Source organism: Ralstonia sp. SA306, from assembly GCF_054792405.1.
This window is the reverse complement of record NZ_CP096451.1, coordinates 344,335-571,490: the sequence shown is the minus strand read 5'-3', so window position 1 is coordinate 571,490 and position 227,156 is coordinate 344,335. Positions and strand designations below refer to the sequence as shown.

Sequence of the window (227,156 nt, the reverse complement as noted above, 5' to 3'; positions counted from 1 at the left end):
GGCTGCAACGCTGCTGAATGCGCCGCCGACTACGGCACCCGACACGCGCTCCCACCACGGCTTGCGCTCTGCGGCGGCCTGCTCCACATCCGACACCTCGGTCGGGTCAACATGGGTGGCAGCCAGATGCGACGGCTCCGTGGCGTCTGGCGGTTGAGCAGTGATCGAAGCAGGCAAGCGCATGGTGAGAACTCGAGATCATGGATCGGCAGCGTCGTCTTCTGCCGAACGTTATTCGGAAACCGCCGCATGTCACCTGTGTGACAGCCGGACGGAGGATGAGCAGCCTTGGTTAGCAAGTTTCCTGCCGGGGATGGTGCGGTGCCACAAATTGCCGCCAAGCCTTGTCAATCCTGGCCCCGGCTTTTCGCACAGACGATTCGGCAGCGCGGCGGCATGCCCGTACATACGCACAGCAGGTAGACTTTGCAAAGTTTACCGGGTGTGACGCCCGGACCGACCCTGCCCTACTAGCCTTACAGGCCTATCAAGGAGAACACCGTGCGTTGGGATGACATGCGCGAAAGCAATAACGTCGAGGATGAGCGCGCGTCTTCGGGCGGCGGCTTCGGTGGCGGCGGCATGCGGCTGGGCATCGGCGGCATCGCGATCGTGGCCGTTGTGGGCTTGCTGATGGGCAAGAACCCGCTGGAAATCCTCAGCATGGTGATGCAGGTGTCGCAGAACGCGCCGACGCAATCCGCGCCGCACAGCCCTGCCCGGCCCGCCGGAGAAACCGACAACGACCGCAGCAAACAATTGGTCTCGCATGTGTTGGGCGACACCGAAGACACCTGGACGCAACTGTTCAAGCAAGCCGGCCGTGCGTATCAGCCGCCCAAGCTCGTGCTGTTCCGCCAGGGCATCCGCTCAGGCTGCGGCGACGCCACTTCGGCCGTCGGTCCGTTCTATTGCCCGGCCGACACCAAGGTCTACCTCGACCTCGGCTTCTTCGATGAGTTGCGCCGCAAGTTTGGCGCCCCGGGCGACTTTGCCGCCGCGTACGTCGTCGCGCACGAGGTGGGGCACCACGTGCAAAACCTGCTGGGCGTGTCGGAGAAGGTCAGCCGCGCGCAGGCCGGCAAATCGCAGGCTGGGGCGAATGCGCTGTCGGTCAAGCTGGAGCTGCAGGCCGATTGCCTTGCCGGCGTGTGGGGCCACTTTGCGCAGCAACGCGGTCTGCTTGAGCGCGGCGATCTGGAGCAAGCGCTCACTGCCGCGCACGCCATCGGCGACGACACGCTGCAGCGCAACGCGGGCCGCAGCGTCACGCCCGATGCCTTTACGCACGGTACGTCAGAGCAGCGCATGCACTGGTTCCGCCAGGGCTTCGATGGCGGCGACCTTCGCCAGTGCGATACCTTCCGCTCCGGAGCGAATGCCTGATCGCCGATCAGCGCCCACCCGAGCAATCCAGCAGCGCGCCCGTCACGTAAGACGCCGCATCGGAGAGCAGCCAGACGATGGTCTCGGCCACTTCCTGCGGCGTGCCGGGCCGGCCGATCGGCGTAGCGCCGCCCAGGCGCTGCGCGCGGTCGGGCTGGCCGCCTGAGGCGTGGATATCGGTCTCGATCAAGCCGGGGCGCACGGCATTGACGCGCACGCCATCGCGCCCGAGTTCACGCGCCAGCCCCAGCGTCATGGTGTCGACGGCACCCTTTGAGGCGGCGTAGTCGACATACTCGTGCGGTGACCCCAGTCGCGAGGCCGCCGACGACACGTTCACCACCGAACCGCCCACGCCGCCGCGCGACGTCGACAGCCGCCGCGCCGCCTCGCGTGCTACCAGAAAGGCACCCAGCACATTCGTCTCGAACATCGTGCGCAGCCGGTGCGTGGTCATGTCGGCCACATCCTGAGCCTCGGCCACGATACCGGCGTTGTTGACCACGCCATGCAGCGCGCCAAAGCGCCCCGCCGCTGCCTCGAATAGCGCAATCACGTCTTCATCGCTCGACACATCGCCCTGCACCGCCAGCGCATGGCCGCCGGCCTGTTCGATCAGCCCCACCGTCTCTTCCGCTGCCTGCCGGTTGCCGCGATATTGCAGCGCGACAGACCAGCCGCGTTGCGCACACAGCACCGCCGTGGCGCGACCGATACCCCGGCTCCCGCCGGTAATGACGATGGTCTTGGACATGCCGATCTCCCGATGCGTTGTTGTGTGCGCAATTGTGCCGAGATGCCGAGTTTTTGGCATGGAGGGACTTGTCCGAATCCGGCGAACCCATGCGACCCGACAGGGCTAGACTAGCCGCCAGGTTCCCCGATCACCACCATGCATCTCGACCACAACGCCTGCTACCACGCCGTGCAATCGCGCGACCGTCGCTTTGACGGCTGGTTCTTCGTCGGTGTGACATCCACCGGCGTATATTGCCGCCCCGTTTGCGCGGTTCGCACGCCGCTGGAAAAGAACTGCCGCTTCTTCACCACGGCAGCCGCTGCGGAGCGCGCGGGCTTTCGGCCGTGCCTGCGCTGCCGGCCGGAACTGGCGCCGGGGCACAGCTTGGCCGAGATGTCGTCGAGCCTCGCGCGCGCCGCCGCCCGCATGATCGACGAAGGCTTTCTGCAAGAGCACGACCTGACCGCGCTGGCTGCAGCCGTGGGCGTGACCGACCGCCACTTGCGCCGCATCTTCCGCGCCGAGTTCGACGTCTCACCGATCGAGTACGCGCAAACGCAGCGCCTGCTGCTTGCCAAACAGCTGCTGACCGATACCGCCATGCCCGTCGGCGATGTCGCCTTTGCGGCCGGCTTCGGGAGCGTGCGCAGGCTGAACAGCGGCTTTACCGAGCACTACGGCTTTGCGCCCACGCGCCTGCGCTCGCGCACGACGGCACCGCGCGCCGAAGACGGCCCCACGCTCATGCTGGGCTACCGTCCGCCGTTTGCGTGGCAGGCATTGCTCGAATTCTTGCGGGCACGAGCGGTCGACGGCGTCGAAGTGGTCGACGCCGACAGCTACGCACGCACGATTACCGTCGACTACGCCGGCGCGCGGCACATCGGCTGGCTTCACGCGCGCAATGTGCCGCAACGCCACGCGGTGGCGCTCACGCTGTCGCCCAGCCTGCTGCATGCCATGCCGCCCGTGCTGGCCCGCGCGCGGCGGCTGTTCGACCTCGATTGCCGGCCCGATCTGGTGGACGCGCACCTCGGCACGCTTGCTGCGGAAACGCCTGGCCTGCGCGTGCCGGGCGCTGTCGACGGCTTCGAGATTGCCGTGCGCGCCATCGCCGGGCAGGTCATTTCGCTGGCGCAGGCGCGACGCATTCTCGGACGCATGACTGCCACGTATGGCATGCCGTTGCCGCAATCGCGCGAAGGGTTGTCGATGGCGTTTCCGAGCGCTGCCGCACTGGCAAACATTGATGCGCAAGCGTTGGCCGCGCAGACGGGTCTGCAAGCCAGCCGCGCCACCGCCGTCGTAGAAGTCGCCCGCGCCATCGACGGTGGGGGCCTGCGGCTCGAACCGCTGGTGCCGCTCGCCCCCACGCTGGCTGCCTTGCAAGCGCTGCCTGGTGTCGGCGAATGGACAGCGCAATACGTCGCCATGCGCGCACTGGGCTGGCCGAACGCATTTCCGCTGGGCGATTACGTCCTGCGCAAGCGCCTCGCCAACGGAGACGGCGCACTGCCCACGCGCCGGGCCATGGTCGAGCGCGCCGAACCGTGGGCGCCGTGGCGCGCGTATGCGGCCATGCATCTCTGGCACCGCGAGGATGCGCTCACCCCGCTTGTATCGAGTTGACGAACTGACGAATCGACCGCCATGTACCGCCACACCTTTGCCTGCCCGCTCGGCGATCTGTTGTTGACCGCCACCGACACCCACCTGACCGGCGCGTTCTTTCCCGGCCAGAAGACGATTCCGCTGAATGCCGCGCGCATGTCGCCGGGCGCGGACATCCCGGTCATCCGCGAGGCACAGGCGCAGTTCACCGCCTACTTTGCCGGGAAGCTCCACGACTTCGATCTGCCGATGGCCCCCGAGGGCACACCGTTTCAGCAAGACGTCTGGCGCCTGCTGTGCGACATCGCGTTCGGGGGCCGTACCACCTACGGCCAGATCACAGCGCGCCTGGGGCTCACGCGCGAACATGCGCGCGCGGTGGGCACAGCCGTGGGGCGTAACCCGATATCCATCGCCATCCCGTGCCACCGCGTGGTCGGCGCGGATGGGGCGCTCACAGGCTATGCCGGCGGCTTGCCACGCAAGGCCGCGCTACTGCGGCTCGAAGGTCATCCCGCGCGGGTTGGCGAACGCCTGTCCATGGCCGACGATCGCCAAGGCACGCTAGCACTTCTGCCTGCATAAAACGCAAATCGCGCGGACAATGCGCGCACGCCGCCCCACAACGATAACGAGCCCCCTTCATGCGCCGCTCCGATGTGCTTGAACTTCTCACGCTGGCTGCCCTATGGGGCGGCTCCTTCCTGTTCATGCGCGTGGCAGCGCCGCCTTTCGGGCCCGTTGCGCTCATTGCGCTGCGCGTGGCGATTGCCTCGTGCTTCCTCGTCCCGATACTGACCTTGCGCGGCGGCATGGGGGCGCTGCGCGCGCATTGGCCGCATCTGCTGGCCGTGGGCGTGCTGAACTCGGCCATCCCGTTCTGTCTGTTCGCCTATGCCGAACTCACCCTCACGGCGGGCTTCACCTCGGTGCTCAATGCGGCGGCCCCGTTGTTTGCGGCCATCGTCGCGTTCACATGGCTGGGCGAGCGGATGTCGTCGCTGCGCGTGCTTGGATTGGCGATCGGCTTCATCGGCGTCATCGTGCTGGTGGGCGGGTCGTCTGTCATCGACGCAAAACAAGGCGGCATGGCGGTAGCCGCAGCGCTGTCGGCCACCGTGCTGTACGGCGTGGCCAGCAGCTACACCAAGCGCTTCCTGACCGGCGTGCCGCCCTTGGCCGTGGCGACCGGCAGCCAATTGGCCGCCGCCATCGTGCTCGCACCGCTGGCCTATTGGCTGTGGCCCGCGCACACGCCCACCGGCAGCGTGTGGCTGCATGTCATCGCCTTGGGTATCGCATGCACGGGCGTCGCCTACATCCTCTTCTTCCGCCTTGTCGCGCACGTAGGGCCGACGCGCGCAGTGTCGGTCACCTTTTTGATTCCGGTGTTTGGCGTGCTGTGGGGCATCCTGTTTCTGGGCGAGCAGCTGACGCTCAACATGGTGATCGGCTGCGCGGTGATCCTGCTCGGCACGTCGCTGTCGACCGGCGTGTTCGCACCAGGGAAAAAGGCTCCTGCAAGTGCGGCGGCCGCAGGAAAGGATCAGGATTCGCTTTTGCGTTCCGGCCGCTGAGTAGCCGCGTTGATCGTGCCCCGGGTGGCCGGGGCACTGCCCGGATCGATCAAAACCCGCTTGAAGCCGGCGCTTAAATTCGTATTTGAATCCGTGAACAATGCGGTTATGTCACCTCCGGCCGCACACGGCGAAGGACTTTTCCGCCAATTCGTGCAGCGCGGCAAAGTGCTGGCACTGTCGCGATAAATCGCCGATTTGTAATGAATACCTTGCCACCTGGGTGCCTCTGAAATTTATTCAATGGCGCCAGCATTGGCTCTCTGGCTAGATTTAAAAAATCTGCAAAACTGAAGTAGACGCCTGAAACATCGACCAACGCGCACTCGATCTTAACAATCCGATAATCCGATTTGAGAAACTTGCATCATCGAAATCGGATTTCCGTACGCGTTGCGCAGATTTTCTTTGTTATGCTCGCCCTCGGTCGATGAGGGGCGTGCAAGGGAATGGCATATTTGCTGCAAAGCAGCCGAATTCCCAATTGCCGGCGGGTTATCCGCTGCACAGCCGACTAAGCACGCTCCATCAAATACGTTGGATACGCGCATGCTGGACGTCTACCTGAATAAGCACCTGATCGGTCAGCTATCGTGCGGCCGCAGCGGTTGGGCGTTCGAATACGATTCTCGCTGGCAGACTTCGTCGCAGGGCTTTGATCTGAGCCCCCACCTGCCGCGCACCGCCGGCAATATCGCCGACACGGCAAAAGCCCAGCCGGTGCGCCACTTCTTTGAATACCTGCTGCCCGAACCGGCACGCAACACGCCCAAGGCAGCTGCCGCGGCACTGGAACATCTGGCGCAAGCGGCGCCGCATCTGGATGGCCCGCTGGCCCTGGTGCCCATCGGCCTCAAGCCATGCAGCGGCCGCGCCGACGGGCTGTCCGAACGCGATCTCGTGCTGCAGTTCCAGCAAACCATCGGACGCCCGCCCCGCAGCACGCCACTGCGCGTGGTTGAACCTCGCGCGCGCTACGGCACCGATGCTGCCGCGACGTCCGAAGAAATCAGCCTGCCCTTCCTGGCTTCGAATGGCCTGCCGGTGTCGATGTGGCTCGGGCGGTTTTCTGCGCCGGCCAATGCCGCGCAGTCGAGCCACTTCGTGCGGCTGGATCTGGGCGAAGGCGCGCACTTGCCGTACGCCACCATCAACCACTGCTGGGCGACGCTATTGGGCCGCAGCATCGGGCTGGACACACCGTTCATCGGTCTGCGCCAGTTTCCCGAAACGGCCGCCGTGGTACAGCGCCTTGATCGTACCCTGCGCTGCAAGAGCGACGATACGGCGCTGGTGCAGGCACGCTATGTCGTCTCGGCAGTGCAACTGCTGGGGCTCTCACCCCAACACCGCTTTCTGCCGATCACTGTCGAGCAGGTCGCGCAATGCGCGAGCCTGTGCGCGGATCAGGCTTCCGCCACGGCCGCGCTGTTCCGCTGGATGGTGTTCTGCCTGCTGATCGGCGGACGCAATGCATCAGCTGGCACACTGCATTTCCACATCGGTGCGGACGGCATCCGCCTTGCGGCGCACGATCACCTTTTCTGTGCGGCGGTTTACGCCAACGAATGGAATGCCGATGAACTGTCGCCGGACGCACAAGCCCGCTATGAGGCCATCGACCAGGACGCGCTGCTCGCCCTGGCCGATCACCTCGGCTACGACGCCAGCCAGGCGCGCCGCGAATTGCTGCGGCTGATCAGTATGCTGGCGCCGCAGTCCTCATTCGTGGCGACGCATCTGTCACAGGCGCTCGGGCATTCGCCGACACGCGCGGCGGAGATCGATTTCCTCGCGCGCATTCACCGGCATGTGTCCGAGACGGCACGGCGACTGGGCGGCAAGACCGCCGAAGTCTGAAACTCAAGCGCGAGGCTGGCGCCGCCAACAAACTTAGAGCGCGGCCAGGCTGACCGTGCCATAGCGGGCGTAGCCGTGCGCGGCCAGCGTATCCATGGCCTCAGCCTCGGCGCGGGCAAATGTCAGTGCGAGCGTATCGGGGCTTCCTGCCCCGCTGGCGAAGGCCTGGTAGGCCGCGAACGCCTCGCGCGGCGACACACCACTGCGTTCAAGCACCCGCTGCGCGGCTTCCAGCGCCGCACGAATCGCCGTCTCCCCGGGCGGGGCATCGCGAAACGCTAGCTGTAGACAAGACGTCGTCGGATTCATCCGCGTTTCGATGTTCGATTCACTGGAACAGCACACCTGACCCAGTCTAGGAAAGCGCCTACCGAGTGCCAAGCGTGGCGCTTGCCCTTGAGCGTGTTTCCACCCAACGCGAATGATCGACTTGGGGATGCCCCCGGGTGCACATGCCATGAATCGCGTTGCATAATCGAATCGATTGACGAAGCAACGACTTTGTCGGCGCCACCATAACGACAGGAGACATCCATGATCAAGCCCCCCATCCGGTTGAAACGTACTGCGCTCGCTTTGCTGCTGGCCAGTGCAGCCCTGCCCACGTTCGCGCAGATTCCGTTCAGCCCTGGCGGCGCGTCATCCGCAACTGCGCAACCTGCGGCGGCCACGGCCGGCGGGATCGACGTGGCGCAGATCAAACCGGCGGTGGACGCGGCGGTCAATGCCGAATACGGTCAGCTCGACCTGCTCTACAAAGACATCCACGCGCATCCGGAACTGGCGTTCCAGGAAACACGCACCGCGGCCACGCTGGCAGCGCAGATGCGCAAGATCGGCTTTGACGTGACGGAGCACGTGGGCAAGACCGGCGTGGTGGCGGTCTATCGCAATGGCGCCGGCCCGACGATCCTGGTGCGCACCGAACTCGACGCGCTGCCGATGGAAGAGAAAACCGGCCTGCCCTACGCCAGCCACGTCCACACGAAATGGCGCGGCGAAGACGTGGGCGTGGCGCATAGCTGCGGGCACGACGTGCACATGGCGTCGTGGGTCGGCACCGCCAAGACGCTGGTGTCGCTCAAGGACCGCTGGCACGGCACGCTGGTGTTCGTCGCGCAACCTGCCGAGGAAACCGTGACGGGCGCGCAGAGCATGATCGACGACGGCTTCTTCAAGCGCTTTCCCAAGCCCGACTATGCGTTTGCGCTGCATACGGGCCCGGGGCCGTACGGTTCGATCGTCTTCAACAGCGGTCCGATCACGTCCAACTCCGACGGGCTGGAGATTACGTTCAAAGGCCGCGGCGGCCATGGCTCCGCGCCCGACAAGACCATCGACCCGGTGATGATGGCGGCGCGCTTCGTGGTCGATCTGCAAAGCGTGATCAGCCGAGAGAAAGATCCGCAGGAATTTGGCGTGGTGAGCATCGGCGCCATCCAGGGCGGCAGCGCCGAGAACATCATCCCCGACAGCGTTCTGCTGCGCGGCACGATCCGTTCATACAAGCCGGCGGTGCGCCAGAAGATGCTCGATGGCATCCGCCGCACGGCCAAGGCCGTCACCGAGATGTCGGGTGCGCCGGACGCCGACATCAAGATCACCGAGGGCGGCAAGGCGGTCAACAACGACCCGACCGTGGTCGCGCGCACCGAGGCGATGTTCAAGACCGCCTTTGGCAACGACCGCGTACTGCGCGTGCCGCCCATCACGGCCAGCGAAGATTTCTCGGCGTTTGTTGACGCAGGCATCCCGTCAATGTTCTTCTTCATCGGCGTGAATGATCCGCAGACGTTCTTTGCCTCGCTCAAGCCGGGGGCCAAGCCGCTGCCGACCAATCATTCACCGCTGTTCGCGCCCGTGCCGGAACCGTCCATCAAGACGGGTGTGACGGCAATGTCGCTGGCGGTGCTCAATGCGCTGCAATGGAACAAGGCGTCGGGCCAGTAAGCCGGCGTTAATGCGGGCGCGGCCGGCCCTGCTGGCTGGACGGCCGCGCTTTTGACTTTTCAGGAGGGGATTCCATGTTCAACCGTTTCATCCGCGCAGGCGCCCTGCTGCTGTGCGCCTGCGCCGCGGCACCCGCCCTGGCGCAAACCACGCAAGCCACCAACCGTCTCGACGAGATCATCGCGCGTGGCACCTTGCGCGTCGGCACCACCGGCGACTACAAGCCCTTCACCTACAAGAACCCCGCCGATGGCCACTTTATCGGCCTGGACGTCGAGATGGGCGAGCGCCTGGCCAAGGCACTCGGCGTGAAGCTGGAAATCGTGCCCACCACGTGGTCGACGCTGATGCAGGACTTTGCCGCTGACCGCTACGACATCGCCATGAGCGGTGTGTCGGTCACGCTGGAGCGGCAAAAGAAGGCGTTCTATTCGATCCCGTATCAGCGCGATGGCAAGACGCCGATCACGCGTTGCGAGAACCAGACGAAATACCAGACGCTGGCGCAGATCGACCAGCCGAATGTGCGCGCGGTGGTCAACCCGGGCGGCACCAACGAGAAATTCGCGCGCGAGCATCTGAAGCAGGCGCAGATTCGCGTGTATCCGGACAACGTGACGATCTTCAACGAGATCGTCGCTGGCCGCGCAGACCTGATGATGACCGACGCGGTCGAAACCAAGCTGCAGCAGAAGCTGCACCCGGAGCTGTGCGCCGTGCACCCGGAAGCGCCGTTCGATTTCTCCGAGAAGGCTTACCTGCTGCCGCGCGACGTGGTGTTCAAGAACTTCGTCGACCAGTGGCTGCGGCAGACCACCGAAAGCGGTGAGTTCGCCAAGCGCTTTGATGCGTGGCTGGCGTATCCGTGGAATGCGCCGGCCAAGTAAGCGGTTAGGCAGGGCTAGGCCGCCGCGGCGCGCCTAGCTGCAGGAAGCCGAGATGATGCCGTGGAAGTGCGCGCCTTGCAGCGTCGTGCGGCGCTCAGGCGAAAGCCGCCGGCAAGCTTAGTGGAGGCTGGCCGGATCGCCGTGTTGCAGGGCCAGCGCGTCGCGCAGCAGCGCGTCGGTCATGTCGCGGCCCAGAAGCGCGGGGTCGAAGCGCGCGGAGAAACGCGTCGAGCAGGACTCCACCTGCAACACCACCTGGCCCGGCGGCAGCAGTTCGATGTCGACGTGGATGACCTCGTCGTCTTCGGTAAAGGAATGCAGCAGCGTGAGTGCTCGGTAGCCGTCGGCGCGTTCCACGGCGGTTTCCGTCCAGGATGGCGCCAGCAGCGCGCAGTTCACCAGCGTTTCGGGCTCGTCAGGGCGATACAGGTGCAGGCCCATCATGGTCGAAGCGGCGTCGGCCACGCCGGACCATTCGGCTGCGGGAATGAGGTCGCCCAGCAGGCGGATGTCGTCGACGGCGGCGTCGGTCTGCACAAAGGCGGCGCCCAGGAAAAACGCGGTCTCATCGCGGAAACCACCCGCCACGGTGTTGCGCCACAGGCGGTGGCTGCTCTTGCTGCCAAGCGCCACTTGCGACAGCACCTTGGCCGCACGCGCACCGTCTGCGCCCGACCACTGGTCTACCGCGCCATGCGAGAACAGGCGATCGGCCATCACAAGGCCCACGCCTTTGGGCAGCACGCGCTCTTCCAGCCAGTTGGCCAGGACATGCACACCGCTGAACGGCATGTCCGGACGCCCGATCGCATGTGCGCGCACGCGGCCGTTTTCCGGCACGTGGAACGGCATGGCAAACAGCCTCGCCTGATAAGCGACGCCGTCAATCTCAAAACGGGCGATGGAAGCGGTGGTGATGGACATGATGACCTTCCTGCTGCAAGGGGCGGAAAACGCCGCCCGTACCTGCATCAACGACCATCCACGCCGAATGTTTAGCCGCCACTTGGGGGGCTGGGGGGAGGGAAATCCCCCTGTCTGTAATGCGCCGCAACAATCGGGGCGCATCCAGACAGGAATTTTTTGCCGCGCCAGCCGTCACACCTTCGCATTAAGGGTTATCCCGCATCACACATTTGCATGTCAATTCAATGACTTATGTGCAGATTGCGGTGCTTGAAGGGTCACAATTGTTCTTCTTTTTTGAACAAAGAGTTTAATAGAACTGCTTTTTTACCCTTCGAGCAACGACTAAGCTTATGCCATCGCGTTACCGCACTGCAGCGAAACTGCCCTGCGGCAATGCTCACCCCCCTGTAGTGGAGTCCATCATGAAGACCAAGAACCTGATTCTCGCCTCGCTGATCGCTGTTGCCGCTGTTCCCGCCTTCGCTGCCGGCGTGCAACGCCAAGACCCGTACACCAACGGCCAAGCCGTGACCAAGGCTGATCCGTATACCGACGGCGCCCGCAAGGCTGACGTCTACACCGACGGCGCTGTGCGCAAGGCTGACCCGTACACCGATGGCGCGCTGCGCAAGGCCGATCCGTACACCGACGGCGCCCTGGTCGGCAAGGCTGACCCGTTCAGCGACGGTCAATAAGTCGTCCATCCGCTGTCCGCATCACCCGTATCACTCTCCCTCCCCGATGCCAGGTGCCCCAGTAGGCACCGGCACCGGCTTACCGAGGCGGCCGTTTGGCCGCTTTTTTTTTGCCTACACCCGCAGAGTTCACCTTGCGAGCCCGGACTTTTCCTCCCTCAAGGCCCCGGGCGCGCGTCCGATAAAAGAGAATGCATCCATTGGCGGGCCGCCTTCCCTTGGACCCGTTGCGCAAAACGTGCCTCGCCACGGACTGATCTCTGAATATCAACATGCGCAAGCGCATCGCCATCGAACACCTGCGGGTGGGCATGTACCTCGACGAATTTGTCGGCTCGTGGCTCGACCACCCGTTCTGGCGGGCCCGTTTTCGCGTGGAAGACGCCACCCAATTGCAGCGGCTGCGTGCCAGCGGCGTACGTGAGGTGTGGATCGACACCACGCGCGGCACCGACGTGGCCGCCGCCAATGCGGCACCTCCGGCGCCCGAAGTCCCGGCACCGCCCGCCTGCTCGGCCGACGCCAACATCGCGCCCCGCCCCATCACGTATGCGGAAGAAATGCGCCGCGCCGCCCGCCTCATCAGCAAGGCCGAGGTGGCCGTGCAGGCCATGTTTGCCGACGCGCGCATGGGCCGCACGATCGAAGCGCGCGACGCACTGCCGTTGGTGGAAGCCATTTCCGGCTCGGTCGACCGGCACCCCAGCGCACTGACCAGCCTCGTGCGCCTGAAAACGAAAGACCGCTACACCTTTCTGCATTCCGTGGCCGTGTGCGCGCTGATGGTGTCGCTGGGCCGCCAGTTGGGACTATCCGATGACGAAGTCCGCGACGCCGGCCTGGCCGGCCTGCTGCATGACATCGGCAAGATCGCGATTCCGCCCGAGGTGTTGAACAAGCCCGGCGCGCTGACCGATGCTGAATTCCGCCACGTGATCGTCCACCCGCAGGCAGGACACGACATCCTGGCCGGCGACAGCAGCATGCGCGACATCGCGCTCGACGTCTGCCTGCACCACCACGAGCGCATGGACGGCACCGGCTATCCGCACAAGCTCGCGGGCGAAGGCATCTCGCTGTTTGCGCGCATGGGCGCCATCTGCGACGTGTACGACGCGGTCACGTCCGACCGCCCGTACAAGAAAGCGTGGGAAGCCGCCTACGCGGTGCAGCGCATGGTCGAATGGCGCGGCAACCATTTCGACCCGATGGTGTTCAACGCGTTTGTCAAAAGCGTGGGCATCTATCCGGTAGGCTCGCTGGTCCGGCTGCGTTCGGGCCGGCTGGCGGTGGTCATGCAGCATGCGCCGGGCGCACTGCTCACGCCCACGGTCAAGGTATTCTTCTCAATATCGTCGGGCACGCGGATTGCGCCCGAACTCATCGATCTGGCGCAGACCGGCGACCAGATCGTCTCGCGAGAAGAACCCCGCGACTGGGGCCTGACCGACCTCAACGAACTTTGGATACACGGCGACTGATCCGTAGTCCCTTTCTGTGGCGCTTGCTGGCATGGCTTGCGCTGGGTTGGCTGACGTGCAGCGCATCGGCCTTCGCCGAACAACCACTGCGGATCGGCTCCAAACGCTTCACCGAGTCGTACGTGCTGGGCGAGATCCTCACGCAGACCGCAGCCCCGCACGGCCCCGCCGAACACGTACCGGGCCTGGGCAACACCGCCATCGTCTTTGCCGCGCTCAAGAACGGAAGCATCGACGTCTACCCGGACTACCTCGGCACCATCGCCGCTGAAATCCTGCACTTGCCTGCCGAGCAGGCTGCCAACCCCGATCAGGCCGCGCTGCTGGCGGACGTGAACCGTGGCCTAGCGCCGATGGGCCTGGCGGCCGGCGTGCCACTCGGCTTTGAAGACACCTACGCGCTTGCCATGCGCAACGCCGATGCCGAACGCGAGCACATCCGCACGCTAGCCGATCTAGCGACGCACCCGGCGCTGCGGCTTGGCCTGTCGCACGAATTTCTCGGCCGCGCCGATGGCTGGCCGGCCATTGCGCAGCACTACAAGCTGCCGCAACACCCGACGGGCCTCGACCACGGCGTCGCCTACGACGCGCTGCGCGCCAGCCAGGTCGACGTAATCGACATCTACTCCACCGACGCCAAGATCCGCCGCGAACATCTGCGTGTGCTCGACGACCCTGCGCACGTCTTCCCGCGCTACGACGCCGTGCTGCTCTACCGCGCCGACGTTCCGCAACGGCACCCGGCACAATGGCAGGCCATCAGCGCACTCGCTGGGCGCATCCAGCGCGACGATATGGTGGCGATGAATGCGGCGGTCGAACTCGAAGGCCAGTCGTTCTCGCAAGCCGCGCTGCAGTTTCTCGCCGGGCATGGCAGCACGCCAGCCGCTACCCCGGCTCATGCATTCTTCACCCGGCTGACGGACGGCCTTGGGCGGCTCACGCAACGGCATCTGATGCTGGTGGGTATTTCGACTGGCATTGCCGTGCTGCTCGGCGTGCCGCTGGGTCTCGTGGCCGCGCGTCGCCGGATCAAGCAGCCGATCCTTGCCGTCGTGGGCGTGCTGCAGACGATTCCGTCGCTGGCCTTGCTCGCGATGCTCATCCCAATCGTCGGGTCGATTGGCGTGGTGCCGGCGCTGATCGCGCTGGCGGTCTATGCGCTGTTGCCCATCGTGCGCAATACCATTGTCGGATTGGAACAGGTGCCCGATGGCTTGCGCGATGCGGCATTGGCGCTGGGGCTCACACCGTCGCAACGCACGCGCGTGGTGGATCTGCCGCTGGCGCTGCCGGTCATCCTGGCCGGCGTCAAAACCGCCGCGGTCATCAGCGTGGGTACGGCGACCATCGCGGCGTTCATCGGTGCCGGCGGCTATGGCGAACGCATCGCCACGGGGCTCGCACTCAACGACAGTGCAACGCTGCTCGCGGGCGCCATCCCTGCCGCAGTGCTGGCGCTGCTCGTGCAGGGGGCGTTCGAGGTGGTCGAATGGTGGCTGCGCCGACACGGCAGCGACACCCCGCTGCACTGACGAGCGCGCGCGTGGGCGTTCCATTACCATCGCGGTCATTCCAGCCGCCTTGCACACCCCGCTTATGACCACGCTTCCGTTTTCCACCGCCCTGCTCGTCGCTGCGGCCGGCGTCTATGCCGGCGCCCAGAATGCCCTCGCGGGCGGCGGGTCGTTCATCACGTTTCCGGCCTTGCTGCTGGCGGGGCTCAACCCGCTGGGCGCCAACATGACTTCGACGATCGCGCTGTTCCCCAGCCAGATCACCTCATCGATTGCCGGGCGCAAACTGGCCGGCGGCGTCGATGCTGGCGAACATCACCTCTCGCTCAAGCAACTCATCGTCATCAGTCTGGTGGGCGGCGTGCTTGGCGCGCTGTTGCTGCTGGCGACGCCGCCGTCGTTCTTTGCCAAGCTGGTGCCGTATCTCGTGCTGTTTGCGACCAGCGTGTTTGCGTGGGGCAGCTTCCGCCGCAAGCCGTTGCACGCGACATCCGGCATTTCGACCACCGCGCTGGCGACCGCGCAGTTTGCGATTGCCATTTACGGGGGCTACTTCGGCGGCGGGATCGGCTTCCTGATGCTCGCGGCGCTGACTGTGGCCGGCCAGCAGGTGCGCATGGCGGGTGCGACCAAGAACGTGCTCGCCATGACGATGAATGCATCCGCCGTGGCGGTGTTTGCTTTTTCGCCGCAGGTCAACTGGGCAGCCGTGGTGGCGCTGGGCATCGGCGGCATCGCGGGCGGATTTGCCGGCGCGTGGCTACTGCACCGGTTGCCGGAAAAAGTGCTGCGCGGCTTCGTCGTCATCGTCGGCATCATCCTGACGGTCTGGCTGTTCATGCGGGCCTGAAAGCGGCATCCGACCTTGCTTGACAGCGTTTGTCCGACAGACGGTTCAGTCAACGTCTACTGTCTGCCGGTTTGCCGCTTTCCTATTGTGACGTTTGGGACGCGCGCCAGGATGGCACGCCGCATGCGTGTCATGGAGTCCGCCCCGTTTCACAACAAGGAGAACGAGCATGCAAGCACGCAAGATGTCGAGTCTGGCCGCGGCGATCGCCGTGGCCGCCTGTGCGTGGATCGGCGCGGCGCCCGCGCAGGCCCAGCAGAAGGATCACAGCGCAGTGACGGGCGTCGACAGCCAAATGGAGGGCCCACGCACCCAGGTTCAGCGCAACGCCGATGCCGCTGCCAATCCCGGCTATCACAACAACGCCACCGGCGCGCAACCCGAAGCCACGCCCGGCACGCTCAAACAGAAAGTCCATCGTGCGCATATGAAGACCGACAAGTGGGTCGACAAGCACGTCACGCACCGCCATGGCAAGGCCAAGGCGACGACGGAATCGTCGTCGGACCGTGCATTCTGGTCACATCGCGCCAACCAGTGCGATTCACTGGTGGGTGAAGCGCAGCGCGTCTGCCGCGAACGCCGCTCGGAAGCTGGCGGCAGCATGCAATAACCGTATCTGCCCATGAAAAAAGCCGACGTTTGTGCGTCGGCTTTTTCATTGCGGCGATGTCTGCGTCAGACGATGCCGGTGGCGTAGAACACCGCAATGACGAAGAACACGGCCAGCGTCTTGATGATCGTCACGCAGAACACATCGCGATACGCCTCGCGATGCGTGAGGCCCGTCACGGCGAGCAGCGTGATGACGGCGCCATTGTGCGGCAGCGTGTCCATGCCGCCCGAAGCCATTGCCGCCACGCGGTGCAGCACGTCCATCGGAATGCCCGTCGCCTGCGCCGCTTGCACAAACTGATCGGCCATTGCCGCCAGCGCAATGCTCATGCCGCCCGATGCGGAACCGGTGATGCCTGCAAGCGTGCTCACCGTCACGGCTTCATTGACGAGCGGATTCGGAATCGCGCGCAGGCCATCGGCCAGCACCAGGAAACCCGGCAGCGCTGCAATCACGCCACCGAAACCGTATTCCGAAGCGGTGTTCATCGCGGCCAGCAGCGCACCCGACACCGCTGCCTTGCTGCCTTCGGCAAAGCGGCCCTTCACGGCGCGGAAGCCAAACACGAGCACCACGATGATGCCGATCAACAGCGCAGCCTCCACAGCCCAGATCGCGGTCAGCTTGTCGGCTTCAACCGTCAGCGGCTTGGGCAGGCCCGGCAACGCAACGGTGACGATCTTGCCGTACCACGCCGGAATCCAGCGCGTGAACAGCAGGTTCATCACGCCCACCAGCACCAGCGGCGACAGCGCGACGAGCGGATGCGCAAGCGTGCCGGTGTCGGCTGTCTCGGGCTCGTTCACCAGCTTGGTAAGCCCGTGGTCGTAGCCATGGCCATTGCGCACCGCTGCGCGGCGGCGCCATTCCAGATACGACATGCCCACCACGATGATGAACAGCGCGCCAATGGTGCCAAGCCACGGCGCAGCCCACGAGGTGGTGTGGAAGAACGTGGTCGGGATGATGTTCTGGATTTGCGGCGTGCCCGGCAATGAATCCATCGTGAACGAGAACGCGCCCAGCGCGATCGTGCCCGGGATCAGGCGCTTGGGGATATTGCCCTGGCGGAACATCTCCGCCGCAAACGGGTACACCGCAAACACCACCACGAAGAGCGACACACCGCCGTATGTCAGCAGCGCGCACACCAGCACGATCGAAAGCATCGCCCGCTTGGCTCCCACCACGCGGATGACCGACGCGACGATCGAGCGTGAAAAGCCCGACAGCTCGATCACCTTGCCGAACACCGCACCGAGCAAAAACACCGGGAAATACAGTTTGACGAAGCCGACCATCTTCTCCATGAAGATGCCGGAAAACACCGGCGCCACAGCCGATGGATCAGTCAGCAACACCGCGCCCAAGGCGGCCAACGGTGCAAACAGGATGACGCTGTAGCCGCGATACGCGGCGAACATCAGAAATGCCAGCGCAGCCAGCACGATGATGACGGACATCGACAATCTCCTCGCATGCTTTTCTTTTTAAGAGCGAAGGATTGTATGTCGCGATGCAACAGATTCCGTTACGCAATCACGCGTATTGAACTGACGGCGGAACTGGCGTTCAGCCGCGCGGGATGGGCGTCTTCGTCACGTCGACGATGACGATTCAATGACGATGCCCCCCGCCTCCTCCGTGCCCCCACCCCCCTCCGTGGCCCCAGCCGCGCCCGCCCCATCCCCGGCCACCCCAACCGTGATGGCAGCCCCAGCAGCCGCCCCCGCCAATCCACACGCTGCCAAAGATCGGCGCCGGGTAAACCGGCGCAGGGTAATAGGCCGGACCATAGTAGTAATAGGGATCGTACGGATAGGACGGATACGCAGGCGCCACGGCTGCGGGCGCGATCGGGTTGCCGTAGGCGTCGTAATACGGTGCGACCACGCAGCCGCCCAGCAAGATGGCCGCGCACGCGGCCACCGCGCCCGGCAGGATGGCGCCTAAACGACCTCCAGGTTGCGGCGTGCGGTTCATGATGTGCTCCGTTGGATGCATGTGCATATGCATTCGACAGTGTCTGGCTGGTTCAATTCCAAGGACTTCGTATACCGCCGCAGCGAATCCTTGCCGGATCACTTACCATGACCGCTTCGCCGCCCGCGCTGGGGAGAGATCGAGGCAGGCGATGCCCATAAAACACTGGAGGACACATCCATGCAAGCCACGGCAGCGCCCACCCACGGCGATCGGGCACCGGCACCGGCCATCTCTGCGGCCACCCGACGCAAGGCCATCATCGCCGCCACCATCGGCAACGGCCTCGAATGGTTCGACTTTACGGTCTACAGCTTCTTCGCCGTCATCATCGCCAAGCTGTTCTTTCCCACGGGCAATGACTTCACCTCGTTCATGCTGACGGTCGCCACGTTTGGCGTGGGGTTCTTCATGCGCCCGGTCGGCGCCGTCGTACTCGGTGTGTACGCCGACCGCGTGGGCCGCAAGGCTGCACTCACACTCACCATCATGCTGATGGCGATCGGCACGGCCCTCATCGGCCTCGCACCGACGTACTCGCAAATCGGTATCGGCGCACCCATCCTCATCGTGATCGCGCGGCTCATCCAGGGCTTCTCGGCCGGCGGTGAAGTCGGTGGCGCAACGGCGTTTCTGATCGAGTATTCGCCGGACGAAAGGCGCGGCTACTTCGCAAGCTGGCAGCAGGCGAGCCAGGGCATCTCGTTCATCCTGGGTGCCGCCATGGGTGCGATCGTCACGAATGGTCTGTCGCCCGAGCAGATCGATGCGTGGGGTTGGCGCATTCCGTTCCTGTTCGGCCTGCTGATCGGGCCGGTCGGCATGTACATCCGCTCACACCTGCACGAGCCGCCCGCGTTCGAAGCGCAGAAGGCAAAGGCCGCGAAAGAGTCGCGTCTGGCGCCGCTGTCGCAAGTGCTGCGCGATCATCCGCGCGAAGTGCTCGGCGGTCTGGGCGTGACGATTCTCTGGACCGTCTGCACCTACACGCTGGTGTTCTACATGCCGACGTACGCGAAGCAACAGCTCGGTCTGCCCCTGGGCGCGACGTTCCAGTCGACGGCGCTTTGCGGTGCGATCATCTTCGTGCTGTGCCCGCTGATGGGCACGCTGTCCGACCGCATCGGGCGCAAGCGCATGCTGGGCACGGTGGCGCTCATCATCGCAGCTGCGGCGTATCCGCTCTTCCATTGGCTCAACGTCAACCCGACGGTGCAAACGCTGCTGCAGGTGCAGGTGATCCTGGGTGTGTTGCTGGCGGCGTTCACGGGCCCGGCGCCGGCCGTGCTGGCCGAGCAGTTTCCGACGGCGGTGCGCTCTACCGGCCTGTCGATTTCGTACAACCTGGCGGTCACGATCTTTGGTGGTTTTGCCCCGCTGATCGTGACGTGGTTGATTGCCAGTTCCGGCAGCAAGCTGGCACCGTCGTACTACGTGATGGCAGCGGCGATCATCAGCGTGTTTGCGCTGTCGCTGATGCACGACCGCACAGGCAAGCCCATCGAAAAGTAATCGCTTGAAATAACCCTACGCGAAACACGAGCGAAAAACGGCCGGTGGATCACCCCACCGGCCGTTCATCTTTTGCGCCCAGCAACCCTGCGTTTTCCAGCACGCGCACGCCCGGCGCATCCACCCGCGCTGCCACGACGAGCGCTGCCGCCACCGACTCCACCGACACCGGTCGCCATGTCTTGGGCACCATCCATCCGATTGCGCGCGACAGGCCTTGCGCAATACGTTCACCGAGCCGAAATTCTGCGCGTGTGCCGAGCAGCAGCGAAGGCCGTACCACCGTCACCGACGGAAAGCCGATCGACAGGATTTCCGCCTCCACTTCGCCCTTGCAGCGGTTGTAGAAGACACCCGATCGTGCATCGGCGCCCAACGCGCTCACCAGCAGAAAATGATGCGCGCCGGCAGCAAACGCCCGCCGTGCCACTTCTACCGGATACTCGACATCAACGCGCCGGAATGCCGCCTGCGAGCCCGCCTGCCGGATCGTCGTGCCAAGCGCGCAGATGACGATATCGGCGGCAAACGCAGACCGGATTTCCGGCGCATCCAGGCGCTCGAAATCGACCACGCATTCACGCAATCGACCGGGCGTCGCCTGCCCTGCTGTCAAGGCCCCGCGCCGCCGTACAAGCGCGGTCACGCTGCCCGCCCAGGGCTGCGCGACGAGACGACGCACCACGGCGCGGCCCACCAGCCCGTTGGCGCCGGCCACCAGAACGGCCGGTCCGCGTGGGTGCTCCGGCGCTTCGCCGCCGGCCGCGAAGCCTTGTCCGACAGGCATTTGCGAACTCGACATGATGTTCTCCATGAAGTTTGCACGGGCCCAGAAACACAGTGTACGGCGTCTGGCGGATCAGTTTGCTGCAGTGCCGCCTGCGCGCTTTCGGTGCGTTTCTAGCGTGAAGAACGCTGGCGGAAATGCAAACAAACCCTGTCGATATCAGGTGTTTCCCGGATACCCGCCCGCAAACCTAGACGGGGCAAGTGTCGGCTGCAAGCAACGGCCCGCAAACCCTTGCAGTTAGGGGATGTGCAACCCTTCGCAACGGTGATATAAAACGGGTCGCAGTACAACGCTGTCCAACAAACCTGAAGTGGGGAACTGACATGACGACCAAATCCGAACTCGTAGCCGCCATTGCGAAAGACGCTGAACTGAGCAACGCCGCCGCCGAGCGCGCGCTGAACTCCGCGCTGGAAAACATCAAGAAGACCGTCGCCAAGGGCGGCACCATCACGCTGGTTGGCTTCGGTTCGTTCTCGTCGGGCAAGCGTGCAGCACGCACGGGCCGCAACCCGCGCACCGGCGAAGCCATCAAGATCCCGGCAACCAAGACCGTGAAGTTCACGGCTGGCAAGGGCTTCAAGGACGCCGTGAACAAGAAGAAGTAAGAGTCTTCTGCCGAGCCCAGCATGCATGCCGGGTCGGGAGACTTGCAAGGGACCCTACGGGGTCCCTTTTCTTTTGATGCGTTTGATCTGGCGCAACGTCAGCCGACCGGCCACAAGGCCACCAGATAACCGACCGAACCGACACGCGCGACAACCGTGTCCGGATCGCCCTCTGCATCGAGCCATGCAGCCGCGCCCTGCGGTACATCGTCGGCACCAATCGACAGCAGGCCGTGCACGCAATACACCAGCCATTGCATGCCCCGATGCAAGCGCGGCAGCGAGCGGCGCTCGCCGGCTGCCAGGGCAATCGCCTCGGCATGATGTGCCCACGCGTCGCGCCGCGTCATCACATTGAAATCCGAGAGCGGCGCGTCGAGCGTGGCATGCACATCCGCTTCGCCAGGAAAGCGCGCGGGTGCTTCGCCGGGCGCAAGCATCACGGCTTCGGCTTCGGCGCGATGCATCGTCAGCCGGCCGCCCGCAATCACCGCCAGCGATCGGTCAATGCCGGCAAAGCGCGAGAATGGCCCTGCCGCATCCACCTGCGCAGTGCTCACTCGCCAGTCGAAATTGTCCAGCGTGGCACCCGCCGGGGCGATGGCGATTTCGGTCGTGACACCGCCACCGTTTTTCCACGGCATGCGACGCATTGCATCTGTGGGAATCAGCTTCATGAGCGGCGCAACAAGTGATACGCCAGACGCGCCGCTACGCGCACGGTGCGGCGGTCCTGATCGTATTCGGGGTTGGTCTCGGCGATGTCCGCCACGCGCACCTTGCCCGTCGCGCAGACGTGCTGCACCAGGGCCTCAAGCACCGGCAGCGTGATGCCGTAAGCCGCGGGCGCGGACACGCCAGGCGCCACGGCAGCGGACAGCACATCCATGTCGATGGTCAGGTAGACGTGATCGGCATCAGCCAGCCATGCATCGAGATCGGTCATGCGCGCATCGAGGTGGCGCTCCTGCACATCAGTGTCTTCCACGTAGTGCGCGTGCAGCGCATCGGCGCGGTCGAACAGCGCGGGTGTGTTCGACAGGCGACTCACACCCAGGCAGCAATACGTCAGGTCAATGCCGTGTGCGGCACAGTCTTCTGCGATCTGGTCGAACGGCGTACCGGAGTTGCCGGGGCGGCTCGTGCGCAGGTCGAAATGCGCATCGAAATTGACGACCGCCAGACGTCCGCGCCAGCCTTGTTTCTGCCAATGCTGACGCAAGCCCTGATAAGTACCGAACGCAACCTCGTGGCCACCGCCGAGCACGACCGGACGCGCGCCGGCATCGAGCAGTTCGCACACGGTGTCGCCGAGTGCGGCCTGCGCGCCTTCCAGATCGCCATCGTCACACGTGACATCGCCCGCGTCCGCAAGCACCGACAGGCCATGCGCGGGCACGTTGGCCAACGCCCGGCGGATTTCGCGCGGGCCCTGTGCAGCACCGGCGCGGCCGTGGTTGCGCACCACGCCCGCATCGCACGCAAACCCGACCAGCGCAGGCACGCCGGACAACGTCGTCGCATAGGCGGACTGCACGACCTGGAACAGGCGCGTCACGTCACCGCGTTCGCCTGTGTCGTCACGCCCCTGCCAGATGGAGGCATCGAACGTTGCAGCTTCGGTCATCGTCATGTGCGTGTCAGCACCGCTTGCAGGAACGAACGCGTGCGCGCTTCCTTGGGCTCGCCAAAGATGACCGACGGTGGCCCGGCTTCGACGATGCCGCCGCCGTCCATCACCACCACCACGTCGGCCACTTCACGTGCGAAACCCATCTCGTGCGTGACCACAAGCATCGTCATGCCTTCCTTGGCGAGCACTTTCATCACCTGCAGCACTTCGCCAACAAGTTCCGGGTCAAGCGCAGACGTCGGCTCGTCGAACAGCATCACCTTGGGCCGCATCGCCAGTGCACGCGCAATGGCCACGCGCTGTTTCTGACCGCCGGAGAGGCTGGCGGGCATCGCGTCGGCCTTGTGTGCCAGCCCTACTTTCTGCAGCAGCTCGCGCGCTTCGGCTTCCGCCTCCTGCTTCGACTTGCCACTCAGCATGCGCGGCCCAACCGTGACGTTGTGCAGCACTGAAAGATGCGGGAACAGGTTGAACGACTGGAACACCATGCCGACCTGCTGCCGCAGTTGGTTCAGCTCGCCATCGGGCAGCAGCTTGCCGTTGTCGATCAGGCGCTTGCCGCAGATATCGATGGTGCCGCCTTCGGCCGTCTCCAGCCCATTGCAGCAACGCAGGAACGTGCTCTTGCCCGAGCCGCTGGGACCGATGACGACCACCACCTGCGACGCATCGACTTCGAAGTCGATGTCCTTGAGCACGGTGTGATCGCCATACGATTTGGTAAGCCCGCGGATCTGGATCATGGGAACATCCAGCGCGGATTTGAGAGTTTGCGGGTGAGCCGCATTTGTCATGCTCATTGCACCATGCCTCCCGCACGGATGTGGCGTTCGAGCCGATGCAGCAGATAGCTGGCAGCGCTGGTCAGCACCAGGTACACCAGCGCAATCGCCAGGTACACCTCCAGCGAGCGATACGACACGCTGATGATCTTTTGCCCTTCGTGCATCAGGTCGTGGATCGTAAGCAGCGACACCAGCGCCGAGTTCTTGATCAGCGCGATGAACTCGTTGCCCAGCGGCGGAATCATCCGCACCACGGCCTGCGGCAGGATGATGGCGCGCATCGACTGCGCCGACGACATGCCGATCGAGCGTGCCGCCTCCATCTGCCCGCGATCCACCGACTGGATCGCACCGCGCACGATTTCCGACACATAGGCGCCCGAATACACGCCCAACCCCAGCACGCCGCACACAAAGGCCGGCAGCAGGATGTCGAACTGCGGCAGCCCGAAGAACAACAGGAAGAGCTGCACCAGCAGCGGCGTGCCACGGATGAACGTCACGTACACCGTGCAGATGCCGTAGATGAATCGGCGGCGCGGGTTCAACCGCCCGATGCCGATCAGCAGGCCCAGCACGCAGCCGAGCACCAGCGCCGCGGCCGTCACCTCAACGGTGACGAGCGTACCGCGCAGGATGTCGTGCCAGCCGGCCCAGACGGGAGAAAAATCCAGTTCCATCAGCGTGTCCGTCTGTCGTTACTTGGCGGCGGCGCCAAACCACTTCTTGACGATCTGTTCGTACGTGCCGTCGGCCTTGATCTTCTCCAACGCGGCGTTCAACGCCTTGGTCAGCTCGGGCTGGTCACGACGCACGGCGATGCCATATTCCTCGGTGGTGAGCGCCGGCTCAACCAGGCGCAGACCCGGGCGCGCCTTCACGTAGTACGCGGCAGCCGGGCGGCCTGTGACAGCGGCATCGGCCCGGCCGATCTCGACGAGGTTGAACATCTCGTTGTTCTTCTCGACCTCCACGCGCTCGACCTTCGGGTAGTTTTCGCGCAGGTAGTTGACCGACTTGGTACCCACCTGCACGCTGACCTTCTTGCCGTTCAGATCAGCCGGCGTCTTGATGGCCGTGTTGCCTTGCTTGACCAGCGCGACCAGACCGCCGTGGTAGTACGGCACCGTGAAGTCCACCACCTTCTTGCGCTCTTCCGTGATGTAGATGCCGGAGATGGCCACGTCGAAGCGGCGCGAGATCAGACCAGGCACGAGGCCCTTGAAGTCGATATCGGTCCACTCGACCGGACGGCCCATGGTGCGGGCCAGCGCGTCGATCAGGTCCACATCAAAGCCGGTGCGCTTGCCGTTTTCGACAAACTCCATCGGCGCGAACGTGGCGTCGGTGGCCACGCGCAGTGGCTCGCCGGCAGCGTGCGCAGCGGTTGCGAAGGACGCCGCAGCGGACAACGCCACGGCACAAGCCAGCATCGAATGCATGAAGTAACGACGATTCCCCATGAGTGGTCTCCTTGTGTGATGCATGTGGGGTGAGAAAAAGAATCGGAAAAATCAAAAATTCAGATGTCCTGCAGCCGCGCAGAAATGGATGCAGCCGCTGCAACGGTCATGTCGATCAGGCGTTGCTCCTTGCCACGCACGCGCGTTGCTGGCGCCATCAACGTAATGGAGCCGAGCGCGTGGCCGGGCAGACGGAACACCGGCACGCTCACACCCCAGACGCCGGGGTCGACCTCGCCTTCGGACAGCGCATAGCCCGCGGCGCGAATGTCAGCGAGTTCGGTTTGCAGTTGCGCCTGGCTCTCGGCATCGATGGCAAGCAAGTCGGCGAGGATGGCGCGCGCGGCAGCGGGCGGCATGAACGCCAGCAACGACTTGGCAGAGGCGCCGGCCAGCAGGGGTACGCCGCGCCCCTTTTCGAATGAGCAGCGCAGCGACTGCTGGCTCTCGACCATCTCCAGGCAGACGGCCTGATCCTTGACGGCCACGACCAGCCCCACCGATTCGCCCGACTCGGCCACGAGTTTGGCCATGCCGATGCGCGCTTCCTGCACGAGGTGCGAAGCGTGGTCGAAACCCAGTGCGAGCTGCAAGCTGATCGGGCCAGGAGCATAAGTGCCGGCCGATTCGAGCACGAACCCCCAGCGCTTGAGCATCGCGACCTGACGGTAGAGCGTGCTCTGCGGCAGGCCGGTCAGTTCGACCAGCTCGCGCGCCGCAACCGGGCGGCCGTGGCGCGCGATGATGGCGAGCACCATCAGCACGCGGTCCGAGCCGCTGGTAGCGGCAGCGGATTGTGCTGGTGAAGGTGCCTGGCCCGGCTCGGTCATCGCGAAACTCCGTCGAGTGATGTTGCGACGGAGAATGCGACGATTTTCTCAATACTTCAACGCGACATTCCCACTTAACGGGAATAGATCGCGAATTCAGTATTTACACCTAGGACGCCGCGGTCACATTCCCAGCCTCCTCATCGAGGCGCGCTTCCAGAAACGCGACGACGGCGTGGGCCGATGCCTCGCTGCGGCACGTCGTCAGCGCGGCGTACAGCGGGGCGGCCAAGCCGTTCAGAAAGTCGATCGGCGCTTCCGGACCTTCGGCCAGATAACGCTGCAAGGCCGAGAACGCGCCCGCTTGGCTCAGGCGCCAGTCCGCAATCGAAGCCTGCCGCACATGGCGCGGCGCAAATGGCGTGGCAGGCGCCGGCTGGGGCGACGTCTTGGGCTTGGGCACCACCTTGGTTGGCGCGCGGCTTGCGACATAGCCGTCGGCAATCAGGCGCGCGAGGTCTTCGGCACGATCGTCAATGTCTGGGCCGACGCTGCTCAACTGCGCCAGGATTTCTGCCGCGCAGCGTTCGCCATTGACCAGCAGCAGGATCGCCCGCTGCCGATGCGTGACGTGCCCACTGCGCGCCTGCAGCTCCTGTGAGCCGCGCTCGGTGCGCGACAGGATGTAGCTCAGATCCACCGTCCCCTCCCTTGTTTTTTATGCGTCTGTTCGATGAAGGGCCAGTCTAGAAAAACCCGGCGCAGCGCGGACCATTTGCGCGCCGCCGGGCGTGCAATACCGGCTATCACGTGCGCAGCATTGCGTTCGTGCGGGCGACCAGCATGGCGATCGATCATCAAATCTGGATTGAAACCAGATCGACTCACAAGCCCTTTATCGTCTGTGATTGGAAATCTACAGTGCAGCGCTTCACCACCAACGGAGTCCACCATGCTTATCCGCCCCGCCCTGCTTGCCGCCGCAGTGCTGACGCTGCCCGCCCTCGCAATGGCACCCGCAGCCATTGCGTCAACGTCCGACGCTGATCTCATCCGCGCGGACCACGTCGCCGCGCCTGATACGCCGCAGGCCGCAGCCGCCGTGCTCGCCGCACGTCGCTACGCCACCTTCTGGCATACCGGTGATGCGGGCTATGCCACGCAAGCCCTGTCGCCCGCGTTTGTCGACCGCACATTGCCCGCCGGACGCGTGCAGGGCACGCAAGGCCCGCTCGATGCATCCAAGGCGTTCCGCACGGCGGTGCCCGACATGCGCGTGGAGATCGAAGACATGGTCGTCGCCGGTGACCGCGTTTCGGTTCACCTGCGCTTTCGCGGACACTTCACCGGAGAGTTCGGCCGCACGCATGGGCAGAACCAGCCGATCGACTTCCAGGCCTTCGACCTGTACCGGATTGCCGACGGCAAGATCGCCGAAAACTGGCACCTCGAAGACAACCAGACGCTGCTGCGGCAGATGGGCCTTCAACCGTAATCCACACGGCTTCATTAACGCCCATTAACAGCGCAACTCCCCGCTCCCGCTATGCTTCGGCCCAGCTTGCAGACCGCTCGGCGGCTGCCAAAGCATCAGAAGAATCGAGCCAATCAACACACAAGAACATCTTCGGGAGAAGTCCATGGGAAAGGGGTTTCAGGGCGCGTTGCGCGTCTGGGCGGGCACGCTCGCCTGCGCGGCGGTGCTGGGTGCGATGGGGGCGATGGGCGCTACGGCAGCCCACGCGCAACAGGCCAGCGATCCGCAACAGGAAATGAAGCAGGCCTGGTCCGCCGCCAAGGCCGCTGCGAAGGTTGGCCCCACGTCGATCGAACTGCGTGACCAGGCCACGCTCAAGATCGGCAAGGACGAGGTGTTCATCCCGCAGCCGGCTGCCGGGCAGCTCATGCACGCCATGGGCAACAGCAACAACCCCGACATGCTCGGTCTGGTCATGCCCACCAGTGACGATGACGAATGGATGGTGGTCGCCAAGTACGAAGCCTCGGGCTACATCAAGGATGACGACGCCCGCGACTGGAACGTCGACGATCTGTACAAATCGCTCAAGGAAGGCACCGCTGCCGCCAACGAAGAGCGCGAGAAGCGCGGCATCCCCGCACTGGAAATCCAGGGCTGGGTCGAGCGTCCGCACTATGACGCCGCCACGCACCGCCTCATCTGGTCGATGGCTGCGCGCTCCAAAGGCCAGCCGGCCGACGACCCCGGCGCGGTCAACTACAACACCTACGCACTCGGCCGCGACGGCTATATCAGCCTGAACCTGATCACCGGCCGCGACCATGTCGACGCCGACAAGCCCGCCGTGCAAAAGCTGCTCGCCGATCTCGATTTCAAAGATGGCAAGCGGTACACCGATTTCAACTCGAAGACCGACAAGGTGGCCGAGTACGGATTGGCCGCGCTGGTGGGTGGCATCGCCGCCAAGAAGCTGGGCCTGTTTGCCGTGATGGCTGCGTTCCTGGCCAAGTTTGCGAAGGTGGCCATCCTGGCGGTGGCGGGCTTTGGCGCAGCCATCGCCAAGTTCTTCAAGCGCAAGCCGAGCGCATAAGCCGTGGCCAAACTGCTGATCCTGCTGTTTTCAGGGCTGAAGTTCGGCAAGCTGCTGACCACCGGTGGCACGATGCTGCTGTCGGTGGCCGCATATGCCTTCGTATTCGGGTGGCGCTATGCGGTGGGCTTCGTGGTGCTGCTGTTCATCCACGAGATGGGCCACTTCATGGCGGCACGCCAACGCGGGCTGGCGGTCGGGGCGCCCACCTTCATCCCATTCGTCGGCGCATGGATCGACCTGAAAGAGCAGCCGATGGACGTCGAAACCGAAGCCCATATCGGCCTCGCAGGCCCCGTGGCGGGCACCGTGGGCGCCATGCTGTGCTACGGGCTTGCGCGCTACACCGACAGCCAGTTGCTGCTGGCGCTGGCCTACGCCGGCTGCTTCCTCAATCTGTTCAACCTGATCCCGCTCTCGCCGTTTGACGGCGGACGCATTACGGCAGTGCTGTCGCCGCGCATCTGGTTTCTGGGGGTGCCGGTGCTGGTGGCGCTGTTCATCTGGCGGCCGAGCCCCATCCTGATCCTGATTGCGGTGCTGGCCGTGCCGCAGCTGATGAAGGCTTGGCGTTACGACCCGCATGCGCCGGAAAACCGTGCGTACTACAGCATCTCGAACGAATCTCGGCTGACCTACACGGTGTACTACATCGGCCTGGTCGTCTTTCTGGCGATGATGAGCCACGAGTTGCACGACATGCTCGGCAGCGTGCGCGCATAAAAAAACCTCCGCACAGGCGGAGGTTTTTTTGGGGTCGCCGAAGCGATTCGCTTTAGGCGAAGTTCTTGGCAACGAAATCCCAGTTGACCAGGTTCCAGAACGCCTCGACGTACTTCGGACGGGCGTTGCGGTAGTCGATGTAGTAGGCGTGTTCCCACACGTCGCAAGTCAGCAGCGGCTTCGCATCGGTCGTCAGCGGCGTGGCTGCGTTCGAGGTCGACACCAGATCCAGCGAGCCGTCGGCCTTCTTCACCAGCCAGGCCCAGCCCGAACCGAAGGTGCCGATGGCCGTCTTCGTGAACTCTTCCTTGAACTTGTCGAAGCTGCCCCACTTGGCGTTGATGGCGTCAGCCAGCGCGCCGGTCGGAGCGCCGCCGCCTTGCGGCTTCAGGCCGTTCCAGTAGAACGTGTGGTTCCACACCTGTGCGGCATTGTTGAACACGCCGCCCGAGGACTTCTTGACGATGTCTTCGAGGCTGAGGTTCTCGAACTCGGTGCCCTTGATCAGGTTGTTCAGGTTCGTGACGTAGGTCTGGTGGTGCTTGCCGTAGTGGAACTCCAGCGTTTCCTTGGAGATGTGCGGCGCCAGAGCGTCTTGGGCGTACGGCAGCGGGGGGAGCGTGTGTTCCATTGTTCTTGCCTTCTGTGGGTTGTACAGGTTGGGAGCGACGATTGTAGGAGACTTGCAAAACCGGCGCAAACCGCATGCCAAATAGTGGGAATACCCGCTAAACGCGTGCGGAATCGCATTCGTTACCGCTATAAGGTCATGCGCCGGTCACAGTTCGAGCTTGGTTTGCACCTGGGCGATTTCGATGTCAGCCGTGCCTTGCGCCAGCCGGGCCTCGATACGTGCCCGGGCATGCAGTGCGTTCGGATCGCGGATGGCATGGCCCTTGGCATCGAGCAGCACTGCATAACCGCGCTCCAGCGTGCGCTGGGGCGCCAGCAGTTCCAGCCCGCTGTGCTGACGTCCCAGGCGCTCCTGCGCGCGAGCCAGCCTGTCTCGCATGAGGCGTGCCAGCGTCGCTTCCGCTTGCTGCAGGCGAATGCGCTCTCGCGTGGCGTCGGGGCGGGCGGCGGCCAAGCGCATCGTCAGTAGACGCTGGAGGTGTTCCGCGCGCTGCACGCGGCCGGTCAAGGCAAAGCGCAGGCGGCCTTCCAGATGCGCCAGCTGCGTGCGGCGTTCGCGCATCTGCGCCTGCGGGCTGCGCAGGCGGCGCGCGAGCCAATCGACGGTCTGCGCGCGGCGATCGAGCTGGCGGCGCAACTGTGCCGAGAGCGCATCCCAGTCGCGCCCCACATCGCGCAGCATGCGGGCACGGTCGGGGCTGACGAGTTCGGCCGCCGCAGTCGGCGTGGGCGCTCGCACGTCGGCCACAAAGTCGACGATCGTCACATCCGTCTCATGCCCGACGCCCGCCACAATGGGAATTTCCGATGCACCAACCGCACGTGCAACCGGCTCTTCGTTGAAGGCCCATAGGTCTTCAATGCTGCCGCCGCCCCGGCACAGGATGATGACGTCTACCTCTGCCCGGGCATTGACCCGTTCCAGCATGGCGGCGATGCGCTCCGACGCACCGGCGCCCTGCACCGGCACGGGATAGACCACCACCGGTACATGCGGCGCGCGCCGGCGCAGGGTGGTCAGCACGTCGCGCAAGGCCGCTGCCTGCAGCGACGTCACCACGCCAATCGCACGCGGATGCCGCGGCAGGGGCCGTTTGCGGTCGGCCTCGAACAAGCCTTGCGCCTCCAGCGCGGCTTTCAGCCGCAGGAAGGCCTCGTACAGATTTCCCAGGCCGGCCCGGCGGATCGCTTCTACGCTCAATTGCAGTTCGCCGCGCGCCTCGTACAGCGTGACCAGCGCACGCACCTCGACGGCCTCGCCTTCGCGCGGGGTGAAATCGGCGTATTGGTTACGGCCCTTGAACATCACGCAGCGAATCTGCGCGCCCGCATCCTTGAGCGAGAAATACCAATGTCCGCTGGCCGCGCGCGTGAAGTTCGAAATCTCGCCGCGCACCCAACCCAGCGGAAAGTTGCGTTCAAGCAGCCCCGCAATGCGGCGGTTGACGTCGCTGACGGTAAGCACGTCCTGCGAGCCTCGGTTCAGTCCAGACGCAGCGTCAGGTGCTGCCGGCGTCTCGGGCGTGGGTGCGGGCGTGGGTGCAGTGGCATCCATCCAAAACGGGCGGCGGGAAGACGGCGGCGGGGTCATAAGTGGTGCGAGGAGCGCAAAACGATGAGGCTTCGGGGCGACTTCTACCTTGAATAGGGGAGGCAATCCACGCCAAGCGGGCTACCTGTCCACAGCATAACGTGGTTGTCAAGCTTGACAGAGGCTAGGTGACTCGCTCTCTGCATTTTGACGCAACCCCTTGATTCTTATGAAAAATCCACCCATGTCAAAATTTCAGCAGCGCAAGTAATTTCGTTCTGCGTCAAGCATTTAGCGCAGGCGCCCCAAGGATGTTCACAAAGTTATCCACAGCGGCGCTGGAAAACCGTGGTGTGACGCCTGGGCAGTGGATAAATCGGCCGTCGATTCTCACACGTTCGGGCCGCGCAGCCCAATTTTTTCGGGTGAAACCCCGCTGCACAATTTTTAAGCGAAGTCCAGAACACCCTTTTGAATCAGTCACTTAAGGTGCTTGTTCGGGCAATGTCCACAGCCCGTCCACAAGACTGTCCCGTGTCGGTGTGGATTTCCTCGCGCTTTTTCGAGATGCGCCCTCGTTTTTCTCCAGATCCACGCCAAAACCCCGGTTGCCTCATTTTTGAGCACGCCATTGGACTTCCTTTTAGATCAAGCACTTAACGTACTTGTTGAGGCAATGTCCACAACCCATCCACACAACTGTCCCGCAGCGGTGGGGATTACTCGCCGTTTTACCGGATCCGACAGCGCTTGTTCATGGATTGGCCACAGAAATGCCGTTTGCATATTTTTTAAGCACGGCACCGAACTCCCTTTCGCATCAAGCACTTAGTTTGCTTGTTCGGGCAATGTCCACAACCCGTCCACAAGACTGTCCCGCTTGGCTGTGGATTGCCGCGGCCCGCATCTTTCGTGACAGCGCGTTGACCATCGTCTGCGCATGTCACGATGCTGCGCCATCGTGTTGCCGTGGCAGGTCCGACGCGCTAGAGTGCTGCCTGTTTTTGCCGCAACGAACAGCGTTCGGGGACGCGGACGGCACAAGCAGCAAACCAGAACAGAATCACACTCCTTCCACAACGACAAAACGGGTTGTCCAGTGTTTTCCATCATTCAAGCCGCCGGCTGGCCAATCTGGCCACTGTTGATCGCCTCGGTGCTCGCACTCGCGCTCATCATCGAACGCTTCGTCGCCCTGCAACACAAGAAGATCATTCCGCCCAAGGTGTATGACGAGGCGCTGGCCGTCGCGCATCAGCGCCGCGCCACGCCAGAAGTGGTCAACACGCTGGAACAGGGCTCACCGCTGGGCCGCCTGCTGGCCGCTGCGCTGCGCCATGTGGTACTGCATCCGAACACCACGCGCGATGCCGCCAAGGAAGTGGTGGAAGAAGCCGGCCAGAACGTTGCGCACCGCCTGGAGCGCTATCTGAACGCGCTCGGCACGATTGCCTCGGTGGCGCCGCTGATGGGCCTGTTCGGCACGGTGGTCGGCATGATCGAGATCTTCGGCAGCCAGACCGCCGCGGGCACGAACCCGCAGGCGCTGGCGCACGGCATCTCGGTCGCGCTGTACAACACCGCGCTGGGCCTGGTGGTGGCCATCCCGACACTGATCTTCTGGCGCTACTTCCGTGGCGTGGTCGATAACTACGTGGTCGAGCTGGAGCATCTCTCCACCACGTACCTCGACGCGATCCTGCCGCCGCGGCGCGGCTGATCCGGGCCACGCCTTACTGGAAATAGCCATGCGCTTCCGCCCGCGCCGTGCCCGCGAAGAGCCGGAGATCAACCTGATCCCGCTGATCGACGTGCTGCTCGTGATCCTCATCTTCCTGATGATCACGACCACGTATTCCCGCTACACCGAACTGAAGGTCAACCTACCCACCGCCGAGGCTGAAAAAGCCACCGAGCGCCCGGGCCAGATCGTCGTGTCCGTCACGGCCAATGGTGTCTACTCTGTCGACAAGCAAGTGCTCGACACGCGCGATGTCACCAGCCTGGCCGACGCCCTGCGCAATGCCGCAGGCAAGGCCGGCGGCCCTGAGCCCATCGTCATCGTCAACGCCGATGCGCAAGCCGCGCACCAGGCGGTGGTGAATGTCATGGAAGCCGCGCGTGTGGCCGGTCTGTCGCACCTGACCTTCGCCACGCAAACCGGCAACGCCCGCTAAGAGACTGCCTTTAAATCACAATCACGCCGCATGCCCGTCGCCCAGCACCGCCTCGCCAGCTTCGTCACACGCCAATGGCAGCAACGCGGCTGGTTTGCGTGGGTGATGTGGCCGCTGTCTTGGCTGTTTGGCGGGGTGAGCGCCTTGCGCCGGCTGCTGTTCCGCACTGGCGTGCTGCGCTCGGTGCGGCTGCCGATGCCGGTGGTGGTGATCGGCAACGTGACGGTGGGCGGGGCCGGCAAGACGCCTGCCGTGATTGCGCTGGCGTCGGCGCTGGCTGAAGCCGGCCTGCGGCCAGGCATCGTCTCGCGTGGCTACGGTGCACAACTGAAGCATCCGCGCCCTGTGCGCGAACACTCCCGTGCAGAAGACGTCGGCGATGAACCGCTGCTCATCGCACGCGCCACCGATCTGCCGGTGTGGGTCTTCCCCGATCGTGTGCTGTGCGCGCAGACGCTGCTCGCCTCGCACCCGGGCTGCAATGTGATCGTCTGCGACGACGGCCTGCAGCACTATCGTCTGCGCCGCGATATCGAAATCATCGTGTTCGACACGCGCATGGGCGGCAACGGTTTCCTACTGCCAGCCGGCCCACTGCGCGAACCGATGGCGCGCCGCCGTGACGCCACGCTCATCAACGACCCGAACTACCGCGCCACGCCCGATCGCCCGAACGTCTTCGGCATGCACCTCGAGCTGCAGGACGCGTACAACCTGGCCGACCCGGCGCTGCGCCGCCCGCTCGCCCAGTTCGCGCGCATTGAAGGCGGGCAATTGCTGGCCGCGGCCGGCATCGGCAACCCGGAGCGCTTCTTCGCCTCGCTCCGGGCCGCCGGCCTCAAGCCGAGCACGCTGCCGTTGCCCGATCACTACGATTTCGCCAACAGCCCCTTCACCGATAGCCACGCCGAGGTCATCCTGATCACCGAAAAGGATGCCGTAAAATGCGGCCATCTCGACGACCCGCGCATCTGGGTGGTGCCGACCACACCGGTGGTCGACACGGCGCTGGTCGAACAGGTCTGCCAGCGCGTACGCGCCCTGGCCGATCGCGCAACGCTCAAGGCGAGCGCACAATAACGTCACCCTATCCGCTGTACCGGCGCGCCGCCCTACCCTTTGAGCGACCGCCACGGAGCCTCTACCGCCATGGACAATCGCCTGCTGGAAATCCTCGTCTGCCCGTTGTGCAAGGGCACGCTGCAACACGACCGCGCCAACAACGAACTGATCTGCCACGTCGACAAGCTGGCCTACCCGATCCGCGACGGCATCCCGGTCATGCTGGCCGATGAAGCACGCCAGACCGTGGAAGGCACGCCGGTCGATCCGGCCTGATACGAAGGTCGCCGCCATGTCGCACGCGCCGTTCATCGCTGTCATTCCCGCGCGGCTGGCGTCCACGCGGCTGCCCAACAAACCGCTGGCCGATATCGACGGCAAGCCGATGGTGGTGCGCGTGGCTGAACGCGCGCATCAGTCGTCCGCCGCGCGCGTGGTGGTCGCCACCGATGCCGCATCGGTCGCCGACGCCTGCATGCAGCATCACGTGGAAGCCGTGCTCACGCGCGCCGACCACGCCTCCGGCACCGACCGCCTCGCCGAAGTGGCCACCGTGCTGGGCCTGCCCGATGACGCCATCGTCGTCAACGTGCAAGGCGACGAACCGCTGATCGCACCGACGCTGATCGACAACGTGGCCGCGCACCTGCGCGATCACCCCGACTGCGCCATCGCCACCGCTGCCCACCCCATCCACGACCCGGCCGACATCTTCAACCCGAACGTCGTCAAGGTCGTGCTGGACGCCGCTGAGCGCGCACTACTGTTCTCGCGCGCGCCGCTGCCCTGGGCGCGCGATACCTGGACACCCGCGGTCATGGCGCGGTCCGTTGCGGAGCGCCCGCTGCCGGCCATGCCCGTGCTGCGTCATATCGGCATCTACGCGTACCGTGCCGGATTCCTGCGCCGCTTCCCGCAATTGGCCGCTGCCCCCATCGAGCAAACCGAGCAGTTGGAGCAGCTACGCGCCATGTGGCACGGTGAGCGCATTGCCGTGCTGACCACCGATGACGCCCCCGCCGCCGGTGTCGACACCCCCGAAGACCTCGCCCGAGTGCGCGCTGCCTGGGCCGAACTCCTGTCCCAGGACGGCCCCTGAAGCCGCGATTTCTCTGAACTTTGCGCGCAGGGCTGCTAAAACCCCGGCCCCGCCATGGCATAATCGCGAGGACGACAAGCCGCATGACGGCGCCCACGCAGGCGCCACAGCGGCGACAGGGAGACAAATCGAGCCATGGGTGCCGCCGTCCGGCGGACGCCTGATTCCCCAGAGTCCGGTAAGGCTGGCGTCAACTTCGCCCGCTAGGCTGCCTGTTTGCGTCGATTGCGTCGCCATGGCTTTATCACCAGGCGTATTGGGAATCCGCCCTCTCGGACCGATTCCCAACGCGCTTCATCTGGCCTGACAGCGCGACAGGATTCGAAAACTTGAGGAACTCGTCACCATGCGGTTGATTCTGTTGGGCGCGCCCGGCGCCGGCAAAGGTACGCAAGCCAAATTCATCTGCGAAAAGTTCGGCATCCCGCAGATCTCCACCGGCGACATGCTGCGCGCGGCCGTCAAGGCAGGTACCCCGCTGGGTATCGAAGCGAAGAAGGTGATGGATGCCGGCGGCCTGGTGTCGGACGACATCATCATCGGCCTCGTAAAAGACCGCCTGCAACAACCTGACTGCAAGAACGGCTACCTGTTCGATGGCTTCCCGCGCACCATTCCGCAAGCGGAAGCCATGAAAGACGCCGCCGTGGCAATCGACTACGTGCTGGAAATCGACGTGCCGTTCGACGCCATCATCGAGCGCATGAGCGGCCGCCGCGTGCATGTGGCATCGGGCCGCACGTACCACATCAAGTACAACCCGCCCAAGACCGAAGGCGTGGACGACGAAACCGGCGAAGCGCTCATCCAGCGCGACGACGACAAGGAAGAAACCGTGCGCAAGCGCCTGGACGTGTACGAGAACCAGACGCGTCCGCTGGTCGACTACTACTCGCAGTGGGCCGCCAACGGCAATGGCGCCGCCAAGGTTGCGCCGCCGAAGTACCGCAAGATCAGCGGCGTGGGCAACGTGGACGAAATCACGGCCCGCGTGTTTGGTGCCCTGCAGGACTAAGCGCACCCGCAAATACCCGCCAGGGAAAACGGCGCCTCATGATCGAGGCGCCGTTTTTTTTGCGCGATCGTCGGCCGCTTCGCGCTACCATATGACGTTGACGTAAACGTCAAGTAACTCGCAATCCACAAACGAGGAGACACGGCATGGAGATTCGCGATCAGGTATTCATCGTCACCGGCGGCGCGTCGGGACTGGGCGCAGGCACGGCCCGCACGTTGGCGGAAGCCGGTGGCAAGGTGGTAATTGCAGACCTGAACGAAGCCGCCGGCACCGCGCTGGCGCAGGAACTGGGCGGCCGCTTCGTGCGTTGCGACGTTACGTCCGAAGCGGACGGGCAAGCCGTTGTGGCGGCCGCTACATCGCTGGGCACGCTGCGCGGGCTGGTGAACTGCGCGGGTATCGCCACGGCATCGCGCACGGTGGGCAAGACGGGCCCGCATCCGTTGGATCAGTTCGCACGTGTGATCAATATCAATCTGATCGGCACGTTCAACATGATCCGCCTGGCCGCGACGGCCATGGCCGGTAACACGCCCAACGCCGGCGGCGAGCGCGGCGTGATCATCAACACGGCATCGGTGGCGGCGTTTGACGGACAGATTGGCCAGGCGGCCTACGCGGCATCCAAGGGCGGCGTGGTGGCGATGACGCTGGCGATTGCACGTGACCTGTCGCGCGACGGCATCCGCGTGATGACGATTGCACCGGGCATTTTCGAGACACCGATGCTGCTCGGCATGCCCGCCGAAGTGCAGGACGCGCTGGGCAAGATGGTGCCGTTCCCGCCGCGCCTCGGTAAGCCGGCGGAGTATGCGCAGCTCGCGCGCGCGATCGTCGAGAACCCGATGCTCAATGGCGAAACCATCCGCCTGGATGGCGCCATCCGCATGCAGCCTAAGTAAGCGAATCGATCAGGCCATCAGGTGGCGGGCAGCGCCATCCGGCGAATCATCTGCCACGCCGCCTCGGCCGCCGGCGAGAGCGACCGGTCATGCCGACGCGCCAGCACGATGGCGCGCGTTTCCTTTGGTGACAGCGGCACCGCCACCAATGGCGACGACGACGGCAGCGGCAATGACAGCGACGGCACCACGCCCGCACCGATGCCCGCTTCCACCATGCCAAACACAGCGCTGCTGTGGCCCATCTCCTGCGCAACGTCAGGGTGAACGCCGTGGCGCAGGAAAATACGATCGATGAGCGGGCGGCTGCCCGAAGCATGGTCGAGCAAGACGACCGCCGTGCGATGCAGATCTTTCCAGCGCACGCTGCTGCGTTGCGCGAGTGGATGATCCTTGCGACAGACGAGGCAGAACGGATCGATCAGCAGCGGCTCGGTCCATAGGCCCTCGGTATCGAGCGGCTCCACCACCACACCGAAATCCGCTCCGCCCGTGCGGATCAATTGAAGCGTGTCGACCTGCACGGAGTCACGCACGATCATGCGGATATCCGGATAGCGCACCGCGCACTCTGCCACGTACACCGGCATCAGCCGGGTCGACACCGTCGGGCTGGACGCCACCACCACGCGCCCCCGCCGCTGCTCGCCCACTTGGCGCGCCTGTTGCAACGTGTCGTCCAGATCAGCGACGAGGCGGTCGAGCGCCGTCGCAAGCGAGCGCCCCACTTCCGTCAGCACGACTTCGCGGGTGGTGCGGTCGAGCAACTTCAAGCCCAGTTCGCCTTCCAGCTCGGAAATCGAGCGGCTCACGGCCGGCTGTGTCAGGCCAATGGTGTCGCCCGCGCGGCTGAAGCTGTGCGCACGTGCCACGGCGAGGAAGACACGCAATTGGCGCAGGGTGACATTCATGCTGACGGCGTATGAATTGATTTGATCAATGCATTTGTATTCTAGATAGGGATGTTGTGCAATAGCGCCTATCCCGCCATCCAACCCACGCCGTTACGTAATGGTGACCGCGCAAGCACATGAAGATTCCGCTGTTGTCTCCGTTGTTGTCCCATATCGATGGGTTCATTCGCGCCATGCTGGTGATGGTCGCGCTCGCCTTGTTCTTCCCCGCGCTGGGCGCGAGCGACGGTCCGTTGCGATTGGACATTGTCACCATCGTCGGCGTGTCGCTGGTGTTTTTTCTGCACGGCGCAGCGCTCTCGCGCGAGAAAATCGTGGAAGGCGCGCGCAACTGGCGCCTGCATCTGTTCGTGCAGAGCTGCACATTCATCCTGTTTCCGCTGATCGGCGCGGTCATCCTGTTTGCGTGCAAGCCGTTCATTCCGGCTGAGCTGCTGCTGGGCGTGTTCTATCTGTGCGCGCTGCCATCCACGGTTTCGTCGTCGGTGGCGATGACAGCGATGGCCAAGGGCAATGTGCCGGCCGCCATCTTCAACGCGACCATCTCGGGCCTGATCGGCATGATCGCCACGCCGCTGCTGATGAGCTTCGTCATCCAGGCGTCAGGCGCGGACCTCTCAGTCGGCAAGGCGCTGCTCGGCGTGGCCGAGCAACTGCTACTGCCGTTCGTGCTGGGCCAGTTGCTGCGCCCGGTGCTCGGCGGCTTCATCAACAAACACAAGCCGATCATCAACAAGGTCGACCGCGCGGTCATCTTGCTGATCGTGTTCAACTCGTTTGCCGATTCCACGCACGCAGGTGTGTGGTCGAAGTATCCGTGGGAGACCATCGTGGCGGTGGCCGTCATGAGCGGCGCGCTGCTGTTCGTCGTGCTGGGTGCGACGACATGGCTGTCGCGGCGCGCGGGTTTCAACCTGGCCGACGAGATCACCGTCGTGTTCTGCGGCTCGAAGAAGAGCCTGGCGAACGGCGTGCCGATGGCGAAGATCCTATTTGCCGGCAACCCCGCGCTCGGCCTGATCGTGCTGCCGCTGATGATCTATCACCAGTTGCAGCTCATCGTGTGCTCGACGCTGGCGCGCAGGTATGCTGATCGCGTTGCCCATGCGGAGGCCGGCGCAGGTGCCCCGGCCAGCCGCCCGGCTTGATCAGCGCAAGCTCGTCAAGCTCGCGAATTCCGCTTCCGGCCAGTGGTAGGTGCGCACCCAAGCGTGCCCGCCGTCGGCCGTCTCCAGCCAATCCCGGCTGACCGGCACACCGCCCAGCGCTTCGTAGAAGGCGATCGCGGCGGTGTTCGCCTCGTACACCCGCAGATGCAACTGTGTGATGCCCTGGGCCGCGGCCAAGCGCGCCGCTTCGCCCATCAGGCGTTTGCCGACACCATGGCCGCGTGACGCCGGCAGCAGATGCAGGTTGTCGACGAGCGCACCCCAGGGCGTGTCGTCTTCACGCAGGGTGCAGAGAAAGCCGATGGTTTCGCCGTCCAGATCGGCACACCACACGTATTGCCCAACAACGGGTGCAATCATGCGTTCACGCCACTTGGCCTGCATCTCGACGTTGGCCACGTCGTCGAGATACGCGTCGGACAGGATGCCGAGCCCGCGATATGCGCTCTGCCAGCTCCGCGTGTGGATGTCGGCGATGGTGCTGGCGTCAGACGCACCGCCTTCGCGCAGCACGAGCGTCGTCATGCGTCAGACGCCCGGGTTGCGCGACAACGGCGGGTTCTTGGCAAAGTAGGCGCGAATGCCGCGCAGGATGGCGTCGGCAAGCTGGTTCTGGTGGCCCAGGTCGTTGAGCTTGGCTTCTTCTTCCGGGTTCGAGATGAAGGCCGTCTCGACCAGGATCGACGGAATATCCGGCGCCTTGAGCACCGCAAAGCCCGCCTGCTCGACCTGCCCCTTGTGCAGCCGGTTGATGCCGCCAATCTGGTCCAGCACCGCCCTGCCGACCTTCATGCTGTCGGTGATCTGTGCGGTGGTCGACAAGTCCAGCAGCACGCGCGTGACTTGCGCGTCTTTCGAGCCAAGATTCGCCCCGCCGATCATGTCGGCCGCGTTTTCCTTGTTGGCGAGCCACTTGGCCTGCGCGCTCGAAGCACCACGATCGGACAGCACGAACACCGATGCCCCGCGCGCTTCCGGCGAGAGAAACGCATCGGCATGGATGGAGACGAACAGATCCGCCTGCACGCGGCGCGCCTTTTGCACACGCACGCCCAGCGGGACGAAGTAGTCGGAATCGCGCGTCATCATGGCGCGCATGTTGGGCTGGGCGTCGATCTTGGCCTTGAGCATGCGGGCGATCGAGAGCACCACGTCTTTCTCGTGTGTGCCGGCACCGCCCGTGGCGCCCGGGTCTTCGCCGCCATGGCCAGGATCGATGGCGACCGTGAGCAGCCGGCGCATGCGCGGGCCGTTCGACGGCGCGCGCGGCACGGGTTGCTCGGGAACGATCTCCAGCGGCGGCGTGTTCGGCGCGTTGGCGAGCGTCGACGGAGGATTCGTAGAGGTCGCCGGCGGCACCTTGCGCGGCGACGTGCGGTTGGCAAGCGCCGGGGGGTGCGGTTCTTCGATCGGCCGCTTGGTTGGGCTGCTGCCGCTGCCGCTGCTGCTGCGTGCCAGCGCGGCGATGGGGTCATCGTCATCCGACGGCGACGGCATCGGCGTGCCGCCTGACGCAGCAAAACGCTCTTGCTTGCCCTCGGTGGCCTGCACGAGCTGCATCAGCGGGTCGGGCGGGTTGGTCGGGTACAGATCGAAGACGAGCCGGTTGCGATAGCCCGCAATCGGCAGCAGCGTGAACACCTGCGGGTTGACGCTTTCCTTCAGGTCGAACACCAGACGCACGACGCTCGGCCGGTTCTGACCCACGCGCACCTGTCGGATGTACGGATCGTTCGGCGCGATCTTGGCGACCAGCTCGCGCAACGTCGGGTTCAGGTCGAGCCCGTCGATATCGACCATCAGGCGATCCGGGTCCTTGATGAGCTGATGCGTAGCCTTGAGCGCGACGTCGGATTCGATGGTCACGCGCGTGTAGTCCTCGGCGGGCCATACGCGCACGGCGACGATGTTGGCGCCGCGCGCAATCTGCGGGCCCACCAGGCTCAGGATGACCGTGCCTGCGCTGGCCTTCGCCATGCGCGTGAGCCATTGGCGGCGGGCCTGGCTCGGCAGGTTCGGATCATCCGGTTGGTCGGTCGGCAGATGCTTGATCAGCATGGGAGCAGGTGTTGCAAGGACTCTAAAAGTTGAAGGCCGGTCTGCGTGCGTGCGCTCAGACGTGCAAGGCGCGGTGCATGCTCAACGCCGTCATCGTAGGTTTCGTGCACAACGTCGACCGATAAAGCGATGTGCAGATCAGGCGTGCCGAGCAGCGCCTGCGCCTTCTCGGGCCATTCGACCAGGCACAGCGCGGGTTCGGCAAAGCAATCGCGGAACCCGGCGTCAGTCCATTCTTCGGGATCGGCAAAGCGGTACAGGTCGAAGTGATAGACCTTTTGCGTGCCCGTAGTTCCGGCAACGTCGTACGGCTCGACCAGCGTATAGGTGGGGCTACGCACGCGCCCGGTATGTCCGAGGCCGCGCAGGATGGCGCGCGAGAGCGTCGTCTTGCCCGCGCCCAGATCGCCCGAGAGTTGCACCTGCACGGGCCGTGCGCCCAATGCCAGCACGGCTTGCGCGAGCGCCGCGCCAAACGCCGACGTGGCCGCTTCATCGACGAGCGAAAGCGTGCGCTCGGCGAGCGGAGGGGTCAGACCAGAAGGCGCGTCGGCAGGGAGCACGGTGGGCATTGCGTACAATTTGGGCATGTCCGCCACCCCCACGTCATCACCTGAAACGAATCTGGATGCACGCTTGCCAGCCGATGAGGCCGGCATGCACGCGCTTGTGGCGCAGATCCGCTCCTGGGGTGCCGAACTCGGTTTCGATGCAATCCGCATCGCCGATGTCGACCTGTCGCACGCTGAAGAAGGGCTCCAGACATGGCTTGCGCAGGGGTTTCACGGTGACATGGATTATATGGCGAACCACGGCATGCTCCGCGCACGCCCGGCCGAACTTGTTGCCGGAACGGTACGCGCCATCGTCGCGCGGATGCCGTATCTGCCACATCTGGCCGATCCGCGAATGGCCGGCGGCGACTGGCGCACCATCGAGTGGGCCCGCCTGAGCCGCCCCGAAGTCGCGACTGTCTCGCTCTACGCACGCGGCCGCGACTATCACAAGGTACTGCGCCAACGCCTGCAGAAGCTGGCCGAAAAGATTGCGGGCGCCGTCGGGCCGTACGGCTTTCGCGTGTTCACCGATTCGGCACCGGTGCTGGAAGTCGCGCTGGCGACCAACGGCGGCCTGGGCTGGCGTGGCAAACACACGCTGCTGCTGGACCGCGATGCGGGCTCGATGTTCTTCCTCGGCGAAATCCTCGTCGACCTGCCGTTTCCCGTTGATCCACCCGTGGAGCCCCACTGCGGCAACTGCACGCGCTGCATCGACGTGTGCCCTACGCAGGCCATCGTCGCGCCGTACACGGTGGACGCACGCCGTTGCATCTCGTACCTGACCATCGAGCACAAGGGCAGCATCCCGGTCGACCTGCGCGCAGCGATGGGCAACCGCATATACGGCTGCGACGACTGCCAGCTCATCTGCCCATGGAACAAGTTTGCCGTGCCGGCCAACCTGCCCGACTTTGACGTGCGCAACGGCTTGGACGCGGCCACGCTGGCTGAGCTGTTCAACTGGACCGACGCCGAATTCAACCAGCGACTGGAAGGCAGTCCGATCCGCCGCATCGGGCACGAGCGCTGGCTGCGCAACATTGCCGTGGCGATCGGCAACGCACTGCGCGCCCCGCTGCCGGATACCACGCGCGCGCAACTGATTACCGCCTTGAAAGCACGCACCGATGACGCCTCGGAACTCGTGCGTGAACACGTGGCCTGGGCGCTGGCGCAGACGACGTGAGCGCTCGCTCGGGTTAGGCACGCCAACGCATCAGGACTGTGATGTGCCTTTAATCTGGCTTTCCAAGTTGCCACGCCGATTAGTTTAAAAACCAACAAAGTGCGTGTAGCACAAAACCACGAATACGTGCTTAACGCTCACGCCAGTGGGCCCTTATACCGCCTAGTACGCAAACGCTTGCGCATCAGGGCAGACACTAATTGTTTGCAAATAAAATATCGGGAAAATGGCGGCTTAATCTCAAACCGCCCATTTCGATGTTTTCCGCTCTTGTTCATCTCCGTTGCGCATTGCAGGTTGCTGTGCGTGCCCGTTCATCCAGGATGGCACGCGCGTGGCGCGGCGGCGTCATGGGCGCGATGCTCTGCGCCGCGTGCGCGAGCCCCGCATGGGCCACGGTGAACGTCGAGGGTGTGCCGTTCGACGACGCCGCCCGTGTGGCTGGCCGCGAACTGCTGCTCAATGGCACGGGCCTGCGTTCAGTGTTTGTCATCAAGGGCTATGTCGCAGGCTTGTACCTGCCCGAGCGTGCGAAGAACGCGGCGGTCATCCTCGGCATGAAGGGACCGAAGCGGCTGCAGATCCACCCGCTGCGTAATGTGGGCGCCGATACGTTCATCCACGCGCTGAACGACGGCATCCACCGCAACCAGACAGAAATTCAAATGCAGAGGCTGGCCGACCGTCTGACGCAGTTGGAAGACGCGATGCGCCAGATCGGCTCCACCAAGCGCGGCGACACCATCAACTTTGACTACGCGCCCGATGCCGGCACCACCATCAGCATCAATGGCGTGGCGCGCACCAAGGCCATCCCCGGCGAAGATTTCTACCAGGCTGTGCTCAGCATCTTCATCGGCAACAGCCCGGTCGACCGCGATCTGAAAAGCGGGCTGCTCGGAACCTGACAATCTGACGATTCGCTTTTCAGGGTTTCCCCGGTTGCCGCGTGGTTGGCGTGTGCGGTTGTGCTATTCAGCAGTTTCCCCACAAGAACGCAGAACGCACACCAAGCCACAAGGAGGAGGACGATGACCAAGGGACGACTGATCGCCAGCCTGATCGCAGCCGCTGGAACGCTGTTATGCGGGCCGGCGCTGGCCGACAACTACCCGGCCAAGCCGCTCAAGCTGATCATTCCGTTTCCGCCGGGCGGCACGACGGACATCGTGGGGCGCGGCGTGGCCGATCAGCTTTCCAAGGTGCTGGGCCAGGCCGTGGTAGTGGAAAACAAGGGCGGCGGCGGCGGTTCGATCGGCGCCGATGCCATCGCCAAGGCTGCGCCGGATGGCTACACGATCGGCATCGCCACCGTCTCCACGCATGCCGTCAACCCGGCGTGCAATGCGAAGCTTTCGTACGACCCGCTCAAGGATTTCAAGCCGATCACCAACCTGGCCACCGTGGCCAACGTGATTGCGGTCAACCCAACCTTTCCGGCCAAGAACTACAAGGAGTTTGTCGCGGCGCTGACGGCCAACCCCGGCAAATATTCATTCGCGACATCGGGCACCTGCGGCATCGGCCACATGCTGGGCGAAGAGTTCAAGGTGCTGACCAAAACGCAGATGGTCCATGTGCCATATCGGGGTGCAGGGCCGGCATTGAACGACGTGCTGGCCAATCAGGTGCCGATCATGGTCGACAACCTGCCCTCGTCCATGCAGTTCATCAAGAGCGGCAAGCTGCGGCCAATTGTGGTGGCGTGGAACAAGCGCATCGATAGCCTGCCCGACGTGCCCACCTTTGCCGAAGTCGGCCTGAAGGACGCAAATGACCCGGCGTGGTACGGACTTGTCGCGCCGGCCGGCACGCCCGACGACATCATCCGCAAGCTCAACGAAGCCTCGGTCAAGGCGCTGAAAGACCCAGGCCTGGTCGATCGATTCCGAGGTGCCGGTGCCGAGCCCGTCGGCAATACGCCGCAGCAATACACGGCCGAGATCAAGCGTGAATTCGACAAAATGCGCACGCTGGTCAAGCAGCAGAACATCAAGCTGGATCAGTAACGCTGCCCGCCTGGGGCCTGTGCTAGATTCGCAGGATTGTTTTTGAGCGCCGGCCCCGCCATGCCATCCCCTTTCGACGCCGTTCTGGAAGCGCCTTTCGGCAAGCTGGGCGTGCGCGTGGCCGAAGGCGCCCTGCGTGAACTCGTCTACCTGCCCGAAAGCACGCCCCTCGTCGATTCATCAGACGCGTTGATCGCCAGACTGGCCCGCCAGCTCGAGGCGTACTACAGCGACCCACGCGCGACTTTCGATATCCCGCTCGCCCCCGCCGGCACCGATTTCCAGCACCGCGTGTGGCGGGCCATCAGCGCCATCCCATGCGGCAGCGTCATCACCTACGGCACCATCGCGCAACAGATCGGCAGCGTGCCGCGCGCGGTGGGCCAGGCATGCGGTGACAACTGGTTCCCGATCCTCATCCCTTGCCACCGCGTGGTGAGCGCGTCCGGCATCGGCGGGTTTTCGCACCACACGGATGGCTACCTGCTGAACATCAAGCACTGGCTGCTGCGCCACGAAGGCGTGATGCTGATATGAGAAAGGCTGCACTGAAAGACGCCGAAGCGCCAGCCTTGCCGCCACAAAGCGCAGATGCCATCCAGCGCTTTTGCGACGCGCTGTGGCTGGAAGATGGCCTCGCTCGCAATACGCTCGATGCGTACCGGCGCGACCTGACGCTCTACGCGCATTGGCTGGCCGAGCGCAGCAAGTCCATCGCCGAAACCGAAGACGGCGACCTGGCCGATTACTTTGCCGCACGCCATGCCGAGAGTCGCGCATCGTCTGCCAACCGGCGCCGCACCGTGTTCAAGCGCTTCTTCCAGTGGGCACTGCGCGAGCACGTTGTGAGCACCGATCCGTCGCGCCTGCTGCCGACGGCCAAGCAACCGCCGCGCTTTCCGAAGACGCTGTCCGAAACGCAAGTCGAGGCGCTCATCAACGCGCCGGATGTGGACACGCCGCTCGGCCTACGCGACCGCGCGATGATCGAGCTGATGTATGCGAGCGGGCTGCGCGTGTCGGAAATCGTCGCGCTGAAAACGGTGGAAGTCGGCCTGAACGAAGGTGTGGTGCGCGTGGTTGGCGGCAAAGGCGGCAAGGATCGTCTGGTGCCGTTTGGCGCCGAAGCCAGCGATTGGCTGCGGCGGTACCTGCAGGATCGTCAAACGGGTCGCACGGCGCTGCTCGGCGAGCGTACGACTGACGCGCTATTCGTCACCACGCGCGGCGAAGGCATGACGCGCCAGGCGTTCTGGTATCTCATCAAGCGCTACGCGCTGCTGGCCGACATTCACGCGCCGCTGTCGCCGCACACGCTGCGGCACGCGTTTGCCACGCACCTGCTCAACCACGGCGCAGACTTGCGCGTGGTGCAGATGCTGCTCGGCCACGCGGATATTTCCACCACGCAGATCTACACCCACGTCGCGCGCGAGCGGCTGCGCACGTTGCATGCGCAGCACCATCCGCGCGGATAGCGATCGTTCTTCCCTGCCCCGTATGAGCAAGTCCAAGCACGTTTCCGAGACGCCCGCCACGCAGTACCTCAAGGCGCATGGCGTGGCCTTTACTGAACACACCTATGACTACGTCGACAAGGGCGGCACGACCGAATCATCCCGCCAACTCGGCGTGGACGAACACGCCGTCGTCAAGACGCTGGTCATGGAAGACGAGCACGCCAAGCCGCTCATCGTGCTGATGCACGGCGATTGCTCCGTCTCCACCAAGAACCTCGCGCGGCAGACCGGCCGCAAGAGCGTGCAGCCGTGCAAGCCCGAGGTAGCGCAGCGGCATAGCGGCTACCTCGTCGGGGGCACGTCGCCGTTTGGCGTGCGTAAGGCGATGCCGGTGTATGTGGAGGCGAGCGTGCTGGAGCTGGAGCGCATCTATATCAACGGGGGGCGGCGCGGCTTTCTCGTGAGCCTGGCGCCCAGCGTGCTGACGTCGGTGCTGAACGCGCAGCCCGTCAATTGTGCAAACCCCGATTGAAACGAACGCCGCCGCTGGGGCACGCTTGCGACCACGCTACAATCCCGCAGCCTGATTTCTCACATTCCATATGTCACCAGTCGCAACCGTCATTTTTGCCGTAGCCGCCTACCTGATCGGCTCGATTTCGTTTGCCGTGGTGGTCAGCCGCGCGATGGGTCTGGCGGACCCGCGCACCTACGGCTCGGGCAACCCCGGCGCCACCAACGTGCTGCGCTCGGGCAACAAGAAGGCGGCCATCCTCACGCTGCTCGGTGATGCGGCCAAGGGCTGGCTGGCGGTGTGGCTGGCGCTATTCCTGGCGCCGCGCTTTGGCGTAGATGAGACCGGCATCGCGCTGGTGGTGATCGCCGTGTTCCTGGGTCACCTGTATCCGGTGTTCCATCGCTTTGCGGGCGGCAAGGGCGTCGCCACGGCGGCGGGCATTCTCCTGGCGCTGAACGTGTGGCTTGGGCTGGCAACGCTGGCTACGTGGCTCATCATCGCCGTGTTCTTCCGCTACTCGTCGCTGGCGGCGCTGGTGTCGGCGGTGTTCGCACCGTTCTTCTACGTGCTGATGAACGGCTTCGACTGGATTGCCGGTGCGGTTGGGCTGATGGCGGTGCTGCTCATCGCGCGCCACCGCGCCAATATCGCCAAGCTGCTGGCCGGCAAGGAAAGCCGCATCGGCGAGAAGAAAAAAGCCGCTTAATTGCGCAACTCGGCGCGCACCGAATGCGCGCGCCGATGTTCGCCTGGCGGTCGGCCCGTGTGCCGCCGGATCAACCGTCGGAAGGCGGACATGTCCTGATAGCCGCACTGCTCGGCAATCGTCGTCAGGCTCAGCGTGCTGACTTCCAGCAGGTGGCACGCGCGTTCCACGCGCAGCCGGTGCAGCAATTGCAGCGGCGACATCCCCACCGTTTTCGTGAAATGCCGCAGCAGCGTCCGCTCGCTGGTTGAGGCGACGGCAGCAAGTCTTCCGAGATCAAACGGTTCGTGCAGATGCTGCTGCAGATAACGCCGTGCGCGCAGCACGACGCTGTCGCGGATGGCTGGTTTGCTGCGCAGCCAGATGCCGATGGCCTCGCCGCGTGAGGGGTGGTCGAGCACCGTATTGCCCAGCGTGCGCGCGAGCCGCGCATCAGCCAGGCGTGCGACCACGCGGTGCATGAGCGCAACGCCATGCTCCATCGCCCGCGCGGTGATGACGTTGCCGCTGCTGACGATGGCCTGCGCCGGCGCGGCTTTCAAATGCGGAAAGTAGCCCTGCACCCAACCTGCGATGAGCCATGTCACCGTCAACCGTTGGCCGGCGGGCAGCACGTCGGCCAGCATCGCCACACCTGTGAAGGATGACGCCACCAGCCGTCCTGCATCCAGATAACGGCGGATCGTGGCGCGTTCCACTTCCAGCAAGGCCAGACGCTGCTCCAGCGTGCCGATGTGGTCGAAATGCAGCGGGGGGACGATCAACGCATCACCGAGCTGCGTGTCGTCTTCCGGTAGTGCGTCACAAGGGCACGCGAGCGTTTCTGCCGCAGCCTGCCAACGCGACGGGTCCCGCGCAATGAGTCGCCAGCCGAACACCGGCGTCTTGGCGGCATCGGCCCGCTTGCCCGCCTGCATGGAGGCCAGCGCATTGGCCACGCCAAGCGTGTCGGCAGCGGTCGCCAACGTGGAAAAGGCGACGTCGGGATAGGTCAGCAGGTCGATTCTGGGCATGCGCGAGTATAGGCGCGGGCTGCAATCCGCGTGGCGATATCGACCCCAACTTTGGCGGGAATACCTCTTTCGAATAGGACTGGCCCGATTGACGATGCGGCGACGGCTGCGCGCAGACGCAACCGCCCATAACAACACCGACATCAGGAGACAACGCACGATGCAGCGATTCATGCAGGGATTCGCATTGCGCGCCACGCTTGTCACGGCCGCGCTTGCGGCGCTGGCCGGCTGCGCCAGCACAGACAGCGGCTGGGCCACGCCTTCGGACACCGGCCTTTCGGCCGAAATCAGCCGCACCCGCTTCGGCATTCCGCACATCCGGGCCAACGACTACGCCAGCCTCGGCTTCGGGATGGCCTATGCCTATGCGCAGGACAACGTGTGCCTGCTCGCCGACCAGGTCGTCACCGTCAACGGCGAGCGCTCGAAGACATTCGGGCCGGACGGCACCGTCGTGGTGTCGTTCAAGCCGGTGCCCAACACGCAAGCCGACGCTTTCTTCAAGAGTGCGTTTGATGAAGCTGGCCTGCGCGCTGGCTATGCACAGATGTCGCCTGAAGCGCGCGAGCTGCTGCGCGGCTACATCGCGGGCTACAACCGCTATCTGAAAGACACGCCGGCCGCGAACCGCCCGGCAGCCTGCCGCAATGCGGAATGGGTGCGCCCGCTTACAGTGGCCGACATGATGCTGATGGGCGAAGAGAAGGCCATCCAGGCCAGCGCGGGCGCCATGCTGGCGAGCATCGTCGCCGCGCAGCCGCCGGGCGGCGCGCCTGCCTCAGCGGTCGTTCCACCGCATGCCGTCGACACCGCTACACTCGACCGCGACCTGCAACTGCGCGACATGCCGATCGGCTCCAACGGCTGGGCCTTCGGCAAGGCCGCCACCGATAACGGTCGGGGTGTGCTGCTCGGCAACCCGCACTTCCCGTGGACGACCACCAACCGCTTCTACCAGGTCCACCTGACCGTGCCGGGCAAGCTGGACGTGATGGGCGCGTCGATTGCCGCGTTCCCCGTCGTCAGCATCGGCTTCAACAAAGACGTGGCATGGACGCACACCGTTTCCACCGGCCGCCGCTTCACGCTGTTCGAACTGAAGCTTGCCGAGGGCGATCCGACCACCTACCTGATCGACGGCAAGCCGCACAAGATGACCACGCGCACCGTGGCCTTTGACGTGAAGCTGCCGGACGGCCGCATCGAGCATCGCACCCACACCTTCTACAACACGGTGTACGGGCCGGTGCTGTCGATGCCGGCCGGCGGCATGCCGTGGACCACACAGAAGGCCTACACGCTACGCGACGTCAATCGCAACAACACGCGCTCCATCGATACGTGGCTGCATATCGCGCAGGCCAAGGACGTGGCGGGCATCCGGCAGGCCATCAGCAACCTCGGCATCCCCTGGGTGAACACCATTGCCACCGACCGCAACGGCCGTGCGCTGTTTGCCGACGTTTCAACCACGCCGGATGTGTCGGCTGAAGCGCTCAAGCGTTGTGCGCCCTCTCCGCTGGCCGACAAGCTCTTCAAGGGCGTGGGCTTGGTGCTGCTCGATGGCTCACGCAGTGCGTGCAACTGGCGGGTCGATCCGGCGTCGCCGGTGCCAGGCTTGGTGGCCCCCGCACGCATGCCGGTGCTGGAGCGCGATGACTACGTCGCGAACAGCAACGACAGCTCGTGGCTAAGCAATCCGGCGCAGAAGCTGACGGGCTTCTCGCCGGTGATGGGCTCGACCGACGTGCCGCAACGCCTGCGCACCCGCATCGGCCTGATCGAGATCGAGCGCCGCCTCGCCGGCACCGACGGGCTGCCCGGCAACAAGGTCAACCTGCCGAACCTGCAGGCGATGATCTTCCGCGATGCCAACCTCGCCGGCCACCTCGTGCGCGACGATCTACTGGCCGCCTGCAAGGCCACGGCCAACCTCGATGCCGATGTGCGCGACGGCTGCGCTGCCCTCGCGCAATGGAACCTCACGGACAACGTCGACGCCCGCGCCGCGCACCTGTTCCGCGAGTTCTGGATGCGCGCCAAGGACATCCCCCATGTCTACGCGGTCGACTTCAACCCGGCTGATCCGATCCACACACCGCGCAACCTGCGCATGAGCGATGCAACCGTGCGCACGGCCGTGTTCAAAACGTTGAAAGATGCCGTGGGCGCCGTCCGCACCGCCGGCTTTGCGCTGGATGCGCCGCTGGGCACTGTCCAAGCGGCCCACGCGCCGGGCGGCGACATCGCCCTGCATGGCGGCGAGGAATACGAAGGCGTGCTGAACAAGCTGCAAAGCACGCCGATCGGGCCGAAGGGCTTGCAGGTGTATTTCGGCACCAGCTACATCCAGACCGTCACGTTCGACGATCAGGGCCCCGTGGCCGATGCGCTTCTGACCTACGGTGAATCGACCGATCCGGCATCGCCGCATGCGTTCGACCAGATGCGCGAGTTCGCTGCCAAGCGCTGGAACCGGCTGCCGTTCTCGGAAGCCGCCATCGCCGCGGATCCTGCACTCAAGGTGACCAAGCTGTCGCAGTGAGGTTTTGCCGCTGCAAATGCAAACGCCCCGCTCGTGCGGGGCGTTTTGCTTGGAAGCGCGACGGGCTCAGTCGCGGAAGTTATTGAAATCCAGCGGCGTGTCGCTCACGTCCTTGCGCAGCATGGCAATCACGCTTTGCAGGTCATCCCGCTTGGCGCCGGTCACACGCACCGCATCGCCCTGAATGCTTGCCTGCACCTTGATCTTGCTGTCCTTGATCGTCTTGACGATCTTCTTGGCCAGGTCGCCAGAGACACCCTTCTTGATCTTGACGACCTGCTTCATCTTGTCGCCGCCGATTTTCTGCTTGTCCTGGTAGTCAAGGAAGCGCACGTCGACGTTGCGCTTGGCGAGCTTGTTCATCAGCACATCGTTCACCTGGCCGATCTTGAAATCGTCATCGGCAAACAAGGTCAGTTCCTGCTCCTTGTGCTCGACCCGGGAGTCCGAGCCCTTGAAGTCGAATCGCGTCGAAATCTCTTTGTTGGCCTGTTCCACGGCGTTCTTCACTTCCACCATGTTGGCTTCGCATACCACGTCAAACGACGGCATCGTGTTCTCCTTGCAGACTTGAATTCGGGTTGCTGCGGCGCCTCGCTGCGGGTGCCGCGTGTGCCATGGCTTCTATAATCTCGGCTTTCCCAGCAGATTTGGCGCCATGGCGTTGCTCGACACGCATTATCCCCTAGGCCAGCACAACACGTTCCGTTTTGAGGCCACCGCCCGCTACGCCGCGCACGTGCGCACGCCGGAAGACATTCCCGCCGCGCTGGCCGACCCGCGCGTGCAGGGCCTGCCTGTTCTGGTGCTGGGTGGCGGCAGCAACGTCGTGCTCACGCGCGATTTCGAAGGCCTCGTGCTGCTGATGGAGATTCCGGGCATCGCCGCCGGCCAAAGCACGGTCGAGGGCCGCGAAGTCCACACCGTCACCGCAGGCGGCGGCGAATCGTGGCACGGCCTGGTGGCTCACACCGTCTCCCATGGCTTGCCTGGGCTGGAAAACCTCGCACTGATTCCCGGTACGGTGGGCGCGGCCCCCATCCAGAACATCGGCGCATACGGCGTCGAGATCAAGGACCGCTTCCACTCCCTGTGCGCATACGACCGCCACGCCGGCGAGTTCGTCACCCTTACCGCCGCCGATTGCGCCTTTGGCTACCGCGACAGCGTCTTCAAACGCGCCGGTGCCGATCGCTACGTCATCACCGAGGTGACCTTCGCCCTGCCGGTCGACTGGCAGCCCGACACGCACTACGCCGAACTCGCACGCGAGCTGGCCGCGCAAAACATCGCCAGTCCGACTGCGCAGGACATCTTCGATGCGGTGGTCACTATCCGCCGCCGCAAGCTACCCGACCCGGCGGAGATCGGCAACGCGGGCAGCTTCTTCAAGAACCCCATCGTCGATGCCGCTACGCGCGATGCGCTGGTTGCGCGCTTCCCGAATCTGGTCGGATATGCACAGCCGAACGGCACCTACAAGCTTGCCGCCGGCTGGTTGATCGATCAATGCGGCTTCAAGGGTCGGCAGAGCGGCGCTGTGGGCGTGTATGAGAAGCAGGCGCTGGTGCTGGTGCACCGTGGCGGCGGCAGCGCGGTCCAGTTGATGACGCTGGCGCGCGAGATCCAGGACGCGGTTCATACGCGCTTTGGCGTACGCATCGAACCCGAACCCGTGGTGGTGTAAATAGCCCGGCGGACGGCTTCTTGAGAGCCTTGCGCCACATCCCGTCCGTCTGGACCCGGCCTGCCGCTCGCTTGACGTACCCGCGGTCGACCCAATAGCCTAAAATGGCTGGTTTGTCCCTACGACTTCCCTTTTCGCGCTCCATTTCATGACCACCGAAACCTTTGACGGCGTCCGCCTGACCACCAAGGCCAATGTGTACTTTGACGGAAAGTGCGTCAGCCACAGCTTTACCCTGCCCGACGGCACCAAGAAGTCCGTGGGCGTGGTGCTGCCGGCCACGCTGACCTTCGGGACAGCCGCAGCCGAGATCATGGAGTGCGTGGGCGGTTCGTGCGAATACAAGCTCGACGGCTCCGATGAGTGGAAGACGTCCGGCGCCGGCGAAAGCTTCCAGGTTCCGGCCAACTCGAAGTTCGACATTCGGGTGACCGAGGCCTACCACTACATCTGCCACTATGCCTAAGCGCGCCTAAGCGCCAGCAGCGATCATCTGAAGAGAAAGAGTATGGAAACCATCCTGCAACACGTTCCCGTCGGCCAGAAGGTCGGCATTGCCTTCTCCGGCGGTCTCGACACCAGCGCCGCGCTGCGCTGGATGAAGAACAAAGGCGCCCTGCCGTACGCCTACACCGCCAATCTCGGCCAGCCCGACGAGGAAGACTACGATGCCATCCCGCGCAAGGCCATGGAGTACGGTGCAGAGAAGGCTCGCCTGATCGAGTGCCGCCCGCAACTTGCCAATGAAGGCATTGCCGCCATCCAGGCCGGCGCCTTCCACATCAGCACCGGCGGCATCACGTACTTCAACACCACGCCGCTGGGCCGCGCCGTAACCGGCACCATGCTGGTCGCTGCCATGAAGGAAGACGACGTCAACATCTGGGGCGACGGCTCGACCTTCAAGGGCAACGACATCGAGCGCTTCTACCGCTACGGCCTGCTGACCAACCCGGCACTGAAAATCTACAAGCCCTGGCTGGACCAGGCCTTCATCGACGAGCTGGGCGGCCGCGCCGAAATGTCGGCCTTCATGACCAAGGAAGGTTTCGGCTACAAGATGAGCGCCGAAAAAGCCTACTCGACGGACAGCAACATGCTGGGCGCCACGCATGAGGCCAAGGACCTGGAGCACCTGAACAGCGGCATCCGCATCGTCAACCCGATCATGGGTGTGGCGTTCTGGAAGCCGGAAGTCGAGGTCAAGGCGGAAGAAGTGTCGGTCACCTTCGACGAAGGCCGTCCGGTCGCCGTCAACGGCCGCGAAATCGCCGACCCGGTGGAGATGTTCCTGGAGCTGAATCGCATCGGCGGCCGCCACGGCCTGGGCATGAGCGATCAGATCGAAAACCGCATCATCGAAGCCAAGAGCCGCGGCATCTACGAAGCCCCGGGCATGGCGCTGCTGCACATCGCCTACGAGCGCCTGGTGACCGGCATCCACAACGAAGACACCATCGAGCAGTACCGCATCAACGGCCTGCGCCTGGGCCGTCTGCTGTACCAGGGCCGCTGGTTCGATCCGCAGGCCATCATGCTGCGCGAAACCGCCCAGCGCTGGGTGGCCCGCGCCGTGACCGGCACCGTCACGCTGGAACTGCGCCGCGGCAACGACTACTCGATCCTGAACACCGAATCGCCGAACCTGACCTACGCACCTGAGCGTCTGTCGATGGAGAAGGTTGAAGACGCACCGTTCAGCCCCGCCGACCGCATCGGCCAACTGACCATGCGCAACCTGGACCTGATGGACACGCGCGACAAGCTGTCGATCTACTCGAAGGCCGGCCTGCTGTCGCTTGGTACCGCCAACGCACTGCCCCAGCTCGACGGCGGCAAGAAGTAACCGCCTGCCGCTTCAAGGCAAAAAGGCCGCTCCGACGTCAATCGGAGCGGCCTTTTTCATGGCTGCGGGCTTGGCCGCTGGGCTCAATAGCGCCCGCAGAGCAGGTATTCCATCAGCGCCTTCTGCACGTGCAGGCGGTTTTCCGCCTCATCCCACACAACGCTCTGCTTGCCGTCGATGACGGCCGCCTCGACTTCCTCGCCGCGGTGCGCGGGCAGGCAGTGCATGAACAGCGCATCCGGTTGCGCGCGCTGCATCATCGCCTCGGTGACCATCCAGTCGCCGAAGGCTTTCTTGCGCGCTTCGTTCTCGGCTTCGTAGCCCATGCTGGTCCACACGTCGGTGGTCACCAGGTGCGCGCCATCGCAGGCTTCAAGCGGGCTTTCGAACACATGCACGAACGGCAAAGCGGAATCAGCCACCATGGCCGGATCAAGCTGATAGCCCTTCGGTGCAGAAAAATGGAAGCGGAAGCCGAGAATCTCAGCCGCCTGGATCCACGTGTACGCCATGTTGTTGGCATCGCCCACCCACGTGACGGTCTTGCCCTTGATGGGCCCACGCTGTTCGATGAAGGTGAAGATGTCGGCCAGCACCTGGCACGGGTGATATTCGTTGGTCAGCCCGTTGATGACCGGCACGCGCGAATGCGCGGCAAAACGTTCGATGATCTCCTGCCCGAAGGTGCGGATCATGATGATGTCAGTCATGCGGGAGATGACCTGCGCGGCGTCTTCAATCGGCTCACCGCGCCCCAGTTGGGAATCGCGCGTGTTCAGGAAGACCGCGTGGCCGCCGAGCTGGTGAATGCCGGCTTCGAACGACAGGCGCGTACGCGTGGAATTCTTCTCGAAGATCATGGCCAGCGTGCGGTCGTGCAGCGGGTGCCACGTCTCGTAGTTCTTGAACTTGGCCTTGAGGATCGCGGAACGGTCCAGCAGGTATTCGTACTCTTCCAGCGAAAAGTCCTTGAACTGCAGGTAGTGCTTGATCGAGCTTGGTGGGTTCATAAAACAACGAAGGCGGCCTGCAGATGACGCACCGGGAACATCCCGTTGCACGTCGCCCTAGCCGCCTTGCCTGTTGAAGATTCAGTCCATCATACGGGATCGCCACCGGTTTGGCGAGTTTCACACCCCGCGGGCCCGCTACCACAAAGGCTCGGGTGAAAGGCCGATGAAAGTCTTATATAAGATATAATACTGGCTGCTTCGGATGCCCTGACCGCCCGCAAACCGGTACGACAAGCCGGTCCGTCCGGTTCATGAATCGGCAACCAGGCAGGCGCATCATCCGCACCACAAGTGCACCCCGCTCGAACGTTGCGGCACCCGCACGGTCGAAGTCGTTTGCAAATCTCCACAGCCCCACGCAGTCCATGGCAGCCAACCCTCGCCAATTCTTTATCCAGGGCGTCACCCGCGACGGAAAGACCTTCCGCCCGAGCGACTGGGCCGATCGGCTGTGCGGTGTGATGGCGCAGTTCCGCCCCGCCGGTGATACCGGAGACCCCCGCTTCACCTACTCCCCCTATGTGCGCCCGGTCATGTCAGGCGGCATCCGCAGCGTCTTCGTCGACGAGCGCCTGCGCGACATCGAGCCCAAAGCGCTGGATTTCGTGCTGAACTTCGCGAACGACAACAATCTGCAGCTCGTGGAAGCCTGCATCCTGCCCGAAGGCGGCACGCCCGCGAAAAGCTAGTTTTCCCAGGTCCATCCGATGCCGCGCCTCGCCCATGGGGGCGCGCGCAGAATGCAAAAAGCCCGTCCAAAGACGGGCTTTTTTTTATCGTCGGAGCGCGACATTGCGTGCCGCGCCATGCCGGCCTAGCCGGCATCACCCGAACTTAGGCAGCCATTGCCTTGATGGCAGCGGACAGACGCGACTTGGCGCGTGCAGCCTTGTTCTTGTGGACGATCTTCTTGTCAGCGATGCTGTCGATCGTGCTTTGGGCGGTCTTGAATGCAGCAGCGGCTGCAGTCTTGTCGCCAGCGGCCACGGCCTTGCGGACGCCCTTGATTGCAGTACGCAGACGCGAGCGCAGAGCCGAGTTGTGAGCGTTCTGAACGACGGCTTGGCGTGCGCGCTTGCGTGCTTGTGCGGTGTTTGCCATGGAAAAATCCCTGAAGAAACGGTAGCAAGCGCCCCGGGAGACACGGAAGGCCGAAGCGCGCAAATTGGTGAAAGACGGCAATTATACGCAGACTTCTGCGCCCAACGCAAACCCTGTTGTGAAATCGCCCGGATGACCGCAGTTTGCGGCTTTTGCGGCACTTTTGGGCGCATGACGAGCCGGTCCCTATAATACGGCCGCAATTGTGCCCTCCGGTCACGTCTGTCACGCCGGGCGCGAACCCCGCATGGCGCCGTCGGTCAGACCGCCATCGCCGTGTTTGCCTCCCAGACGGCGCCCAACCACGCATTCATCTTGAATCTCCTCAAAACACTCGCCACGATCAGCGGCCTGACGATGCTCTCGCGCATCACGGGGCTCATTCGCGAGACGCTGATCGCCCGCGCCTTCGGTGCCTCGGTTTACACCGATGCCTTCAACGTCGCCTTCCGCATCCCGAACCTGCTGCGTCGTCTTTCGGCGGAGGGCGCGTTCTCGCAAGCGTTCGTGCCGATCCTGGGCGAATTCAAGAACCGGCAGGGGGAGGCCGAAACACGCGCACTGGTCGACTCCGTGGCCACGGTGATGACGTGGTTCCTGGTGATCATTTCGGCGCTGGGCGTGATCGGCGCGCCGTTGATCGTCACCGCTGTCGCGACGGGCTTCAAGGCGCACGAGAACCAAGCCTATATCTCGGCGATCTTCATGACGCGCGTGATGTTTCCGTACATCGGGCTCGTGTCGTTGGTGGCGCTGGCGTCGGGCATTCTGAATACGTGGCGGCAATTTGCGGTGCCCGCTTTCACGCCGGTGCTGCTGAACCTGTCGTTCATCGTGGCCGCGGTGTTTGTGGCGCCATATCTTGAAACGCCCATCTACGCCCAGGCCTATGCGGTGGTGGTGGGCGGCATCCTGCAGCTGGCCATTCAGATTCCGTCATTACGCCGTGTGGGCATGCTGCCGCGCGTGTCGTTCAACGTGCGAGCAGCGTGGCACCACCCGGGCGTGCGGCGCGTGCTCAAGCAGATGTTGCCGGCCACGCTGTCGGTGTCGGTCGCGCAGATCAGCCTGATCATCAACACCAACATTGCATCGCGCCTGCCGACGGGCAGCGTGTCGTGGCTGAACTACGCAGACCGGCTGATGGAATTCCCGACCGCACTGCTGGGCGTGGCGCTCGGGACGATCCTGCTGCCAAGCCTGTCGAAGGCAAGCGCCGACAACAACCGTGAAGAGTACTCGTCGCTGCTCGACTGGGGCCTGCGGCTGACGGTGCTGCTGGCAGTGCCGTCGGCAGTGGGGCTGTTCGTGTTTGGCGCACCACTCACGGCCACGCTGTTCCACTACGGCAAATTCACCGGCATGGACGTCGAGATGACGCGTCAGGCGCTGACGTCGTACGGCGTGGGGCTGATCGGGCTGATCGTCATCAAGATCCTGGCGCCAGGCTTCTATGCGCGGCAGGACATCCGCACGCCGGTGAAGATCGCGCTGGTGGTGCTGGTGGCGACCCAGCTGTCCAACTATGTCTTCGTGCCGATTCTCGGACACGCGGGGCTGGCGCTGTCGATCAGCTTTGGCGCGACGATCAATGCGGCGCTGCTGTTCTTTGGCCTGCGGCGGCGCGGCTATTACCACCCGCTGCCGGGCTGGGGGCTGTTCCTCGCGCAGGTGATGTCAGCCGTACTGCTGCTGGCGGGCGTGCTGCTGTGGCTTGCCCACAATTTTGATTGGGTCGGACTGGGCGCCAAACCGCTCGTGCGCATCGCGCTGCTGGGGGCAAGTCTGGTCCTGTGCGCGGTGGTCTATTTCGGTACACTGTGGCTCACTGGATTGAAGTTTTCCACGTTCCGAAAAAAGGCCATCTGATGACCACTAAAGTCCTCGATTATTTTTCGGCCCTGGTCGCGGACGACGACAGCATTCCCCTCACAGAAACCGCCCTGTCGATTGCGCAGGACGCGTATCCGGATCTGGACCTGCAGGCAGAGCTGGCCGCCATCGACGTGCTGGTCGCGCGGATCAAAAACCGCATCGCCGACGGCACGCCGGCCATCCAGCGCCTGCGCCTGCTCAATCAGTTCTTCTATCGCGAGCTGGGCTTCGGGCCCAATGCAAACGATTACTACGATCCCGATAACTCCTATCTGAATACCGTGCTGCAGAGCCGGCGCGGCATTCCGATCTCGTTGGCGGTGCTGCTGATGGAGATCGGCCAGCAGATTGGCCTGCCCCTCAAGGGCGTGTCTTTTCCCAACCACTTCCTGGTACGCATGAGCATTCCTGCAGGCGAGGTCGTGCTCGATCCGCTGACGGGGCAGACACTGTCGAAGGAAGAATTGCAGGACATGCTCGACCCGTACCTGGAGAAGGAAGGCATCGAAGACCCGAACTCGGTGCCGCTCGGGGTGTTCCTGCAGGTGGCCACGCACCGCGAGATCATCGCGCGCATGCTGCGCAATCTGAAGGCGATCTATCTGCAGGAATCGCGCTGGCAGCGCCTGCTGGCGGTGCAGCAGCGGTTGGTGATCCTGCTGCCCGATTCGATCGAGGAAGTGCGCGACCGGGGGTTGGCCTACGCCAACCTGGAGTGCTTCCGACCCGCGCTGGAAGACCTGGAAGCCTACGTGGACGCGCGGCCAGATGCAGCCGATACGGCCAAGCTCAAGGAGCGCATGCCAACGCTGCGCGCCATGAGCAAGAACCTGAACTGAGGCTTACTTCTGCGCGACGGCGCCGCGGCGGCGCTTGAGCAACTTCCACAGCCCGCCCAGCATCAGCGGCACAATCGCCGCGCCCAGACCGATCAGCACAATGGTGTTCAGATGCTCGCGGATGATGGGCACGTTGCCGAACAGGTCGCCGGTCAGCACCAACAAGCCGACCCACAGCACGGCGCCGATCATATTGAAGAGCTGGAACTTGGCAAACGTCATCTTCGACACTCCGGCCACGAACGGCGCGAACGTGCGCACCACCGGAATGAAGCGTGCCATCACCAGCATTTTGCCGCCATGGCGCTCGTAGAAGGCGTGTGTCCTAAGCAGCGCTTGGTGATCAAGGAATCGGATGTGACCGTCGAATACCTTGGGCCCGATCCACGAACCGACAAAATAGTTGACGGTATTGCCTGTTACCGCGGCAGTCACCAGCAGCACGATGAGCAGCCAGGCGTCCATCTGGCCCGTGGCGCACATCGCGCCAGCAATGAAGAGCAGCGTGTCGCCCGGCAGGAAGGGCAGCACAACCAACCCGGTCTCGGCAAAGACGATGGCGAACAGCAGCACGTAGACCCACGCGCCGTACTGCTGAATGAGCAGTCCCAACGATTTGTCGACATGCAGAACAATGTCGACCAGTTGCATCACGATATCCAAACCAACCCCCGATTGAGCAGCGGAGAATGATACCGGATGTCAATTAATTTTCCCCTTGCGCTTGCCGGGCTTGCGTCGGTGCGCCGCACAGGGCGTGACATTTATAATGCCGCGATGACTTCCGCCTCGACTTCCCGCCGCCCCATCCGCCCGCTTCCCGACCAGTTGATCAGCCAGATCGCAGCCGGCGAGGTGGTGGAACGGCCGGCATCCGTCGTCAAGGAGCTGCTGGAAAACGCGCTGGATGCCGGCGCCACGCAGCTTCAGATCAAGCTGGAGGAAGGCGGCGTGCGGCGCATTGCCATCACCGACAATGGCGGCGGCATTCCGGCGGGCGAACTGCCCGTCGCGCTGATGCGGCATGCGACCAGCAAGATCGGCTCGCTTGAAGAGCTGGAATCTGTAGCGACGCTGGGGTTTCGAGGCGAGGCGCTGGCCTCGATTGCCTCGGTGGCGGAACTGACGCTCACGTCGCGCACAGCGAACGACGCTCACGCCACGCAAATCATTGCGCAAACCGGGCGGGCGCAGCCAGCTTCGGGCGGCGTCGGCACCACGGTCGATGTGCAGCATCTGTACTTCAACACGCCGGCGCGCCGCAAATTCCTGAAGACGGAGCAGACCGAGCTGGGCCACTGCATGGAGGTCATCCGCCGCACCGCGCTAGCGCGGCCCGACGTGGCCATCTCCGTGCATCACAACGGCAAGCCGCTGGAGCATTGGAACGCCACGCAGGCGGATTCACGCTCGGCGGCCGTGCTTGGCGCCGACTTCGCGCGCGCGCGCCTGCCTTTCGAAGAATCAGCCGGCGAGCTGCGCCTGTTCGGCTTTGCCGGCCTGCCAACCGCCTCGCGCGGCCGGGCGGATCATCAGTTTTTCTACGTCAACGGCCGCTTCGTGCGCGACCGCCTGCTCACGCACGCGGTGCGCAGCGCCTATGAAGACGTGCTGCACGGCGACCGTTTCCCCGCCTACGTGCTGTGCCTGGAGTTGCCGCCCGAAGCGGTGGACGTGAACGTGCATCCATCCAAGATCGAGGTGCGCTTTCGCGACAGCCGCGCGGTGCACCAGTTTGTCTATCACGCGGTACAACGCGCGCTGTCCCGCCACGCCGGTGAACAGGGCGACAGCCTGCGCACCGACATCGCCGATGCGCCCGAGATTGCTGGGGTCGCGACCGCGCCCTCGCCTGCCGACAACACCACGCGTTGGATCAACCAGATGGCCGCGCGGCAGACGTCGCTCGGCATTGCGCAGCCGCGTGCGGAATACCTGTCAATGATGCGCGGCGATAGCGCGCCCATGCCGTCCAGCCGCCCCGCGTGGATGACCGATGTGCCGAGCGCCGCAACGTTATTCGACGGCGGCACCGCGATCGGGCAAGCGCCTGCCGTTGCAGAACCGCCCGCTGCGCCACAGGTCGATGACGACGATGCTTATCCGCTGGGCTTTGCCGTGGCTCAGTTGCACGGCATCTACGTGCTGGCGCAGAACACGCGCGGCATGGTGCTCGTCGACATGCATGCCGCGCACGAGCGCATCCTCTACGAACAGCTCAAGACCGCGCTGGAAACCCAACGCGTCGAAGTGCAGCCGCTGCTGATTCCGGTCACGTTTGCCGCAAGCCCGGTGGAGATCGGCACCGCGGAGGAATTTCGCGACACGCTCACGCTGCTCGGCTTCGATATCTCCGCCGTGTCGCCCACCACGCTGGCCGTGCGATCGGTGCCAACGCTGCTGCAGAAGGCGGATGCGCAGGCGCTCGCGCGCGACGTGCTGCGCGATCTGCAGGCCTACGGCGGCTCGCGCGTGCTGGCCGAACGCCAGAACGAGCTGCTCGCCACGCTGGCGTGCCACTCTGCAGTGCGCGCCAACCGCCGCCTGAACCTGGACGAGATGAACGCACTGCTGCGCCAGATGGAAGCCACCGAACGCGCCGACCAGTGCAACCACGGCCGCCCGACGTGGATCCAGTTGACCGTGGCGGACCTGGATCGCCTGTTCCTGCGCGGTCAATAACCGATGACTGCATCTGCTGCAAGCGCACCGCGCGCGATTTGCCTGCTCGGGCCCACCGCGTCCGGCAAAACCGCCGCCGCATTGAAGCTGGCCGAACGCTGGCCGGTGGAGATCATCAGCATGGATTCCGCGCTGGTGTATCGCGGCATGGACATCGGCACGGCCAAGCCCAGCGCCGAAGAACAGGCCATCGCGCCGCATCACCTGATCGACATCATTGATCCGCTCGATGCGTATTCCGCCGCGCAGTTTGCCAATGATGCGAGCGCGCTGATCGACGCCATCCGCGCACGCGGCCGGCTGCCGCTGATCGTCGGCGGCACGATGCTGTACTACAAGGCGCTTACGCAAGGCCTCTCCGATTTGCCAGGCGCCGATCCGACCATCCGCGCGGAAATCGATGCCGAAGCGGCGCGCGACGGCTGGCCGGCGCTGCACGCCAAGCTCGCACTGGTCGATCCGGTGACGGCTGCGCGATTGCACGCGACCGATGCGCAGCGCATCCAGCGTGCGCTCGAACTGTATCGGCTGACCGGTCAGCCGATGTCCGCCCTGCTCGCCCGCGAGGTTGGCGCGAATGCGTTCCAGCAGCACGATGCAGCTGCGCCGTATCTGACGATCGCGCTGGAGCCCTCCGACCGCCTCGTGCTGCACGCGCGCATCGCACAGCGCTTTGATGCGATGCTCGCCGGCGGCCTGCTCGACGAGGTGGAACGCTTGCGCCGCCGTGGCGATCTTTCCCCCACGCTGCCATCCATCCGCTGCGTCGGGTATCGCCAGGCGTGGGCTTACCTCGAGGGCGAAATCGACATGGCTGCCCTGCGCGAACAAGGCATCGCCGCCACGCGCCAGCTCTGCAAGCGCCAGATCACCTGGCTGCGCAGCACGCCCGAGCGGCATGTGGTCGACTGCCTCGCGCCCGATTACGTCGACCAGGTCGCGCGCCTGGTCCAAACCTCACTGGAATCGCAACCACAATGACAACCACAGCGACCAGCTTCACGCTGCGCCCTGCCACACCCGACGACTGCGCCTCGCTCGTTCGCCTGATCTCTGCGCTGGCCGAGTACGAAAAGCTCACGCACCTCGTGCAAACCACGCCTGAAGCGCTGGCGACGATGCTGTTCGGGCCGCGCCCGTATTGCGAAGCGGTGCTGGCAGAGGTCGACGGGCGGGCCGTGGGCTTTGCGCTGTTCTTCCATAACTTTTCGACTTTCCTGTGCAAGCCGGGCCTGTATCTGGAAGATCTGTTCGTCGAGCCCGAATACCGCGGCCTGGGCATCGGCAAGGCACTCCTGATCCACCTCGCGCGCCTGGCACAAGAGCGCGACTGCGGCCGCTTCGAGTGGAGCGTGCTCGACTGGAACGCGCCGTCCATCGCATTCTACGAGGCCATGGGCGCCGATGTGCTGCCAGAGTGGCGCATCTGCCGCGCCACCGGCAACGCGTTGACGAAGTTGGCCGCCACCAACATGCCCGCCGGCCTCGCCGCGCAAGCCTGAATTTGACCGCAAGCTCCGGAGTGCCACGCGCACTCCCGTGAGCGTAGGCTTGGCATATTGAATCTCCGAAAGGAGCGCATATGCCGCCTTCCTCCGCCGCCGCGCATGTCAGCGCGGAGCAGCACCTTCCCAATCTTGATGGCATCGACTGGCATGCCGCTGAGGACGCCCTCAATGAGGTCGGCAGCGCCGTATTGCCCAGCCTGCTCACCCATGAAGCGTGCGACGCCCTGGCAGCGCTGTATCCGCAGGATCGCCTGTACCGCTCGCGCGTGGTGATGGAGCGCCATGGCTTCGGGCGCGGCGAATACCAGTACTTCGCCTATCCGCTGCCGGACCTGGTCGCGCAGTTGCGCACGTCGCTCTACCCGCCGCTGGCGACCATCGCCAACCGCTGGAACCAAGCCATGGTCATCGACGTGCGCTACCCGGCCCAGCACGCCGATTTCCTGCGCCGCTGTCACGAAGCCGGCCAGTTGCGCCCCACGCCGCTGATCCTGCGATACGGCCCTGGCGACTACAACTGCCTGCATCAAGATCTCTATGGCGAGCACGTCTTCCCGCTGCAGGTGGCCATCCTGCTGTCCGAACCCGGCCTGGATTTCACCGGCGGCGAATTCGTCATGACGGAGCAGCGCCCACGAATGCAATCGCGGCCTGAGGTGGTGCCACTGCGCAAGGGCGATGCAGTGGTCTTTGCGGTGCACCATCGCCCTGTACAAGGCACGCGCGGTACGTATCGCGTGAACCTGCGCCACGGTGTGAGCGGCCTGCGTTCGGGCCGACGGCATACTGTGGGCATCATCTTCCACGACGCGCTATAGCCAGTTCACCATGACGACCGGCGATCTGTTTGCCGACCACGCACCCGCCGATGACGCGCGCATCGCGCTCGGCGAGGCGGCCTTTATTTTCCGTGGCTTTGCGCTGGCGGATGCGCCGGCCCTGCTGGCGGCGGTGGACGCCATCGCACAGCAGGCCGCGTTCCGCCACATGGTCACGCCGGGCGGCTTCGAGATGTCGGTCGCGCTCACCAACAGTGGCACCCTGGGCTGGACCTCAGACCGCCGCGGCTACCGCTATGCCACGCTCGACCCGCTCACGGGAGCCGCGTGGCCGCCACTGCCCGATGTGTTCGCGCGCCTGGCGTACAACGCCGCTGCTGAAGCGGGCTTCCCCGGCTTCACGCCAGACGCCTGCCTGATCAACCGCTATGTGCCCGGCGCCCGCATGTCGCTGCATCAGGACAAAGACGAGCAGGATTACGGCGCACCCATCGTCTCGGTATCGCTCGGCATGCCAGCCGTCTTCCTGTTTGGCGGACATCGCCGCGCCGACAAGACGCAGCGCATTCCCCTTTTTCACGGCGATGTCGTCGTCTGGGGTGGCCCGGATCGCCTGCGCTATCACGGCGTTGCGCCGCTCAAAGACCACCCGCATGCACTGCTGGGCAGCCAGCGCATCAACCTCACGTTCCGCAAGGCCGGCTGACCGGCGAACCAGCGCATGTCCATTGCAGCAGACCTGTCCGAGAGCGCCTACCGGCAAGCCGCAACCTTCTTGGCCACGCTGGACGAAGACTGGGCCCGCCATATTGCCGCCATCGGCCCCTGCCGCCACACCGCCAAGCCTGCGCGCGAACCTTATGAAGCGCTGATCCGCGCGATCGCCTATCAGCAGCTGCACGCCAAGGCCGGTGACGCCATCCTCGGCCGTTTCCTCGCGCTCTATCCGGCCGCCGCTTTTCCCGCACCGCAGCAGGTGCTCGCCACAGAAGAGGCGGCGCTGCGCGCCTGCGGTTTCTCTGCGACCAAACTGGCGACCATTCGCGGCATTGCACAAGCCGCCCTCGACGGCGTCGTACCCACGCGCGAACATGCGCTGACCATGTCAGACGAAGCGCTCGTCGATCGGCTGGTGACACTGCGCGGGGTAGGCCGGTGGACGGTCGAAATGCTGCTCATCTACACGCTGGAGCGCTCCGACATCCTGCCTGCAGATGATTTCGGCGTACGCGACGGTTATCGCCGTCTGAAGCGGCTCGACACTACGCCCACGCGCAAGCAAATGGAAACGCTCGGCCTTGCATGGAGCCCATATCGAACCGTCGCGGCCTGGTATTTATGGCGGGTACCCGTCAATGTTTCAGGCGCGTGAATTCCGCAAGTCTTGCGCTAGATCAGGCCCCAACAACATATTGCTTGCGCGACATATGTCACGCCGGGATCATGCGAAAACCTTGAATTCCCGTGCGACGTTCGCTTTACTGGAAAACGTTCGCGCGCCATTTGCGCCGCCCTCATTGGTCGAGTCATCGTGGAACAGTCCCAAAACGTCGACGCGCAACGTAAATCCGAAGAGCTGCGGAGCTTCCTGTTTCTGACGGCCGTCATGGTGCCGGTTCTGTCCGTCATTATCGTGGCCGGATATGGCTTTATCGTCTGGGCGTCCCAATTGCTGAGCGGTCCGCCAACGCATTGATATACGCCCGGGGGGTTCCGAGGGCGAGCCGGGTTGTATGTTCGCGCAGCACTGATTAGAAAAAGGCGTGCATCGCCAAAACAGCGTCATGCGAAACACAAGAAAAATAGATATCCCTGTTCGGCCGGCGCCACTCGATGACGACGAATGGCATATCGCCGGCGTCCTGGTCCAGACGCGGCCAACCCATATTGCATCCGTAAGCAAGGCCATCGAAGCCATCGCCGGCAGCGAAATCCATGCAGCCAGCGATAACGGCAAGCTCGTGGTCACGCTTGAGGCGCCCAGCTCGCGCGCCATCGCAGCCCACCTGACGTTCATTCAACAGATCGACGGTGTGCTGAACACCGCCCTGATCTATCAGCACAACGAAATGGCCGACGCCATGAATGAGGAAATGGACGATGAAAGTCTCTCGCCGCGCGTTCATTAAGCAGACCGCCGCCGCCGCCACCGCTTCGGTAGCTGGCGTCACGCTTCCTGCTGGCGCCGCCAACCTTGTCACCGACAAAGAGCTGACGCAGCTCAAGTGGTCGAAGGCGCCTTGCCGATTCTGCGGCACGGGCTGCGGCGTTGAAGTCGCCGTCAAGGACAACCGCGTGGTGGCCACGCAGGGCGACCCGAAGGCCGAGGTCAATCGGGGGCTGAACTGCGTCAAGGGGTATTTCCTCTCGAAGATCATGTACGGCAAGGACCGGCTAACCCAGCCGCTGCTGCGCATGAAGAATGGCAAATACGACAAGAACGGCGATTTCACGCCCGTGAGCTGGGACCGCGCGTTCGACGAGATGGCGGCGCAGTTCAAGCGCGTCATCAAGGAAAAGGGCCCCACCGCTGTCGGCATGTTCGGCTCAGGTCAATGGACCGTTTTTGAGGGCTACGCCGCAGTCAAGCTGATGAAGGCGGGCTTCCGCTCGAACAACCTCGACCCCAACGCGCGCCATTGCATGGCTTCGGCGGTGGCCGGCTTCATGCGCACCTTCGGCATGGACGAGCCGATGGGCTGCTACGACGACTTCGAAGTCGCCGACGCGTTCGTGCTGTGGGGCTCGAACATGGCGGAGATGCACCCGATCCTGTGGTCGCGTGTGACAGACCGGCGCCTCTCCGCACCCAAGACGAAGGTCGCGGTGCTCTCGACGTTCACGCATCGCTCGTTCGATCTGGCCGACATTCCCATCGTCTTCACACCACAGGCCGATCTCGCGATGCTCAACTACATCGCGAACTACATCATCACGAACAAGAAGGTCAACACAGACTTCGTCAACAAGCACACCGTCTTCAAGCAAGGCGTGACCGACATCGGCTACGGCCTGCGGCCCGACAATCCGCTGCAGAAGGCCGCCAAGAACGCCGACAAGGTGGGCGACTCCAAGCCGATATCGTTCGACGAGTTTGCGAAGTTCGTCTCGACGTACGACCTCGACTACACCACCAAGCTGGCGAACCCGGACAAGAGCAAGGAAAAGGAATTCAAGCAGCAGCTCCAGAAGCTCGCTGAGCTGTATGCCGATCCGAAGATCAAGGTCGTGTCGTTCTGGACCATGGGTTTCAATCAGCACACCCGTGGCACCTGGGCGAACAACATGATCTACAACCTGCACCTGCTGACAGGGAAGATCGCCACGCCGGGCAACAGCCCGTTCTCGTTGACGGGCCAGCCTTCGGCCTGCGGCACCGCGCGCGAGGTGGGCACGTTCTCGCACCGCTTGCCGGCCGACATGGTGGTGACCAACCCGAAGCACCGCGAAGAAGCGGAGCACATCTGGAAGCTGCCGGCGGGCACGATCCCGGCAAAGCCGGGCTATCACGCCGTGCTGCAAAACCGCATGCTGAAGGACGGCAAGCTCAACGCCTACTGGGTGCAGGTCAACAACAACATCCAGGCCGGCGCCAACATCAACCAGGAAGGCTACCCGGGCTACCGCAATCCGGAGAACTTCATCGTTGTCTCGGACGTGTACCCCACCGTCACCGCGCTGGCCGCCGACCTGATCCTCCCGAGCGCGATGTGGGTTGAGAAGGAAGGCGCCTACGGCAACGCCGAGCGCCGCACGCAGTTCTGGCATCAGCTCGTTGATGCACCGGGGGAGGCGCGTTCCGACCTGTGGCAGTTGGTGGAGTTTTCCAAGCGCTTCAAGGTTGAAGAAGTCTGGCCCGAAGAACTCATCGCCAAGAAGCCCGAGCTGCGCGGCAAGACGCTCTACGACGTGCTCTACCGCAACGGCAACGTCGACAAGTTCCCCCTTAAGGACGTCGACCCGGAATACAACAATGCCGAAGCCAAGGCATTCGGTTTCTACCTCCAGAAGGGCCTGTTCGAGGAGTACGCAAGCTTCGGACGCGGCCACGGCCACGACCTGGCACCGTTCGACGACTATCACAAGGCGCGCGGATTGCGCTGGCCGGTAGTCAACGGCAAAGAGACGCGCTGGCGCTACAAAGAAGGCAGCGATCCGTACGTCAAGGCCGGTACCGGCTACCAGTTCTACGGCAACCCGGACGGGAAGGCGGTGATCTTCGCCCTGCCCTACGAGGCACCGCCGGAAGTGCCGGACAAGGAATACCCGTTCTGGTTGTCGACCGGCCGCGTGCTGGAGCACTGGCACTCGGGTTCGATGACGCGCCGGGTGCCCGAGCTGTATCGCGCCTTCCCGAACGCGGTCTGCTTCATGCATCCGGAAGATGCGAAGGCGCTGGGGCTGCGACGTGGTGTCGAGGTCGAGGTGATCTCGCGGCGCGGCAAGATGCGCACCCGCATTGAAACGCGCGGCCGCAATCAGCCGCCGAAGGGCCTGGTGTTCGTGCCCTGGTTCGATGCGAGCCAGCTCATCAACAAGGTCACACTGGATGCAACCTGCCCGATCTCGCTGCAGACGGATTTCAAGAAATGTGCCGTCAAGATCGTGAAGGTCTGACGAGCACGGGCAGACGACACACGCGCAACAGGAAAATGTCATGAAGCTCAGCCGACTCTTGGGACTGCCAGCCGCCATCTGCGCGCTGTTGCTGGCGACCCTTGCCAACTTGCCCGCGCAGGCTCAAGGCGTGGTCGACGCCATGCGCGGCTCGACGCCGATCACCGCCGAATCGACACCGCCGATCCTGTATCCCACCGAGAACAGGGACGTGCGCCGCGAGCGCAACTACACCGGGCAGCCGCCGACGATTCCGCACAAGATCGACGGGACGTACATGTATCAGATCAACAAGGACCACAACGGTTGTCTGTCCTGCCATGCGCGTACGAAGGCCGAAGAGATGCGCGCTATTGCGATCAGCCCCACGCACTACGTTGACCGCGATGGCCATCAACTGGCCGACGTTTCGCCGCGCCGATTCTTCTGCACGCAATGCCACGTGCCGCAGGCCGACGCCAAGCCGCTTATCACCAATACGTTTGTCGATGTCGATGAACTGCTCAAACGCAAGCCTGATGGCAAGAGCGTTGGCAAGAACTGAGGCGGTGCAGCCATGTTCGACCTGATCAAGCGCTACTGGCGCACCATCAACCGGCCCAGCGCGTATTTCAGCCTGGGCTTTCTGACGTTGGGCGGCTTTGTTGCCGGCGTGGTGTTCTGGGGTGCGTTCAACACCGCGATGGAAGTGACCAACACCGAGGCGTTCTGCACGGGCTGCCACGAAATGCACGACAACGTGTATCAAGAGCTACAGAGCACGATCCACTACACCAACCGCAGCGGTGTGCGCGCCATCTGCTCCAACTGTCACGTTCCGCACGCCTGGACGAACAAGATTGCACGGAAGATGCAGGCATCCAAGGAAGTGTGGGGCAAGATTTTCGGCACGATCGACACGCGCGAGAAATTCGAGGCACACCGGCTCGAACTGGCCCAGCACGAATGGGATCGACTCAAGGCCAACGATTCATTGGAATGCCGTAACTGTCACAACTACGACTCGATGGACTTCACGCGGCAAAGCCCGCGCGCGTCGGCCATGCACGCCCAATATCTGGGCAGCAAAGAGAAAACCTGTATCGACTGCCACAAGGGTATTGCGCACCATCTGCCCGACATGTCGAAGATGAAGACCGAGTAAAGCACGTGAACGTGCTGCCGGCGCTAGACCCCGTTTCACTCAGCCCCCCAATGCCGTGCTTGTTGCCAGCCAACTGACGTTTTCGCGCGCCGGCCGTCGGATCTTCCGCGAGCTGGACCTCTCGGTGTCGGCGGGCGAGCTGGTGCAGGTAACGGGCGCGAACGGCAGCGGCAAGACCACCCTGCTGCGCGTGCTCTGCGGCCTTCTGGCACCGGCAAGCGGCGCGCTCACGTGGCATGGTGCGCCCGTACGCAGCGGCGACCCCGCCTTCCTCAATGCGCTTTGCTACGTTGGCCACACCAACGGCATCGACCCAGATCTCACTGTGACGGAGAGCCTGCGTCTGGCCATGCAACTGGCCGGATCGCACGATTCGGCATCCGAGCCGTTTTGCGTCGGCCAAGCGCTGGAAGCGCTCGAACTCGGCAAGCTGGCCGCCACGCCCGTGCGCAAGCTTTCGCAAGGCCAGCGTCGGCGAGTGGCGCTGGCGCGCTTACTGCTCGCGCGGCGCGAACTGTGGCTGCTCGACGAACCGATCGCCTCGCTTGACGACCGCGCAGCCGACCTCTTCACAGCACAGCTCGATGCGCACCTGCGTGCAGGCGGCATGGCAATCATGGCCACGCATCAGTTGCTGTCGCGTCCGCACGGGGCAAATCGCGTGCTTCGGCTTGGGGGCACCGCATGAAGCCGATGCTGATGGCCATCCTGCGGCACGATCTGGCGCTGTCATGGCGGCGGCGCGGCAACCTCGTCGGTGGCGTGGTGTTCTACGTCATTGCGGCGAGCCTCTTCCCCCTGGCCATCGGCCCCGACCCGCAACAGTTGCGCATGCTTGCGCCGGGCATCCTGTGGGTCGCGGCGCTGCTGGCGTCGATGCTCTCGCTCTCTCGGTTGTTTGCGCAGGAGCACGCTGATGGCAGCCTCGATCAATTGCTGCTGTCGCCACATCCGCTTGCCCTGATTGTGCTGACGAAGATTGCCGCGCACTGGCTCGCGAGCGGCTTGCCGTTGCTGCTGCTGACGCCCATCCTGGCCCAGCAGTACAGCCTGCCGCTGCATGCAACGCTGCTGCTGACAGCCACGCTGCTGATCGGCACGCCTGCCATTGCGCTGATCGGCGCCGTTGGTGCAGCGCTCACGCTGGGCGTGCGCAATGGCGCAGCGCTGCTGTGCATCCTCGTCCTGCCGTTGTGTGTGCCCGTGCTTGTGTTTGGTGCGGGCGCGGGTTCGGCGGCCGATGCGGGGCTTGATGTCATGCCGCATTTCTCGCTGCTGGGCGCTTGCCTGGCGCTATCGCTGTTTGTCTGCCCGCTGGCCGCCGCCGCCGGGCTGCGCATTGCCGTGGAATGACGCGATGACGAACCGCTCCGGACTCCACAGCACCTCCATCGCTGCGCGCCAACCTGTTTTCCAACGCTGGAACTGGCTCGCGTATGCGTCGCCCGTGCGGTTTGATCCGCTCGCACGCAAGTTGGCGCCGTGGTTTGGTGTGGCCGCACTCCTGTTCCTCGTCGCCGGCCTCTACGTCGGTTTTGTTGTGGCGCCAACCGATGCGCAACAGGGCGAGGTCTACCGGATCATCTTCCTGCACGTGCCGGCTGCATGGATGTCGATGTTCATCTATCTGGTGATGGCCGGCTATTGCGCGCTGGCGCTGGTGCTGCGCACGCGGCTTTCGTCGATGATGGCCTCGGCGCTGGCGCCCACCGGCGCGCTGTTCACCGCCATTGCGCTGTGGACAGGCGCGCTGTGGGGCAAGCCAACGTGGGGCACGTGGTGGGTGTGGGATGCGCGGCTGACGTCGGAGTTGCTGCTGCTGTTTCTGTACCTCGGCTTCATTGCACTGGAGAGCGCCATTGAAGACCCGCGCCGCGCCGAACGCGCCTGTGCCGTGCTTGCCGTGGTGGGCGTGGTCAACATCCCCGTGATCTATTTCTCGGTGCAGTGGTGGAACACGCTGCATCAGGGCGCGTCCATCAGCCTGACGGCGGCTCCGTCCATGGCGATGACGATGTTGCTCGGCATGTTGCTGATGACGCTCGCGTGCTGGATGTACAGCATCTGCGTGGCGCTGATTCGCGTGCGTTGCATCATGCGCGAGCGCGCCGACGATGACCACAATCTGAGCACGCCGGCATGAGCCAGTTCTCCGTCAATCACGTCGACTATATTGCGGGCGCGTTTGCCGTGGCCGCCATCTGCATCGCGGCCGAGTTGCTGCTGCTCGCTCGCCGCTGGCACGCAGCCAATCGCACCGATCACTCGCATCCTGACGGCAGCGACCAATGACACGCAGACAACGCCGCCTCGGCATCCTGCTCGCCGCGCTGGTGTGCGCGGGTGCGGCTACCGCCCTCACGCTGAATGCGTTCCGCTCCAATCTGGTGTTCTTCTTCAGCCCAAGCCAGATCGCCGCCAAGGAAGCGCCTGTTGCACAGGTCTTTCGACTGGGTGGCCTGGTCGAACGCGGCTCCATCCAACGCGAACGTGACGGCATGACCATCCGCTTTGTCGTCACCGACACAGCGCGCGGTGTGCCGGTCGTCTACCACGGCTTGCTGCCGGACCTGTTCCGCGAGGGCAAGGGCGTGGTCGCGCGCGGGCGGCTGGGCGAGGATGGTGTCTTCGTCGCCAATGAGGTGCTTGCCAAGCACGACGAAAATTACATGCCGCCCGAAGCCGCTGATGCCTTACGCCGCGCCGCGCAAGTCAACGAACAAATGGCGAAGGAATCTGCCCGGAGCGCGTCGCGATGATTGCCGAGCTGGGCCACTTCGCGTTGATCCTGGCGTTGCTGACTGCTGTCATGCAATCCGTGCTGCCGCTGGTTGGCGCGGCGCGCGACAACCAGCGCTGGATGGCCGTGGCGCGTCCCGCTGCGCGCATGCAGTGCGCGCTGGTGCTGCTGGCGTACAGCGCGCTGACGTGGGCTTTCGTCAGCAACGACTTCAGCGTGCTCTATGTCGCCGCCAACTCGAACAGCGCGCTGCCGCTGCCCTATCGCGTTGCCGCAGTGTGGGGCGGCCACGAGGGGTCGATGTTGCTGTGGACGACGATGCTGGCGCTGTGGTCGCTGGCCGTGTCGTTGTTCAGCCGACAACTGCCGTTGCCCGTCGTGGCGCGCGTACTGGGCGTGATGGGCGCGATCAGCACGGGGCTGCTGCTTTTCCTGCTGTTGGTGTCCAACCCGTTCCTGCGCCTGTTGCCGCCGGCCATGGAAGGGCGCGACCTCAACCCGCTGCTGCAGGACCCCGGCATGGTGTCGCATCCGCCCATGCTCTACATGGGTTACGTGGGCTTTGCGGTGGCGTTTTCGTTTGCGATGGCCGCGCTCCTGTCGGGTCGGCTCGATGCCACTTGGGCGCGCTGGTCTCGGCCCTGGACAACCGCCGCCTGGGCATGCCTGACGACCGGCATCATGCTCGGCAGCGCCTGGGCGTACTACGAACTCGGCTGGGGCGGCTGGTGGTTCTGGGACCCGGTCGAAAATGCCTCGTTCATGCCGTGGCTGGCAGGCACGGCGCTGATCCATTCGTTGGCGGTGACGGAGAAGCGAGGCGTGTTCCGCGCGTGGACGGCGCTGCTCGCCATCTTCACGTTCTCGTTGAGCCTGCTCGGCACGTTCCTCGTCCGTTCGGGCGTGCTGACGTCAGTGCATGCTTTTGCGGTGGACCCAAAGCGCGGTCTGTTCATCCTGGCCCTGCTGGGCATCGTGACGGGCGGTGCGCTGGCTCTGTTTGCGTGGCGCGCAAAGCGGTTGTCCAGCGGCGCCTCGGAAGGTGCGACGTTCTCGCTGTTCGCGCGTGAATCGTTTCTGCTGGCCAACAACGTGCTCCTCGCGGTGGCTGCCGCCACGGTGCTGCTTGGCACGCTTTATCCGCTGGTGCTGGATGTGCTGCAGCTGGGCAAGATTTCGGTCGGTCCGGCGTATTTCGAGCAAGTCTTTGTGCCGCTGATGTCTCCTGCGGTGCTGCTGATGGGCGCGGCGCCACTGGCGCGCTGGCGTCACGGCGCGCTGCCGTCGATGGCCGTGCGGCTGCGCTGGGCGGCGGTGGCGAGTGTTGTCGTCGGGCTTGGGCTGGCGGTGTTTTATGGAACGTCCGCGCTGGCGGGCCTCGGGCTGACGCTGGCCGCATGGTGTCTTGCGAGTGCGCTGGCCAGTCTGGCCGAAAAACTTCGCCAGCCCGGCAATCGACTGATGACGCTGCGACAGTTGCCGCCGAGCTACTTCGGCATGCTGGTAGCGCACGCAGGGGTGGGGGTGTTCATCGCAGGCGTCACGCTGGTGCTCAGCCAGGAGACGCTACGCGAGCTGCCGGTGCGCGTGGGCGGCACAGTTGAGGTGGGTGGCTACATGTTCCACCTCACCAACGTTGCGCCGGCGCAGGGCCCGAATTACAACGTCTTGCGTGGCCACGTCGAAGTCAGCCACAACGGCAAACCGGTGGCCACGCTGCTGCCCGAGCGGCGCCTGTACCGCAGCCAGGAAACCCCCACGACCGAAGTCGCCATCGACACCGGCATCACACGAGACCTCTATGTCGCGCTGGGCGAATCACTCGGACAAGACAACTGGGCTATGCGCATCTACATCAAGCCCTTCGTCAGCTGGATCTGGGGCGGCTGTGTGCTGATGGTGCTGGGCGGCCTGCTGGCGGTGTGCGATCGCCGCTACCGGCTGCGCCGCCGCTCCACAGCGCCGCGCACCACACCCGACGCTGCACTGGCCGGCCCATCACTGGCGATGCCGGCGACCGAGGAGCCACGGTGAAGCTGCGCTACGTGCTGCCGCTGGCAGCGTTCTTCGTTCTGGTGATTGCGCTGGCGGCGGGGCTGTCGCGTGACCCGCGTGAACTGCCCTCGCCGCTGGTCGGCAAACCCGCCCCGGCGTTCAGGCTGACGGCACTGGAATCGACTGCCGGCCCGATCACGCCGCAAGACCTGCGCGGCAAGGTGTGGATGCTCAACGTCTGGGCGTCGTGGTGCACCGCCTGCCGCGCAGAGCACGCCGTGCTGAACGCGTTCGCCAAGCAATCCTCCGTGCCGATCTACGGGCTGAATTACAAGGACGACGCCGACGCTGCACGCGCGTGGCTCAAACACATGGGCGATCCGTATGTCGCGTCACTCATCGACGCAGACGGCAAGGTCGGCATCGACTACGGCGTCTACGGCGTGCCGGAGACCTTCGTCATCGATCGCGCCGGCGTGATCCGCTACAGGCAGGTCGGCCCCGTGACGGCCGAGTCGATGGAACGCAAGATCGTGCCGCTTCTGCAGCAACTGGCGCAGGAAGGTGATCATGCATAAGCGCCTGGCCGCGCTCGTTATGGCAGGCGTCGCGGCGTTCGCGTTGCAGATGCCCGCCTATGCCGCAGCGGCGGACGTCGATCTCGACACCCGTGTCCACGCGCTGTCGGAGCAACTGCGCTGCCTCGTGTGCCAGAACCAGACCCTCGCCGATTCCAACGCCGACCTGGCCGTCGACTTGCGCCGCCAGATTCGAGAACAACTCCGTGCCGGCGCCACCGAGGCCGCCGTAAAGGACTACCTCGTGCAGCGCTATGGCGATTTCGTCCTGTACCGGCCGCCCGTCAAGCCGCTGACCTATCTGCTGTGGTTCGGCCCAGCACTGTTGCTGATGGCGGTGGTATTCGGCATCGTGTCGTCCCGCAAACAGCAGAAGGCGCCCCCTGCCGAGATGGACGCTGACGCGCAAGCGCGCCTCGCCGCCCTGCTTGCAGGGTCGCTACCGGAAGATCCCCGCCCATGACCGTGATGACCTTGTTCTGGCTGCTGGCGGCCGCCCTCACAGCCGTCACCATTGCAGTTCTGCTGACGCCGTTGTTGCGACGCGCGCGCAACGATGTGGGCGATACGTTCATCCAGAGCCCCACCGCGCGCAGCCAGATGATCCGCTGGTACCAAGACCAGCTGCGCGAGTTGGATGCCGACCTGCGCACCGGCGCTATCGATGCGGCGGGCCACGCACACGCACGCGCAGAGCTTGGCCGGCGGTTGCTGGACGATACGGCCGACACCGCCAGCACCTCGCAGGTGCGCCCCGACCGCCGCGCCGTTCTGCTCGCTGCAGTGCTGCTGGCTGCGTTGCCCACGTCCGCCGTGCTGCTCTACCAGCACCTTGGCAAGCCCGCCTCGCTGTGGATGCCGGGCGACATGATGACCGCCGCTCGCAGCGATCACACCGGTGGAGACGCGCAGATCGAATCGATGGTCAACAGCCTCGCGCAACGGCTGCGCGACACGCCCGACGACGCACCCGGCTGGGCATTGCTCGCGCGGTCCTACAGCACGATGGAGCGCCCCGCCGACGCCGTCGCCGCCTATGCGAAGGCGGTGGCCCTTGCCCCCGACGTCGCCAGCCTGCGTGCCGATTACGCCGACGCACTCGCTACCGCCCAGGGCGGCGCCCTCGCTGGTGCGCCCATGGAGCAGGTGCGCCTCGCCCTGAAGGCCGACCCGGACGAGCCCAAAGCGCTGGCACTGGCTGCTTCCGCCGCCGTCGAACGTGGTGACGTGAGCGATGCAATCGCGCAGTGGGAACACCTGTACCGGCTGCTGCCGCCCGAATCTGCCGGCGCCAAACAGATCGCCGCCAACTTGGCCGCCGCGCGCGCCGATCAGCAAAAAGCACCCGGCGGCAAGTGACGCGAGCGGTGCTTCGAATTTGACCGCAAGACCCGGAGTGCCCGGCCAGACGGACGTACCTACAGTACAGTCATCGCAGTCCACTGGATGACGCCATGCAAACCTCCGCCCGCCCCGTATCGGACAACCCCCTCGTTGCACACGACCCGCGCTGGGCTCGCGTGCTGGCGCGCGATGCCTCTGCCGACGGGCAATTCGTCTATGCGGTGAAGACCACTGGCGTGTATTGCCAGCCGAGCAGCCCGTCGCGCCTGCCGCGCCCGGAAAACGTCGAATTCTTCGACACGCCTGCCGACGCAGAAGCCGCCGGTTACCGTCCGAGCCGCCGCGCTGCCCCGGATCAGACCACCGTGCGCGCGCAGCAAACCGCGCTTGTCGCGCAGGCCTGCCGCCGCATCGAGGCAGCCGACACACCGCCCACGCTCGACGCGCTCGCGCAAGACGCCGGCCTGAGCCCGTATCACTTCCATCGCCTGTTCAAGAGCGTCACGGGCCTCACGCCCAAGGGCTACGCCGATGCGCATCGCGCCCGCAAGCTGCGAGCGCAACTGGGACGCGGCAGCACGGTCACCGAGGCCATTTACGACGCCGGGTTCAACGCGAGCAGCCGCTTCTACGAGGCGTCCGACAACGTGCTCGGCATGACAGCCAGCCGCTACCGCGCAGGCGGCGCCCAAACGACGATCCGCTTCGCGGTGGGCGAATGCTCGCTCGGTTCGATCCTGGTGGCGCAGAGCGATCGCGGCATCTGCGCGATCCTGATGGGCGACGACCCCGACGCCCTCGTGCGCGATCTGCAGGACACGTTCCGGAAGGCCGAACTCATCGGTGGCGATGCGGGCTTTGAAGACCTCGTGGCTCGCGTGGTGGGGCTGATCGAAGCGCCATCCATCGGGCTAGAGCTGCCGCTGGACGTGCGCGGCACTGCGTTCCAAGAACGCGTGTGGCAAGCGCTGCGCGAAGTCCCGCCGGGCAGCACCACAAGCTACGCCGAGATTGCCGCGCGCATCGGCGCACCCAAGGCGGTACGCGCAGTGGCGCAGGCCTGTGCGGCCAATCACATTGCGGTGGCCATCCCGTGCCACCGCGTGATCCGCCGAGACGGCAACACCTCGGGCTATCGCTGGGGCGTGGAGCGCAAGCTGGCGCTGCTGGAGCGCGAAGCGCAATCCGCCGCATGAAACCGCGTGAGAACGTGGACCCTCATCGGCGCCAGCGGCCAACCCTATGAGAGCGCCGTGCCCGGCACGCTGGGCGGGCATCGGCGGGCACGCATCTATGGCCGGCTCGATTGCGCGGCTGCACGCCGGGCCATTGCACGCGGCGGTTACGTGCGCCATCGCGTGTTCTTCCTCAACGAAGCCGACGCGCGTACCGCAAGCTACCGGCCTTGCGCGGTGTGCATGCCGCAGGCGTATGCGGCATGGAAACGATCGGTCAGTTCCGGGTAAAGTCGTGGGCTGAACATCGCCGACACGCTCCGCACATCATGACCAAACCCCTTCTGCTTGCCGCGCTCACCGCTCTCGCGCTGGCGGGCTGTGGCCGCTCCGACGACGCGCACAAGCCTGCCGCGCCCGCTCCGGCTTCCGCACCTACAGCCTCGGCCCCCGGTGCATCCAGCGCGGCCAATGCGCCGGCCGCCAGCGCGCCCGCCGTCAGTGAAGCGGAACAGACCAAGGCCGTCGATCTGGCCCGCGCCGCCATCGACAAGTACAAGCTGACCACCCTGCCGCAGGAGTGCCTGTCGTTCCTGGTAGACCGGGCCGATGACACCCACAACAGCGTCGAAGTGCTGGAAAACCACACGCCGGCGTGCGGCGGCGACCCGAACACCGCACCGCGCGTCGTCACGTTGCTCATCGACAAGAACACCGGCGCACTGCAGAAGGACGACCCGGCCACCGGCGAATACGTCCCGCTGAAATAAGCGCCCGCAAGACGACGCGCATAAAAAAACCGCCGAATGCATCGGCGGTTTTTTGTTGGTGCGAACCTCGCGTCAGACCACGATCGTCTGCGCTTCGCCCGCTTGGCGTGCGCGGATTTCGCCGATCTGGTAGACCGTCTCGCCCGCGTCCTTCAGGTGCGCGATGGCGGCCGGTGCATCGGCTGCCGACACGATCACCACCATGCCGATGCCGCAGTTGAACACGCGGTGCATTTCGTCATCGGCCACGTTGCCGGCCTTCTGCAGCCACTGGAACAGCGGCGGCAGCGTCCATGCGTCCTTGTGCAGCACGGCGGTCAGGTTGTCTTGCAGCACGCGCGGCACGTTTTCGGTCAAACCACCGCCGGTGATGTGCGCCATGCCCTTGACGGTCAGCTTGTCGATCAGCGACAGCAGCGGCTTCACGTAGATGCGCGTCGGCGCCATGATGGCGTCCTGCAGGCGCTGGCCGTGGAAATCCGCATTCAGGTCCGGGCGCGACACCTCGATGATCTTGCGCACCAGCGAGTAGCCGTTCGAATGCGCCCCCGACGATGCCAGGCCCAGCACCACGTCGCCCTCGGCAATGGTCGTGCCGTCGATGATCTTGCGCTTTTCGACGGCGCCGACGGCAAAGCCGGCCAGGTCGTATTCGCCGTCCGGATACATGCTCGGCATTTCAGCGGTTTCGCCGCCGATCAGCGCGCAGCCGGCCAGCTCACAGCCCTGGGCGATGCCCTTGACCACGGTGGCGGCGGTGTCGACGTCCAGCTTGCCGCAGGCGAAGTAATCCAGGAAGAACAGCGGCTCGGCACCCTGCACCAGGATGTCGTTCACGCTCATGGCGACCAGATCCTGGCCAACCGTGTCATGGCGGTTCAGCGCAAAGGCCAGCTTGAGCTTGGTGCCCACGCCGTCGGTACCGGACACCAGCACCGGCTCCTGATACTTCTTGGACAGCTCGAACAGCGCGCCGAAGCCGCCGATGCCGCCCAGCACGCCTTCGCGCATGGTGCGCTTGGCAAACGGCTTGATGCGGTCGACAAGGGCGTCACCCGCCTCGATGTCGACGCCCGCGTCGCGGTAAGACAGGCCGGTCGATGCGGATGGGGTTTCGGAAGCGCTCATACAGTCGTCTGAATTGAAAAAACCGGGAAAGAAAGCGAGACGGCGGCGGGAAGTCACAAAAATCGGACCCGCCCGTCCAGTAAAATCGCGATTTTACCGGATGCGGCCACCCCGATGGCCGCTTTTCCGACTCGTCCACCCCGCCATCGGAACCGTCGCCCCCCATGAACGCCCCCGTGCTGTCGCAGGAAACCAAGCGCACGCTCGCCTGGATCGCCGTGGCGCTTGTCTTCCTGGCCCTGCTCAAGGCGCTGGCGCCCACGCTGACGCCCTTCGTCTTCGCGTTCATCCTGTCGTACATCCTGCACCCGGGCGTGGAATGGCTGCAACGCCGCCGCGTGCCGCGGGTGCTGGGCGTGTTTTTGATGATTCTGGTGCTCTCGGTGGTGGGCGTGGCGCTGATGCTGCTGATCCTGGCGGTGCTGCAGCGGGAAATTCCGGCTATCCGGGAGCAACTGCCCGGCATGCTCGCCAAGCTCAACGCATTTCTGTCGCCCAAGCTGGACGAATTGGGTCTGCATGTCAGCTTTGATTTTCCGGGCCTGCGCGCGCTGCTCACCGAACAGCTCGCCGCCAGCCCGGACGACGTGGTGACCCGGGTGCTGACCTATCTGCGCGTGTCGGACTCGGCAGCCATCCAGGTGCTGGGCATCTTCTTCCTGGTCCCAATCGTGATGTTCTACCTGCTGATGGACTGGAACATGCTCATGCGCCGGATCGAAACCGCCGTGCCGCGCCGCTGGCTGCCAAAAACGCGCGAACTGGCCGCCGAAACCGATGGCCTGCTCTCGCAGTACCTGCGCGGCCAGATCATCGTGATGCTGATGCTGGCGGTGTACTACTCGGCGGGGCTGGCGCTGGCCGGCTTTGACGTGGCGCTGCCCGTAGGCATCTTCACGGGGCTGGCGGTGTTCATTCCGTACATCGGCTTTGGCGTAGGGCTCACGCTGGCCATCCTTGCCGCATTGTTGCAGTTCGGCAACCTCTACGGCTTGCTGGCAGTCGCCGTGGTGTACGGCATCGGCCAGTTCCTGGAAAGCTTCTACCTGACGCCGCGTCTGGTGGGCGAACGCATCGGCCTGCACCCGCTGGCGGTCATCCTCGCCTTGCTGGCTTTTGGCCAATTGTTCGGTTTTTTCGGTATCCTCCTCGCCCTACCGATGAGTGCTGTGCTGCTGGTCGGTTTGCGGCAAATTCGGCAGCTTTACCTGGGCAGCCGGCTCTACCAGGACTGAAAGCCACTGAAGGCAACTGAAAAGTACGGCGACTCCACTCCACGTTTCATGGCCACACCCGAACAGCTCCCGCTCGAACTCGGTGCGACACCCGCCCCGACCTTCGACAACTTCGTCGCCACCGGCAACGAAGAGGCGGTGCTGCGCCTGCGCGCCTTGATTCCACAGGTGGTGGACGGTACCGCCACAGATCGCCTGGTCTACCTCTGGGGCGAAGAAGGCAGCGGCCGCAGCCATCTGCTGCAAGCAATCTGCGCCCAGACCGAGGCTGGCGGTTACGAAGTCCGCACGCTGGAACCCGACGCCCCGCCCGAAGCCTTCGAATTCGACCCGACAATCACCGTCTGGACCATCGACGACGCCGAACGGCTGGACGAATGGGCGCAGATCGCCGTGTTCAACCTCGTCAATGAAGTGCGCGCGCATCCGCATGCCGCCATCGCCATCTCCGGGGCCGCTGCGCCGATGGCGATGCCGCTGCGTGAAGACCTGCGCACCCGCCTGGGCTGGGGCCTGGTCTACTGGCTGCGCCCACTGTCCGACGCCGACAAAGTGGAAGCCCTGCGCCAAGCCGCCCGCGAACGCGGCATGCAGCTCTCGGCCGACGTGCCGCAGTGGCTCGTGACGCACTCCTACCGCGACATGCCGAGCCTGATGGCCCTGCTGGACGCCCTCGACACCTATTCGCTGGCCCGCAAGCGCGCCGTCACCCTGCCGCTCGTGCGCGACATGCTCGCGCTGATGAAGTGAATCCGGGGGCTCGCGGGCCAGTGATGTAACGTTCGGGTAAAATCGCGCCCCATGAATCTGGCCCTCTTCGACCTCGATCACACCCTCATCCCCACCGACAGCGACCACGAGTGGGGACGTTTCCTCATCCGCCGCGGCGTGGTGGATGAAGCCGAATACCAGCGCAAGAACGATCAGTTCTATGCCGACTACAAAGCCGGCACGCTGGATATCCACGCGTTTCTGCGCTTTGCCCTGGCACCGCTGGCCGCCCACCCGCGCGACACGCTCGCCCAGTGGCACGCCGAGTTCATGCACGACGTGATCCGTCCGAAGATCACGCCGCAGGCGCAAGCGCTGGTCTACAAGCACCTCGACGCCGGCGACCTGTGCTGTGTGGTGACCGCCACCAACAGCTTCGTCACCCGCCCGATTGCCGAGGCCTTCGGCATCGATCACCTCATCGCCACCGAACCGGCCACCGCCGACGGCAGCCCGGACAGCGCCTTCACCGGCGACGTGGCGGGCACACCGAGCTTTCGCGAGGGCAAGGTCGCGCGCGTGCACGAGTGGCTGGCCAACATGGGCCGCGGCTGGAGCGATTTCGAGCACAGCACCTTCTACAGCGATTCGGCCAACGACGTGCCGCTGTTGGAGGAAGTGACCGACCCCGTCGCCACCAACCCGGACGATACGCTGCGCAATCTGGCAGCCGCGCGCAACTGGCGCATCATGGATCTCTTCTAAGCAAGGCGCGGCGTGATCAAGAAACTCATCAATCGCCTGCTGGGCAAGACCTCCGCAGAGCCCCACGCCCCGGCAGAACCGGGAGCACCCGCCGCAAGGAAGGCCCGCACGCCCAAGGCACCCAAGACGGCCAAGGCGCGCACCAAGTCCGCCGGCGGCGTACCGCGTCAGGCGCGCGTGTGGAGCGTGGACGAGCACGGCATCGATCCGAAGCTGCTCTCGCGCAACGCGGTCAAGGTCACGTCCACGCTGCAGGAAGGCGGCTATAGCGCCTTCATCGTCGGCGGCGCCGTGCGCGACTTGCTGCTGGGCATCAAGCCGAAGGATTTCGATGTGGCGACCAACGCCACGCCCGAGCAGGTACAGGCGCTGTTCCGCCGTTCGCGCATCATCGGACGCCGTTTCCAGATCGTGCACGTCACGTTCTATGGCGGACGCGATCAGGAAATCATCGAAGTCTCGACCTTCCGCGCGCTTGTCGACGCGGTCGACGCCGAGCAGGTGCCTGCCGGCAAGCGCGTCAAGCGCACCGAGCTGGACCACCACACGCATGCGATCGACGCCAGCGGCCGTGTGCTGCGCGACAACGTCTGGGGCACCCAGGCCGAAGACGCCACCCGCCGCGACTTCACCGTCAACGCGATGTACTACGACCCCGCCGACGAAACCGTGCATGACTACCATCACGGCATGGAAGACATGCGCGCACGCACGCTGCGCATGATCGGCGATCCGCACACCCGCTACCGCGAAGATCCGGTACGCATGCTGCGCGTGGTGCGCTTCGCGGCCAAGACGGGCTTCGACATCGACGCCGACACGCGCGCGCCGATCGCGGAGCTGGGCCCGCTGATCCACAACGTGCCAGCCGCCCGCCTGTTCGACGAGATGTTGAAGCTGCTGATGTCGGGCCACGCCTGGGCCTCGCTGCAGGAGCTGCGCAAGGCGGGCCTGCACAGCGGCCTGCTGCCGCTGCTGGACGTCGCGCTGGAGCAGCCGATGGGCCAGCGCTTCGTGCAGCTCGCCCTCGACAACACCGATGATCGCGTCAAGGCCGGCAAGCCGGTTTCGCCGGGCTTCCTGTTTGCCTCGCTGCTGTGGCATCACGTGGTCGAGCACTGGAACCGCCGCCGCGCTGCCGGCGAGCCGCTGATCCCCGCGCTGCACACCGCCATGGATGAAGTGCTCGACCGCCAGACCGAGCAGCTCGCCATCCAGCGCCGCTTCACCTCCGATATGAAGGAAATCTGGAGCATGCAACCGCGCTTTGAAAAGCGCTCGGGCCGCATGCCGTATCGGCTGCTGGAGTCGCCGCGCTTCCGTGCCGGCTACGACTTCCTTGCGCTGCGCTGTGCGTCGGGCGAAATGCCGCAAGAACTCGCCGACTGGTGGACCGACTTCCAGAACGGTGACGGCGAAGCCCGCGAAGCCCTCATGGCACAAGCCAAGCACGCCCCGAGCCCCTCCGCAAATACCGGTTCGGCCAGCCCGGGCAAGCGGCGTCGCCGCCGACGTGGTCCGGCAAAATCGGATACAGTCGGTGACGTCAATCCGGGAAGTTCGGAGGAAACGTGAAGACAGTGGCGTACATCGGCATCGGCGCCAACCTGGGCGACGCACGCCAGGCAGTGAAAGACGCCGTGGTCTGCCTCGCACAGCAGGTCGGCATCACCGTCACCGGCAAATCGAGCCTGTATCGCAGCGCGCCCGTGGAATCCAGCGGCGATGACTACATCAATGCCGTGGTGCGCATCGATACGCATTTCACTGCCGACCAACTGCTCCGCATCTGTCACCACATTGAAGACCAGTTCGGCCGCGAGCGCCCGTTTCACAATGCGCCGCGCACACTCGATCTGGACTTGCTGCTCTACGGCGACCACGTCCTCACCTCACCCGAGCTGACGGTGCCCCACCCGCGCGTGGGCCAACGCGCCTTTACCCTGCTGCCGCTGCATGAACTGGCGCCCGATCTCGTGATTCCGGGCATTGGCGCCGTGGCTGCACTGCTGCCCGGCGTGTCCGACCAGCGCATCGAAAAGACCACGATGTGCCAGTGCATGCGCGCCAAGCAGCCCGCCGCCTGATCACCCGAACCACGGACAAGCACCCGCCGATGGCACTGGATCACCTGCGCCGCATCGTTGTCGAAGGGCCCATTGGCGTGGGCAAGACCGCGCTGGCCCAGCGTCTGGCCGACCATCTGCGTGCGTCGACGCTGTTCGAAACGCCCGCCGAAAACGCCTTCATCGCCCGCTTCTACGAAGACCCCGCGCGCTATGCGCTGCCGGTGCAGCTGCGCTTCCTGCTGCAACGTGCCGAGCGCCTGAAGGCATGGCATAAGGCGACGCTCGCCGGTGAGCGCATCGTCGCCGACAGCTTCCTGCCACGCGACCGCCTGTTCGCCCACCTCACGCTACCGGCCGACGAACTCGCGCTGTACGACGCGATGGCCAATGCGCTGGCCCTGCCGCAACAGCGCATCGACCTCGTGATCTGCCTGCAAGCGCGCGCAGAAGACCTGCTGCCACGCGTCGCCCGTCGCGCCGTTCCTTACGAAACGGGCATCGATGCCGAGTACCTCGGACGTATCTGCGCCGCATACGGCGAGCTGTTTCTGTATTACGATGCCGCACCGACGATGATCGTCGACACCGCTGCCTTCGACCCCGCAGGCAACGACGACGATTTCCGTACCTTGCTCGCCCGCATCGACGCGATGCGCGGGCCCAAGGAATTCATCAAGCTGGCAACGCGCTAGTCGACGCACCGCATGGTCTGCGTGGGCGCTCGCGATGCCCCAATGAGTCTCAGCCCATGAGCTATCTCCAGGAATCGAACCGCAAGGCCGTCACGGTGACTTCGTTGCAGGCCATGCGGGCCGCCGGCGAGCGCATCGCCATGTTGACGGCCTACGACTCCAGCTTCGCCGCCCTGATGGATCGCAACGGCACCGACGTGCTGCTCGTCGGCGATTCGCTCGGCAACGTGATGCAGGGTCAGAAGACCACGCTGCCGGTCACGCTCGATCACATCATCTATCACACCGAATGCGTGTCGCGCGGCATCGACAAGGCGCTGCTCGTGTCGGACCTGCCGTTTGGCACGTATGGCACGCCCGAACAGGCCTTCCACAGCGCGGTGCGCGTGATGCAGGCGGGCGCGCAGATGGTCAAGCTCGAGGGCGGCGTGTGGCTGGCGCCTACGATCAAGTTCCTCGTGGAACGCAGCATTCCGGTGTGCGCGCACATCGGCCTGACGCCGCAATCCGTGCATGCGTTTGGCGGCTTCAAAGTGCAGGGTCGCGGCGATGAAGCGGCCGCGCAACTGAAGGCCGACGCACTGGCCGTGCAGGATGCCGGCGCGCAGCTCGTCGTCATGGAAGCCATCCCGGCCGAGCTGGCCGGCGAAGTCACGCGCCTGCTGGCCATTCCCACCATCGGCATCGGCGCCGGGTTGGAGTGCTCGGGCCAGGTACTCGTGATGCACGACATGCTGGGCGTGTTCCCGGGGCATCGCCCCAAGTTCGTACGCAACTTCATGGACGGGCAGACCACCATCGATGGCGCCGTCGCCGCCTATGTGGCAGCCGTCAAGGACGGCTCGTTCCCCGGCCCGGAACACACTTTCGCCTGAGCGGCACCCGCATGGAAATCTGGTCGGCCACCGTCGACGCCTTCGCCCTGCTTGCCAGCGGCGACGCGGCGTTGTGGCTGATCGTCTGGGTATCGCTGAAGGTGGCGATTGCGGGGCTGCTGCTGGCGGCGCCCCCGGGTTTACTCATCGCCTACCTCATCGCCATGCACAGGTTTATGGGGCGCCGTGCGCTGGTGGTGCTGGCGCAGGCATCGCTGTCGTTTCCGACCGTGCTGATCGGGCTGCTGCTGTATCTGCTGCTTTCGCGGCAGGGGCCGCTGGGCAGCTTCGGACTGCTGTTCACACAGGGTGGGATGATCCTCGGGCAAGCGGTGCTTGGCCTGCCGGTGATCGTCGCGTTTGCACTGACGACGCTTGAACGCGCTGATCCGCGTCTCGCCGAGACAGCGCGTCTGCTTGGCGCCGGACGCGTCCGGTTACTGCTGACCGTCTTTCGTGAATTGCGCTTCGGCTTAATGGCGGCCGTGGTGGCCGGCTTTGGGCGCGTGATCGCCGAAGTGGGCTCGGCGCTGATGGTCGGCGGCAACATCGAAGGCGTCACGCGCACCATGACCACGGCGATAGCGCTGGAAACAAGCAAGGGCGAATTCGCGCAGGGCATCGCGCTGGGCATCGTGCTGATCGTGCTGGCACTGCTCGTCAACCTTGGGTTGGCGTGGCTGCAGGGCGCCGGCAACTATGGCGGGGGCCGGCATGCGCAGTAAGCGCAGACACCACCCAGACCGGACGATCAAGACGGATCGGGAGGCGGCCGCATGAACACAACGTCGCAACCCGCGATGGTGTTTGAAGGCTTGCGCTGCCAGCACGGCGCGCGCGTGCTGTTCGAGATTCCGCGCCTGGCGCTGTCGGCTGGGCACGCGATTGTCATCACGGGCGCAAACGGCGTCGGCAAGACAACGCTGCTGCGCATGCTGGCCGGGCTTGCACCCGCCAACGGCGCGACCGTCGATATGGGGCAAGGGCGGCAGGCGCTGTCGCCCTACCCGGCCGAGCTGCGCGCGCGGCTGACCTACGTGCACCAGCACCCCTATCTGTTCCGCACGTCGGTACGCGCGAATCTTGCCTATGGGCTGACCACAGGCGCACACCGCGTGGCGCACGCGGAGCTGGCCGAGCGTGTCGAAGATGCGCTCCGCTGGGCGGGCCTGCAGCACGTGGTCGATGTGCCGCCCGAGCGCCTGTCCGGCGGCGAAACACAGCGCCTCGCATTGGCGCGGGCTCGCGCGCTGCACACCGATGTGCTGCTGCTCGACGAACCGACTTCGAACCTGGACGGCGCCGCGCGCGAGCAAGTCATTGCACTGGTGGGAGAACTGGCAGCGGAAGGCCGCTCGCTGCTGATGGTCTGCCACGACCGCGAACTGATCAACCTGCCCGGCGTGGCCCGCTGGAAGTTAGAGCACGTCGACGGTCAGGGGCGGCTCGAAATGCGCGGGCACCACGCCGCGTAGGGCGTTACATACGGCGACGGCCTCGGCGCGGGCAACATCGGCGCGCGTGAGCGAACGTTCCTGCAGCGGCCCATCAAGCCACGGTGAAGCGTCTTTCAACAGCACGGCACGCATCACGCCCGGCAAGACGCCCGCGGACAGCGGCGGCGTCCACCACGCACCATCGAGCTTGACCAGCAACGTGCTGCGCCCGCCTTCGGCCAACGTGCCATCGGCGTTGAAGAACACGGTATCGAATGCACCTGCGCGTTCGGCCTCTTGCCAGGCAGCGTCGTAGCCGGCCCGCAACGTGGTCTTGTGCGTCGGCAGACTGTGCGTGACCTCGCGCGGTTGCGCGGCAACAAGCAGACGTACAGGCGCATCCCAGCTCGCATGCAGCGGCGACAGGGGCACCGCCGATACGTTCGCCGCACCGTCCGGCGTCAGCAACAGGCGCATGCGATAAGCACCATCGCCTTCCAGCGATGCGCACATGCGCGCCACGTCAGCCGCCACTGCCGTTCGATCGAACGGAAAACCGAAGGCGGCCGCAGAGCGCTCCAGGCGCGCCAGATGCCGATCCAGGAGCGCCACACCATCGCGCGTCGCGCGCATCGTCTCAAACAACGACAGCCCTGGATCGAGCGCCGTCACGAAACGCGCCTTCAGTTGGCACTCCGCGTACTCTTCATCGGCGATGCTGTCGTGCACGATGCCGGAGCCGATGCCGAGTTCGCCGCTGCGCAGGCCATCAGCGCCGGGCGCGCCGAGCACCAGCGTGCGGATCGCCACCGAAAAGCATGCGTCGCCCATCGCGCGATCATCGGCAGGCGCATCGATCCAGCCGATGGCGCCGGTGTACAGGCCACGCGGCTCTGGCTCCAGCGTATCGATGATCTCCATCGTCCGCCGCTTGGGCGCCCCAGTGATGGAACCGCACGGAAACAGCGCTCGCAGGCAATCAGCAAGGCCGGTGGTGGGCGGGATCTCAGCCTCCACCGTCGACGTCATCTGGAGCACGCTGCCGAACGGCGTCACCTCGAACAGCGCCGGCACATGCACGGAACCGGCACGCGCGAGGCGGCCCAGATCATTGCGCAACAGGTCGACGATCATCAGGTTCTCGGCGCGGTTCTTCTCGTCAGCGGCCAGCGCGATGGCGCGGGCTTTGTCGACTTCAACGTCGCCTGTGGCAGGCGCAGTACCTTTCATCGGCCGCGCAACAAGCTGGCCCGCGTGATGCGAAAAGAACAGCTCCGGCGAGCACGACAGAATCGCACCGCCCTCCGGCAGCGCGATGAATGCGCCGTAGGGCACGGGCTGGCGCGCGCGCAGGCGCCGATACAGCGCCGCCGGTGCGCCAAACGCAGTCATGCGCAGGCGGTACGTGTAGTTGACTTCGTAGGTATCGCCCGCCGCAATCCAGTCGTGGATGCGCGCGATGGCGTCGGTGTAGGTGGCGTGATCGACGCTGGCCGCACAGTCGAACAGGCCCGCTGCGCCCGTTGCTTCGGGCCACGCGTCGAACAACATATCGACTTCTGCCGACGACAGCACCTGCATCGCGCGAAACAGCAGCACGCGCAGGCGGCCGTCGTGGCCAGGCAATGAGGAAGAGGTTTCGGTGGAAGCCGGCAGGCCGACCAGCGGCCCACCAAACTCATACGGCGCAACGATCAGGGCATGCAAACCCTGGCGCCAGGCAGCACGAAGATCGTCGTCCAGCCCATCCAGCATGCCGACCGGCCGGAAGAACTCGCCAGCATAACCGGTGTACCAGCGCGAGCACGGCGCGCCATTCGAGGTGGCATCGTCCAGCAGCGCAAACGGCGCGCCGACTTCCGGCAACTGCATGACGATGTCCTCGGTTATCAATAATCTGCCGCTTTCGGAAGCTCTGAAAAGCGTAGCGAGCGCCCCGAGGTTGGTCCGAGAAGCGCAGCCGTACATGGGTACGGCGAGCATCGCAGGATCAAGATCGGGGCGCGCAGTAGCTTTGCAGAGTTTACGAAGAGAAGAAGTTCTTCACCTTGTCTAGCCACGACTGCTCTTGCGGGCTGTGCCGCGAGCCGCCTTCGTGCACGGACTTGTCGAACTGCTTGAGCAGATCCTTCTGGTGCTCCGTCAGCTTGACGGGTGTCTCGATGTTGATATGCACGTAAAGATCGCCTGCATAGCCCGAACGCACGCCCTTGATGCCCTTGCCGCGCAGGCGGAACGTCTTGCCGGCCTGCGTGCCTTCCGGCACCGTGAACGAAGCGCGACCGCCCAGCGTCGGCACTTCGATGTCGCCGCCAATGGCTGCCGTTGCAAACGAGATCGGCATCTGGCAATGCAGATCATCGCCGTCGCGCTCGAACACTGCGTGCTGCTTGATGTGGATTTCCACATACAGGTCGCCCGGGGGGCCGCCGTTGATGCCCGGCTCGCCGTTGCCCGAGGAGCGGATGCGCATGCCTTCGTCGATGCCGGCCGGAATCTTCACTTCCAGCGTCTTCTGGCTCTTCAACTTGCCCTGGCCGTGGCACTTGGTACACGGCTTGGGGATGTACTTGCCGCTGCCGTGGCACTTCGGGCAAGTCTGCTGCATCGTGAAGAAACCCTGCGACACACGCACCTGACCGGCGCCGTGGCACGTTGGGCAGGTCTCCACGCTGGAACCTGGCTCCGCGCCCTTGCCGTGACAGTGGTCGCACTCGTCCCAGTGCGGCACGCGAATCTGCGTGTCGTAGCCATGCGCAGCCTGCTCCAGCGTGATCTCCATGCTGTAGCGCAGATCAGCGCCGCGATACATCTGCGGGCCACTACCGCGGCGGCCGCCCTGGCCCTGGGCCTGGCCGAAAATATCGCCAAAGATGTCGCCAAAGGCCTCGGCAAAGCCGCCGCCAAAACCTGCGCCGCCTGCGCCAAAGCCGCCGGCCATGTTCGGGTCGACACCCGCGTGGCCGTACTGGTCGTAGGCAGCCTTCTTCTCGGCATCGGAGAGCATCTCGTAGGCCTCTTTGGCCTCCTTGAACTTGTCTTCCGCTTCCTTGCTGTCCGGATTGCGGTCCGGGTGGTACTTCATCGCGAGCTTGCGATACGCCTTCTTGATCTCGTCGTCGCTCGCGTTCTTACCCACCCCGAGCACTTCGTAGTAATCACGTTTTGCCATGGTGGCTTCAGTCGTCGCCTGTTTTTACTGCGTGTCGAATAGCAAAAAAGCCGAGCGTGACATCAGGTGCGTCCCGCACAACCCGATGATCACTGCCCGGCGTACCCTCACGTCCGCCTGGCGGACGATGTGGCTTACTTCTTGTCGTTCACTTCCTTGAACTCGGCGTCGACGACGTTATCGTCGTGCGGTGCGCCTTGTCCGGCTTGCGCGCCTGCCTGGGCACCGGCAGCGGCTTGTTCCGCACCGCCGGCTTCGCCCTTGGCTTGCATGTCGGCGTAGACCTTCTCGCCGAGCTTCTGCGAGGCGGTTGCCAGCGCTTCGGTCTTGGCGTCGATCGCGGCCTTGTCGGTCCCCTTCAGGGTCTCTTCAAGTTCCTTGATCGCGGCTTCGATCTTGTCCTTCTCGCCAGCTTCCAGCTTGTCGCCGTACTCGCCCAGTGCCTTCTTGGTCGAGTGCACCAGCGCTTCACCCTGATTTCGGGAGTCGACCAGTTCGCGCAGCTTCTTGTCTTCCTCGGCGTTGGCCTCGGCGTCCTTCACCATGCGCTCGATCTCGGCTTCCGACAGGCCGGAGCTTGCCTTGATCGTGATCTTGTTTTCCTTGCCGGTCGCCTTGTCCTTGGCGCCCACGTGCAGAATGCCGTTGGCGTCGATGTCGAACGACACTTCAATCTGGGGCGTGCCGCGCGGTGCCGGCGGAATGCCTTCCAGGTTGAATTCGCCCAGCATCTTGTTGCCGGAAGCCATCTCGCGCTCGCCCTGGTAGACCTTGATCGTCACGGCCGGCTGATTGTCGTCGGCGGTCGAGAAAGTCTGCGAGAACTTGGTCGGGATGGTCGTGTTCTTGCCGATCATCTTGGTCATCACGCCACCCAGCGTTTCGATGCCCAGCGACAGCGGCGTCACGTCCAGCAGCAGCACATCGGTACGGTCACCGCCCAGCACCTGACCCTGGATGGCGGCGCCCACAGCAACGGCCTCGTCCGGGTTCACGTCCTTGCGGGCTTCCTTGCCGAAGAACTCCTTCACCTTCTCCTGCACCTTCGGCATACGCGTCATGCCGCCGACCAGGATCACGTCGTGGATGTCCGACACCTTCACGCCGGCATCCTTGATAGCGGTGCGGCACGGATCGATCGTACGGGCGATCAGGTCTTCGACCAGCGCTTCCAGCTTGGCGCGCGTGATCTTCAGGTTCAAGTGCTTCGGGCCCGAGGCATCGGCCGTGATGTAGGGCAGGTTGATTTCGGTCTGTTGCGTGCTCGACAGTTCGATCTTGGCCTTTTCAGCGGCTTCCTTCAGGCGTTGCAGCGCAAGCACGTCCTTCGACAGGTCAACGCCCTGCTCCTTCTTGAACTCGCCGATGATGTAATCGATGATGCGCTGGTCGAAGTCTTCGCCGCCCAGGAACGTATCGCCGTTGGTCGACAGCACTTCGAATTGCTTCTCGCCGTCCACGTCGGCAATCTCGATGATCGAGATGTCGAACGTACCGCCGCCCAGGTCATACACCGCGATCTTGCGGTCGCCCTTCTCGTTCTTGTCCAGGCCGAATGCCAGCGCAGCCGCGGTCGGCTCGTTGATGATGCGCTTGACGTCCAGACCGGCAATGCGGCCGGCGTCCTTGGTGGCTTGGCGCTGCGAATCGTTGAAGTAGGCCGGCACCGTGATCACGGCTTCGGTCACTTCCTCGCCCAGGTAATCCTCGGCGGTTTTCTTCATCTTGCGCAGGGTTTCAGCCGAAATTTGCGGCGGTGCCAGCTTCTGGCCGCGCACTTCCACCCAGGCGTCGCCGTTGTCGGCCTTGGTGATGGTGTACGGCATCAGGCCGATGTCCTTCTGGACTTCCTTCTCTTCAAACTTGCGGCCGATCAGGCGCTTGACAGCGTACAGCGTGTTCTTCGGGTTGGTCACCGCCTGGCGCTTGGCCGGGGCACCGACCAGGATCTCGCCGTCTTCCATGTAAGCGATGATCGACGGGGTGGTGCGAGCGCCTTCTGCGTTCTCGATCACCTTGGGGGTGTTGCCCTCCATGATGGAGACGCAGCTGTTGGTGGTACCAAGGTCGATACCGATGATTTTGCCCATGTTCTTGCTCCTCGAATCTGGTGTCAGGACTGCACTGAATACAAACTTGGATCGGATGTGGGAGTGCCGTCCGGCTTTTCAAGGCCGAATTTTGAAAAGTTGAGCATTTTGGCCGGTTTTTCTTGGGAAAGCACCCGAAAACGTGCGCTCCCAGGCAAAAACGCGTGTTTTGAACGCCCAGAGCCGCAAACCGGGCACAAAAGGCGTGGGTGGTACCCTTGCGCGCATTGCCACTCGCCGGACGCCAACCCGGCTTTTGCGCCCATGCCTTTGCACCCTCTCCGAGCCATTCTTGGCGCTGCCCTGCTTGCCGCATGCGCCGTGCCCTCCGCCGATGCCGCCGTTGCCCTGCTCCAGCCCTCCCGCCGCGTCAACGCCAACCAGCCCTTCACCCTGACCCTCGTCATTTCGGGCGATGCCGCTCAGCGCAGCTATGCCGTCCCGGCCAAGCTGCGCGTAACGGCCAGCGCTGATCTGCAGGGTCCGGTAGAAGTGATTCTTGATCGACACAATGCCGGCGCCGAAACCCTTCACCTGCGTCCGGGCCAGGTCCGCACCGTCACCTACACCGGCACGCTGCCCGAGGTGCTGCGCGGTACGGTTCGGATCGATGTGCCGGATCTGGATGCGGCGCCGGTTCTGGTGACACTCGTGCGCGGTGCAGACGCCCCGCAGATTGCCGCCGATGGCGCCCCCACTGGCGCCGCCCGCAACGCCGCCGCCGAAGCGACCCGCCCCGGGGGGGCACTGGGCACCAACCCGAGTGCGCCCCCTGCCAATGCAGCCGCTACCTCACCCATTCCCGTGGCAGTGGCTGGCAGTGGCGAGGCATCCCGCCCGCCCGAAGACACCGCGCGCCTGACTTTCCACGAACCCATGTTCGCCGCAGTGGGCGCGCACGGGGGCCTGAACGCCAAGTTCCAATTGAGCTTCAAATTTCGGATTTTTCAGCCAGAGAACCCGGCATCGGCAGCACTGCTGGATAACGTGTACTTCGGTTATACGCAGTTCTCGCTGTGGGATGTGGGCAAGGAATCGGCGCCGTTCCGCGATACGAACTACCGGCCCAGCGTGTTCTATTACCGGCCCGATACGGGCATCCATGGCGGCGCCCTCACGCGGCTATCGTTCGCAGGCGGCATCGAGCACGAATCGAATGGCCGCGACGGCGACGCCTCACGCGCCATCAACACCGTGTTCGTACGCCCGACGTTCCACTTCGGTGATCTGAACGACTACCACTGGAAGTTCGAGCCGAAGCTCTACGCGTACCTCACGCGCACCGGCAACACCGATATCGCGCACTACCGTGGTTTTGGGGATTTCCGCGTGTCCTACGGCGCGCCCAACGGCTGGGAGTTGGCCGCCACGCTGCGCAAAGGCACCCGCAAGGCCTACGGCAGCGTCGACGCGCAATTGACGTATCCGATGAGCCGGATCTTCACCGGCACGGCCGGCTACCTGTTCATCCAGTATTTCACCGGCTACGGCGAGAGCCTGCTCGACTACAACCACAAGCTGGGCTCGCAGTTGCGTGTCGGGTACAGCCTCTCGCGATAGGACGCGGCCGGCTTACAGGGTGTGCTGGCCGCTGGCCTCGGGCTGGAACGCCACGCGATCGATGCGCAAGGAACGCTCGGCACCATTGGGCGCCGAGTATTTGATCGACTTGCCCGCACGCGCACCCAGCAGCGCTGTGCCCATCGGCGAGAGCACCGACAGCTTGGCCGACGTCACGTTGGCGTCTTCCGGGTAGACGAGCGTCCACTCTTGCTCTGCGCCGGCGTCATCAACCACGCAGACGACGGAGTTCATGGTCACCACATCGGCGGGAATCTTGTTGCCGGGCACCACGTTGGCACGGGTAATCAGGTCATCGACCAGATCGGCCAGCGGCGAGTTGTTGCCCGCGCGGGTGGCGGCATTTTCCAGACGGGTGAGGTCCAGCTCAGTCAGGTAGATGGTGGCTGCTTTGGACATGACGATCTCCTACAGGTCAATGTTCAACACTAGGCAAAGCCGCTGCCGATAGCCTCCCGGGCCAATGCAACGCAGCGGCAAGAAAACCAGCGGGCGCACGGGCCGGCCGGCGGTGATACGAAACTGAAACTTCGGTGGGAGTGAAGAGAGCCCGGCGGCAACGTGCCGCAAGGGCACTAGAACAACCGCCGGGCGGCGGCAAGGGCCGCGGTCATCGCCTGGGCGGCGCGCGGCGAGGTGCGCGCCACACGCTTGCGGCGCACTGCACGGACGGACGAAACGATAAGGAAGGCCGCAGCCATCGGCATCGACGTCATGATGGTCGCTGCCTCAGATAAGCGGCTTGCCCGCCAGCTTGTTGCGCGCATTGGCAACGGCGGCGGCAAACTGCGCGTGGCCATGCCAACCGGTCGCCCGGCCAAGCTTCTTGCCACGATGGAAGAACATGAACACGGGAATACCGTGCAGGCCAAAGCGCTGGCCCAGCTCCGGGTGCGCGTAGACGCTGGCATGCAGCCAGTTCAGCCCAAGCTCGCGCACAGCGGCCGGTTGCGCGAGCATGGCTTTCTTGGCCATCTCGCAGTTGAAGCAATCCACGCCCCAGAAGAATACGCACACGAGCGCATCACCCGCCGCCACAATGGCCGCGTCGAAGGTCCCGGTATTCACTTCGCGCATGCCAAACGCCGCGAACGCGGTCTTATCGACCGGGATCGCGCCGTTGGCGTCTTGCGAAGTGGTTGCGTTCTGGAGGATCACGGGCGGCTGGCTTATTTGGGCGCGGCCACCGTCACGAGGGCAGGGCGCAGCACGCGGTCGGCCAGCGTGTAGCCGCGCTGAAGCACCGTCACCACGGTATTGGCTTCCTGATCGGCCGGCACCATCGAGATGGCTTGATGACGATGCGGATCGAACTTTTCACCCACGGGGTTCAGCTCGGTCACACGCCCCTTTTCGAACGCGGCGTAAAGCTGCTTGAGCGTAAGTTCAACGCCCTCACGCAGCTTGGTGGCATCCCCCGACGTGTCGGCCAAAGCGGCCTGAAGGCTGTCCATCACCGGCAGCAGGTATTCCGCAAAACCTTCGATGGCGAACTTGTGGGCCTTCGCCACATCGTCCTGACCGCGGCGGCGGATGTTCTCGCCTTCGGCCGTGGCGCGCGCCCAGTTTTCATAATTCTGGCGCGCCTTTTCTTCAGCGGCTTCCAGTTGACGGCGCAGTTCAGCGATGTCCATGTCGGCCACGGCTTCTGCCACGGCGGCTTCGTCACCGGCGACAGCCTGAGCGTCGGCGCTTGCGCGCTGAGCCTGGCTCGAATAAGCGTGGGCCGCCTGGCCCGTCGCCGACTGGTTCGGCTGGGTGGCCTGGGTGTCCGCTGGCATGTCCGAGTTCGAGGGGGTGTCCGGAGTGTGTTTCATAGCGCTGGATAAAAGGGAATCGACGCACGGCATGTGCCTGAAGACGATCCGCTGGATTTTTACAAACGATTTGTCCCCGTTATGGGGCATTTGGCGCGCTTTTCAAGGGCGCCGGATGCGCGGCAACTGTGCGCCGTGCATCACGAAATATGGGGTTACAACTTTCATCAGACTGCAACGGCACAGCAATTGCGGGGCCCTTATGGGCCGCCTATGATGCAAGAAAAAACTGGGGGGCGCGAGCTTCTTTGAGGGTTCGTACCATGCACAACAAGCTGCCCGTTCTGACCGTGCTCCTGCTGTTGACCCTGACCGCAGCCACAACGTTCATTTGCCTGTCTGGCGCCGTCACACCGCGTTATACGGAGTACGGTAGCGGCAAGGCATTCTTCAAGCACTACATCATCAAGCCTGCGCAAATGCAGCAGATGTCGCGCGGCTTGAGCGTATCAAGTTAGCACACACTCGCGCGGCATGCGTCATTCTCCGCCCAGTTTGTCGATGCGTCGCCGGTCTCGCTTGGTCGGCCGGCCAGCAATTTGTGTGGCGGGTTCTCGATACAGCCGGCGTTTGTCGGCGTTCTCTTCGCGTTTTAAGCGACTGGTGTCCGTCTCGGCATAGAGCGTTTGTGCAACGGAAGCTGGGCCGCGTACTTCGGCCAGTGCCAGCACCTCTACTTCCCACTGTTGTTCATGCGCGTGCACTCGCACGCGGTCGCCAATTTTGACATCCTTGGCGGGGCGAACCGGCTGGTCGTTGATCTGCACGCGCCCCCTTTCCACCGCATCCGTCGCCTGCGACCGTGTCTTAAAGAAGCGCGCCGCCCAGAGCCATTTGTCGATGCGCACGCGATCGGCCGCGTCGGTGCTCACCTTCATGCGGCGGCCCCCTTGCTCTGCGCACGTGTGCGGCTGGCTTCCAGCACATGCGGATGCGTGAGCGTGAGCGGCCAGCCCTGGAGGTGCGCCAGCGCGATGTCCGCAATGCCGGCGATCCACGCTTCGCTGTCGTTCAGGCACGGGATGTAATGGAATTCCTTGCCGCCGGCGACACGGAAGGTCGACTGCCCCTCCATGGCGATTTCTTCCAGCGTCTCCAGGCAATCGGCCGGGAAGCCTGGGCAGAACACGTCGACGCGGTGGGTGCCAACGCGGCCAAGCTCTTCCAGAGTGGGCGCGGTGTACGGCTGTAGCCATTCGGCGCGGCCAAAGCGTGACTGGAACGTGACCAGGTACTGCCCCGGCTGCAGGCCGAGCGCTTCGCCCAGCAAGCGGCCTGTCTTCAGGCATTCGCAATGGTAGGGGTCCCCCAACTCCAGCGTACGCCGCGGCACGCCATGGAACGACAGCACCAGTTTGTCGCCATGCGCAAAATCAGGCGCGCCATGCTGTGCCCAATACGCCCCCACCTGCTGGTGCAGCGCATTGATGTAAGCGGGGTCATCGTGAAAACGCTTGACCAGTCGCAACTCTGGCTGATTGCGCATTTCGCCCAGGACTCGGAAGACCTCGTCGAAGGCCGTGGCAGTGGTCGTGCCGGAATACTGCGGATACATCGGGAACACGAGGATGCGCTCGACGCCCTGCTTGCGCAGCGCCTGCATGACCGACGGGATCGACGGATTGCCGTAACGCATCGCGCAGGCGACCACCACATCGTGGCCCTGGGCGTTCAGCAGTTGCTGCAGCGCGTGCGCCTGCCGCTCGCTATAGACCAGCAGCGGCGAGCCCGTCTTGTTGGCCTCGCGCAGCCAGATGCTCTCGTACTTGTGCGCCGACGCCCGCGAACGCAACGGCACGATCAGCACGTTGAGGATGAACCACCACGCAGCGCGCGGAATCTCCACCACGCGTGGGTCGGACAGGAACTGACGCAGATAGCGGCCCACCTCGCGCGGCGACGTGCCGTCGGGCGTGCCGAGGTTGACGAGCAGGATCGCCGTGCGATCGGGCTGACCGTGCTGGAACAGGGGTTCGGGCAAGAAAGGCATGGGCGCGGGTTCGCGATAGACCCGGCCGATTATACGAGCCGAGTCATCGGGTGTGCCTTACGCCACCACCACGCCATCCTTGACCACACTGGTACATGGGTTGAGCCCCATCGCATAGGCCAGATCGGCAGGCCGGTCGATGCGCCAGAGCGCGAAATCTGCCGCGCAGCCCGGGGCAAGCACACCACACGTGCCGGACAGACCCAGCGCAGCGGCGGCGTGACGCGTGGCGCCGGTCAGTGCTTCCAGTGGCGTCAGACGGAACAGCGTGCACGCCATGTTCATCGCCAGCAGCAGCGACGACAGCGGCGACGTGCCGGGGTTGCAGTCGGTCGACACGGCCATCGGTACACCGGCGGCACGCAGCGCGGCCATCGGCGGCAGGCGCGTTTCGCGCAGGCAGTAAAACGCGCCGGGCAGCAGCACGGCCACCGTGCCGGCCCGTGCCATGGCTGCGATGCCGGCCTCGGTCAGACATTCGAGGTGATCCGCAGAAAGGCCGCCGTAGCGCGCGACCAATGCCGCGCCGCCCTGATCGGAGAGCTGCTCGGCGTGCAGCTTGACCGGCAGACCCAGCCGCTGCGCGGCATCGAACATGCGTGCCGTTTGTGCAGGCGTGAAGCCGATGGTTTCGCAAAAGGCGTCAACGGCATCGACCAGACCCTCTGCAGCGAGAGCGGGCAGCACATCGGCGCAGAGGTGGTCGATGTAGTCATCCGCACGGCCAGCAAATTCCGGCGGCACGGCGTGCGCGCCGAGGAACGTCGTGCGCACGCGCACCGGCAACGACTGGCCGAAGCGGCGGGCAACACGCAGCATGCGGCGCTCGGTTTCCAGATTCAAGCCATAGCCGGATTTGATTTCGACGGTGGTAACGCCTTCGGCGCGCAGTGCGTTCAGGCGTGGCAGGCTCGCTTCTGCAAGCGCCGCCTCACTGGCCGCACGCGTGGCGCGGACGGTGGAGAGGATGCCCCCGCCCGCCCGCGCGATCTCTTCGTACGGCACGCCGTTCAGGCGCGCTTCAAATTCATTGCTGCGGTTGCCAGCATAGACCAGATGCGTGTGGCAATCGATCAAGCCGGGCGTGAGCCACGCGCCGCCGCCGTCGTGCTCGCGCATGGCGCGGGCATTGGCGGGCAGATCGGCGCGGTAGCCTAGCCACGCAATGCGGCCGTCCTTGACGGCGATGGCACCGTCGCGGATCTCGCCGTAGCCGTCAGCGTCGGCCGTGAGCGTGGCGAGGTGGACGTTGGTCCAGAGCGCATCCCAGTGCGGGTTGGCCGGATCAGCCATGAGCAGTTCCTTGCAGGCCAATGCCGTCTGCCACCCGCGCAACCAGGCGGGCAGCGACACGTGCCGTGTGATTGTCAATGTCGAGCGACGGGTTCAGCTCCGCCACATCCGCCAGCCTTAGCTTCCCCGAGCTGACGACGCGATCGACGATGGGCTCGATCACGTCCATCCCCACGCCGCGCGCGGATGGCGCGCTCACGCCGGGGGCAACAGCGGCCGGCAGCACGTCCAGGCACATCGTCAGATAGACATGGTCGACCTGGCTCAAGAACACCTCGACCACCTTCAGCACGTGGGCGAGCTGCATGACGTCCATCTCATCGTCGTGCATCCAGCGCACGCCGAGCTGCCGCGCACGCGCGAACAGCGCTTCGGTGTTGGCGTAGGTGCTCACGCCCAGGCAGGCGTAGTGGAACGGCCAGCCGCGCCGCGCGCAGTCTTCGGCGATCTGGCGGAACGGCGTGCCCGAGCTGCCGCGCTCGCCCGCACGCAAATCGAAATGTGCATCCAGATTGAGGATGCCGATGCGCGGAGGCTGATCGGATTTCGCTGCCAGATGCCGCGCCAAGCCGCCAAACGATGCCCATGCAATCTCATGCCCGCCGCCGAGCGCGATCGGGAACGCACCGCGGTCGAGCAGATCATGCAGCACACCGGACAACACACTCTGCGCATCTTCCAGCGCATCGCCCTGGCAGGTCACGTCGCCCGCATCGACGACAACCCGCCCGGCACGCGCGGGCAAGTTCGCGAGCATCTTGCGGATGGCTGCGGGGCCCGCCTGTGCACCGGTTCGCCCGTGGTTGCGCGCGACACCCGCGTCGCAGGCGAAGCCCGCCAGGGCGACGGTATTGGCCAGTGGCGTGGATGCATCGATGCGGCGCACGGTCTGGTGCCAACGCAAGCCTAGCGGGCCCTCCTCCGCGTCGACGCGGCCCTGCCAGACGTTCGATTCAGCTTGGGCGAGCATGATCAACCGAGCGAAAGTTCGCTGATATGCGTGCGGCACGAATCGCCCAGATCGCCGTCGAGCACGAGGCGGCGGGCGCCTTCGATGTCGGGGGCGAACAGGCGATCTTCACCGTAATACGCCACACGCGCGCGGATGCAGCCATGCGCCTTCTGCAGCGTGTCGGACGTCGCCAGCGGCTTGTGGAAGTCGATGCCCTGCGCTGCCGCCAGCGCTTCGATGCCGACGATGGTGGCCGTGTTCTCTGCCATGTCCTGCAGACGGCGGCCGGCAAAGGTCGCCATGCTGACGTGGTCTTCCTGGTTGGCGGAGGTCGGCAGGCTGTCGACGCTGGCCGGGTGGGCGAACGTCTTGTTTTCCGATGCCAGCGCGGCCGCAGTGACGTGCGCGATCATGAAGCCCGAGTTCAGGCCCGGCTGCTCGACCAGGAACGGCGGCAGGCCCGACAGCGTGGAGTCGATCAGCAACGCGATGCGGCGCTCGGACAGCGCGCCAATCTCGGCAATCGCCAGCGCGAGCATGTCGGCAGCAAACGCCACCGGCTCGGCATGGAAATTACCGCCCGAAATCACTTCACCGGCGTCAGCGTAGACCAGCGGGTTGTCGGTCACCGCATTGGCTTCGGTGAGTAGGGTGGCGCCGGCCTGACGGATCAGGTCGAAACACGCGCCCATGACTTGCGGCTGGCAGCGCAGGCTGTACGGATCTTGCACGCGCTTATCGCCCACGAGGTGCGACTGGCGGATGGCGCTGCCGGCCAGCAGGTTGCGGTACACCGCGGCGGTGGCAATTTGCCCAGGCTGGCCACGCACGGCGTGCACGCGCGGGTCGAACGGCGCATCGCTGCCCTTGGCGGCATCCACCGACAAGGCACCAGACACGGTGGCCGCCTGGAGCAGACGCTCGGCCAGGAACAGGCCGTTGAGCGCCAGCGCGGTCGACACCTGCGTGCCGTTGATGAGCGCCAGGCCTTCCTTGGCGGCCAGCGCAATCGGCTCGATCCCGGCCGCAGCCAGTGCCGCCCGTGCCGGCGTGCGCACACCATTCACCCGCACGTCGCCCTCGCCCAGCAGCGCCAGCGTCATGTGCGCCAGCGGTGCCAGATCGCCCGACGCGCCCACCGAACCCTTGGACGGGATGCACGGCACGATGCCGGCGTTCAGCAGCGCCAGCAGCGTGTCGATCACGACCCGGCGCACGCCCGAATATCCACGTGCGAGGCTGGCCGCTTTCATCAGCAACACGAGGCGCGCCACGCTGTCGCTCAGGTCTGCGCCGGTGCCGACTGCGTGCGACAGGATCAGGTTGCGTTGCAGGCGCTCCAACTCGTGCGTAGCGATCTGCGTTTTGGCCAGCAGGCCGAATCCGGTGTTGATGCCATAGGCAGGCGCGCCCTTGGCGACAATCGCCTGCACGGTGGCAGCGGATGCTTCGATCGCGGCCGCACAGTCGCCGGACAGGGCGACAGGCGTGGGGGCGAGCCATACACGGCGCAGATCTGCAAAGGACATTTCGCCCGGTTGCAGTGTGAGGATGGGGGGCGTGGTCATGGTGTTCATAGCAATACGAGCAGGATGTCTTTAACTTAGCCGATCATCGGCAGGTTCAAACCGTTGCGCTTGGCGCAGGCAATGGCGGTTTCGTAGCCGGCATCTGCATGGCGCATGACGCCGGAGCCCGAATCGTTGACGAGCACACGGCCCAGGCGCTTTGCCGCAGCGTCCGTCCCGTCGGCGACGATCACCACGCCCGAGTGTTGCGAATAGCCCATGCCGACGCCGCCGCCGTGGTGCAGCGACACCCACGTCGCACCGCCGGCTGTGTTGAGCAGCGCGTTGAGCAGCGGCCAGTCCGACACGGCGTCGGTGCCGTCGCGCATGGCTTCGGTTTCGCGGTTGGGGCTGGCGACAGAGCCGGTGTCGAGGTGATCGCGGCCGATCACGATCGGTGCCTTCAGCTCGCCGTTCTTGACCATCTCGTTGAAGGCCAGACCGGCCAAGTGACGCTCACCCAGGCCCAGCCAGCAGATGCGTGCGGGCAGGCCCTGGAAGGCGATGCGATCCCGCGCCATATCGAGCCAACGGTGCACGTGCGTGTTGTGCGGGAAGAGTTCCTTGATCTTCGCGTCGGTCTTGTAGATGTCTTCCGGATCACCCGACAGTGCCACCCAGCGGAACGGGCCCTTGCCCTCGCAGAACAGCGGACGGATGTAGGCCGGCACGAAACCCGGGAAGTCGAAGGCGTTCTTTACGCCCTGGTCGAACGCGACCTGGCGGATGTTGTTGCCGTAGTCGACGGTCGGAATACCCATGGCCTGGAAGTCGAGCATGGCTTGCACGTGTACGGCGCACGACTTCGCGGCCTCGTCGGTCAGGCGGGCGTGCTGCGACGGATCGCGTTGCGCAGCACGCCATTGCTCGACCGTCCAGCCAACCGGCAGGTAGCCGTTGACCAGATCATGCGCCGAGGTCTGGTCGGTCACCAGATCCGGCTTCAGGCCGCCAGCGCGGGCACGCTTGACCAGCTCCGGCAGGATTTCCGCCGCATTGCCGAGCAGGCCGATGGACACGGCCTCGCCGCGCTCGCAATGGTGGCGAATCAGATTGAATGCGTCGTCGATGTCCTTGGCCTGCTTGTCGAGGTAGCGGGTACGCAGCCGGAAATCGATGCTCGATTGCTGGCACTCGATGTTCAGCGACACGGCACCGGCCAGCGTGGCGGCCAGCGGCTGCGCGCCGCCCATGCCGCCCAGGCCGGCGGTCAGGATCCAGCGGCCGGCGAGGCTGCCGCTCGTCCCCTCGGGGGACCGCCCTTGTGCCAACAAGGGCGAGGGGCTGTTCGAATAATGCTGGCGGCCGGCTTCGGCAAACGTCTCGTACGTGCCTTGCACGATGCCTTGGCTGCCGATGTAGATCCAGCTGCCAGCGGTCATCTGGCCGTACATGAACAGGCCCTTGCGATCGAGTTCGTTGAAGTGTTCCCAGTTCGCCCACTTCGGCACGAGGTTGGAGTTGGCGATCAGGACACGCGGCGCATCCGGGTGGGTCTTGAATACGCCCACCGGCTTGCCCGATTGCACGAGCAGCGATTCGTCATCGTTCAGCTCGCGCAGCGTTTCCAGGATCTTGTCGAAGCAGGCCCAGTCGCGCGCTGCGCGGCCAATGCCGCCGTAGACGACGAGGTGCTTGGGGTTTTCGGCCACGTCCGGGTCGAGGTTGTTCTGGAGCATGCGGTAAGCGGCTTCGGTCAGCCAGCTCTTGCAGTGCAGCTCGGTGCCGCGCGGGGCGCGGATTTCGCGCGAGGCGTCGTAGCGCGGGTCGTTGGTCAGGTGGGCAGCGTTGGTCGGGGCGTTCATGTGAGGTCTCCTGCGAACTCCTTTGTCATGGAGCGCATCTTATGTTGTATATACAACTTAGGCAAGAAAACTTTACAAGCTAAGAGCAAACCCTGATGATGACCACCATCCGCACATCACATCGGCCGCCCAAACCGCACCGCAAGCCACGTCCATGCCACACGACCCGTCCGCCAGCACCCCCGCCTTCCAGCGCATCAAGGAAGACATCCTCATGCGCATCCGCAGCGGCGAGTGGCAAGAAGGCGAAATGATTCCGGGGGAAACCACGCTCGCGCAGACCTTTGGCGTGTCGCGCATGACGGTCAACCGCGCGCTGCGCGAGCTGACCGCCGAGCAGATCCTCACGCGGGTGCAGGGGTTGGGAACGTTCGTCGCGCAGCAGAAGTACCAGGCAACGCTGGTGGCCATCCGCAATATCGCTGAGGAAATTGCCGCACGCGGCCACAGGCACCGTGCGGAACTGCACAAGCTCGAACGTGCACGCGCCAACGATGCGATGGCCGCATCATTCGGCGTGCCGGTGGGGCGTGCCCTGTTCCATTCGCTGATCGTGCACTTCGAGAATGACCTGCCGATCCAGGTGGAAGACCGCTGGGTGAATGCCGAGCTGGCCCCCGACTATATGCAGCAGGATTTCACGCAGACCACGCCAAACGCCTACCTCATGCGTGCCGCCCCGTTGCAGGGCGTGGATTACGGCATCGAAGCCCGCCTGCCTCCGCGCGAGATCGCCGAAATGCTCCAGATGGATGTGCGCGAACCGTGTCTGATGCTACGGCGCAAGACGCTATCGCAAGGCCAGGTCGCATCGCTGGCGACCATGTGGCACCCGGGTGGGCGGTATCAATTCACGGGCAGTTTCTGAGCGCGTCGTTGCGCTACATCATGACCTTGCCCCTGGGCGCGGACGAGAATGCATCGAAAGGATGCGCGGCGGCTTATGCCGATATGCCCAGCCCGCTACCTCACTCCACACCCGGCCCAGGAGAGCACTGTCATGAGCGGCATGCCCGAATTCAAAAGCGTGGTCAAAGATGTGTCTGCGCACATGCGCAGCTTGCGCGAATCGCAGCCGGAGTTGATGACGGCATTCAGCCAACTGGCGGCAGCCGGCACAAAAGATGGCGCACTGAGCAAGAAGACGCGAGAACTGGTGGCGCTGGGAATAGCCATCGCCAGCCGCTGCGACGACTGCATCGGCTTCCATGTCCAGGCGCTGGTCAAGCTCGGCATAACCCGTGCCGAACTGGAAGAGGTACTGGGAACAGCCGTCTATATGGGCGGCGGCCCTTCGATGATGTACGCCACGCATGCGCTGGCGGCGTTTGAGCAATTCTCGGCCTGAGACATTGGCGGGCCGCTTCGCCCGCTGCAGGCTACGCTGCCTCAATACTGGCTGAGTGTGCTGGACAGCAGCTTGGCCGTGATATCCACGATAGGGATCACGCGCTCATACGCCATGCGCATCGGCCCGATCACGCCCAGTGTGCCGACGATCTTGCCGTCCACCTCGTACGGCGCGGTGATGACCGCCATGTCTTCGTGCGGCACGAGACTGCTCTCGCCGCCAATGAAGATCTGCACGCCCTCGGCGCGGCTGGATACGTCCAGCAACTGCAGCAATCCGGTCTTCTGCTCGAACACAGCAAAGAGCCGGCGCAGCTTGTCCATGGACGAGGACAGGTCTTCCACCTCCAGCAGCTTGCGCTCGCCCGAGATGACGACCGGTTCTTCCTCCGACACGGCACTGCTGCCCGCCTCCACGGCCGCCTGCATCAGCGCGGTCATGTCGGCCTGCAGCGCAGACAACTCGCCGCGCAGGCTTTCGCGCACCGCATCGAACGTTTGGCCGCCGTAATGCGCGTTGATGTAATTGGCGGCTTCGACCAATTGCGACGGGGTGTAGGGCGTATCGGTATGGATGATGCGGTTCTGGACGTCGCCTTCGGGCGTGACGACGATCAGCAGGATGCGGGACTCCGACAGCCTCAGGAATTCGATCTGCCGGAACGCATGCGTGCGTCGCGGCGTCATCACGATGCCGGCAAACTGCGAGAGGTTGGACAAGGTTTGCGCCGCCGCCGCAATCACCCGCTGCGACGATTCCGAGCCATGCGACGCCATCTGCGTGCGCACCTGCTCTGCAATCGCGCCGACCATCTGCTGCGCCATGCGGTCGTGCGTGCTCAGCACATCCAGCGGGCTGGCCGTCAGCATCGTATCGACAAAGAGGCGATAGCCACGCGGCGTCGGCACGCGCCCGGCCGAGGTGTGCGGGCTGGCGATGAAACCCATCTCCTCCAGGTCGGACATCACATTGCGGATGGTGGCCGGCGAAAGATCGAGCCCCGAATACTTCGACAAGGTGCGCGAGCCCACGGGCTGGCCCTCGGCGATATACCGTTCGATCAGGGTCTTGAGGAGGATGGTTGCGCGCTTGTCCATGATTCTTCAATTTTACGCAAAATCGGCGCCAATCTACGGGTGATGTCGGCGTTTCTCCACTAAACACGCGCCGACGTGGCGACGGCCATATCGATATGGTGTAATGCGCGCATGTCGATTCCCCCGTCCGCCGTGGCCCCGCAAGCTCCCGCCGCCTCGCCTTCGCCTGTTTCGCCTTTCAAGACCGTTGCGCTGGTCGGCCGGTATTCGGCCGCCAACATTGCCGGTCCCCTCATGGAACTGGCGTCGTGCATTGCCGGGCGCGGGCATGACATTGTGTTCGAGCGAGACACGGCGCTCAACATCGGCGTCCAGGATTACCCTGCCCTGCCGCCCGAAGAGATGGCACGCCACGCCGATGTGGCCGTCGTGCTCGGCGGCGACGGCACGCTGCTCGGCATCGGGCGCCACCTGGCCGGTGCCAGCGTCCCCGTGATTGGCGTCAACCACGGGCGGCTCGGCTTCATGACCGACATCCCGTTCGACGACGTGCACACCGTGCTGCCCGACATGTTATCGGGCCGCTACGAGGCCGAAACCCGCACGCTGCTGCAGGCCCAGGTCGTGCGCGACGACGAAGTCATCTTCTCCGCCCTCGCCTTCAACGACGTGGTGGTCAACCGCTCGGGCACCTCGGGCATGGTGGAGCTGGCCGTGTCGGTCGACGGCTTCTTCATGTACAACCAGCGTTCGGACGGCCTGATCGTTTCCACGCCCACGGGCTCGACGGCGTATGCACTGTCTGCGGGCGGGCCGATCCTGCATCCGGCGCTCTCGGGTCTGGTGCTGGTGCCGATCGCACCGCACTCGCTGTCGAACCGCCCGATCGTCATTCCGCAAGACGCGGAGGTGGTCATCCAGGTCACCAGCGGGCGCGATGCCAGCGTCAACTTCGACATGCAGTCGCTCACGTCCTTGCTGCCCGGCGACCGCATCGTGGTGCGCCGCTCGGAGCGCACGGTGCGGCTGCTGCACCCGATCGGTTACAACTACTACGCCACGCTGCGCAAGAAGCTGCACTGGCACGAGTATCCGACCGAAGACAACCGGCTCTAAGAACCTGCCCATGATCCTACTGCGCGGCCCGATCTTGAACCTGCGATGCTCGCCGTACGCATGTACGGCTGCGCTTCTCGCTTCAACCTCGAGCCGCTCGCTACGAATCATGAGCAGGTTCTAAAACTCCACGCCCACCGCTTCCATGCTGCGCAGCCTCACCATCCGCGATTTCGTCATCGTTCACGCGCTGGATCTCGATCTGGCCGACGGTTTTACCGTGTTTACGGGCGAGACCGGCGCGGGCAAATCCATCCTGATCGATGCACTTGCACTCACGCTGGGTGAGCGCGCCGATGCGGCCGTCGTGCGAGAAGGCGCGCCGCGCGCCGACATCACCGCCGAGTTCGACGTGCATCCGCATGTGGCCGCATGGCTGGAGGCGCATGAACTGCACGACGACGAGGGCGTGATCCTGCTCCGCCGTACGGTCGATGCCGCAGGCCGCAGCAAAGCCTTCATCAACGGCGCGGCTGTCACGCTGGCGCAACTGCGCGAAGTGGGCGAGCAACTGGTCGACATCCACGGCCAGCACGCGCATCAACTGCTGCTCAAGGCGGATGCGCAGCGCAGCCTGCTCGACGCCCACGCGGGCCTGGAAGGTGCTGTGCGCGTGGTCGGCGAACACTACCGGGAATGGCACGCCGTGGTGCGCGCACGCGAAGCTGCCGAGCAGCAGTCGCGCGAAGTCCAGCTCGAACGCGAGCGCATTGAATGGCAGGTCAACGAATTGCAGAAGCTTGGTCCCCAGCCGGGCGAGTGGGAAGACGTGCAGGCCGAGCACCACCGCCTGTCGCACGCTGCCAGCCTGATCGAAGGCACGCGCGAGGCGCTGGATGGTTTGTCCGAGTCGGAAGGCGCGGTGCTCACGCAACTGGGCGCGACGCTCCATACGCTGCGTGAACTGGCCGAGATCGACCCCGCGCTGGCTGATGTGCTGGCCGCGCTGGAACCGGCCGAGGTGCAAATCCAGGAAGCCGTGCACACGCTCGCTCGCTATGCCGATCGAGCAGAGCTGGACCCGGACCGCCTGGCAGAAGTCGACGCGCGCATGCAGGCGCTGCACACCATGGCGCGCAAATACCGGGTCGCTCCCGAAACGCTGCCGGCTGAACTGGCTGAACGTCAGGCGCAACTCGCCGCGCTGCAAGCTGCATCCGATCTCGATGCGCTGCAAGCCCAGGAAGCGCAAACCCACGCCGCGTATATGACGGTCGCGCAATCGCTGTCGCGCGACCGCGCCAAGGCCGCGCGCGAGCTGGCTGACGCAGTGACCGGCGCCATGCAAGGCCTCTCGATGGCCGGTGGGCGCTTCGACATCGCACTGCACGCGCTGGAACACGGCGGCGCGGCGGGGCTGGAGCAGGTCGAATTCCTCGTCGCGGGGCATGCGGGCGTGTCGCCGCGGCCTTTGGCGAAAGTCGCCTCGGGCGGCGAGCTCGCGCGGATCAGCCTGGCCATCTCGGTAATTGCCAGCGAAGCGAGCCCGACCCCCACGCTGATCTTCGACGAAGTGGATTCCGGCATTGGTGGTGCGGTGGCAGAAGTCGTGGGCCGGCGCCTGCGCGAACTCGGCATGCGCCGCCAGGTGTTGTGCGTCACGCACCTGCCCCAAGTGGCCGCGCTCGCCAATCACCACATCCAGGTCGCCAAGCAGACGGTGGCAGGCAGCACGCGGTCCGACCTCGTGGTGCTGGACGCCACGGGCCGCGTGGATGAGATTGCCCGCATGCTGGGCGGCGCATCGCTGACCGAGACCACGCGCCGCCACGCAGACGAGATGCTCGCCGCGGGCCGTGCGCAATTGGCACCGGAATCTACGGCGCGGAAATCCCGCCGCGCGGCACAGTGATCGCCTATACCGGAACCATTGCTGCCAGGGTTGGCACGAATGTTCCGGCTGCAGACGCGACAAACATCCTCTACCGAATCCAAGGAGAACTTCATGGCCCGCATGGCCCGCACGATCCAACCGGCTGCCCGCCCTCGATCCCTGCTGTCGTCCGCCAAGCCTGCACTGGCGATAGCTCTCGGCCTGTGCTTGCTGACCGCGTGCAAGTCCGTGCCGGCCATTGACCCGGGAAAACCGCCTGCCATGGACCCGGCCTCGGCCAACACCCAGCCTCCAGCCTCCGTGTCGGCTGCGCACAATCTGGGCGACATCATCATCGGCCTGAGCACGCCGACCACCTCGTCCACCACGGTGCAAGGTGTGCTGGATGCCGCGGGCGCACGCGCAACGCCGCGCCTGGCCTTTGCGGTGGTACGTCCGATGTCGGGCGGGTTCTGGGTGGTGCGCGCCAGCTCGGGCGATGCATCGGCCACGCTGGATGGCGCAGTGACGGCGTTGCGCAGCACGCCCGGCATCGCCTCGGCCGACCCGGATCGCATCATGAAAATCCAACGCTGAACCACCGCGACACCGCTCCACACTGTGAAAGAGCGGGCGCCGCGTGGCGTCCGGTTTCCTACTCCACGTTCCGTCGCCAGGCCCGCATTCTGCTTCAGCAGCAACTCACAACCGGCCTTTTTCCCCTCGCAAACGTGATCGGCCATCGCCGCCACACCAAGCGGACAAGTCGCGTGCTACCTTTGGTTTTGTGTAACGGTATGTCAACGATCACATCCTGACGACGTTTCTCATTACAACGAGACCCCACGGAGCACCCGCTGATGACCCCCTCCCTCTTCCGGTTGAAGTCTTGGCTCCGCGCGGGCGCCGGCCTTGCCTGTCTTGCCTGGGTGATGGGCAGCCAGGTCGCTACAGCTGCCGCGCCGCTGCCGCAATACACCGGTGACCTGATCATCAAATGGCGCGACGACACGAGCGGCACGCGCAAGACGCTCTCGGCCAGCGAGGCGAACAACCGGTTGCTGTCGGTAGCGCAAGCGGCGGGCAGCACGCTGCAGGTCAAGCGCACGCTGGGCACCAACGCGCAGCTCATGCGCACAGGGCTGACCGATGCCGCCAGCATCCAGGCTACCGTCGACAAGATCGCGCAGGACGCCCGCGTGGCCTACGTGGTGCCTGATCGCATCCTGCGGCCCAACACCATTCCGAACGATCCGCTGTTCGCCACGCAGAACAACCTGGCCGCGCCGGCGCTGGTACCTGGCGGCATCAACGCGGCTGCGGCGTGGAGCATCACGCAGGGTTCCACGGGCATCGTGGTGGCAGTGGTCGATACCGGCTATACCGATCACCCCGACCTGTCAGCCAAGATCCTGCCGGGCTACAACTTCATTTCCGACCCGGCGCGCGCCGGTAACACCTTCGGCCGCGGGACGGACGCGCATGACCTGGGCGATGGCGTAACGAGCACGGATGTCGCGAACATTTCCGGCTGCACCAGCAGCGACATCGCCAATAGCAGCTGGCACGGCACCGAGGTCAGCAGCGTGCTCGCCGCCCAGACAAACAACACCCTCGATATTGCAGGGGTAGGCTGGAACACACCGATCGTACCGGTGCGCGTGTCGGGCAAATGCGGCGCGCTGCTATCCGATACGGTGGACGGCATGCTGTGGGCAGGCGGCATCAACGTGTCTGGCGTGCCGACCAACGCCAACCCGGCACGGGTGGTGAACGTGAGCCTGGGCAGCACAACACAGTGCTCTGCGGCAGAACAGGACGCGGTGAACCAGTTGGCCGCACGCGGCGCCATCGTGGTGGCGGCCGCCGGCAATGAAGCCGCGCAGACCGTTGATGCGCCGGCCAATTGCACGGGCGCCATCGCCGTCACTGCGCACGTCGACAGCGGCGAGAACGCCAGCTACGCAAACGTGGGACCCCAGGTGGCGTTGTCCGCGCCGGGCGGTGGCTGCGGCAACTCGAAAGTCGTCACGAGTACAACTCCGGCGACTTGTGCAGAGCCCGTTTCCGTTATCCAGGCCGACTCCAACGATGGTGCACAGACTGTCGGCAACCCCACGGTCAAGTCGGTGGCAGGCACGAGCTTTTCGACACCGGAAACAGCCGCCACCATCGCGCTCATGCTGAGCGTGCAACCACAGCTGTCGAACGCGCAGGTATTGGCTGGCCTGAAGCAGACCGCGCGGCCGCACCCTAGCGGCACCTTCTGCGCTGTGAACACCGGCATCTGCGGCGCTGGCCTGCTGGATACCGCCGGTGCCGTCAGTTATGCCCAGAACACGGCGCCGGCCGGCTCGGGTGGTGGCACGACGGGGTCGGGGGGATCGACCGGGAGTACGAGCAGCGGTGGTGGCGGAGGCGGCGGAGCCATCCCGCTGGTTGGCGCGGCGCTGCTGTTGGCGCTGGGGGTTGCATGTCGGCGCAAGCGTGGGTTACCGCATTGACGCGGCCTTTGGCTTGACCGAAACCGCCTCCCTCTGGAGGCGGTTTTCATTTGTGGTGCTCCTGCACACCCCTTCCGTCGCCAGATACTAGGGTTTATACCTAATGCGATCTACTGCACGCTGTCTCAATCCTTTTGGACAATGCAAATGCAAGCTTTGTAATCCCTTACAAAAAGACAGGACTGCTCCGATGAAGACAATGGTTGCCGGGGGTGTAGTACAGGCGCTGTTAGCGCTTGGGTTGGTGTCGTATCACGTTGCGCCAGCGCTGGCCGTGGAGAAATCCACAACGTTCAATACGCAGCTGCAATGGGTGACGCAGCTGGTCGTCAAAGAGAAAAGCACGGGGTTGAAGACGCAATCGGTTGCAACAGACGGCGCGTCAACCCGCGCAGACGTGGCGACCGTGCAACGCTGGTCGGCGGCAGCGCAGTTGCCGATGACATACAAGCGCCCGATGTCGGGCGGGGCCCACGTATTGACGCTGCCCAACGTCATGACGCTGGAAGACGCCCAGACCGTCGCGCAGCGCATGGAGGCTAGCGGCCAGTTTGAATATGTGTCGCCCGACCGCATCATGCGGCCGATGGCACTCGCCACCGATCCGCTGTTTGGACAGCAATGGAACCTGCTGGCGCCGACGGCCAGCGCGCCCGGCGGCGCCAACGTGACAGCCGCGTGGGATACCACGACCGGCGTCAATACCGTTGGCGTTGGCATTGTCGACACCGGCATCCGTGCAGACCATGCCGACTTCGTTGGGCTGAGCTTCGGCACGGGCCGCAACTTCGTCAGCAACAGCGCCATGACCGGCAGCTCTGATCCGAAGACGGGCAATACGATCCCATCCGGTTTCGTCAACAACGGCGCCAACAACACGCTCACGAATACCGATCCCTCCGACCCCGGCGACTGGGTGACCAGCAGCGACGCCGCGTTGTATCCCACGTTTTGCGGTAGCTCGGTAAGCAACAGCAGCTGGCATGGCACCTTCGTCGCCGGCCAGATCGGGGCGCAGCGCAACAATGGCATCGGTATCGCAGGCATCGCCCCCCGCGTGCGTGTGCAAATGGCGCGGGCACTGGGCAAGTGCGGCGGCGCAACCTCCGACATCATGGACGCCGTGACGTGGCTGTCCGGCGGCTCGGTGCCGGGCGTAACCAACAACCCGACGCCCGTCAAAGTCATCAACATGAGCCTGGGCGGTTCCGGAAGCTGCTCGACACTCGAGCAGAACAGCATTACCGCAGCGCGTGCGTTGGGCGTCACCATCGTGGCGGCCACCGGCAACGAAGCTGGGCCCGTGGATGCGCCGGCCAACTGCACTGGCACCATCGCCGTGACGGCACACTCGCAGGAAGGCGACAACGCGTTCTACGCCAATGTCGGCGCGCAGACGGTGATCAGCGCCCCTGGCGGCGGTGCGGGCACGGTCATTCCCGGCTCCGCCAGCAAAATTGTGTCGCTGTCCAATACTGGCACGACAACACCGGTGGCATCTCCCGCAGGCGACGCCTACGCGCAGGACATCGGCACGTCGATGGCCACGCCCCATGTGGCCGCGACCGCAGCGCTGATGCTGTCGGTTCAGCCGGCACTGACCCCAGACAACATCACGGCGATCATCAGGCAATCTGCCCGACCGTTCGTGGCCGGCACTTACTGCGCAACACACGCTGGCGTGTGCGGTGCCGGTACGCTGGACGCCGGTGCAGCCGTCGCGCAGGCGCAAGGCTCGCCGACCGTGCATGCCACGGCATCGGCGTCGAGCGTGACCGCCAACACGGCCGTCACGCTGACGTCCATAGGAGGCGCCGGCTATAACAAAACGACCAGCAGCACCGTCTGGGCCCAGACCGCCGGGACGCCCATCACCCTGACGACGACTGGCCCCGATGCCAACGGCGTCAGCACCGCCACGTTCACGCCGGGCGTCGCGGGCGTGTACAGCTTTAGCGTGACGTTGACGAATAGCTCGGGCGCAACTGCGTCAGATACGGTCAGCGTGACTACTACCGCGGCGGCGGCGACATCGGGCTCAGGCACGGGTAGCGGTACTGCGACTAGCAGTAGCGGTGGCGGTGGCGGTGGCGCGCTCCCACTGTGGGTTGCAGGTCTGCTGGTGGCCGGGGGGCTGACAGGTTGGAAGCGGCGTTCGCTTTCGCATTGACACGGACCTGCGCATCGCGAAACCGCCTCCTTGTGAGGCGGTTTTTTTTCACCCCGATGGACGGCAACATACCTGCCCCGGCCAACGAAACTAGGGTTTCTACTTAAACCCAAAACACGTTCGCGGCCCCGGAAATCCTTCAGGAAAATGCCTTGGCAAATTTCACAAGTCCACAAAAACAATCGGGGCGGTCCGCATGAAAACAGGGGTTTCAGGGGGTGTGGCTCGGGCGCTGGTAGCGCTCGCGCTCGTGTCGTATCACGCAGTGCCGGCGGTGGCAGGGGGTAGGACCACCAGCCCTGCACCGCAACTGCAATGGGTGACGCAACTCATCGTCAAAGAGAAAAGCAGTGGGCTGAAGACGCAATCGGTTGCGGTCGGCGCCCCCATTGCACGCGCGGACGTTGCGACAGTGCAACGTTGGTCGGTCGCAGCACAACTGCCGGTGACCTATAAGCGTGCGATGTCGGGCGGCGCACACGTGGTTACGCTGCCGAGCACGATGTCGGTTGCCGACGCGCAGGCGGTGGCCCAACGGATGGAGGCCAGTGGCCAGTTCGAGTATGTGTCGCCGGACCGCATCATGCGGCCTAGCTCCGTGCCCAATGATCCGAAGTTCGTCGACCAATGGAGCCTGTGGCCGAGTACCGTTGTCGCCAACGGCCCTGCCACCACGGCTGTCGGCGGAGCCAACATCACGACCGCATGGGATTCGACCAAGGGCGCAAGTACAGTCAACGTCGCCGTTATCGATACGGGTCTGTTAGCCAACCACGAGGACTTCGTGGGCGCCAATATCCGCCCGGGCTACGACTTCATCAGCAACGATGCCTACAACGCGATGCCCGACCCGGCCAGTCACAAGACGGTGCCGCTGGGCTTCGTCGAAAACGACCCGCTGGACACGCCGGCCGGCCGCGACACCAACCCGTCGGACCCCGGCGACTGGGTGACCACCCAGAACGCAACCGACTATCCGACCTATTGCGGCAGAGCTTCCGACAGCAGTTGGCACGGCACGTTCGTCACCGGCCAGATCGTCGCGCAGCACAACTCTGTCGGCATTGCCGGCATTGCACCCAACGTGACAATCCAGATGGCCCGAGCGCTGGGTAGGTGCGGTGGTGTCACCTCGGACATCATGGATGCCCTCGCCTGGGTGACCGGCGCGAGCAATGTACCGGGCGCTGGCGGCACGGCCCTGCAACCGAATTCGCCGATGGCGCAGGTGGTCAACATGAGCTTGGGCGGTCAAGGGGCATGCTCGAGTGCAGAACAAGCCGTCATCAGCGCGGCCCGCGCCCGTGGCGCGACCATCGTGGTGGCGACGGGCAATGACGGTCTCAATACCATCAGCTCGCCGGCAAACTGCAAGGGTGTGATTGCAGTGACGGCGCATACGGTCGATGGCGACCTCGCCGTCTACGCCAATGTGGGCAGCGGCACGACGCTCAGTGCCCCTGGAGGCGGCCCTGGTGCGATCATCAATACGGGCAGCAATGGCGCCGTCACCAGCCGACAAATTGTGTCGCTGTCCAATCAGAGCCTCACCACGCCGGACGCAGGCACAAGCTACTACACCACCGAGATGGGCACCTCGATGGCCACGCCGCACGTGGCTGCCGTTGCTGCGTTGTTGCTGTCCCACAAGCCAACGTTGAGCGTGGACGATGTCCAGGCGATCCTGAGCCAATCGGCGCGCGCATTCCCGGCGGGTACGTTCTGCACGCAGAACCCGGGTATCTGTGGGGCAGGCATGCTGGACGCCGGAGCCGCCATCGCACTGTCGGTCGGCACACCAACGGTCACCGTATCGAGCTCGGCGAGCACCATTGTGGCCAACAACGCTGTCACGCTGACAGCCGTGGTTGGTGCGGGCTTTGGCAATACGCTGCCCAGTGGGGGTGTCCAGTGGGCGCAGACCGGCGGGCCGGGCGTGACTCCGACGGTGGCCGGCCCGGATGGCAACGGCAACGTCACTGCCACATTCACCCCGAGCGCCGCAGGTACCTACAGCTTCACGATTACGGTGACGAACAACCTGGGCGGCACGGCATCGGCCTCGACTTCCGTCACGGTCACGGCACCGCCGACTACCACTCCCGGCACCGGCTCGGGCACCCTGCCCTTCAGCGGTGGCACGAGCGGCACAGGTCCGCTGAACCAGAGCGGCGGCGGTGGTGCGCTCCCACTGTGGCTTACAGGCCTGCTGCTCGTCGGAGGAGCGCTCGCCTTCCGCCGTCGCAAAGCCTGATCGAGCTATCGTGCAAACGCAAAACGGACACGCTGGCGCCTCCAGCGTGTCCGTTTTTTCATGCATGCGAATGCGATCGCTCAGGCGATCAACCGTGCGCCTGCCGCCTGCCCTGCGCGCGCCACTCCCCCAACACCCAAATCAGCAACCCGCTGGCCGCGCCAAATGCATGCGCGATGCGCACCACGCCAAACCCCCAGTGCGGGTCATAGGCGATGGGCGACAGCCACGATTGTTCGAGCCACACCTTCACCAGCACGCCTGTGCAAAGCGCCACGCCAATCCAGCGTGAGAAACGATCCTCCGCCCCGTCCGCAGACGGCTTCAGCAGCCGCAGCCCGCCCCATGCCGCCAGGCCATGCAGCGCGCCGGAGAGCCCGCCGTACCACTGCACGGTCGGCTGATTGAGCAGTGCGATCTGCACGAGCACCCCGCACACCACCAGCGTGCCAACGATGACTTGCGGCCGCAACACACGCGCCAGCAGCAGGATGAGCCCTACCGCCGCCATCGCATCCGCCAACCAATGCCACGTGTCTAGATGCACCCACATGGCGGTGACGATGCGCCACCACTGACCCGCGCGCACAGCCTCGCGTTGATACAGCCCGACCGCGTACAGCCACGGCACGAAAGAGAAGGCCGCCGACAGCGCGGCCACACCGGCGCATGCGCCCCACGTGTGCAGCGTTTGCCGATGCGCACTCATTGCGCAGGCCCGAACACCTGCTCCCACAACGCACGTACGTGCGCGGCCTCGTCTGCGCACGTGTCGACCGGTACGCGCGCAACGGATTGTCCGTCGAGCCGCAGCTTGTGCTGGCGTGCGCGGAAGTCCCGATAGGCATCGGCCACCTGCGCGGCCGCCGTCGCGTCAATCAACCCGAGTTCGCCAGCCATGCGCAGTAGCGCGATGTTTCCCTTGTTGAGGGTCAGCTCGGCATGCGCCGCACTATGCAGCAGCACCAGGAATTGCACGGTGAATTCGATATCGACCATGCCTCCGCGATCGTGCTTGAGATCAAACAGCCCCGTGGGATTCGCATGGCCTTCTGCCACGCGCTCGCGCATTGCCACGATCTCGTCGCGCAGCGGACCGGGTTCGCGCGCTTGGCGCAACACGGCGGTGCGCAGCGCCTCGAAGCGCTCGCCGATTTCCGCATCGCCCGCGCAGAAGCGTGCGCGCGTAAGCGCCTGGTGCTCCCACACCCACGCCGCGTTGTCGCCCTCGCGCATTTGATAACGGCGGAAGGCTTCGAAGTGCGTGACCATCAAGCCCGCCGCGCCGTTCGGGCGCAAGCGCGTGTCGACGTCGAACAACATGCCCGCAGCGGTATGGCTCGTCAGCCACGTGATGAGCTTGCGCGCGAATGACGCGTAGACATCGGGCGCGCGTTCGTCATCGTCGTCGTAGAGGAAGATGACGTCGAGGTCTGACGCATAGCCGAGTTCCTTGCCGCCGAGCCGCCCGTAGGCGACCACGGCAAAGCGCGGCACCTCCCGGTGACGCGTGGTGACCTGCTGCCAGACGGTCTCAAGCGTCAGGTCCAGCACGGCATCTGCCAGATCGGAAAGCCGGTCGCTGATGTGCTCGACACTCAGCATGCCCTGCAGGTCCTGCAGCAGCACGCGGAAGGTTTCTGCATGGTGCTCCTGGCGCAGGATGTCCATCTGCATCTCGACATGGTCGGACGCTGCCTGCAGACGGTCTCGCACGCGCGCACGGAAGGCGGGCCAATCGGGCTCGGCGGACAGCGCTTCCACGTCGAGCAGCTCATCGAGCAGTTGCGGATGGCGCGTGAGGTAGTCCGCCGCCCAGCGCGACGCGTGCAGCGTGTGGGCCACGCGCTCCATGGCCTGCGGGTATTCGCTCAGCAGCGACAGATACGACGAGCGCCGGCTGATCGCGTCAAAGAAATCGAGAAAGCGCGCGATGGTGACATCGGCATCTGTCTGCCGCGATGCGTGGTCAAGCGCGCGGTTGATCAGCAAGTCAAAACGCTGGCGGCTGACTTCAGACAACGCGCGATAACGCGGCGAATTGCGCGTCGCGCGCAGCCGCTCCAGCACGCTGTCGGGATTCGCGTAGCCGAGTTCGGCGAGCTGTGCGCGGGCGGTTTCCGTGTGCTCCTCGTCGAGCAGGTCCGCATGCCAGACGGCGGCACACGGCGGCTGGCTGTCCTGCTTGTCGGAGAAGGTCTGATCGAAATGCTGGGCGACTTCGTCTTGATACGCCTCAAGCTTGGTGACCAGCGCCGCATAATCGTCAAAGCCCATCATGCGTGCCACGCGCAGCTGATCTTCCGGGGAGCCCGGCAGGTTGTGCGTTTGCGCGTCTTCGATGTACTGCAGGCGGTGTTCAAGCTGGCGCAGGAAGCGATAGGCCTCGGTCAGGCGCGCCACGGCTTCGGCGTCGATCAGGCCGCGCTCTGACGCCGCCCGAAGCACCTCCAGCGTAGGCCGCACGCGCAGCCCGAAATCCTGCCCGCCGCGAATGAGCTGAAACACCTGCGCGACGAATTCGATCTCGCGAATGCCGCCCCGCCCGAGCTTGATGTTGGGCGAGCGTGCCTGCAGGTGGCCCGTGCTATCGCGCTGCTGGTTGGCACCATTGCTGCGCTTGGCGGCCTCGTTGCGGATCTGCGCATGCAGCGCGCGAATGGCGGAGATCACGCCGTAATCGAGATAGCGCCGGAAGACAAACGGGCCCGTCACGCGCTCCAACTGTTGAATCACCCGGGCCGCATGCGGGCTGGCCGGGTCGGTGATCACGCGGCCCTTGATCCAGGCGTAGCGCTCCCACTCGCGGCCCTGCACGACGAAGTACTCCTCGAGCATGCCCAGGCTGCACGCGAGCGGCCCTGCATCGCCGTTCGGCCGCAGGCGCATGTCGACGCGGAAGACGTAGCCGTCCTCCGTCACATCGGCCAGCGCGTTGATCAGCCGCCGGCCAAGCTTCGTGAAATATTCGTGGTTGGAGAGCGGGCGCGGGCCGCCCTGCGTGTCGCCGTCATCGTCGTAGAGAAAGATCAGGTCGATGTCGGACGAGACGTTCAGCTCGCGCCCGCCCAGCTTGCCCATGCCAACCACCACCAGTTCCTGCACCTCGCCCGAGGATTGCCCGATCGGCTGGCCGTGCAGCGCGCTCAGTTCCTGGCCGATCACGGAAATGGCCATGCGCACGGCAAACTCGGCCAGGTCGGTCATCGTGCCCGTGACCTCATCGAGCGTCGCGGCGCCGGACAGGTCACGCTCAACCAGTGCGCCGAAGACTTCATTGCGCAGCAGGCGCAAGGCGCGCTTGAGCGCAGTCTCGACCTCCACGGCCTTGGTGTCGAACAACTCGGTAAAGCGCGCCGACAGCCACGTCACGTCAATCGGGTGGCCTGCGCCGGCCTGCACGCGCTCGGCCCAGCCCTCACGCGCTTGCGCCTGGCGCTGGAGATAGCGCGAATACGCAAGTGCAAAAGGCAGCGCAGCGGCGGGAGCCTCCGGCACGCGGGCCGGAGCTTGCAGAAATGGCTGGGCGGACAAGGCGGAATCAGTCATGCGGACGCATCGAGCATTGGCGGAAACATCCATTCTCGCTGAAATGCGCGCCGATAAACGCAGGGCAATCCGTGGTCACCAACGTTCATGGGCATTGGGCGTGCTTGCCGCTGGGCAGGCGCGACGCCCAACTCCAAATGTGGCGCCGCCTCCTGAATATCGGATAATCCGCATCATGCCTCGCCCGTCCCAGCCCCCAGAATCGCCGAAGTCCGATGGTGGACACGCCAGCACCCTGTCCACACGCGGGGTGGGCCGGCCCACGGCCTGGGCGTGGTTGGTGCGATTCGTCAGCCGGATCGGCACGGGCGTTGGGACTGTTTTGCGCGCCCCGATCTGGCGCAAGCTGTGGCGCGTGCTCTGGAAGACGGCGGCGGCGCTGGCCGTCCTGACCATCGTGGGCATGCTGGCGGTGCGCTTCATCCTGTGGCCGCGCGTAAGCCTGGCGCGCGAATGGATGGAGCGCGAGGCGTCCAGCGCACTGCACGCCACCGTCGGCATCGGCTCGCTTGAGACCTACTGGGAGGGCTGGCACCCGGCCTTCCGCGCCCAGCGCATCGACGCGCACGACACTGCCGGCCGTCGCACCTTCGCGGTACAGGACGTGCAGGCGCGGCTGTCCTGGCGCTCGTTGCTGCGCATGCAGATCACCTTTGCCTCCCTGCACGCCAGCCAGGCCGACGTGCTGGTACGGCGCAACGCTCAGGGCGCCTTGCTCGTCGCAGGCATGCCACTCGGCCCGGACACCGGCGGCGACAGCGATTTCCTCGACCAGCTCCTCTCCCAAGGAGACATCGATTTCCAGCAAGGCGCCGTCCGCTGGCTCGACGAGCAGCAGAAGGTGCCCGAAGTGGCGCTGGGCAATGTGCGGGTGCAGCTACGCAGCGGCCCGACGCGGCACCGGCTGGAGGCCAGCGGGACCTCGCCCACGCTGTTCAACGGCCCCATCAAACTGCACGCCGATTTCCGTCACGACCTGCTGGCCCGCCCAGGCGACTGGCGCCACTGGCGCGGCCAGGCCTCCTGGCAGGTCGATACGCTGCAGTTGGCTTCCGTACAGCGCTATGTGCCCGTGCTGGCCGCCGCAAAAAGCGGCACGCTCACCTCCGACGGGTCGGTGGAGTTTGCCGACGGCGTATTCACGCGCAGCCAGGCTCGGCTGACGGGGCAGCAGCTCGATCTGCAGGTCCGCAAGGATCTGGACCCGCTGCAGCTGCGCAGCCTCCAGGCGCTGGCCACGCATCAGCGCAATGCGCGCGGCGAGCACACCTTGCGCGTCGACACGTTGCTCTGGCAGCCGCTGAATCCACCCGCCCAACCGCCGTCGGCGCCCGAACTGGCAGGACCCGGCATCCAGGCGCCGGCCAACCCGGCTGGCACGCCGCGTGGCTTGCGCAATGTCACCGTGGGGTGGGCGCTCGACTCGCGCAATGCGCTGCGCAGCCTGCAAGTCAAAGCCACGACACTGGATTTGGCAGACTTGCGCAACATCGCCACTGCGCTGCCGCTGCCCGCCGGCGTGCTCGAACCGCTGCGTACCAAACAACCGTCCGGCCGCATCGACGATCTCGACATCAACTGGCAGCGCGATGTCTCCCGCTGGCGGCCAAATGCGCCGGCGCCCGTGCACTTCACGGGCCGCGCCACGATGCGCCAGGTGTCGTTCGGCCCCGGCGCGCTGCCCGCGGTGCCGCCGGGCCAGCATCCCGAGCCAGCCGTGCCCGGCGTTGAAAACATCTCCGGCAACGCGGTCTTCTCCAACGACAAGGGCACGCTGCGCATCGAGTCCAATGACACCGCGCTGCTGCTGCCCGGCACCTTTGCCGACGCCCGTGTGCCGCTGGACCGGCTGCAGGGCACGTTCAACTGGACGTATCGCAAGCAGGAACTGGTCGTCACCAGCGACAACCTTGCGTTCTCCAACGACGACCTGTCGGCGCGCATCACGGGCAGCTATCGTCACGCGCCAGACACCAGCCATCTCGGGACCATCGATCTGAAGGGCACGCTGGACCGCGCTAACGTTCCACGTGTGCCGCGCTACCTGCCGCTGTCGATCGGACAGCATCTGCGTGACTACCTGGGCGGTGCGCTGCAAGCCGGCACGGCCAACAACGTCGGTTTCGCACTGGCGGGCGATCTGCACGACTTCCCGTTCCGGCCGCCGCACAAGGGCGTCTTCCGCGTGGAAGTGCCGATCCAGGACGTGACGTACCAATCGGCGCCGCCCGAAGCCGCGCATAATCCGCCGGGCCGCGTGCCCACGCACCCGGGTGACTGGCCGGCGTTCACCAACATCGACGGCACGGTGATCTTCGATCGGGCATCCCTGTCGTTCAAGGTGGCGCGCGCCAAGGTAATGGGCGTGAATCTGCAGGACGTGAATGGCAGCCTGCCCGACATGGGCGACCACAGCCCGCTGCTCACCATCGATGGTCGCGGCGATGGCTCCACGCAAAACTTCCTGCAATACGTCGAGGCCAGCCCCATCGGCCAGTGGATCGGGCATTTCACCAAGGACGCACACGCCCAGGGCAACGCCACGCTGGCGCTCAAGCTGGACCTGCCGCTGCACGAGATGCATTCGACGCGCGCCCAGGGTAGCGTCACGTTCGTGCGCAATGACGTCACGCTTGTTCCGCAGGCGCCACCGCTCACCGACGTCAACGGCGCGCTGACCTTTACGCAAAAAGGCATCGGTTTCGACAACCTGCGCGCGCGCTTTGCCGGCGGCGAAATCCGCCCCACGGGCGGCACCGCACCCGACGGCACGATCCGCATCCAGGTGGCGGGCACCGCATCGGCGCAAGGGCTGCGGGACACGACGCCGGAGAACAGCCCGGTGGCCGCCATCGCCCGTTCGCTGGAGGGCAGCGCACCATACAGCGCGACCATCAGCGTCAAGCAGCATCGCCCGCTCATCCAGGTGCAGTCCGACCTCACGCCGATGACGGTGCGTTTGCCGGCACCGCTGAACAAGGCCGCCGGGCAGCCGCTGCCGGTGCGTTTCGAGATGCAGCCGCTGGCTTCCAACAACGCCATCGACGAGATCGTTTTGCAGATCGGCAATATCGTCAGCGCGCGTTACGAACAACGCAGCACGGGCAACGGCACCGAGGTGCTGCGAGGCGGCATCGGCATACGGCAGCCCGTGCCGCAGCCCCAGGAAGGCGTGCAGGCCAACCTGGCGCTGGATCAGTTGGACATCGACGCCTGGCGCCAGGTGTTTGCCGCGCCCGCTGCCGACAAGAGCGCCAGCCAGACTGCGGCCGAACATGCGGCCAATGCCGCCAACGCCTCCGACAGCCATAGCGCATATCTGCCGAGCCACCTGAGCGCCCGCGCGCAAACGCTGCGCATCCTGGGCCGCGACTTCAACGCCGTGCGCATCGATGCCACGCGCGACGGCCCCAACTGGCAATCGACCATCGATTCGCGCGAAATTGCAGGCAGCGCGCGCTGGCACGCCGAAAGCGCCGCCGTGCCCTTCGGCGAGCTGACGATGCGTCTGTCGCGCATGAGCATCCCGGATGCGAAGGAAGAGACTGCGCTCACCGAATCGCTGGCCAGCAGCTCGCACGAAATTCCATCGGTCGACCTCGTTGCCGACAAATTCGACCTGCGTGGCAAGGCGCTCGGCAAGCTGGAGATCAAGGCGCGCAACCAGATCACCGACGGCGCGCCCGTCTGGACGCTTGAGACGCTGAAGATCGAGCAGCCCGCCGCCACGCTGACGGCACGCGGCACGTGGCGCATCCCGCGACGCCTGCGTGGCGGTGGCGATGATCCCGAGCGCCGGACGCTGCTCGACTTCAACCTCGACCTGCGCGACACCGGAGACCTGCTGCAGAAGATGGGCTTCGCCAAGGTGATCGACGGTGCCAAGGGCAAGCTCGAAGGCCGCGTGGTCTGGCGCGGCTCGCCCATGTCGATCGACTATCCCACGCTCAACGGCCGCATGGCGCTGAACCTGGAGCGCGGCCAGTTCCTGCCAGTCGATCCGGGCCTGGCCAAGCTGGCCGGCGTGCTGAGCCTGCAGGGGCTACTGCATTTCGCAACCGACTTGCGCAGCGCCACAGGCCGTGGCACGCCGTTCGAGAGCGTGGCAGCCACCGGCACCATCGCCAGCGGCGTTGCCCACACCGAAGATTTTGCCGTCAAGGGCCCGCAGTTCCAGGTGGCCATGCAAGGCTCGGCCAACATCCTCGATGAAACGCAGGACCTGCGCGTGAAGGTCACGCCCAAGGTGGACGCCACGTCGGCCTCGCTGGCGGCGGCGTTCATCAATCCGGCCCTCGGGCTGGGCACGCTGGCCGCGCAGTTGGTCCTGGGCGATCAGTTGTCGAAGGCATTCGTCACGCAGTACCACGTGACCGGTAGCTGGGCTGATCCGAAGATCGAGAAAGTCGCATCCAACGGTAATTCGGGCAGCCAATCGCAAACCTCGGCAAAATAGCCCCCATGACTTCGACCACCGTTGCCCCGGCCCCCGTCGCATCCGGTATGGATGCGTCTTTCGATGCACCTTTTCGCGTCGCCGCCATCCAGACCGTGACGGCCATCGACGTGGACGCCAACCTGGCGCGCGCAGATGCGCTGCTTGCCGAGGCGGCCGCCCAGGGCGCGCAACTCGCGCTGCTGCCGGAATACTTCTGCATGATGGGCCGTAAGGACAGCGACAAGGTCGCCATCCGCGAGGACGACCAGGAGGGCCCGATCCAGGCCTTCCTCGCCGATGCCGCGCGCCGCCACAAGCTGTGGCTCGTCGGCGGCACGTTGCCGATGTGGTGCGAAGACGAACAGCGCGTGCGCAATACGTCGCTCGCATTCAACCCGGCCGGGTTGCGTGTCGCGCGCTACGACAAGATCCACCTGTTCAATTTTGTGCGCGGCGAAGAGCGCTACGACGAGGCCCGTACCATCGAGCCCGGCGCCACGCCAGTCGCCTTCGATGCGCCGTGCGGCCGCGTGGGCATGTCGGTGTGCTACGACCTCCGGTTTCCTGAGCTGTACCGGGCGCTGGCGTCGCAAGGCAACCTGAACTTGATTCTGATGCCGGCGGCCTTCACCTACGTGACGGGCGCCGCGCACTGGGAAATCCTGCTGCGCGCCCGCGCCATCGAGAACCAGTGTTACGTGCTCGCCGCCGCTCAGGGCGGGCGCCATGAAAACGGCCGCCGTACCTGGGGCCATTCAATGCTCGTCGACCCGTGGGGCGAAGTCATCGCCTCCGTGCCCGAGGGCGAAGGCGTTGCCATCGGCGACATGGACCCCGCCCGCATCGCACAAGTGCGCCGGGATTTGCCGGCGCTCAAGCACCGCGTGATGTAAGCCAATCGAATTTTTTTGCGAGAACCGATCATGAACGCAGGCGACATCGCCATCCAGAATCTGTCCATCGCGCGCCGCGTGCTGCTCGACCCCTACGGCCTTGATGAAGCGCACCTGCAGCGCGCGCTGGCCGACATCTTCACGCACCGCGTGAACTATGCCGATCTCTACTTCCAGTACACACGCAACGAGGCGTGGAGCCTGGAAGAAGGCATCGTCAAATCCGGCAGCTTCAGCATCGACCAGGGTGTGGGCGTGCGCGCCGTCTCGGGCGACCGCACCGCGTTTGCCTATTCCGACGATATCAGCCTGCCCGCGCTGATGCAGGCCGCCGGCGCCACGCGCACCATTGGCAAGGCCGGCGCCGGCCGCGTGAAGGTGGCGAGCAGCCTGGCGAGCACCCCGGGCAGCCACTCGCTGTATGCGCCGAACGACCCGCTCGATTCGATGACAGCCTCCGAGAAGGTCGCCCTGCTGGAGCGGATCGAAAAGCTTGCCCGCGCCAAGGACCCGCGCGTCGTGCAGGTGATGGCCGGCCTGGCCGGTGAATACGACGTCATGCTGGTCGCGCGCAGCGACGGCGTGATCGCGGCAGATGTGCGCCCGCTGGTGCGCATCTCCGTGACCGTCATTGCCGAGCAGAACGGGCGCCGCGAAATGGGCAGTTCCGGCGGTGGCGGCCGCTATGCCTACGGCTACTTCACCGACGAACTGCTGCGCGAATACGTGGACGAGGCAGTCTCCTCCGCACTCGTCAACCTGGAAGCCAAGCCGGCCCCGGCTGGCACGATGACCGTGGTGCTCGGCCCGGGCTGGCCCGGCGTGCTGTTGCACGAGGCCATCGGCCACGGGTTGGAAGGCGACTTCAACCGCAAGGGCTCGTCGGCGTTCTCCGGACGCATGGGCGAGCGCGTGGCCGCCAAGGGCGTCACCGTGGTGGACGACGGCACGCTTGCCAACCGCCGCGGCTCGCTTAACCTCGATGACGAGGGCAACCCCACGCAGTGCAACACGCTCATCGAAGACGGCATCCTCACGGGCTACATGCAGGACACGCTCAACGCGCGCCTGATGAAGATGCCCGTGACCGGCAACGCCCGCCGCGAGAGCTACGCCGCCCTGCCCATGCCGCGCATGACCAACACCTACATGCTCGGCGGCGACAAGGACCCGCAAGAGATCATCGCCAGCGTCAAGAAGGGGCTGTATGCGGTCAACTTCGGCGGCGGTCAGGTCGACATCACCAACGGCAAGTTCGTGTTCTCGGCCAGCGAGGCCTACCTGATCGAAGACGGCAAGATCACCGCCCCGGTCAAGGGCGCGACGCTGGTCGGCAGCGGCCCGGAATCGCTCAAGCACGTGACCATGATCGGCAACGACATGCGCCTCGATTCGGGCATTGGCGTGTGCGGCAAGGAAGGCCAGAGCGTGCCGGTGGGCGTCGGTCAGCCGACCCTGCGCATGGAGAACATGACGGTGGGCGGCACGGCCTGATTGCCCTGAAACCGTCGTTTTGGCGCCGCAGGCCCGGAAAATCCGCGCTTGCAGCCCTCAAAGAAAGGGTTTATAAAGACGGTTCGATTGGTGCGGCGCAGTAGTTTCAAGTCACCTCTGCGCCACAATTTTTCCTGCATCGACGCGTTTTCCTCTCATGTCCTTCGCCAAGTTTTTTTACTTTTACTTTTGGCATCTCGCACCGCTGGCGGAAGGAGAGGGGCGCTTGCAGCAAAAATAAAGCACCCAGCAGATACCGAAAACCGCCAGCGACCCTGGCGGTTTTTTTTTTCGCCCAGTCACCTGCCCCACCCCGGCACCGACGCGAAACACGATCCGAACACAATAGACGTTTCCAATAGAACTCAAGACACATCCCCGGAGCTTTCCATGCCGAAGAACACCGATGATTTGCGCATTCGCGAACTGAAAGAGCTGACGCCGCCGTCGCATCTGATCCGCGAATTCCCGTGCAGCGACACCGTGTCCGACCTGATCTACCAAAGCCGGAACGCGATGCACCGCATCCTGCACGGCATGGATGATCGCCTGATCGTCATCATCGGCCCCTGCTCCATTCACGACACCAAGGCAGCGATGGACTACGCCCGCCGCCTGGTCGAGCAGCGCGAGCGCTTCAAGAACGAGCTGGAAATCGTGATGCGCGTGTACTTCGAGAAGCCGCGCACCACGGTCGGCTGGAAGGGTCTGATCAACGACCCGCACATGGATGGCAGCTTCAAGATCAACGACGGCCTGCGCACCGCGCGCGAGCTGCTGATGAACATCAACGAGCTGGGCCTGCCCGCCGGCACCGAATACCTCGATGTGATCAGCCCGCAGTACATCGCTGATCTGGTGAGCTGGGGCGCAATCGGCGCGCGCACGACGGAATCGCAGGTGCACCGCGAGCTGGCTTCCGGCCTGTCGTGCCCGGTCGGCTTCAAGAACGGCACCGATGGCAACGTGAAGATCGCCGTGGACGCCATCAAGGCCGCATCGCAGCCGCACCACTTCCTGTCAGTCACCAAGGGCGGCCATTCGGCCATCGTGTCGACGGCGGGCAACGAGGACTGCCACATCATCCTGCGCGGCGGCAAAGCGCCCAACTATGACGCCGCCAGCGTGCAGGAAGCCTGCGACGCCATCTCCAAGTCGGGCCTGGCCGCGCGCCTGATGATCGACGCTTCGCACGCCAACAGCAGCAAGAAGCATGAAAACCAGATCCCGGTGTGCGAAGACATCGGCCGCCAGATGGCTGCCGGCGACAACCGCATCGTGGGGGTGATGGTGGAGTCGCACATCAACGCTGGTCGCCAGGACCACGTGCAGGGCACGCCGGTGTCGGACCTGGCCTACGGCCAGAGCGTGACCGATGCGTGCATCGGCTGGGACGATTCGGTGAAGGTGCTGGAAACGCTGGCCGACGCCGTGCGCAAGCGCCGTCTGGTGCCGGGCAGCGGCAACTGAGTCACGCCAGAGTGACGCAAAGAAGGACGCCGTAGGGCGTCCTTTTTTTTTGTTTCCGCGCAGGACAAACGCTGCAAGCCGGGGCGATCCGGAGGCTGACCAGAACCGCGATGGGCAAGTTGTTCTCTCTGTCGTCTTGCCTCACCTGGATCGGCTCCCGATCCCCGCGCTTGAAGTGAGCAACCCACCCAACGGGGCAATCGTGCGATAGATCAAACAGAAGCGAGCACGATGTGATCTTACGGTTACCCCTCTTAATAAAATGGTGACTCCCCCTTAAGTCCACCCTCCCCCCCCCGGAAGAACAAGTCAGCATGCCCAACTCCCACACAGCCAAGCGTACGAAAAAGCGGCTTTTGCAGTTCATGCTCATGACCGCGACATTTGCCGCGTGGCAGTGCGGGGCGCAAGCCCAACTACAGCCGGTCGCGCCTACGCATGCCTCTGGCGCTTCGCTGGGTACGACGACACCCGCGGCTCATACCATCGCCGCTGCCCATACGCAGTTGCCCCAGGTGATTGACGACCTGCCTGCGAGCGATGCGAAGAACATGGACGATGCGACGCGCGCGCAAGTGGCGCGAGGGCGTTATGTGGCGCGGCTGGGCGACTGCGTCGCCTGTCACACCAGCGACAAATCCAAGCCGATGGCCGGCGGGCTTGCACTGCAGACGCCGTTTGGCGTGCTGTATTCGACCAACATCACGCCAGAAGCCACAACAGGCATCGGGCGCTATACCTTTGACCAGTTTGATCGCGTGATGCGTAGGGGCATCGCCGCGGATGGTCACAACCTGTATCCGGCCATGCCGTATCCGTCCTACGCCAAGATGACGCCGGAGGACATGCGAGCGCTGTACGCCTATCTGATGAAGGGTGTGGCGCCAGTGCAGCAGACCAACAGGCCGCTGGGTATGTCGTTTCCCTTCAACCAGCGCTGGGGATTGTCGCTGTGGAACTGGGCTTTTCTGGATAGCCAGCCGTTCCGGCCGAAGCCTTCGCAATCTCAGGAGTGGAACCGGGGGGCTTACATCGTGCAAGGCCTGGGGCACTGCGGCGCCTGCCATACGCCGCGCGGTATCGGCTTTCAGGAAAAGACCATGACCGAGGCCGACTCCAACGGCAGATACTTCCTGGCCGGTGAAACGGTCGAAGGCTGGCGTGCCCTGAGTCTGCGCAGCCTCTGGACACCGCAGGATGTCGCTGAAATGCTCAAGACCGGGCGCAACCGCCATGGCGCCGTCTCGGGCAACATGGTGGACGTAGTACAGCACAGCACGCAGTACATGACGGACGGCGATTTGCTGGCGATTGGCGAGTACCTGAAGTCCTTGCCCACCAGCAAAATCGACAAGCCGATGCAGATTGCGCAAGGTCCTGCGCCCGTGATCGTCCCACCTGCCTCAGGGGCATCGACACAGCCGGTGCAGCATGCCACCGGCGCGCCCAACCCGCCGCCAAATCTCTACACCAGCCGCGGCGGCTTGGGGTATCTGCAGTTCTGTGCCGATTGCCACCGCAGCAACGGCGATGGCGTGCCCAACGTGTTCCCGCCACTGGCAGGCAACCCGGTACTGGGCGAGAGCAGCCCGGCCACGCTGCTGCATATTCTGCTGACTGGCTCTGCCACTGCACAGACGGTCAGCCATGCCCGAGTGCTAACCATGCCTTCGTTTGCTCGGCTGGGCGACCAGGAAATCGCCGAGATCGTGAACTTCACGCGCGAAAGCTGGGGCAGCGCCAAGCAGCAACAAGTGGCTGCATCGGACGTGGGCAAGGCACGCAAGGAACTGGAAGTCAGGAAACTGGATGCCACCCCGTTCGAAACACCGCGCTTGGCCGCCGTGCTCGAAGAACCCAACGCCAAGCAGTTGGTGCTGGGCGCGCGCCTGAACATCGATACGCACAACATGCTGCCCAAGAATGTTGGCAACAAGCTCAATTGCGCCAGTTGTCACCTCAATGCAGGCACGGTTGCCGACGGTTCGCCCTATGTCGGCATCTCCGCCTTCTTCCCCAGCTACGCACCGCGCGCCGGGCGTGTCATAACGCTCGAAGAGCGCATCAATGGTTGCTTCCTTCGCTCGATGAACGGCAAGCCTTTGCCGGTGAATTCCGAAGAGATGAAAGCCATGGTCGCCTATTTCGACTGGATGAAGCGCGAGACCAAGCCGGAAGACAAGGTCCCTGGACGCGGCGTGGGCAAGATCGACAAGAGTCTGGTGCCCAATGTGGAAAATGGACGGAATATCTATACGGCCCAGTGTGCGCTGTGCCACGGTGCCAACGGAGAAGGCATCACGAACGCGCAAGGCCAATATGTCTATCCGCCGCTTTGGGGTGACCAGTCGTTCAACATTGGCGCAGGCATGGCGCGCACCTACACTGCGGCAGCCTTTGTGAAGCACAACATGCCGATCGCATTTCACAATCGCTTCCCGCTGGGTCAAGGCGGGCTGACGGATCAAGAGGCAGTGGATGTGGCGCAGTTCTTCTCACACATGCCCCGCCCGGATTTTGCGCCCAAGGTCAATGACTGGCCGAAGGATAAGAAACCTGGCGATGCTCGCTATTGACCACGGCCCTCCTATGCAACATAGGCGCCATGAAATGACGGCAAAGGCCGTCGGGGGCGCCTTCTGTTGCCGGTGCGGGCACTGGTGCGGCGCAACATATAACAAATGTGAGCAAGACGCACCAAAGTCACACAAGTGCGTTGTCTTTGACATATCGTAGGTGGATTCCCCCTGCTCCCCCGGAGGCATCCATGGCAGACACCCTGGCGGACACCGCCGTCAACACCGCAAACAAGTACCAGGCGATCGTGGCGCAATACGCCGCCGACGTCGGCATGAAGGTCCTCGGCGCCATCGTCTTCTGGGTAGTCGGCCGCTGGCTGATCAATCTGGCGGTGCGCATGGTGGAAGGCTCGTTGAGCCGACAGAAGGTCGATCCGACCGTGCTGCGCTATGTCGGCTCAATCATTACCGTCACACTGAACGTGCTGCTGGTGATCGGCATCCTGGGTTATTTCGGCATCCAGACGACGACGTTCGCGGCGCTGATTGCCGCAGCCGGTGTGGCCATCGGCATGGCGTGGTCGGGCCTGCTGTCGAACTTTGCGGCGGGCGCATTCCTGATTGTGCTGCGGCCGTTCAAGGTGGGCGACTTCGTGACGGCCGGCGGCGTGACGGGCACGATCAAGGAGATCGGCCTGTTTGCCACGACGATCAATACGCCGGACAACGTGGTCACGATGGTCGGCAACGGCAAGATCTTCGCAGACACGATCCAGAACTACACCTTGAACCCCTACCGCCGCGTCGAGCTGAAGGCGCAACTGGCCGGAAGCGCCGACCACCGCGCCGCCATCGCGCTGCTCAAGGAGAAGGTTTCCGCCATTCCGAACGTGCTGAGCGATCCGGCCGTCGACGTGGAGATTTTGGAGTTCAACCTGGTGGGGCCCGTGCTGGCCGTGCGCCCGTACACGCACAACGACAGCTACTGGCAGGTTTATTTCGACACCAACCGCACGATCAAGGAAGCGCTGGCCGAAGGCGGCTTCCCGGCGCCGACGCCATCACAGGCGCTGACCATCACGACGCCGGGGCAGTTGGCAGGCTTGGCTGCCGTGGCACAAACCACGACCACGCCGACCAGCGTGAACTGATCCACGCGCTGCAAAGCAAAACGGCCCGGTACGCAACCGGGCCATTTTGTTTGGTGCGCCGACTGCGATCAGGTCGGCTTGTGCTCGTCTCGCTTCCACAGGACGTCCGTGCCGCCATCTGCGCGATTGAGCACGCGCGCCAGCACGAACAACAGGTCCGACAGGCGATTGACGTATTGGCGCGGCGCCTCGCCGATGGTCTCTGCGCGGCCCAAAGCGACGATGCTGCGCTCGGCACGGCGCGCGACGGTGCGGCAGACATGCGCCTGTGCCGCAGCGCGGCTGCCGCCGGGCAGGATGAATTCGGCCAGCCGCGGAAGATCGGCGTTGTAATCGGCCAGCCATTGGTCGAGCCGCAGCACGTGCGCAGTCGTCACCATCGTGTAGCCGGGAATGCACAATTCGCCACCCAGATCGAACAGGTCGTGCTGGATGGCCGTGAGCGCGGCGCGCACGCCCTCGGGCAGCGTCTCCGTGAGCAGCACGCCGATGTGCGAGTTCAGTTCGTCGACGTCGCCGATGACGGCAATGCGCAGGCTGTCCTTGGCCGTGCGGCTGCCGTCGCCGAGGCCGGTCGTGCCGTCGTCACCGGTGCGGGTAGCGATTTTGGATAGGCGGTTGCCCACGGTGCGTCTCCCTGTATAGCGTCAATGTTGGTGGCGCCATTATCGCAAGGGCGGCATGCCCCCGGCGTTAGAATGACAGCCCGAGCCGGCTTCAGACCGCCGCCCCACGCGAGACGCCATGAACCACCCAGCCCCTCCCTCCCAGAGCATCCGCAAACCGATTCCGCCTGCGATGCTCGACGCGCTGCGCACCCGCTTCGGCGATCGCATCTCCACCACCGAAGCCGTACGCGCCCACCACGGCCGCGATGAATCCGCCTACGACCCGATGCTGCCCGACGCCGTCGTCTTCGCGCAGACCACCGAGGAAGTCGCCGCCGTCGCCAAACTCTGCTTTGAACATGAGATTCCGCTGATCCCGTATGGCGCCGGGTCGTCGCTCGAAGGCCATCTCCTGGCCGTGGCCGGCGGCGTGAGCCTGGATCTCTCGCAGATGAACCACGTGCTGTCGGTGCACCCCGAAGACCTGACGGTGACGGTCGAGCCGGGCGTCACGCGCAAGCAGCTCAATACCGAGATTCGCGATACCGGTTTGTTCTTCCCGATCGACCCGGGCGCGGATGCGTCCATCGGCGGCATGTGCGCGACACGCGCGTCCGGCACCAATGCCGTGCGTTACGGCACGATGCGCGAGAACGTGCTGAACCTGACGGTGGTCACCGCTGACGGCCGCATCATCAAGACGGCCAACCGTGCACGCAAATCATCGGCGGGCTACGACCTCACGCGCCTCTTCATCGGCAGCGAAGGCACGCTTGGCATCATCACCGAGATCACGCTGAAGCTGTATCCGCAGCCCGAAGCCGTGTCCGCGGCCGTGTGCGCCTTCCCGAGCATGGGCGATGCGGTGTCCGCTGTGATCGACACCATCCAGATGGGCGTGCCCATTGCGCGCGTGGAGTTTGTCGATGCGCTTGCCATCCGCGCGATCAACCAATACGACAAGCTCACGCTGCCCGAGATGCCGACGTTGTTCTTCGAGTTTCACGGCTCGGAGCACGGCGTGCAGGAACAGGCCGAGACCGTCCAGCAGATCGCCGCTGAACACAAAGGCCAAGGCTTCGAATGGGCAACGCGCCCCGAAGACCGCAGCCGCCTGTGGAACGCCCGCCACAACGCCTACTTTGCGTTTCTGCAGCTCAAGCCCGGCTGCCGCGCCGTCACCACCGACGTATGCGTGCCGATCTCGCGCCTGGCCGACTGCGTGGTGGAAACCGAGAAGGATCTGCTCGCCAGCGCGCTGCAACTGCCCGCCCCCATCGTCGGCCATGTGGGCGATGGCAACTTCCACGTCGCGCTGCTCATCGACCCGAACAAGCCGGAAGAACTGGAAGAAGCCGAGCGCATCAACCAGCGCATCGTTGCGCGTGCGATCGCCATGGACGGCACCTGCACGGGCGAACATGGCGTGGGCCTGCACAAGATGGACTTCCTCATCGCCGAACACGGCAACGATGCGATCGACCTGATGCGCAGCATCAAGCAGGCGCTGGACCCGAAGCACATCCTGAACCCCGGCAAGATCTTCCACCTGTAACCGACTCACCCACCAGCGACCGCCCGCATGTCCTCCGTCTTCAAGCGCGTTCCTCCGCTGCATCTGCTGATTGCCTTTGAGGCGGGGGCGCGCCATGCGAGCTTCGCGCGTGCGGCCGAAGAACTGTCCGTCACGCCCAGCGCGGTATCGCACCGCATCAAGAACCTCGAAGAGCTATGGGGCGAAGACCTGTTCGTGCGCACCGGCACCGCGCTGCGGCTGACCGCCGCGGGCACGCGCTACCTGCGCAGCGTACAAGTCGCGCTCGACACGCTGCACGAACTGGCGCGGCCGGAATTCAGCAAGCAGCGCGCGCGGCTGCGCGTGGCGATTCCGCCCACGTTCGGCCGCCAGCACCTCGTGCCGCGTCTGCCGGAATTCAACGCGCTGTACCCGCACATTGATCTGGAACTGCATCTGTCCATCCCGTTCCTCGACGTGAAAGCCGAGGACACCGATGTCGAGATCCGCTACGGCACCGGCCGCTATCCGGACCTGAAGACGACGCTGCTGCTCAACGAACCGGTGTTCCCGGCGTGCGGGCGCGGCTACTTTGAGCAAATCAGCGGCAACACCATCACCGAAGCGTCGCAGTTGCTGAACCTCACGCTGCTGCGTAGTCCGCTGGAGCCCTGGCGCCCCTGGTTTGAGGCGGCGGGGCTGGACGCGGCGGAACCCGCCACCGGCTCGCTGTTCAACGACATCGGCCTGATGCTCGAAGCGGTGGCCTCCAACCAGGGCGTCGCGCTGGTGCGGCAGGCGATGGCGCGCAACTGGCTGGGCTCGGGGCAGATTGTGCGGCTACTGGACATCGAGTCGGCCTCGCCACATGCTTATTACATCGTCCAGCGCGAACAGGCGCCGATGAAGCCCGAGGCGCGGCAGTTTGTCGATTGGTTGCTTGGGCTGGATTGGTAGCCGCGCTTCGTATTGCTGCATCGCGATGAACCACATTGGCCGCCCCGGCGAGCCAAATTCATCGCAGCAAAAGTCCTTAACACGCCGCGCGGCGCGGCGGCCGGGCTATAGTGCCTCCCACCCCGGCCACCGCTGGCGGGCAGAACCATGAGAGACACCCCATGAATGCGCCATCGTCTTTGTCAGCTACCGCCCGCGATCAATCTGCCCTGCAGGCCGAGCTGACGGCCGCGCTGTCCCGAATCGTGTCCGACGACGCGCTGCTCTGGGAGCGCGAAGACACCACCCCGTATGAATGCGATGGCCTCGCCGCTTACCGGCAGGTGCCGTTGGCCGTGGTGCTGCCGGATACCGAGGCGCAGGTCGTCGAAATCCTGCGTGTGTGCCACCGCATGGGCGTGCCCGTGGTGCCGCGCGGCGCGGGGACGAGCCTCTCGGGCGGTGCAATGCCGACGCCGGGCGGGCTGGTGCTGTCGCTGGCCAAGTTCAAACGCATCATCAAGGTCGATCCTTATACGCGTACGGCGGTCGTGCAGCCGGGCGTACGCAACCTCGCCATCTCTGAAGCCGCCAATCCGCACGGGCTGTATTACGCACCCGATCCGTCGTCGCAGATTGCCTGCACCATTGGCGGCAACGTCAATGAAAACTCGGGTGGCGTGCACTGCTTGAAATACGGCCTGACCGTGCACAACGTGCTGCGCGTGCGCGCCGTGATGATGGATGGCGAGGTCGTCGAATTCGGCAGCGAAGCACCCGACGCACCCGGCCTGGACCTGCTGGCCACGGTGGTCGGCTCCGAAGGCATGCTGGCCGTGGTGACGGAAGTGACCGTGCGCCTGATCCCCAAGCCGCAGTTGGCGCAGGTGATCATGGCGAGCTTCGACGATGTGGAATCCGGCGGCAACGCCGTGGCCGACGTGATTGCCGCAGGCATCATCCCGGCGGGGCTGGAAATGATGGACAAGCCCGCCACCGCCGCTGTTGAAGAATTCGTCTGCGCCGGCTACGACCTCGATGCGGCAGCCATCCTGCTGTGCGAGTCCGACGGCACCCCCGAAGAAGTGGCCGAAGAAATCGCGCGCATGAGCGAAGTGCTGCGCGCCTCGGGTGCCACGCGCATCCAGGTCTCGCAAAGCGAAGCCGAGCGCCTGAAGTTCTGGAGCGGACGCAAGAACGCGTTTCCGGCAGCCGGCCGCATCTCGCCGGACTATTACTGCATGGACGGCACCATCCCGCGCAAGCACATCGGCACGCTGCTGCGGCGCATCCAGCAGATGGAGCAGAAGTACGCCCTGCGCTGCATCAACGTGTTCCATGCGGGCGACGGCAACATGCACCCGCTCATCCTCTTCAACGGCGAAGACCAGGACGAGTGGCACCGCGCCGAGCTGTTCGGCTCCGATATCCTGGAGACCTGCGTGGAACTGGGCGGCACCGTGACCGGCGAACACGGCGTGGGCGTGGAAAAGCTCAGCTCGATGTGCGTGCAGTTCTCGACGGAAGAACGTGACGCCTTTTTGCGCGTGAAGGCGGCCTTCGATCCGGTACGCCTGCTGAACCCCGACAAGGCCATCCCCACGCTCGCGCGCTGCGCCGAATACGGCAAGCTCCACGTGCGCAACGGCCTGCTGCCGCATCCCGATTTGCCGCGCTTCTGAAGCCCGCAGTCATGACGAATCCGCCCCGTACCGCCCGGAACCGCTGGCACGCCCACAACGCGCGCCTTGGCGAGCATCTTGGCAAGCCCGAGAGCGGTTGGCGCCAACGCTGGTACAGCGTCATCTTCGAAGCCGACACGCGCGCCGGCAGGCTGTTCGACCTGACCCTGCTTGGCGCCATCCTCGCCAGCGTGCTGGTGGTGATGCTCGACAGCCTGCCGAGCGCCAGCGGCCGCGCGGGCACGCTGTTCACGGTGCTCGAGTGGCTCTTCACGCTGCTGTTCACGGCGGAATACGTCATGCGCATCCTCGTGGTACGCAGGCCGTGGCGTTACGTGCTCAGCTTTTACGGCGTCATCGATTTCATCTCGATCCTGCCGACGTGGCTGGCGATCTTTGTGCCCGAACTGGCCTACCTGCTCGATGTGCGGCTGCTGCGCCTGCTGCGCATCTTCCGGATACTGAAGATCACGGTCTACTTTGAAGAGGCGCAGATCCTCCTGCGTGCGCTGCTGAACGCGCGGCACAAGATCTTCGTGTTCCTGGGCACCGTCTTCATCATCACCATCATCCTGGGCACCGTGATGTACGTGGTGGAGGGCCCGCAGCATGGCTTCACCAGCATTCCGGTCAGCATGTATTGGGCGGTGGTCACACTCACCACCACGGGCTTCGGCGACCTGGTACCGAAGACCCCGCTGGGGCAGTTCATCACTTCGCTCACCATCCTCCTCGGCTACAGCATCATCGCGTTTCCCACCGGCATCATCGGCGCGGAGCTGGTGAACACCATGCGCGAAGGATCTGCCTCCTCCACCCCACCGCAGACCCGTGCGTGCAGCGGCTGCACGCTAGACCGTCACGATACAGACGCCGCATTCTGCAAGCGCTGCGGCACCCGGCTCCCACTGCTTCCAACGGAGACAGCTGGCAGCCAGTGAGCTGCCCGCCAGAAAGTTCGACATGCCAACCACCCCAGACACTGCCCTTTCGCCCGCGCTCTCGCGCTTTCGTGACGCCATTGCCCAGGCCGCCGACAGCCGAACGCCGCTCACCCTGCGTGGTGGCGGTACCAAGGATTTCTACGGCCGCGCACCGGCACCCCACGGCACCGTGCTCGACACACGCGAATGGTCCGGCATCGTCGACTACGACTGCGCCGAACTCGTCATCACGGCGCGCAGCGGCACGCCCCTCGTCGAGATCGAAGCCGCGCTGGCCGAGCACCGGCAGATGCTGGCGTTCGAACCGCCCCACTTTGCCGCGGATGGCAAGCAGGCGACCGTCGGCGGTGCGTTTTCATCCGGCCTGTCCGGCCCGCGCCGGCAGTCGGTGGGCGCGCTGCGCGATTTCGTTCTCGGCGCCGTCGTCATGGATGGCCGCGGCGACATGCTCAACTTCGGCGGCCAGGTGATGAAGAACGTGGCCGGGTACGACGTCTCGCGTCTAATGGCCGGCGCGCTCGGCACGCTCGGCTTGATCGTCCAGGTGTCGCTCAAGGTGCTGCCGATGCCGTTCTGCGATGCAACGCTGCGCTTTGCCATGGCGCAAGGCGAAGCCATCGATACCCTGAACCGCTGGGGCGGCCAGCCGCTGCCGATCGCGGCGTCTGCGTGGATCGACGGTGTGCTGTGGGTACGCCTGAGCGGTGCCGATGCGGCGGTGCGCGCAGCCATTGCCAAGCTCGGCGGCGAGCGCGTTGACGACGCAGAAGGCGCGACGTTCTGGCGCGACCTGCGCGAGCAATCGCATGCGTTCTTTGCGCGTGCCGTGCAGGGCAGCCTGCCGCTGTGGCGCATCGCCCTGCCCCCAGCTACGCCGCCACTGGCGCTCGGCCATGCGTCTGCCGACGAACAACTCGTCGAGTGGGGCGGCGGCCAGCGCTGGTGGATCGACACCGCCAACACCTCGGCTGACGTTATCCGCAACGCAGCAAGCAAGGCCGGCGGCCACGCCACGCTGTTCCGCAACGGCGACCGCGCCAGCGACATCTTCACGCCTGTCGCCACGCCATTGATGGCTGTGCACAAGCGCCTGAAGGACAGCTTCGATCCGCACGGCATCTTCAACCCGGGCCGTCTGTACGCCGACTTCTAACGCAAGCCCATCATGCAAATCACGCTCGCGGCGTTCCTGCGCAACACCCCTCAGGGCGAAGAAGCCCAAAGCATCGTGCAGAAGTGCGTGCACTGCGGTTTCTGCACGGCCACCTGCCCGACCTACCAACTACTCGGCGATGAGCTTGACGGCCCGCGAGGACGCATCTACCTGATGAAGCAGGTGCTGGAGGGCCAACCCGCCGGTGAGGCAACGCGTCTGCACCTGGACCGCTGTCTGACCTGCCGCAACTGCGAATCGACCTGCCCATCCGGCGTGACCTACGGGCGCCTGGTGGAGATCGGCCGCAAGATCGTCGATGACCAGCTCGACGCGAAAGGAGAGTCGCGCCCGCTGGGCGAACGCGCCGTGCGCTGGGCGCTGCGCGAGGGGCTGACACGGCCGGCGCTGTTTGGCTCCGCGCTCAAGCTCGGGCAGGCGGTGCGGCCGATGTTGCCGCAAGTGCTGCGCAACAAGGTCCCGGCCAAGCAGCCCCACGCCGGCGTGCGACCAAACACCGCGCACGCGCGCAAGATGCTGCTGCTCGAAGGCTGCGTACAACCCGCCATGTCGCCCAACATCAATGCAGCCACGGCGCGCGTATTCGACAAGCTGGGCGTGCAGCTCATCAGCGCAGACCGCGCGGGCTGCTGCGGCGCCATCCGCTATCACATGAACGACCACGCAGGCGGCCTCGGCAACATGCGCGCCAACATCGATGCGTGGTGGCCGCATATCGAAGCCGGCGCCGAGGCCATCGTCATGACCGCCTCGGGCTGTGGCGCGATGGTCAAGGAATACGGACACCTGCTGCGCGACGATCCGGCCTATGCCGAGCGTGCGGCCCGCGTGTCCGCCATGACGCGCGACCTGTGCGAGGTGCTGCCAGCGTTCTCGCAACAGCTTCTGCAGAAGGCCAAACCGGAAGCGCAACGGCCGCGCGTGGCGTGGCACCCGCCCTGCACGCTGCAGCACGGTCAGCAGATTCGCGGCGCGGTCGAAACGTTGCTCGCTTCGCTGGGCGTGGACGTCAAGCTCTGCGCCGACAGCCACCTGTGCTGCGGCTCGGCGGGCACGTATTCAGTGCTGCAACCGGAGCTCGCCTACCGCCTGCGCGACGACAAGCTCGCCAAGCTGCAAGCGACGCAGCCCGAGCGCATCGTCACCGCCAACATCGGCTGCGTGACGCATCTGCAGAGCGGCACGGACACGCCGGTCGAACACTGGATCGAACTGGTCGACCGCATGCTGGGCTGAAACGAACGCAGCCGGGTTCTATACTTGGCGCTTCGTTTCACCCGGAGGCCCCATGCTGCAAACCTTCGCGATCCTGTTGACGTTCCAGTCGGTGGGAGAGCTGTTGACGTATTCGCTGCACCTGCCGGTGCCCGGCCCGGTGATCGGCATGGTGCTGCTGGTCATCTACCTGCTGGTAGACAAGGGCCGCGTGCTCGAAGTCATGCAGGGCACCGTCAGTGACCTGCTCCGACATCTGACCATCCTGTTCGTGCCGGCCGGCGTGGGCGTGATGACGCAACTGAACCGCATCGGGCAGGAGTGGCTGCCGATCGTCGTGGCGACCGTTGTGTCGACGTGGCTATCGATTGCCGCCGGTGCGCTCGTCACCCGCGCGCTGATGCGCCGCATGGGCCGCATTGACCACGGCGGCGGCGAAGGCCACGAGGAGCTGGCCCCATGAACGCGATGGCTCCCAACCTGCACCAGCTCTGGGTCTACTTGGCCGCCAGCCCGCTGTTGGGCTTGACCGCCACGCTCATTGCCTACCTGATCGGCGTGCGCCTGCACGAGCGCAGCCGCTTCAACCCGATGGTCAATCCGCTGCTGATTGCGGTCGTCATCCTGGGCACGCTGCTGACGCTCACGCGCACGCCGTACAAGACGTACTTCGACGGCGCGCAGTTCGTGCACTTTCTGCTGGGCCCGGCCACCGTCGCGCTGGCCGTGCCGCTGTTCCAGCAATGGGCGAAACTGCGCCGCCACGCGCTGCCGCTGGTGGGCGGGCTGCTGGCAGGGTCGATCGTGGCGGTGGTGTCAGCCGTGGGCATCGCATGGCTGCTGGGTGCATCGCCCGAAACGCTGCGCTCCATGGCGCCGAAATCGGTGACGATCCCGATCGCCATGGGCATCTCGGAGAAGATCGGCGGCGCACCGACCATTACGGCGGTGCTGGTGCTCATTACCGGCATTGTCGGTGCGACCACCACGACGCGGCTGCTGAATCTGCTGCGCGTGCGCGAGTACAGCGTGCGCGGATTTGCTACCGGCATTGCGGCGCATGGCATCGGTACGGCGCGCGCGTTTCAGGTCAATCCGGAGGCGGGTGCGTTTTCGGCGCTGGGCATGGGTCTGAATGGCGTGCTGACGGCAGTGCTGGTGCCGCTGCTGGCGGGCTGGATTCCGCACTGAACTGTTTCCCCCTCCGCCCGGCATTCACTGCCTGGGCAATATTCAACACACTCCGCAGTCCTCCTGAATGCTCCTGACAGAACGCTGTCAGGAGCCCCCCGCCAGAATCGCTCCACCTTAACGAGACAGGTTCCCCCAACCGCCTGCCTCATCAACCGGAGCGACAACATGGCAAGCGTGATCAACTGGTTTGAAATCCCCGCTAACGATTTCCCGCGCGCGGTGAAGTTTTACGAGAACGTCTTCGACACGCAGCTCAAGCAGGAAGACATGGGCGATCTGACCATGGGCGTGTTTCCGGCCGGTGAGACGACCATCCACGGGGCGCTGGTCAAGGGCGAAGGCTTTGCGCCGTCCGACAAGGGCAGCGTGGTCTACCTGAACGCACCCAACCTGGATGCGGTGCTGGAACGCGTGAACGGCAGTGGCGGCCAATGCGTATTCGGCCCGATGACGCTGCCCGACCACATGGGCCGCATCGCCCACATTGTCGATACCGAAGGCAACCGCGTCGGCCTGCACGAACCGGACGCCAAGACACAGGCGTACCTGCTACAGCAGTAACGCCCCCGAGGCCGGTGCGCGGGCGCCGGCCTTCACTACGAGACAGAGAAGAAGAACACCATGCCGAGCCAATCCCCGTATCTCATGCGTGCAGCGGATGTCACCGCGCGCACGCAGTCGTTTTCGCACCCCTGGAACAGCCTGTCGGAAATCCACGGCACCATGATGGGCCGGCTACTCGGGCTCAAGCGCACCGGCGTGAATTTCGCGCGCGTGCCGCCGGGCAAGGAATCATTCGTCTATCACTCGCACCAGCGCGAAGAGGAATGGATCTACATCCTCTCTGGCGAAGCGCAGGCTGAAATCGCAGACAGCATGTTCACCGTGCGCGCCGGCGATTTCATGGCGTTCCCCACGGGCATCGCGCACCACCTGCGCAACTGCGGCAAGGAAGACCTCGTCTATCTGTGCGGCGGCGAACATCTGAACATCGAGATTGCCGATTTCCCGCGACTGGGCAAGCGCATGCTGCGCCGTGGCGAGCAGGTCGACGTGGTGGACATCCACCCGCAACGTGAGCTGACGCCCTTCGGCGCGTAGGGGATATGGCGCGCATTGCACCCGGGCCGAAGGCCACTACAATGCCGCGCATGACCCGCCGCGCCGACCGCCTGTTCCAGATTGCCCAGATCCTGCGAGGCCGCCGTTTGACCACGGCGGCGATGCTGGCCGAGCGCCTCGGCGTGTCCGAGCGCACGGTGTATCGCGACATCCGCGACCTGTCCGTCTCGGGCGTGCCGATCGAAGGCGAAGCCGGTATCGGCTACCGCATGCGCGCGGGCTTCGACCTCGCGCCGCTCATGTTCACCGCCGATGAAGTCGAAGCCCTGGTGGCCGGTGCCCGCATGATCAAGGCATGGGGCGGCGGCACCATGGCCGACTCGGTGGAAGCGGCACTGGAAAAACTGATGGGCGCCCTGCCTGCGGAGCGCCGCAACGAAGCCGAGACCACACGCATCTTCGCCCCCGGCTACGGCATGGGCAGCGAGGTCAAACAGATCTTTGACACGCTGCATGCGGCGCTCGGCCGCCACGCCGTCGCGCGGCTGTCTTACCGGGATGCGCAAGGTCAGTTGACCGAGCGCTGTATCCAGCCGCTCGGCCTGTTCTTCTGGGGACAAGTCTGGCTGGTGGCCGCCTGGTGCGAGCACCGTCAGGACTACCGCACCTTCCGCCTCGACCGCTGCGTCAAGGTCGACATCCTGGAGCGCCACTTTGCCGAATCCGCCGAGCGCTCGCTGGCGGATTTCATGCGCAAGGTGCGGGGGTCGTCGGACTGACCCAACCTCAGGCGGGATCCGGCTCCGCCAGCAGCCGCTCAATATCGTCGGCGATCTCTTCCGGCTTGGTCATGGGCGCATAGCGCTTGTAGACCGTGCCGTCGCGGCGCAGCAGAAACTTGGTGAAGTTCCATTTGACCGCTCCGATGCCGAGCACGCCGGGCTTTTCCGAGGTCAGCCACTTGTAGAGCGGATGCGCGTTCGAACCATTCACGTCGATCTTGCCGAACATCGGAAACGAGACGCCGTAGTTTTTCTCGCAGAACGCGCCGATTTCGTCTTCGCCGCCCGGCTCCTGCTTGCCGAACTGGTTGCACGGAAAGCCGAGCACCTCGAGGCCTTTCTCATGCAGCCGCTTGTACACCGCCTCCAGACCGGCGTATTGCGGCGTGAATCCGCACTTGCTCGCCGTGTTCACGATCAGCAGGACCTTGCCTTTGTACTGCGACAGCGGCACGCGCTGGCCGGTCAACGAATCGGCCTCGAATGCGTAGACGTCACTCATGGCTACTCTCCGGGTGGTTGCGGGAACGGGGGTGCTCCGGCATCTGTCCGGAATTGTAACGGCCCGCGCTGGGCGGGCCGTTGAGGGGCGATGCGGGTCAATGCTTGTCGGTGTCGGCGAACCAGAATGTGCGCTTGCGTTTGCCGAGACCTTTAGGTGTCACTTGGACGGGTGCCAGCGCGGAGCCGCCTCCACTGGTGCCCGTCTGATTGCCGCAGCCGAAGCACACCGGCACAGACGAGGTGGTGCCGTTGCCGTTATTGATCAGGACAACGCCATACACCGACGAGGGCGGGAAGCCACCGCCGTCGAGAACAACCGAGCGGTTCGGATTCTGCCCGGTACCGGTCAGGAAGCCGACCGAGTAGGCGCGCGCAACACCCAGGTTGGGATAGCACTGGCCTGCCGTGGGAATGGCAGGGGTGTTCGTCCCGAAGGTGGTGTATCCGGCCACCGTCAGCGGAGCGTTCACCACCTTCTCACCCGGGTTGGGCAGTGTGATGTAGAAGCCCGAACCCGATCCGTCGTACGCCAGCGTCGATGCATTGAACAGATTGGCTTCGGTGATGGGGGTCCAGCTCGCGGGCATGCTGCCGAGATTCGAATCCTTCACCATGTAGAACCGGTTGACCACGTTGTAGGCCGTACCCGGCGTTGTCGAAGAAGAATACAGCGGGTGTTCCCGATCGCCGGTGCCCGCCATGATGGCGTTGTAGGCGGAGGTGGGCACCACGTCGGGGGCATAGAAGAACTTGCGCGCGTTATTGGTGTTGGCTGCGCCGCCCAGGGTAGCGAGCTGGGTGATCGTCCAGTTGGACGGAGTGTTGCCTGCGGCCGTCTGGAAATCCACGCGCCAGATATTGCCGCCGACGTCTCCGGCGTAAGCCATCTGGATATAGCCGCTGCCCGTGCGATCGACCACCGTGACGTCAGAGGGAATCGACCGGGTCAGACCGGTGTTCTTCACGCATACACCAGGCATGCCGGTGCAGTTGGGAAGCGCGCTCCACACCGGCGCACCCGTGTAGGCATCGAGCACGATGATGCCGCGGCCCACCGTATCGGTGCCGGGCGCGGGATCACTGTCCTCGGAGGACGCGTCATAGCCGGCCCCCATGATCAGCAGTGGGCCGGAGTAGCCCGCCACCGTCATGAGACGCGGTTTTGACCAGGTCTGGCCGAGTTCCGGAATGTCGCTATTGCTGCGTGACCACAGGTATTGCGGGCTCGTCGGATTGGTCACGTCCAACGCGTAGATCAAGTTACCGCCGCGACGCGCGGTCAGGAAGATGATCGTGCGCGGGTTTCCCGGATTCCGCTGGTCCTGCATGACGGTCGTACTGCCGTCAAAGAAATCATCGCGCGGCGTCGGCGTCGGCGAAATACCTTTAGGCGTCGTGGAAAGCTGCACTTCCGGCGAGTTGGCATAGAGACGGCTCAGCTTGCCGATGAACTCGGGCGCAATGAAGCCCCACAGTTCACCACCCGGCCGGACGCCGTTGATGCCCATGGTCTGGTTCGCATTGACGGCATGAAACACACCATCATTGGCGCCATAGAACGCCACGATGCCGATGCTACCCCCATAGTTCACGACCACAGGGCGCGAATGCAGCACGTCGCCGTGAATCGAACTGCGCACGGTCACGGATCCGCCCGGTCCGGTCTCGGCCTCCTGCCCAGCGCCGGTACTTGCCCCACCGTCAAGCGCATAGACGTCGCGCCCGCGTACCCAGTTGATCAGATAGTTTTGTTGCGCCGAGGTGATCGTGGGAGCGCCGCTGGTGCCGGAATTGATCGCATTCAATCCGTTGGTGCCCGTGAGCCAGTTGTTGGACGTATCGAAAGACGGCATGGCCGTGCCGAGCGGACAGGTGCCCACGCCATTGCACGTGTAGAGCGTCCGTCCTGACTGGCTGGTCACGTTCTGGGCACGCATCATCTCGCCGGCGCCACCCTTTTCGACGATCTGGCCGTCAGGTGAATCGAGGTTCCAGCCCACGCCTGATGGACTGTTCTGCCAAAAACCGTTGGTTGGCCAGCCGGATACACCCGATGTCCCATAGCTGCCCGCACCGAACGTCAATGGCGGATCCTGGGTCCAGAAGCTCACCGCTGTTGGCGCGATGAAGCCCGTGCCCGCACTGCTGATGGCAGGATTCCCAAGAGAATCCTGCAGGACGATATTGCCGCTCGTGTCGTAGCCGACCTGATACTGCTTGAGGTTGCCCATCCAGCGCGGCGCGGCAGTGGCATCCGGGCGGAACATACCGATGTAGACCTGGCTCAGGAACTGACCCTGGGTGTTGACAGCGGCAGGCAGACTGACCGATGCGAAGACACTGTTGACGGCCTGGATCTCATTCAGGATCGACAACAGGGCCTGCTGCAACCCTTGCACGTCGCCGAGCTGGATGGTGTAGGCCTTGCCGCCACCGTTGGTGGCCATGCTGTTGTCGAACGCGACGTAGTCGGGGTTATTACCATCCGTGACCGTGATGGCGTAGGTCACGACGTTCTGCGGATTGGCCGAATTGGCCGTTCCCTGCAGATCGGTCTGATACATGAAGCGCGCCCACTCGTCTCCCCAGTTGCTTTGATACTTGTTATACGTGGGGATGACAATCTGCTGGAGCTGTGCAGAAGTCGGCGTCGGCGCAGCGGCCGCCAGCGCGTTGTACATCTGCGAGTCGCTTTCAGCCGGATGCCCGCTGTTGGTGGCGTTACCGATGTAGATGATGAAATTGCGCTGACACGGATCCGTGAGGGGCGACGTGTACTGGTTGCCCGACAACGCAATCATCTTGTTGAGCGAGGAATGGTACCCATAGTAAAAGGACCAGGCCTCCTGCATCGCACCCGACGTCTGGACGTTGTTGCCGTTCAGATCGCTTGGGAACTGATTCTGCATGTACGACAGGAAACTGTTCACCCCCGTGCCATCCATCAGCTGCAGGGCTTGCGCGGACGGCGAGCTTGCAGACGGGAACCGGAAGATTCCGCCCGGGCTCTTCGGGTCGAACATCATCAACCCGAGGTTCAGGTTACCCAGCAGCGGCGAAGTACTGTTGATCGACTGGATGGCTCCATACAACGCACATTGCTCTGCGCCGGAACTTTTCTTTGGGTTGGCGACGGTCAGGCCTTGCACAGAGCAGGTGAACTGGGCGTTAGCGTCAGAGTTGGCGCCGTCATCAAAGATGATCAGCACATTCGGCTTGCCAGCGTTCTGCTGCAACCCCGTATAGAGATCGATATCCTCCGCACCTGCTGGCGGCGATCCCGCCAGCGCGAGCATGAGGCTCGCCGTTGCGGTGAGGGCGATACGTTTGGCAAATGAGCGCATGTCAGTCTTCCTGGCTTGGCGCGTTCGGGCTTACGGGCACAACGTGCCAGTCAGTACCCGTACAGCGACACCCTGATGTAATGTGGTGTTCGTTTTTGTTGCGTTCGCATCGTTGACGGTGGCGGAGACGTCCCATTGCGTCGCGCTACAGTTCGACATGCCGCCAGGGGTGCCCGCCTTGGTCAGCAGCCCCGTATCGGAATTGGTGTTGACGCCGCCAAAGCAGGATGAATCGGTGGCGAAATTCGGGTTGGTCGGGTCTAACGTCAACTGGGTATTGGAGATCTGCTTGGTCGCCAGACATGTTGGCGCTGCCACCTGCGCCGTGTAGTCCGTCTTGCCATCGCCGTTCACGTCCACCGGCACGTTGGTGGCGACCGGGTTCGAGGTGAAATCGACGCTGATGACCTGCTCAATGCCCTGCTGCGCAGCGCTGCGCGCTTCCAGGCCGTATTGCTGGTTGGCGGCGATCTTGGTGTTGATCACGCCCGAGTTCATCATCATCACGACGATGCCCATGAAGATCGCCAGGAAAATCAGCGTGACAACAAGGGTCACGCCCGACTGACGTGCCGATTGGCGAACCGATAAGCGCCGCATGGCTACTCCCGTGGGCCGGCTACATTGGCGACGCGTGCGAGTTCCGCATAGACGTGTCGCTTATAGCCATCGTTGAAAGGGGCGGTGAGCGTGCCGCGGCCCATGTCGTAAGACCGCGTGTCCGTCCAGCCCGGCGACACGCCCAGCGTACGCGCAAGCACGTTGATGCGTACGGCGGTCACGTTGCTCCAGTTCGTGGCGGCGGATGCGGTCCAGTTGTAGCCGGCCACATTGGTGCACGCGGCGCTGTTGTCGATGCCCGGATTGGCGACATAGCAATCGGGCGAACCGTTGCCGTCCATGTCAACGCCATAGGCGAAATGCAAGTCGTCGATGCCCTGGGCGATTGAGTTGGGCGGCTGCAGCGCGCCATTGGAGAACTCGACCATCTTGAGCGTATTGAGCCCGTTGTCGCTGCCGTTGCAGCGGTCACACGTAGCAATATAGAAAGCCCGTATGCTCACCTGGCGCACCGGGGCCGGATTTGCACAGGTTTTGTCTTTCAACACGAAGTCCGCGCTGTTGCTGCTGAAGACAAAGGGGGCTGTGTCCGTACTGCAGAACGAATCCTGCAAGTAGGTCTGACCCGCAACGATCGCGCTGGGCAACACGGCCGCGGTTGACACGCGTCGCACCACCAGGATTTCCGAATTGAGCGATAGGTTCGGCAAACACGTTGCCGGGTTCGTATTGGCGGCATAGCCGTAGATGGCAACGGGCACCGTGGCAGGGCTGTTGGTAAAGCCAAGTGCGTTGGTGGCGCTTGCGCACACATCGGGCGTGGCCAGCGCTGAGGTTCCCAGCAGATTCAGATCACCGAGGAAGCCTCCGAGCCCGACTTCCTGGCTGATGATGTCGAGCGCATAGCGGCCGTTCTCGATCTGCGTGGCGCTGTTGCCCAGTTGCACGCGCGATTGCGAGGTGGACGCATACAGGCTTGCCAACGCGGTCAGCAGCAACAGCCCCAGCGCCATGCCGACCATCAGTTCGACCAGCGACATCCCGCGCTGCAAACGTCGCAAGGTACGATTCGGCTTCATGACAGCACCCCCATGCGCACCTGCACGCTGATGGCGCGCCGATAGGCGTCGTTACCGTAATTGCCGCTGCCGCTGCCGCAAGGCAGCGCCGGCGCCACGGTCTGCACCAGGCCTTGCCATGCGACGGTCACGCGATAGATCTGGTTGACCGTGTCGACGGCCTCGATACAGCCGCGCGCGCCGATCATGGCGCCCAGGGCAACGGTGCCGCTGGCGGCGGTCTCCGTATTGCCGAGCAGCGCATTGTTCCAAGCCGCGAGATCGGTGGTGACAGTGGCTTGCTGCGCGGCCGTGCCAGTCGTGCAACTGGGTGCCGAGACACCGCCCGTGCCGGCCGTGGTGATCGCACCGGCCACGGCGTAGCACGAGGCCACCTGGCGGTTGGCATTGAGCCGCGCAGCCATGTCCTGCAACAGCGTCAGGGCCTGCACGCGCTGGTAGGACTCCATCTCGGACTGGTTCGAGCGAACCATCATTCCGGCCGCGCCCAGCAGCGCCACCAGCAGGATCACGACCGAAATCAGGATTTCGATCAGCGTCGACCCACGCTGCCCGGCCTTGCGTAACCGGCGATGTGACAAATGTGCGATGGCGTTCATGAGCACGTTCCCGAAACCACGGCGACGCGGCCGGTGCCGCCCACCTGTACGCAACTCGACGAGACCGATTGCGACGCGCTCGTCGGCGTGACCTGGAACGTGACGCCACCTGCAGTCGGTCGGCCATCGTTGCCGAACGACAGCGTGTTGCCGTTGCTCGCGGCAATGGTGACGCCGCTGTACGGGCCGAACGTGCGGATCACCGTGGCGGGCGTGCCCACCGTCAGCGTCCAGCCGGTCGCCCACGTGCTGGTGGTCGAGACGGTGGCGATGGCGTTCTGCTTGACCGCCTCCGCACGCGCCAACGACACGGCGGACGACAGATCAAACGACGCATTGCGTGTGGCCTGCGTCGCAATCATTCCGGAGAACGACGGCACGGCAATCGTCACGAGAATGGCGAGCACGGCCAGCGTGACCATCAGCTCGGTCAGCGTGAAACCTTGAATGGGCTTGCGCAGGATATTCATGCCTCGCCTCACTTCCAGCAGTTCGAGGCGCCAGTGGACGCCCCCTTGGCACCAGTGTTGGTCAGGGTGAGCGTGCCGCATGCGGTGTCGTTCACCTGCTGCGAGCCCTGCGGAGTCGCCGCCAGTTGGTAGGACGGCGGCACACTGCTGGCGCTCAACGTGAAGGTGTAGTTTGGCGAAACGTTGGCCGGCACATTGCTGGCGTATTGCAGCGTCGTGAGGTCCGGCGCATAGGCACGGTTGTCGAGCAGGAAGCGCTCCTGCGCGGACGCCACTTCCTGCATGAAGGATTCCGCCGCTGCGCGATTGGAGCGGACGATGTACTGGACGTAGCTGGGATACGCAATGATCGCCAGGATGGCGACAATGGCCACTGTGATCATCAGCTCAATCAGCGTAAAGCCCCGCGCCGCCCGCGCGCGCTGACACCTCGGCTTGCTTGCCACGTTTTTACCCACCCGGATTTGCTGTTGCTTTTATCGTTTTGATGCGCGCCTGCCGATGACTTGGCAGGCCCGCTCACCGCTTAAACGGCAATTCTCAGCAAATATTAAGGAAAGATCATGACGGCCGGGTGGCCTTCCGAGCGGCGCAAACGTTATGCGCCGCAAATTACCTCAAATGGTGTAGCGCTTTCGACACATCACACGACGTTGAGATGTTCAGTGCCGGCAGACAGATCTGTCTGCCCGCCGCGCTTGCTGTGCAGCTTGATCTGCAGGCGCAGATCGTTGAGGGAGTCCGCGTTGCGCAGCGCATCCTCGTAGGTGATCTTGTTTTCCTCGTACAGCTCGAACAGCGCCTGGTCGAACGAGATCATCCCCTGCTCGCGGGATTTCTTCATGACCTCCTTCAGCTCATGCACCTCGCCCTTGAAGATGAGGTCTTGCACCAGCGGGGTGGCCAGCATGATTTCGACTGCCGGTACGCGACCCTTCCTGCCCTGACGCGGCAGCAGGCGTTGCGCGATCATCGCGCGCAGGTTCAGCGACAAGTCGATCAGCAACTGCTGACGCTTCTCTTCCGGGAAGAAGTTGATGATCCGGTCGATGGCCTGGTTCGAGCTGTTGGCGTGCAGCGTGGCGAGGCACAGGTGGCCCGTTTCCGCATACTGGATGGCGTATTCCATCGTGTCGCGGTCCCGGATTTCGCCGATCAGGATCACGTCCGGCGCCTGGCGCAGCGTGTTCTTCAGCGCCACGTGCCAGGACTCCGTATCCACGCCCACCTCACGCTGCGTCACCACGCAGTTCTGGTGCGTGTGCACGTATTCCACCGGATCTTCAATGGTGATGATGTGGCCGTACGAATTCGCATTGCGATAGCCCACCATCGCCGCCAGCGAGGTCGACTTGCCCGAGCCCGTTGCACCCACCACGATCACCAGCCCGCGCTTGCTCATCACGATCTCGTTCAGGCTCGGCGGCAAATCCAGTTCGTCCAGCGTCGGGATCTTCGTGTTGATGGTCCGCAGCACCATGCCGGCGCGGCCCTGCTGCATGAACGCCGACACGCGGAAACGCCCCGCACCCGGCGCTGTGATAGCGAAGTTGCATTCCGAGCTGTCTTCGTACTCGCGCAGCTGCTTCTCGTTCATGATCGACTTGACCAGACCGACAGCCTGCACGGCATTCAGCGGCTGCTGCGAGATCGGCGTGACCTTGCCGTCCACCTTGATCGCGGGCGGAAATTCCGACGTGATGAACAAGTCCGAGCCACGGCTGTTCACCATCAACTGCAAGAGTTCGTGGATGTATTTGGTGGCGGCTTCGCGGTCCAGCATGGCGTGCCCCTCCTGAAGAAAATTGGAAAGCGCGCCGACGTGTCAGTCAGCGCATCAGTTCGCGTGTCAGCTCGCGAACGCGTCCGGGTTCTTGGCGATGGCGCGCGCGTCTGCGTAGTTGATCGCCGAGCGCTTGATCAGCTCCGACAGGCACTGGTCGAGCGTCTGCATGCCCATACCGCTGCTCGTCTGCATCATCGAGTACATCTGCGAGATCTTGTTCTCGCGGATCAAGTGACGGATGGCCGGCGTGGCAATCATGATTTCATGCGCCGCAATCCGGCCCGAACCGTCGCGCGTCTTGAGCAGCGTCTGCGAGATCACCGCCTCCAGCGATTCGGAAAGCATGGTCCGGACCATCTCCTTCTCGTCCGACGGAAACACGTCGACGACCCGGTCGATGGTTTTGGCGGCCGAGCTGGTGTGCAGCGTGCCAAACACCAAGTGGCCGGTTTCTGCGGCGGTGAGCGCCAGGCGAATGGTCTCAAGGTCACGCAATTCGCCGACCAGCACCACGTCCGGGTCTTCACGCAGTGCCGACTTCAGCGCATTGGCGAATGAGTGCGTATGCGGACCAAGCTCGCGCTGGTTGATCAGGCTTTTCTTCGATTCGTGCACGAATTCGATTGGGTCCTCCACCGTGAGGATGTGGCCCATGTCGTTTTCGTTGCGGTGGTTGACCATCGCGGCAAGCGTCGTCGACTTGCCCGAACCGGTCGGGCCCGTGACGAGCACCAGGCCGCGCGGCTTCATCGCCAGGTCCGCAAACACGGCCGGCGCCTTCAGGTCATCCAGCGAGAGCACCTTCGACGGAATCGTCCGGAACACCGCTGAAGCACCGCGGTTCTGGTTGAACGCGTTGACCCGGAAACGTGAGAGCCCTGGAATCTCAAACGAGAAGTCGACTTCCAGGTTCTCTTCGTAGACCTTGCGCTGCCCGTCGCTCATGATGTCGTACACCATGGAGTGCACATCTTGGTGCGTGAGCGGCGGCACGTTGATCCGGCGCATGTCGCCGTGGATCCGGATCATCGGCGGCAGTCCGGCCGACAGGTGCAAGTCCGACGCCTTGTTCTTGGCGGAAAACGCCAGAAGCTGCGCGATGTCCATCTTATAATGACCCCCGACTTTTTTATGTCGCCCGGGCGTCGCAATGGCGCCTCCAGACGCGCTCCGAGCCGTTGATTTGACGTGCCGGAACCTTGTTTATTTGTAACAAACGTCGCCGGATTATGTCTGTAATCGCCGCCAACTTGCAAGCCGTGCGTCAACGGATCACAACGGCCTGCACACTGGCTTCGCGCGATGCTGCGGGTGTCACATTGCTGGCCGTTTCCAAGACGTTCGACGCCGATGCCGTACGCGCCGCACATGCCGCAGGGCAACGCCTCTTTGGCGAAAACTACGTGCAGGAAGGCGTTGCCAAGATCGACGCGCTGTCCGACTTGCGCACGGGCGCCGACCCGATCCGTTGGCATTTCATCGGCCCCCTGCAGAGCAACAAGACCCGCACCGTGGCCGAGCAGTTCGACTGGGTCCACAGCGTCGACCGCCTCAAAATTGCCGAGCGCCTCTCAGCCCAGCGCCCCGACACCTTGCCACCGCTGCAGGTCTGTCTTGAGATCAACATCAGCCGCCAGGCCAGCAAGCACGGTCTGCTGCCCGATTTCGATGAAGTGCTTGCCGTGGCACAAGCCGTCTCGGCGCTGCCCCGCCTGCAGTTGCGCGGCCTGATGGCCGTGCCCGAGCCGAGCGATGACCCTGCCGCGCAACGCAAGCCGTTTGCTGATCTGCGTGCCCTGGCAGGTCGGCTGCGCGAGGCCGGCATCCCGCTCGATACGCTGTCGATGGGCATGTCCGCCGACCTGGAAGACGCGATTGCCGAAGGCGCCACCATTGTGCGCGTCGGCAGCGCCATCTTCGGGGCGCGGCAGTATGCAAACGCCTGAATTCCTGTTTTCTTTCACACCACCATTCTCATGCTCGACACTCTGAAACTCGGCTTCATCGGCGGCGGCAACATGGCAGCGGCCCTCATCGGCGGCCTCATTGCCAAGGGCGCGCACGGCGCCAACATCGTGGTGGTGGACCCGACCGAACCTGCCCGCAGCCGCGCCGAACAAACCTGGGGCGCTCGCACCGCCGCCGCCCCGGGCGCAGAACTGGCCGACCGCGACGTGATCGTCCTGGCCGTCAAGCCGCAGCAGATGCGTGAGGTCTGTGCGCAACTCGCACCGCATCTGGGTGACAGCCTCGTGCTGTCGGTGGCGGCGGGCATCCGGATCCAGGATCTGTCCCGTTGGCTGAATGGGCACGCACGTGTGGTTCGGGCGATGCCGAATACGCCAGCGCTCTCGGGTCTGGGGATGACCGGCTTGGCCGCCAATGCGGGCCTGTCGGATGCCGACCGTGCCACCGCCAGCGCCATCGCCAATGCTGTCGGCAAGAGCGTGTGGGTGCCCGCCGAGGCGCAGATTGATGCGGTGACCGCCATCTCGGGCAGCGGCCCGGCGTACGTGTTCTATTTCATCGAGGCGATGCAGCAGGCAGCGAAGGAACTGGGGCTATCGGCAGAGGATGGGCGCACGTTGGCGGTCGAGACGTTTATTGGCGCGGCCACGCTGGCAGGCCAATCCTCTGAGCCGATTGAGGTACTGCGCGAGCGCGTGACGTCCAAGGGTGGGACGACCTATGCGGCGCTCGCTTCAATGGAAGGGGCCGATATTAAGGCTGCCTTTGTGCGGGCAATGCATGCTGCGGCGGCTCGTGGGAAGGAGATGGGGGAGGAGTTTGGGCGGGATTGAGGCGGTCGGTCCATCTGTGTTTCGTTCCCTGCCGGGGCTGAAACAGGTGAAGCACCACCAACCCCCTAGCGCAGCAAATACGCCCCCACCACCCCAGCAAACAAACAAGCCCCCAGCCAATTGTTATGCCGGAAAACAAAAAAGCACTTCATCCGATCCCGCGTCTGCAGCATCGGGTAATACCAAAGCGACAACGCCACGGCAGCGGCAAACCCGATCCAATACGCCACGCCTAGCGCCATCGCATGGCCAGCCCAAGCCATGATCCCGAAGAACCCCACGTAGCACAGCATGATCGCCGCCACGTCGTAGCGTCCGAAGGTAATGGCCGATGTTTTGATGCCGATGAGCAGATCATCATCGCGATCGACCATCGCGTATGCGGTGTCGTAGGCAATCGCCCAGAACACATTGCCGGCAAGCATCAGCCACGCCAGCACCGGCACCTGATCCTGCACCGCTGCGTACGCCATCGGGATCCCAAACCCGAACGCAATACCCAGGTACGCCTGCGGAATCGCGAAGAACCGCTTGAAGAAAGGATACGTGCCGGCAATCACGATGGCCGCCACCGACATCCACTTGGTCAGCGCATTGAGCGGCAGGATCAGCGTGAAGGCGACGAGCGACAGCGCCGCGGCAACCGCCAGCGCCTCCCACGGGGCAATCAGGCCAGCGGTCAGCGGCCGTTCCTTGGTGCGTTTGACGTGTTTGTCAAAGTCGCGATCCGCCCAGTCGTTGACGGCGCAGCCAGCCGAGCGCATCAGGAACGTGCCGACCGTGAAAATCACCACCAGCGACACCGGCGGATGGCCATCAGCGGCCATCCATAGCGCCCACAGCGTCGGCCACAGCAGCAGCAGCGTGCCGATCGGTTTGTCCATGCGCATCAGGCGCGCATAGAGCACGAGGCGGCTGGGTTGGGCGGCGGACGATTGCATGGAAATCACCAAAGAAAAATGGCGCCTGCACGAGGCAAGGCGCCATTTTAGTCCCGCCGAAAGCAGCTTAGGCGGCGGCCAAATCGAAGCGGTCGAGATTCATCACCTTGACCCAAGCGGCAACGAACTCGCTGATGAAGCGCTCCTTACCGTCGGCGCTGCCAAACACCTCTGCCAGCGCACGCAGGATCGAATTCGAACCGAACACCAGATCGACGCGCGTTCCCGTCCACTTGCGCTCGCCCGTCTTGCGATCGAATCCCTCGTAGATGTCGCCGGCAGGCTTCCATTCGGTGCCCATGTCGAGCAGGTTGACGAAGAAATCGTTGGTCAGCGCGCCCGGCGTGGCGGTAAATACGCCGTGCTGGCTGCCATCCGCGTTGATGTTGATGGCGCGCAGGCCACCGATCAGCACGGTCAGCTCAGGTGCGGTCAGCGTCAGCAACTGGGCCTTGTCGAGCAGCAACACTTCGGCCGGCATCGCGTAGTCGGCTTTCTGGTAGTTGCGGAAGCCGTCGGCCACCGGTTCGAGCGGCGCGAACGAGGCGGCGTCGGTCTGCTCGGCCGTGGCATCAACGCGGCCCGGCGTGAACGGCACGGTGATCGTCGTTCCGGCTGCCTTGGCGGCCAGTTCGATACCGACGCCGCCCGCCAGCACGATCACATCGGCCAGCGAAGCCTTGCCGGAGGCGCGCTGAATCTCCTCCAACTTGGCCAGCGTGCCGACAACCGGCTGGTTGACTGCCCAGTCGTTCTGCGGAGCCAGACGAATGCGCGCACCGTTGGCACCGCCGCGCTTGTCCGAACCCCGGAAGGTCGAAGCAGATGCCCATGCCACCGCAACAAGTTCGGATGCCGTCAGGCCCGAAGCAGCAATCTTCGCCCTGAGGTCGGCGATGTCGGCCTCGGTCGGCTTGTACGTGGCCGCCGGCAGCGGGTCTTGCCAGATCAGGTCTTCACGCGGCACTTCGGGGCCGAGGTAACGCGACTTCGGGCCGAGATCACGGTGCGTGAGCTTGAACCAGGCGCGGGCAAAGGCTTCGGCAAACGCCTGCGGGTTGTCGAGGAAGCGGCGCGAGATTTTCTCGTACGCCGGATCGAAGCGCAGCGACAGATCGGTCGTCAGCATCGTCGGGCGGCGCTTGGGCGAATCGGGCGTCGGGCCCGGAATGATCGCATCGGCGTCCTTGGCCACCCACTGCAGCGCGCCGGCGGGGCTCTTCTCCTGCACCCATTCGTACTTGAACAGGTTTTCGAAGAAGAAGTTGCTCCATTGCGCAGGGGTCTGCGTCCAGGTGACTTCCAGCCCGCTGGTGATGGCGTCGGCGCCCTTGCCGGTCCCATATGTGCTGGCCCAGCCAAGGCCTTGGGCTTCCAGCGGAGCCGCTTCGACATCGGCGCCAACGTGGCTTGCCGCGCCCGCGCCGTGCGTTTTGCCGAAGGTGTGGCCGCCGGCGATCAGCGCGACGGTTTCTTCGTCATCCATCGCCATGCGGGCGAACGTTTCGCGGATATCACGGGCGGCGGCCAGCGGATCGCCGTTGCCGTCCGGGCCTTCCGGGTTCACGTAGATCAGGCCCATTTGCACGGCGGCCAGGGGGTTCGCAAGATTGCGGTCGCCCGAGTAGCGGCTGTTGGGGTTGTTGGTGGGCGCGAGCCAAGCGGTCTCGCTGCCCCAGTACACATCGTTGTCCGGTTCCCAGGTGTCTTCACGGCCCGCGGCAAAGCCGAAGGTGCGGAAACCCATGGTTTCGAGTGCCACGTTGCCGGTCAGGATCAGCAGGTCGGCCCACGAGATGGCTTGGCCGTACTTCTGCTTGATCGGCCACAGCAAGCGGCGCGACTTGTCGATGTTGACGTTGTCGGGCCACGAGTTGAGCGGTGCGAATCGTTGCTGGCCGCGCCCTGCACCGCCACGGCCGTCTCCGGTGCGGTACGTGCCTGCGGCGTGCCACGCCATGCGGATGAACTGCGGGCCATAGTGACCGAAGTCTGCCGGCCACCAGTCTTGCGAATCCGTCATCAGGCGGCGCAAATCGGCCTTGAGCGCGTCGTAGTCGATCGCATTGAATGATTTGCGGTAGTCGAACTTCGACCCGAGCGGATCAGACTTCTCGGAATGCTGGTTCAGCAGATCAACGCGCAGCTGATTGGGCCACCAGTCTTTGTTGGCCGTACCGCCACCGAAGGCGTGCGAAGCAGCGGGAGCATGGCCGGGAAACGGGCATTTGGCTTCAGTCGTCATGATTCTCTCGTTTAGGTCATGGGGTTGATGCAGCCCCACCCGCAACACAACGGGCTCGCGGGAGGGGCGCAATTCGCTGCTGTCGAAACGCCTGTCGCAAACGTGGCGAACGGCCGTCAAGCCAGCCTTAAGCCAGGAGCGAGCGCAGCATCCACGCGGTCTTTTCGTGCGTGTCCATGCGTTGCGTCAGCAGGTCGGCGGTCGGTTCATCGGCGGCCTTGTCGACATCGGGGAACAGGCTGCGGGCGGTGCGCGTCACGGCTTCGTGGCCGGCTACCAGCTCGCGCACCATGTCCATCGCCTCGGGAATGCCCTTCGATTCCGGAATCGACGACAGCTTGGCGAACTCCGAATACGAGCCCGGAGCGGGATAACCCAGCGCGCGAATGCGCTCAGCCACGGGGTCGACGGCATTCCACAGTTCGTTGTACTGCGTCTCGAACATCAGATGCAGCGTGTTGAACATCGGGCCGGTGACGTTCCAGTGGAAGTAATGCGTCTTCAGATACAGCGAGTAGGTATCGGCCAGCAGGCGCGACAGGCCTTCGGCGATCTTCTTGCGATCCTTGTCGGCGATGCCGATGTTGATCTGGGCTGCGGCAGTCGCGCCATTGTTCTTCTTTGCCATCTGGATTCCCCTATGAAGTGGTGTGCAAAAACGCGATGCCCTTCGCTTGATTCAGCGTCGGGCCACGCGTGCTTCAAGCCTTCTTTCGGTTGCCGCTCGCGCAGCAAGTTCCGATCGTCGCAGCGTCCGATGACGAAACGCAGAGCGGATGGCAACCGAGCATCAGGCCGGTCATCAGACCATGAGCTGCACCATGCCGTGCAGGAGCACGATCATAGCGCCGGCAGCCACGATCGTTAGACCGATCTGCTTGCGCACCCACTTGCGTTGCAGGCGGGCGGATTCCGCAGCGCGGGTGCCGAGCCCACCGGCCGCGCTGCCGGGCATGCCGGACAGCGTCGGCACCTCTGCCTGCAACGCGCGCACGGTGCCCGCAAACCCCTGCCATTCCGAAACAAACATCCGCACCATTGCCATGCTTTTTCTCCTTGCGACCCCGCGCGTTCTTGACGCCCGCACGACAAGCGCGGGCAGCTTCATGCATCCATCAGGTCAGTGCGATTCACCATAGGCAGCGAGCCATTCCAGCACGGTCGCGACGGTGTTCGAGGCAAGCGGCAAGGACATGACGGGCTCCACGGTGATTGAGTAGTAAGCGATGCGCTCACGATGGAAGACAGTCTATCTTCTTGCTATCGAATCGTATATTTGATTGTTTTTATCTATCAATTAGGCGTGCGCTATGACCGCCATGAATGACGGCCAACTGGCACCACGGAGGATCAGTGAATCAGCGGGGTGGGCGGCAACAGCTTGATGCCAGGCAGTTTGCATTGCGCGACCGCCTTGGCCACCGCTTCAATCGCAGCGATGCGAGTGAAGCTCTTGCGCCATGCCAGCACAACGCGGCGGTCGGGCACCGGCTCCTGGAACGGCACGTAACTCAGCAGGTCGGTGGCGGCAGGCTGCATGCTCGGCACCGACGTACGCGGCAGCACCGTAATGCCCACGCCGCTGGCAACCATATGGCGGATCGTCTCCAGCGACGAACCTTCGAACGTCTTCTGGATACCGTCCGCGTTCTGCGAAAAGCGCGACAACTCCGGGCAGACGCCCAGCACGTGGTCGCGGAAGCAATGCCCGTTGCCCAGCAGCAGCATGGTCTGCTGCTTGAGCGCTTCGGGGTCCACCGACGACGCCTTGGCCAGCTCGTGGCCACGCGGCACCGCCACGACAAAGGGCTCGTCATACAGCGGCACCGTCATCAGACCGGCCTCGGGAAACGGCTCGGCCATGATGGCGCAGTCGATCTCGCCCTGCTTGAGCAGCTCCACCAGCCGCACGGTGAAGTTCTCCTGCAGCATCAGCGGCATCTGCGGGACGGTGTCGATCATCTGCTTGACAAGCGAGGGCAGCAGATACGGCCCGATCGTGTAGATCACCCCCAGGCGCAGCGGCCCCGCCAGCGGGTCCATCCCCTGCTTGGCGATCTCGCGGATCGCCATCGTCTGTTCAAGCACACGCTGCGCCTGTGTGACGATCTGCTCGCCGACAGGCGTAACGCTCACTTCCGACGCGCCGCGCTCGAAAATCTGCACGGCCAGTTCGTCTTCCAGCTTCTTGATGGCGACCGACAGCGTCGGTTGCGAGACGAAGCAGGCCTCGGCGGCACGCCCAAAGTGGCGTTCCCGCGCGACGGCGACGATGTATTTCAGTTCAGTGAGCGTCATGACGATCAATCGGCTTGGGGATATCGATAGATTTTACCAAGGGACGTGCGATGTTGCTTGGAGTTCGAACGGCGGCCCCGGCATTGACAACGCTGCCATCCGCCCCATCTTCCGTGAATGCGTTTCAACGAAACAATAAGGAGCCGCCCCAGCATGAGTGACGAACCTAACGGCAGCCGATCCCTGCCCCGCGGCAGGCGCCGCTTTCTGACAACGACAGTGGCGCTCATGGCAGCGCTGCACCTCTACATCGGATGGCGGCTCCTGCCGGATCTGGGCTGGAACGGCGCTGGCTGGGCTGCAGGCGTGATCTTCCTGCTCGTATCGACGGTGATGATCCCGACTGGGATGGCGGCGCGCTTCGTGATCCGCCCGATTTCGCTGGCGGATCGCGTGAGCTGGTTTGGCGCGTTGCTGATGGGCCTATTTTCGTCGCTGCTGGTCCTGACGCTGCTGCGGGACGTTGCGCTGATCGCGCTGCCACAGACTTATCGCCACGACTCGGCCCTGCTCGTCGTCGCCCTCACCTTGCTGGTGACGCTGATCGGCTATGTCAATGCGCGCCGCATCCCCCGCGTCGCTCGGGTGACGGTGCCCATTGCGGACCTGCCAGCGCCGCTGCACGGCTTCACCATCGCGCAAATCACTGATCTGCATGTCGGCCCCACCATCAAGCGAGCGTATGTGGCCGGCGTGGTCGATCGGCTCAATGCGCTGCAACCGGATGTCATCGCCGTGACGGGCGATCTGGTGGACGGCGAGGTCGACGTGCTGCGTCCGCATATCGCGCCGCTGGCCGGCATGTCGGCTCGGCATGGCGTTTTTGCGGTGACGGGCAATCACGAGTACTACTCGGGCGTCGGCCCTTGGGTGTCTGAGTTCGAGCGGCTCGGCATGCGGGTGTTGATGAACGAGCATACGGTGCTTGAACACGACGGCGCGCCGCTGGTGATCGCGGGGGTAACCGATTTCAGTGCTGGCAAGTTCGACGCTGCGCATGCGAGCGATCCGACGCGGGCGCTGGCGGGATCGCCGTCCGGCGTGACGCCCACCATCCTCCTCGCGCATCAACCGCGCAGCGCTCCTGCCGCTGCAGAGGCCGGCTTCGACCTGCAACTGTCGGGGCACACGCATGGCGGCCAGTTCTGGCCGTGGAGCCTGTTTGTTCCGCTGCAGCAGCCCTTTACGGCTGGGTTGCACAAGCTCGGGCGCCTGTGGATCTACACCAGCAGAGGCACGGGATATTGGGGCCCGCCCAAGCGGTTCGGGGCGCCGTCGGAGATCACGCTGATACGGCTGGAGCCGGCCGTCGGCTAAACCCTAAGAGTGGGCATTCGACGAAGAACCCTGCGACCTCAACGTCTTGCGGCCTGCCGATTCTGCCCGCACCGCCGCAGTGCATACGAAAGTTGTAACGGCGCCTCAACCCGGCGACATTTCGGTCTATGCCGTTCGGGTGACGGGCTAAAATCGCCCGACTCACTGCTACACCCGCGCCGCGCCTCATGCCGTTCGACCACCCGCATCTGCAAAACCCCGCCACGCTCCTTGAAATCGTGCGAGCACAGTCAGAGATCGCCAAGCTGGGCACGGATCTGGGCGCGATCATGGCGCTGGTCACCGAGCGGGCACAGCATCTGACGTGCGCGACGGGGGCGGTCGTCGAATTGGCGGAAGGCGATGAGATGGTGTACTGCGCCACTTCGGGCCTGACCGAAACGCTGCTGGGCCTGCGCCTGGCGCGCAAGGGAAGCCTGTCGGGTCTGTGCGTGCAGACCAGCGAAATCCTGCAATGCACAGACTCCGAAACCGACGCGCGCGTCGACCGCGAAGCCTGTCGCCGCGTGGGTTTGCGCTCGATGGTGGTCACGCCGCTGCGGCATCTCGACACCACGGTCGGCGTGCTCAAGCTGGTGGCACCGGAGGTAGGCGCCTTCAGCGAAAGCGACATCAGCGTGTTGGAATTGATGTCCGAGCTGATCGCGGCGGCCATGTTCCACGCCGCCAACGCAGAGCGTGATCAGTTATATCTGCGCGCCACGCACGACGCGCTGACCGACCTCCCCAACCGCGCGCTGTTCTATGACCGCCTGCGGCAGTCGATCCATCTGGCACAACGCGCGCATGGCGGCTTGGGTGTGCTCAATGTCGACATGGACAATCTCAAGCTCATCAATGATCGCCATGGCCACCGTGCCGGTGATGCAGCCATTCGCGAGACCGCACAGCGCATGGGCCGCACTGCACGGCGCTCCGACACGGTGGCGCGCGTGGGCGGTGACGAGTTTGCCGTGATCCTGCCGGGCATTGTCGCGCGGGCCGATGCGCAGGCGCAAAGCGAGCGGCTCATTGAAGAGGTGCAGCAACCGTACGTGTTCGAAGGCCAGCCGCTGGATCTGCGCGTGAGCATCGGCGTGGCGGTGATGCCCGAAGACGGCACCGAGATCACGGCCCTGCTTGATCAGGCCGATCGCGAGATGTACACCGCCAAGCGCTTGCGCAAGCAGGCCCAGTTGGCGCACTAAAAAACTGTGCGCCGCCGGCCTTAAACGCGCAGGTAGTGCTCGCGCTCGCCCAGCCAGCGCTTGAGATGGGTGTCGACGGCTTCAGGAAAGCGGGCCAGCATGTCGTCCGCCGCTCCTTGGGCAAATTCGACGAGCCAAGCATCGTGGTTCAGATCGGCAAAGCGCAGCATGGCTTCGCCCGACTGCCGCGCGCCCAGGAATTCGCCGGGGCCGCGGATCTCCAGATCGCGCCGGGCGATTTCGAAACCATCGGTGGTCTCGCGCATGGTCTGCAGACGCTGCTTGGCCGTCGGCGACAGCGGCGCCTGATATAGCAGCACGCACACCGATTCCGCCGTGCCACGCCCCACCCGCCCGCGTAGCTGATGCAACTGCGCAAGGCCAAAGCGCTCGGCATGTTCGATCACCATCAACGAGGCATTGGGCACATCCACACCGACTTCAATGACGGTGGTGGCCACCAGCACATGCAGCTCGCCGCCGGCGAAGGCGCTCATCACGGCGGCCTTCTCGGCGGATGGCAGACGTCCGTGCACGAGACCCACCTTCAAACCTTCCAGACTCTGGGAAAGCGTCTCGAAGGTGTCGACGGCGGTCTGCAGCTGCAGCGCCTCGCTCTCTTCGATCAACGGGCAAACCCAATAGACCTGCCGACCTTCGCGTGCGGCAGCGTAGATGCGTTCAATCACTTCGTCGCGCCGCGCATCGTTCACCAGGCGCGTGACGATGGGCGTGCGGCCGGGCGGCAATTCGTCGATGGCAGAGACGTCGAGATCGGCGTAATACGTCATTGCCAGCGTGCGCGGGATGGGCGTGGCGGACATCATGAGTTGGTGCGGCACCTGGGCGTTGGCGGCGGGCGCATCGCCATTGCCAGCCTTGCCCCGCAACGCCAGACGTTGCGCCACGCCAAAGCGATGCTGTTCATCCACCACGGCCAGGCCGAGCCGCGCGAACGTGACCGCATCCTGGATCAGCGCGTGTGTGCCGATCACGAGTTGCGCCGTGCCAGCCGCCACGCGCGCGGCCGCCTCGTCCTTCTGCTTGCGCTTGAGACTGCCGGCCAGCCAGACGATGTCCACGCCCAGCGGTTCCAGCCACGCAGAAAGCTTGCGGTAGTGCTGCTCGGCCAGCAGCTCGGTCGGCGCCATCAGTGCAGCCTGCCAGCCGGCGTCGATGGCCTGACACGCTGCCAGCGCGGCAATGACGGTCTTGCCGCTGCCCACGTCGCCCTGCAGCAACCGCTGCATCGGGTACGGGTGCGCAAGGTCGGCACGGATCTCTTCCCACACGCGCGCCTGCGCGCCGGTCAGCTTGAACGGCAGCGCATTCATGAAGCGCGCGAGCAGCCCATCCTTACCGCTGTCGCGCAGGATGGGCGCATTGCGCAAGCGACGCGCGGCCTGCGCACGCTTGAGCGACAGCTGCTGCGACAGCAGTTCATCAAACTTGATGCGCAGCCACGCCGGGTGCGTACGCTCGACGAGGCTGTGCTCGTCGACATCGGGCGTCGGTTGATGCAACAGGCGCACGGCATCGGCCGGCGTCATCAGCTTGAGCGGCGCTAGCGGCCCGGTGATGAGGCTGTTCGGCAGCGTTTCCGGCAGTGGCGTGCGCGTGAGCGCGTTCAGGATCGCCTTGCGCAGATAGGCCTGCGCCACACCAGCCGTGCTCGGATACACCGGTGTCAGGCGGTCGGGCAGCGGTTCATCTTCCGCCACGGCGCGCACGGTCGGGTGCACCATCTCGGCGCCGAAGAAGCCACCGCGCACCTCGCCGCGCACGCGCAGGCGCACGCCTTCGGCCATCTGCTTGACTTGGCTGCCGTAGAAATTGAGAAAACGCAGAACCAGCTCGCCCGAGTCATCGGCGATATGCACGACGAGTTGCCTGCGCGGCCGGAACGCCACTTCATTGCGCGTGACCGTGCCTTCGACCTGCGCGGCCCAGCCAGTATTGGCCCGGGCCGTGGCTTCGGCAATGGTCAGGAGCATGGTTTCGTCCTCGTAGCGCATCGGCAGATGCAGGACGAGATCGACGTCGCGGTGCAGGCCAAGCTTGGCCAGTTTGTCCGCCGGGCGGGCGGTCTTGGCTGCTGCCTTGGCTGGCTTGTCTGCCGGGGCTGCGCGTTTTGGCTTCGGTGCCGGCGCAGTATCAGCGTCGGGCATAGGAGCAGCATCAGTGGCGGAACGGGCGCGAGGCGGCACAGGGCGTTTACAATGGCGAACTTTGCGAGTCGCCCGATTGTACCGGCGCCCGCCACCATCACTTGGCGCAATCCACGTCTGCGCCACTTTTCATGCTGACGCTGTCCGATTTCGACTTCGATCTGCCGCCCGAGCTGATCGCACAAACCGCCCTGCCCGACCGCACCGCGAGCCGCCTACTGGCTGTCCGCCGTGCGGAAGATGCCGTACATTTTGAAGACCGCCAGTTTGCCGATCTGGTCGACTACCTGCGCCCCGGCGACCTGCTCGTCTTCAACGACACCCGTGTCATCAAGGCGCGCTTTTTCGGTCACAAGGCCAGTGGCGGCAAGGTCGAGGTGCTCGTCGAACGCCTGCTGGACGAGCACACCGTGTTGGCGCAAATCCGCTCCAGCAAATCACCGGTCGAGGGCACCACACTTCGCCTGGCCGACGCCTTTGACGTGACGGTCGGCCCCCGCGCCGAGCCGTTCTTTACGTTGCGTTTCCCGCAGCCGGCGCTGGATCTGATCGAGCAATACGGCCGCCTGCCGCTGCCGCCCTACATCGAGCACGACCCCGACAGCTTTGACGAGACGCGCTACCAGACCGTGTATGCGCGCAACCCGGGCGCCGTCGCGGCACCCACGGCGGGCCTGCATTTCGACGATGCGCTGTTCGCCAAGCTGGACGCCATGGGCATCCAGCGCGGCTTTCTCACGCTGCACGTGGGTGCCGGCACGTTCCAGCCCGTGCGCGTGGAAAACATCGCCGAGCACCGCATGCACAGCGAGTGGTACGAAATCACGCCCGAACTGGCTGAAGCCATCCGCGCCACGCGCGCAGCCGGTGGCCGCGTGATCGCGGTGGGCACCACGTCGATGCGCGCGCTTGAATCGGCCGCGCAGCCAGACAGCACGCTCAATGCCTGCAGCGGCGAGACCGACATCTTCATCACTCCCGGCTACCGGTTCCGCGCCGTCGACATGCTGGTGACCAACTTCCACCTGCCAAAATCGACGTTGCTGATGCTGGTATCGGCATTTGCCGGCATGAGCGCCATCCGAGGCGCCTACCAGCACGCCATCGCCCAGCGCTACCGCTTCTTCAGTTACGGCGACGCCATGCTGCTGACGCGCGCTCCATCCGAATCCGGCGAACCCCAATCGCTCTGACCATGCTCAAGTACGAACTGCTCACCACCGATGGCCTCGCCCGACGCGGCCGCATGACCCTGAACCACGGCGTGGTGGAAACGCCCATCTTCATGCCGGTGGGCACCTATGGCGCGGTCAAGGCGATGTCGCCGGCGGAGCTGAAGGACATCGGCGCGCAGATCATCCTGGGCAACACGTTCCACCTGTGGCTGCGCCCCGGCCTGGAAGTGATGGACGCGCACAAGGGCCTGCACGGCTTTAATGGCTGGGACAAGCCCATCCTGACCGATTCCGGCGGTTTTCAGGTTTTTTCGCTGGGTGATCTACGCAAAATCACCGAAGAAGGCGTGACGTTTGCATCGCCCATCAATGGCGACAAGCTGTTCCTGTCGCCCGAGATCTCGATGCAGATCCAGCGCCGGCTGAACTCGGACATCGTCATGCAGTTCGACGAATGCACGCCGTACAAGATCGGCGATCGCCCCGCCACCGAGGCGGAAGCCGCCGCCTCGATGCGCATGAGCCTGCGCTGGGCGCAACGCTCGCGCAACGAATTCGAGCGCGAGAAGAATCCGAACGCGCTGTTCGCCATTGTCCAGGGCGGCATGTTCGAGAACCTGCGCGATGAATCGCTCGCCGGTTTGCAAGCAATTGACGCCGATGCAGGCGGCGAAGGTTTCGGCGGCTACGCCATCGGCGGCCTGTCGGTCGGGGAGCCCAAGGAAGACATGATGCGCGTGCTGCAGCACGTGGCACCGCGTCTGCCTGCCAACAAGCCGCATTACCTGATGGGCGTGGGTACGCCGGAAGATCTGGTGGCGGGCGTTGCCAGCGGCATCGACATGTTCGACTGCGTGATGCCGACCCGCAACGCGCGCAACGGCTGGCTCTTCACCCGCTTCGGCGACATCAAGATCAAGAACGCGGTACACCGCAACGATCCGCGCCCACTGGACGAGACCTGCGGCTGCTACACCTGCAGCAACTTCTCGCGCGCTTACCTGCACCATCTGCAGCGCGTCGGCGAAATCCTGGGGGCCCGCCTGAACACCATCCACAACCTGTATTACTACCTGGAATTGATGGCCGAGATGCGCACCGCCATCGAGTCGCACGGCTTTGCCGCATTCCAGGCGCGCTTTGCCGCAGACCGCGCGCGCGGAGCGCTGTAACCCCGCTCCACAGGGCGCCAGGCGCGCCCATTTGCCGCGGCACCGCAATGGTAGAATGTCGGGTCCGATTTTTGACCGATTGACGAACCATTACGGAGTTCTGACGTGTTCCTGATTTCCGACGCTTACGCGCAAACTGCACCGGCTGTTGGTGGTGCCGCGGGTGGCCTGATGAGCTTCCTGCCCATCATCCTGATGTTCGTGGTGCTGTGGTTCATCATGATCCGCCCGCAAATGAAGCGCCAGAAAGAAACCAAGGCGATGCTCGAAGCCTTGGCCAAGGGCGACGAAGTCGTCACCGCCGGTGGCATTCTGGGCAAGGTCAGCAAGGTGGCTGAGCAGTACGTCACCGTGGAAATCGCTGCCAACACCGAAATCACCGTCCAGAAGAGCGCCGTGACGACCGTGCTGCCCAAGGGCACGCTCAAGGCACTGTAAATCGGCCCATCCCGGCGCCGCGCACGATTGCGCTGGCGCCGGAACCCCAGGCAGCGCCTATTCTAAGAATCCGCGCCCGCGCCTCTCGGCGTCGCCTCTCTGCATTCCAAGATGAATCGCTATCCGCTCTGGAAATACATTGTGATCCTGGTGGCGCTTGCCATTGGGTTCCTCTATACGCTGCCGAACTTCTTCGGTGAGGCGCCTGCTGTGCAGGTGTCTTCAGGCAAGGCCACCGTCAAGGTCGACCTGAACGTGCAAAAGCAGGTCGAAAGCCTGCTGGCCGCGGCCAGCATTCAGCCCAACGGTGTGTTCTTCGACAACAACGGAACCTCCGCCAGCGTGCGCGTGCGCTTTGCCGACACCGACACGCAGCTCAAGGCCAAGGACGTCCTGGCTCGCGGCCTGAACACTGATCAAGCCGATCCGACCTACATCGTGGCGCTGAACCTGCTGCCGGGCTCGCCGCGCTGGTTGAGTGGCGCGCCGTTCTTTGCCAAGCCGATGTTCCTGGGCCTCGATTTGCGCGGTGGCGTGCACTTCCTGCTGCAGGTCGACATGAACGGTGCCGTGACGAAGAAGCTCGACTCGCTGGCCGGCGACATCCGTACGCAACTGCGCGACAAGGGTATCCGCCACAACGGTATCGACCGCAACAACAACACGATCACGATCAAGTTCAGCACCCCGGACGAGGCCGACCGCGCCCGTGCGCTGCTGGCCGATTCGACCCGCGAACTGGCCTACACCGTGGACAAGAGCGCAGACGGCGCCACGCTCACCGGTACCTTCACCGCCGCTGCGATGAAGGAAGTGCAGGACAACGCAGTCAAGCAGAACATCGTTACGCTGCATAACCGGGTGAATGAACTCGGCGTGGCTGAACCGGTGATCCAGCAGCAGGGTCCGGACCGCATCGTCGTGCAACTGCCCGGCGTGCAGGACACGGCCAAGGCCAAGGACATCATTGGCCGCACCGCCACACTGGAAGCGCGCCTGGCAGATCCGAACGCGCCGCTCGTGCCGCGTGCCGGCGATCCGGTGCCGCTGGGCGACGAACTGTTCACGCAAGGCCGCAGCGCTCCGGTGCTGCTGCAAAAGCAGGTGATCTTCACGGGTGACCGCATCACCAGCGCTTCGGCCGGCTTCGACCAGAATCACAACTCGTCGGTCGACATCACGCTCGACGGCCAGGGCGGCCGCATGCTGCGCGATGTCTCGCGTGACAACATCGGCAAGCGCATGGGCATCGTGCTCTTTGAAAAGGGCAAGGGCGAAGTGCTGACGGTGGCGACCATCCAGTCAGAACTGGGCTCGCGCTTCCAGATCACTGGCATGGGCTCGACCGAGGCAGCTTCGGATCTGGCGCTGCTGCTGCGCGCAGGCTCGCTGGCGGCGCCAATGGAGATCATCGAAGAGCGCACCATCGGCCCGTCGCTGGGTGCCGACAACATCAAGAAGGGTTTCGATTCAGCGCTGTACGGCTTCCTCGCCATCTCGGTGTTCATGGTGCTGTACTACATGCTGTTCGGTGCGTTCTCGGTGGCAGCCCTGGGTGTCAACGTGTTCCTGCTGATCGCCCTGCTCTCCATGCTGCAGGCCACGCTCACGCTGCCGGGTATCGCGGCAATCGCACTGGCGCTCGGTATGGCCATTGACGCCAACGTGCTGATCAACGAGCGCGTGCGTGAAGAACTGCGCGGCGGCGCATCGCCGCAGATGGCCATCGCCGCCGGTTTCGACCGTGCATGGGCGACCATCCTCGATTCGAACGTGACCACGCTTATCGCCGGCCTGGCGCTGATTGCCTTCGGTTCGGGTCCGGTGCGCGGCTTCGCGATCGTGCACTGCCTGGGGATCGGCACGTCGATGTTCTCGGCAGTGTTCTTCAACCGCGGTCTCGTGAACCTCTGGTACGGCCGCAAGAAGAAGCTGCAGAGCGTCGCCATCGGGCAGGTGTGGAAGCCGGGCAATACGAACACAGAATCGCCCGCCAAGTAATCACGCCACCCACAACGAATCTCGCATAACCGGCACCGCCCCCGGCACAAAAGGGGCGGTCGCCACAAAGGGCAGACCATGGAGTTTTTCCGCATCCGCCGCGACATTCCGTTCATGAAGCACGCGTTGATTCTCAACGCGCTGTCGTTCCTGACGTTTATCGCCGCTGTCTTCTTCCTGTTCCACAAGGGCCTGCACCTGTCGGTGGAGTTCACTGGCGGTACGGTGATGGAAGTCGCTTACACCCAGGCCGCCGATCTGCCGAAGATCCGCGGCGACGTTGAGAAGCTCGGCTATGCCGACGCCCAGGTGCAGAACTTCGGCACCTCGCGCGACGTGATGATCCGCCTGCCGCTCAAGACCGGTCCGGATGGCAAGCCCATCGCCTCGGCCGTGCAAAGCCAGCAGGTGATGACGGCCCTGAACGCCGCCAACCCTGACGCCAAGCTGCAGCGCGTTGAGTTCGTCGGCCCGCAGGTCGGCAAGGAACTCGCCACCGACGGCCTGCTGGCGCTGCTGTTCGTGGTGATCGGCATCGTGATCTACCTGTCGATCCGCTTCGAATGGAAGTTTGCCGTGGCGGGTGTGATCGCCAACCTGCACGACGTCGTGATCATCCTGGGCTTCTTCGCATTCTTCCAGTGGGAGTTCTCGCTGTCGGTGCTGGCGGGGGTGCTGGCGGTGCTGGGCTATTCGGTCAACGAATCCGTGGTGATTTTCGACCGGATCCGCGAAGCGTTCCGCAAGTACCGCAAGATGAATACGCACGAGGTGATCGATCACGCGATTACCAGCACCATCTCGCGCACGATCATCACCCACGGGTCAACCGAAATGATGGTGGTGTCGATGCTGGTATTCGGCGGCCCGACGCTGCACTACTTCGCCGTGGCCCTGACGATCGGTATTCTGTTCGGCATCTACTCGTCGGTGTTTGTGGCTGCTGCGCTGTGCATGTGGCTGGGCGTCAAGCGCGAAGACCTGGTCAAGTCTGAGAAGAAGGCCGGTGGGCCGAAAGAAGACGATCCGAACTTTGGCGCGCAGGTTTGAAGACCCTGCTACGCGCTGCCCCGAGGATTCATCCCTCGGGCAACAAAAAAGCCCCGCAACTGCGGGGCTTTTTCTTTGGCTGTGGCGATCGCGTGGCTTACTGCTGTGCGACGTTGGTGTCTTGCTTGATGCCTTCCACCTGAATCTTCAGCTTGGTTTCCATGTTGAAACCGTAAGCCTTGCCGTAATCGACGCCGAAGTCGTCGCGCTTGAACTTCATCTCGGCATCGGCGCCGCAGACTTCACGCTTGAGCATCGGGTGCGGCATGCACTTGAACGCGTCGATTTCCAGCTTGGCCGGCTTGGTCACGCCATGCAGCGTCAACTGGCCTTCGGCTTCGGTCGGCACGTCGCCCTTGAACTTCGTGAAGTTGCCCTTGAACGAGGCGGTCGGGTACTTGGCCACGTCGAAAATCTCGGCGCTTTTGGCGTGCTCGTTCATCTTGGCGAGACCGAAGTCGATGCTGTCGGTCTGCACGGTCACGTCAATGCTGCCGGTCTTGGCTGCGCGATCCAGCGTCACGGTGCCGCTGGACTTCTCGAACTTGCCACGCCACTTCGACAGACCGCCCATGTGGTCGGCTTCAAAGCTCGGGTACGTATGGCTCGGATCGAGCTGGTACGTAGCGGGGGCAGCAAAGGCGGCGGTGGCGGCAACAGCGGACAGGGCGGCAACGAGGATACGCAATTTCATGAGAACTCCTGCGGAATAAAAGGCGGCACACGAGGGCCGAAAAACGTTGGATTGAGACTTCTGATTACTTCTTGGCGATGACGACGCGGAATTTGATCGTTACGTCGTCCGAGACAACCGACGTGTCCTTCCACTCACCGTCACCCACCTTGAATACGTTGCGCTTGACCGGCAGCGCGCCTTCAAAGATCTGATTGGCACCGTCCTGCTTGAACGTCACCGGTGCCGTCACGTCCTGCGTGACGCCCTTGATGGTCAGCTTGCCGATCACATCGACCTTGCCGCCTGCACCGGGCTTGAATGCGGACGATACGAACGTCGCCTTCGGGTACTTGGCGGTGTCGAACCAGTCCTTCTTCTTCAGTTCGTCGTTGTATTCCTTGCTGCCGACGTCAACGCTCGTCACGTCGATGTCGACCTTCGCGGTCGATGCAGCCACGTTGGACGGGTTGTAATTGACTGCAGCGTCGAACTTGCCGAACTTGATGTCCATCGGCACACCGAGCTGCTTGCCGGTGGCGGTGACGCTGCTCTTGGCGGCATCGACCTGGGCGATGGCCGATACCGATACGGCAGCGATCGATAGCGCGCCGGCAGCAACCAGGGCAATGGCGCGGGGGCGCACAAAACGTTTCATCATCAGACTCCTTCGGTCAGGCCGGGTCATGCCGGCAGTCTTGGTCAGGATGGAAAGGCAGAGCGCCGGCACACACCGTGCACCGGCGTGTTTGGAAATCAGCGGAGGAAAGGCGCCATGCGGCGCAGCGTGCCGTCACGATCGACGACGTGGTGCTTGAGCGCGGCCAGAATGTGCAGCACGACGATAGCCGCCATGGTCCAGTTCAGCCATTCGTGCGCCATGCTGAAGATGTCTTTCAGCGCATCGCTCTTGTCGAACGGCATCGGCAGTTCCCACAGGCCAAGATAGACAACCTTGACCCCGGCTGCGACGCTCAGCAGATAGCCGGTCAGCGGCACCGCCAGAATCAGCAAATACAGCCCGACGTGTGCGGCTTCCGCGGCGGCGTGCTGCCACTTCGGCATGCCCGGCACGGGCCCCGGGGCGGGGTGCGTCAGACGCCACAGTACGCGAAGCACCGCAAAGATCAGCACCGTGATGCCAATCCATTTGTGATACGAGAACAGCTTCAGCTTGGTTGGCGTAAAGCCCGGGATATCGGTCATGTACAAACCGAGCCCGAAGGCCGCGAAGATCAGCAGGGCGACGATCCAGTGCATCGCAATCGCGGGCTTGGCATAGGCGCCGTGGTCAGCGGCGCCGCGCGTGGCGAGATTCGAGTGGGCGGCTTGTGACATCGGTTCCCTCGGTGTTTTTGAGCGCTCAGTAGGCGGCGCCTGTGGGTAAGACCACGGCGCCAAACGATTGTGCATTATTTGCGCGATCCGACCGGCCAAGGCCGCCTGAAGTTCATCAAGCAATTCAAATTTTTTGATTGACTAGGCATACTAATACTAGCGGCCCGCCGAAAGGTTCTTCGGAAGACACCAAGCAAAACGGCCCGCCCTCGGATTCGAGAGCGGGCCGTTCTTCACACGGCACCACCAAATTTTTGCAACAATCAGGCGATACGGCGTGCCAGTTCTTCAGCCTTACCGATGTAGCTGCCGGGCGTCATGTCCAGCAGCAACTTGCGGGCGTCTTCGGGAATCGCCAGCGTGCCGATAAATTCACGCAGCGCCTCGCGCGAGATGCCTTTGCCACGCGTCAGTTCCTTCAACTGCTCATACGGGTTGGCGATGCCGTAGCGGCGCATCACGGTCTGCACCGGCTCGGCCAGCACTTCCCAGCAGGCGTCGAGGTCTTCGGCCAAGCGGGCGGGGTTGGTTTCCAGCTTGCCCATGCCGCGCAGGCAGGCGTCGTACGCGAGCAGGCTGTAGCCGAACGCCACGCCGATATTGCGCAGTACGGTCGAATCCGTCAGGTCACGCTGCCAGCGCGACACGGGCAGCTTCTCCGACAGATGGCGCAGCACCGCGTTGGCCAAGCCGACGTTGCCTTCAGAATTTTCGAAATCGATCGGGTTGACCTTGTGCGGCATGGTCGACGAGCCGATCTCGCCGGCCTTGGTCTTCTGCTTGAAGTAGCCCTGCGAGATGTAGCCCCAGACGTCGCGATCCAGATCCAGGATGATCGTGTTGGCGCGGGCCACGGCGTCGAACAGCTCGGCCATGTAGTCGTGCGGTTCGATCTGGATGGTGTACGGGTTGAACGTCAGGCCCAGGCGGGTCTCGATCACGTTCTTCGAGAAGGCTTCCCAGTCCAGCGACGGATATGCCGACAGGTGCGCGTTGTAGTTGCCCACGGCACCGTTCATCTTGCCCAGCAGTTCAACGGCTTCGACGCGGCGGATGGCACGGTCCAGGCGGGCGGCCACGTTGGCCATTTCCTTGCCCAGCGTGGTCGGGCTGGCCGGCTGGCCGTGCGTGCGCGACAGCATCGGCACGTCGGCATTGGCATGCGCCAGTTCCACCAGGCGAGCCTGTACGCGGCGCAGCGTCGGCACGATCACCGTATCGCGCGCGCCCTTGAGCATCATCCCGTGCGAGGTGTTGTTGATATCTTCCGACGTGCAGGCGAAGTGGATGAACTCGCTGGCGGCTTCCAGCTCGGCGTTGCCCTTCACGCGCTCCTTCATCCAGTATTCGACAGCCTTCACGTCATGGTTGGTGACGGCTTCGATCTCTTTGATGCGGGCGGCGTCTGCCTCGGCAAAGTTCTCGACCAGGGCCAGCAGTGCGCCTTCGGCGGCCGCCGAGAAACGCGGAATCTCAGCCAGGCCGGCCTGCGACAAGGCGATCAGCCAGTGCACCTCCACCTTCACGCGGTTGCGCATGAAAGCGGCTTCCGACAGCCACTCGCGCAGCGGATCGGCCTTGGCAGCATAGCGGCCATCGATGGGAGACAGAGCGGTCAGGGCAGAAAGCGACGACATGGCAGGCGGGGAAAAATGTGAAGGGAATCTCAATCCGGACAACCCGGACGCGGCGTTGCGCGTTGAACCAAGGTGCATACGCGCACCCAAGCGAGCCCGCGATTTTACCACCCGGCACCTGTCTTTCATGGCCAATCCGGCCTAAAGCAAGCCTCCGTTTGGTTGAGTCGGGTTCAGGCGCCGCGCAGCGCACTCGGGAAAGTGCGCAGCTATACTTCCGCCTCCAACATGACACGCCTATGAAACTGATCGGATCGCATGCCAGCCCGTACACCCGCAAGGTGCGCGTCGTCCTGGCTGAAAAGAAAATCGACTACCAGTTCGTGCTGGAAGACGTGTGGAGCGCAGGTACGCAAATCCACCAGTTCAACCCGCTGGGCAAGGTGCCCTGCCTGGTGATGGACGATGGCGGCGCCCTATTCGACTCGCGCGTGATTGCGGAATACGCCGATACGCTGTCGCCGGTGGCGCGCCTCATTCCGCCCTCGAGCCGCGAACGCGTGGAAGTCCGCTGCTGGGAGGCGCTGGCCGACGGCCTGCTCGACGCCGCGCTCATGCTGCGCATCGAACATACGCAGCGCACGCCCGAGCAACGCAGCGAAACGTGGCTCGCGCGCCAGACCCACAAGATCGATCAGGCGCTGCAAGCCATGTCGCAAGGCCTGGCTGACAAGACTTGGTGCAACGGCAACCACCTGACGCTGGCCGACATCGCCGTGGGCTGCGCGCTTGCCTACCTGGACTTCCGCCAGCCGCAGATCGACTGGCGCGAACGTCACGCCAACCTGGCGACGTTCTACGCGCGCATTGAAAAGCGGCCGAGTTTCATGGAAACCCAGCCGCAGTAGCAACGGAAACTCACGAGCGTTACACGGCCACCGGATCAAACCGTTCGGCCTGGGCCATCGGCCAGTAGCGCTCATAGAGTTGATAGCGGTACCGCCCCGCAAGCAGGTCGCCGGGTTCCAGGTACTTGAGCAGCGCGGAGAGCAACTGCACCTCGTTGCCCGACACGCGCCGCACGATGTGGTGCGCGCGAAAATCCGCCGGATGCTGCAAGCCGGCCGCCTGCGTCAGTTCCAGCAGCGCATGCAACGTGTGCGCGTGATATTGATGCACGCGCTCGGCCTTGTCGGGCACCACGAGCGCCTTCTGGCGAGACGGATCTTGTGTTGCTACGCCGGTCGGGCAGCGGTCGGTGTGACACTTCTGCGCCTGGATGCAGCCGAGCGCAAACATGAAGCCGCGCGCAGCGTTGCACCAGTCGGCACCCATTGCCAGCGTGCGCGCCACGTCAAACGCCGTGACGATCTTGCCCGACGCGCCAATCTTGATTTTGTCTCGCAGATTGGCACCCACCAACGTGTTGTGCACCAGCAGCAGCCCCTCCTGCAGCGGCGTGCCGACGTGGTCCGTAAATTCGAGCGGCGCTGCACCCGTGCCGCCCTCCGCGCCGTCGACGACGATGAAGTCCGGCAGGATGCCCGACTCCAGCATCGCCTTGACAATGCCGAAGAACTCCCACGGATGTCCGATGCACAGCTTGAAGCCAGTGGGCTTGCCGCCCGACAGCGTGCGCAGCCGATCCACAAACTGCAGCAGCCCCAGCGGCGTGCTGAACTCCGAATGCGCGGCTGGCGAAATACAGTCCTTGCCAATCTGAATGCCGCGCGTGGCGGCAATCTCGGGCGTCACTTTGGCAGCAGGCAATACGCCACCGTGCCCCGGCTTGGCGCCCTGCGACAGCTTCACCTCAATCATCTTCACCTGCGGGCTGCGCGCCTGCTCGGCAAAGCGGTCCGGATCAAAGCGGCCATTGGCGTCACGGCAGCCGAAGTAGCCCGACGCCACTTCCCAGATCAGGTCGCCGCCCTCTTCGCGGTGGTAGGGCGAGATCGAACCCTCACCCGTGTCATGGATGAAGTTACCGAGCTTCGCACCGCGGTTGAGCGCGCGAATGGCATTGCCCGACAGCGCCCCAAAGCTCATCGCCGAGATGTTGAACACCGACATGGAATACGGCTTGGCGCGGCCCTCGCCCACCATCACGCGAAAGTCCGACGAGGCGATGCGCGTGGGCGCCAGCGAGTGGCCGATCCACTCGTGCCCCGGCACCTTCACATCGACTTCGGTGCCGAACGGCCGGCTATCGACTTCGCCCTTGGCGCGCTGATAGACGATGCTGCGCTGGGCACGCGAGAAGGGCTTTTCGTCCGTATCGTCTTCAACGAAGTACTGGCGGATCTCCGGGCGAATGAACTCGAACAGGAAGCGGAAATGGCCCCAGAGCGGGTAGTTGCGCAACACCGAATGGCGCGCCTGTGTGATGTCGTGCACGCCCAGGATGACAAGCATGCCCGGAATGACCGCGCACACCCAATGCAGACGCCCCGCTATCGCAAACCCGGCGGTGACGGCAAACAACAGCACAACGCCCGCAAAGGCCCAGTAGCGACGTGGCAGCATGACAACCCTGTGTGGAGACAATCAGGGCGCAAGCTTAAACGAGTGCCGCAACAGCCGCAGCCGTCACAACGCAGTGTTGCGAAAACCGCTTAGGCGACCGCCTTTTCGACGAGAGCCGGTTCAGCAGCCGAAATAATGCCCCCGCCCAGGCAGATTTCACCGTCGTACAGCACAGCGGATTGGCCGGGCGTGACAGCCCACTGGGCCTCGGGAAAGGCCAGCGTGAGCGCGCCATCTGCCGCGCGTACAACCGTGCAAGGTGCATCCGCCTGGCGATAACGCGTCTTGGCGCCAAGATGGGCGCCTTCGGCGGGTGCGTGGCCGGCCACCCAACTCAGATCATCAGCATGCACGGTGTGCGCCAGCAGCCACGGGTGATCGTGACCCTGCACCACATACAGCGCGTTGGCCGCCATGTCCTTGCGCGCCACATACCAGGCATCGCCGGTGCCGTCGCGGCTGCCGCCGATGCCAATGCCCTTGCGCTGGCCCAGCGTGTAGAACGCCAGGCCGATGTGCTCGCCGATGGTCTTGCCGTCGGGCGTCTTGATCGGGCCGGGCTTGGTCGGCAGGTAGCGGTTGAGGAAATCGCGGAAGGGCCGCTCGCCGATGAAGCAGATGCCGGTGGAATCCTTTTTCTTGGCGTTCGGCAGGCCAATCTCGGCGGCGATCTCACGCACCTTCGTCTTCGGCATCTCGCCCAGCGGGAAGAGCGTGCGCGAGAGTTGCGCCTGGTTCAGCCGGTGCAGGAAGTAGCTTTGGTCTTTCGTGTGATCGAACGCCTTGAGCAGCTCGAAGCGGCCATCGACCTCGCGCACGCGGGCGTAGTGCCCGGTCGCGATCGTGTCGGCGCCCAGCGCCATCGCGTGATCGAGGAAGGCCTTGAACTTGATCTCGGCGTTGCACAACACGTCGGGATTGGGTGTGCGGCCAGCCGAATATTCGCGCAGGAAGTCCGCAAATACGCGGTCCTTGTACTCGGCGGCAAAGTTGACGGCTTCCACATCCACGCCAATCAGGTCGGCCACCGATACCACGTCGATCCAGTCTTGCCGGGTCGAGCAGTACTCGCTGTCGTCATCGTCTTCCCAGTTCTTCATGAACAGGCCGACTACGTCGTAGCCCTGCTGTTTGAGCAGCCAGGCAGTGACAGACGAATCCACCCCGCCGGACATGCCGACGACGATGCGCTTCTTGCTCATGGCTGCCCTCCGAGCCCATACACACTGGCGTGCGTATGGATGACATCGAGCGGGTAGCGCTTGCCGGCCAGGTAGTCTTCCACGCAGGCGAGCAGCAACGGGCTGCGGTGGCGTTCGCGGCTGGCGCGGATTTCATCCGGTGTCATCCAGACGGTGCGGACGATGCCGTCGTCCAGCGCGCGGCGCGGGTCTTGGGGGCCGAGCTCGCCGGTAAATGCCATCCGCACATAGGTGATCGGATCCCCCTGCGGCGGTTGGAACTGCGCCATGTAGCAGCCCAGGAACGCGGTCGGCACAAAGCTGTACGCGGTTTCTTCCATCGCCTCGCGCGCGACGGCGTCGACCAGGCTTTCGTCCGGGTCGAGATGGCCGGCAGGCTGGTTCAGGCGCAAGCCGACATCGGTGTGCTCTTCAACCAGTAGAAAGCGCCCATCTTGTTCAATGACGGCGGCAACGGTAACACTGGGTTTCCAGCGAACAGCTTGGTTCATGGCAAAAAGGCAACAAAAACAAGGCGTTATTGTAGCTGGAGGCCGCCCTCCCCGCTTGCCCAGGGCGTTGGAGCAGACACATATCGCCGCGCGCCGCTGTTGTGAGCAATTGAGCACACGTTTGCGCAGGATCGGCCTGCATTCCTTGTCGGTTCGGATATTCGACATGCCATTCGACGAGCGTCCGTGCGCCAAAAAGTTCGGGTAAGCTGCACGTCGATCCTGATCCAGCGCGCCTTCGTTCACTTCGCGCGCATCCTAAACATAATCAGCGAGGAGAGAACACGATGCACATCGGCATCCCGCAGGAGACGCGGGCGGACGAGACGCGCGTTGCCGCGACCCCGGAAACGGTGAAAAAGTACGTGGCGCTTGGCCATCAGGTGACGGTGCAATCGGGTGCCGGCGTAGCCGCCGCCCAGCCCGACGACGCTTACGTGGCTGCGGGCGCCAAGATCGGCACCGCGGCTGAAGCGCTCGGCGCGCAGATCGTGCTGAAGGTGCGCTCGCCAGAAGCGGCCGAACTGGCGCAGATGCAGCCGGGCGCGGTGCTTGTCGGCATGCTCAATCCCTTTGATGACGAAAATACGGCCCGCCTCGCCGCCGCCAACGTCACCGCGTTTGCGCTGGAAGCTGCACCACGCACCACGCGCGCGCAAAGCATGGACGTGCTCTCCTCGCAGGCCAACATCGCCGGCTACAAGGCCGTGATGGTGGCGGCCAACCATTACCAGCGTTTCATGCCGATGCTGATGACGGCCGCCGGCACCGTGAAAGCCGCGCGCGTGCTGATCCTGGGCGCCGGTGTGGCCGGTCTGCAGGCCATCGCCACGGCCAAGCGCCTGGGTGCCGTGATCGAAGCCTCCGACGTGCGCCCGGCCGTGAAGGAGCAGATCGAATCGCTGGGGGCCAAATTCCTCGACGTGCCGTTCCTGACGGACGAAGAGCGCGAGATCGCCCAGGGCGTGGGCGGCTATGCCCGCCCGATGCCGCCCGACTGGATGCGCCGCCAGGCAGAACTGGTGCACACGCGCGCAAGCCAGGCCGACATCGTCATCACCACGGCGCTGATCCCGGGCCGCCGCGCGCCGACGCTGCTGTCCGAAGCCACCGTGCAGGCGATGAAGCCGGGCTCGGTCGTCGTCGATCTGGCGGCGGCGCAAGGCGGCAACTGCCCGCTCACCGAAGCCGACCGTGTGGTCGTCAAGCATGGCGTCACGCTGGTGGGCTACACCAACCTCGCGTCGATGGTGGCGGCCGATGCCTCTGCCCTCTACGCCCGTAACGTGCTCGATTTCCTCAAGCTGATCATCGACAAGGATGGCGGCCTGAACATCAACCGCGAAGACGACATCGTGGCCGCCTGCCTGCTCAGTCAGGCCGGCCAGGTGGTGCGCGCTCCCGCAGCCACGAGCGCCGCCAAATAAGAACGGAGACGGCGGCCTGGCGGGCGTCACAACCCGGCCTGGTCGCCAGTGGCGATTTCATTTTTGTTTCAAGGAAAGCTTCATGCAACGCAACATGCTTCGCGCCAAGCTGCACCGCGCGACGGTCACCCAGGCCGATCTCGACTACGAAGGCTCGTGCGGCATTGACGAGGACCTCCTCGACGCTGCCGACATGCGCGAATACGAGAAGATCGAGCTGTATAACGTCAACAACGGCGAACGCTTCTCGACCTACATCATCAAGGGCAAGCGCGGCTCGGGCGAAATCTCGCTCAACGGCGCCGCTGCACGGCGCGCCCACGTGGGCGACCTGCTGATCATCTGCACCTACGCGCCGATGAACGAAGAGGAGGTCGCCGCCTACAAGCCCAAGGTCGTGCTGCTGGGCGAGGGCAACAAGATCAAGGCCATCAAGGAAACCTGACGCGCCAGGCGGCCCGTGTCTGCATGACAGGGCCGCTTCGCACATCGACCAAGAAGCGAGGAGGAGCACTCATGGAGCTGGTCAATCACACGGTGATCAACCTGATCATCTTCGTGCTGGCGATCTACGTCGGCTACCACGTGGTCTGGACGGTCACGCCGGCGCTGCATACGCCGCTGATGGCCGTGACGAATGCCATCTCGGCCATCATCATCGTCGGCGCCATGCTGGCGGCCGGCCTGACACAGACGGGCCTGGGCCGCACGATGGGCGTGGTGGCGGTGGCACTGGCAGCGGTCAACGTGTTTGGCGGCTTCCTGGTCACCCAGCGCATGCTGGAGATGTTCAAGAAGAAAGAGCCGAAGGCCAAGGGCGGTCAGAGCGAGGGAGCCAAGCAATGAGCATGAACCTCGTCACCCTGTTGTACCTGCTGGCGTCGGTGTGCTTCATCCAGGCGCTCAAGGGGCTTTCGCACCCGACCACGGCGCGGCGCGGCAACGCGTTCGGCATGACGGGCATGGCAATCGCCGCCGTCACCACCATCGCGCTCATCTACAAGCTCAAGGCCGAGATGTTTGCCGGCACCGAGAGCGGCACATCCACGGGTTTCATCCTGATCTTCGCGGGCTTGGTTGTTGGCGGCGGCATCGGCGCCTATGTGGCGCGCACGGTCGAAATGACCAAGATGCCCGAGCTGGTGGCGGCCATGCACTCGCTGATCGGTCTGGCCGCCGTGTGCATTGCCGTGGCCGCCGTGGCCGAACCGTCGGCGTTCGGCATCACGATGGCTGGTGACAACGTGCTGCCGTTGGGCAACCGCGTGGAGCTGTTCATCGGCACGTTCGTCGGGGCCATCACGTTCTCGGGGTCGGTCATCGCCTTCGGCAAGCTGTCGGGCAAGTACAAGTTCCGTCTGTTCCAAGGCGCGCCGGTGCAGTTTGCTGGCCAGCACATGCTGAACCTGCTGCTGGCGGTGGCCATGCTGGGCTTCGGCATCCTGTTCTTCCTGAGCCAGAGCTGGCTGCCGTTCGTCATCATGACGGCCATCGCCTTTGTGCTGGGCGTGCTGATCATCATTCCGATCGGCGGCGCCGATATGCCGGTGGTGGTGTCGATGCTGAACTCGTATTCGGGCTGGGCTGCGGCGGGCATCGGTTTCTCGCTCAACAACCCGATGCTGATCATTGCCGGCTCGCTGGTCGGTTCATCCGGTGCCATTCTGTCTTACATCATGTGCAAGGCGATGAACCGGTCGTTCTTCAACGTGATCCTGGGCGGCTTCGGCTCCGAGGCTTCCGCCGGAGCCGCAGCGAGTGGCGGCGGGCAGCAGCGCCCGGTCAAATCGGGCTCGCCGGATGATGCGGCCTTCCTCATGGGCAACGCCGAAACAGTCATCATCGTCCCCGGCTACGGCCTGGCGGTGGCGCGCGCGCAGCATGCCCTGAAGGAACTGACCGAAAAGCTGTCGGACAAGGGCGTCACCGTCAAATACGCGATCCACCCGGTCGCAGGCCGCATGCCGGGCCACATGAACGTGCTGCTGGCCGAAGCCGAAGTGCCGTACGACCAGGTGTTTGAAATGGAAGACATCAACGGTGAGTTTGGCCAGGCCGACGTGGTACTGGTGCTGGGCGCAAACGACGTGGTCAACCCGGCGGCCAAGAACGATCCGAAGTCGCCCATTGCCGGCATGCCGATCCTGGAGGCCTACAAGGCCAAGACGATCATCGTGAACAAGCGCTCGATGAACGCCGGCTACGCCGGGCTCGATAACGAGCTGTTCTACATGGACAAGACGATGATGGTGTTTGGCGACGCCAAGAAGGTCGTCGAAGACATGGTGAAGTCTGTCGAGTAAGGCCGTGCACTGACGGCTGTCAACGGGCCGTCAGGTCAAACGGGTTCCGCTTGCTCCCGGCGGCGGCAGGCAGTAACGTAGTGCAAACGGGCAGCGCCGGCCACACCGGCCGTGCGCTGCACCCGGCCCTCTTCCGATTCCTCCCGACGTATGCAACAGGACAGCGCCCTGCCGGTCTATTTCCACCCCACCCTGACGGTGGTGGTCGACGACAGCCAATCGTTCGTGGAAAGCCTCGGGTTCCAGATGGACCCATCGCGCGCGCTGTTGGCCTTCAATGATCCGGAAGAGGCCCTGGTGTGGCTGCGCCAGTGGCATTCGCTTCGCATGCCGGGTTTCCTGCCCGTGCGCGTCACGCACGACGACCTGACGTTCTCGACCGAGCGCCGCACCATCCAGCTTGACGTTGACCGCGTCTACCGCCAGATCCACGAGGTCAATCGCTTCCTGCAGCCCTCTGTCATCGTGGTGGATTACTCCATGCCGCGCATGAACGGGCTGGAGTTCTGCGCCAAGCTCAAAGATCTGCCGTGCATGACGATCCTGCTCACCGGCATGGCCGACGAGAACATCGCCGTGCAGGGTTTCAACGACGGCCTGATCGACCGCTACATCAAGAAAGACAATCCGGCGATGGCCGAGCGGCTTAGCGCGGAAATCGAAGCACTGCAGGTGCGCTACTTCAGCAACCTGTCGAGCACATTGCGCGATCTGCTGTCGCGCCACTCATTCAGTTTTCTGTCGGACCCCGCGATCACACGGCTCGTGCGTGAGCTGTCTACACGCTACCGTTTCATCGAGTACTACTTGTATCCGCACCCCGCCGGCGTGCTGCTGCTCACGGCCGACGGGCGCGCCACGCTCATGGTCATCGAGACCAACGCGAGCATGCTCACGCACCTGGAGAACGCCGAGGCGTACAACGCGCCCGATGCGCTGCTCAAGGGCTTGCACGACAAGCAGATCGTCCCGTTCTTCTGGCCCGGCGACGGCATGTACACCCCGGCCTGTGTGGAGTGGGAACAATATTGCCTGCCCGCAGAGGTTTGCCAGGGGCGCGAACCGTACTACTACGCGCTGTTCGACATGCCCAGCCACCTGCTGCCGGCACAGGTCTACAGCTACACCCAGTTCCTCACCAACTACAAGCAGGATCCGGACGCGCTCACCGGCCGCAAATCACGCTGAGGTGGTGTTTTCGCTTTGCTCTGCACTGCGGGTTTCTGCATTGTGTGGGTCACATTGGGCAAGTACAATCGATTGCGTCATCCGGCAGCCACGACGTCAGAGCATGGCCCGGCTGAATCGCCCTGATGCATGCGTGGCATAGCTGCGGCATCATGGCGAACGAGGGTGCCGGCACGCAACATTCGATACGGCGCCCCAAGTTCATTACTGTGCGGGATTCTCCTTGAGGGACGATTTGGGATGCAGCAGCGGGCCGCGCGTTCAAGCAGCGCGCGTTGCGGATGTCAGGGGAGTGCATCGTTCCAATCTGGTCATGGTTCACGGTTGCACGATTCCCGTTGCCACGCTGTTGATCGGCCGGTAGTAGAGGTGCCGCGGTAGCAATACTGACGGCGCCGGCTGCAGTCGATCATCTTCCCCGATCTTCTCGGAGCGGGTTTGGGCGAGAGACGCCCGGGCTGGCGCGTATTGCGCACGGCCAGCGGACGGCTTCAAGCACGCTTTCACGACTGATGCGGCGGCATGCCCGGCAGTGTCGGCGGGGCGCGTCGTATTCGCGGTGCCCGGATTCGCGGTGCGACCCCGGGTGCACGGTTGTTGGAGTGAGCGTCCCGCTTGGCAGACGTTTTCCCTGAAGTCTCCGGCAAATTCGCACCGTGTACTCACCCAACCAAATCGATCCCGCGGTCAGCTTCCGCAACTCACAGGGTCAGCAGGTCCGCGGCACCATCATCACGCTGCAGCGGCGTGCCCTGGTGATGGAGATCTACAACCCCTACTCGATCGTGCAGGTTAGCGAGGTGCTGTCCGAACTCGCGATCAAGATGGGGACGCGGCAAGCCTATCTTGGCAAGGCGGTGGTGATCAGCCTGGTGAACACGGGACTGACCGCAGTCGTCTCGCTCACGCTGATCGACGAATGGCGCGAGCTATCGGAAGTGGCCGACACGCCCGCCTCGGTGGGCGAAGAAGCGCGAACGTTCGTGCAGGAATGGCAGGAACGCTTCCGCATCCATCGCGACTATCAGATCGTCGTCAACGAGATGCGTGCGTTCTTGGCCGAGGTGTCGCGCTGGGTAGAACAGGTGGATCTGTCGAAGACATTGCCGCGAGAAGACAACAAGCTGCGCATGGATGTCTTCCAGGAGCTGGCCGAGCCGATCATGCTCAAGCTTAAGGGCTACATGGATGGGCTGGAGTCGGAAGCAGGCAAGGTGGAAGCGGAGCTTGCGCCGGCGCACCGCACGTTCGCGCAAGCCGCGCTGCATCCGCTGCTGTTGCGCGCGCCCTTCATCTATCGCACGTACACCAAGCCGCTGGGCTATGCGGGCGATTACGAGATGGTCAACCAGATCCTCTCCGACCCGCGAGAAGGTCCGAACACGTATTTCCAGATCGTCAACGCCGCCTTCCTGCGTACCGACGTGGCCGAGGCGCACCGCAACCGCATCGACATTCTTGTGCAGTATCTGAGCGACTTGGCCGCACAAGCCAAGGCGGCGGGCCGTACGTTCAAGGTGCTCAACGTGGGCTGCGGACCAGCGGTGGAAATTCAGCGCTTCATTCAGCAGCATCCGGAACCAACGCTGCTGTCGTTCGAACTGGTGGACTTCAGCGAAGAAACGCTCGACTACACCCGCGAGCAGATGCGCCGTGCGATGGACCGCGCGCGCAAGACCGTCACCGTCGATTTCGTGCATGAATCTGTACACCAACTGCTCAAACGCCGCATCACGGCCGACAGCCCGCAAGCCGGCGATTGCGATGCGGTCTATTGCGCCGGCCTGTTCGACTATCTCTCCAACAAAGTCTGCCAGCGCCTGCTCGCTTACTTTGCTTCGCGTACGCGTCGGGGCGGCGCCATTCTTGCGACCAACGTGCACGGCAACAACCCGATGCGCTTCGTGATGGAACACGTGCTGGAGTGGTATCTCGTCTATCGCGATGAACCACTGATGGCCGAGCTGCTGCCCGAAGGCTCGCACGACGTGCGTGTCTATACCGACGTGACCGGCGTCAACGTATTCGCCCATGCCAGCGTAGCCGGGCTCGCCACATCCGCCGCTTAATCCGCCGCCCAGGAACACGCATGGAGCCCATTACACATCGCGGATACCAGGCCGAGCTGAAGCAGTTCCGGCTCGTCTTCAGCCGCATGGCGGCCGTTACCGGCATCGTGCTGGTGCTGGCAGGCGTCGGGCTGGACTACGGCATGTACGTGGACAAGCTCTGGCTGTTCGCCTCACTGCGCGTCATCACCTCGCTCATCATGTTCGGCGCACTGCTTGTGCTCTATACGCGCTGGGGCGAAGAGCATGTGCAGAGCCTGACGTTCTTCTGGTTGATCTGTCCGCAGATCATGATCTCGTGGATGATCTACGACACCGAGGGCGCCAGTTCACCGTATTACTCGGGGCTCAACCTGGCGATCTACGCGGTGGGCATGGTGATGCCGATCGGCTTTCTGCAAGCCGTACTGTTCGGCACCTGCACGTATATCTTCTGGGTGATTGCGTGCACGCTGCATCCGGGCGGCATCCAGTCGCGCGAGATCTTCATCGTGCATTCGCTGTTCATCCTGTTCTCGATTGCGACGAGCACGCTGTACACGTACTTCAACGAACGCGGGCGCTTCCAGCTCTTCCGACTCAAGGAAGAAGTTGCGCAGAAGAACGAGCAGCTCGCGCAGACCAATCAGAACCTCACCGACATCAAGGGCCAGCTTCTGCAGCAGGAAAAGATGGCCGCCATCGGCACGCTGTCTGCGGGCCTGCTGCATGAGATCAACAATCCGGTCAACTTCTGCCTGATGGCGATTGCCGTGGCGCAGGAAGACCCGACCGCCAAGGACAGCCCGATGCTGCTCGAATGTCTGTCCGATGCCAAGGAAGGCATGCAGCGCGTGCAGCACATCGTGTCGGATCTGAAAACCTTCGCCTACCGCAGCCCTGAGAAGGGCGAGGCCGACGCGCCGTTCCTGGCGGAGAAGGCAATCGACTCGGCCATCCGCCTGACGAGCCACGAGTTGCGTGGCGTGGCCCTCGAACGCAAGCTTCCTCCGGACACGCTCGTGCGCGGCGACGAGGCCGCCATCATCGGCGTGCTCATCAACCTGCTGTCGAACGCGGCGCTTGCCATGCAAAAGGTGCAGCGCGAGAACCCGCGCATCGAAATTGCCGGCGAGTGGATCGACAACCGCCTGCATGTGGTGGTGACCGACAACGGCCCGGGCATCTCCGAGAAAAACCTGTCGCGCGTGTTCGAGCCGTTCTTCACCACGCGCGATGTCGGCAAGGGCCTTGGTCTGGGCCTGTCGATCAGCTACAGCGTCATCCAGCGGCACGGCGGCACCCTTGCCGTGACGAGTCAGGAAGGCGAATGGGCGCGCTTCACGTTCGACCTGCCGCGCTCGGAGTAGAAGCATCATGGACACCACGCCGGACACCGTCACCATCCTCTACGTCGACGACGAAGCGCAGGCCTGCAAATGGTTCGCGCGCATGATCGGCACCGGCTACGAGGTGCTGACGGCCAACAGCGTCGAAGAGGCCAAGACCGTGCTGCACGATTCGCACGAGCGCATCAGCGTGGTCCTGACGGACTTCCGCATGCCGGGCGGCGACGGCACCGAACTGCTGCGCTTCATCGATGCGGAATACGGCGACATCGCCACCATCCTCGTCACCGCATATGCCGACAAGGACCTGCTGATCCAGGCTGTGAACACCGGGCGCGTGTTCAAGATCCTTGAGAAACCCTATCAGCCCGATGACGTGCGGCGCTCGCTGCAAGAGGCGCTGGCACTGCGCCAGGACCGCCTCTTGCGTACCCAGCGCCTCATGGCAATCGACGAAACGCTGGCTTTTCTTGCGCACGAGCTGAACACGCCGTTGGCCGCCATCTCGAACTTTGCACGCGGCATCCGCATGCGCGTTGACCAGAGCGAGCCCACACCCGTGGCCCTTCCCGAAATCGGCCGCGCCGCCGATCGCGTGCAGGACAACGCGCGCTATTGCCTCTCGGTGATCGCCACGTTCCTGAACTCCGTGCGCAACACGTACGGCAAGCCCGGCACAGCGGCCACGCCCAACAGCGCGGGCGGGCTGATCCGCTCGTTGTTCGACACGTACCCGTTTACGAACGCGCAGCGCGAATGGGTGTCGTACCGCGTGGAAGACGATTTTCCGATCCAGACGCTGCCCAACTGCGTGATGCTGGTGCTCTCGTCGCTCACGAGCAACGCGTTGCAGGCATTGCGGCACACCAATGCGCCGAAGCTTGAAATCGTTGCCAGCCGTGTGCCGGACGCCGGCACCGCCCAGCACATGATTCGCATCGAGGACAACGGCCCCGGTATTGCGCCCGACGTTCTCGCGCGGCTGACCATCGACCCCGTGACGACGCGCGCCGAAGAAGGCGGCAACGGCATGGGCATGATTTTTTGTACGCGGATCATGCAATCGTTCGGGGGAGCGATTGCGATTGATTCTGCACCCAGCGCAGGCACGCGCGTGACTCTGACGTTCCCATGACAACACCACAAGACTTACGAACCAGGCCGCACGTGATTCGCGCGTTTGCCGTATCGACTGCAATTGCTATGAGGAGTGACGGATGATCAATCCCGGGGGCAACGAGCCCAAGATCCTGTACGTGGACGACGAGACATTGGCGCTGACTTACTTCGGCCGTGCCATCGGTTCACTGGCGCCGGTCGTCACCGCCACCTCGGTCGAAGAAGGCAAGCGCATGCTCGACCAGCACGCCGCCACGCTGGGCGTGCTCGTGTCGGACCAGCGCATGCCCGGTGAACTCGGCAACGAATTGCTGCGCTACGCACGCGAGCGCTATCCGCACCTAGTGCGCATCCTGACCACCGCCTACTCCGAAATCGAAGACACGGTTGAGGCAGTCAACCAGGGGCAGATTCACCGCTACATCAAGAAGCCGTGGGACATCACCGCGCTGCGTGTGGAACTGAAGCAGGCATTGGAATTCTCCGATCTGCGTCGCGAGCGTGACGCGCTGCTGCGCGAGAAGATGACCGTGCGCCAGAGCCAGACGCTTACACATCGCATCGGCGCGTTGCAGACGCTGTACCTCGCGGTGTCAGGGCTGTCGTCGTTCAGTGCAGTCAACGATTACCTCCGTGCAGCCGCCGTCGTGGGTCTGCAATCGCTGGCACAGCCCGATTGGGCGATGAAGGACTATACCGAGCTGGTTGGCGAAGAAAGCCTGCGTACCGGTGAGTTCAGCCACGCAGTGCGGCAGGCATATGTGGACCTGTCATCGCGCTTTGACAGCAAGCCCGCGGCGCAGGCGTTGGAAGTGCTGGCCGAGGTACTGCACGGCAAGGTCTCGCCGTCAGGTAGCGATGCTGCGGCGGTGGTGGATCTCACCACGCTAACGGAATTCCTGGAGGCGGCGTCCACGCACAAGGTGTCGGAATCGCATGCCAAGTGGCTGGCGTTCCTGCTGTGGCTCGATGGCAAGGGTTGGTCGCTCACGGCCGAGCGCGATGGCGCGACAGTCAAGCTGCGCCTGCTCGACAACCAGACGCAGCTCACGCCGGATCAACTCGCGGCGTGGATGGAGCATTTCCAGGATCTGCAGGCCGCCTGAAACGCCGCCCGCAGTTGTCACACAACGCCGATGCTTATGCGTCGGCGTTGTCGTTTGAGGCATCGCCCTTTGAGGGCCACTCGGACCGCTCGGGTCGATCGCGCATACCGCCCTTCACCATGTCGAAGCGGAACAGACGGCATTCGATGTTGCCGTTGTAGAGCGGTGTGCGTTGCGATTCCTTCAGTCGCATCCGACGCGGCATCGACAGATCGCCGGTGAAGACGAACGCCTTCCAGCCGGCGAAGTCGCGCTTGAGCGTGCCGGCAAAGGTCTGCGCGAACTCGTTGGCGGCGGCCTCTTCCTCGGGGTCGACGGGGGGCGGCGGCTCCGGTTGACGCAGCTCGCGCATCGGACGGCGACCATCGTCGCGCGGGGCGCCCATGGCTCGGCTGGCGCGCTCGAACACGGTGCCGTCCTCCTCACTCTCGCCTTCCGGCCGGCGGCGGCGCGAACCGTGAGCACCACGCACGACAATACGTTCACCGTAAGGCGGGTTCATCAGCAGCACACCGGCGGCCTCGAACGGCGGCTTGCCGAAACGCGCATCAACTTGCTTGAGCACCGGCTCGCCGGGCAGGCCGGCACGCTGCCAGTTGGCTGCGGCATAGGCGAGCATGTCGGTGGAAATGTCGGCGCCAGCAACCAACGGCGGCGCACGGCGCATGGAGGCGGCGGCAGCATCGGCGGCGGCTTCGCGCAGGCGCTTGAAGCATTTGGCGTCGTGGTCCTGCAACCACTCGCAGGCGAAGGCGCGCTGGCCGCCCGGCGCAATGCCAAGCGCGCGTTGCGCGGCTTCAACGAGGAATGTGCCGCTGCCGCACATCGGATCGTAGAACGGCATGCCATGAGCACCCGTCCAGCCCGTCAGGCGCAGAATGCCGGCGGCGAGATTTTCCTTCAGCGGCGCCTCGCCCTTTTCCTGGCGCCAGCCGCGCTTGAAGAGCGGCTCGCCGGTGGTGTCGAGATAGATCGTGCAGTCGGTCTCGGTCAGGTACGCGTAGATGCGCACGTCGGGGGAGACGGTATCGACGCTGGGCCGCGCGCCCATGCGTTGGCGGAAGCGGTCACACACCCCGTCCTTCACGCGCAGGCCGACAAACTTCAAGCTCTGCAACGGCGATTTGTGCGCAGTCACGTCCACGCGGATCATCTCGTCGGGCGTGAAGTAATCTTCCCAGCGCTGCGCGGCGGCCAGCGCGTAGATGTCGTCTTCCGAGCGATACCCGCGCGAGCCGAGGCGCATCAGCACGCGGCTGGCGATGCGGCTGTTCAGGTTCACGGCATACGCCGCACCCTGCGTGCCGAAGAAGTGCACGCCACCCGGCACGGTGCGGCCCACCTCAAACGCGGCCAGCTCATCCACCTCCGGGCGGATGGCGATTTCGGCCAGTTCATCGGCCAGCGCCTGTTCTAGCCCACGGGGGCATGGCGCGAAGTAAGCAGTTGCCATCGGAACACAAAATAGTTAGAGATCGCTGCAAAATGAAGCGAAGCGGTTCTGACGGGTCAATGCCGACGCAGACAGTACAAGTCGTACGGCAAGGAGGGGTTGGGCCGTCAGAATCATTTTGCAGTGATCTCAGAACGGCTTGACGACCACCAGGATCGTAATCGCCAGCAACAACAGCACCGGCAGTTCATTGAACCAGCGGTAGAACTTGTGGGAGCGCTTATTGGTGCCCGCCTCGAACTTGCGCAGCAGCACGCCACAACCGTGGTGATATCCGATCGTCACGAGCACCAGCGCGAGCTTCGCGTGCATCCAGCCATTGGGCGGATACAGCCCGATGCGATATCCCAGGAACAGCCACAGCCCCAGCAGGATCGCGACAATCGCCAGCATCGTCGTGAAGCGGAACAGCTTGCGCGCCATGATCAGCAGGCGCGTGATGGCCGCACGCTCGGTTTCCATCGCAAGGTTCACGAAGATGCGCGGCAGATAGAACAGCCCGGCAAACCACGACGCGATGAAGACGATGTGAAAGGCTTTGACCCAGAGCATGCGAACAGTCCCGTGAATGGTGAAGCGCGAACGGTAAACACATCGCTCGCCGCTCTTGGCGGCGCTCAACGTGCAACAAGCGATATCAGGTGCGGATCTCGCCGTGCCCGAACACGACGTACTTCAGCGAGGTCAGCCCCTCCAGCCCGACTGGCCCGCGCGCGTGGAGCTTGTCGTTTGAGATGCCAATCTCGGCGCCCAGGCCGTACTCGAAGCCATCGGCAAATCGCGTAGACGCGTTGATCATCACGCTCGCCGAATCGACCTCGCGCAGGAAGCGCATGCCGGTCGAATAGTTTTCGGTGATGATCGAATCGGTGTGTGCAGACCCGTAGTTGTTGATGTGCTCGATGGCGGCGTCCAGGCCGTCAACGGTGCGGATCGACAGGATCGGCGCGAGGTATTCGGTGTGCCAGTCGGCCTCAACAGCATCCTTCAGATTGCCGAAGCCGGCAGCTTCCAGCGTGGCGCGCGTGGCCGGGCATACGCGCAGTTCGACGCCCTTGTCCTGGTAAATCTTCGCCAGAGGCGGCAACGCGCGCGCAGCCACATCGCGCGACACGAGCAGCGTCTCCATCGTGTTGCACGGCGCATAGCGCTGCGTCTTGGCGTTGTCGCATACGCGCACGGCCTTTTCGATGTCGGCGTCGGCGTCGATGTAGACGTGGCAAATGCCATCCAGGTGCTTGATCATCGGCACCCGGGCTTCTTCGATCAGGCGCGCGATCAGGCTCTTGCCACCGCGCGGCACGATCACATCGACATACTCCGTCATGGTGATGAGCTTGCCGACCGCCGCGCGGTCTGTGGTGGCCACCACCTGCACGGCGTTGGCAGGCAAGCCAGCATCGGCCAAACCTTCCTCGATGAGCGCGGCCAGCGCGCCGTTCGATTCGATCGCCTCGGAGCCGCCGCGCAGAATGGTCGCGTTGCCCGACTTGATGCAAAGCGCCGCGGCATCCACCGTCACGTTCGGACGCGACTCATAGATGATGCCGATCACGCCCAACGGCACACGCATCTGGCCGACCTGGATGCCGGTCGGGCGGAACTTCATGTTGCTGATCTCGCCGATGGGGTCCGGCAGCGCGGCGATCTGCTCCAGGCCAGCGGCCATGGTATCGATGGCGCGGTCGGTGAGCGTGAGGCGGTCGATGAAGGCAGCATCCTGGCCGTTAGCGCGGGCGCGCTCGACGTCGCGGGCGTTGATCTCTTTGAGCTTGGCAGCATCGCGACGGACGGCGGCTGCAATATGCAACAGCGCGCGGTTCTTCTGCGCGGTGCCGGCACGTGCCATGCCGCGCGAGGCGGTGCGCGCCTGACGGCCGACCAGGGCCATGTATTCGTTCACGTCGAGCTGCTTCATGATGATCGCGACCGGCGAGCTGCCGGCAATTCAGAGTGAGGACAATTCGGAGGCTTGCGCCAATGGCGCGGATCAGGCCGGCACCGGGAGGCTGCCGGGCCGCGCGATGCGCATCGCCAGTTGCAGCAGGCCATCCCATGGTTCAGCCGGTAGCGATGGTTCGCGCAATCCCTTGACCTGCCGATCCAGCTTGGCAGCCATGGAGAGTGCTCCCTCCAGCTCGTGCAGCGACAACCGCTGCGCCGCCTGCGGCACCAGCCGCTCGCGCGGGCCCCACACCCGAAGTTCCCGCAGCATCGAGGCCACCGGCTTGCCTTGGGCCGCACCCGAGGCGATTTTTGATAATACGCGAATTTCTTCGGTCAACGTCCAGAGGACCAGGACCGTGGCTTCGCCCTCGCCGCGCAGGCCTTCGAGCATGCGGACCAGACGCGGCACATCTCCCGCCAGCATGGCTTCGGACAGCTTGAACACGTCGTAGCGCGCCACGTTGAGCACCGCATCGTGCACATCGTCGAACGTCAGTACGCCCGCCGGATGCAGCAGACCGAGCTTCTGGATTTCCTGATGCGCAGCCAGCAAGTTGCCCTCCACACGGTCGGCAATGAACTGCAGGGCGCGTCGGCCAGCCTCACCAGGCTCCGCACGCTGCTGCTGGCGTGCCAGGCGCTCGCCAATCCAGCCAGGCAGCTTGGTGCGGTCCACCGAATCGATCTTGATCGACACGCCCGCGCCTTCCAGCGCCGCGAACCACGCCGACTTGGCGGTCGCAAAATCCAGCCTCGGCAGCGTAATCAGCGTGAGGGTATCGGTGGCGGGGCCGGACGGCGTGCCCGCAGCCAATGCGCGCAATGCCTCACCGCCATCCTTGCCGGGCTTGCCGGACGGAATGCGCAACTCGACGATCTTGCGATCCCCGAACAGCGACATCGATTGCTGCGCCTCGGTCACGCGCGACCACGAGAAACCGCGCTCGACGCTCATCACCTCGCGCTCGCTAAAGCCCTGCGCACGGGCGGCCTGGCGCAGCGCATCAACAGCTTCCAGTGCGAGCAGGTGCTCGTCGCCGTGCACCACATACAGCGGCGCGAGCCCCTTGGTGGTGGCCTGCTTCAGATGACCTTCGAGCGCATCGAGCCGCAATTGCATGCCAAACCTTGCCCTGATCCGCCGCTTACGACGGCAGCTTCACGGCACCCAGACGCCGCACGAGCTGATTGATCGTATCGCCCTGCATGTCGCGGTAGAGCGCCGCTTCTTCGTAGTCCTTGGCGAGCACCTGCGTCTCGTTGTACGAGAGATCGCGGAACTGCGTGATTTCCGACGGCGGGATCAGCAGGTTGTCGTGCGCATCGCGCAGCTGGAAGCGGAAGCGATACGTAATGCGGTATTCGCGCACCACACCTTGCGGCGTGAGCGACGAGATGGTCTTCACGCGATCTTCGGCCAGCACGTCGAGCAGCGCATCGGCGTCTTTCTTGTCCGACACGATGACGGTGTCAGAGCCGTTGTCGATTAGCCGGCGCAACTGCGCGCGCATCTGCGAGTTCTGCGGCAGATTGATGTACAGCCGCTTGAACGCAAAGTCGGTATTGCCCCGCATGTGAAAACCGCAGGCGGACAGCGCCGGAAGCGCGATCGCCAGGGCAAGGACAGAGCGACCAAAGCGGCGGCGGGACAAACCTCGGGACAACGACATAACCATGCGTTCCTTGAGTGGGATGGCCGATCAGGCCACCACGTTCACCAGACGGCCCGGCACCACGATGATCTTCTTGGGCGGCTTGCCTTCAGCAAATTTCTGGACCGCTTCATCCTTGGCGGCAATCGCTTCGATGGCGGCGCGGTCGGCATCGGCCGGCACGACGATGCTGCCGCGCACCTTGCCGTTGACCTGCAGCACAAGTTCGATCTCGCTCTGCACCAGGGCGCCTTCGTCGACCTGCGGCCACGGGGCGTCGAGCAAGTCACCATACGCGCCGGCGTAGCCCAATTCCGTCCACAGCACGTGCGCGATGTGCGGCACCACCGGATACAGCACGCGCAGCAGCAGCCCCAAGCCTTCGCGGCGCGTATCGGCACCCGCGTCCTTGGCGCCTTCCAGCGCGTTGAGCATCTTCATCGTCGCCGAGACAACGGTGTTGTACTGGAGGCGCTCGTAGTCGTAGTTGGCCTGCTTGAGCACGGTGTACAGCTCGCGGCGCAGCGCACGATCGGCATCCGTTGCACCCGCCACGACGCCATTGCCGTGACCGGCGCGAATGGCGTCACCATGCGCCACGCCAAAATTCCACAGACGGCGCAGGAAGCGCGAGGCACCTTCCACACCGGCGTCGTTCCACTCGAGCTGTTGCTCGGGCGGCGCGGCGAACATCGTGAACAGGCGCGCCGTGTCGGCACCGTATTGGTCGATCAGCGCTTGCGGGTCGATGCCGTTGTTCTTCGACTTCGACATCTTTTCCACGCCGCCAATCACCACCGGCTGGCCATCCGCTTTGAGCGTGGCACCCACCGGGCGGCCGCGTTCGTCGGTCTGCACGTCAACATCGGCCGGATTGATCCACTGTTTCTTGCCCGATGCATCTTCGCGGTAGTACGTCTCGTTGAGCACCATGCCCTGCGTGAGCAGGTTGGTGAACGGCTCGTCGAACTTGACCAGGCCCAGGTCACGCATGACCTTGGTCCAGAAGCGCGCGTACAGCAGGTGCAGGATCGCGTGCTCGATGCCGCCGATGTACTGGTCCATCGGCATCCAGTAGTCGTTGCGGGCGTCGACCATGGTGTCGCCGTCCGGGCACGTATAGCGCATGTAGTACCAGCACGAATCGATGAACGTATCCATCGTGTCGGTCTCGCGGCGCGCGGGCTTGCCGCACGACGGGCACGTGCACTCCAGGAAGCGGGGGTCCTTGGCGAGCGGGTTGCCCGTGCCATCCGGAACGAGGTCTTCGGGCAGGCGCACCGGCAGATCCTGCTCGGGCACCGGCACGACGCCGCAGCTCTCGCAATGGATCAGCGGGATCGGCGTGCCCCAGTAGCGCTGGCGCGAGATGCCCCAGTCGCGCAGGCGCCAGGTCGTCTTCTTCTCGCCAAGGCCCTTGGCGGCCAGGTCAGCGGATACGGCGTCGACGGCCTGCTGATAGTTCAGGCCATCGTACTTGCCGCTGTGGAACAGCACGCCGTGTTCCTTGTCGCCGTACCACTCGGCCCAGGTGGTCGTGTCGTACGGCTGACCCTTTACGTCGATGACCTGCTTGATGGACAGGCCGTACTTGTTGGCGAAGGCAAAATCGCGCTCGTCGTGCGCGGGCACGCCCATCACGGCGCCATCGCCGTAGGTCATCAGCACGTAGTTGCCGACCCACACCGGCACGGATTCGCCCGTGAGCGGGTGTGTGACGGTCAGGCCCGTCGGCATGCCCTTCTTTTCCATGGTTGCCATGTCGGCTTCCATGACGCTGCCGTGCTTGCACTCTTCGATGAACGCGGCGAGTGCCGGGTTGGTCTGCGCGGCGTGCGTAGCGATCGGGTGCTCGGCGGCCACGGCGCAGAAAGTCACGCCCATGATGGTGTCGGCACGCGTGGTGAAGACATACAGCTTGCCGTCGTTGATCAGCTTGCCGTCGTCACCGGAAATGTTGTGCGGGAATGCAAAACGCACACCCTCGCTCTTGCCGATCCAGTTCTGCTGCATCAGCTTGACGCGCTCGGGCCAGCCCAGCGGATCGAGGTCGGAGAGCAGTTCCTGAGCGTACTTGGTGATGCCCAGGTAGTACATCGGGATCTCGCGCTTTTCCACGATCGCGCCCGAGCGCCAGCCGCGCCCGTCGATCACCTGCTCGTTGGCGAGCACGGTCTGATCAACCGGGTCCCAGTTCACGGTACCGGTCTTGCGGTAGGCGATGCCCTTTTCGAGCATCTTCAGGAACAGCCACTGGTTCCAGCGGTAATAGTCCGGGCTGCAGGTCGCCACTTCGCGCGACCAGTCGATCGCCAGACCCATCGACTGCATCTGCTTCTTCATGTAAGCGATGTTGTCGTAGGTCCATGCAGCCGGTGCCACGCCGTTGTTGAGCGCCGCGTTTTCCGCTGGCATGCCGAAGGCGTCCCAGCCCATCGGCATCAGTACGTTGTACCCCTTCATGCGCAGCTGACGCGTCATCACGTCATTGATCGTGTAGTTGCGCACGTGGCCCATGTGCAGCTTGCCCGACGGATACGGCAGCATCGAGCACGCGTAGAACTTGGGCTTGTCCGAGCCGTCAGCAGCGCGCGCGTGTTCGGTCACCCGGTAGGCATCCAGGGCCTGCCAGTGTTGCTGCGCTTGCTGTTCGACTTCGGACGGGGAGTATTTGTCTTGCATGGTGATGGGTCGTCCGGGTGCCCCGGGCGATTGCAGCCGCACAACCAACGCGCGCAGCCGGATTGAATAACGGAAAAGGCCCGATTATACCGTCGCCACCCATCCCATCCGGGCGATCGCGAGCGGAGAAAAAAGGCGCCGGACAGGCCTGCCGGCGCCCTTTCCTGCCCACCTGATTTACAGGCCGAGCACGTCGTTCATGTCGTACAAGCCTTTCTTGCCGGCCACGTACACCGCAGCGCGCACGGCGCCTTCGGCATACGACTGGCGCGTGTTGGAGCGATGCGTGATCTCGATGCGCTCGCCGTCACCGGCAAACAGCACGGTGTGGTCGCCTACGATGTCGCCGCCGCGCACGGTGGCAAAACCAATGGTGCCAAGCTCCCGCGGGCCGGTCTCACCTTCTCGGGCATACACCGCACGATCAGCCAGCTTGGTGCCCTGCGCCTCGGCCACGATCTCGCCCATCTTGAGCGCGGTGCCCGACGGCGCGTCGATCTTGTGCTTGTGGTGCGCCTCCATGATCTCGACGTCATAGCCCTGCGCCAGGATCTTCGCGGCGACTTCGATCAACTTGAAGGTCGCGTTCACGCCCACGCTCATGTTTGGCGCCCAGACCACGCCGATCGACTCGCCGTAGGTCTTGAAGCTGGCCTTCTGCTCGGCCGTGAAACCGGTCGTACCGATCACCACGGCAGTGCCCAGCTCACGCGCCACATTCAGATGATTGAGCGTCGCGTCAGGACGTGTGAAATCGATCAGCACGTCGGCCTGCGAGAGCCCCGCGCGCACGTCGTCGGTCACAATCACGCCAGTGGTCTTGCCAAGCTTGACGCCGGCGTCCTGTCCCACGGCGTCGCTGCCGGCGCGGTCCAGCGCGGCGCCCAGCGTCACGCCCGGCGTGCGCAGTACGGTGTCGATCAGCATCTGGCCCATGCGGCCCGAGGCGCCTGCAATCGCAATTTTCATGTTGGTGGAAGCGAAAAGCTGCAAAAGAGAAAGCGGTCTGTAAAACGCACAAGCGGCGGAACCCGTCCGCCGCTCGCTCGAAGATGGTGTGCCGGTGCTCCGGCTACACGCGCCCCTGGGCGTTCAGGGCGACGTGGTGGCCGGCGGCGGAACGCTGGTGTCGGTACCGCCACCACCAGTGCGGCGCTCCGGCAGCGTCACGTCAACACTGTTTTTGGAGCCGGTGGTCGACTGCACGCGGTCAGCTGCTTCAGCCGACGGAATCGACGGCGCGCGCGCTGCCGGTGCGGCACCCGCAGCAGCAGCGGCTTGCGCGGCGTCCTTCTTCGGGCGCTTGATGCCATCGATCTCGGAGATCAGTTCCGATTCGGACGGCAGCTCATCAGCGCCTACCCACTTGGCAAGGCGATCCCCATCAAACCACACGGTCAGCTTGCGTTCCTGCACAACGGCCGTGTTGCCACGCTTGAACGAGAAGATGTAGTCCCAGCGGTTGGCATGGAACATATCCGTCAACAGCGGCGTGCCGAGTACGAAGCGCACTTGGTCGCGCGTCATGCCTTCCTTGAGCTGGGCTGCTTGTTCGCGCGAGACGAAATTGCCTTGGACGATATCGATGCGATACGGCGTGATGGCATTGGCGATCTTGCGCGTGGTGCTGTCATAGGTGCCGCATCCGGCCAGCAACGCCGACGCAGCGAGCATGGCACCCACCAACAGGCCGCCGCGACGGGCGACGTGGGTAAAACGGACAGGACTGCGCGCAAAGGAAAAGGTCATGAGCGATCGGCCTTCAAACGGTTCCGGACATGCCGGTACGGGAGGAATCGGCGACGGCGGTGCAAATCGTGCACGCCCGTCAATAGGACTTTTGCCGCCAAAACCCTTATGATTGGAATCCGAACATTGTACTCTAGGGAGCCTGGCGCATGCCGAGTCCTGCAGACCTCAAGAACATCGGTCTGAAAGCCACGGTGCCGCGGTTGAAGATCCTCGAGATCTTTCAGACCAGCGAAGAGCGCCACATGAGCGCCGAAGACGTGTACCGCATCCTGCTCGCCGAGCACATGGACATTGGCCTGGCCACGGTCTATCGCGTGCTGACGCAGTTCGAACAGGCGGGGCTGCTGTCACGCAACAACTTCGAATCCGGCAAGGCGATCTACGAACTCAACGAAGGCAAACACCACGATCACCTGGTGTGCCTCGATTGCGGCCGCGTGGAAGAATTTTTCGATGCCGAGATCGAGCAGCGCCAGCAGAGCATCGCCCGTGCGCGCGGCTTCGCGCTGCAGGAGCACGCGCTGTCGCTCTATGGCAATTGCACGAAGGAAGCCTGCCCGCATCGGCCAAAGCGCTGAAGCGTCATCGCAAAAGAAAACGGCCGCATCGTCTGCGGCCGTTTTTCATTGGAGCGGCGAGTTGGCGGATGTCAGGCAGACAACCGCGTCTCGCCCTCCTTTTCTGCGTCGCCCTGGCCGCCCTTCTCGGCCTTGCCATGCTCATTGGCCTGCACGGGTGGATGGGCCGGCACGCCCGACGCCTGCCCGGTGTATTCGGCCACGACCTGCTTGAAGAGCTGACGCGCCCACACCAGCATCGGATGCGTGTTGCGGCTACGGTGCCACAGCATGTTCAGCCCCAGCACGGTTTCAAGCTCTGCAGGCAGCGGGAACGCGTTGAGGTCGTACATCTTGCAGACCATGTCCTTCATCAGCGAGTTGACCGTGAAGATCATGTCGGTCTGGGCAGCCACTTCGCCCTGCGTGCGCCAGCTATGCACGGTCATGGTCGAGCTGCGCTTGAGGCCGCGCTGCTGCAGGGCGTAGTCCAGCGGAATGAGCGACGGCGCAACGCGGCTGCCGGGGCTGCCCTGCGCAATAAAGATATGCTCGCAGTCGAGGTATTGCTCGAGCGTGCAGCGATCACCGAGGATCGGGTGGTCCTTGCGTGCACAGACCCACATGTTGAAGGAGGTCACGACCTCTTCCATGATCTCGGGGTGGCGCGTGGGAAACGGCGAGAACGCCAGATCCAGCTCGTTGGCGCGCATGGCGGCCACATCGGCCTCCCACGAGGACGACTCGGTCAGGCGTACCTGCAATGACGGTGCCAGCCGCTTGATGCGCAACAGGAAGCGATCGAACAGCGCATCGCCCAACGTGCCGGCAAAGCTGACGTTGAACGTACCGGTGGCTTCGGCCGGGTCAAACGTGGCGATATCGCCTTCGTTGATGGCAGCCCACAGGTCAAGCATCTCACGCACCTTGGGGCCGAGTTCGAGCGCCTTGGGCGTGGGTGTCAGACCGTGCGGAACACGGATGAAGAGGGGATCGTCGAAAATTTCGCGTAGACGGCCCAGCGAATGCGAGACAGCCGGTGCGGTCATGTGCATCTTTTCAGCCACGTAGGTGGCGTTGCGCTTGCTGAGCAGCTCAACAAAAATCACCAGCAGCTTGGTATCGACGTTGACCATGGGACGCCTTGGCTCGAACACGTTGGGAAACTGGAAAGGCAACCATTGCCGAGGCAACGGGTCGGATGCGGCGTAAAAGCCCGCCACATCACAATGTAGTATTTGTTCAGTGTACGGACTGCAACCCGATTTTCAAAGCGAATTCCTGTTGCGCGAATTCGAAACTTGCCCATCCGCAAACGTTTCTTTTCAGTTCTTAACAAACTGGTATCGAGCGTGCGCCGAGTGGCGCGTGGCTGTGACGGCTGCTGCGCTTCGCCCGCCTATGAAAAACGCGCCCGAAGGCGCGTTTTTCTGTGCCTTTAAGCAGGATTACTTGCCCACCACACGCGCCATTTCCAGGCACTTGTTCGAGTAGCCCCACTCGTTGTCGTACCAGCTCACGACCTTGATGAACGTGCCGTCCAGTGCGATGCCGGCTTCGGCATCGAAGATCGAGGTGCGTGCATCGCCGCGGAAATCCGTAGCGACGACCTTGTCTTCGGTGTAGCCCAGCACGCCCTTCAGCGCGCCCTCGCTCTGTGCCTTCATTTCGGCGCAGATTTCAGCGTACGTGGCAGCGCTTTCCAGCTCGACGGTCAAATCGACGACCGACACGTCCGAGGTCGGCACGCGGAACGACATGCCGGTCAGCTTCTTGTTCAGTTGCGGGATCACCACGCCCACGGCCTTGGCGGCGCCAGTGGACGACGGGATGATGTTTTCCAGGATGCCGCGGCCGCCGCGCCAGTCCTTGTTGGACGGGCCGTCAACAGTCTTCTGCGTGGCGGTGGCAGCGTGCACGGTGGTCATCAGGCCGCGCCTGATACCCCACTTGTCGTTCAGCACCTTGGCAACCGGTGCCAGGCAGTTGGTCGTGCACGAAGCGTTGGAGATGATCGCCTCGCCCTTGTACGTTTCGTGGTTCACGCCGTACACGAACATCGGGGTGTCATCCTTCGACGGAGCCGACATGATCACCTTCTTGGCGCCCGCGTCGATGTGCTTTTGCGCGCCTTCCTTGGTCAGGAAGATGCCGGTCGATTCGATCACCACGTCGGCGCCGACTTCGCCCCACTTCAGCTCGGACGGATCCTTCACGGCGGTCAGGCGGATCTTCTTGCCGTTGACGACGAGCGTGTTGCCGTCGACCGACACTTCACCGTCGAAGCGGCCGTGCACCGAGTCGTACTTGAGCATGTACGCCAGGTAGTCGGGCTCGAGCAGGTCGTTGATGGCAACGACTTCGATGTCCTTGAAGTTGGCGGCGGCGGCGCGGAACACCATGCGTCCGATGCGGCCGAAGCCGTTGATGCCGATCTTGATGGTCATGGTCAGTCTCCTGATAGCAGAAAAGAAATCGACGGTGCGATAAAAACCAGCGCGGCACCTCGTGGGTGCCGCGTGCGCAAATTCAGTTAAGCAATGACGCTCTTGGCGGTGTTCACCACGTTTTCGACGGTGAAGCCGAAGTGCTTGAACAGCACGCCTGCCGGGGCCGACTCACCGAACGTGTCGATACCGACCACGGCTTGTACCTGGTACTTCCACCAGAAATCGGTCACGCCCGCTTCCACCGCAATGCGCGGCACACCGGCCGGCAGCACGCTCGCCTTGTAGGCAGAATCCTGCTTGTCGAACACGGTCGTGGCGGGCACCGATACCACGCGCGCATGAATACCCTCGGCAGCAAGCTGATCTGCTGCACCCACCGCCAGGCCAACTTCCGAGCCGGTGGCGATGATCACCACGTCCGGCTTACCGTTAGCGGCATCGCGGAGCACGTAGCCGCCGCGCGCGATGGCTTCGCGCGTGGCCGGGTTGCGCGCCTGGAACGGCAGGTTCTGGCGGCTGAAGATCAGGCAGCTCGGGCCGTTCTGGCGCTCGATGGCAGCAGCCCAGGCGACGGCGGTTTCGGTGGTGTCGGCGGTGCGCCAGACGTCCATGTTCGGGATCAGGCGCAGGCTGGCAACGTGCTCGATGGACTGGTGCGTCGGACCGTCTTCGCCCAGGCCGATCGAGTCGTGCGTAAAGACGAAGATCGAGCGGATCTTCATCAGCGCGGCCATGCGCAGCGCGTTGCGGCTGTAGTCGGAGAACGTCAGGAACGTGCCGCCATACGGAATGTAGCCGCCGTGCAGCGCGATGCCGTTCATGATGGCGCTCATGCCGAACTCGCGCACGCCGTAGTTGATGTGGTTGCCCCAGGCATCCACACGCACGGCTTTGCTGCCGCTCCAGTTGGTCAGGTTCGAGCCGGTCAGGTCGGCCGAGCCGCCCAGCAGCTCACCCAGCACCGGGCCATAGGCTTCGAGCGTGTTCTGGCTGGCCTTGCGCGTGGCAATGGTCTCGGCCTTCTGCTCGCACTTCTCGATGAACTCGGCGACGGCCTTGTCGAAGGCTTCCGGCAGTTCTCCACGCATGCGGCGCTCGAACTGCGCGGCTTCGGCCGGGTGGCGCTCGGAATAGGCATCGAACAGCGCGTTCCAGGCCTTTTCCAGTGCCTGGCCCTGGCCCTTGGCATCCCACGCGTCGTACACGGCTTGCGGCACTTCAAACGGGGCGTGCGGCCAGGCCAGCGCTTCGCGCGCGGCAGCGATTTCAGCGCCGCCCAGCGGCGCGCCGTGCACATCGTGACCGCCTTCCTTGTTGGGCGCACCTTTGCCGATGAGCGTGCGGCAGCAGATCAGGGTCGGCTTGTCCGACTTCTTGGCTTCGGCAATGGCGGCGTCCACGGCGGCAACGTTATGGCCATCCACGGCGCGGATCACGTTCCAGCCGTAGGCTTCGAAGCGCTTCGGGGTGTCGTCGTTGAACCAGTGGACAACGTCGCCGTCGATCGAGATGCCGTTGTCGTCCCACAGCGCGATGAGCTTGTTCAGCTTGAGCGTGCCGGCCAGCGAGCAAGCCTCGTGGCTGATGCCTTCCATCAAGCAGCCATCGCCCAGGAAGACATAGGTGTGGTGGTTGACGATGTCGAAGCCCGGGCGGTTGAATTCCTGGCCCAAAAGGCGCTCGGCCAGGGCCATGCCGACGGCGTTGGTGATGCCTTGGCCCAGCGGGCCAGTGGTGGTTTCCACGCCCTGGGTGATGCCGTATTCCGGGTGGCCAGCGGTCTTGCTGTGGAGCTGACGGAAGTTCTTCAGTTCCGACATCGGCAGGTCATAGCCGGTCAGGTGCAGCAGCGCGTAGATCAGCATCGAGCCGTGGCCGTTGGACAGCACGAAGCGGTCGCGATCAGGCCAGCGCGGGTTCAGCGGGTTGTGGCGCAGGTGGCGGCTCCACAGTGCCACGGCGATATCCGCCATGCCCATCGGCGCGCCGGGGTGGCCCGAATTGGCTTGCTGGACGGCGTCCATGGCAAGCACGCGAATGGCGCTGGCCATCAACTGGGTAGGCTGGGTGGTATTCGAGTGGAGGGCGGGGGCGGTCATGCGAACCTGCGGCAGGAGATAGGCGGGAAAATCGCGATTTTACCAGACGGGGATGACCCGGCTGGGGTGATCGCGGTCAGTAAAACGTGCTACGACTTCCCCCTCCCCCGCCCGGCTTACCACTCCGCGACGGAACCGTCGGCATGGCGCCACACTGGGTTGCGCCAGTCGGGGGCTTCCTTGCTGCGTTCGATGACCAGCGCCTCATCAATGTCGACGCCCAGGCCGGGCAGGCGCGGCGGGCGGATATAGCCGCCTTCCAGGGCGAAATCGGCCTTGTTCCGCACGTAATCAAGCAGTTCGGCGCCCTTGTTGTAATGGATGCCCATGCTCTGTTCCTGCAACGTGGCGTTCCAGCTCACGAAATCGACGTGCAGGCAGGCCGCCAGAGCGATGGGGCCCAGCGGGCAATGCGGCGCCAACGCCACATCGTAAGCTTCGGCCATTGCGGCGATCTTCACGCATTCGGTAATGCCGCCGGCGTGAGACAGGTCCGGCTGCAAAATCGATACCCCACCCGCTTCCAGCACGCGCTTGAAGTCGAAACGCGAGAACATGCGCTCGCCGGCGGCGATGGGCAGATGCGTGTGGGCGGCCAGGCGGGCGTAGGTTTCGGCCTGCTCGGCCAGCACCGGTTCTTCGATAAAGAGCGGGCGATACGGCTCCAGCTCCTTGATCAGCACCTTGGCCATCGGCGCAGAAACGCGGCCATGGAAATCGAGCCCGAATTCGACGGTATTGCCAAAGGCCGAGCGAATTTCTGCAACCTTCGCCACCGCGGCATCCACGGCGCGGGACGTGTCGATGATGCCCATCTCTTCGCAGCCGTTGAGCTTGAAGTGATCAAAGCCGCCGGCCTGCAGCGCCTTCATGCCGGCAATCACGTCGGCCGGACGGTCGCCGCCGACCCAGCTGTACGTGCGCATCTTGTCGCGCACGAGGCCGCCGAGCAGTTCGTACACCGGCACGCCCAGCACCTTTCCCTTGATGTCCCACAGCGCCTGGTCAATGCCGGCAATGGCGCTCATCAGAATCGGGCCGCCGCGGTAGAAGCCGGCGCGGTACATGGTCTGCCAGAGGTCGTTGATGCGGCTCGGGTCTTGGCCGATGAGGTAGTCGGACAGCTCATGCACCGCCGCTTCCACCGTGCGCGCACGGCCTTCGATGACGGGCTCGCCCCAGCCGGTGACGCCCTCATCGGTCTCGACTTTCAGGAACATCCAGCGCGGCGGCAGGCGGTAGGTGGTCAGACGGGTGATTTTCATGGATCGATGATGCGTTCAGGTGCGGACAGATTGGGCGGTGCGGTAAGCGGTGACGAAGGCGCGTGCGCGTTCGGCGGTGCACTCGACGGGCTGGCCTGGGCGATACAGGTCGCTGCCGAGGCCAGCGCCGATGCAGCCGGCGGCAAGGTAATCGGCGAGGTTCTCCGGCGTGATGCTGCCAACGGCAAATACCGGCACCTCGGGCGGCAGCACGGCCTTGAGCGCGCGCACATAGCCGGGGCCGAGCGCGCCGGCCGGGAAAATCTTCAGTGCCTGCGCGCCCGCATCGAGCGCGGCAAAGGCTTCGGTGGCGGTCATGCAGCCAATGCAGGTGACGAGGCCGGCGTGGGCGGCGGCGCGGATCACCGGCGCATGCGTGTTGGGCGTGACGACCAACTTGCCGCCCGCCGCGACCATCAGGTCAACGTCTTCGGGGCGCAGCACGGTGCCTGCACCGATCAGGGCGCGGTCACCGAAGGCGCGAGCGGCCAGTTGCACGCTCTGCGCCCAGTCGGGCGAGTTCAGCGGAATTTCGATGGCATCGAAACCGGCATCGACGAGCGCCTGCGTGTGCGCCAGCACCTCGTCGGGCCGGATGCCGCGCAGGATGGCGATCAGCGGAAGGTGGGTTGTCCAGGTCATTCGTGATAGAGCTGCGAGCGCCCGCCATCGATCAGGATGTCGGTCGCGTTGATGAAACGCGCCTCGTCGGAAGCGAGGAACAGCGCGGTGTAGGCCACCTCTTCGGGCTCGCCGATGCGCTTGCACGGCAGCAGCTCAGCCTGGCGGCGGCGTTCGGCTTGCGGATCGGGGGCGGCGGCAAAGCCGGCCTCGGCAATCGGCGTAAGGATCAGCCCCGGCGAGATCGAATTCACGCGGATACCCCGCGCCGCATATTCAATGCCCAGCGCCCGCGTGAGCCCGATCAGCCCATGCTTGGCCACCGGATACGGAAACGCGCCCGGAATGATCTTGTGCCCATGCACCGAGGCAATGTTGACGATGCTGCCCGCGCCGCGCACCAGCATGTGCGGCAGCACGGCGCGCGCGCAGTGCCACGCGCCTTCCAGATCGACGGAAAGACAACGCGCCCAATCGTCCTCGCTCAACTTGAGGGGATCGGCAAACACGTTGATGCCGGCGTTGTTGACCAGCACGTCAATCCCGCCAAAGCGCTCGACGCCTGCGGCGACCATCGCGTCGATCTGCGCACGGTCGCGCACGTCGGCTTGTACGAGGAGGATGTTGTCGTCGCTGCCGACGCTGTTGCCAATTTCGGCGGCGAAGGCCTCGGCGCGCTCGTCACGCACCAGCGCGTTGACGATCACACGTGCGCCGTGCTGCGCGAACAGCTTGGCAATCGCGCCGCCAATGCCTTGCGTGGCGCCCGTCACCAGGGCGACCTTGCCTGCGAGACGCGGCGGAAAAGACATCGGAGAAGCAGTCATGCGGCGGGTTGATTCACGGTGAATTGATAGCTGCGTTGCAGGCTCTGGCCGGTGCCGAGAATGGTCAGGCCGTGGTCTTGCGGCAAGCCCGGCAGGTTGTGCGCGTTGATCGCGTGGTCGATCGGCTCGAAGCAGAAGAAGTCGTACGCAACCGGCGTGTACAGCACATAGCGTGACGTGTCGGCGGCAATCTGCACGGACATGCGGCGGCTGGGCCAGACGATCTCGGCGCGGCCATCCCAGCCTTCGAAGCTGTGATTGATGGCGGCGCTGGCCTCCAGCTTCCGGAGCTTTCGAAAATCTGCGTCCGAAGATGGCGCCTGCAAGACCGTCGGCAGATAGTCCGGCGCGGATTGCCACATGGCCGTTGCACCAGCGCGCAACCGAACGTCGGCCGTGCGCGGAAAGAACGGATGCACGCCAAGCCCGAATGGCAGCGTCGCACCTTCGTTGCGCACCGTGAGTGCGATGTCTAGCGTGTTGCCTGCCAGCGTGTAGCGCTGCACCGCCAGATAGCGGAATGGGCGGCCGTGGTCGACCATCACGGCGAGTTCAACGGACGTATCTGTTTGCGACACTGCATGCCACGGCATCAGCCAGCCGTGGCCATGCAGCGGATACGGTTCGTCGTCACGCGTGCGCGGCACTTCGATGGTCTGCCCCTGGAACGCGAAGCACCCGCCGCCGATGCGGTTGGACCACGGCACCAGCGGATAGCAGGCCAGCGTTCTCGGATCGCGCAGTGCAGCGTCTGCATCGCCCGGCCGGAAGAGGGGTGCAACATCACCGTCTCGCAGCAGATCGAAACGCAGCAATCCGGCTCCCGCCTCGGGCAGCACCTCGGCGCGTAGCACGCCGTTGTCAAGCCGCAACGTAGGCATGGCCGAAACGGCTCTCCGGCAATCCGCGTACGTCGGGCACGGCAAGCTGCAGCGTCGCGCCGGCGTTCACGTCTTCTGCCAGGCGGTGCGACGACAAGCCGTCGCGCGCCGTCGTCAGATACAGCGTGTCGAGCGCCTCGCCACCAAATGCGGGGCACGTGGGCTGCGATGCCGGTACGGACATGCGCGCCAGCACGCGCCCATCCGGTGCGTAGCGCGTCAGGCGGTTGCCGCCCCACTCTGCGTTCCAGAGGCAGCCGTCTGCGTCGACGGTGGAGCCATCGGGCGAGCCTTTGTGGGCACCCTCGGCATCCTGGTCGCGCAGATCGGCGAAGACGCGAATATTGGCGACTTCGCCGGTCTGCCCGTCGTAATCGCACGCGTGGATACGGCGGCTGTGCGTATCGCACCAATACATGGTCTCGCCGTCGGGGCTGAAGGCAATGCTGTTGGCGATGGCAATGTGCGGTAGCGCCAGACGCTGCAGCGCACCCATCGGCGTGAAGCGATAAAAACTGCCGGTGGGTTCGGGGCCGCCTTCGTGCATGGTGCCGAAGACGTAATTGCCGGAGCGATCGGCGCGGCCGTCGTTGACGCGCGTGGTCGGGTTGTCGGGCTCAACCTCGGCCAGCAGCGTAAGCGTGCCGGTGCGCGTGTCGAAACGGGCGATGTTCTTGGCAAGGCCCAGGATGAGCACGCCGGGTTCGTCCGTCAGCACGAAAGAGCCCACGCGTTGCGGCAGCGGCCATTGGCGCTCCTGCCCCGTCGCCGGATCGTGCTGCCACAGCAGCGATTCCTGGATGTCCGTCCACCAGAGCAGGCGCTGGGCGTCGTCCCAGACAATGCCTTCGCCCAGCGTGCACCGCAGATCGGAGAGCGTGGTTGCGGTTGTCATCTGCGCAGCCTCACTCACGGCCGCCGCGGTTCTTCAACTGGTCGACCAGCACCGCTGCCAGCAGAATCGCGCCGCGCACGAGGTACTGGTAGAACGCGTCGATATTCAGCAGGTTCATCGCGTTCTGCACGGTGCCCATGATGAGCACGCCGACCAGCACCCCGCTGATGGTGGCGCGGCCGCCAAGCAGCGACACGCCGCCCAGCACACACGCCGAGATCACGTTCAGCTCAAAGCCTTGCGCAGCATTCGGCTGGCCGCTGGTGATGCGCGCCGCCAGAATCACGCCCGCCAGCGCAGCAACCACGCCCTGGATGAGGAAGATGACGATGCGCGTCATGTTGACGTTCACGCCCGCCAGCCGTGCCGCTTCCGGATTGCCGCCAATCGCCAGCGTATTGCGGCCGTAGATCGTCTTGTTGAGCAGCACGCCAAACACCACGAAGCACAGCCCCGCCACCCACACCGGCGTCGGCACGCCAAAGACGATGGTGTTGCCCAGGTCGAAGAAGTCCATGTCGGACACGCCCACCGCCTGCCCGTGCGAGGCAATGAAGGCGAGGCCGCGTACGATTTCCATCGTGGCCAGCGTGGTGATCAGCGCGTTGATCTTCAGCTTGGCGATCACGAAACCGTTGACGCCACCGATGATCGCGCCCGCCACCAGGCTGCCGCCGATGCCGAGTGCGATGCTGCCGGTGGCGTTGATGATCATCGCGCACAGCACGCCGGCAAACGCCACCGTGGAGCCGATCGACAGGTCGAAATCACGCGACGCCAGACAGAACATCATCGTGCAGGCGACCATGCCGATCTGCGAGACGGAGAGCGCCAAGCCCACCATGTTCTGCCACGAGAAGAAGTACTCGACCGAGAACGACAGCGCGGCAAACAGAATGGCGAAGATCAGCGGCAGGCTGAAATCGTCCAGCAGGCGAAGTAGGCGCGTCTTGTTCATGGCAGAGCGTGCCGATGCGGCGAGCGCATCGGAATGTTGCAGGGGTTGAGACTGGGACATCTTGGACTCCGGGGTTCTCAGGCAGCCAGCGGCGGCATGGGTGCAGACGGCAGCGGCGCAGATTCAGGGCCTGACTCGGGACGTAGGGCGAGCTTGAGCACGGCCTGCTCATTGGCCTGCTCGCGCGGCAGTTCGCCGGCGATGCGGCCTTCGCTCATCACGAGCACGCGGTCGGCCACACCGAGGATTTCCGGCAACTCGCTGGAAATCATCAGCACGGCCACGCCACGTTCGGCCAGCTCGTACAGCACCTGGTAGATCTCGTTCTTGGCACCGACGTCGATGCCGCGCGTGGGCTCATCGATGATCAGCACACGCATGTCGTCTTCGGCCAGCCAGCGCGCCAGAATGGCCTTCTGCTGGTTGCCGCCCGACAGCAGGCGAATCGGCTGCTCGCGGTTGGGCGTCTTGATGCGCAGGCGCGTGATGTAGTGGTCAGCCGTCTTCGCTTCCTGCTTGTCATTGACGAACAGGCCGAAGCGACGCTGGTTGCGCCGGCAGCTGATGTTGATGTTTTCCGACACCGAGCGGCAGCCGATGATGCCCTCTTCCTTGCGGTCCTCCGGGCACAGGACGATGCCTTGGCGGATGGCATCGGCCACATCGCGGATGCGGATCGGCGCGCCGTCCAGCGTGATGCTCCCAGCCGTCTTGCGATCGGCCCCGTAGATCAATCGCGCCAGTTCCGACCGCCCCGCACCCACCAGCCCGAACAGGCCGACGATCTCGCCGCGGCGCACGGACAGGCTTGCCGGCTCGGCCAACTTCGGGCCCACCAGGCCATCCACCTGCAAGCGCACGTCGCCCAGCGGGCGCGCGCGGTAATCGAAGATATCGTCGATCTGGCGGCCGACCATCTGCGCGACCAGCTCGTCGCGCGTGACGTTGGCCATCGACGGGAAATCCGCCACCTTGCGGCCGTCGCGGAAGATCGTGCAGCCGTCGCACAGCTCGAAAATCTCATCCAGCCGGTGCGAGATGTAGATCAGCGCACGGCCTTGGGCGCGCAGGTCTTTCACGAGGCGGAACAGGATGTCGGTCTCGCGGATCGACAGCGAACTTGTCGGCTCGTCCAGCGCAATCACGCGCGCATCGCGCAGGATCGCCTTGCAGATCTCGACCATCTGGCGCTGCCCGATCGACAGGTGTTTCAGCTTGGCGCGCGGGTCCAGATCGACACCGATGCGCCCGAGCTGTTCGCGCGTCCAGGCCATCGCCTCGCGCTGGCGGATGAACCCGCCGCTGGCCGGCAGGTGGCCGAGCAGCAGGTTGTCCATCACCGTCAGTTCGGGCACCGTCTGCAGTTCCTGGTGGATGACGGCAATGCCTGCATCCAGCGCCGCCCGCGTGGTCGGGAACGCCGTCGGCTGGCCCTCGACGACGATCAGCCCTCCGTCGGGCTGATAGTCGCCGCCCAGGATCTTCAACAGCGTCGACTTGCCCGCGCCGTTCTCGCCCAGCAAGCCGTGCACGCGGCCGCATTCGATGCCAAACGACACATCGGACAGCGCCCGCACACCCGGAAACACCTTGCTGATGCCACGAAACTCAAGAAACGCCGACATGGCAAGTCTCCTTCAACAACGTTGTCCGCAAGATCACAAACCCATTTCCTGGCGGACTTGCTTCTCGTTGTCGCGTGTCATCAGGCGGCCGCTGGTCAGGGTAAGCGGGTCCGGTGCCTTGTTGTTCTTGATCCACTCGTACATGTTGATCGAGGTTTCGTAGCCGTGGCGCTTCGGGCTGATCAGCACGGTGCCGAAGAAACCGGTCTTCTCGGGCTTGGAGAACTCGTTGAGCGCCGACTGGCTGCCGCCGATGCCCACACCGATGATGTCTGCTGGCTTCACGCCGTGGCCTTCCGCTGCACGGACTGCGCCCAGCACGGCTTCGTCATTCAGGCCGAAGGCAATCCAGTGCTTGAACTTCGGGTTCTTGGTCAGGGTGATGTTGGCGGCGTTGAACGCGGCTTCGGTATCCGTCTTGGCCTGCGGGCTGGTCAGCACGTTCGCGGCCGGGAAGCCCGCTTTGGTGAGCGCTGCGACTGCGCCGTCGGTGCGCTCCTTGGCGGTCGGCAGTTGGTCATACGCAATACGGATGGCACCGACTTCCGACAGATTCCAGCCGCGCTTTTTCATCTCCTGCGCAATCGCATCGCCCACCTGTTCGCCGATCTTCGTGGCCGAGATGCCCATGTGCGGCACGGATTCGATCGGCTTGCCAGCACCGTCGACCAGGCGGTCATCCACCGTCATCAGCTTGAGGTTGTTCTGCTTGGCCTTGGCCACGACTGCCGGTCCGAGCTTCACGTCGGGCACGCAGATCACGAAACCCTGCGCATGCTGCGCGCCCAGGTTGTCGATGGCCGTCAGCACTTCGCCGCCGCTGGGCACGCCGATCTTCACCAGCTTGAAGCCCTTTTCCTTGGCGGCCTGGTCTGCGAACTTCCATTCGTCCTGGAACCACGGCTCTTCGGGCTGCTTGACCAGGAAGCCGATCTTCACGTCATCGGCTGCATGGGCAAACACCGAGAGGCCGCCGGCCATGGCGAACAGCGTGGCGGCAGCAATGGCCTTGAATGTCCCGCGTCGTTGTTGTTGCATGTTGTCTCCTTGCGATGCCGTCTTTGCGGCATCTGTTCTGCGTTGGATGAAAGATGGGATGGCGTGGGCGCCGGGCTTACGCCACCTTCAAGGTTTTGACCAGGCCGCGTTCGCGTGCGATGGCGATCGCGCCGCTGCCGGCCAGGTGCTCCTGCTGTTCACTGCTCGTAACGGTGACCTTGCCTGAGAAGAAATCGTCGTCCGACACCAGCACGGCCAGCGCCTCGCGCAGCAGCGGCTTGCCGGTGATGACGAACTGCGTGCCGGGGTTCATGCGGATCGCGCTGCTGTTCTTGAGCGTGAGCAGATCCGCGCCCAGCACCGCGCCCAGCAGGAAGTTGGCCCGCGCATTGCGCTCGTAGATCGTGAACTGACCCAGCGTGCGCACCATGAAACAGGCGCGCCCCAGTCCGATGCTGCTGGCGCTGCGCGCGCCGGACAGCAACATTTCCGAATCGACCTCGGTGGCAAAGTCGGAGTCGAGCGCGTCGGCCAGGATGGTGTTGTGCGTGATCACGTGCAGCAGCTCGCCAGCCAGCGTCGTCACACAGCCGGTGATGCGCTGATCCGCGTCCAGATGCACAAACTTCGAGTGCGAACCCGGCAGCACGATCACCGCCGGCTCTGTGATGCCAAGGCGAGCGACCAAACCCATGGTCTCGACTTCTTCGCCGCGCATCATGTCCATCGACTCGATGTTGTGCAGGCCGAGGTTGTCCACCGGATTGCGCACGCCCGGCACAAACCAGATTGGCTGGGGGCACACCTCGGGAATGCTCGCCTGCACCATCCCCGCGGCCAGGTCGCGCAGGCCGGCTGGCGCCACCAGGTGCGGTACTTCATGCAGGCCAACGTTGGAGGTGATCATGCCGGACGCCAGCACCAAGTCGACCTGGCTCATGCCGAAACCGGCCTTCTGCAGCGCAGCTTCAATGGTGTCCTGCACGCCGCGCTGCAGCGTCGTCCGGTTGCCGGTGATGGCGGTGTCGCGCACGCCAACCTGGCGCGCAGCCTGGCAGAGCGCAACGTCATCGCGCCAGACCGTGACGCGTGTGTTGGTGGTACCGGTATCGATGGTGAGGATGTTCATGCGTGGCATTGCTTGGTGTGACGTGGGACGGGCCCTGGGTTAAAACCATTTCATGATCCGCAGCGAGCGGCCCGTGGTTGACTTGGAAGGCGCCGCCGTCCATGAAGACGTCGTCGAGAAGCGGCAACGTCGCACAGTCGAGTTCGGGGCGCGCAACAGGATCATGAGCGGTTTTTTAGAACGAGTGAACGATACCGGTGTAGGCACCCAGTTGGTTCTTACCCGGCGCCGGGTTGTTGTTGGTTGCTTCCACCGAGAAGTTGGCGGTAGCGCTGTTCTGCACCGTGCCGACGCTCGCGTACAGCATCGTGCGCTTGGACAGGTTGTAGTTGGCACCCGCCATGAACAGGTTGGCGTTACCGCCACCGTGGTTCACGTTGACGCGATAGGCCGCGCCGATCAGCGTCAACGCCGGCGTGACTTCATAGTTGATGCCCAGCCAGTAATGATTGGCCTTGGTCGGGGCGCCCGCTGCCGCATCCGGTGCAGACAGGTTTTCATACGCGGCAAACAGCTTCGCCTTGCCGATGGTGTACGTGCCGCCGATCGTCGCTTCCTTCGAGAAGTTGAAGATGTCGCTGAACTTGCCGTTGCCGTCGCGGATCACGTCGTAGATCGCGCGCACTTCCAGCGGGCCGGCGGTGTAGACGGCGGACACGCCATCGCGACGGCTGTTCGTGAACGAGCCGGGTTGTTCACCCAGGCCGGTCTGCAGGCCGATCTGGAAGCCGCCCCAGGTCGGGCTTTGGTATTCGACGACGTTGTTGGCGCCCGGCCAGTTACGCCCGCGCACCAGCGTGGCCGAGCCGATGAACTGCTGGCCGGTCGGGTCCAGGAACCAGACGTCGTTGCTGATGAAGAGGTTCTTGCCGGCCGTCAACGTGCCCCAGGTCGGGCTGGACAGGCCGACGTACGAACGGCGATTAAACAGCGCGTCACCGTTGGTTTTGCCTTGCGCCGCGCCAAAGCCGGACTCCAGCCGGAAGACCGCCTGCAGGCCACCGCCCAGATCCTCCTTGCCCATGAACCCGAACATGCTGGTCCCCCACTGGTTGTCGGCGGCGCGCCAGAGGCTGCCGCCCGGGGAGGTCGCGGTGGGGGCGACGTTGTTCTGGTAGTCGATGCCGCTGGCGACGCGGCCGTACAGCGTGACGTTGGTTTGTGCGAGGGCGGGAGCGGTCCAGCCAGCGAGCGCAAGGCTGCACGCCAGCATCCCGCGAACAGCGGTGGTTCGATTCATGACGTCTCCTGAATGTTTTTGTAGGCGGGGTCCGGTGCGTCGCGCGGTTTGAGATCGCTGGAGGCACACACCAAGCATCGTCACCGGCCCCAGGCGCATTTGTAGTCGGGGCGGCCTTAACGTGGCAAACTACAAATTCTTCGTTGTACGTTAAATTTTTCTTAACGAGAACGCATGGCACGACGCCTCCCTCCCCTTAATGCATTGCGCGTCTTTGAAGTTGCGGGCCGCCATTTGAGCTTCAGCCGGGCTGCGGACGAGCTTTGCGTGACCAACGCTGCCGTCAGCCATCAGATCAAGCAGCTCGAAGATCATCTGGGCAAAAAGCTCTTTGCGCGCCGCAACAACCAGCTCTCGTTGACCGACGCCGGCGACAACTACCTGCCTCGCGTGCGCGACGCGCTGCGTGCCCTCGAACAAGCCACCGACCTGCTGATGGACACCGCCGACGCGCCGCTGCGCGTGGCCGTGCCGCCAACCTTCGGCGCCAAATGGCTGGTGCCGCGGCTGTACCGTTTCTTCAACCAGCATCCGCACGTGCGCGTCGAAGTCTCGACCGCCGACGTGCAAGATCACGGCCAGTTCGATCTGTGCATCGACGACCGGCAAGTCAACGCGCCCAACCTGCGCGTCGAGTGGTTCACCTCCACCGATTTTTTTCCCGTCTGCAACGCCACGCTGCAGGCGGCCATCCGCATGCCGCAAGACCTCGCCACGCAAACGCTGTTGCACGAGCGCGGCGGCCGCCATCTCGCGCACCATCCGACGTGGCGGCAATGGCTCGACGAGGTCGGTGTGCCCCACATCGATGCCACGCGCGGGCCGGCGTTTTCTGAGGCCCTGATGGCGCTGCAGGCAGCTATTGACGGCCAAGGCGTGGCACTCGGCCAGGGCATCCTTGTCGAGTACGACATCGCCGCCGGACGTCTGATGCGACCGCTGGCGACCGAAGCCTCGCTGCGCCTGTCGTACTACCTGATCCATCCACACCAGGCAGCCGAGCACGCGGGCTTTGCATTGTTCCGCCAGTGGCTCGTCGATGAAGTCGCGCGCGGGGGCGGCCGTGCACGCAACCAGCCCCCGGCAAGCGAGGTGTTTTGATTTCTTTTTGATTGTGGCGTGGCGGGCGCTCTACACTACTCGTCCCTGGCTGCATTGCGCCGAAGAAGGAGCCCGCCATGAGCTTCCCCCGCCCCGCCAACACCCCGTGGCTTGTCCCGTACCTGACCGTGCACGACGCCTCGGCCGCCATCGCCTTCTATCGCAACGCGTTCGGTTTCGATGTGCAGGATGAAATGCACGACCATGGCCGCCCGATCCACGTCGAGATGACCTACCAGGGCCAGCTCATGCTGATGTTTGCGCCCGAAGGCGTCTTCGGCTCCACCGCCAAAGCCCCTGCCGCCGCGGGCTTTGAATGCCCGCAGAGCTTCCACCTGTATTGCAACGACGTCGACACCGCGTATCAGAACGCGCTGGACCAGGGCGCCACGTCCATCATGGCGCCGCACGATGCCTTCTGGGGCGAGCGCTACGCCGCCGTGCGCGATCCCGACGGTTATCGCTGGGGCCTCGCCTGCCGCCCGGCGGCAGCCTGATCGCCTGACCCGATTCACCACAAGGATTGCTGTCATGGGGCTTCCCCGTTTTTTCGTCGATACGCCGCTCGCCCCCAACACAACCGTCACGCTGCCCGAGGCCGTCACACGCCACATCCACGTGCTGCGGCTGGCCGTCGGCGATGACGTCTGCCTGTTCGATGGCTCCGGCCACGAATTCCGTGCTCGGCTCGCCGCCATCAACAAGCGCGATGCCACCGCCAGCCTTGCGGATGCCACACAGCCCGACACAGAGGCCCGCTACGCCATCACGCTCGCGCAAGGCATTGCCGGTGGCGACAAGATGGATTGGCTGATCGAGAAGGCCATCGAACTGGGCGTGAATGCGGTGGCTCCGCTGCAGACCGAGCGCGCCGTGGTGCGCCTCTCCGGCGAGCGTGCAGCCAAGCGCGTGCAGCACTGGCAGTCACTGGTGCAGGCCGCCTGCGAGCAATGTGGCCGAGCCCGCGTGCCGGTTGTCGCACCGGTCGCCACGCTGCGCGAATGGCTCGCCGCCGCCAAGTCGACCGAGGCGCCGCGCGTGCTGCTGTCACCGCGCGGCACGCAATCGCTTACGCAATGGGCGGTGCAGTCGCGCACGCGCATCGAAGGCAGCGGCATCGTGCTGCTGATCGGCCCCGAAGGCGGTCTTTCGCCCGACGAAGAAGCGCTTGCCGAGGCTGCCGGTTTCTTACCGCTGACACTCGGGCGACGTATTCTCAGAACGGAATCGGCGGCGCTTGTTGCCGTGTCCGCGCTGCACGCCGTGCTCGGCGAGTTCTAAGTTCTGACAACGAAACACTGACCGTTTGATCCCCCCGGCGGGCCTTTCCCCCATGCCCGCCATTGACCAAAGGAGCTTCATCATGGGTCTACTCGATTCGATTCTCGGCGGCGGCAATGACGCCAGCGGTGCGCAATCGTCCTTGCTGGGCAACAAGAAGGTGCTGCTTGCAGTGGGCGTGCTGGCCTACCTGGCGATGAAGCACAAGTCGCAAGGCGCGGGCGATGCGGCCGCGCCGCAAGGGCAGGAAGATCAGGGCGGCGGCCTGTTCGGTTCGCTGGGTGGCTTGCTGGGTGCGGCAGGCGGAGCCGGCGCGCTGGGCAGCCTGCTCGGCGGCGCAGGCGGAGCGGGTGGCCTTGGTGGTCTGCTCGGCGGTTTGCTGGGCGGTGGCAACGGCAATGCCGATCAGGCGGCCGTCGGAGGCCTGGGGCCGCTGCAGCAGATCCTGGAGCAAGCCGGTCTGGGCGAACAGGTCAAATCGTGGATCGGCAATGGCCAGAACCTGCCGGTGTCAGGCGAGCAGATTACGCAGGCACTGAGTGGCACGGGTGCGCTGGAGGAGGTATCGAAACTGGCCGCCCACTTCGGCATCAGCGAAGGCGACCTCGCCAACCAGCTCGCCGAAGGCCTGCCCGAAGCGGTCAATCACCTCACGCCGCAAGGCGCAGTGCCGGCGGCCTGAACGTTTATCGCCGCACAGAAGAAAGCCCGCAATTGCGGGCTTTTTTTGCGCCGACGGTCAACCCTCGCCGTAGGCCGTTCGGCCCGCGTCACGCAGCGCCTGCACCACATGCAGCGCCGCCGGAGACAACAACCGGTCCGTGCGCGTGATGATGCCGAAGTCGTCCATCTGGCACGGCATCGGCAACGGAAGAATCGCCAGCATCCGATACGACGCGTAGTACTGCGCGACATCGGCGCCGATCACGGCCAGCATGTCGCTCTGCTCGAGGATGCGCGTCAGGAACAGCAGCGCTGAAGTTTCCACCACGCTCGACGGCGCTGTCAGGCTCTCCCGCTGGAACATCAGGTCGAACCGGTGACGCAGCACGCTGCCGATGGGCGGCACCACCCAGGTGGCCGGCTGCACGTCGGCCAGCGTCAGCGATGGTTCCGCCAGCAAGGGATGCCCCGGCCGCGCCACCGCGACCACCGGCTCGTCGGCCAGCGGCTCGTAGCGCAGATGCAGTTTGTCGTGCTCAGCAAACAGGCGGCCGACCACGAGGTCGAGCTTGTCTTGCGCCAATCGCTCCAGCAACACATTGCTGCTTTCGATTTCCAGCGACACCCGCAGCCCCGGATGCTCGCGCGTGATCTGCGCCACCACCGGCGGCAGCAGCCGCACGCCCGGCGACGTGATCGTGCCCACCGCCACGTGCCCGAGGTGTCCGGCCTTGAGCCCGAGCACTTCCTCCTGGGCCTGGTCCAGGCTGCCGACCACCGCACGCGCGTGGCGGATCAGCGCATCGCCATAGCGCGTGGGCCGCATGCCACGCGGCATGCGCTCGAACAGTTGCACGTCGAGCATGGCCTCCAGCTCGCGCAGCAGCTTGGAGGCGGCGGGCTGCGTCATGTTGAGCGCGGCGGCCGCCCGGTGGATGTTGCCCTCCTCGGCCAGGGCAATCAGCAGCAGCAGTTGTCGCGTCTTCAGGCGCGCACGGACATACCAGGGGCTGTTCGACATCGGGTCTTCCTCGAGATATCAAATTGGATATCGGTCACGGCCAATATTTCATTGGAAGGATATCAGGGCGCTCCGTACACTCGGTCCGATCAAAAAACCACAACCACACCGGAGACAACGGACGTGCCGCGCGGCCCGCAAGTGCCACGCAGCCGATCGATGCGCGCGCGCCTCGACCTCCACGTCCGTGACACACGCACCCATGTCGGAATCGAAACCCAAGCTGCGCTCGGCCCAATGGTTCGGCACCGCCGATAAGAACGGCTTCATGTACCGAAGCTGGATGAAGAACCAGGGCATCCCCGATCACGAATTCGACGGCCGCCCGATCATCGGCATCTGCAATACCTGGTCGGAACTGACGCCGTGCAATGCACATTTCCGCAAGCTGGCGGAACACGTCAAGCGCGGCATTTACGAGGCAGGCGGGTTTCCGGTGGAGTTTCCGGTGTTCTCCAACGGCGAATCGAACCTGCGCCCGACTGCCATGCTCACGCGCAACCTCGCGGCCATGGATGTTGAAGAGGCGATTCGCGGCAACCCGATCGACGCGGTGGTGCTGCTCACCGGCTGCGACAAGACCACGCCGGCCCTGCTGATGGGCGCGGCAAGCTGCGACGTACCGGCCATCGTCGTGACAGGCGGGCCCATGCTCAACGGCAAGCTCGACGGCAAGAACATCGGCTCCGGTACGGCGGTGTGGCAGCTGCACGAATCGCTCAAGGCGGGGGAGATCGACCTGCATCGCTTCCTGTCGGCGGAAGCGGGGATGTCGCGTTCGGCCGGCACGTGCAACACGATGGGCACGGCGTCCACCATGGCATGTATGGCCGAAGCGCTCGGCACATCGCTGCCGCATAACGCGGCCATTCCGGCGGTGGATGCGCGGCGCTACGTGCTGGCGCATATGTCAGGCATCCGCATCGTCGAGATGGCGCTGCAAGGGCTGACGCTGTCCAAGATCCTCACGCGCGCCGCGTTCGAAAACGCCATCCGCGCCAACGCAGCCATTGGTGGTTCGACCAACGCCGTGATCCACCTGAAGGCGATTGCCGGGCGCATTGGCGTGCCGCTTGAGCTGGAAGACTGGTCGCGCATCGGCCGGGACACGCCGACCATCGTTGACCTGATGCCCTCGGGCCGCTTCCTGATGGAGGAGTTCTACTACGCGGGCGGCCTGCCCGCCGTGCTGCGCCGCCTGGGCGAGGCGAACCTGCTGCCGCATCCCGATGCGCTGACCGTCAACGGCAGGACGCTGTGGGACAACGTCAAGGACGCGCCCATCACCGACGACGAAGTCATCCGCCCGCTCACCAACCCGCTGATCGACGATGGCGGCATTCGCGTGTTGCGCGGCAATCTGGCGCCGCGTGGCGCGGTGCTCAAGCCATCTGCGGCGAGCCCAGAGCTGCTCAAGCATCGCGGCCGCGCAGTCGTATTCGAAAACCTGGAGCACTACAAGGAACGCATCGTTGACGAGTCCCTGGAGGTGGATGCCAGCTCCGTGCTGGTGATGAAGAACTGCGGGCCCAAGGGATATCCGGGCATGGCCGAGGTCGGCAACATGGGCCTGCCGCCCAAGCTGCTGCGCCAGGGTGTGAAGGATATGGTGCGCATTTCCGACGCACGCATGAGCGGGACCGCCTACGGGACAGTGGTGCTGCACGTGGCGCCCGAAGCTGCGGCGGGCGGCCCGCTGGCCGCGGTGCAGGACGGCGATTGGATCGAACTCGACTGCGAGGCCGGCACGCTCCACCTGGACATTGCCCCCGAAGAACTCGCGCGCAGGCTGGCGGCCTACCAGCCCCAGCGTTCGCATGGCGAGGCCGGCGGCTACCAGCGCCTGTACGTCAACCACGTGCTGCAGGCTGACGAAGGCTGCGACCTCGATTTCCTGGTCGGTTGCCGTGGCGCCGCAGTACCGCGCCACTCGCACTGAATCGACACACGCGTAGGAGACTGGCTTTGCCGATTGCTCAACCCGCCGCGCACGCACCACGCTATCGCGGCATCTTTCCGGTGGTGCCCACCACCTTCACCGAAACCGGCGAACTCGATTTGCCGAGCCAGAAGCGCGCGATCGATTTCATGATCGATGCCGGCTCGGATGGCCTGTGCATCCTGGCCAATTTTTCGGAGCAGTTCTCGCTGTCCGATGACGAGCGCGAAGTGCTCACCCGCACCGCGCTGGAGCACGTGGCTGGCCGCGTGCCCGTGATTGTCACCACCTCACACTACAGCACGCAGGTCTGCGCGCAACGCGGCCGCCGCGCGCAGGACATGGGCGCCGCCATGCTGATGGTGATGCCGCCCTACCACGGCGCCACCTTCCGCGTGCCCGAAGCGCAGATCTACGAATTCTTTGCGCGCGTGTCGGATGCCGTGGGCATTCCGATCATGATTCAGGATGCGCCGGCCAGCGGCACGGTGCTGTCTGCGGCGTTCCTCGCGCGCGTGGCCCGCGAGATCGAGCAAGTGGCCTACTTCAAGATCGAAACGCCCGGTGCGGCGGCCAAGCTGCGCGAGCTGATCCGCCTCGGCGGGGACGCCATCGAAGGCCCCTGGGACGGTGAAGAAGCCATCACGCTGCTCGCCGATCTGGATGCCGGCGCCACGGGCAGCATGACCGGTGGTGCATATCCCGACGGCATACGGCCGATCATCGAGGCGCACGCCCAAGGGCAGCACGATCTCGCCTTCGATCTGTATCAACGCTGGCTGCCGCTCATCAACCACGAGAACCGGCAGGCCGGCATCCTGGCCGCCAAGGCACTGATGAAGGAAGGCGGCGTGATCGCCTGCGAGGCGTCGCGCCATCCGTTGCCGCCAATGCACCCAGACACGCGCCGGGGCCTGATCGACATTGCCCGGCGGCTCGATCCGCTGGTCTTGCGCTGGGGGCGATAGCCATGCACGGTGAACGTACCCCCGTTTCGATCGGCATTGTCGGCGTTGGCAAGATCGCCCGCGATCAGCATCTGCCGGCGCTTGCCGCGCAGCCCGGGTTCAAGCTCGCGGCCTGTGCCAGCCCGCATTCACGCGTCGACGGCCTGCCGCACTACACGACGCTCGACGCCATGCTGGCAGACGAACCCGCACTGCAGGCGGTATCGCTGTGCACGCCGCCGCAGGTGCGATTTACGCAGGCCCGCGCGGCACTCGCCGCCGGCAAGCACGTGATGCTGGAGAAGCCCCCGGGCGCCAGCGTGTCGGAAGTTGCGATCCTGGCTGAACTGGCACGGGAGCATCGCAGCACGTTATTCACCTCATGGCACTCGCGCCATGCGCCCGGTGTCGAGGCCGCCCGCGAATGGCTTGCAAACCGCGCCATCGTCTCAGTCGATGTGCAGTGGAAAGAAGATGTGCGCCGCTGGCACCCGAACCAGGCGTGGATCTGGGAACCCGGCGGTCTGGGTGTGTTTGACCCGGGCATCAACGCGCTTTCGATCCTGACCCGCGTCCTGCCGCATGCGTTCTTTCTGACGGCGGCCGACCTGTGGGTGCCCGCCAATCAGCAGACCCCGATTGCTGCCCACCTGGCATTCACCGATGCGCACGGCACGGCCATCCAGGCGGAATTCGACTGGCGCCATGACGCAGGCGAGCTATGGCAGATCGACGTGACCACGCGCGACGGCACCTTGCGGCTGGCACAAGGCGGCAAGCAATTGACCATCGACGGCGTTGAGATCGACGTCGGCCCCGAACGCGAATACCCAAGCCTGTACACACGCTTTCTCGAACTGATCGCCAGCGGCGAGAGCGATGTCGATGTCCGCCCGCTTCAGCACGTGGCCGACGCCATGCTGCTCGGTCGGCGCCATCTGATTGATCCGTTCGTGCCGTGAAGCACGCCCGATTCACGTAGTGCCATAAGAGCCATTCCAACGAGGAGACAACCATGCAACGCAAACTTCGCCGCCTGACCCTATCCGCCCTGGCAGCCACCCTGTGCCTGGGGCCGCTGGCCGCCGCCCTGCCCGCCCACGCCGACGAGCCGCTCAAGATCGGCTTCCTGGTCAAGATGCCCGAGCAGGCGTGGTTCATCAACGAACAGAAAGCTGCCACCGCGCTTGGCCAGAAGGACGGCTTTTCGGTGGTGAACATCGGCACGCCCGATGGCGAGAAGGTGCTGTCCGCCATCGACAACCTGGGCGCACAAGGTGCCAAGGGCTTCGTCATCTGCGCGCCGGACGTGCGCCTGGGGCCGGCTATCTCGGCACGCGCCAAGCACTACAACATGAAGTTCGTCACGGTTGACGATCAACTCGTCGACTCGTCCGGCAAACCGCTGGCCAACGTACCGCACCTGGGCATGTCGGCATTCAAGATCGGCAACCAGGTCGGCCAGGCCATCTCCGACGAGATGAAGCGCCGTGGCTGGAAGCCCGAGGAAGTGGGCGCGCTGCGCATCACCAACTACGAGCTGCCGACCGCCAAGCTGCGCACCGACGGCGCCACGCAGACGCTGCTGGCCGGCGGCTTCAAGAAGGAAAACATCTTCGACGCGCCGCAAAAGACAACCGACGACGCCGGTGGCTTCAATGCCGCGTCGCCGGTGCTGGCACAGCATGCGGGCATCAAGAAGTGGGTCATCTTCGCGCTCAATGAAGAGAGCGTGCTGGGCGGCGTGCGCGCAACCGAGCAGTTGCACATTCCGGCAGCCGATGTGATCGGGGTCGGCATCAACGGTGCCGGCGAGGCGTTTGCCGAGTTCCAGAAGAAGGAGCCGACGGGCTTCTTCGGCACGATTGCCGTCAGCTCAACCAACCACGGCAAGGACAGCGCTGCAAACCTTGTCGATTGGATCAAGACCGGCAAGCAGCCGCCAGCCGATACGCAAACCACCGGCAAGCTGATGGTGCGCGGCAATTGGCAAGAGGTCCGCAAGGAACTGGGCATTTGATGCAACGCGCGGCGCGGGCCAGTCCCGCGCCCCACGTGCATCCGCAGAGAGCAACCGATGACAGTTCAATCACTTGATGAGAGTGGCCCGCCCGACGCTTCCGCAGGCGCCTATCTGAAGCTCGACGGCATCACCGTGCGCTTTCCCGGCGTACTGGCACTCGACCACGTCTCGCTCGACATCCGCCGCGGCGAAGTGCACGGCCTGATGGGCGAAAACGGCGCGGGCAAGTCGACGCTGCTCAAGGTGCTGTCAGGCGTCAACCAGCCGGAGGACGGCACGCTGTCGCTCGACGGCGTGCCGCAGCAGTTCACGAACACCCGCGCAGCCATCGCGGCGGGCGTCGCGATCATCTATCAGGAACTGCACCTCGTACCCGAACTGACGGTGGCAGAAAACCTGATGCTCGGCGCGCTACCCAATCGCTTTGGCGTGCTCGACGAGAAGACGTTGATCGCGCGTGCGCTGCGCGAACTCGAACGGCTGGGCGAGAAGCTCGATCCGGCCCAACCCGTCAAGCATCTGTCGATCGGCCAGCGCCAGATGATCGAGATCGGCAAGGCGCTGATGCGCGACGCGCGCGTGATCGCGTTCGACGAACCGACGAGTTCGCTCTCCTCGCGCGAGACGACGCAGTTGTTCCGCATCATTCGCGCGCTCAAGGCCGAGGGCCGCGCGGTCATCTATGTCACACATCGCATGGAAGAGGTGTACGAACTGTGCGATCGCGTGACCGTGTTCCGTGACGGCCGGCATATCGACACGTTCAACGCCGGCGCGAGCCTCGACCGCGAACGGTTGATCCGCTGCATGGTCGGCCGCTCGATCCAGGACGTGTATGGCTACAAGCCACGCCCGCTCGGTGAGGTGAACGTCGACGTGCGCGGCCTGATGGGACCCGGCTTGACCGAACCCGCATCGTTTCGCGCGCATGCTGGGGAAATCGTCGGCTTCTTCGGGCTGGTCGGCGCGGGGCGCTCGGAACTGATGAAGCTTCTCTACGGCGCGGTCAAGCCCACAGCGGGCGAGGTTCACCTCAAAGGCAAGCGCGTCCAGTTCAACACGCCGCGCGATGCGGTGCGCGCGGGTGTCGCGCTCTGCCCGGAAGACCGCAAGCAGGAAGGCATCGTCGCGATCGCCTCGGTGTCGGATAACCTGAACATCAGTTGCCGGCGCCACTTCAGCCGCTTCAGCGTGCTGAACAACCGGCAGGAAGCGCGGACCACCAAGTCGTTCATCGACAAGCTCGCCATCAAGACACGCAACGGTGAAACGCCCATCGGCAAGCTATCGGGCGGCAATCAGCAGAAGGTGATCCTCTCGCGCTGGCTGGCCGAAGACATCGACGTTTTCCTGATGGACGAGCCCACGCGCGGCATCGACGTCGGCGCCCGCAGCGAAATCTACAGCCTGCTCTATGGCCTCGCCGAGGCGGGCCGCACCGTCATCGTCGTGTCGAGCGATCTGGCGGAAGTCATCGGCGTTGCCGACCGAGTGCTCGTCATGAAACAGGGCCGCATCGTCGGCGATCTGCCCAGAGAGCACGCCTCGCCCGACACCCTCATCAAACTCGCGCTGCCACGCTAGCGCGCGAATCACGCCCTCATGGAAACCGATCCTATGCAAACGCCATCCACCGAATCCGTGCCGGGCGGCCCGCCATTGGCAGCCCCGGGCATCCCCAGCCGCGCAGCCCTCACGTGGGAGCTGGTCAACCGATCGGGCATCGTCGTGGTGTTCCTCCTGCTGTTCACCGCGCTGGCGTTCACGGTGCCGGGCTTCATCAGCAGCCGCAACATCCAGGGCCTGCTGCTCTCCGTCACCTTGATCGGCTCTATCTCGGTCACGATGATGTTCGTCCTCGCACTCGGCGAGGTCGACCTTTCCGTCGCCTCCATCGTGGCGTTCGCCGGCGTGGTGGCCTCCACGCTCATCACCGCAACCCATAGCGTGGTGCTTGGCGTCGGGGCCGGCGTGCTGGCGGGCGGCATGGTCGGGCTCGTCAACGGCGTGCTGGTGGCGCGCTATCAGATCAACTCGCTGATCGTCACGCTGGCCATGATGGAAGTCGTGCGCGGCCTCGCCTTCATCACCTCCAACGGCGACGCGGTGATGATTTCCGAAGAGAGCTTCTTCGACCTGGGCGGCGGGTCACTCCTTGGCATCTCGTACCCGATCTGGAGCAATATCGTCGGCTTCGCGCTGTTCGGTTTCCTGCTCAAGAAGACGGTGTTCGGCAAGAACGTGCTCGCCGTCGGCGGCAATGAAGAAGCCGCGCTGCTTGCCGGCCTGCCCGTGACGCGCATCAAGATCGCCGTGTTCGTCCTGCAAGGCCTGGTGACCGGTTTTGCGGGCGTGATGCTCGCCTCGCGCATGAGCCTGGGCGATCCGAAAACGTCGGTCGGGCTCGAACTGGGCGTGATCTCAGCCTGCGTGCTGGGCGGTGTTTCGCTCACAGGCGGGGTGGCAACCGTGTCCGGTGTGCTGGTCGGCGTTCTGATCATGGGGTCGGTGCAGAACGCGATGAGCCTGATGAACGTGCCGACGTTCTATCAGTACCTGATTCGCGGCGGCATTCTGCTGCTGGCGGTGTGGTTCGACCGCATTCGCCGCAACAAGCGGGTAGGCTGACACGCCGGTCGGCCTTCGCACGGCAACAAAAAAGCCCGCATTTGCGGGCTTTTTCATTCCAACGCCGATCAATCAGCGGGAAAGTCAGTTCACGCGAACGAATAGAACACGCGGAACTGAACCTTGCGCTCGCCCCAGAACTCTGCCGCGTCGCGGAACACGTCCAGCAGCACTTCGCGCGCTTCCTTGTCGAACTTGGGCTGGCACGGCAGCCCCTCGAGCACGATGACAAAACCCGGCTGCGGGCCGGCCTTGTAGATCATGTCGGTCAGGCAGTCAGCCAAGGCGTCGAAGTTCTTGCCGAAATGCTTCGGGAACAGGAACTCGCGTGCGATCACGTCGAGCACTTCGCTCTTGGTGGTCGCGGCCGCGCAGTTGGCGTACAGGAAATGCTGGCCAAGGCTGGCCGCCGACTCGGCCAGATCCGCCACGCGAAACGCGCGGATCGACTGCACGATATTCGGACGCACCGTCTTGAACAGGTTCATGGCGTCTTCGCGGCCTCCGTCGTCGTCCGTCTGAATATTGTCCTGCGTCATGATGTTCTGCGGTGCGCTTTGAGGCAACTTGGCCGCTCCCCCGACGCGTGCGCCCAGAGCTTGCATTCCGACCACACCGTCGTACAGATTTTGCGCCTTGTGCCACGCCTCGCGGGCCACGCGCTCATCGCGTGCGGTGAGCGAGTCGTCCAGCCCAAACATGTTGGTCGTCATCGCTGTATCCGTTGAAAACTGTTGTAGTGATCTTCCGTGTAGTAGCAGTCGTTGGCCGCTTGCTGATCGCCACCGCAAATAATGCGTCGGGCGCCACGGTTGCGTGCCCCTCGCGTCTTCACGGTGTACTCGTGGTAATAGCCACGCCGCTGTGCAGGCAAACGCCGTTCATAATTGCCGAACGTGGTGCCATCTTTTGCATACGGAAACGGGCCGCCCTGCTCAATCAGTGCCAGCGTGCGCTGCGCCTCGTTGGGCAGGTCTACCGGGCGAATGGTTCCCACGGCGGCAGCCATGCCGGTGGTGTCCCGAGCAACCGCATTGGCCGGCAGGCCGGCCACCGACAACGCGAGCGTTGCCATCAGCGCGCCACGCGCCATCGCCTGAGATACGGAGCGGCCGATCCACGCTCCAAGTCGCTTTGTCATCAGCAGGCCCTAACGGGAGAATCGCGCCGACCGGAGCCCGGCGCAGGTCACAAGCGCAGGTGGCCGTCCAATAACGATCCGGACAGCCGGTTTGCAGCTGAAAGCGAAGCGGCTCAATGCGTGAGAGGCCTGGCAGGGAATGACAAGTCGGGCGACTGCCGAAGACTTGGGGAATCCTTCCGCCTGCAAAAACCACCCATTGCGCGCACCGAATAAGGCGAGCCAGTCAGACGTGTGTACGGAAAACCGCATTTTTTGAAACCCGTCCGGCCCGGTTCGGACCTCATGTGCTCAGAAGCACCCCTTCAGCCCGTAAGGGTACGCTCATCAATGACAACAATCAACCGACGGTGGAAGTCTGAAGGGTTTTTTGATATAGCTATTTAGTTTGCGGAAATGTAAGTACACGCAAACTTAGTGAATAAAAAAAGGGAGCGCAGCATCGTGCGCTCCCTTTTTGGTGCAGTCGCGATCAGCGTTGCGCTTGCGCAGCGGCATCCACGACGGTCAGGGCCGTCATGTTGAGGATGCGTCGCACCGTAGCCGATGGCGTGAGGATATGCACCGGCTTTTTCGCACCCAGCAGGATCGGACCGATAGCGATGTTGTTGCCGGCGGCCGTCTTCAGCAGGTTGTAAGCGATGTTGGCGGC

General features: G+C 64.4%; 219 protein-coding genes (2 of these 219 only partly in view). 128 read left to right on the top strand and 91 right to left on the bottom strand.

Going from position 1 to position 227,156, the window contains the following annotated elements; all coding sequences use genetic code 11:
- Positions 1-183, bottom strand: the start of a protein-coding gene (locus M1D44_RS02740; RefSeq protein WP_112183856.1) for a hypothetical protein. Its footprint begins 408 nt before the window's first position; only the first 183 of its 591 coding nucleotides appear in the window; its start codon is at positions 181-183; its stop codon lies beyond the left edge, outside the window.
- A 318-nt stretch (positions 184-501) separates the two neighbouring features.
- On the opposite strand from M1D44_RS02740, the gene ypfJ reads away from it, so the two are divergent.
- The gene (ypfJ, locus tag M1D44_RS02735) at positions 502-1,386 is read left to right on the top strand and encodes a KPN_02809 family neutral zinc metallopeptidase (RefSeq protein ID WP_024974934.1); all 885 of its coding nucleotides are present in this window, start codon (positions 502-504) and stop codon (positions 1,384-1,386) included.
- Positions 1,387-1,393: 7 nt separating this feature from the next.
- Here the strand turns inward: ypfJ and M1D44_RS02730 are convergent, their stop codons facing one another.
- Positions 1,394-2,140 carry an SDR family oxidoreductase gene (locus tag M1D44_RS02730; RefSeq protein ID WP_316684144.1) on the bottom strand — a complete coding sequence of 249 codons (747 nt, stop codon included), beginning with the start codon at positions 2,138-2,140 and terminating at the stop codon, positions 1,394-1,396.
- 138 nt (positions 2,141-2,278) lie between these two features.
- On the opposite strand from M1D44_RS02730, the gene M1D44_RS02725 reads away from it, so the two are divergent.
- The 4 genes from M1D44_RS02725 (at position 2,279) to M1D44_RS02710 (ending at position 7,173) form a co-directional block, all read left to right on the top strand.
- The gene (locus M1D44_RS02725) at positions 2,279-3,754 is read left to right on the top strand and encodes a DNA-3-methyladenine glycosylase 2 family protein (RefSeq protein WP_316853085.1); all 1,476 of its coding nucleotides are present in this window, start codon (positions 2,279-2,281) and stop codon (positions 3,752-3,754) included.
- A 21-nt stretch (positions 3,755-3,775) separates the two neighbouring features.
- Entirely contained in the window at positions 3,776-4,321 is a 546-nt protein-coding gene (locus M1D44_RS02720; RefSeq protein WP_316853084.1) for a methylated-DNA--[protein]-cysteine S-methyltransferase, read from the top strand.
- A gap of 59 nt (positions 4,322-4,380) precedes the next feature.
- On the top strand, positions 4,381-5,313 hold the full coding sequence (locus tag M1D44_RS02715) for a DMT family transporter (RefSeq protein WP_024974930.1): 933 nt from the start codon (positions 4,381-4,383) through the stop codon (positions 5,311-5,313).
- A 549-nt stretch (positions 5,314-5,862) separates the two neighbouring features.
- The gene (locus tag M1D44_RS02710) at positions 5,863-7,173 is read left to right on the top strand and encodes a HipA N-terminal domain-containing protein (RefSeq protein ID WP_316853083.1); all 1,311 of its coding nucleotides are present in this window, start codon (positions 5,863-5,865) and stop codon (positions 7,171-7,173) included.
- A gap of 33 nt (positions 7,174-7,206) precedes the next feature.
- Here the strand turns inward: M1D44_RS02710 and M1D44_RS02705 are convergent, their stop codons facing one another.
- Positions 7,207-7,482, bottom strand: a complete 276-nt coding sequence (locus M1D44_RS02705) for a hypothetical protein (protein WP_024974928.1) — start codon at positions 7,480-7,482, stop codon at positions 7,207-7,209.
- Positions 7,483-7,707: 225 nt separating this feature from the next.
- Between M1D44_RS02705 and M1D44_RS02700 the strand changes: the two genes are divergently transcribed.
- Both M1D44_RS02700 and M1D44_RS02695 read left to right on the top strand, forming a co-directional pair.
- Complete coding sequence (locus M1D44_RS02700) at positions 7,708-9,123, top strand: M20 family metallopeptidase (protein WP_112183846.1); 1,416 nt, start codon at positions 7,708-7,710, stop codon at positions 9,121-9,123.
- Positions 9,124-9,197: 74 nt separating this feature from the next.
- Positions 9,198-10,010: a transporter substrate-binding domain-containing protein gene (locus M1D44_RS02695; protein ID WP_316853082.1), complete on the top strand. Its 813-nt coding sequence runs from the start codon at positions 9,198-9,200 to the stop codon at positions 10,008-10,010.
- 117 nt (positions 10,011-10,127) lie between these two features.
- Here M1D44_RS02695 and M1D44_RS02690 read toward each other — a convergent pair whose 3' ends face one another.
- Complete coding sequence (locus tag M1D44_RS02690) at positions 10,128-10,934, bottom strand: hypothetical protein (RefSeq protein WP_024974925.1); 807 nt, start codon at positions 10,932-10,934, stop codon at positions 10,128-10,130.
- A 407-nt stretch (positions 10,935-11,341) separates the two neighbouring features.
- On the opposite strand from M1D44_RS02690, the gene M1D44_RS02685 reads away from it, so the two are divergent.
- From M1D44_RS02685 to M1D44_RS02665, 5 genes are all read left to right on the top strand, one after another.
- The gene (locus M1D44_RS02685) at positions 11,342-11,614 is read left to right on the top strand and encodes a hypothetical protein (protein WP_024974924.1); all 273 of its coding nucleotides are present in this window, start codon (positions 11,342-11,344) and stop codon (positions 11,612-11,614) included.
- A 272-nt stretch (positions 11,615-11,886) separates the two neighbouring features.
- Positions 11,887-13,095 (top strand): HD-GYP domain-containing protein, encoded by a 1,209-nt coding sequence (locus tag M1D44_RS02680; protein WP_024974923.1) that lies wholly within the window; start codon positions 11,887-11,889, stop codon positions 13,093-13,095.
- A complete protein-coding gene (locus M1D44_RS02675) occupies positions 13,077-14,633 on the top strand; it encodes an ABC transporter permease/substrate-binding protein (RefSeq protein WP_316853081.1) in 1,557 nt (518 codons plus the stop codon). Before M1D44_RS02680 ends, M1D44_RS02675 begins: the two co-directional genes overlap by 19 nt.
- 64 nt (positions 14,634-14,697) lie before the next feature.
- Positions 14,698-15,465: a sulfite exporter TauE/SafE family protein gene (locus M1D44_RS02670; protein WP_024974921.1), complete on the top strand. Its 768-nt coding sequence runs from the start codon at positions 14,698-14,700 to the stop codon at positions 15,463-15,465.
- Between the two features lie 169 nt (positions 15,466-15,634).
- Positions 15,635-16,078, top strand: coding sequence for a hypothetical protein (locus tag M1D44_RS02665; protein ID WP_024974920.1), 444 nt, complete (start codon positions 15,635-15,637; stop codon positions 16,076-16,078).
- Positions 16,079-16,143: 65 nt separating this feature from the next.
- Here the strand turns inward: M1D44_RS02665 and M1D44_RS02660 are convergent, their stop codons facing one another.
- Positions 16,144-17,544, bottom strand: coding sequence for a GntP family permease (locus M1D44_RS02660; protein ID WP_316853080.1), 1,401 nt, complete (start codon positions 17,542-17,544; stop codon positions 16,144-16,146).
- Positions 17,545-17,698: 154 nt separating this feature from the next.
- Positions 17,699-18,064 carry a hypothetical protein gene (locus tag M1D44_RS02655; protein WP_080693636.1) on the bottom strand — a complete coding sequence of 122 codons (366 nt, stop codon included), beginning with the start codon at positions 18,062-18,064 and terminating at the stop codon, positions 17,699-17,701.
- 180 nt (positions 18,065-18,244) lie between these two features.
- On the opposite strand from M1D44_RS02655, the gene M1D44_RS02650 reads away from it, so the two are divergent.
- The gene (locus M1D44_RS02650) at positions 18,245-19,576 is read left to right on the top strand and encodes an MFS transporter (RefSeq protein ID WP_024974918.1); all 1,332 of its coding nucleotides are present in this window, start codon (positions 18,245-18,247) and stop codon (positions 19,574-19,576) included.
- Positions 19,577-19,625: 49 nt separating this feature from the next.
- Here M1D44_RS02650 and M1D44_RS02645 read toward each other — a convergent pair whose 3' ends face one another.
- Positions 19,626-20,378 (bottom strand): oxidoreductase, encoded by a 753-nt coding sequence (locus M1D44_RS02645; RefSeq protein ID WP_316684152.1) that lies wholly within the window; start codon positions 20,376-20,378, stop codon positions 19,626-19,628.
- A 311-nt stretch (positions 20,379-20,689) separates the two neighbouring features.
- Between M1D44_RS02645 and M1D44_RS02640 the strand changes: the two genes are divergently transcribed.
- Positions 20,690-20,974 carry an HU family DNA-binding protein gene (locus M1D44_RS02640; protein ID WP_003272088.1) on the top strand — a complete coding sequence of 95 codons (285 nt, stop codon included), beginning with the start codon at positions 20,690-20,692 and terminating at the stop codon, positions 20,972-20,974.
- A gap of 98 nt (positions 20,975-21,072) precedes the next feature.
- On the opposite strand, the gene M1D44_RS02635 is transcribed toward M1D44_RS02640, so the two are convergent.
- The 8 genes from M1D44_RS02635 to M1D44_RS02600 all read right to left on the bottom strand — a co-directional run bounded on the left by M1D44_RS02635 (position 21,073) and on the right by M1D44_RS02600 (position 26,579).
- Positions 21,073-21,651, bottom strand: a complete 579-nt coding sequence (locus M1D44_RS02635; protein WP_024974916.1) for a HutD/Ves family protein — start codon at positions 21,649-21,651, stop codon at positions 21,073-21,075.
- The gene (hutG, locus tag M1D44_RS02630) at positions 21,648-22,607 is read right to left on the bottom strand and encodes a formimidoylglutamase (RefSeq protein WP_316853079.1); all 960 of its coding nucleotides are present in this window, start codon (positions 22,605-22,607) and stop codon (positions 21,648-21,650) included. The genes M1D44_RS02635 and hutG (M1D44_RS02630) overlap by 4 nt, the downstream gene beginning before the upstream one ends.
- On the bottom strand, positions 22,604-23,407 hold the full coding sequence (locus M1D44_RS02625; protein ID WP_024974914.1) for an amino acid ABC transporter ATP-binding protein: 804 nt from the start codon (positions 23,405-23,407) through the stop codon (positions 22,604-22,606). Before M1D44_RS02625 ends, hutG (M1D44_RS02630) begins: the two co-directional genes overlap by 4 nt.
- Positions 23,404-24,072, bottom strand: coding sequence for an amino acid ABC transporter permease (locus tag M1D44_RS02620; protein WP_024974913.1), 669 nt, complete (start codon positions 24,070-24,072; stop codon positions 23,404-23,406). The genes M1D44_RS02625 and M1D44_RS02620 overlap by 4 nt, the downstream gene beginning before the upstream one ends.
- An 18-nt stretch (positions 24,073-24,090) precedes the next feature.
- Positions 24,091-24,855: a glutamine ABC transporter substrate-binding protein gene (locus tag M1D44_RS02615; RefSeq protein ID WP_316853078.1), complete on the bottom strand. Its 765-nt coding sequence runs from the start codon at positions 24,853-24,855 to the stop codon at positions 24,091-24,093.
- 59 nt (positions 24,856-24,914) lie between these two features.
- A complete protein-coding gene (locus M1D44_RS02610) occupies positions 24,915-25,685 on the bottom strand; it encodes an IclR family transcriptional regulator (RefSeq protein WP_439004495.1) in 771 nt (256 codons plus the stop codon).
- Between the two features lie 109 nt (positions 25,686-25,794).
- Positions 25,795-26,325: a hypothetical protein gene (locus tag M1D44_RS02605; protein ID WP_316853077.1), complete on the bottom strand. Its 531-nt coding sequence runs from the start codon at positions 26,323-26,325 to the stop codon at positions 25,795-25,797.
- A complete protein-coding gene (locus M1D44_RS02600) occupies positions 26,316-26,579 on the bottom strand; it encodes a hypothetical protein (protein ID WP_152543656.1) in 264 nt (87 codons plus the stop codon). Before M1D44_RS02600 ends, M1D44_RS02605 begins: the two co-directional genes overlap by 10 nt.
- Here M1D44_RS02600 and M1D44_RS02595 point away from each other — a divergent pair.
- The 3 genes from M1D44_RS02595 (at position 26,578) to M1D44_RS02585 (ending at position 28,918) form a co-directional block, all read left to right on the top strand.
- The gene (locus M1D44_RS02595) at positions 26,578-27,120 is read left to right on the top strand and encodes an ester cyclase (protein WP_024974909.1); all 543 of its coding nucleotides are present in this window, start codon (positions 26,578-26,580) and stop codon (positions 27,118-27,120) included. The genes M1D44_RS02600 and M1D44_RS02595 overlap by 2 nt on opposite strands.
- A gap of 145 nt (positions 27,121-27,265) precedes the next feature.
- A complete protein-coding gene (locus M1D44_RS02590) occupies positions 27,266-28,195 on the top strand; it encodes a DUF2167 domain-containing protein (protein ID WP_024974908.1) in 930 nt (309 codons plus the stop codon).
- A 3-nt stretch (positions 28,196-28,198) separates the two neighbouring features.
- Entirely contained in the window at positions 28,199-28,918 is a 720-nt protein-coding gene (locus tag M1D44_RS02585) for a site-2 protease family protein (RefSeq protein ID WP_112183829.1), read from the top strand.
- Between the two features lie 52 nt (positions 28,919-28,970).
- On the opposite strand, the gene sodB is transcribed toward M1D44_RS02585, so the two are convergent.
- The gene (sodB, locus tag M1D44_RS02580) at positions 28,971-29,549 is read right to left on the bottom strand and encodes a superoxide dismutase [Fe] (RefSeq protein ID WP_009241368.1); all 579 of its coding nucleotides are present in this window, start codon (positions 29,547-29,549) and stop codon (positions 28,971-28,973) included.
- A 147-nt stretch (positions 29,550-29,696) separates the two neighbouring features.
- Positions 29,697-31,106 (bottom strand): exodeoxyribonuclease VII large subunit, encoded by a 1,410-nt coding sequence (xseA, locus tag M1D44_RS02575; protein WP_316853076.1) that lies wholly within the window; start codon positions 31,104-31,106, stop codon positions 29,697-29,699.
- Between the two features lie 1,075 nt (positions 31,107-32,181).
- Between xseA and M1D44_RS02570 the strand changes: the two genes are divergently transcribed.
- The 7 genes from M1D44_RS02570 (at position 32,182) to M1D44_RS02540 (ending at position 37,340) form a co-directional block, all read left to right on the top strand.
- Positions 32,182-32,802 (top strand): MotA/TolQ/ExbB proton channel family protein, encoded by a 621-nt coding sequence (locus tag M1D44_RS02570; protein WP_024542269.1) that lies wholly within the window; start codon positions 32,182-32,184, stop codon positions 32,800-32,802.
- A 28-nt stretch (positions 32,803-32,830) separates the two neighbouring features.
- Positions 32,831-33,259, top strand: coding sequence for an ExbD/TolR family protein (locus M1D44_RS02565; RefSeq protein ID WP_004631807.1), 429 nt, complete (start codon positions 32,831-32,833; stop codon positions 33,257-33,259).
- A gap of 30 nt (positions 33,260-33,289) precedes the next feature.
- The gene (lpxK, locus tag M1D44_RS02560; RefSeq protein WP_316853075.1) at positions 33,290-34,339 is read left to right on the top strand and encodes a tetraacyldisaccharide 4'-kinase; all 1,050 of its coding nucleotides are present in this window, start codon (positions 33,290-33,292) and stop codon (positions 34,337-34,339) included.
- Between the two features lie 69 nt (positions 34,340-34,408).
- Positions 34,409-34,597, top strand: a complete 189-nt coding sequence (locus M1D44_RS02555) for a Trm112 family protein (RefSeq protein WP_004631803.1) — start codon at positions 34,409-34,411, stop codon at positions 34,595-34,597.
- A gap of 16 nt (positions 34,598-34,613) precedes the next feature.
- On the top strand, positions 34,614-35,420 hold the full coding sequence (gene kdsB / locus M1D44_RS02550; protein WP_316684157.1) for a 3-deoxy-manno-octulosonate cytidylyltransferase: 807 nt from the start codon (positions 34,614-34,616) through the stop codon (positions 35,418-35,420).
- Positions 35,421-35,766: 346 nt separating this feature from the next.
- Positions 35,767-36,435, top strand: a complete 669-nt coding sequence (gene adk / locus M1D44_RS02545) for an adenylate kinase (RefSeq protein ID WP_024974894.1) — start codon at positions 35,767-35,769, stop codon at positions 36,433-36,435.
- Positions 36,436-36,581: 146 nt separating this feature from the next.
- Positions 36,582-37,340, top strand: a complete 759-nt coding sequence (locus M1D44_RS02540) for a 3-hydroxyacyl-CoA dehydrogenase (protein WP_024974893.1) — start codon at positions 36,582-36,584, stop codon at positions 37,338-37,340.
- A gap of 17 nt (positions 37,341-37,357) precedes the next feature.
- Here the strand turns inward: M1D44_RS02540 and M1D44_RS02535 are convergent, their stop codons facing one another.
- Positions 37,358-38,251: a LysR family transcriptional regulator gene (locus tag M1D44_RS02535; protein ID WP_024974892.1), complete on the bottom strand. Its 894-nt coding sequence runs from the start codon at positions 38,249-38,251 to the stop codon at positions 37,358-37,360.
- 119 nt (positions 38,252-38,370) lie between these two features.
- Here M1D44_RS02535 and M1D44_RS02530 point away from each other — a divergent pair, with 119 nt between their 5' ends.
- Complete coding sequence (locus M1D44_RS02530) at positions 38,371-39,402, top strand: bile acid:sodium symporter family protein (RefSeq protein ID WP_439004494.1); 1,032 nt, start codon at positions 38,371-38,373, stop codon at positions 39,400-39,402.
- Here M1D44_RS02530 and M1D44_RS02525 read toward each other — a convergent pair whose 3' ends face one another.
- The 3 genes from M1D44_RS02525 to tsaE are packed head-to-tail and all read right to left on the bottom strand — an operon-like array spanning position 39,403 to position 42,053.
- On the bottom strand, positions 39,403-39,948 hold the full coding sequence (locus tag M1D44_RS02525) for a GNAT family N-acetyltransferase (RefSeq protein WP_112183807.1): 546 nt from the start codon (positions 39,946-39,948) through the stop codon (positions 39,403-39,405).
- A gap of 3 nt (positions 39,949-39,951) precedes the next feature.
- A complete protein-coding gene (locus M1D44_RS02520) occupies positions 39,952-41,481 on the bottom strand; it encodes an N-acetylmuramoyl-L-alanine amidase (RefSeq protein WP_439004493.1) in 1,530 nt (509 codons plus the stop codon).
- Positions 41,475-42,053 carry a tRNA (adenosine(37)-N6)-threonylcarbamoyltransferase complex ATPase subunit type 1 TsaE gene (gene tsaE / locus M1D44_RS02515; RefSeq protein WP_439004502.1) on the bottom strand — a complete coding sequence of 193 codons (579 nt, stop codon included), beginning with the start codon at positions 42,051-42,053 and terminating at the stop codon, positions 41,475-41,477. The genes M1D44_RS02520 and tsaE overlap by 7 nt, the downstream gene beginning before the upstream one ends.
- Positions 42,054-42,069: 16 nt before the next feature.
- Here tsaE and queG point away from each other — a divergent pair, with 16 nt between their 5' ends.
- The 7 genes from queG (at position 42,070) to plsY (ending at position 47,919) form a co-directional block, all read left to right on the top strand.
- Positions 42,070-43,227 carry a tRNA epoxyqueuosine(34) reductase QueG gene (gene queG, locus M1D44_RS02510; protein ID WP_316684160.1) on the top strand — a complete coding sequence of 386 codons (1,158 nt, stop codon included), beginning with the start codon at positions 42,070-42,072 and terminating at the stop codon, positions 43,225-43,227.
- Between the two features lie 257 nt (positions 43,228-43,484).
- Entirely contained in the window at positions 43,485-44,135 is a 651-nt protein-coding gene (locus M1D44_RS02505) for a chalcone isomerase family protein (protein WP_024974886.1), read from the top strand.
- A 123-nt stretch (positions 44,136-44,258) separates the two neighbouring features.
- On the top strand, positions 44,259-45,236 hold the full coding sequence (locus M1D44_RS02500; RefSeq protein ID WP_112183803.1) for a tripartite tricarboxylate transporter substrate binding protein BugE: 978 nt from the start codon (positions 44,259-44,261) through the stop codon (positions 45,234-45,236).
- A 60-nt stretch (positions 45,237-45,296) separates the two neighbouring features.
- Entirely contained in the window at positions 45,297-45,773 is a 477-nt protein-coding gene (locus M1D44_RS02495) for a methylated-DNA--[protein]-cysteine S-methyltransferase (RefSeq protein ID WP_024974884.1), read from the top strand.
- Positions 45,770-46,714, top strand: coding sequence for a site-specific tyrosine recombinase XerD (gene xerD / locus M1D44_RS02490; RefSeq protein ID WP_024974883.1), 945 nt, complete (start codon positions 45,770-45,772; stop codon positions 46,712-46,714). Before M1D44_RS02495 ends, xerD begins: the two co-directional genes overlap by 4 nt.
- A 22-nt stretch (positions 46,715-46,736) precedes the next feature.
- Positions 46,737-47,228, top strand: coding sequence for a Cys-tRNA(Pro) deacylase (gene ybaK / locus M1D44_RS02485; RefSeq protein ID WP_024974882.1), 492 nt, complete (start codon positions 46,737-46,739; stop codon positions 47,226-47,228).
- A 70-nt stretch (positions 47,229-47,298) separates the two neighbouring features.
- A complete protein-coding gene (gene plsY, locus M1D44_RS02480; RefSeq protein WP_024974881.1) occupies positions 47,299-47,919 on the top strand; it encodes a glycerol-3-phosphate 1-O-acyltransferase PlsY in 621 nt (206 codons plus the stop codon).
- On the opposite strand, the gene M1D44_RS02475 is transcribed toward plsY, so the two are convergent.
- On the bottom strand, positions 47,916-48,932 hold the full coding sequence (locus tag M1D44_RS02475; protein ID WP_024974880.1) for a GlxA family transcriptional regulator: 1,017 nt from the start codon (positions 48,930-48,932) through the stop codon (positions 47,916-47,918). The two genes, plsY and M1D44_RS02475, sit on opposite strands and share 4 nt — an antisense overlap.
- A gap of 160 nt (positions 48,933-49,092) precedes the next feature.
- On the opposite strand from M1D44_RS02475, the gene M1D44_RS02470 reads away from it, so the two are divergent.
- Positions 49,093-51,480, top strand: a complete 2,388-nt coding sequence (locus tag M1D44_RS02470) for an acylase (RefSeq protein WP_316853073.1) — start codon at positions 49,093-49,095, stop codon at positions 51,478-51,480.
- Between the two features lie 66 nt (positions 51,481-51,546).
- Here the strand turns inward: M1D44_RS02470 and M1D44_RS02465 are convergent, their stop codons facing one another.
- A complete protein-coding gene (locus M1D44_RS02465) occupies positions 51,547-52,032 on the bottom strand; it encodes a YajQ family cyclic di-GMP-binding protein (protein ID WP_009241389.1) in 486 nt (161 codons plus the stop codon).
- Between the two features lie 106 nt (positions 52,033-52,138).
- On the opposite strand from M1D44_RS02465, the gene murB reads away from it, so the two are divergent.
- From murB to argG, 3 genes are all read left to right on the top strand, one after another.
- Positions 52,139-53,167 carry a UDP-N-acetylmuramate dehydrogenase gene (murB, locus tag M1D44_RS02460; RefSeq protein ID WP_024974878.1) on the top strand — a complete coding sequence of 343 codons (1,029 nt, stop codon included), beginning with the start codon at positions 52,139-52,141 and terminating at the stop codon, positions 53,165-53,167.
- 148 nt (positions 53,168-53,315) lie between these two features.
- On the top strand, positions 53,316-53,633 hold the full coding sequence (gene ppnP, locus M1D44_RS02455; RefSeq protein ID WP_024974877.1) for a pyrimidine/purine nucleoside phosphorylase: 318 nt from the start codon (positions 53,316-53,318) through the stop codon (positions 53,631-53,633).
- Between the two features lie 42 nt (positions 53,634-53,675).
- Positions 53,676-55,013 carry an argininosuccinate synthase gene (argG, locus tag M1D44_RS02450; protein ID WP_024974876.1) on the top strand — a complete coding sequence of 446 codons (1,338 nt, stop codon included), beginning with the start codon at positions 53,676-53,678 and terminating at the stop codon, positions 55,011-55,013.
- An 83-nt stretch (positions 55,014-55,096) separates the two neighbouring features.
- Here the strand turns inward: argG and argF are convergent, their stop codons facing one another.
- Positions 55,097-56,023, bottom strand: a complete 927-nt coding sequence (gene argF / locus M1D44_RS02445; RefSeq protein WP_024974875.1) for an ornithine carbamoyltransferase — start codon at positions 56,021-56,023, stop codon at positions 55,097-55,099.
- 368 nt (positions 56,024-56,391) lie between these two features.
- Between argF and M1D44_RS02440 the strand changes: the two genes are divergently transcribed.
- Positions 56,392-56,715 (top strand): DUF3579 domain-containing protein, encoded by a 324-nt coding sequence (locus M1D44_RS02440; RefSeq protein WP_316684166.1) that lies wholly within the window; start codon positions 56,392-56,394, stop codon positions 56,713-56,715.
- 145 nt (positions 56,716-56,860) lie between these two features.
- Here M1D44_RS02440 and rpsT read toward each other — a convergent pair whose 3' ends face one another.
- Positions 56,861-57,127, bottom strand: a complete 267-nt coding sequence (rpsT, locus tag M1D44_RS02435; RefSeq protein ID WP_004631753.1) for a 30S ribosomal protein S20 — start codon at positions 57,125-57,127, stop codon at positions 56,861-56,863.
- Between the two features lie 315 nt (positions 57,128-57,442).
- Here rpsT and murJ point away from each other — a divergent pair, with 315 nt between their 5' ends.
- Complete coding sequence (murJ, locus tag M1D44_RS02430; RefSeq protein ID WP_037031472.1) at positions 57,443-58,996, top strand: murein biosynthesis integral membrane protein MurJ; 1,554 nt, start codon at positions 57,443-57,445, stop codon at positions 58,994-58,996.
- Positions 58,996-59,841, top strand: a complete 846-nt coding sequence (locus tag M1D44_RS02425) for a SirB1 family protein (protein WP_316853072.1) — start codon at positions 58,996-58,998, stop codon at positions 59,839-59,841. Before murJ ends, M1D44_RS02425 begins: the two co-directional genes overlap by 1 nt.
- A gap of 3 nt (positions 59,842-59,844) precedes the next feature.
- On the opposite strand, the gene M1D44_RS02420 is transcribed toward M1D44_RS02425, so the two are convergent.
- Positions 59,845-60,492, bottom strand: coding sequence for a VTT domain-containing protein (locus tag M1D44_RS02420; RefSeq protein ID WP_037031467.1), 648 nt, complete (start codon positions 60,490-60,492; stop codon positions 59,845-59,847).
- A 126-nt stretch (positions 60,493-60,618) separates the two neighbouring features.
- On the opposite strand from M1D44_RS02420, the gene mutL reads away from it, so the two are divergent.
- From mutL to M1D44_RS02305, 23 genes are all read left to right on the top strand, one after another.
- The gene (gene mutL / locus M1D44_RS02415; RefSeq protein WP_316853071.1) at positions 60,619-62,523 is read left to right on the top strand and encodes a DNA mismatch repair endonuclease MutL; all 1,905 of its coding nucleotides are present in this window, start codon (positions 60,619-60,621) and stop codon (positions 62,521-62,523) included.
- Between the two features lie 3 nt (positions 62,524-62,526).
- Positions 62,527-63,504, top strand: coding sequence for a tRNA (adenosine(37)-N6)-dimethylallyltransferase MiaA (gene miaA / locus M1D44_RS02410; protein ID WP_112183789.1), 978 nt, complete (start codon positions 62,527-62,529; stop codon positions 63,502-63,504).
- Positions 63,501-64,025 carry a GNAT family N-acetyltransferase gene (locus M1D44_RS02405; RefSeq protein WP_024974868.1) on the top strand — a complete coding sequence of 175 codons (525 nt, stop codon included), beginning with the start codon at positions 63,501-63,503 and terminating at the stop codon, positions 64,023-64,025. Before miaA ends, M1D44_RS02405 begins: the two co-directional genes overlap by 4 nt.
- 80 nt (positions 64,026-64,105) lie before the next feature.
- A complete protein-coding gene (locus M1D44_RS02400) occupies positions 64,106-64,849 on the top strand; it encodes a 2OG-Fe(II) oxygenase (protein WP_439004492.1) in 744 nt (247 codons plus the stop codon).
- A 10-nt stretch (positions 64,850-64,859) separates the two neighbouring features.
- On the top strand, positions 64,860-65,516 hold the full coding sequence (gene alkB / locus M1D44_RS02395; RefSeq protein ID WP_112183785.1) for a DNA oxidative demethylase AlkB: 657 nt from the start codon (positions 64,860-64,862) through the stop codon (positions 65,514-65,516).
- Between the two features lie 15 nt (positions 65,517-65,531).
- Positions 65,532-66,182 (top strand): DNA-3-methyladenine glycosylase family protein, encoded by a 651-nt coding sequence (locus M1D44_RS02390; protein ID WP_112183783.1) that lies wholly within the window; start codon positions 65,532-65,534, stop codon positions 66,180-66,182.
- Between the two features lie 159 nt (positions 66,183-66,341).
- Positions 66,342-66,506 carry a periplasmic nitrate reductase, NapE protein gene (gene napE, locus M1D44_RS02385; RefSeq protein ID WP_080693634.1) on the top strand — a complete coding sequence of 55 codons (165 nt, stop codon included), beginning with the start codon at positions 66,342-66,344 and terminating at the stop codon, positions 66,504-66,506.
- A gap of 88 nt (positions 66,507-66,594) precedes the next feature.
- On the top strand, positions 66,595-66,939 hold the full coding sequence (locus M1D44_RS02380; RefSeq protein WP_024974864.1) for a chaperone NapD: 345 nt from the start codon (positions 66,595-66,597) through the stop codon (positions 66,937-66,939).
- Positions 66,911-69,427 (top strand): periplasmic nitrate reductase subunit alpha, encoded by a 2,517-nt coding sequence (gene napA, locus M1D44_RS02375; protein WP_024974863.1) that lies wholly within the window; start codon positions 66,911-66,913, stop codon positions 69,425-69,427. The genes M1D44_RS02380 and napA overlap by 29 nt, the downstream gene beginning before the upstream one ends.
- Positions 69,428-69,467: 40 nt before the next feature.
- On the top strand, positions 69,468-69,971 hold the full coding sequence (locus M1D44_RS02370; RefSeq protein ID WP_024974862.1) for a nitrate reductase cytochrome c-type subunit: 504 nt from the start codon (positions 69,468-69,470) through the stop codon (positions 69,969-69,971).
- Positions 69,972-69,983: 12 nt separating this feature from the next.
- Complete coding sequence (locus M1D44_RS02365; protein WP_024974861.1) at positions 69,984-70,571, top strand: cytochrome c3 family protein; 588 nt, start codon at positions 69,984-69,986, stop codon at positions 70,569-70,571.
- A 55-nt stretch (positions 70,572-70,626) separates the two neighbouring features.
- Entirely contained in the window at positions 70,627-71,259 is a 633-nt protein-coding gene (gene ccmA / locus M1D44_RS02360) for a cytochrome c biogenesis heme-transporting ATPase CcmA (RefSeq protein WP_112183779.1), read from the top strand.
- Positions 71,256-71,924, top strand: a complete 669-nt coding sequence (gene ccmB / locus M1D44_RS02355) for a heme exporter protein CcmB (protein WP_024974859.1) — start codon at positions 71,256-71,258, stop codon at positions 71,922-71,924. Before ccmA ends, ccmB begins: the two co-directional genes overlap by 4 nt.
- Positions 71,925-71,928: 4 nt before the next feature.
- Entirely contained in the window at positions 71,929-72,714 is a 786-nt protein-coding gene (gene ccmC / locus M1D44_RS02350) for a heme ABC transporter permease CcmC (RefSeq protein WP_316853069.1), read from the top strand.
- Positions 72,711-72,863: a hypothetical protein gene (locus M1D44_RS02345; protein WP_316853068.1), complete on the top strand. Its 153-nt coding sequence runs from the start codon at positions 72,711-72,713 to the stop codon at positions 72,861-72,863. The genes ccmC and M1D44_RS02345 overlap by 4 nt, the downstream gene beginning before the upstream one ends.
- Entirely contained in the window at positions 72,860-73,330 is a 471-nt protein-coding gene (ccmE, locus tag M1D44_RS02340) for a cytochrome c maturation protein CcmE (RefSeq protein ID WP_316684178.1), read from the top strand. The genes M1D44_RS02345 and ccmE overlap by 4 nt, the downstream gene beginning before the upstream one ends.
- Positions 73,327-75,345, top strand: coding sequence for a heme lyase CcmF/NrfE family subunit (locus M1D44_RS02335; RefSeq protein WP_316853067.1), 2,019 nt, complete (start codon positions 73,327-73,329; stop codon positions 75,343-75,345). Before ccmE ends, M1D44_RS02335 begins: the two co-directional genes overlap by 4 nt.
- Positions 75,342-75,884, top strand: coding sequence for a DsbE family thiol:disulfide interchange protein (locus M1D44_RS02330; protein WP_316853066.1), 543 nt, complete (start codon positions 75,342-75,344; stop codon positions 75,882-75,884). The genes M1D44_RS02335 and M1D44_RS02330 overlap by 4 nt, the downstream gene beginning before the upstream one ends.
- A complete protein-coding gene (locus M1D44_RS02325) occupies positions 75,877-76,347 on the top strand; it encodes a cytochrome c-type biogenesis protein (RefSeq protein WP_112184295.1) in 471 nt (156 codons plus the stop codon). The genes M1D44_RS02330 and M1D44_RS02325 overlap by 8 nt, the downstream gene beginning before the upstream one ends.
- Entirely contained in the window at positions 76,344-77,243 is a 900-nt protein-coding gene (gene ccmI, locus M1D44_RS02320; protein WP_316853065.1) for a c-type cytochrome biogenesis protein CcmI, read from the top strand. Before M1D44_RS02325 ends, ccmI begins: the two co-directional genes overlap by 4 nt.
- Positions 77,244-77,338: 95 nt before the next feature.
- Entirely contained in the window at positions 77,339-78,424 is a 1,086-nt protein-coding gene (gene ada, locus M1D44_RS02315; RefSeq protein ID WP_316684183.1) for a bifunctional DNA-binding transcriptional regulator/O6-methylguanine-DNA methyltransferase Ada, read from the top strand.
- Between the two features lie 6 nt (positions 78,425-78,430).
- A complete protein-coding gene (locus tag M1D44_RS02310) occupies positions 78,431-78,694 on the top strand; it encodes an Ada metal-binding domain-containing protein (protein WP_316853064.1) in 264 nt (87 codons plus the stop codon).
- A 38-nt stretch (positions 78,695-78,732) separates the two neighbouring features.
- The gene (locus M1D44_RS02305; protein WP_024974850.1) at positions 78,733-79,173 is read left to right on the top strand and encodes a hypothetical protein; all 441 of its coding nucleotides are present in this window, start codon (positions 78,733-78,735) and stop codon (positions 79,171-79,173) included.
- Between the two features lie 72 nt (positions 79,174-79,245).
- Here the strand turns inward: M1D44_RS02305 and purM are convergent, their stop codons facing one another.
- A complete protein-coding gene (purM, locus tag M1D44_RS02300) occupies positions 79,246-80,301 on the bottom strand; it encodes a phosphoribosylformylglycinamidine cyclo-ligase (protein ID WP_024974849.1) in 1,056 nt (351 codons plus the stop codon).
- Between the two features lie 164 nt (positions 80,302-80,465).
- Here purM and M1D44_RS02295 point away from each other — a divergent pair, with 164 nt between their 5' ends.
- Genes M1D44_RS02295 through M1D44_RS02255 form a run of 9 tightly spaced genes read left to right on the top strand, consistent with a single transcriptional unit; the run spans position 80,466 to position 88,123 of the window.
- Positions 80,466-81,536 carry an AI-2E family transporter gene (locus M1D44_RS02295; protein WP_439004491.1) on the top strand — a complete coding sequence of 357 codons (1,071 nt, stop codon included), beginning with the start codon at positions 80,466-80,468 and terminating at the stop codon, positions 81,534-81,536.
- A 48-nt stretch (positions 81,537-81,584) separates the two neighbouring features.
- The gene (gene hda, locus M1D44_RS02290; RefSeq protein ID WP_004631704.1) at positions 81,585-82,286 is read left to right on the top strand and encodes a DnaA regulatory inactivator Hda; all 702 of its coding nucleotides are present in this window, start codon (positions 81,585-81,587) and stop codon (positions 82,284-82,286) included.
- 51 nt (positions 82,287-82,337) lie between these two features.
- Positions 82,338-83,012: a histidinol-phosphatase gene (locus tag M1D44_RS02285; protein WP_024974847.1), complete on the top strand. Its 675-nt coding sequence runs from the start codon at positions 82,338-82,340 to the stop codon at positions 83,010-83,012.
- 12 nt (positions 83,013-83,024) lie between these two features.
- Entirely contained in the window at positions 83,025-84,587 is a 1,563-nt protein-coding gene (gene pcnB / locus M1D44_RS02280; protein WP_316853062.1) for a polynucleotide adenylyltransferase PcnB, read from the top strand.
- Positions 84,584-85,099, top strand: a complete 516-nt coding sequence (folK, locus tag M1D44_RS02275) for a 2-amino-4-hydroxy-6-hydroxymethyldihydropteridine diphosphokinase (RefSeq protein ID WP_024974845.1) — start codon at positions 84,584-84,586, stop codon at positions 85,097-85,099. The genes pcnB and folK overlap by 4 nt, the downstream gene beginning before the upstream one ends.
- 29 nt (positions 85,100-85,128) lie before the next feature.
- The gene (locus tag M1D44_RS02270) at positions 85,129-85,773 is read left to right on the top strand and encodes a deoxynucleoside kinase (RefSeq protein ID WP_024974844.1); all 645 of its coding nucleotides are present in this window, start codon (positions 85,129-85,131) and stop codon (positions 85,771-85,773) included.
- Positions 85,774-85,829: 56 nt separating this feature from the next.
- Positions 85,830-86,648, top strand: a complete 819-nt coding sequence (panB, locus tag M1D44_RS02265) for a 3-methyl-2-oxobutanoate hydroxymethyltransferase (RefSeq protein ID WP_316684185.1) — start codon at positions 85,830-85,832, stop codon at positions 86,646-86,648.
- 11 nt (positions 86,649-86,659) lie between these two features.
- On the top strand, positions 86,660-87,373 hold the full coding sequence (locus M1D44_RS02260) for an ABC transporter permease (protein WP_316853061.1): 714 nt from the start codon (positions 86,660-86,662) through the stop codon (positions 87,371-87,373).
- Positions 87,374-87,424: 51 nt separating this feature from the next.
- Positions 87,425-88,123 (top strand): energy-coupling factor ABC transporter ATP-binding protein, encoded by a 699-nt coding sequence (locus tag M1D44_RS02255; protein ID WP_024974841.1) that lies wholly within the window; start codon positions 87,425-87,427, stop codon positions 88,121-88,123.
- Here the strand turns inward: M1D44_RS02255 and M1D44_RS02250 are convergent.
- The 3 genes from M1D44_RS02250 to dnaK form a co-directional block, all read right to left on the bottom strand.
- Positions 88,067-89,956, bottom strand: coding sequence for a bifunctional chorismate-binding protein/class IV aminotransferase (locus tag M1D44_RS02250; RefSeq protein ID WP_316853060.1), 1,890 nt, complete (start codon positions 89,954-89,956; stop codon positions 88,067-88,069). The two genes, M1D44_RS02255 and M1D44_RS02250, sit on opposite strands and share 57 nt — an antisense overlap.
- A 151-nt stretch (positions 89,957-90,107) precedes the next feature.
- On the bottom strand, positions 90,108-91,256 hold the full coding sequence (gene dnaJ, locus M1D44_RS02245; RefSeq protein WP_024974839.1) for a molecular chaperone DnaJ: 1,149 nt from the start codon (positions 91,254-91,256) through the stop codon (positions 90,108-90,110).
- A 134-nt stretch (positions 91,257-91,390) separates the two neighbouring features.
- On the bottom strand, positions 91,391-93,346 hold the full coding sequence (dnaK, locus tag M1D44_RS02240; RefSeq protein ID WP_024974838.1) for a molecular chaperone DnaK: 1,956 nt from the start codon (positions 93,344-93,346) through the stop codon (positions 91,391-91,393).
- Positions 93,347-93,610: 264 nt separating this feature from the next.
- Between dnaK and M1D44_RS02235 the strand changes: the two genes are divergently transcribed.
- Complete coding sequence (locus tag M1D44_RS02235) at positions 93,611-94,906, top strand: phospholipase A (protein ID WP_024974837.1); 1,296 nt, start codon at positions 93,611-93,613, stop codon at positions 94,904-94,906.
- A gap of 12 nt (positions 94,907-94,918) precedes the next feature.
- Here M1D44_RS02235 and rnk read toward each other — a convergent pair whose 3' ends face one another.
- The 4 genes from rnk to grpE form a co-directional block, all read right to left on the bottom strand.
- Positions 94,919-95,326 (bottom strand): nucleoside diphosphate kinase regulator, encoded by a 408-nt coding sequence (gene rnk, locus M1D44_RS02230; protein WP_024974836.1) that lies wholly within the window; start codon positions 95,324-95,326, stop codon positions 94,919-94,921.
- Between the two features lie 176 nt (positions 95,327-95,502).
- Entirely contained in the window at positions 95,503-95,643 is a 141-nt protein-coding gene (locus tag M1D44_RS02225; RefSeq protein ID WP_235193141.1) for a hypothetical protein, read from the bottom strand.
- A gap of 13 nt (positions 95,644-95,656) precedes the next feature.
- Complete coding sequence (locus tag M1D44_RS02220) at positions 95,657-96,082, bottom strand: thioredoxin family protein (RefSeq protein ID WP_316853195.1); 426 nt, start codon at positions 96,080-96,082, stop codon at positions 95,657-95,659.
- Between the two features lie 14 nt (positions 96,083-96,096).
- Positions 96,097-96,744: a nucleotide exchange factor GrpE gene (gene grpE / locus M1D44_RS02215; protein ID WP_024974834.1), complete on the bottom strand. Its 648-nt coding sequence runs from the start codon at positions 96,742-96,744 to the stop codon at positions 96,097-96,099.
- A gap of 263 nt (positions 96,745-97,007) precedes the next feature.
- Between grpE and M1D44_RS02210 the strand changes: the two genes are divergently transcribed.
- Complete coding sequence (locus M1D44_RS02210; protein ID WP_024974833.1) at positions 97,008-97,202, top strand: hypothetical protein; 195 nt, start codon at positions 97,008-97,010, stop codon at positions 97,200-97,202.
- Positions 97,203-97,223: 21 nt separating this feature from the next.
- Here M1D44_RS02210 and M1D44_RS02205 read toward each other — a convergent pair whose 3' ends face one another.
- Genes M1D44_RS02205 through hutU form a run of 6 tightly spaced genes read right to left on the bottom strand, consistent with a single transcriptional unit; the run spans position 97,224 to position 104,352 of the window.
- Positions 97,224-97,622, bottom strand: coding sequence for an RNA-binding S4 domain-containing protein (locus M1D44_RS02205; RefSeq protein ID WP_024974832.1), 399 nt, complete (start codon positions 97,620-97,622; stop codon positions 97,224-97,226).
- Positions 97,619-98,734, bottom strand: a complete 1,116-nt coding sequence (hemH, locus tag M1D44_RS02200) for a ferrochelatase (protein WP_439004489.1) — start codon at positions 98,732-98,734, stop codon at positions 97,619-97,621. The genes M1D44_RS02205 and hemH overlap by 4 nt, the downstream gene beginning before the upstream one ends.
- A 57-nt stretch (positions 98,735-98,791) precedes the next feature.
- A complete protein-coding gene (gene hutI / locus M1D44_RS02195) occupies positions 98,792-100,027 on the bottom strand; it encodes an imidazolonepropionase (RefSeq protein ID WP_024974830.1) in 1,236 nt (411 codons plus the stop codon).
- Positions 100,020-100,997, bottom strand: a complete 978-nt coding sequence (gene hutG / locus M1D44_RS02190; protein ID WP_024974829.1) for a formimidoylglutamase — start codon at positions 100,995-100,997, stop codon at positions 100,020-100,022. The genes hutI and hutG (M1D44_RS02190) overlap by 8 nt, the downstream gene beginning before the upstream one ends.
- A gap of 2 nt (positions 100,998-100,999) precedes the next feature.
- On the bottom strand, positions 101,000-102,556 hold the full coding sequence (hutH, locus tag M1D44_RS02185) for a histidine ammonia-lyase (protein ID WP_024974828.1): 1,557 nt from the start codon (positions 102,554-102,556) through the stop codon (positions 101,000-101,002).
- Positions 102,557-102,582: 26 nt separating this feature from the next.
- A complete protein-coding gene (gene hutU / locus M1D44_RS02180) occupies positions 102,583-104,352 on the bottom strand; it encodes a urocanate hydratase (protein ID WP_316853058.1) in 1,770 nt (589 codons plus the stop codon).
- Between the two features lie 154 nt (positions 104,353-104,506).
- On the opposite strand from hutU, the gene hutC reads away from it, so the two are divergent.
- On the top strand, positions 104,507-105,220 hold the full coding sequence (gene hutC, locus M1D44_RS02175) for a histidine utilization repressor (RefSeq protein ID WP_024974826.1): 714 nt from the start codon (positions 104,507-104,509) through the stop codon (positions 105,218-105,220).
- A 132-nt stretch (positions 105,221-105,352) separates the two neighbouring features.
- The gene (locus M1D44_RS02170; RefSeq protein ID WP_316853057.1) at positions 105,353-105,700 is read left to right on the top strand and encodes a carboxymuconolactone decarboxylase family protein; all 348 of its coding nucleotides are present in this window, start codon (positions 105,353-105,355) and stop codon (positions 105,698-105,700) included.
- A 41-nt stretch (positions 105,701-105,741) separates the two neighbouring features.
- Here the strand turns inward: M1D44_RS02170 and hrcA are convergent, their stop codons facing one another.
- Complete coding sequence (hrcA, locus tag M1D44_RS02165) at positions 105,742-106,800, bottom strand: heat-inducible transcriptional repressor HrcA (RefSeq protein ID WP_024974824.1); 1,059 nt, start codon at positions 106,798-106,800, stop codon at positions 105,742-105,744.
- 111 nt (positions 106,801-106,911) lie between these two features.
- Between hrcA and M1D44_RS02160 the strand changes: the two genes are divergently transcribed.
- The 6 genes from M1D44_RS02160 to mprA (M1D44_RS02135) all read left to right on the top strand — a co-directional run bounded on the left by M1D44_RS02160 (position 106,912) and on the right by mprA (M1D44_RS02135) (position 116,597).
- Complete coding sequence (locus M1D44_RS02160) at positions 106,912-107,856, top strand: NAD kinase (RefSeq protein WP_024974823.1); 945 nt, start codon at positions 106,912-106,914, stop codon at positions 107,854-107,856.
- A 145-nt stretch (positions 107,857-108,001) separates the two neighbouring features.
- Positions 108,002-109,708, top strand: a complete 1,707-nt coding sequence (gene recN, locus M1D44_RS02155; RefSeq protein ID WP_024974822.1) for a DNA repair protein RecN — start codon at positions 108,002-108,004, stop codon at positions 109,706-109,708.
- Positions 109,709-109,801: 93 nt separating this feature from the next.
- On the top strand, positions 109,802-110,266 hold the full coding sequence (locus tag M1D44_RS02150; protein WP_080693632.1) for a hypothetical protein: 465 nt from the start codon (positions 109,802-109,804) through the stop codon (positions 110,264-110,266).
- A gap of 263 nt (positions 110,267-110,529) precedes the next feature.
- A complete protein-coding gene (gene mprA / locus M1D44_RS02145; protein ID WP_112183746.1) occupies positions 110,530-112,173 on the top strand; it encodes an MprA protease, GlyGly-CTERM protein-sorting domain-containing form in 1,644 nt (547 codons plus the stop codon).
- Between the two features lie 190 nt (positions 112,174-112,363).
- The gene (gene mprA / locus M1D44_RS02140; RefSeq protein ID WP_439004488.1) at positions 112,364-114,343 is read left to right on the top strand and encodes an MprA protease, GlyGly-CTERM protein-sorting domain-containing form; all 1,980 of its coding nucleotides are present in this window, start codon (positions 112,364-112,366) and stop codon (positions 114,341-114,343) included.
- A gap of 196 nt (positions 114,344-114,539) precedes the next feature.
- Entirely contained in the window at positions 114,540-116,597 is a 2,058-nt protein-coding gene (gene mprA / locus M1D44_RS02135; protein ID WP_024974818.1) for an MprA protease, GlyGly-CTERM protein-sorting domain-containing form, read from the top strand.
- A gap of 88 nt (positions 116,598-116,685) precedes the next feature.
- Here mprA (M1D44_RS02135) and rrtA read toward each other — a convergent pair whose 3' ends face one another.
- Together rrtA and glnE are read right to left on the bottom strand one after the other, a co-directional pair.
- A complete protein-coding gene (gene rrtA / locus M1D44_RS02130) occupies positions 116,686-117,306 on the bottom strand; it encodes a rhombosortase (RefSeq protein ID WP_316853055.1) in 621 nt (206 codons plus the stop codon).
- The gene (gene glnE / locus M1D44_RS02125; RefSeq protein WP_316684201.1) at positions 117,303-120,146 is read right to left on the bottom strand and encodes a bifunctional [glutamate--ammonia ligase]-adenylyl-L-tyrosine phosphorylase/[glutamate--ammonia-ligase] adenylyltransferase; all 2,844 of its coding nucleotides are present in this window, start codon (positions 120,144-120,146) and stop codon (positions 117,303-117,305) included. The genes rrtA and glnE overlap by 4 nt, the downstream gene beginning before the upstream one ends.
- A 175-nt stretch (positions 120,147-120,321) precedes the next feature.
- Here glnE and M1D44_RS02120 point away from each other — a divergent pair, with 175 nt between their 5' ends.
- From M1D44_RS02120 to M1D44_RS02095, 6 genes are all read left to right on the top strand, one after another.
- The gene (locus M1D44_RS02120; RefSeq protein ID WP_316853054.1) at positions 120,322-124,602 is read left to right on the top strand and encodes a YhdP family protein; all 4,281 of its coding nucleotides are present in this window, start codon (positions 120,322-120,324) and stop codon (positions 124,600-124,602) included.
- A 5-nt stretch (positions 124,603-124,607) separates the two neighbouring features.
- Positions 124,608-125,477, top strand: coding sequence for a carbon-nitrogen hydrolase family protein (locus tag M1D44_RS02115; RefSeq protein ID WP_316853053.1), 870 nt, complete (start codon positions 124,608-124,610; stop codon positions 125,475-125,477).
- A gap of 30 nt (positions 125,478-125,507) precedes the next feature.
- A complete protein-coding gene (gene tldD / locus M1D44_RS02110) occupies positions 125,508-126,971 on the top strand; it encodes a metalloprotease TldD (RefSeq protein ID WP_024974813.1) in 1,464 nt (487 codons plus the stop codon).
- Positions 126,972-127,361: 390 nt separating this feature from the next.
- Positions 127,362-128,441 carry a 3-deoxy-7-phosphoheptulonate synthase AroG gene (gene aroG, locus M1D44_RS02105; protein WP_012762821.1) on the top strand — a complete coding sequence of 360 codons (1,080 nt, stop codon included), beginning with the start codon at positions 127,362-127,364 and terminating at the stop codon, positions 128,439-128,441.
- A 371-nt stretch (positions 128,442-128,812) separates the two neighbouring features.
- The gene (locus M1D44_RS02100) at positions 128,813-131,017 is read left to right on the top strand and encodes a c-type cytochrome (protein ID WP_428984647.1); all 2,205 of its coding nucleotides are present in this window, start codon (positions 128,813-128,815) and stop codon (positions 131,015-131,017) included.
- A 191-nt stretch (positions 131,018-131,208) separates the two neighbouring features.
- Complete coding sequence (locus M1D44_RS02095; protein ID WP_024974811.1) at positions 131,209-132,111, top strand: mechanosensitive ion channel family protein; 903 nt, start codon at positions 131,209-131,211, stop codon at positions 132,109-132,111.
- 68 nt (positions 132,112-132,179) lie between these two features.
- Here the strand turns inward: M1D44_RS02095 and M1D44_RS02090 are convergent, their stop codons facing one another.
- A complete protein-coding gene (locus M1D44_RS02090) occupies positions 132,180-132,737 on the bottom strand; it encodes a cob(I)yrinic acid a,c-diamide adenosyltransferase (protein ID WP_024974810.1) in 558 nt (185 codons plus the stop codon).
- 118 nt (positions 132,738-132,855) lie between these two features.
- Between M1D44_RS02090 and M1D44_RS02085 the strand changes: the two genes are divergently transcribed.
- From M1D44_RS02085 to M1D44_RS02035, 11 genes are all read left to right on the top strand, one after another.
- Entirely contained in the window at positions 132,856-134,274 is a 1,419-nt protein-coding gene (locus M1D44_RS02085; RefSeq protein WP_024974809.1) for an FAD-binding oxidoreductase, read from the top strand.
- Positions 134,275-134,301: 27 nt separating this feature from the next.
- A complete protein-coding gene (locus tag M1D44_RS02080) occupies positions 134,302-135,192 on the top strand; it encodes a LysR substrate-binding domain-containing protein (RefSeq protein WP_024974808.1) in 891 nt (296 codons plus the stop codon).
- Positions 135,193-135,353: 161 nt separating this feature from the next.
- Positions 135,354-136,853 (top strand): FAD-linked oxidase C-terminal domain-containing protein, encoded by a 1,500-nt coding sequence (locus tag M1D44_RS02075; RefSeq protein WP_024974807.1) that lies wholly within the window; start codon positions 135,354-135,356, stop codon positions 136,851-136,853.
- A gap of 11 nt (positions 136,854-136,864) precedes the next feature.
- A complete protein-coding gene (locus M1D44_RS02070) occupies positions 136,865-137,794 on the top strand; it encodes an ion transporter (RefSeq protein WP_316853052.1) in 930 nt (309 codons plus the stop codon).
- A 22-nt stretch (positions 137,795-137,816) separates the two neighbouring features.
- Entirely contained in the window at positions 137,817-138,950 is a 1,134-nt protein-coding gene (glcE, locus tag M1D44_RS02065; RefSeq protein WP_316853051.1) for a glycolate oxidase subunit GlcE, read from the top strand.
- Between the two features lie 12 nt (positions 138,951-138,962).
- On the top strand, positions 138,963-140,207 hold the full coding sequence (glcF, locus tag M1D44_RS02060; protein ID WP_024974804.1) for a glycolate oxidase subunit GlcF: 1,245 nt from the start codon (positions 138,963-138,965) through the stop codon (positions 140,205-140,207).
- A gap of 52 nt (positions 140,208-140,259) precedes the next feature.
- A complete protein-coding gene (locus tag M1D44_RS02055) occupies positions 140,260-140,649 on the top strand; it encodes a CidA/LrgA family protein (protein ID WP_260779713.1) in 390 nt (129 codons plus the stop codon).
- Complete coding sequence (locus M1D44_RS02050; protein WP_037031462.1) at positions 140,646-141,377, top strand: LrgB family protein; 732 nt, start codon at positions 140,646-140,648, stop codon at positions 141,375-141,377. Before M1D44_RS02055 ends, M1D44_RS02050 begins: the two co-directional genes overlap by 4 nt.
- Positions 141,378-141,545: 168 nt before the next feature.
- Positions 141,546-141,941, top strand: coding sequence for a VOC family protein (locus M1D44_RS02045; protein ID WP_027680594.1), 396 nt, complete (start codon positions 141,546-141,548; stop codon positions 141,939-141,941).
- A gap of 60 nt (positions 141,942-142,001) precedes the next feature.
- The gene (locus tag M1D44_RS02040; protein WP_024974800.1) at positions 142,002-142,481 is read left to right on the top strand and encodes a cupin domain-containing protein; all 480 of its coding nucleotides are present in this window, start codon (positions 142,002-142,004) and stop codon (positions 142,479-142,481) included.
- A 41-nt stretch (positions 142,482-142,522) separates the two neighbouring features.
- Positions 142,523-143,221 carry a helix-turn-helix transcriptional regulator gene (locus M1D44_RS02035; protein ID WP_316684211.1) on the top strand — a complete coding sequence of 233 codons (699 nt, stop codon included), beginning with the start codon at positions 142,523-142,525 and terminating at the stop codon, positions 143,219-143,221.
- A gap of 7 nt (positions 143,222-143,228) precedes the next feature.
- On the opposite strand, the gene M1D44_RS02030 is transcribed toward M1D44_RS02035, so the two are convergent.
- The 9 genes from M1D44_RS02030 to M1D44_RS01990 form a co-directional block, all read right to left on the bottom strand.
- The gene (locus tag M1D44_RS02030) at positions 143,229-143,726 is read right to left on the bottom strand and encodes a glutathione peroxidase (RefSeq protein WP_253538957.1); all 498 of its coding nucleotides are present in this window, start codon (positions 143,724-143,726) and stop codon (positions 143,229-143,231) included.
- 97 nt (positions 143,727-143,823) lie between these two features.
- Positions 143,824-147,072: a pilus assembly protein gene (locus tag M1D44_RS02025; protein WP_316853050.1), complete on the bottom strand. Its 3,249-nt coding sequence runs from the start codon at positions 147,070-147,072 to the stop codon at positions 143,824-143,826.
- A gap of 30 nt (positions 147,073-147,102) precedes the next feature.
- Positions 147,103-147,672: a pilus assembly PilX family protein gene (locus tag M1D44_RS02020; RefSeq protein ID WP_024974796.1), complete on the bottom strand. Its 570-nt coding sequence runs from the start codon at positions 147,670-147,672 to the stop codon at positions 147,103-147,105.
- Positions 147,673-147,674: 2 nt separating this feature from the next.
- Positions 147,675-148,712, bottom strand: coding sequence for a PilW family protein (locus M1D44_RS02015; protein ID WP_316853049.1), 1,038 nt, complete (start codon positions 148,710-148,712; stop codon positions 147,675-147,677).
- Complete coding sequence (gene pilV, locus M1D44_RS02010) at positions 148,709-149,311, bottom strand: type IV pilus modification protein PilV (RefSeq protein WP_024974794.1); 603 nt, start codon at positions 149,309-149,311, stop codon at positions 148,709-148,711. The genes M1D44_RS02015 and pilV overlap by 4 nt, the downstream gene beginning before the upstream one ends.
- Positions 149,308-149,781 carry a GspH/FimT family pseudopilin gene (locus M1D44_RS02005; RefSeq protein WP_024974793.1) on the bottom strand — a complete coding sequence of 158 codons (474 nt, stop codon included), beginning with the start codon at positions 149,779-149,781 and terminating at the stop codon, positions 149,308-149,310. The genes pilV and M1D44_RS02005 overlap by 4 nt, the downstream gene beginning before the upstream one ends.
- An 8-nt stretch (positions 149,782-149,789) precedes the next feature.
- Entirely contained in the window at positions 149,790-150,227 is a 438-nt protein-coding gene (locus M1D44_RS02000; RefSeq protein WP_316853048.1) for a type IV pilin protein, read from the bottom strand.
- 197 nt (positions 150,228-150,424) lie between these two features.
- Entirely contained in the window at positions 150,425-151,564 is a 1,140-nt protein-coding gene (locus M1D44_RS01995; RefSeq protein WP_112183718.1) for a PilT/PilU family type 4a pilus ATPase, read from the bottom strand.
- Between the two features lie 66 nt (positions 151,565-151,630).
- A complete protein-coding gene (locus M1D44_RS01990) occupies positions 151,631-152,674 on the bottom strand; it encodes a type IV pilus twitching motility protein PilT (RefSeq protein ID WP_024974790.1) in 1,044 nt (347 codons plus the stop codon).
- A gap of 122 nt (positions 152,675-152,796) precedes the next feature.
- Between M1D44_RS01990 and M1D44_RS01985 the strand changes: the two genes are divergently transcribed.
- Together M1D44_RS01985 and proC are read left to right on the top strand one after the other, a co-directional pair.
- Positions 152,797-153,513 carry a YggS family pyridoxal phosphate-dependent enzyme gene (locus M1D44_RS01985; RefSeq protein ID WP_112183716.1) on the top strand — a complete coding sequence of 239 codons (717 nt, stop codon included), beginning with the start codon at positions 152,797-152,799 and terminating at the stop codon, positions 153,511-153,513.
- 30 nt (positions 153,514-153,543) lie between these two features.
- Entirely contained in the window at positions 153,544-154,368 is an 825-nt protein-coding gene (proC, locus tag M1D44_RS01980) for a pyrroline-5-carboxylate reductase (protein WP_316853047.1), read from the top strand.
- A gap of 65 nt (positions 154,369-154,433) precedes the next feature.
- On the opposite strand, the gene ubiA is transcribed toward proC, so the two are convergent.
- From ubiA to M1D44_RS01955, 5 genes are all read right to left on the bottom strand, one after another.
- Positions 154,434-155,309, bottom strand: a complete 876-nt coding sequence (gene ubiA, locus M1D44_RS01975) for a 4-hydroxybenzoate octaprenyltransferase (RefSeq protein WP_024974787.1) — start codon at positions 155,307-155,309, stop codon at positions 154,434-154,436.
- A 67-nt stretch (positions 155,310-155,376) separates the two neighbouring features.
- The gene (gene katG, locus M1D44_RS01970; protein WP_316853046.1) at positions 155,377-157,554 is read right to left on the bottom strand and encodes a catalase/peroxidase HPI; all 2,178 of its coding nucleotides are present in this window, start codon (positions 157,552-157,554) and stop codon (positions 155,377-155,379) included.
- Between the two features lie 127 nt (positions 157,555-157,681).
- The gene (locus M1D44_RS01965) at positions 157,682-158,182 is read right to left on the bottom strand and encodes a Dps family protein (protein WP_024974785.1); all 501 of its coding nucleotides are present in this window, start codon (positions 158,180-158,182) and stop codon (positions 157,682-157,684) included.
- Positions 158,183-158,356: 174 nt separating this feature from the next.
- Positions 158,357-158,599, bottom strand: coding sequence for a hypothetical protein (locus M1D44_RS01960; protein WP_316853045.1), 243 nt, complete (start codon positions 158,597-158,599; stop codon positions 158,357-158,359).
- 305 nt (positions 158,600-158,904) lie between these two features.
- Positions 158,905-159,852: a LysR substrate-binding domain-containing protein gene (locus tag M1D44_RS01955; RefSeq protein ID WP_024979056.1), complete on the bottom strand. Its 948-nt coding sequence runs from the start codon at positions 159,850-159,852 to the stop codon at positions 158,905-158,907.
- Between the two features lie 153 nt (positions 159,853-160,005).
- On the opposite strand from M1D44_RS01955, the gene M1D44_RS01950 reads away from it, so the two are divergent.
- Both M1D44_RS01950 and M1D44_RS01945 read left to right on the top strand, forming a co-directional pair.
- The gene (locus tag M1D44_RS01950) at positions 160,006-161,169 is read left to right on the top strand and encodes a metallophosphoesterase (protein ID WP_024979057.1); all 1,164 of its coding nucleotides are present in this window, start codon (positions 160,006-160,008) and stop codon (positions 161,167-161,169) included.
- A 188-nt stretch (positions 161,170-161,357) separates the two neighbouring features.
- Positions 161,358-162,377, top strand: coding sequence for a sensor domain-containing diguanylate cyclase (locus tag M1D44_RS01945; protein ID WP_024979058.1), 1,020 nt, complete (start codon positions 161,358-161,360; stop codon positions 162,375-162,377).
- A gap of 20 nt (positions 162,378-162,397) precedes the next feature.
- On the opposite strand, the gene recG is transcribed toward M1D44_RS01945, so the two are convergent.
- Positions 162,398-164,545: an ATP-dependent DNA helicase RecG gene (recG, locus tag M1D44_RS01940; protein WP_316853044.1), complete on the bottom strand. Its 2,148-nt coding sequence runs from the start codon at positions 164,543-164,545 to the stop codon at positions 162,398-162,400.
- Between the two features lie 131 nt (positions 164,546-164,676).
- On the opposite strand from recG, the gene queA reads away from it, so the two are divergent.
- The 5 genes from queA (at position 164,677) to secF (ending at position 170,381) form a co-directional block, all read left to right on the top strand.
- Positions 164,677-165,738 (top strand): tRNA preQ1(34) S-adenosylmethionine ribosyltransferase-isomerase QueA, encoded by a 1,062-nt coding sequence (gene queA / locus M1D44_RS01935; protein WP_316853043.1) that lies wholly within the window; start codon positions 164,677-164,679, stop codon positions 165,736-165,738.
- Positions 165,739-165,740: 2 nt separating this feature from the next.
- A complete protein-coding gene (gene tgt / locus M1D44_RS01930; RefSeq protein ID WP_024979061.1) occupies positions 165,741-166,892 on the top strand; it encodes a tRNA guanosine(34) transglycosylase Tgt in 1,152 nt (383 codons plus the stop codon).
- 105 nt (positions 166,893-166,997) lie between these two features.
- On the top strand, positions 166,998-167,330 hold the full coding sequence (gene yajC, locus M1D44_RS01925) for a preprotein translocase subunit YajC (RefSeq protein WP_024979062.1): 333 nt from the start codon (positions 166,998-167,000) through the stop codon (positions 167,328-167,330).
- A gap of 111 nt (positions 167,331-167,441) precedes the next feature.
- Positions 167,442-169,331: a protein translocase subunit SecD gene (gene secD / locus M1D44_RS01920; protein WP_316853042.1), complete on the top strand. Its 1,890-nt coding sequence runs from the start codon at positions 167,442-167,444 to the stop codon at positions 169,329-169,331.
- Between the two features lie 78 nt (positions 169,332-169,409).
- A complete protein-coding gene (secF, locus tag M1D44_RS01915) occupies positions 169,410-170,381 on the top strand; it encodes a protein translocase subunit SecF (protein WP_024979064.1) in 972 nt (323 codons plus the stop codon).
- 97 nt (positions 170,382-170,478) lie between these two features.
- Here secF and M1D44_RS01910 read toward each other — a convergent pair whose 3' ends face one another.
- The 4 genes from M1D44_RS01910 to purB form a co-directional block, all read right to left on the bottom strand.
- On the bottom strand, positions 170,479-171,075 hold the full coding sequence (locus M1D44_RS01910) for a YceI family protein (RefSeq protein WP_024979065.1): 597 nt from the start codon (positions 171,073-171,075) through the stop codon (positions 170,479-170,481).
- 64 nt (positions 171,076-171,139) lie between these two features.
- Entirely contained in the window at positions 171,140-171,712 is a 573-nt protein-coding gene (locus M1D44_RS01905; protein ID WP_024979066.1) for a YceI family protein, read from the bottom strand.
- 98 nt (positions 171,713-171,810) lie between these two features.
- Entirely contained in the window at positions 171,811-172,392 is a 582-nt protein-coding gene (locus M1D44_RS01900) for a cytochrome b (RefSeq protein WP_024979067.1), read from the bottom strand.
- A 263-nt stretch (positions 172,393-172,655) separates the two neighbouring features.
- Complete coding sequence (purB, locus tag M1D44_RS01895; RefSeq protein ID WP_024979068.1) at positions 172,656-174,029, bottom strand: adenylosuccinate lyase; 1,374 nt, start codon at positions 174,027-174,029, stop codon at positions 172,656-172,658.
- A gap of 239 nt (positions 174,030-174,268) precedes the next feature.
- Between purB and M1D44_RS01890 the strand changes: the two genes are divergently transcribed.
- Positions 174,269-174,877, top strand: coding sequence for a glutathione S-transferase (locus M1D44_RS01890; protein WP_024979069.1), 609 nt, complete (start codon positions 174,269-174,271; stop codon positions 174,875-174,877).
- 19 nt (positions 174,878-174,896) lie between these two features.
- Here M1D44_RS01890 and M1D44_RS01885 read toward each other — a convergent pair whose 3' ends face one another.
- The 3 genes from M1D44_RS01885 to M1D44_RS01875 all read right to left on the bottom strand — a co-directional run bounded on the left by M1D44_RS01885 (position 174,897) and on the right by M1D44_RS01875 (position 178,188).
- Positions 174,897-176,495: an FMN-binding glutamate synthase family protein gene (locus M1D44_RS01885; protein ID WP_112183689.1), complete on the bottom strand. Its 1,599-nt coding sequence runs from the start codon at positions 176,493-176,495 to the stop codon at positions 174,897-174,899.
- An 89-nt stretch (positions 176,496-176,584) separates the two neighbouring features.
- Positions 176,585-177,697 carry a tRNA 2-thiouridine(34) synthase MnmA gene (gene mnmA, locus M1D44_RS01880; protein WP_316853041.1) on the bottom strand — a complete coding sequence of 371 codons (1,113 nt, stop codon included), beginning with the start codon at positions 177,695-177,697 and terminating at the stop codon, positions 176,585-176,587.
- Positions 177,694-178,188, bottom strand: coding sequence for an NUDIX hydrolase (locus M1D44_RS01875; protein ID WP_316853040.1), 495 nt, complete (start codon positions 178,186-178,188; stop codon positions 177,694-177,696). Before M1D44_RS01875 ends, mnmA begins: the two co-directional genes overlap by 4 nt.
- Positions 178,189-178,475: 287 nt before the next feature.
- Here M1D44_RS01875 and M1D44_RS01870 point away from each other — a divergent pair, with 287 nt between their 5' ends.
- From M1D44_RS01870 to M1D44_RS01830, 9 genes are all read left to right on the top strand, one after another.
- Complete coding sequence (locus M1D44_RS01870; RefSeq protein WP_024979073.1) at positions 178,476-179,615, top strand: Re/Si-specific NAD(P)(+) transhydrogenase subunit alpha; 1,140 nt, start codon at positions 178,476-178,478, stop codon at positions 179,613-179,615.
- An 82-nt stretch (positions 179,616-179,697) separates the two neighbouring features.
- Positions 179,698-180,060, top strand: coding sequence for an aspartate 1-decarboxylase (gene panD / locus M1D44_RS01865; RefSeq protein ID WP_024979074.1), 363 nt, complete (start codon positions 179,698-179,700; stop codon positions 180,058-180,060).
- A gap of 71 nt (positions 180,061-180,131) precedes the next feature.
- Entirely contained in the window at positions 180,132-180,461 is a 330-nt protein-coding gene (locus tag M1D44_RS01860; protein ID WP_024979075.1) for an NAD(P) transhydrogenase subunit alpha part 2, read from the top strand.
- Positions 180,458-181,918: an NAD(P)(+) transhydrogenase (Re/Si-specific) subunit beta gene (locus tag M1D44_RS01855; protein ID WP_024979076.1), complete on the top strand. Its 1,461-nt coding sequence runs from the start codon at positions 180,458-180,460 to the stop codon at positions 181,916-181,918. Before M1D44_RS01860 ends, M1D44_RS01855 begins: the two co-directional genes overlap by 4 nt.
- Positions 181,919-182,068: 150 nt before the next feature.
- A complete protein-coding gene (locus M1D44_RS01850) occupies positions 182,069-183,106 on the top strand; it encodes a response regulator (protein ID WP_024979077.1) in 1,038 nt (345 codons plus the stop codon).
- A 656-nt stretch (positions 183,107-183,762) separates the two neighbouring features.
- On the top strand, positions 183,763-185,175 hold the full coding sequence (gene phcB, locus M1D44_RS01845) for a class I SAM-dependent methyltransferase PhcB (RefSeq protein ID WP_024979078.1): 1,413 nt from the start codon (positions 183,763-183,765) through the stop codon (positions 185,173-185,175).
- Between the two features lie 20 nt (positions 185,176-185,195).
- Positions 185,196-186,524, top strand: a complete 1,329-nt coding sequence (gene phcS / locus M1D44_RS01840) for a two-component system sensor histidine kinase PhcS (protein ID WP_316853039.1) — start codon at positions 185,196-185,198, stop codon at positions 186,522-186,524.
- Positions 186,525-186,531: 7 nt separating this feature from the next.
- On the top strand, positions 186,532-187,638 hold the full coding sequence (gene phcR, locus M1D44_RS01835; RefSeq protein WP_316853038.1) for a two-component system hybrid sensor histidine kinase/response regulator PhcR: 1,107 nt from the start codon (positions 186,532-186,534) through the stop codon (positions 187,636-187,638).
- Positions 187,639-187,720: 82 nt separating this feature from the next.
- Positions 187,721-188,728, top strand: a complete 1,008-nt coding sequence (locus M1D44_RS01830; RefSeq protein WP_024979081.1) for a response regulator — start codon at positions 187,721-187,723, stop codon at positions 188,726-188,728.
- A 34-nt stretch (positions 188,729-188,762) separates the two neighbouring features.
- Here M1D44_RS01830 and M1D44_RS01825 read toward each other — a convergent pair whose 3' ends face one another.
- The 8 genes from M1D44_RS01825 to M1D44_RS01790 form a co-directional block, all read right to left on the bottom strand.
- Positions 188,763-190,181, bottom strand: coding sequence for a THUMP domain-containing class I SAM-dependent RNA methyltransferase (locus M1D44_RS01825; protein ID WP_439004487.1), 1,419 nt, complete (start codon positions 190,179-190,181; stop codon positions 188,763-188,765).
- Between the two features lie 129 nt (positions 190,182-190,310).
- Positions 190,311-190,733 carry a CopD family protein gene (locus M1D44_RS01820; RefSeq protein ID WP_024979083.1) on the bottom strand — a complete coding sequence of 141 codons (423 nt, stop codon included), beginning with the start codon at positions 190,731-190,733 and terminating at the stop codon, positions 190,311-190,313.
- Between the two features lie 85 nt (positions 190,734-190,818).
- Positions 190,819-192,099, bottom strand: a complete 1,281-nt coding sequence (locus M1D44_RS01815) for a glutamate-5-semialdehyde dehydrogenase (protein ID WP_316853036.1) — start codon at positions 192,097-192,099, stop codon at positions 190,819-190,821.
- Between the two features lie 72 nt (positions 192,100-192,171).
- A complete protein-coding gene (gene holA / locus M1D44_RS01810) occupies positions 192,172-193,248 on the bottom strand; it encodes a DNA polymerase III subunit delta (protein WP_024979085.1) in 1,077 nt (358 codons plus the stop codon).
- Between the two features lie 25 nt (positions 193,249-193,273).
- Positions 193,274-193,798 (bottom strand): LPS-assembly lipoprotein LptE, encoded by a 525-nt coding sequence (locus M1D44_RS01805; protein ID WP_037027129.1) that lies wholly within the window; start codon positions 193,796-193,798, stop codon positions 193,274-193,276.
- 30 nt (positions 193,799-193,828) lie between these two features.
- Positions 193,829-196,462, bottom strand: coding sequence for a leucine--tRNA ligase (gene leuS, locus M1D44_RS01800; RefSeq protein ID WP_316853035.1), 2,634 nt, complete (start codon positions 196,460-196,462; stop codon positions 193,829-193,831).
- 177 nt (positions 196,463-196,639) lie between these two features.
- Complete coding sequence (dapB, locus tag M1D44_RS01795) at positions 196,640-197,431, bottom strand: 4-hydroxy-tetrahydrodipicolinate reductase (protein ID WP_316853034.1); 792 nt, start codon at positions 197,429-197,431, stop codon at positions 196,640-196,642.
- Between the two features lie 123 nt (positions 197,432-197,554).
- Positions 197,555-198,211, bottom strand: coding sequence for an outer membrane protein assembly factor BamE (locus M1D44_RS01790; RefSeq protein WP_024979089.1), 657 nt, complete (start codon positions 198,209-198,211; stop codon positions 197,555-197,557).
- A 149-nt stretch (positions 198,212-198,360) separates the two neighbouring features.
- On the opposite strand from M1D44_RS01790, the gene fur reads away from it, so the two are divergent.
- Positions 198,361-198,792, top strand: coding sequence for a ferric iron uptake transcriptional regulator (gene fur / locus M1D44_RS01785; RefSeq protein ID WP_004632868.1), 432 nt, complete (start codon positions 198,361-198,363; stop codon positions 198,790-198,792).
- A 71-nt stretch (positions 198,793-198,863) separates the two neighbouring features.
- On the opposite strand, the gene M1D44_RS01780 is transcribed toward fur, so the two are convergent.
- From M1D44_RS01780 to M1D44_RS01720, 13 genes are all read right to left on the bottom strand, one after another.
- The gene (locus M1D44_RS01780) at positions 198,864-199,907 is read right to left on the bottom strand and encodes a LysR family transcriptional regulator (RefSeq protein ID WP_316684795.1); all 1,044 of its coding nucleotides are present in this window, start codon (positions 199,905-199,907) and stop codon (positions 198,864-198,866) included.
- Positions 199,908-200,219: 312 nt separating this feature from the next.
- Complete coding sequence (gap, locus tag M1D44_RS01775) at positions 200,220-201,218, bottom strand: type I glyceraldehyde-3-phosphate dehydrogenase (RefSeq protein WP_316853033.1); 999 nt, start codon at positions 201,216-201,218, stop codon at positions 200,220-200,222.
- 86 nt (positions 201,219-201,304) lie between these two features.
- The gene (gene tkt / locus M1D44_RS01770; protein ID WP_439004486.1) at positions 201,305-203,320 is read right to left on the bottom strand and encodes a transketolase; all 2,016 of its coding nucleotides are present in this window, start codon (positions 203,318-203,320) and stop codon (positions 201,305-201,307) included.
- A 116-nt stretch (positions 203,321-203,436) separates the two neighbouring features.
- Positions 203,437-204,585, bottom strand: coding sequence for a galactonate dehydratase (gene dgoD, locus M1D44_RS01765; protein WP_012762895.1), 1,149 nt, complete (start codon positions 204,583-204,585; stop codon positions 203,437-203,439).
- Between the two features lie 15 nt (positions 204,586-204,600).
- Positions 204,601-205,227, bottom strand: coding sequence for a 2-dehydro-3-deoxy-6-phosphogalactonate aldolase (locus tag M1D44_RS01760; RefSeq protein WP_316853032.1), 627 nt, complete (start codon positions 205,225-205,227; stop codon positions 204,601-204,603).
- Positions 205,224-206,033, bottom strand: a complete 810-nt coding sequence (locus M1D44_RS01755) for an SDR family oxidoreductase (RefSeq protein WP_316853031.1) — start codon at positions 206,031-206,033, stop codon at positions 205,224-205,226. The genes M1D44_RS01760 and M1D44_RS01755 overlap by 4 nt, the downstream gene beginning before the upstream one ends.
- Positions 206,030-206,914, bottom strand: a complete 885-nt coding sequence (locus tag M1D44_RS01750; protein WP_316853030.1) for an aldose 1-epimerase — start codon at positions 206,912-206,914, stop codon at positions 206,030-206,032. The genes M1D44_RS01755 and M1D44_RS01750 overlap by 4 nt, the downstream gene beginning before the upstream one ends.
- Positions 206,895-207,809: an SMP-30/gluconolactonase/LRE family protein gene (locus M1D44_RS01745; RefSeq protein ID WP_316853029.1), complete on the bottom strand. Its 915-nt coding sequence runs from the start codon at positions 207,807-207,809 to the stop codon at positions 206,895-206,897. Before M1D44_RS01745 ends, M1D44_RS01750 begins: the two co-directional genes overlap by 20 nt.
- A 10-nt stretch (positions 207,810-207,819) precedes the next feature.
- Entirely contained in the window at positions 207,820-208,767 is a 948-nt protein-coding gene (araH, locus tag M1D44_RS01740) for an L-arabinose ABC transporter permease AraH (RefSeq protein ID WP_419177616.1), read from the bottom strand.
- A gap of 77 nt (positions 208,768-208,844) precedes the next feature.
- On the bottom strand, positions 208,845-210,392 hold the full coding sequence (araG, locus tag M1D44_RS01735; protein WP_439004485.1) for an L-arabinose ABC transporter ATP-binding protein AraG: 1,548 nt from the start codon (positions 210,390-210,392) through the stop codon (positions 208,845-208,847).
- A 33-nt stretch (positions 210,393-210,425) separates the two neighbouring features.
- Entirely contained in the window at positions 210,426-211,430 is a 1,005-nt protein-coding gene (locus M1D44_RS01730) for an arabinose ABC transporter substrate-binding protein (RefSeq protein ID WP_024979097.1), read from the bottom strand.
- 76 nt (positions 211,431-211,506) lie between these two features.
- Complete coding sequence (locus tag M1D44_RS01725; RefSeq protein ID WP_024979098.1) at positions 211,507-212,520, bottom strand: 2-dehydro-3-deoxygalactonokinase; 1,014 nt, start codon at positions 212,518-212,520, stop codon at positions 211,507-211,509.
- A 175-nt stretch (positions 212,521-212,695) separates the two neighbouring features.
- Positions 212,696-213,760, bottom strand: coding sequence for a porin (locus M1D44_RS01720; RefSeq protein WP_024979099.1), 1,065 nt, complete (start codon positions 213,758-213,760; stop codon positions 212,696-212,698).
- Positions 213,761-213,934: 174 nt separating this feature from the next.
- Here M1D44_RS01720 and gcvA point away from each other — a divergent pair, with 174 nt between their 5' ends.
- The 4 genes from gcvA (at position 213,935) to M1D44_RS01700 (ending at position 216,824) form a co-directional block, all read left to right on the top strand.
- On the top strand, positions 213,935-214,861 hold the full coding sequence (gene gcvA, locus M1D44_RS01715; protein WP_024979100.1) for a transcriptional regulator GcvA: 927 nt from the start codon (positions 213,935-213,937) through the stop codon (positions 214,859-214,861).
- 77 nt (positions 214,862-214,938) lie between these two features.
- Positions 214,939-215,358 carry a VOC family protein gene (locus tag M1D44_RS01710; RefSeq protein ID WP_024979101.1) on the top strand — a complete coding sequence of 140 codons (420 nt, stop codon included), beginning with the start codon at positions 214,939-214,941 and terminating at the stop codon, positions 215,356-215,358.
- 34 nt (positions 215,359-215,392) lie between these two features.
- Positions 215,393-216,142: a 16S rRNA (uracil(1498)-N(3))-methyltransferase gene (locus M1D44_RS01705; RefSeq protein WP_024979102.1), complete on the top strand. Its 750-nt coding sequence runs from the start codon at positions 215,393-215,395 to the stop codon at positions 216,140-216,142.
- An 82-nt stretch (positions 216,143-216,224) separates the two neighbouring features.
- Positions 216,225-216,824, top strand: coding sequence for a YidB family protein (locus M1D44_RS01700; protein ID WP_024979103.1), 600 nt, complete (start codon positions 216,225-216,227; stop codon positions 216,822-216,824).
- Positions 216,825-216,881: 57 nt separating this feature from the next.
- Here M1D44_RS01700 and M1D44_RS01695 read toward each other — a convergent pair whose 3' ends face one another.
- Positions 216,882-217,826, bottom strand: coding sequence for a LysR family transcriptional regulator (locus M1D44_RS01695; RefSeq protein WP_024979104.1), 945 nt, complete (start codon positions 217,824-217,826; stop codon positions 216,882-216,884).
- Positions 217,827-218,028: 202 nt separating this feature from the next.
- On the opposite strand from M1D44_RS01695, the gene M1D44_RS01690 reads away from it, so the two are divergent.
- Genes M1D44_RS01690 through araH (M1D44_RS01665) form a run of 6 tightly spaced genes read left to right on the top strand, consistent with a single transcriptional unit; the run spans position 218,029 to position 225,363 of the window.
- Positions 218,029-219,765, top strand: coding sequence for an IlvD/Edd family dehydratase (locus M1D44_RS01690; RefSeq protein WP_024979105.1), 1,737 nt, complete (start codon positions 218,029-218,031; stop codon positions 219,763-219,765).
- A 26-nt stretch (positions 219,766-219,791) separates the two neighbouring features.
- Positions 219,792-220,733 carry a dihydrodipicolinate synthase family protein gene (locus M1D44_RS01685; RefSeq protein ID WP_316854226.1) on the top strand — a complete coding sequence of 314 codons (942 nt, stop codon included), beginning with the start codon at positions 219,792-219,794 and terminating at the stop codon, positions 220,731-220,733.
- Positions 220,734-220,735: 2 nt separating this feature from the next.
- A complete protein-coding gene (locus M1D44_RS01680) occupies positions 220,736-221,674 on the top strand; it encodes a Gfo/Idh/MocA family protein (protein ID WP_024979107.1) in 939 nt (312 codons plus the stop codon).
- 53 nt (positions 221,675-221,727) lie between these two features.
- Positions 221,728-222,732 (top strand): arabinose ABC transporter substrate-binding protein, encoded by a 1,005-nt coding sequence (locus M1D44_RS01675; protein ID WP_316684804.1) that lies wholly within the window; start codon positions 221,728-221,730, stop codon positions 222,730-222,732.
- 57 nt (positions 222,733-222,789) lie between these two features.
- Positions 222,790-224,319 (top strand): L-arabinose ABC transporter ATP-binding protein AraG, encoded by a 1,530-nt coding sequence (araG, locus tag M1D44_RS01670; protein ID WP_316854225.1) that lies wholly within the window; start codon positions 222,790-222,792, stop codon positions 224,317-224,319.
- A gap of 33 nt (positions 224,320-224,352) precedes the next feature.
- The gene (gene araH / locus M1D44_RS01665; protein ID WP_316854224.1) at positions 224,353-225,363 is read left to right on the top strand and encodes an L-arabinose ABC transporter permease AraH; all 1,011 of its coding nucleotides are present in this window, start codon (positions 224,353-224,355) and stop codon (positions 225,361-225,363) included.
- A gap of 89 nt (positions 225,364-225,452) precedes the next feature.
- Here araH (M1D44_RS01665) and M1D44_RS01660 read toward each other — a convergent pair whose 3' ends face one another.
- The 3 genes from M1D44_RS01660 to M1D44_RS01650 form a co-directional block, all read right to left on the bottom strand.
- Positions 225,453-226,076 carry a barstar family protein gene (locus tag M1D44_RS01660; protein ID WP_024979111.1) on the bottom strand — a complete coding sequence of 208 codons (624 nt, stop codon included), beginning with the start codon at positions 226,074-226,076 and terminating at the stop codon, positions 225,453-225,455.
- Positions 226,073-226,504: a ribonuclease gene (locus tag M1D44_RS01655; protein WP_024979112.1), complete on the bottom strand. Its 432-nt coding sequence runs from the start codon at positions 226,502-226,504 to the stop codon at positions 226,073-226,075. The genes M1D44_RS01660 and M1D44_RS01655 overlap by 4 nt, the downstream gene beginning before the upstream one ends.
- Before the next feature lie 472 nt (positions 226,505-226,976).
- Positions 226,977-227,156: the final stretch of an NADP-dependent malic enzyme gene (locus M1D44_RS01650; protein WP_112183646.1), read on the bottom strand. Its footprint extends 2,166 nt past the window's final position; the window shows 180 of its 2,346 coding nt (coding positions 2,167-2,346); the start codon falls outside the window, past its right edge — the gene reads right to left on this strand; its stop codon occupies positions 226,977-226,979.

Coding starts and splice junctions, on each gene's coding strand:
- M1D44_RS02365 (WP_024974861.1), top strand. CDS start 69,984: ATGTTCGACCTGATCAAGCGCTACTGGCGCACCATCAACCGGCCCAGC.
- M1D44_RS02015 (WP_316853049.1), bottom strand. CDS start 148,712: ATGAAGCCGAATCGTACCTTGCGACGTTTGCAGCGCGGGATGTCGCTG.
- M1D44_RS01745 (WP_316853029.1), bottom strand. CDS start 207,809: ATGACAACCGCAACCACGCTCTCCGATCTGCGGTGCACGCTGGGCGAA.
- M1D44_RS02115 (WP_316853053.1), top strand. CDS start 124,608: ATGACTTCGACCACCGTTGCCCCGGCCCCCGTCGCATCCGGTATGGAT.
- M1D44_RS02150 (WP_080693632.1), top strand. CDS start 109,802: ATGGCCCGCATGGCCCGCACGATCCAACCGGCTGCCCGCCCTCGATCC.
- M1D44_RS01780 (WP_316684795.1), bottom strand. CDS start 199,907: ATGGTCAACGTCGATACCAAGCTGCTGGTGATTTTTGTTGAGCTGCTC.
- M1D44_RS02700 (WP_112183846.1), top strand. CDS start 7,708: ATGATCAAGCCCCCCATCCGGTTGAAACGTACTGCGCTCGCTTTGCTG.
- M1D44_RS02390 (WP_112183783.1), top strand. CDS start 65,532: ATGTCCATTGCAGCAGACCTGTCCGAGAGCGCCTACCGGCAAGCCGCA.
- mprA (WP_024974818.1), top strand. CDS start 114,540: ATGAAAACAGGGGTTTCAGGGGGTGTGGCTCGGGCGCTGGTAGCGCTC.
- M1D44_RS02205 (WP_024974832.1), bottom strand. CDS start 97,622: ATGAAGGTGAGCACCGACGCGGCCGATCGCGTGCGCATCGACAAATGG.
- glcF (WP_024974804.1), top strand. CDS start 138,963: ATGCAAATCACGCTCGCGGCGTTCCTGCGCAACACCCCTCAGGGCGAA.
- M1D44_RS02025 (WP_316853050.1), bottom strand. CDS start 147,072: ATGCGCTCATTTGCCAAACGTATCGCCCTCACCGCAACGGCGAGCCTC.
- M1D44_RS02695 (WP_316853082.1), top strand. CDS start 9,198: ATGTTCAACCGTTTCATCCGCGCAGGCGCCCTGCTGCTGTGCGCCTGC.
- M1D44_RS01750 (WP_316853030.1), bottom strand. CDS start 206,914: ATGCCTACGTTGCGGCTTGACAACGGCGTGCTACGCGCCGAGGTGCTG.
- araH (WP_419177616.1), bottom strand. CDS start 208,767: ATGAACAAGACGCGCCTACTTCGCCTGCTGGACGATTTCAGCCTGCCG.
- M1D44_RS02565 (WP_004631807.1), top strand. CDS start 32,831: ATGCGCTTCCGCCCGCGCCGTGCCCGCGAAGAGCCGGAGATCAACCTG.
- ppnP (WP_024974877.1), top strand. CDS start 53,316: ATGACCACCGAAACCTTTGACGGCGTCCGCCTGACCACCAAGGCCAAT.
- ccmI (WP_316853065.1), top strand. CDS start 76,344: ATGACCGTGATGACCTTGTTCTGGCTGCTGGCGGCCGCCCTCACAGCC.
- plsY (WP_024974881.1), top strand. CDS start 47,299: ATGTCACCAGTCGCAACCGTCATTTTTGCCGTAGCCGCCTACCTGATC.
- hrcA (WP_024974824.1), bottom strand. CDS start 106,800: ATGGACAAGCGCGCAACCATCCTCCTCAAGACCCTGATCGAACGGTAT.
- M1D44_RS02225 (WP_235193141.1), bottom strand. CDS start 95,643: ATGACGTCGATGCCGATGGCTGCGGCCTTCCTTATCGTTTCGTCCGTC.
- rrtA (WP_316853055.1), bottom strand. CDS start 117,306: ATGAGTGCGCATCGGCAAACGCTGCACACGTGGGGCGCATGCGCCGGT.
- M1D44_RS02540 (WP_024974893.1), top strand. CDS start 36,582: ATGGAGATTCGCGATCAGGTATTCATCGTCACCGGCGGCGCGTCGGGA.
- M1D44_RS02590 (WP_024974908.1), top strand. CDS start 27,266: ATGGGAAAGGGGTTTCAGGGCGCGTTGCGCGTCTGGGCGGGCACGCTC.
- M1D44_RS02610 (WP_439004495.1), bottom strand. CDS start 25,685: ATGACCGAGCCGGGCCAGGCACCTTCACCAGCACAATCCGCTGCCGCT.
- M1D44_RS02070 (WP_316853052.1), top strand. CDS start 136,865: ATGACGAATCCGCCCCGTACCGCCCGGAACCGCTGGCACGCCCACAAC.
- M1D44_RS01855 (WP_024979076.1), top strand. CDS start 180,458: ATGAGCATGAACCTCGTCACCCTGTTGTACCTGCTGGCGTCGGTGTGC.
- aroG (WP_012762821.1), top strand. CDS start 127,362: ATGCCGAAGAACACCGATGATTTGCGCATTCGCGAACTGAAAGAGCTG.
- M1D44_RS02555 (WP_004631803.1), top strand. CDS start 34,409: ATGGACAATCGCCTGCTGGAAATCCTCGTCTGCCCGTTGTGCAAGGGC.
- M1D44_RS02685 (WP_024974924.1), top strand. CDS start 11,342: ATGAAGACCAAGAACCTGATTCTCGCCTCGCTGATCGCTGTTGCCGCT.
- alkB (WP_112183785.1), top strand. CDS start 64,860: ATGACGACCGGCGATCTGTTTGCCGACCACGCACCCGCCGATGACGCG.
- dnaK (WP_024974838.1), bottom strand. CDS start 93,346: ATGGGCAAAATCATCGGTATCGACCTTGGTACCACCAACAGCTGCGTC.
- M1D44_RS02720 (WP_316853084.1), top strand. CDS start 3,776: ATGTACCGCCACACCTTTGCCTGCCCGCTCGGCGATCTGTTGTTGACC.
- M1D44_RS02170 (WP_316853057.1), top strand. CDS start 105,353: ATGAGCGGCATGCCCGAATTCAAAAGCGTGGTCAAAGATGTGTCTGCG.
- M1D44_RS01875 (WP_316853040.1), bottom strand. CDS start 178,188: ATGAACCAAGCTGTTCGCTGGAAACCCAGTGTTACCGTTGCCGCCGTC.
- M1D44_RS02465 (WP_009241389.1), bottom strand. CDS start 52,032: ATGCCGTCGTTTGACGTGGTATGCGAAGCCAACATGGTGGAAGTGAAG.
- M1D44_RS02005 (WP_024974793.1), bottom strand. CDS start 149,781: ATGAATATCCTGCGCAAGCCCATTCAAGGTTTCACGCTGACCGAGCTG.
- dgoD (WP_012762895.1), bottom strand. CDS start 204,585: ATGAAAATCACCCGTCTGACCACCTACCGCCTGCCGCCGCGCTGGATG.
- M1D44_RS01680 (WP_024979107.1), top strand. CDS start 220,736: ATGCACGGTGAACGTACCCCCGTTTCGATCGGCATTGTCGGCGTTGGC.
- M1D44_RS02345 (WP_316853068.1), top strand. CDS start 72,711: ATGAGCCAGTTCTCCGTCAATCACGTCGACTATATTGCGGGCGCGTTT.
- napA (WP_024974863.1), top strand. CDS start 66,911: ATGAAAGTCTCTCGCCGCGCGTTCATTAAGCAGACCGCCGCCGCCGCC.
- M1D44_RS01690 (WP_024979105.1), top strand. CDS start 218,029: ATGTCGGAATCGAAACCCAAGCTGCGCTCGGCCCAATGGTTCGGCACC.
- hutG (WP_316853079.1), bottom strand. CDS start 22,607: ATGACGATGACCGAAGCTGCAACGTTCGATGCCTCCATCTGGCAGGGG.
- adk (WP_024974894.1), top strand. CDS start 35,767: ATGCGGTTGATTCTGTTGGGCGCGCCCGGCGCCGGCAAAGGTACGCAA.
- queG (WP_316684160.1), top strand. CDS start 42,070: ATGTCCGCCACCCCCACGTCATCACCTGAAACGAATCTGGATGCACGC.
- M1D44_RS02335 (WP_316853067.1), top strand. CDS start 73,327: ATGATTGCCGAGCTGGGCCACTTCGCGTTGATCCTGGCGTTGCTGACT.
- M1D44_RS02100 (WP_428984647.1), top strand. CDS start 128,813: ATGACCGCGACATTTGCCGCGTGGCAGTGCGGGGCGCAAGCCCAACTA.
- murB (WP_024974878.1), top strand. CDS start 52,139: ATGGCGTTGCTCGACACGCATTATCCCCTAGGCCAGCACAACACGTTC.
- gcvA (WP_024979100.1), top strand. CDS start 213,935: ATGGCACGACGCCTCCCTCCCCTTAATGCATTGCGCGTCTTTGAAGTT.
- ccmE (WP_316684178.1), top strand. CDS start 72,860: ATGACACGCAGACAACGCCGCCTCGGCATCCTGCTCGCCGCGCTGGTG.
- M1D44_RS02250 (WP_316853060.1), bottom strand. CDS start 89,956: ATGCAGTTGCCGGAAGTCGGCGCGCCGTTTGCGCTGCTGGACGATGCC.
- M1D44_RS02045 (WP_027680594.1), top strand. CDS start 141,546: ATGGCAAGCGTGATCAACTGGTTTGAAATCCCCGCTAACGATTTCCCG.
- ccmC (WP_316853069.1), top strand. CDS start 71,929: ATGACGAACCGCTCCGGACTCCACAGCACCTCCATCGCTGCGCGCCAA.
- dapB (WP_316853034.1), bottom strand. CDS start 197,431: ATGAAAATTGCGATTGCAGGCGCCTCGGGCCGCATGGGCCAGATGCTG.
- M1D44_RS02285 (WP_024974847.1), top strand. CDS start 82,338: ATGAATCTGGCCCTCTTCGACCTCGATCACACCCTCATCCCCACCGAC.
- M1D44_RS02260 (WP_316853061.1), top strand. CDS start 86,660: ATGGAAATCTGGTCGGCCACCGTCGACGCCTTCGCCCTGCTTGCCAGC.
- argG (WP_024974876.1), top strand. CDS start 53,676: ATGGAAACCATCCTGCAACACGTTCCCGTCGGCCAGAAGGTCGGCATT.
- M1D44_RS02380 (WP_024974864.1), top strand. CDS start 66,595: ATGCGAAACACAAGAAAAATAGATATCCCTGTTCGGCCGGCGCCACTC.
- M1D44_RS02615 (WP_316853078.1), bottom strand. CDS start 24,855: ATGGGGAATCGTCGTTACTTCATGCATTCGATGCTGGCTTGTGCCGTG.
- M1D44_RS01700 (WP_024979103.1), top strand. CDS start 216,225: ATGGGTCTACTCGATTCGATTCTCGGCGGCGGCAATGACGCCAGCGGT.
- M1D44_RS02705 (WP_024974928.1), bottom strand. CDS start 7,482: ATGAATCCGACGACGTCTTGTCTACAGCTAGCGTTTCGCGATGCCCCG.
- panB (WP_316684185.1), top strand. CDS start 85,830: ATGAGCTATCTCCAGGAATCGAACCGCAAGGCCGTCACGGTGACTTCG.
- grpE (WP_024974834.1), bottom strand. CDS start 96,744: ATGAAACACACTCCGGACACCCCCTCGAACTCGGACATGCCAGCGGAC.
- M1D44_RS02730 (WP_316684144.1), bottom strand. CDS start 2,140: ATGTCCAAGACCATCGTCATTACCGGCGGGAGCCGGGGTATCGGTCGC.
- M1D44_RS02040 (WP_024974800.1), top strand. CDS start 142,002: ATGCCGAGCCAATCCCCGTATCTCATGCGTGCAGCGGATGTCACCGCG.
- M1D44_RS02160 (WP_024974823.1), top strand. CDS start 106,912: ATGTCGATTCCCCCGTCCGCCGTGGCCCCGCAAGCTCCCGCCGCCTCG.
- araG (WP_316854225.1), top strand. CDS start 222,790: ATGACAGTTCAATCACTTGATGAGAGTGGCCCGCCCGACGCTTCCGCA.
- M1D44_RS01790 (WP_024979089.1), bottom strand. CDS start 198,211: ATGACCTTTTCCTTTGCGCGCAGTCCTGTCCGTTTTACCCACGTCGCC.
- M1D44_RS02420 (WP_037031467.1), bottom strand. CDS start 60,492: ATGCAACTGGTCGACATTGTTCTGCATGTCGACAAATCGTTGGGACTG.
- M1D44_RS02210 (WP_024974833.1), top strand. CDS start 97,008: ATGCACAACAAGCTGCCCGTTCTGACCGTGCTCCTGCTGTTGACCCTG.
- M1D44_RS01885 (WP_112183689.1), bottom strand. CDS start 176,495: ATGCTGCCACGTCGCTACTGGGCCTTTGCGGGCGTTGTGCTGTTGTTT.
- argF (WP_024974875.1), bottom strand. CDS start 56,023: ATGAACCCACCAAGCTCGATCAAGCACTACCTGCAGTTCAAGGACTTT.
- M1D44_RS02690 (WP_024974925.1), bottom strand. CDS start 10,934: ATGTCCATCACCACCGCTTCCATCGCCCGTTTTGAGATTGACGGCGTC.
- M1D44_RS02505 (WP_024974886.1), top strand. CDS start 43,485: ATGTTTTCCGCTCTTGTTCATCTCCGTTGCGCATTGCAGGTTGCTGTG.
- hutC (WP_024974826.1), top strand. CDS start 104,507: ATGCCACACGACCCGTCCGCCAGCACCCCCGCCTTCCAGCGCATCAAG.
- dnaJ (WP_024974839.1), bottom strand. CDS start 91,256: ATGGCAAAACGTGATTACTACGAAGTGCTCGGGGTGGGTAAGAACGCG.
- M1D44_RS01820 (WP_024979083.1), bottom strand. CDS start 190,733: ATGCTCTGGGTCAAAGCCTTTCACATCGTCTTCATCGCGTCGTGGTTT.
- M1D44_RS02270 (WP_024974844.1), top strand. CDS start 85,129: ATGGCACTGGATCACCTGCGCCGCATCGTTGTCGAAGGGCCCATTGGC.
- M1D44_RS02405 (WP_024974868.1), top strand. CDS start 63,501: ATGACAACCACAGCGACCAGCTTCACGCTGCGCCCTGCCACACCCGAC.
- M1D44_RS02625 (WP_024974914.1), bottom strand. CDS start 23,407: ATGAGCATGACAAATGCGGCTCACCCGCAAACTCTCAAATCCGCGCTG.
- M1D44_RS01990 (WP_024974790.1), bottom strand. CDS start 152,674: ATGGACATCGCGCAGCTTCTGGCGTTTTCCGCCAAGAACAAGGCGTCG.
- hemH (WP_439004489.1), bottom strand. CDS start 98,734: ATGCCTTTCTTGCCCGAACCCCTGTTCCAGCACGGTCAGCCCGATCGC.
- M1D44_RS02255 (WP_024974841.1), top strand. CDS start 87,425: ATGAACACAACGTCGCAACCCGCGATGGTGTTTGAAGGCTTGCGCTGC.
- phcR (WP_316853038.1), top strand. CDS start 186,532: ATGGACACCACGCCGGACACCGTCACCATCCTCTACGTCGACGACGAA.
- ubiA (WP_024974787.1), bottom strand. CDS start 155,309: ATGCAATCGTCCGCCGCCCAACCCAGCCGCCTCGTGCTCTATGCGCGC.
- M1D44_RS02635 (WP_024974916.1), bottom strand. CDS start 21,651: ATGAAGCTGATTCCCACAGATGCAATGCGTCGCATGCCGTGGAAAAAC.
- M1D44_RS02325 (WP_112184295.1), top strand. CDS start 75,877: ATGCATAAGCGCCTGGCCGCGCTCGTTATGGCAGGCGTCGCGGCGTTC.
- M1D44_RS02120 (WP_316853054.1), top strand. CDS start 120,322: ATGCCTCGCCCGTCCCAGCCCCCAGAATCGCCGAAGTCCGATGGTGGA.
- M1D44_RS01950 (WP_024979057.1), top strand. CDS start 160,006: ATGAGTGACGAACCTAACGGCAGCCGATCCCTGCCCCGCGGCAGGCGC.
- M1D44_RS02655 (WP_080693636.1), bottom strand. CDS start 18,064: ATGAACCGCACGCCGCAACCTGGAGGTCGTTTAGGCGCCATCCTGCCG.
- glcE (WP_316853051.1), top strand. CDS start 137,817: ATGCCAACCACCCCAGACACTGCCCTTTCGCCCGCGCTCTCGCGCTTT.
- tsaE (WP_439004502.1), bottom strand. CDS start 42,053: ATGCCCACCGTGCTCCCTGCCGACGCGCCTTCTGGTCTGACCCCTCCG.
- M1D44_RS02440 (WP_316684166.1), top strand. CDS start 56,392: ATGGCAGCCAACCCTCGCCAATTCTTTATCCAGGGCGTCACCCGCGAC.
- hda (WP_004631704.1), top strand. CDS start 81,585: ATGGCCACACCCGAACAGCTCCCGCTCGAACTCGGTGCGACACCCGCC.
- M1D44_RS01660 (WP_024979111.1), bottom strand. CDS start 226,076: ATGACGACCAACATGTTTGGGCTGGACGACTCGCTCACCGCACGCGAT.
- hutI (WP_024974830.1), bottom strand. CDS start 100,027: ATGGCTGATCCGGCCAACCCGCACTGGGATGCGCTCTGGACCAACGTC.
- M1D44_RS02680 (WP_024974923.1), top strand. CDS start 11,887: ATGCGCAAGCGCATCGCCATCGAACACCTGCGGGTGGGCATGTACCTC.
- M1D44_RS01755 (WP_316853031.1), bottom strand. CDS start 206,033: ATGACTGCTTCTCCGATGTCTTTTCCGCCGCGTCTCGCAGGCAAGGTC.
- M1D44_RS02725 (WP_316853085.1), top strand. CDS start 2,279: ATGCATCTCGACCACAACGCCTGCTACCACGCCGTGCAATCGCGCGAC.
- M1D44_RS01910 (WP_024979065.1), bottom strand. CDS start 171,075: ATGAAATTGCGTATCCTCGTTGCCGCCCTGTCCGCTGTTGCCGCCACC.
- M1D44_RS01705 (WP_024979102.1), top strand. CDS start 215,393: ATGGGGCTTCCCCGTTTTTTCGTCGATACGCCGCTCGCCCCCAACACA.
- M1D44_RS02665 (WP_024974920.1), top strand. CDS start 15,635: ATGCAAGCACGCAAGATGTCGAGTCTGGCCGCGGCGATCGCCGTGGCC.
- M1D44_RS02645 (WP_316684152.1), bottom strand. CDS start 20,378: ATGTCGAGTTCGCAAATGCCTGTCGGACAAGGCTTCGCGGCCGGCGGC.
- M1D44_RS02530 (WP_439004494.1), top strand. CDS start 38,371: ATGAAGATTCCGCTGTTGTCTCCGTTGTTGTCCCATATCGATGGGTTC.
- kdsB (WP_316684157.1), top strand. CDS start 34,614: ATGTCGCACGCGCCGTTCATCGCTGTCATTCCCGCGCGGCTGGCGTCC.
- M1D44_RS02620 (WP_024974913.1), bottom strand. CDS start 24,072: ATGGAACTGGATTTTTCTCCCGTCTGGGCCGGCTGGCACGACATCCTG.
- M1D44_RS01830 (WP_024979081.1), top strand. CDS start 187,721: ATGATCAATCCCGGGGGCAACGAGCCCAAGATCCTGTACGTGGACGAC.
- fur (WP_004632868.1), top strand. CDS start 198,361: ATGCCGAGTCCTGCAGACCTCAAGAACATCGGTCTGAAAGCCACGGTG.
- tkt (WP_439004486.1), bottom strand. CDS start 203,320: ATGACCGCCCCCGCCCTCCACTCGAATACCACCCAGCCTACCCAGTTG.
- M1D44_RS01985 (WP_112183716.1), top strand. CDS start 152,797: ATGTCTGTAATCGCCGCCAACTTGCAAGCCGTGCGTCAACGGATCACA.
- purB (WP_024979068.1), bottom strand. CDS start 174,029: ATGTCGTCGCTTTCTGCCCTGACCGCTCTGTCTCCCATCGATGGCCGC.
- M1D44_RS01890 (WP_024979069.1), top strand. CDS start 174,269: ATGAAACTGATCGGATCGCATGCCAGCCCGTACACCCGCAAGGTGCGC.
- M1D44_RS01695 (WP_024979104.1), bottom strand. CDS start 217,826: ATGTCGAACAGCCCCTGGTATGTCCGTGCGCGCCTGAAGACGCGACAA.
- gap (WP_316853033.1), bottom strand. CDS start 201,218: ATGACCATCAAGATCGGCATCAACGGCTTCGGCCGCATCGGACGCATG.
- M1D44_RS01675 (WP_316684804.1), top strand. CDS start 221,728: ATGCAACGCAAACTTCGCCGCCTGACCCTATCCGCCCTGGCAGCCACC.
- mutL (WP_316853071.1), top strand. CDS start 60,619: ATGACTTCCGCCTCGACTTCCCGCCGCCCCATCCGCCCGCTTCCCGAC.
- rpsT (WP_004631753.1), bottom strand. CDS start 57,127: ATGGCAAACACCGCACAAGCACGCAAGCGCGCACGCCAAGCCGTCGTT.
- panD (WP_024979074.1), top strand. CDS start 179,698: ATGCAACGCAACATGCTTCGCGCCAAGCTGCACCGCGCGACGGTCACC.
- M1D44_RS01870 (WP_024979073.1), top strand. CDS start 178,476: ATGCACATCGGCATCCCGCAGGAGACGCGGGCGGACGAGACGCGCGTT.
- M1D44_RS02305 (WP_024974850.1), top strand. CDS start 78,733: ATGACCAAACCCCTTCTGCTTGCCGCGCTCACCGCTCTCGCGCTGGCG.
- M1D44_RS01825 (WP_439004487.1), bottom strand. CDS start 190,181: ATGGCAACTGCTTACTTCGCGCCATGCCCCCGTGGGCTAGAACAGGCG.
- M1D44_RS01850 (WP_024979077.1), top strand. CDS start 182,069: ATGCAACAGGACAGCGCCCTGCCGGTCTATTTCCACCCCACCCTGACG.
- ccmB (WP_024974859.1), top strand. CDS start 71,256: ATGAAGCCGATGCTGATGGCCATCCTGCGGCACGATCTGGCGCTGTCA.
- araH (WP_316854224.1), top strand. CDS start 224,353: ATGCAAACGCCATCCACCGAATCCGTGCCGGGCGGCCCGCCATTGGCA.
- M1D44_RS02030 (WP_253538957.1), bottom strand. CDS start 143,726: ATGAGTGACGTCTACGCATTCGAGGCCGATTCGTTGACCGGCCAGCGC.
- M1D44_RS01965 (WP_024974785.1), bottom strand. CDS start 158,182: ATGGCAAAGAAGAACAATGGCGCGACTGCCGCAGCCCAGATCAACATC.
- M1D44_RS02235 (WP_024974837.1), top strand. CDS start 93,611: ATGCCTTTGCACCCTCTCCGAGCCATTCTTGGCGCTGCCCTGCTTGCC.
- M1D44_RS01720 (WP_024979099.1), bottom strand. CDS start 213,760: ATGAATCGAACCACCGCTGTTCGCGGGATGCTGGCGTGCAGCCTTGCG.
- xerD (WP_024974883.1), top strand. CDS start 45,770: ATGAGAAAGGCTGCACTGAAAGACGCCGAAGCGCCAGCCTTGCCGCCA.
- mprA (WP_439004488.1), top strand. CDS start 112,364: ATGAAGACAATGGTTGCCGGGGGTGTAGTACAGGCGCTGTTAGCGCTT.
- M1D44_RS02660 (WP_316853080.1), bottom strand. CDS start 17,544: ATGTCCGTCATCATCGTGCTGGCTGCGCTGGCATTTCTGATGTTCGCC.
- M1D44_RS01955 (WP_024979056.1), bottom strand. CDS start 159,852: ATGACGCTCACTGAACTGAAATACATCGTCGCCGTCGCGCGGGAACGC.
- lpxK (WP_316853075.1), top strand. CDS start 33,290: ATGCCCGTCGCCCAGCACCGCCTCGCCAGCTTCGTCACACGCCAATGG.
- M1D44_RS01760 (WP_316853032.1), bottom strand. CDS start 205,227: ATGACCTGGACAACCCACCTTCCGCTGATCGCCATCCTGCGCGGCATC.
- proC (WP_316853047.1), top strand. CDS start 153,544: ATGCTCGACACTCTGAAACTCGGCTTCATCGGCGGCGGCAACATGGCA.
- queA (WP_316853043.1), top strand. CDS start 164,677: ATGCTGACGCTGTCCGATTTCGACTTCGATCTGCCGCCCGAGCTGATC.
- M1D44_RS02470 (WP_316853073.1), top strand. CDS start 49,093: ATGCAGCGATTCATGCAGGGATTCGCATTGCGCGCCACGCTTGTCACG.
- M1D44_RS02020 (WP_024974796.1), bottom strand. CDS start 147,672: ATGCGGCGCTTATCGGTTCGCCAATCGGCACGTCAGTCGGGCGTGACC.
- ada (WP_316684183.1), top strand. CDS start 77,339: ATGCAAACCTCCGCCCGCCCCGTATCGGACAACCCCCTCGTTGCACAC.
- M1D44_RS02035 (WP_316684211.1), top strand. CDS start 142,523: ATGCCGCGCATGACCCGCCGCGCCGACCGCCTGTTCCAGATTGCCCAG.
- ybaK (WP_024974882.1), top strand. CDS start 46,737: ATGAGCAAGTCCAAGCACGTTTCCGAGACGCCCGCCACGCAGTACCTC.
- araG (WP_439004485.1), bottom strand. CDS start 210,392: ATGTCGGCGTTTCTTGAGTTTCGTGGCATCAGCAAGGTGTTTCCGGGT.
- hutH (WP_024974828.1), bottom strand. CDS start 102,556: ATGAACACCATGACCACGCCCCCCATCCTCACACTGCAACCGGGCGAA.
- katG (WP_316853046.1), bottom strand. CDS start 157,554: ATGACGACTGAAGCCAAATGCCCGTTTCCCGGCCATGCTCCCGCTGCT.
- secF (WP_024979064.1), top strand. CDS start 169,410: ATGGAGTTTTTCCGCATCCGCCGCGACATTCCGTTCATGAAGCACGCG.
- M1D44_RS02670 (WP_024974921.1), top strand. CDS start 14,698: ATGACCACGCTTCCGTTTTCCACCGCCCTGCTCGTCGCTGCGGCCGGC.
- tgt (WP_024979061.1), top strand. CDS start 165,741: ATGCTCAAGTACGAACTGCTCACCACCGATGGCCTCGCCCGACGCGGC.
- M1D44_RS02095 (WP_024974811.1), top strand. CDS start 131,209: ATGGCAGACACCCTGGCGGACACCGCCGTCAACACCGCAAACAAGTAC.
- glnE (WP_316684201.1), bottom strand. CDS start 120,146: ATGACTGATTCCGCCTTGTCCGCCCAGCCATTTCTGCAAGCTCCGGCC.
- phcS (WP_316853039.1), top strand. CDS start 185,196: ATGGAGCCCATTACACATCGCGGATACCAGGCCGAGCTGAAGCAGTTC.
- M1D44_RS02715 (WP_024974930.1), top strand. CDS start 4,381: ATGCGCCGCTCCGATGTGCTTGAACTTCTCACGCTGGCTGCCCTATGG.
- M1D44_RS01725 (WP_024979098.1), bottom strand. CDS start 212,520: ATGAACATCCTCACCATCGATACCGGTACCACCAACACACGCGTCACG.
- M1D44_RS02475 (WP_024974880.1), bottom strand. CDS start 48,932: ATGCCCAGAATCGACCTGCTGACCTATCCCGACGTCGCCTTTTCCACG.
- M1D44_RS01945 (WP_024979058.1), top strand. CDS start 161,358: ATGCCGTTCGACCACCCGCATCTGCAAAACCCCGCCACGCTCCTTGAA.
- xseA (WP_316853076.1), bottom strand. CDS start 31,106: ATGGATGCCACTGCACCCACGCCCGCACCCACGCCCGAGACGCCGGCA.
- M1D44_RS01995 (WP_112183718.1), bottom strand. CDS start 151,564: ATGCTGGACCGCGAAGCCGCCACCAAATACATCCACGAACTCTTGCAG.
- M1D44_RS02595 (WP_024974909.1), top strand. CDS start 26,578: ATGCTTATCCGCCCCGCCCTGCTTGCCGCCGCAGTGCTGACGCTGCCC.
- M1D44_RS01655 (WP_024979112.1), bottom strand. CDS start 226,504: ATGACAAAGCGACTTGGAGCGTGGATCGGCCGCTCCGTATCTCAGGCG.
- M1D44_RS01905 (WP_024979066.1), bottom strand. CDS start 171,712: ATGAAACGTTTTGTGCGCCCCCGCGCCATTGCCCTGGTTGCTGCCGGC.
- M1D44_RS02640 (WP_003272088.1), top strand. CDS start 20,690: ATGACGACCAAATCCGAACTCGTAGCCGCCATTGCGAAAGACGCTGAA.
- M1D44_RS02425 (WP_316853072.1), top strand. CDS start 58,996: ATGACCACTAAAGTCCTCGATTATTTTTCGGCCCTGGTCGCGGACGAC.
- M1D44_RS02370 (WP_024974862.1), top strand. CDS start 69,468: ATGAAGCTCAGCCGACTCTTGGGACTGCCAGCCGCCATCTGCGCGCTG.
- M1D44_RS02055 (WP_260779713.1), top strand. CDS start 140,260: ATGCTGCAAACCTTCGCGATCCTGTTGACGTTCCAGTCGGTGGGAGAG.
- M1D44_RS02535 (WP_024974892.1), bottom strand. CDS start 38,251: ATGAATGTCACCCTGCGCCAATTGCGTGTCTTCCTCGCCGTGGCACGT.
- M1D44_RS02080 (WP_024974808.1), top strand. CDS start 134,302: ATGTCCTCCGTCTTCAAGCGCGTTCCTCCGCTGCATCTGCTGATTGCC.
- secD (WP_316853042.1), top strand. CDS start 167,442: ATGAATCGCTATCCGCTCTGGAAATACATTGTGATCCTGGTGGCGCTT.
- M1D44_RS02050 (WP_037031462.1), top strand. CDS start 140,646: ATGAACGCGATGGCTCCCAACCTGCACCAGCTCTGGGTCTACTTGGCC.
- sodB (WP_009241368.1), bottom strand. CDS start 29,549: ATGGAACACACGCTCCCCCCGCTGCCGTACGCCCAAGACGCTCTGGCG.
- purM (WP_024974849.1), bottom strand. CDS start 80,301: ATGAGCGCTTCCGAAACCCCATCCGCATCGACCGGCCTGTCTTACCGC.
- M1D44_RS02075 (WP_024974807.1), top strand. CDS start 135,354: ATGAATGCGCCATCGTCTTTGTCAGCTACCGCCCGCGATCAATCTGCC.
- M1D44_RS02495 (WP_024974884.1), top strand. CDS start 45,297: ATGCCATCCCCTTTCGACGCCGTTCTGGAAGCGCCTTTCGGCAAGCTG.
- M1D44_RS02085 (WP_024974809.1), top strand. CDS start 132,856: ATGAACCACCCAGCCCCTCCCTCCCAGAGCATCCGCAAACCGATTCCG.
- M1D44_RS02710 (WP_316853083.1), top strand. CDS start 5,863: ATGCTGGACGTCTACCTGAATAAGCACCTGATCGGTCAGCTATCGTGC.
- M1D44_RS01805 (WP_037027129.1), bottom strand. CDS start 193,798: ATGTCGTTGTCCCGAGGTTTGTCCCGCCGCCGCTTTGGTCGCTCTGTC.
- mprA (WP_112183746.1), top strand. CDS start 110,530: ATGACCCCCTCCCTCTTCCGGTTGAAGTCTTGGCTCCGCGCGGGCGCC.
- recG (WP_316853044.1), bottom strand. CDS start 164,545: ATGCCCGACGCTGATACTGCGCCGGCACCGAAGCCAAAACGCGCAGCC.
- M1D44_RS02600 (WP_152543656.1), bottom strand. CDS start 26,579: ATGGTGGACTCCGTTGGTGGTGAAGCGCTGCACTGTAGATTTCCAATC.
- tldD (WP_024974813.1), top strand. CDS start 125,508: ATGAACGCAGGCGACATCGCCATCCAGAATCTGTCCATCGCGCGCCGC.
- pilV (WP_024974794.1), bottom strand. CDS start 149,311: ATGAACGCCATCGCACATTTGTCACATCGCCGGTTACGCAAGGCCGGG.
- M1D44_RS02295 (WP_439004491.1), top strand. CDS start 80,466: ATGAACGCCCCCGTGCTGTCGCAGGAAACCAAGCGCACGCTCGCCTGG.
- mnmA (WP_316853041.1), bottom strand. CDS start 177,697: ATGAGCAAGAAGCGCATCGTCGTCGGCATGTCCGGCGGGGTGGATTCG.
- leuS (WP_316853035.1), bottom strand. CDS start 196,462: ATGCAAGACAAATACTCCCCGTCCGAAGTCGAACAGCAAGCGCAGCAA.
- M1D44_RS02525 (WP_112183807.1), bottom strand. CDS start 39,948: ATGACGACGCTCGTGCTGCGCGAAGGCGGTGCGTCTGACGCCAGCACC.
- miaA (WP_112183789.1), top strand. CDS start 62,527: ATGACTGCATCTGCTGCAAGCGCACCGCGCGCGATTTGCCTGCTCGGG.
- M1D44_RS01710 (WP_024979101.1), top strand. CDS start 214,939: ATGAGCTTCCCCCGCCCCGCCAACACCCCGTGGCTTGTCCCGTACCTG.
- M1D44_RS02520 (WP_439004493.1), bottom strand. CDS start 41,481: ATGCTGATCAAGCATCTGCCGACCGACCAACCGGATGATCCGAACCTG.
- hutG (WP_024974829.1), bottom strand. CDS start 100,997: ATGCTCGCCCAAGCTGAATCGAACGTCTGGCAGGGCCGCGTCGACGCG.
- M1D44_RS01900 (WP_024979067.1), bottom strand. CDS start 172,392: ATGTCACAAGCCGCCCACTCGAATCTCGCCACGCGCGGCGCCGCTGAC.
- hutU (WP_316853058.1), bottom strand. CDS start 104,352: ATGAACGCCCCGACCAACGCTGCCCACCTGACCAACGACCCGCGCTAC.
- M1D44_RS02650 (WP_024974918.1), top strand. CDS start 18,245: ATGCAAGCCACGGCAGCGCCCACCCACGGCGATCGGGCACCGGCACCG.
- M1D44_RS01960 (WP_316853045.1), bottom strand. CDS start 158,599: ATGGCAATGGTGCGGATGTTTGTTTCGGAATGGCAGGGGTTTGCGGGC.
- M1D44_RS01815 (WP_316853036.1), bottom strand. CDS start 192,099: ATGAAGCAGCTCGACGTGAACGAATACATGGCCCTGGTCGGCCGTCAG.
- recN (WP_024974822.1), top strand. CDS start 108,002: ATGCTGCGCAGCCTCACCATCCGCGATTTCGTCATCGTTCACGCGCTG.
- M1D44_RS02500 (WP_112183803.1), top strand. CDS start 44,259: ATGACCAAGGGACGACTGATCGCCAGCCTGATCGCAGCCGCTGGAACG.
- M1D44_RS01730 (WP_024979097.1), bottom strand. CDS start 211,430: ATGCAACAACAACGACGCGGGACATTCAAGGCCATTGCTGCCGCCACG.
- M1D44_RS02400 (WP_439004492.1), top strand. CDS start 64,106: ATGCCGCCTTCCTCCGCCGCCGCGCATGTCAGCGCGGAGCAGCACCTT.
- M1D44_RS01860 (WP_024979075.1), top strand. CDS start 180,132: ATGGAGCTGGTCAATCACACGGTGATCAACCTGATCATCTTCGTGCTG.
- holA (WP_024979085.1), bottom strand. CDS start 193,248: ATGCAATTGCGGCTCGATGCGCTCGAAGGTCATCTGAAGCAGGCCACC.
- rnk (WP_024974836.1), bottom strand. CDS start 95,326: ATGTCCAAAGCAGCCACCATCTACCTGACTGAGCTGGACCTCACCCGT.